This window comes from Billgrantia pellis (genome assembly GCF_008297955.1).
GTDB lineage: Bacteria > Pseudomonadota > Gammaproteobacteria > Pseudomonadales > Halomonadaceae > Halomonas > Halomonas pellis.
Map to the genome: position 1 here is coordinate 277,677 of NZ_VTPY01000004.1, position 227,828 is coordinate 505,504.

Here is a 227,828-nt window from a genome sequence, read left to right on the forward strand (position 1 = left end):
ACCGATCGAGGAGACAACGTCTTCGGCTCCGCCGTGGCGGAGATAATCGTAGGTCGTGTTCATAAGCTTTTGGGGAGAGAATCTCTCTTCGATTTCGTGAAGGGTCTCATCCAGACGCGCCCGCGTCTGATGAATTTCATGCTCGATCTCGTCCGATGTGCGCCGGCCATCCTGCTGGCTCATTTGAGCTCCTCCTTGACCGCCTCTTCATGCTCCTGGGTCAAAGCTTTGTCACGACGCAGGCTGGCCATGGTGCGCGTCGGCATCAGGCTCTCCTTCTTTAGCTTCTTGCGTCCCGCCTGCAGCATGATCAGACCGATCACGACAACTACGCCGCCCACGATCAGGGCGGAGAGCCATGGGGTCATTTCCGGCGGAAGCACGGTATTAAGGCCAAAAACCGCCGCGGCGAGGAGTACGAGAAAACCGCTCAATAGCACCGCCCCAGCCATCGCGATCGAGGCTATGGCTCCCATTATCTGGGAAGTCTTTTCGCTCATTTCGACCTTGGCCAGCTCGGATTCCTTGCGTACCAATGCCGTCACTTCACGCGCTAAATCGGTGAACAGCGAGCCGAGCGAAGCGCTCTCCGTCCTGACTCTGTTTTCCGCTTCCATGAGTACTTGCCTCCCTTAGCGTTACTCGACAATGGCAAACGTCAACGGCGTGCATGTCGAGGCGCTCAAGAGCGCGACGCATCGCCTTGGCTAGAGCTGCGCAGGAAACGGGACAGCATGAAGCCGGCGGCGACCGCCCCTCCCATGAACAAGGCCGGATGCTGGCGACTGTAATAGCGAGTCTGCTCCATTAGCGTAGAGAGGTCGCGCTCGCGCAGGGTCTGTGAGAAAGCGTCGGAGCGCTTGGCCAGCTCATTGACGCAACCGGAGAAGTAAGGCTGCTGTTGCTTGTCGAACTCGTCGGCCATTTTGTGCAGCACCGTCGAAACCTTTTCCGCCTGGTCGGCTGCCGCTGCCCTCTGCCGGTCGAGCAGGCTCTCGGCCTGCTGACGTGCGGCATCGCGCAGCTCGTCCTTGGTTTCGCTTGCTTCCCGCTTGAGCTCCTCGCGGTTCAGTCCGTGATCGCGACCACTGTTGGTACCGGGATTCGCACCGCTCGCGGCTCCAGCATTGTCGCGGCTATGAGTATCGCTCATTACGCCACCTCCTTGTCTCGCCATCTGACAAAGCCCGCCAATACCGGCGTGACTCTTCCATTCACGAATTATTGGCTAACACTCGAAAAATAGTCCCCATGCCACCGCTGTCAATGGAGCGCGACCGCTGCGTCAAAAAAGAGTGAGATCATGGCAAGCAAGGAAACGTTGGGTAACGTTTCGCCGCATAGAGATCAACAGAAAGATACGCAAACGGCGTATACCTTTGTCGTCCCGTTATACGGCGGAACGGCCCCGGGGACGGCTGGCGAGAAAAGCCTAGGAGCGACCGGCAAAGGCTCGGTAGTTCTCCCAAATATCGGCCACCCCGGCCTCGAACAGCCGCTGACCATGTTCAACGCTGGCAAGTGATGGATCCGATCCCATGCGGCCATCGGGAAAACGGCGGCGGAACTCGTCGGCGTCGCACTGGGCGCTGCCGACGGGTGCGATCCGCGGCGACATCACCACTTCCTTCATCGCCTCGGGTCGTGCGAACCAGGAGAGAGAGATCTCGGAGGCAGTGGCGTGGGAGCCTTCGGCATCGCCGTAAAACGACGCCGACAGCTCCCGTACTCGCGGCCCGGCAAACCAGTTGCCCGAGGCGAGGTGCAGCTCACCGGCAGGCTGGGGGCCGAATCGCATGCTACGGTCGGCGTAAACTTCGGCGAAGGCGGCACTCATGGTACCGACATTGCCACCGTGCCCATTGAGGAAATAGACATGGGTGAAACCGTGTCGCGCGAGCGAAGTGATGGTATCGCGCAGTACGGCGATCAGCGTGCTCGGCCTCAGGCTGATGGTGCCGGGAAATGCCAGGTGGTGCTGGGCCATGCCCAGATTCTGGGTCGGTGCCACCAGCACCCCGTGTCGCTTGCCGATCTCCCAGGCGATCGTCTCGGGGCAGATGGCATCGGTCCCGACCAGGCCGTTGGGGCCGTGCTGTTCGGTGGAGCCGATCGGCACGATGATCCCGGTATCACGTTGCAGGTAGGCCTCGATTTCCGGCCAGGTGGCATGTTGTAGCCTCATGCGGTTCTCCCCGTTGGCACTCTTGGTAGCGTCCGTGCGTTGTCGTGAATCAGTTCCGGCCTGCCTGGGGTCGGTCGCATCCCATGACGCCGCCCTTGGCCCAGTTCTCGCCGTCCACTTCATTAAAGAAGACCTGAACGCTATCGTCCGGCATGCCATAGACGTCGGCAAATGCTTCGGTGATGCGACGCGCCAGCTCGCGCTTGTGCTCGAGACTGCGAGGGAACTGCTGAACGGTCACGATGGGCATGGGCGACTCCTGCTTCAGAAAAAGCTTCATGTTCGACCGAACGCCGTCGCCGCGCAACAGTTCGCCCCCCTGCGCCACCAACCCCTGCCTGCCCCCTTCCCTCAGGGAGGCGGCCCGGAGCACGCCACGTCGTGAACGCTACTCCCGTTGCCGTGGTGGCGGGTCGCTATACTCCATGCGCGACCACAGGCGCCCCTGCAGCAGATCGCAGCCCTGCTCGCGCAGGTAGTCGTACTGACTGCGTGAACGGACCCCGCTGGCGGCGACGCGGATACCCAACTCATGAGCCATTCCAATGACCGAACGTATAATCGCCTGGTGGCGAGCGTTGTCCAGACAGCCGTCGATGAACAGCGGCCCGAGCTTAAGAGTATCGACAGGTAAGCGGCTGATATGGCCGAGAACCGAATAGCCGCTACCGAAGCCATCGATAGCCAGGCGCACCCCCATGGTCTTGAGCCGCTCGAGCATGTCGATGGCATGCTCAGGGTCTTGCGTCAGGCTGCTCTCGGTCAGTTCGATCTCGAGCAATTCCGCCGGCAGGCCGCTATCGAGCAGGGCGTCACGTACCCGCTGAGGCAGTACGTTCCCTTTCAGACCCTCATCCGCGACGTTCACGACCACCCTCACGCCCGATCCCGCCTCGTGCCAGGAGTGAGCGTGGCGACAGGCATGGGTCAATACCCAGTGGCAGATCGCATCCACTTGGCCGATGTCCCGTGCGGCACGCATCCACTGACCCGGCTCCAGCACGCCGAAGCGGGGCGAGTGCCAGCGGGGCTGGGCCGACACCGCCACCACTTGCCCACTCTGGGCACAGAGGATGGGGCGGTAGCGCAACTCCAGCTCCCGGCGCGCCAGCGCCTCGCGAAGATCGCAGCGTAGAGCGATGCAGTCGGGGCCGTCGTCGAGCAATTCCGGTGAGAAGAAGCAGAACTGACCGCTGCCGTTGGCCTGCGCCCGGCGCCGCGCCAGGTTGGCATGACGCATGAGCGCGATGACCGTATGGCCGTCGTCGGGATAGAGACTGGCACCGACGCAGCAACTGCCGAGCACCTCCCGTCCGTCCAGTTCAACCGGCTCGCGAGCGCATGCCAGCCATTCTTCGATCAGCGGCACCAGTTCGTCCACGCCTGACACGTCCGGCAGCACTGCCATGAACTCGTCGCTGCCAAGCCGGCTGACGCTGCCAAGCCGGCTGACGCTGCCAGGCTCACCGACGAACTCGACGAGGCGCTGTGCCATGCGTTGCAGATAGGCGTCGCCCATGGCATAGCCCAGCGAGTGGTTGATCTCCTTGAGCCTGTCGATATCGATATGCAGGATGCCGACGCGAGTTCCCCCTGCCGTCGCCTGCGCCAACAGCGTTGCCAATTGCCGCTCGGCCTGGCGCCGTGTCGTCAGACCGGTCACCTCGTCGCAGTGAACCTCATCGTCACCGAACGATTGACGGGAAAGCATGTGCCGATGGTGGCGTGAATGATCGTGTCGAATCTGGCCGGACGCCGTGTTACGTAGCCGGCGCCGGAGGGCGAACTGGCGCATGAGACTCCCTTCCCCGTGTAAATGGACAGCACAAGAATGCGTAATTGTTAATTAAGAAGCCGCATATCCAACGGCTCGTACTTGGCCAGGGGCGAAACGTCAGTATGAAATCGTCAAATACCATGGGGCAACATACTCAGTCAAAAGGCTCTCGTTATTCTTTTAAACTTCTTTGGAACATGTTCTTAACCCATTGAAAAATGCATCGTTTCAGCACATCCAAACAAGACGTTACGGATCTCGCGCGTTCACGATTACCTCCCCGCGAACGTTGTAACGCGCCGAAACACGCGAGTTCGTTCCGTTGACTAGACTGTCTGTGAGTAAAGGACCCAACAGACCGGGAGAAGGGCTTCCCGAGAAAGCAAAAGATCGTTGAAGACCACAGGAGGTCACCATGCCAGCCAAGTCCCAGGCCCAGCAGATGGCTGCCGGCGCCGCCCTCTCCGCCAAGCGTGGCGAGAAGAAGGTCAGCGAACTCGAAGGCGCCGCCAAACAGATGTATGAATCGATGGACGAACAGGAGTTGGAAAAAATGGCTTCAACCCGCCAGAAAGGCAAACCCGAGCACAACAGGAAATCATGACCATAAGGCTCCTCGCCCATGCCGTTCGGTTTCGCTCTGACGCTTCCTGACGTGGACGGGCTACGCTGTAACGTACCCCAAGAACCTTGAACAGGAGGCTAGCGATGCAGGAGTGCGACGTCGACGTCGCCATCATCGGTGCCGGTACGGCGGGCTTGAGCGCCTGGCAGACCGCTCGCCACTACAGTGATCGAGTTGCATTGATCGAAGGCGGAGAGCCCGGTACCACGTGCGCCCGGGTGGGCTGCATGCCTTCCAAGCTGCTGATAGCCGCCGCCGAAACCGCTCATCAGGTCCGCGAAGCCGCCGGTTTCGGCATACACGCCGAAAACGTGCGGGTCGACGGTAGGGCGGTCCTCGCTCGGGTACGCCAGCAGCGCGACCGCTTCGTGGAGAGCGTCTTCGATTCGATGCAGCGCATCGAACCGGCCAATCGCCTATCCGGCCACGCTCGGTTCGAGGATCCTCAGACGTTGCTCGTCGGCGATCAATTGCGCCTGCATGCCCGCAGCGTCGTGATCGCCACCGGCTCTCGTCCTCACTGGCCTGATATGCTGGAGGCCGCAGGCGGTCGCCTGGTGACCAGCGACGACATTTTCGAGTGGCAGGACCTGCCCGAGTCGGTAGCTGTCTTCGGTCCGGGCATCATCGGCCTGGAACTGAGCCAGGCGTTACATCGACTCGGCGTGCGTCTGCGCGTATTCGGCAAGAGCGGTTCCATCGGCCCATTCCAGGACGAAGCCCTGCGCGACTATGCCGATCGTACCTTCAACGAAAGCTTCCATCTCGATCCGGCGGCCAAGGTCGAAGCCATCGAGCGCGATGGCGACCGGGTCGCCATCTCCTTCCTCGAGCGCGGCAGCGGCAAGCGCCTGACCGAACGCTTCGATTATCTGCTGGCTGCGACCGGCCGACGCCCCAACCTGGATCGTCTCGATCTCGAGAAGGCCGGCCTGAGGCTGGACGACAAGGGCGTACCGCACTACAACCCCTTCACCTTGCAGTGCCAGACCACCGCTGGACAGGGCAGCGCCATCTTCATCGCCGGCGATGCCAACCAGGAGCGTCCTTTGCTCCACGAGGCCAACCAGCAAGGACGCATCGCCGGCGACAACGCCGGACGCTATCCCGACAGACGCGCGGGCCGGCGCGTGACCCCCTTCTCCATTGTCTTTACCGACCCGCAGATGGCCACTATCGGGCATAGCCGGCGCGAACTCGAAAGGCAATTGGGTGGATGCAGCGGCGTCGCCGTGGGCGAAGCGTCGTTCGAGGACCAGGGCCGTGCCGTGGTGATGCGACGAAATCGCGGGCTGATGCGCCTGTACGCCGAACACGGTACGGGGCAATTCCTCGGCGCCGAACTGTTCGGTCCGCACGTGGAACATCTTGCTCATCTGCTGGCCTGGGCGATGGAACAGCGCAGCGAGGTCAACCGTATGCTGGAGATGCCGTTCTATCATCCGGTGCTCGAAGAGGGTCTGCGCAGCGCCCTGCGCGACCTGAGCGCCAATCTGCAGCAAGGGCCCGCTATTGCCGAACGGTGCATGGAGTTTGGCCCCGGTGGTTAGCGCACCGCCTCGGTATCCGGCATGCCCTGCCGAATTCAGTCGTTGGCGTATAACCAGCGTGCCCGGCCCGACGTTTTGGCTCGATAGAGGGCCGCATCGGCCTGGTGATAGACATGGTTGGGAGTCATGCTGCGACCGTGCCCCACCAGATAGAGCCCCGCGGAGATCGATACGGTGGCGTGAGGCCCCACAGGGGCAGGCTCGCCCATTGCCTCGACGGCGGCCAGCAGTTGGTCGGCCATGGCGGCGGCCTGCTCGGGGGTTTCGGTATGAAACACCACGCCGAACTCCTCACCGCCGAGTCGAAACACGGTATCCTCGCCGCGCGAGAATACCTGCCCAACGGCGATCGCCAGCCGCCTGAGCAGCTCATCACCTTGGGGATGGCCGTAGTGATCGTTGTAGGCCTTGAAGCGATCGATGTCGAACAGCAGGAAGGCCAATTGTCGGTCGTCCCGGTCATGGCGCGACAGCTCGCGCTCAAGCACATCGACGAACGTTCGGCGGTTGTAGAGGCCGGTCAACGGATCGTGGCTGGCCAGCTCGGAGAGCTGATCGCTGACCTCACGCAGCCGCGTCATCGCCTGCTTGCGATGATGCACGTAGAGCGCCAGGACCGCGGCCTGAAAACACATCGCCAAGGTAAAGGTCAGGGCACCGTCGAGCAGTGTGCCGCTATCGCGCAGACCGGGTCCGAAGCCCGAGGAAAGCGCAATGTTGATGGCCGCCGTCATCAACAGGGTGCCGGCCAGTCCCCGTCGGATGTCGTCGAGCAGCAGGAAGGCCAAGGCGGGATAAATCAACGGCAAGGTCATGGTCAGGGGATTGTTGGCTCCAACGATGGCCAGCCCCAGCAGGAAGACGAACAGGCATACGTGGGTAATGCGCGACACCAAGGACACCGAAACGCCGCGGCGCAGGGCGACGATTGCCCCCACGGCGACCGCCAGCCCCGCCACATCGATGGTCAATCGGCCAAGCGATCCCTCCCGCATGACCACCAGGTTGAGGACGAGGAACGTCCCCCAGACGATGATGGCGGCACTCTGGATCAGATTGAGCAGAGTGATGCGCAGGTAATCGGGGCTGCGCTCCGAAGTGCGTCCTCCGGAGGTCAACAGGTTGCGCCAGACACGTGACATGACGCTCTGGGACGCGTTCGGTGGATCATCTCGAGTCGAGCAAGCGTGCTGCTCCACCATGACGCGCTCTGGCTTCCTCATTGCCTGTCCTTTCGAATCTACCCGGCCGATGCGCAGCAGCACGTCAGGTCGAGCTTGGCTAAAGTCGAATTAATAAGGTAACAGAATGCAACCTATCAGAAGCCAACGCTTCGATACCGTGATACGTGTGCTCTCACGTCTCCGGGCGAACCCAGCCCTTGCTACGAGCCGACATCCCTGGCACGAGACCGTCAAACCGTTAGCTGCATTCTGCGGATGAAAGGGTCCATGGCCGGCGCTCCTCCTGGGGCGGTCGACCAAGCACAGGAGAATCGTGATGCTGCGACTGCGACCGGCTTCAAGGCGCTTGAGCTGCGGCTGTGAGTCATGGCACGAGGCGGAGTGACCCGGCGTTCACGCCTCTCCCTCCTATTCTTCCTCTTCTTCCTCGAACTGGGAGAGTGCCCGCTCACAGCCCATGCCAACCTCCTCGCCACCGCCCGGATCGACCCACGGCAGGATCGCCAGCGGTGGCGCCACCAAGGCCCCCAAGGCGGAAAGCGCGCCGCGCGCCAGCAATTCGCGAGTCACCACGTCGACTTCCGGTTCGCGCAGAGACCCCTTGAGCGTTACCGGCGAATTGCCGGTGAACAGGGTCGGGTCCTTGTTGTGGCCTTCGAAGGCCAGGTCCAAGCGCTCCGTTTCCAGGTTGATGGCGCCGGCTCCCATGAAGTGCGCAATGTCGGTGGCCATGAAGAACTGCGCCAGATCGACCAGGCCGTCGTCGGCCACCAGGTGCGCATAGCTGCATTCGAGTCGTACCTGCTCCTCGTCGGCCAGTGCCGCAATCAGTGCATTGGCGACATTCAGCGGCAGCAACTCGGCCGCGATGATATCCATCCAGCCCTGCGACATGGCCAGCTCGAGCTCGCCATCGAGACCCGCCATCACGTCATGCATGGAGCGACCGCGGTAACTCAGGTTGCCGCGCCCCCCCAACGTGCCGAGGGTGTCTTCGGCCACATCGGGCAGGTCGGCCTCGACCAGCAGCGCCTTGAGATCGACCTGGTCGAGCGCCAGTTGCAGGCTCCCCTCGAGAGCGGCCTGCCGCGCATCCATATGCCAGGAGGCACGGACCTCGCCACCGCCTAACCCCACCTGCAGGGGATCGACCGTCATCACGCCCCGCTCCAGTTCAAGAGCCAGAGCCATATCGGTGAATGGTATATGCTTCGCCTGGATGTCGGCCGCCTCGTATTCCAGCACGATGTCGGTGCCGCGCAGCGCTTCCAGATTCCACTCGCGGTCTGGGAATACGGCGCCTCCTTGCCGCTCTTCCGCTTCCCAGCGCTGCTGCTCGGACGAAGCCGTCTCACCCGGCTCCGTATTCGGCGACATACCCAACATCGGCAGAAGATCGTCCGCCTCCAGTTGCTTGGAGGTCAGCGTCGCCCAAAGCTTGGGTGGATCGCCGAAGCGTAGGCGCATATCGCCGGCCACATCGCTGTCGCCGAAGGTGCCCTCCATGTCGCTCAGGTTGAGCAGATCGTCGCGGTAGCGCAGATAACCGCTGATCCGGTAGGGAGGCAGTTCGGGCAGGTTGATGCCGGTCAGCTCCGTGAGCTCAGCCGGCGAGGGGCCTTCCAGGGTGAGGCTGCCCTCCACCGCTTCGAGTGCGAACGGCTGCACGGCGCTGCCGTCCAGCGCCAGGCGGGTCTCCCCCGCCCTCAGCTCACCGGAGACGGGATAAGGCGTCTCGTTGTCGGTCAGATCGAGCAACGGCCCCACCAGCAGGTCGAAAGCGAAGGACTCCCCTTCGTAGGTGCCGTCCCCCACCAGATGCATCCGATGTTCGCCCTCGCCTTCGGCGTTGCGGGAATCGGCACGCAGCGCCAGCGTCAGGCCCCAGTGCGGCGCGCGATAGTCGAGCTCGGTGTTTTCGAACACCAGGCCGCCATCGACCACCCGGGTCTCGAGCCTGCCTTCCAGCGTCCCCAGCCGGCCCAGGCCGAAAGGGGCCAGCGCCGCAGTCAGGTCGAGGCGCTCGAAGCTCGCCTCCAGATCGGCAACCAGGCGCTGCTTCTCGACTTCGAGCCAGCCGCTCAGGTTCAGCTCGCGCGGCTCGTCCTCGCCGGCCTGTTGCCAGGTGCGCAACTGCTCGATGGTAAGCCGCCCCTCCTCGAGGGTACCCACGGCCGTCAGGTCATGCAGGGTTTGGTCTCCATAGCGCAGGCGGCCAAGCGCCAGGTCCAGATCGGCCTCGAAGCTCTCCAGGCCCTCGAGCGCCTCGCCCCAGCGACGATCCCAGCCGGGCCGATCCGCGCGCTTCTCGTCGGCGCCGGTCTCAGCCTGGTCGCGCTGTTCGGCACCGCCCGGTTCGTCGATCAATCCCCAACGATTCAGGTCCAGAGCATCGGCCTCCAGCTCCGCCGCCAGCCGCGGGATCTCGCGCCCCAGGTCGAGGGACATCGTCCCTTCAAGACGACTCTCGCCGATGCGGCCTTCGAAATTCGCGATATCACCGCGCCGCTCCTCCATCTCGACGTGCGCCAGCCCTTGGAAGGCCACGGGGTCATCCTGCAGGCTCCCCTCGCCTTCCAGCGCCAGGCTGAGCTCGTCGACGCTCTCGCCTGGGGTCTCGAAAGCCACCTCGATGTCGATCGCCCGCGTGTCGTCGCGATAGATCAGTCGCCCCTGCTCGATGACGAACGCTTCGGGCCATAGCGGGCCCCCTTGCTGCTGCGTCGGCTCGTCGTCACCGAGCAGGTCGTCCCAGTTGGTGCTGCCGTCTTCGCGGCGCAGCAGGCGAATCGCGGGGCGGTTCACCTCGACCCGCTCCAGCTCGAGCCGGCCCTGCAGCAGCTCGGGCACATTCAAGGTCACGGCGACTCCTTCGACGCTCGCCATGGTGTCGTCATCGGCCCAGTCGACATCGGCGACGCGCACCGCATCGAGTCGCAGGGTCAGCGGCAACCCCCAAGCGATACTGTGATCGCCGATTTCGACGACGCGTCCCAGCTGGGTGCTGGCCCGATTTTCCAGCCAATCGCGCATCCAGGCGGATTCCAGAAAGAGGGCCGCCGACACGAGCAACAGCAACACGATGCCCAGGACGATCCCCAGGATCATACCGAATCGCCGCACTGACTTCGTCATCGTTCCATCCCTGGGATTAGCGTAAGCCGTTGCCCTAACCATGGACACGGATGCGCCAGCGGTCCAATCCTCCTTCCCTACGCTGCCATAACCGTTTCGACACAAGCCCTAACCTGCCTCGCGCCGGCAAAGCTTCTATGATGAAAAAGGAAGTCTGAAACCGCAGAACGCATGCACGAGGGATAGCAGCGAGATGTTCCCAATCGGAACGGGAGGTTCTCATGAGGGTGTACAGACCGGAATGGCACTGCACGTTTACCGTCAACGAGGGCGCAGGTCGCGAGGCGAGTTGGCGCGATCGCTTCGCCTGGCGCCTGCGGCGCTTCGCCGATCGACTCGATGGCAAAGGCCGCACGGTCTCGATCGAATGTCACGTCGAGCCCGAGGTCAGCCGCCAGGACATCGACACTTGTCTGGTGAAGGGCTTCGAGGTCACGCATACCCTGCTCAACCAGCTCGCCCAACAGGCGGCCTGCGAAGACGTGATGCGCGATGCCAAGTCCGAACTCTTCGAGCAGGATCCGTATCGCTGACGCCCGCCTGACGCCGCGGCGAGGCATGCCAAGGAGCGCGCCATGCAGGCAAACTTCTTCACCATTCACGATTATCCCCAGGGAACGCCTCCGAGAGAGCTGTTCGAGTTGCGCCACGCCACGCTGCCCGAACTGAACGAGGACGAGGTGCGCATACGCAACACCTGGCTGTCGGTGGACCCCTACATGCGCGGCCGCATGAGCGGAGTGCAGACCTACGTCGCCCCGTTCGAGCTCGGCGCCCCCCTGGAGGGGGCCGCGGTCGGCGAAGTGATCGAATCGCGCCATGCTCGCTTCAAGGTCGGCGATCGGGTTCGTCACATGGCGGGCTGGCGCGACGTCGCCCAGCTCAAGGGTGAGGTGGTCGAGCCGCTGCCGGATCTCGAGGTTTCCGAACAGGCCTTTCTTGGCGTGCTCGGCATGCCGGGCATGACCGCCTGGACCGGACTCAACCGCATCGCCAATCTTCGCGAGGGCGACAACGTGCTCGTCAGCGCTGCCGGCGGTGCCGTGGGTTCGCTCGCGGTACAGCTGGCCAAATCGAGGGGCGGCACGGTGGTGGGCATCGCCGGGGCCCCCGACAAGCTGGAATGGCTGGATCAGTTGGGCATCCGCGCGGTGAACTACCGAGGCAAGGACGCGCTACGACTCAGTGCCGACCTCAAGGCGGCCTGCCCCGACGGTTTCGACGTTTACTTCGAAAATGTCGGCGGCGCCTGCCTGGAGGCGGCATTGAACAACCTGAAGGTCGGCGCGCGCATCGCCGTGTGCGGCCTGATTTCGCGCTACAACGACGAAACGCCCGACCCCGGCCCCAGCAATCTGGCGATGCTGCTTATCCAGCGCGCGCGCATGCAGGGCTTCATCATCTTCGATCACTGGACCGAGTACCCGCATTTTCTCGAGGAGGTCGGGCCCCGCGTCGCCAGGGGCGAAATCGAATACGAAGAGACCGTCGAGGAGGGCCTCGAGCGGGCTCCCGAGGCCTTTCTCAAGCTCTTCGAAGGCGTCAACCGAGGCAAGATGCTGGTGCGGCTGTGAGCTTGCGGCGGCCCGGGCGATCCCCCCTCTCGCCAAGCGCCGAAACGCCCGGTTGCCTCCCAGGCAGCCGGGCGTTTCGCTGCGCTCTTGAAATATCCCACCCAACCCTTATCTAGAAGGCTGCTGGCCGGCGCTTCCGGCCTGCCAGCCCATTCCCAGGCCTTGATTGGCAGGCTCCGCTCCGCCGGCTCCTGCCCCTGCGGGGCAAGGACGGCGGCTGCCTGCGTCTTACCAGGAGGTAGCCATGCAAGAAAGACTCGTCTCGGTGGTTATCGCCACGCATAACCGGGCTCGTCTGCTGGAGCAGGCACTCTCGTCTCTCGCCGGCCAGGACCATCGCCCACTGGAGGTCGTGGTGGTCGATGATGGTTCCACCGACAACACTTCCCAGCGCGTCGCGACGCTCGAAGCGACTTGGAGGGGTTATCCCGGCCTCGCACTAAGCTATCAACACCAGCGCAATGCCGGTCCCGCCAAGGCGCGCAACCGCGGCATGCGCAGTGCACGAGGCGACTATATCCTGTTCATGGACGACGACGACCTGATGGCCCCGGATGCCATCTCACAATTGGTTCGGGCCCTTGGGGGGCGACGCGACGCCGCCCTCGCCTACGGCGGCCATGCCGATGTCGATGCCGAAGGGCGAACCGCTCCCCAACTGCACCTGCCAGCCCCGATCCGCTCGCAACGGGCATTGCTCGAGGAGATGATCGGCGGCAGTTGGTTCGTGCCCATCCACGGCAACCTGTTTACCCGGCAGGCACTGGAGCGCATCGGCCCGTGGAATGCGAAGCTCACGTCCCAGGAAGACGACGAATTCATTCTTCGCGCCATTCTGCAGGACGTCAGCTTTTTTCCCGCTCCCGGAGCTCGGGTCTTCTATCGCCAACACGTAGGGGTACGGCGTAGCCAGCCGGGCGCGGGGAACGCGCAGGGCCAGGCCCGACGTCTGTACGACGACCTGGCGATACGGCAACTGGCCTTCGATACGCTGGCGGCCCGACAGGAGCTGCCGCGCTATCACAGCGCTTTCGTCGACTGGTATCGCCGCTTGCAGGAGCGCTATCGGCCGCTGCTGGAGAAGACGGATCTCGACCGATACGCCGTGCTGACGTGGGCGCGCGAAGCACACGGCAGCGAGGCAACGGATCGGCGCGGTCGCGCGACACCGCACCAGGATTCGCGCACCCCCTGGACCGGGCCGGAAGCACTGACGGCTTAGAAAGCGCTGGTGGGCTAGGATTCCTCCGGCCTGCGATAGTTGACTCCGAGTCGATCCAGGTGCGGCAGATACGCGATCAGGCGGGCACGATAATCCTCGAAATCGGGCTGTCCGCCGGCGTACCAGGCCACCTCGGCGAAAGCGGTCAGCCGCGGGAAGAGCATGTAATCCATGCGCTCGCGGCTGGCGATCAGCTCGGTCCACAGCGCCGCCTGCAATCCCAGGAAGCGCTCCCTCGCCGGCGCATCGGGAGCCAGCCCGATCCAAGGGTCATAATGGTGAACCCTTTCCAGCGGCACCTCGCCGGCCCAGTTGAGTCCGGGGTCCTGAAAATCACCGCTCTGCGCCAGATCGAAGTAGGAGAATTCGCTCGGCTGAAGCACCAGTTGCACGTCGCGCCGCAACATGTCCGACACCACCCGTTGGCTGGTCCAGGCGAAGGCCACCAGCCCCGGGTCCAGATCGGGGCCGTGCAGCACCTCTTCCCAGCCCATCATGCGCTTGCCCCGGGTCGCCAGGAAGCGCTGCACATGGCGTAGGAAATGGGAGGCCAGTTCCTCGGGCCGGGTGTAGCCTTCCCGTTCCATCAATGCGCGGCAGCGCGGGCTGCCCAGCCACACCCCCCGGGGCACCTCGTCACCGCCCACATGTACCCAGGGCCCGGGAAACAGTTCGCAGACCTCCTCGAGCACGCGTTCGGCGAAGACGTAGGTCCCCTCCAAGGCGGGTGAGAGCACGTTGTCGGAGTAGCGCTGGTCAGAGAGGTAGACCGAGCAATCCTCGGAGTCGCGCAGCAACTCCGGCAGGGCAAGGATGGCCGCGCGGCTGTGGGCGGGCATGTCGATCTCGGGCACTACCGCGATGCCGAGGCGCTCGGCATGCGCCACCACACGCCTGACCTCGTCCTGGGTATAGTAGCCGCCGCTGCGCTCAGGGCCGGTGCAGTACTGCGGCTCGAGCCGTTCGCTGTGACCGCGCCACGCTCCGACCTCGGTCAACTGCGGAAAGGCACGTATTTCCAGTCGCCAGCCTTCGTCATCGGTCAGGTGCCAGTGAAAAACGTTGAGCTTGAGCCTTGCCATCAAATCGAGCAGGCGCAGGATACGACCGATCGGGTGAAAGTGGCGCGCGCAGTCGAGCATCAGGCCGCGATATCCGAAGCGTGGCGCATCGCTGATGCGTACGCCCGGCAAACGCCAGGCATCGTCGCGATCGTTCAGTGGTCGTGCGGGCAGGAGCTGCAATAGCGTGGCGGCGGCATGCAGAAAACCGGCCGCATCGGCTGCTTCCAGCAGCGCCCCTTTGGGGGTCACGCTCAGCTCGTACGCTTCGGCCTCGAGCGAATCGCGCAAGCGAAAGCGCAGCTGGGCCGGCTCCCCGAGCGTGACGTCACTGCGACAATGCTCGGCCAGGCCACGGCGCAGCCAGTCTGCGGCCGGCCGGGCCCGATCGGGGCCGGGGTCGAGGCGGACTTCATCACTCAGCGCCAGGTGGCCCGGCAGCCATTCCACGTAGCGCGGCCAGGGGATCAATCCCGGTACGCCGCCGGAACGCCCCGCGGATCGGCCGACCTCCGCACCGGGCCAGCGTACCATGACCGGCAGGGTTTCGGGATGACCGGGCGCAATGGCGTAGGCCGCCAGGGGCAGCTTGGTCACGCGCGCCACCGCCACCTCCAGCTCCAGCACGCAGTGCAGGGCGTCGCCTTCGGCCAGCGGTTGGCTCATCGCCAGCAGACAATGGCTGCCGGTCTGTTGCAGATGGCGGATCGGCCCGTCGATGACCCGGCGCACGCCGCGTACCAGGTTGAGGTGAAGCCGCCAATCTCCCTTCAGCAGGCCGGCATGATGATTCTCCAGCCGCAACCGCAGCTGGCCTTCTTTCGTTTCCGGAGTACAGTGAAGTGTCAGCATCGTCCTTTGCCTCAGGGCTTGTCATGCAAGTCCAAGACCCTATATAGCATCCAAGACGCTTGGCGTTGCGACAACCGCTTCGCCGCGCGCCTGCCGGATGGTCACCCGCACCGCCGTTGAGGAGGGTCGCCGGGGGTCGCATGGGAGGATGTCATGGACCTGATCATTGTGCGAAACACCGAACGGATGGCCCGTATCGGGGCCGACCTGATCCAGCGCCAGCTTGCAACGAAACCCGACAGTGTCCTCGGGCTTGCCACAGGCGCCACCCCGCTGAACCTTTATCGAGAAATGGTGGCGCGTCATCGCCGGGGCCGGCTCACGCTGGAGCGTGCCATCACCTTCAATCTCGACGAGTACCTGGGCCTGGGGCCGGAGCATCCCGCCAGCTATGCCAGCTACATGCGCCGTCATCTTTTCGGCCCGATGGGTCTCGACCCGGCACGCGCTCATCTTCCCAACGGGACGGCCGCCGCCCCCGAGGCCGAAGCGAAGTGCTACGAGGCTCGGCTGCAAGCGGTCGGCGGCATCGACCTGCAGTTGCTCGGGATCGGTCTCAATGGCCATATCGGGTTCAACGAACCCGGCTCAGCGTTGGATTCACGGGCCCGCGTGGTGTGTCTGAGCGCCACCACCCGGGCCGCCAACCAGCGTTATTTCCCCCTCGACGAGTCAACGCCGACGCACGCCATTACCCTGGGCATCGGGACCATCATGGAAGCCCGGCGCCTGCTGCTGCTGGCTTCCGGCTCGGCCAAGGCCGCGGCAGTCAGCGATGCCTTGGAGGGCCCCATCACTCCCGAGGTGCCGGCCTCGGTGGTGCAGCGCCATCCCCGGGTAACCGTCCTCATTGACGCCGAGGCGGCCACGGCGCTCTCCCCCATCATGCGCCGCCAGGCCCGCGAACCCGATGCCATCGCTGTATCATGAGCACGTCGCCAACCTCCTCCGCGGTCCCGCCTCCCAGGGACATCTGGTATCTCGGCGTGGATGGCGGCGGTACCCACTGTCGCGCTCGCCTGTACGACGCCGATGGGCGTGTCCTGGGGCAAGGCCATGCCGGCAGCGCCAGCCTGCGCTTCGGCGTGTCGCATGTCTGGCAGCAGGTCCTGGCGGCTACACACGAAGCCGTGACCGCGGCCGGCCTGCCCCTAGCCAGCCTGTCGCGTGTCCATGCCGGCCTGGGCCTGGCCGGTGCCATCGACGCAACCACTTGGCGCGAAATGGCCGCCTACCCGACCCCCTTCGCGTCGGTATGCGTGCGCAGCGACGCGCATACCGCCGTCCTGGGCGCCTACGAAGGCGGCGAAGGCGGCATTCTGATCGTCGGTACCGGCTCTTGCGGCATGGCACACGTCGACGGCCGCTTCTCCAGCGTCGGGGGTTGGGGGTTCCCGCTTTCCGATCATGCAAGCGGCGCCTGGCTCGGCCTCCAGGCGCTGCGAGAGGCCCTGCTGTGCCATGAGGGGCTGCGTGCGCCTTCGCTGTTGGCCGAGCGATTGCTGGACGAGTTCGGACACGAGCCGGCTCGGCTGGCCAAATGGCAGACGGACGCCAGACCCCGCGATTTCGCCCGCTTCGCGCCGGCCGTGTTCGAGGCCGCCGATGAGGGCGATATACTGGCGACGGCACTCCGTCGGCGCGCCATCGACGACGCCACCCTGCTGGCCCGGGGCGTACTCGATCTGGGCGTGACGCGGCTGTGCCTGGTGGGCGGAGTGGGGCGCGCCCTGATACCTCACCTGCCGACCTGGCTGCGCCAACGTCTGACGGAACCTCTGGGCGATGCCACGCAGGGAGCCTTTCTGCTGGCCCGTCGACTCACTGTCCGGGAGCGCACTTCATGAAACTGCTGACGAACGGTCGGGTTTTCGATGGCGAGCAAGTTCGCGAAGATGTCGACGTCGTGCTCGAGGGCGAGACCATTCGCGAGCTGCGACCCGCAGGCCAGGCCCTGCCGACGGGAGCCGAGCGCCACGACCTCGGCGGTATGCTGCTCGCCCCGGGCTTCATCGACCTGCAGGTCAACGGCGGCGGCGGTCTTCTTTTCAATGACGCTCCCAGCGTGGAGCGCATTCGCGTCATCGCCGAGAGCCACCGCCGTCACGGCACGACCGGCCTGCTGATCACGCTGATCTCGGCTCGCCGAGAAGCGATGCAAGCCGCCACATCGGCGACCCGGCAGGCGCTGGAGCAAAAGCTCCCCGGCCTGCTCGGACTGCATCTGGAAGGGCCGTACCTCAATCCTATGCGCAAGGGCATCCACCCCGCCGAGACCCTTCGCGACCCCGAGCCGGATGCGCTGGAGCTGCTAACCGGGCTCGGGGGGGCCGGCATCACGCTGGTCACCCTGGCACCGGAGCGGGTGCCCGCGGGCTTCATTCGCGCGCTGGCGGAGCGCGGCGTGCATGTGGCCGCCGGCCACACCGCCGCGGACCATGCCACACTCCAACGCGCCATTGCCGAGGGACTCCACGGCTTCACTCACCTCTACAATGCCATGTCACCGCTGGGCAGCCGCGAGCCGGGTGCCGTCGGCACGGCTCTGGCCGACCCCACCACCTGGTGCAGCGTGATCGTCGACGGTCATCACGTGCATCCCGCCAGCCTGCGCATCGCCGTGGCGGCCAAGCCTCGCGGTCGTGTGCTGCTGGTGACCGACGCCATGCCCAGCGTCGGCAGCGCTCAGGACCGCTTCCCTCTGCTCGGCGAATCGATCGAGCGGCGCAATGGCCGACTCGTCAATCCCGACGGTACGCTGGCCGGGGCCGATCTGACCATGGATCGCGCCGTGGCCAATGCCCACCGGCTGCTCGGGTTGCCACTGGAAGAAGCGCTGCGCATGGGCTCGCGTTACCCGGCGGAGTGCCTGGGCCTGGATCGGCGGCACGGCTGGATACGCCCCGGCTACCGCGCCGATCTGGTCCTGCTCGACGCCACGCTGCGCGCACGGCGAACCTGGATCGGCGGCCAGTCGCAGCCGGCCTGACCCTCAGGTTTTTCTCGCTCTCGCCGATATATCCCTTGCGGACGTTCACGATACGTCCGCATCAGGCTCGCTCCGCCAGGCCGGACATCCAACCGTCGGGACGGAAGCGAAGCGGCACAGTTCGTGAAACCTCGGTATAACTTTGATACGCTCAAGAAGTGTTTTGGTCTAACAAGCGGAGCGAGCAACCACGATCGATCATTCATTACCAAGCCAGTGCAGGAGGTACTCATGCGAGTCTACAAACCTGAATGGCGGTGCACGTTCAGCGTAAACGAAGGCGTAGAGGAAACGGCAAGCTGGCGGGAGCGACTTGCCTGGTGCATACGCCGCCTTGCCGACAAGCTGGACGGTAACGGCAGAACGATCAAGATCGATTGCAGCGTGACCCCCGAGGTCAGCCGCGACGAGGTGGACACCTGCCTGGGCAAGGGCTTCGCCGTCACCCAGAGCCTGCTGACCCAGTTGGCCCACCAAGCTGCCTGCGAAGACGTGATGCGAGATGCCAAGGCAGAGCTGTACGAGGACCATCGCTAGAGGTATACCCGTGTTACCGCTGACCCTGTAGACGCCCCATTCGGCAGCCGCCGACTGGGGCGTCTTGTTTTAAGGCGTCTTGACCAAAACGTCTCGTCTTTCGCTGCAATGCATCGCTTTTATCCTCAAACACAAGTTAAAGTTACAAAAATTTAATGCTGCGCTGCACAAAGACGGTCTACGCTGGAAGGGCAACCCCAACGGAGGGCAAGCTTATGACCGTTTCGCAGCCGTCCCGTACGCCATTCGACGAAGACGTTCTCCGCCACTGGGCCGACCGGGCCCGTCGCGAACAGGCAGCCCAAGACATCATCAGGGCTTACCTCTCTCGCTTGCCGGCCACGCGTGACTGACCCGAGCCTGACCAGCGTATTAAACTATCCACAACCCACAGCCGAAGCCACTAGCGGCAACGAGCTCGCCAAGCCGAGTTCAGGCAGCACCCACCGGGGCCGACATCGACCCCCAACGACCATGTCGACGAGTCCGCGGGCGGAACCGATACCGATACCGATACCGCAGGAGGCATGATGGCAGCCGATCTTCATCGCGCGGTTCCCTACAGCACCGGCATTCCCGGTCTGGTCGCGATGAGCCTGACCTCGAACCGCGTCTTTCCCCGCCACTCCCATGATCAGTTCGGCATCGGCGTGATGGGCGCCGGCGGCCATCGCTCCTGGAGCAGTGCCGGTCGGGTGGATGCCCTGGCAGGCGACATCATCACGGTGAACCCCGGCGAGATACACGACGGCGCTCCGTTCGACGCCACCGGGCGCACCTGGCACATGCTCTACTTCGACCCTGGTCTGCTCCGTCGAATCGTGGACGCGCCGGCCGGCTCGGTCGAACTGACACGCCCTTCCCTTCACGATCCCCCGTTGGCCGAGCAGCTGATGCGGGTGTTCCGCCAAGTCGTCTCCGCGCCGAGCGATACCTTGGCGATGGAGGAGCACTGCTGTCGGTTGCTGAGCCAAGCAGTCGACCGCCATGCCTCGTGCCGACTCGACATGTCGGAAGCTTCCGGCAACATCGCCCGGGTACGTCAGCGCCTCGACGATGCCCCGCAGCAGGCCGCCACGCTGACCGAATTGGCCATTCTCGCCGGGGTGAGCCGTTACCAGCTGTTACGCGGTTTCGCCCGGACGCTGGGTATCACCCCCCACGCTTACTTGCTCCAGCGTCGAGTGCTCGAGGCCCGACGTTTGATCGCGGCCGGCCATTCGCTGAGCCAGGCGGCGCTCGAAGCCGGTTTCGCCGATCAGAGCCACATGACCCGGGCCTTCGTGCGCCAACTCGGCCTCACGCCCGGCCGCTATCGCCGGGCACTCCGCCACACCTGACGACTGCAATTTCGTTCAAGATTTCCCCGACCGCAGCGACGACGATGCCGGTATCGCCTTGCCGGAGTCTCGCCATGTCGATCGACTATTGGCTGACCGCGCTGCTGGTGGTCGCCTCTCCCGGCACGGGAGTGCTCTTCACCCTGGCCACGGGATTGTCGCGTGGCGTTCGCGCCAGCTGGCTGGCAGCGCTCGGCTGTACGCTGGGTATCGTGCCGCATACCGTCGCAGCCATCACCGGGCTCGCCTCGCTGCTGAGCGCCAGTGCGCTAGCGTTCCAGGTGCTCAAGGGGCTGGGCGTCGCCTACTTGCTCTACATCGCCTGGCGTACCCTGACCTCGGGCGACGCGCTGACGCCCGGTGTCGAAAGCGCTGCCCGCCCGGCTCGGCAACTGATCGCCGCCGGCATTCTGCTCAACCTGCTCAACCCGAAGCTCACACTTTTCTTCCTGGCCTTCCTGCCACAGTTCGTCGACCCGCGTGCCAGCGCTCCGCTCTGGCGGATGGTCGAACTCAGCCTCATTTTCATGCTGCTGACACTCATCGTCTTTATCGCCTATGGCGCTACGGCCGCCGTTTTGCGTCAGCAGATGTTGGCCCGCCCCCAGGCGCTCACCTGGCTGCGTCGCGGTTTCGCGGCCGGCTTTCTTGCGCTGGCGGCACGCCTGGCGCTGACGGAACCCTAGCCTGGCCGCTACCGCAGCGTCTGGCTACGCTCATAGACGGCTGCGGCTTGCCTGCGGCATACGACAACAAGGAAGGAAGCGAGACACGCCATGCATAGATCACTCTACCCCCCCGTCTGCCTGGGGCTGCTGCTTACCGGGGCGGCGATGGCACAAAGCGAACCCGAAAATCTCCCCGAATGGAACGATGCCATGATCGAAGCGGCGAAGAATGTCACGCTCGGCCCGCGTCCGCTCTTCCTGGTCAACGACATGAGCGAGGAGACCGAACGCGAGCGCGAGCTGAAGAACGAGCTGCTGGAGTGCGCCGCACGCCATACCGACTGGCAGCCCTCGACACTCTCCATCGCCCATCGCGGCGCCCCGCTGCAGTTCCCGGAGCATACCCTGGAAGGTTACCTGGCTGGGGCGCAAGGGGGGGCCGGCATCCTCGAATGCGACGTGACCTTCACCAGCGACAACGAACTGGTGTGTCGCCACTCCCAGTGCGACCTGCATACCACCACCAACATCGTCGAAACCGAACTGGCCGAGAAATGCAGCGTTCCGCCCCAGGTCGACCCGGACAGCGGCGAATTGACCAACGCTGCCGAGATACGCTGCTGTGCCAGCGATATCACCCTGGCCGAATTCCGCACTCTTCGCGGCACCATGGAGGGCGCCAATCCCGAAGCCCGCAGCATCGAGGCATACATGGCCGGCAATCCCGCCTGGCGCAGCGACCTGTATGCCTCGCGCGGCACCCTGATGAGCCATGCCGACAGCATCGCCCTGTTCCGGAAGCTGGGCGTCAAGATGACACCCGAACTCAAGGAGCCCGAGGTCGAGATGCCCTTCAACGGCATGAGCCAGGAAGACTACGCCCAGAAGCTCGTCGACGAGTACAAGGCCGCCGACGTTTCTCCAGGCGACGTCTACGCTCAGTCCTTCCGCCTGGGTGACGTGCGCTACTGGATCGAGCACGAGCCCGAATTCGGTGAGCAAGCGGTGTATCTCGACGACCGCTACGACGACGAAGGATTCGACCATACCGACCCCGACACCTGGTCGCCGAGCATGGAGGAGCTGGCCGAACAAGGCGTGAAGATCCTGGCTCCGCCGCTGTGGATGCTGCTGGAAGCCAACCCCGACTTCGGCGAGGGCGACAGCCGGATCGTGCCATCGGTCTATGCCGAACGCGCGCGCGAAGCGGGGTTGGAGTTGATTACCTGGACCTTGGAGCGCTCCGGCCCCTTGAGCGAGGGCGGGCAGTGGTATCACCAGACAACGGAAGAGACGATTCGTCGTGATGGCGACAAGCTGATCACACTCGATACGCTGGTCCGGGACGTCGGCGTCCTCGGTGTCTTCTCCGACTGGCCCGCTACCGTATCGTTCTATGCCAACTGCTTGGAGCGACAAGACTGATCGAAGGCGCCCTGACCGGCTCTGGTGCGGTCAGGGCGTCTTGCTTGCGCTCGAGCCTGGGCCTGTTCCGCCGCGCGCTACCAGGCAGCGCTGCGGGTATAGTGAAGCGAGAGTACCCGCCAGTGGCCATCAATCTTTCGCCACAGCTCGCTGTAAAAGAGGGGAGCACGTTGCTTGACGTCGCCGACGACCTGTCCCATGCCGTGGATCGATACCACATCGCCGAGCGGCACGAGCTTGAGGGTAATATCCTCGGCCCGGCTGCCACGTGCATACCAGCGATTCGCCCCGACGGCATCCGCCACGTAGCCGAGCTGGTCCATCTTTTCCTGCAATCCATGATCGTTGACGACGATGAAATCATCGCATTCGATCTGATCCATCAGGCCAACGTTGCCATCCAGGTAGGCGGCGTACCACTGCTGGCGCGTTTCAAGCAATCTCGTATGCACGTTTTGCCTTCTCCTGGCTCACCTTCCGCTCGTCACGGTCCGCCACGACCGCAGCAGGCTAACGAAAAATCCATACTAGATCAGCGACACCCGAGTGGTATCAGCGTTTGCCGCCCCGCCATGTAAGCCAGGACATACACGGTGAAGAGGCGCGTACGGCATCGTGAACAGGCACAGGAAGGCGCCTGTCCCCCATCGAGAAGGCGTGCCATCGGGCCGATCCGCCCGCCGGGCGCCGTTCAGACTAACGCTTCGCGAATGCGCGCGGCAGCCTGCGCCAAGGCATCCGGCTCGGCCTGGGGCAGCCCTTCGAGCCGAATGTCCTGCATCGCCTCGATCGGCACCAGGTGCAGATGTACGTGAGGAACTTCCAGGCCGACGATCATGATGCCCACTCGCTCACAGGGAAAGGCCCGCTTCAACGCCTTGGCCAGTTTCTGTGAAACCGACATCAGGTGAGCGCTCAGGGCGGCGGGCAGGTCGTCCCAGTGATCGATCTCCTCGCGCGGGATCACCAGCAGGTGTCCCGGCTTCATCGGATTGAGGGTCATGATCGCCACGCACCGGTCATCCTCCCATACGAAGTGTCCCGGCAGTTCGCCCTGCATGATACGCGTGAAGATGCTGGCCATATCGCTTTCTCCGTGTCGTCGTTCAATGTCGTAGGCTCAAGATGCCACAGGCAACGCTGGCCGCCTATCACCCGTGCAATGCCGCCCGATGCCGACACTGCCGCCGCCAGGCGTCGCCAAAAGGCTACGTACAACTTGCTGAATAAAAAGAATTAATCCAAACCGCTCAATATGTGTCTCCAAATGGCAACGTTTCGGCATGCTGATTCACACCTCGTGGCGACTCTCTTTGCCTCAATCCTCCCATAACCAAAAACATCTTATTGTTACGACAGGGAAAACAAGTTTCTGGCATCCTTATCGCTTAGAGAATGGCAGTAGCGAGGTAAGACATTCTCCGTCACGGCCTGGCCGCAGTGTCGATTTGCGTGCGATCTGCAGCAAGATCCTTTTAGTTCCCTGCGTACTTAGGCCGCTTTGCGGCCTCTTTTTTTGGCTGGCGCGCTCATGGAATCGTAGCGCGGCGATACATCAGCCAGATGAGGAACGGATTCAGCAACGAGGCAACGACATGCGTATGAAATCCAAGTCCATGCGGTACACCAACCCCGGCCTTGCCGGCCTTGCCCTTGCTGTCGCACTGGCCTTGGACGCTGCCCTTTCGCTCGGCGGCATGGTTCCCGCCAAGGCGGCCCTGTTCCCCACGGCTTCGGCCCTTTTCTCGTCGTTTTTACCCAAACTGTTGCATACCGGTGCGATAGTCGCCTTCATCAGCGGCATCATATTGGCCGTGGTGCTGATCCTGCTTCCCATGCGGCAAGCCTACCGTGCCCGCGAAGCGCGTCTGCTGCGTGAACGCAAACGCCTGGAAGAACGCAGCAAGGCGCTGCAGCAACAGGCGGCCAGCGACGGCCTGCTCGGCATCGCCAATCGTCGCGAGTTCGAGCGCGTGCTGGATCTGGAGTGGCGTCGGGCCGCCCGGGAGCGTCAGCCGCTGAGTCTGGTGCTGATCGACATCGACTGTTTCAAAGTCTTCAACGATACCTACGGCCATCTGGAAGGCGACACCTGTCTGTGCCAGGTGGCCAACGTGCTGCGGGAAGCGGCCGCCCGCCCGGGTGACCTGGTCGCCCGCTACGGTGGCGAGGAGATGGTCATCCTGATGCCTCGTACCGACTTGGACGGCGCTACACGCATGGCCCAGCGCGTGCATGAGATGCTGGCCGAGCGAGCTCTTCCCTTCACCGCCTCGCCCATCACGGAACGCGTCACCGTCAGCATCGGGGTCTCCTCGCTTCTTCCCAAGCGTCACATCGATGCGCATACCCTGGTGCATCAGGCCGATGAAGGGCTCTATGCCGCCAAGGAGAACGGTCGCAATCAAACCGTCGCCGTTCCGCGTCTGCGACTGATCGCCTCGGGGCCGGCAAGCTCACTACCGCAACAGGCAAGCGGCGCCTGAGCGGGCAATGTCTTCGTTCGACGCAGAGAAACATAGCCAATCCGCGCCCATCTCAGGCGAACGAGCGTCAATTTGCGTCGACTTGCGGGTTGTCGCCATGTCCTTGTGCGGTTACTATCCGGGCAGCTCACCCAGCACCTCATCGATGGAAGCGATAACCGCCACACGATAGCCCTGAGGTAATCGATATGGGAGCACGACCCAGCCCGATCCGGGCCCTTTGCCTGGCAGGGATACTGGCGTTCGCGACAGCCGGCCACATCCAGGCCCATGAAACGTCCCCTGAGGTTCAGGAAGGCTTGGCGTCCTACTATAGTGACAGCCTGCAAGGTTCTCCCACCGCCAGTGGCGAACCCTTCGATCAGCAGGCCCTGACCGCCGCGCACCCCAGCCTTCCCCTCGGCACCAAGGTGCTCGTCACGCGTCCCGACACGGGACAGGAAGTGGAAGTGCTGATCAACGATCGCGGTCCTTTCGTGCAGGGGCGCATCATCGATCTTTCCAAGCGCGCAGCACGAGAGCTCGGCATGCTCAGCCGCGGCATCGCCCCGGTCCAGATTACTGCCATACAATAACGCGGCACCGCCGAAGCATGAACGGTTCAGCGGGCCGCAACGGCTAAGTCACGGCAGGAAAACCTACCGGAGCGATCGGCGTGGCCCGTCGGGTGACGGTACGCCTCGAATCACACCTTCTTGACGAATTCGGACTTGAGCTTCATTGGCCCGAAGCCATCGATCTTGCAGTCGATATCGTGATCGCCTCCCACCAAGCGAATGTTCTTCACCTTGGTCCCCACCTTGACCACGGAGGAGGATCCCTTGACTTTGAGATCCTTGATCACGGTAACGCTATCGCCATCCCGCAACGCGTTGCCGTTGGCATCGTGAACCGGCTTCTCGCCCCCTTCATCGTCGGTACTCGCCGCCTCCCCCTGTCCCCATTCATGCCCGCATTCGGGGCAGACGTACATGGCGGCATCTTCATAGGTATACACGGAGCCGCATTCGGGACAATTCGGCAATTCGCTCATCGTCATTCGCCCTGGACGGAAAGCGGGCATCATGCCAGATGGGTAGGGCGATAGCCATCGACCTACCCAGCTCACGATTCTCCAGGCTTCAGTTCGACCGCCGTGGGCCGATATAGGGTAGTGAGAGCCGCATGGGTTGGCGAAGGCTCCTTCCGATAGGCAGCGTGGAGAGCGCAGGATGAATCTTCTGGACACGCCGGGCGTTACGCCGAACTCACTGGCAACCTCGCCCGGCACGACGACTGACGAAGCGCCTTATCGTCGGTTGGCACGCGCCAAGCTCAGGCTCGATCGCCTGGAGCGCGACGCCACGACGAAGGACCTGAGCGCGCTGACAGCGGCTCGGGTGGAATTCGCCCTCGCGGCACGTGATCTGGCCGATACGCTCGTCGCCCTGGGTCTGGGCTCGGAGAATGCCGACGGCAGCATGAGCGATGCAGCCAAGGGCCTGGCCACCCTGCCTCCGGCGCCGTGGGAAACGAGGCGCTGAACGAACCGGGACGCCCCACCCGGCGTTAACTGATATCGATAATGCGCCGGATCAAGCCCTCCTGAAAGGTAAATTCCGAGCGTCCTTCGAACTCGACCGTCTCGCCCTGGCGCGGCCCATCGGGCATGTCGAACTCCAACACACCGCAAAAACGGACATCCACCGACGCGGGGGTTTGGTCCAGGTCGTAGCGAAGCACGCGTAATTGCCGCGACGAGAAAAGACGCTTGGCATGCTCGGCCAGATGGCGGAACTGCGTCTGGCCCCTGACATGGGCATTGCGCTCTCCGCGCCTGACGCTACTGAACTCGACATCGTCGTGAAGGGGAGCGAGCATGCCTTCGATATCGAAGGCGTTATAGGCGTTCACGTATTGATCGATGAGGGCACGCTGGTCCCGGACCATGGCATCGCTCTCCCTGTCGTATCGTTCTCTCTGCTCCTCGCTCAAGCCGACGCACCGTTCCGCTGAAGCGGCAAAACGCACGCTCGGCGCAAGAATAGGATAGCGTAGTCCAAAGCCAGCCGACCCATGGGGATAACGTGAGCGCCAGGATGCATACCGGCGGGAGCAGCTCGAAGCGATGAAGCGCTGAGAAATGAAAATGCCATCACCGAAGTTTCTTTCGACGGACTATGCTTTCAGAGACCGCCACCTCCGGATCTCACCCACGCCGTGGAACATCCTCACGGCTGACGCCGTGAGCCGGGAGGTGAGCCCGGGGAGCGGGCGGGGGCGACCGTGGCGTTCGACCATCGATGCCACGGCCATCCAAGGAGCGGAGCGGCCACCACGGGTATGAGCCGCCCGCATTCAGGACATGAAGTCCAAGGAGTATTGCCATGTTGTCGCGCGACGCACTCAAGCGAATCGGCGTGCTGGGAGTCACGATGGGTCTGGTTGCCAGTCCCCTCGCCTGGTCGGCCGGTAACGACAAGGAAGCGGATGCCACCGGTGAGCAAGGCGGCACTTCCACCATGACGGAGGGCGCTTCCGGGTCTGCAGGCTCTTCCGGTTCGGCTGGAGCCGGGTCGGCTGGAACGAATACCGACCAGGGGACCGAGTGGGAAGAGGAAAATGGAGACGGGATGGAGTCGGAAAACACCGGTGGCGGCTCCGGCGAGGTGAGCAACGACCCCACTGAAGCGGGCGCCCCAGGCGTTGAGGGAGGACAAGGGACTCAGGGAGGCGAGGAACCCGAACCGAGCGGTAACGACAATCCTCAGGGTACCGGAGAGGGTGAGACCTGATAGGAAAGTGAAACTGAGCAGTTTCGACGGGCCCGGCGATGCCGGGCCTTGTCGTGTTCGGCATCCATGCATGCCGACGAAGCGCCGAAAATTGCGCAGTAACGCACACTGCACCTGCCGGTCGGCGCGTGCTTGTCATTCGTCGGGGATGTCCGCCTCGACCAGCCGCTTCAGCAGCTCGAGCGATTCCTGCCAGCCGAGATAGCAGGCCTCGGGCGGAATGAGATCGGGCACCCCTTCCTGCACGATCCGCAGCTCGGTCCCCACGCTGACGTTCTCGAAGGTAATGGTTACTTCCATTTCACCGGTCAGTTCCGGTGCATCGAAGCGATCGACATAGCGAAGCCGTTCGGCCTCCACCACCTCGAGGTACTCCCCGCCGAAGGCATGACGCTGGCCCGTGGAGAAGTTGGTGAACGACATGCGATAGCCGCCACCCTCGCGCGGCTCCATCTTCTCGATCTGGGCGGTGAAACCATTGGGCGGCATCCACTTGACCAGGGCATCCGGGTCGATGAATGCACGATAGACCCGCTCGCATGGGGCGCGCATGACACGATGCAGACGAATGGTGCTGGGCATGTTCGGTCTCCTTGAAGCGACTGATACCGGAATTGGCGTTATGTCATCGAATGGCCGGACGCCAATTCGACAGCTCATGGCGAACCCGCCCTCCATGGCATACCGCCGCGTTCGTGGACTGTCCTTCAGCGACACCGATTCACTCCCCGCCTTTTCGGAGACGAGCACGCCTGAGCGCCCCGGCCGCTACCGCCCGTTGGCCACGTAGCGGTGCAGATCCAGTGCGTTGCGAGACGCATCGGCCTCCTGATCGCAGTCGCTCCATCGCTGAAGCGGCGCCTTCGTGTGGCAGCGTCCTGCGCTGACAGAGCAAACCGCAACAACGTTGGCTTGACACAGCGTGAGACACGTCCGCTCGAAGCCTGGACGCCTTGAGGGCATACTGGCGAAACGTTCCAGCGAGCTGAGTTCCCATGCCGCAAGCCAAGACACCTCCATTGCGGGTCGGCTTCATCCTGCTGCCCCTGTTCACCCTGAATGCTTTTGCCGGCTTCATCGACTCGCTACGCCTGGCCGCCGACAAGGGTGGTCGGAGCCGGCAGATTCACTGCAGTTGGCAGATCATGGGACCCGGGACGGTGACGTCCAGCTGTGGCCTGGAGGTCACTCCGCAGACCCCTTATCGCGATCCGAGCCACTTCACCCATATTGCCGTATGCGGTGGCAACAACTATCTCGATCCGCATGAGGACAAAGGGCTCAGCGACTATCTGAAGGAGGCCTGCAGGCAGGGCGTCAAGCTGGTCGGGGTCTGTACCGGTACCTTCGCTATCGCACGCGCCGGACTGCTCAAGGGCCAGCGGGTGTGCGTTCACTGGAACGTCATCAACGACTTCCGCCGCCAATTTCCCCGAATCGACGCCACGCCCGACCGACTGTTTCTCGAATCCGTGCACGTCATTACCTGTGCCGGCTCATCGGGGTCCACCGACATGGCGCTACATCTGATACGTCGCGAATGCGGGCCGGACAAGGCCCAGCAGGCCATCCGCCATATGATTCTCAATGGGATGCGAACTTCCAACTCACCGCAGACCCACTTCTTCGAGGCCATTCAGGACATACGCGACGAGCGGGTCAGAGTCGCCGTGTTGACCATGGAGCAATCGCTCAACACACGCTTGGACAGCCAGGCCCTGGCCGAGCGTATCAACCTCAGCCCACGCCAGCTCGACAGGCTATTTCAACTGGAAATGGGCACCACGCCCATGCGCTACTTCAAGACCATGCGCCTGCGCTACGCCGAATGGCTGCTGCAACATACCGACAGCTCAATCGCCGAGATCGCCGCCGAGTGCGGTTTCTCAGATGCCTCCCACCTCGCGCGCGATTTTCAGGCCCACTACACCTGCAGCCCCAGTCAGTCGCGTCGCAAGGGGCTACGAAGCCAGACGCGTGCCCAGGCCTCCTGAGCACATCGGCCCGCGCCGCGCATGTCCAATACATCCCCTTTCTTGTCTGTTTTTTTCTATAAGCCGCTATCGCACCGCCCTACCCTAGAGGCACGTGTTCGTTCACCCAGTGACACGACTCCCCTCTGAACAACAAGCTTTGGAGCGTCACCATGAAGTGCAAACTCCCGCGCCTCCTGACCGCCGTGGCAGTGAGCCTCGGCATTGTCGGTTCCGCAACGGCCGCCGAGCTGGAACTGCGCGCCGCCACGATCGGCAGCCAGCAGGGTATACAAATGGCCGGCCTCAATGCGCTTGCCAGCCACATGGCCGAGGCCACCGAAGAAAGCGTCGAAGTCAGGCTGTTCCACTCCGGTGCCCTGGGCGACCAAGTCAGCAACATCGAATCCCTGGATACCCGCACACTCGACATCGTGACCATCGAAACGCCAATCACCACGATCGACGAGGACATGGGCATCCTTTCGCTGCCCTACCTATTTCGAAATCGCGACCATGTCGCCAGCGTGCTCGGCGGCGAAATCGGCGATGTTCTGAAACAGCGCCTCCAAGAGGAGGGCTATCGGGTTATCGGCTTCTACGAGGGCGGCTTTCGCCACATCACCAACAACCGCCGCGCGATCGAAACGCCGGACGACCTGAGCGGCCTGCGTATCCGCACTCCGGGTAGCCGACAGCGAGTGGAGATGTTCAACGCTTACGGCGCCAACGCCTCGCCGCTTCCCTACCCGGAACTCTACTCAGCGTTGCAGACCGGTGTCTTCGACGGCCAGGAAAACCCGCTGGTCGAGGTCGAGGCCAGTCGCTTCTACGAAGTGCAGGACTATCTCTCGCTTTCGGGCCACGTCTATACCGTGGGCTTCCTGTTGATGAACGAAGCGCGCTTTCAGGACCTTCCCGACGAAGTTCAGCAAGCGCTGCTGGAAGGGGGGCGGAAGGCCTTCGACGCCACCGCCGACTTCGGCGAGCGTGCCGACCAAAACGTTATCGACCTAGTCCAGCAGAACGGCATGCAAGTCAACGAGGTCGACCTCGACGCCTTCATCGAAGCGTCCCAGCCGCTGTGGGAACGCTTTACCCAGGACATGTCGGACGAAGCGCGCGAGCTGGTGCAGCGCATCGCCGAGCATCCCTGAGCTTCATCGCATCAGCACGGCGGGCCGCCCGGCCCGCCACTTCCTGCAGGAGCCTCCCATGCTTGATCGTTTTTTCGAAGCGGTCGCGGCACTGCTGTTGTCTGCCATCACCCTGCTCGCCCTGACTGCCGTCATTGCGCGCTACCTACTCAATGCCTCGCTATCCTGGAGCGCCGAAGTGCTGGTGGGCCTGCTGGTCTACGTGACCTTCTTTTGCGGTTACCTGGCGCTGCGCAAGGGGGCGCATCTGCGTATCGACGTGGTAGCCGCCTGCCTGCCCGCCCGCGGCCAATGGGTATTGTTCTTCCTCAACCAGGCGCTCATCGGCGTGGTCTGCGTGGTCATGGTGGTGTGGGGCCTGGAACAAACTCTGACCTTTTCCCACCGCACCACCCTGATGCTGGGGGCTCCCCAGTGGCTGTTCTACGCCGCCGTGCCCATCTCCGGCGTGGGCATGCTGCTGGAGCTGATTCGCCAGTGCATCACCGTCGGCAAGGCCAAGGTGCCGCCTTACGAAGCCACCCGACAAGCCGCGCTGGAGGAGGGTACCTCATGATTCTGCTGGCCATCCTTCTCGCCCTGCTGGCCCTGATCGGCCTGGCCATGCCTATCGCCTTCGCGCTGACCCTGGTCTCGATTGCCGTCCTGGCCTTCTCCGGTGTCGACATGCTGGTTCTGGTGCAGCGCCTCTACCGTGGCACCGAGTCATTTCCGCTGCTGGCGGTACCGCTATTCATCCTGGCCGGACAGATCATGAATCACAGCGGCATCTCAGCGCGCCTGATCGATCTGGCACGCGCCCTGGTCGGTGCCATTCGCGGCGGCCTGGCCGCGGTGAACATTCTGACTTCGATGTTCTTCGCCGGCATGAGCGGCACGTCGATGTCCGATACCGCGGCCGTGGGCGGCGTGATGATTCCACAAATGATCAAACGCGGTTACTCGGCCCCCTTCACTGCCGCAGTAACGGCGTCGTCCTCTACCATCGGCATCATCATTCCGCCCAGTGTGCCCATGGTCCTGCTCAGCGCCTATATGGGCCTTTCGACCGGCGCGCTGTTCGCCGCCGGCCTGATCGCAGGCGCGCTCACCGCCCTCGGCCTGATTCTGATGGCTTGGTGGATCTCGGTGAAACGACAGTATCCCATCGAGTCCGCCTTCTCCCTGAGCGAGCTGGGTCGCACCTTCATCGGCGCCCTGCCGGCCCTGATGATGCCGATCATCATATTGGGCGGCATCCTGGGGGGCGTCTTCACGCCCACCGAAGCCTCCGCGGTAGCGGTCGCCTATGGCGTACTGGCCGGCATGCTGCTTTACCGCTCGCTTTCGCTTCGCGCCCTCTATCGCGCGCTGGTGGAGAGCGCCGTGCTCACCGGAGCGGTGATGTTCGTGACCGCCGCGGCGCACACCCTGGGCTATACCTTCACCTACCAGAGCCTGGGCCAGTTGATTCTTGGCCCCATCGCAGCCCTCGACATGGGTCCGCTCGGCTTCTTGCTCATCCTGAGCTTGGTACTGATCATTGCCGGCACGTTCCTCGATGGCATCGCCATGATGTTCATCGTGGTGCCGCTTTTCCTGCCCAGCGTGCAGCTGCTCGGCATCGACCCGCTGCAGTTCGCCATGGTGGTGATCCTGTGCTGGGGCATCGGCCAGCAGACACCGCCCGTCGGCGCCGCGCTGTTCATTACCAGCGTGATCTCCAAGGTCGATGTGATTCGTATCACCTACGCCAACTTGCCCTTCATCGCCGTGATGCTGTTCGTGCTGCTCGCCGTGATCGTCTGGCCGGAAGGCATTGTCATGAGCGTACCCCGCTGGCTCGGTCTCTAGCCGCGCGCCGCGTACCCAACCCCTCAACGCCATAGCCACAGGAAGTCCAATGAACAACCAGCAATTTCTCGATGTGATCTACACCCATACCGAAGGCGAGCCGACCTGCATCGTGCATGGCGGCATTCCTTACCCCTTCGGCGGCGACATCCTCGACAAGCGCCGTTACCTTCAGCAGCACCACGACCATATACGCACCAGCCTGATGCGCGAGCCGCGCGGCCACCAGCATATGTTCGGCGTGTTCCTCACCCCGCCCTCCGACGCCGACCACGACGCCGGTATGCTGTGGATCGATGGGGAGCAGTTCGTCGACATGTGCGGCCACGGCACCATTGCGCTCTCCATGGCCATGGTGGCCCACCGCCTGGCGCCGCCGGCCCAGGAAGACGGTCTCTCCCGCATCCGCTTCGAAACCACCGCCGGCACCGTGGTCTCCGAGGTGAAAGCCGACGCCGACAAGGTGCACTGGACACGCTTTGAGAACGTGCCTGCCTTCGTCATGGAGCAGGACATTCCCGTGAACGTCCCCGGTCTAGGCATCCTCAGCGCCGACCTGGTGTTTGGGGGCAACTTCTTCGCCATCATCCGGGTGCCCGCCGACAAGCAGCCGATCTGCCCCGACAATGGCAGCTTCTTCTCTCATGCCGGCCAGGCCGTGAAGGCCGAGCTCAACGCCCGGATGGAGATTCGACATCCAACCCACCCGCACATCAACGGCCTGAACTTCGTCACCTTCTGGCACGAAGGCTCCCAGCCGGATTCGCTCTATCGCAACGTTCACGTATTCTCCGATGGGAAGCTCGACCGTTCCCCCGGCGGCACCGGCACCAGCGCCATGATGGCCATGTTCCATGCTCGCAACGAGCTGGAAGTGGGCCGCCCCATCCATTCCGAGGGCCTGCTCGGCAGCGGCCGCTTTACCGGAGAGATCCTTGGCGAAACGGAGATTGGCGGCTACCGGGCCATCCGTCCCAGCGTTCAGGGCACCGCCGAGCTGATCGGCTACGCCAAGTGGCTGATCGATGAACGTGATCCGGTAGGCCGCGGTTTCGTCATTCGTTAATCTCGCTTTTACCCTTCGATTGACTTTCCCGAATCGACGCCACGTGGTCAGTGGCGTCGACATATCGGCGCGCAGCCTGCCGACGATATCTCTTCTTTGCGAGTCATCGGAGTCTCATGCTACCAGCGAGACCCAACCTGCCAATCCGAAACGTCCCGTGCCGCCCCCAGAACTGCGCGTCATTTCGGGGTCACGCAGCGCCGACCATGGCGTCTCCAGCGTGGTATCGGTATGAATCACAAAGTCGCAACTCGGTTTCCTTTCATCGAGTACCTGGATCCGCTGGCGCGCGCAATTGCCCACGCCGCCAAGTTGCCGGCGGCGCGCCGAAGACACGCTTGAACGCCTTGGTAAACGACGCCTCCGATTCGTATCCGGCGTCCTGGGCAATCAGCGCGATCGACGCCGTCGTTTCCCGCAGGCGACGTGCCGCCGTTCGCATGCGCAACCCGGCCAGGTAGCGCATCGGCGGCTGGCCCACCAGCTCGGTAAAATGCTCGGCCAATGCGGAACGGGAGAGCCCCACCTCCCGAGCCAGCGCTTCCGTCGTCCAGTGATACGCGGGCCGATCATGCATCAAGCCCAGGGCGCGACTCACGAATGGATTGCGCAAACCGCCAACCCAGGCACGCTCCTCCGGCGGCAGACTGGCAAGATAGCGCTGTACCGCTTCGATGAAGAGCAATTCGGCCAGTCGAGAGAGTTGTGCGGGAGAGCGCATCTTACCCGCGGCGAGCTCGCTGGCGGCCAGGCGAAAGGAGCTTTCGATCCACGGCCCGGCCACCCCCTGCGCTACATCCAGTGTCATCACGCTTGGCAGCATGCCGACCAGAGGATCGGTTGTCGTCTCGCTGAGCAGAAAGCCGCACCAAACCCGCGCCGCTTCTCCGCCGCCACCATGGACGATTCGGGCAATCCCGCTCTCGACGCTCGTTTGCATTAGCCGGTCGGCATTGACGGGCGGACACTCCGTGTCACTGCCAAGCACGTGCGGGTCGTTACGCGGCAATACCACGAGGTGTCCCGCCAAGACCTCCATCGGGCTTGCCTCGCCCACTCGCAGCAACAGCCGGCCGGCACTGACGTAATGATAGGCAATGATTCCCTTGGTCAGCGGCGTGAAGGGTTGGCAGTCCTCCGGTGCGACCTGAGCGGACACGCACCAGGGCGCAGTGAATTTCGCATCGAGGAAGATGCCGCCGGTCAGACGCAGCGTGCGCAGCACATCGAGAGATGCCTCCATCGACCAACGCTCCGTGATGGCGGCGGCTCGGACAAGAACCCCGGCGTCTCGCCCATTATCCCCCACCGCACCTCCGAGTAGTTTAGCAGCGTGGCGCGGAGCGAGGCCTTTACCCTCCCTGCGCCCGACGAACCATCACAATCGATCCGGAGCCATCCCCATGCTGACCGACCGCCAAGGAAACATTCTGACCGGCGCCACCGCCGAAACGGCGGAGCTTTATACCCGCTCTGCCGAAGCTTTCGGCCTCTACCGTGGCAACCCCCTAGCGCTGCTGGACCAGGCGCTCACGATCGCGCCTGAATTCTCCATGGCCCGCATCTTCCGGGCCTATCTATTCGTTCTTTCCACCGAGCCCGAAGCCACGGCCGCGGCCAGAGCCGATGTGGCCGACCTGAAAGCGACTCGACTGAACGATCGAGAAGCGTCGCATGTCGCCGTGCTCGACCAACTCTCGAGGGGGGAGTGGACCGCCGCCGCATGCGCCCTGGACCGCCACAACCTACGCTATCCGCACGACTTCCTGGCGCTGCAGGCCGGCCACCTGACGGACTTCTACCGCGCCAACGCCCGCGACCTGCGTGACCGCATCGCCCGCGTTCTGCCTCAGTGGAGCTCCGATATGCCGGGTCATTCCGTCCTGCTCGGAATGTACGCTTTCGGACTCGAGGAGACCGGTGCCTACGCCCGCGCCGAGGAGGCCGGCCGCCAGGCGCTGGACGGGGAGCCGCTCGATTGCTGGGCGCACCATGCCGTGGCCCACGTCATGGAGATGCAGGGCCGCGCCGAGGATGGCATCGGCTGGATGATGGCCCGCGAACCCTACTGGGCCGGCGACGACAACCTGTTCAAGGTTCACAACTGGTGGCATCGCGCGCTCTGCCATCTCGACCTGGAACAGCCCGGCGAAGCGCTGGCCCTCTACGACGGTCCCATTCGACAGGAGCGCAGCGTGATGGCACTGGACATGGTCGACGCCTCGGCCCTGCTCTGGCGCCTGCACCTGACCGGCCACGACCCGGGCAACCGCTGGCAGGAGTTGGCCGACACCTGGGAGACGCACGCCGACGGCAAGCTCTACCCCTTCAACGACTGGCACGCGGTGATGGCTTATCTCGGCGCCGGGCGGGACGAACAGGTGAACAGGTTGCTGGCCGCGCTACGCAATGCGGGAGGCGATGGGGAAACCGCCAGTTGGACACGGCGCATTGGCCTACCGCTGATCGAAGGCTTCATCGCCTTCTGGCACGGCGATTACGCTACCGCGGTGGAACGCCTGCATCCGGCACGATACATCGCCAACGCCTTCGGCGGCAGCCACGCCCAGCGTGACATCATCGACTGGACCCTGACCGAAGCCGCCCTACGCGGTGGTTACCGCGACGTGGCCGAGGGACTTTCGCACGAGCGCCTGGCCGCGAAACCCCACAGCCCGCTGAACCGCGCATTCCTGCGTCGTGCCCGCACCCCTGCGGTCGACGCGAAGCAGGTCGCCTGATGCAAGAACGCCGGACGCCCCGCTGACATGCGGCGGCATCCGGCGCCTCGCCCTCCTCAACCGCCTTGGCATGCGTGACCGTCAATCCGAGGTCAGGCCGAGATAGCGGGGTTCGGCGATCCCCAGCAGTTCGTCGTTGGGAATGTGCAGTTCCGGCTGGCCGAAGGCATAGGGCGCAATTTCGTAGACCTCGTACCGCACCGTCCATCCCATTTCGAGCGGCGCGACATTGCGGCTCTCGCTCAACGGCCAGTTGGCTCGGAAATCCTCGTTGGCGTCGACCTGCTCCAGCCAGCGCTGGTGGGCACGCGCCAGCGCCGCGCGAAACGCCTCCTCCCGGCCTTCGATGAGCATCTCCTCGAGCGTCACGACGCGCCCCAGGCGCTCGTCGATGACCATGAACTCGGTCGACGGCATACCGTGGGCTTGCCCGGCGTGGTAGATATAGCTATCGAGTTCGACGATCAACAGGTCGTCGTGCTGGGCGTAGACCTTCGCCTCGAGCGACGCCTGGCCGGCGGAGTGCGGGGGCCCGAACTGACGAGCGTCCTTGGCCTGGGCAAAGAACGCCTGCGCAAACGCCTCCCAGGAATCGGCCAACGGCTCATCGCTCCCATCGGTGATGCCCGTGCTCATGGCCAGCAGCGTTTGCCGCAGCTGTTCGCTCAGGGCCGGTGCGTGGGGAAAGCGCAACGCGTTCACCACCACCTCGGCGCAGCGATCGGGGGGACAGCCGGACTCCACGAACTTCGCCTCGACCACTTCGGGGACGAGCCTCGTGGCAGTGTTTGACGTTTCCTCGGTTTGACAACCCGCCAGCGCGAGCAGGCTCACGACGAGAATGAGGGTGTGCCGATACGACATGTTGCCTCCTCGACGCACTCGGTGCGCCTCCAGCCGACGCACGATGAACTAGCGACCCGAAGCGATCAAGCTGCCGCCGGCCCCCATGAAGTGCCCACCGGTCGTTCGGTGGAACACGCGCATCCTCCCCCCGCTCGGTAGTCGCCTATTGGCTCGCCTCGAGCTTGTCCTGCGTTCGCATCTCGAAGTCGCTGGCATCGTGGCGCTCGTGCAACTGCTCCTCGGGCTCGCCAAAGGTGCGATTGACCATGCGCCCGCGCTTCACTGCCGGACGGGCATCGATCTCCTTGGCCCAGCGTTGCACGTGCTCGTACTCCTGTACCTGCAAGAACTCGGCCGCCTCGTAGACGCGATCCAACACCAGCTGCCCATACCAGGGCCAAATGGCGATGTCGGCGATGGTGTAATCGTCTCCCGCCACGTAGCGCGTCTGAGCCAGTCGCCGGTTCAGCACGTCGAGCTGGCGCTTGGCCTCCATGGTGAAGCGGTCGATGGCGTACTCGATCTTGGTCGGCGCATAGGCATAGAAATGACCGAAACCGCCACCGAGATAGGGCGCACTGCCCATCTGCCAGAACAACCAGTTCAGCGTCTCGGTGCGCCCGGCCGGATCGCGTGGCAGGAACGCGCCGAACGTCTCGGCGAGATAAAGCAGTATCGAGCCGGACTCGAACACTCGGGTGGGCGGCGTGGTGTTGTGGTCCATCAGCGCCGGGATCTTGGAGTTGGGGTTGATCTCGACGAAGCCGCTACCGAACTGTTCGCCATCGCCGATCCTGATCGGCCAGGCATCGTACTCCGCGTCCTTGTGCCCCAGCGCCAGCAGCTCCTCGAACATCACCGTGGCCTTCACCCCATTGGGCGTAGCCAACGAGTAAAGCTGAAACGGATGCTTGCCGACCGGCAGGGCCTTGTCGTGGGTTGGCCCGGCGATGGGCCGATTGATACTGGCAAACTGGCCGCCGCTCTCCTTCTCCCATTTCCAAACCTTCGGCGGAACGTATTCGCTCTCTTGGCTCATGGAACCTCCTTGGCGACAAATGACACGTCTCGCTCCTTCACCTGGGTTGGCGTCACGAGCGTCAGACCGACAAAGATAGCCGGTTAATGAAACCGCCGCGAGCCAGTCGTGTGGCGTCCCTGGCGCCACGAAGATTAACCCGCCTTCTGCTACGTTTACGGTATTCGACATGCGCCAGTCCTTTACGGCGCCTTTGTCTGCAATCCGGTGACGCATCAAGGAGGTCTTATGGCCAACGATTGGCACGCCGATCCGCTCGTCTGGGGTCACGGCCCGCGACTGCTCGAGGTCTTTCTGGAGCCGACCTGCCCTTTTTCGGTGAAAACCTTCCACAAGCTGGACGATTTCCTGGCGCAGGCCGGGGAATCGAAGGTTAGCGTACGGATCTGGTTCAACTCCCAGCCTTGGCACCTGCTTTCGCCGATCGTGACCCGCGCGATCGTGGCCGCCTCGACGCTGGACGGCGGCAAGGAAACCGCCAAGCGAATCATGGCCGCGGTGGCCAATCGCCGAGAAGAGTTCGTCTTCGAGAATCACAGCACCGGCCCGAATCGGGACGCCACGCCCAATGACGTGCTCAAGCGCCTGGAGGAAGCCAGTGGCGTGGCACTCACTCAGGCCTTCGAGATTCCCGACCTCGACAGCGAAATCAAACGCCACACCAAGTATGCACGCCAGAACGGCATTCATAGCACGCCGACTTTCATGATCGACGGCCTGGTGGAGCCCGGCATGGGCAGCGGCGACAAGGTGGCAGAATGGGTAAAGCGGTTCGAATGAAGCCCTAGGGGCGCTGCGTAAGTGGCGTCTAACGCAGCCTCTCGCAAAAGCCGTCTTCTCAACGGAGAACGGCTTTACCCAGTAATCTAAGCGTAAGAAAATAACAATATTGCGCCTTAAGAACTAGCCGCCTCTTTCGACAGATTCTTTGGCAAATCCAACCTGTGCACTCCCACGTTTAACCTCGCCTCCGCAAATTTTACTTCCAAAGGATCCGTATAATTAACTGAAATGACATCTACTATACGCTCTGCGTGCTGCTGGATCACTAGCCTATCTTCGCAACTTGCAAAATTGGACAATGTTTTAAAGGCCTTAAGAAGCGATAGACATATGCTCAAATCGTCTTTCCCGTAATGAAGAATTGGGTTAAACAATCTGAACATCAAGCTATCAAAACCTTCTTCATGCCAAGACACGAGGCATTCATTCTCTGAATCGACAATCATGTTGCATGGCGTTATCTGAAGGCGCTGCGCGAGCAACTCAGTTATTTGATGAATACACAGCCTTGCAGTGCCAGGATCGTTGATTCCTGGCGAAAGGGACTTAACAGCAATCTCCATTAGCTGCGTAAATCCATTGACATAATGTTCTTTCGTAGACTCACCTTCAGCATAATCAAGACAGGAAATGATTTTATCATTGACCTCACCTCCATTTTTTTTATCTACAACACCGATTATTGGAAAGTTAGAAACAACAAAATCGCCAAAACTAAAATTTAAATGTATCTCAAGCCCTTTTTTTAGAGACATCTTTGCCAGCGCCTCGAGATCCGCTCCCTGAATATAACCGCTATCCTGGGAATAAATTGAGTAGTCAATCTGATTGCGAGAATTGCAGCACCTATTTATGAAGCGCCCATCTTTTCTCTTTTCTTCATCTTTCTCAGGGAAGCTTGCGTCGATCGAAGCAATTCTTGTGTGATAGCGTTGATTTGCACAGACTGCGAAGCGGAATGAATAAAAAAAACAAACAGCATAAGGCTATTTATTACCATCGCCGCGCTTAAGTAGACCGCCAAGGAACGCCAGGTATCAGGCGAATCTCCTTCCATAGGGACCAATAGAAGAAATAAAATATACAGAATAGTCCCTAGATAATGCCCAAGAACATGCTGATGCCTTTTCTCTTTCATCAAGCTAAAAACCAGCTTGTTAGAGAAATTGCTCCCCGCCTGAGTAAGAACGGACATAACCATTGAAAAACTAAACACGACTAGCGAAATCATTCCTGCCATAAGGGTTGCGAGCAAAGTCCGCGCCGCTTCAGCATCCTTTAGGTTTATTGCATTTAAAAACCCTGGCAGATGCTGCACATCAAGTGAAACCACCAATATACCAAGAACGACATAGAGAAAAATTATCTTACTTGTAAGGTAAGCAATACTGTCGCGAATGTTTTTTACATAACGAAACTTTTGTGAAATATTCAATTTATCGCCCGCCCCTGAACTCTATTATCCCTAACTCTCGTTGCATAAGGCACTATGCCTAGGATAGCAGGGATCTGATGGCCGCTAGCGATAAAGCTGCCGAGCGAGATATTAACCCAACAATGCTACCGAGACGCCGCAGAGAAAATTCCCACCGTGCTCAGCAGAACCAGACCAAAGAGCAGGCAGACCACACTCGCTGGCAGCGCCAGCAGGAGCGTCTCTATCCCAATCAGAATGCGGTGGCATAGCTCCTTACTCATGCCTCCCGCATCCCCTATGTCTCTTGAACAGGCCAACATCGCTCAAGTGCCGAAGTCAGTGTTGTCGTCAACGCTCCACCTCCCCCAGTTTTTCGAGTTCATCGTCATGCAGGGAAACCAGCAGCGGCTCGCCGCGTTCGTTGACACGGAACCGGCCGTAACGGGCGAGCTCATAGCGCTCGACATGCCCTTCCTGAAAGAAGAAAGCATCGGTGGCGAACCGCACCCGGCCGTTGCGCAGCCGGTAGCGAAGGCGCCTTTCATCCTCCGCCAAGACATCTTCCTTGGCACCCAGTCGCTGGAAGTGGGCCACGCGCCGCGCGTCCAGATGCACGACGACATGGCCGTCGGCGACATGACTCTCGTCGCTGTCGGAATGTCTGTCGTACAGCGCGTCCTGAATGCGATTGGCAACCTCGAAATTCAGCGCCATGAAGTCGCCCTGCATCAGCGAACGCGGATCCACCGGCGCCAGTGCCAGGTAGATCACCTCGCCCTCGGCCAGGTGTCGCTCCTTGGCCCAGATGGCCCAGTTGACCACCGCCAGGATCAGCAGCGTGGCGGCCACCACCACGATCTTGTTCCACTTGGCTGACGACGTCATGGCTGCGTGCCCTCCCCTTCGCCATGGCGCTCGCCGGCTCGGGTCATGCCCCGCCACCAGCGTCGCAGCGCCCAGCGCAGCGCCAGCAGCAGCGCCCCCATGGCGAACAGCGTCTGGGCCTTGGTCAGCAGGGTGGCGTCGAGCCAGTAGTAGTAGCTGCCGATGGCGAGCAGCAACAGCAACGCCGCGAGCCCCATCACCAAACGATTGCCGATGGCAAAGCCCAGCGCCACGATCACGGCACCCTGGCTCAGGCCATGGGCCTGCATGGATAGCAGCATCAGCACGACGGCACCGCCGTAGGCGATCGCCTGCGTGGTTCCCGGTGCCTGGCGCTCGCCGCGACGAAACACGTGCCCAAGCAGCAGCAACAGCGCCAGGGCGCCCAGGGCTTCCCCCAGCCATGGCCCCAACCAGGCCAGCAGGTCATTGGGGTAGTAGCGTCCCGGCAACAATGACTGACCGAAATGCTCCATGGCTTCGATGCCGAGTAACCCCAGCAGCATTCCGTACCCCCACGCCTGCATCGCCCGCCAGTGCCGCGGCCAGCGAAACTCGTTCAGCCAGATCGCGGTCAACACCAGCAGTACCAGGCCGCTGGCGATATCGGGGGCGGCGACGCTCTCGGTTAGGGCCAGATAGAGTGCCAGGCTTGCCGCCAAGGCGGAGAAGGTGCGGTGGGTCAGGCTGGACATGACCAGCGCCAGCACGACCTGCAACCCTAGCAGCGCCCACCATAGGCTGGCGCTCGCCTCCTCCAGGGTCTCGACCAGCGCCCAGGCCACCAGCCATTGGCCGGTCAGGCTCGCGGCCAGCGCCAGATGCTCCTTGAAGTCGCCGGGCGTCGTGTACAGCACGCCGCAGGCGGCACCGATCAGCAGCAGCCCGAGCCCGCCCGACATAGCACCGTCCTCGAGCACGGCAAGCGCCCCCAGGGCAACGAAGCCCAGCAGGAACATGGCGGCGAGCCAGCCTGAGAACGCCTGCAACGCGCGCACGAACCAGGGCGTCCCGAGTCCCGGCGCGGCATCGCTCTCGGCCACGGCGATCCCGGCCTGGCGCAGTCTCTCAGCGAGGGAACGCGTCATGTCGTTATCTCCCGTTGAAGCCGCTTGAGCCAGAACACGCCCGCCGCCCCCAACCCCAGCACCACCACGGCGAGCAGCAGAAAACCGCCCGCCTCGGTGTGCCAGAGCAGATGCCGGGCGAGAGACAGCGTGATAACGGCAATGAGCGACAGGCAGCCTTCGGCCAGCATGAACAGATCCGGCCGCCAGTGGCGATAGACGGCATAGAGCGCCGCCAGCCATGCCGCAAACGCCAGCAGGGCCGGCGTGAACGAGAGCCGCTCCTCGATGAGCGGCACCATCGCCAGCAGCGTGATCGGCACACCGCTACCCACCGCCAGCAACCGCGTGGCCCACCCGACCGATAGCCAGCGCCGGCGCCGCGCCCCCAGCTCCCACGCCGCCAGCGCCGCGGTATTGAGCAGGAAAACGCCCCACAGGGCGGCCTCACCGCCCAAAAACAGGACATCGAGCGCGCCGCCCCAGGTGCGGAAGTAGAGCGCAACGGCAAGGTTCAATAGCCCCAGCCACAGCACCCAGAGCACATCGAAACGTGCGACTAGCGCCCAGGGCAGCATCAACAGCGCCCAGGCGACAAACAGCTGCCAGGGGTCGGCACCGGTCTGGTAGACCTGGCCGAACAGTGCCAGTAGCACACCCAGCAGCAATGACGCCGCGGTCAACGCCACCCGGGCCACCACGCCACGGCCCTCGGCCCACCAGTAGACGCCGATGGCCGTCACCAATGCCGCCTGCACCAGGCCGAAGCGCTGCCAGCGTCCCATCTCGCTCCAGTTGTAGGCGATCAAAAACAACAATCCGAACACCAAGGCCAGGCTGCCCAACCACAGCAGCAACCGATCGAGAAAGACCTGCCAGGCCCGGCCCGAAGGATAAAGACCTGAAAGCGAGACCGCCCGCGCCACGTGTTCGTGCGGTATCGCGCGCCGTTCGATCAATGCCGCCAACTCACGGCGAATGGAAGCCATATCGTTTCCCTGCAGGTTGCCACCGGCGAAATGCCGCATGTTCGTAGCGATGGCGGCGATAACATATCTTTCCATTGGCCGATATTAAGGCACACGCTTCGCTAGACGCCATGCCGCAGCCCATGGGGATTACCGAGCGGCAATCGACGCCAGGCATCGAAGCCGTTGCGACGCCGCAACGAGCGAACGGTCATCGGACAGGCATAGGGGCTCTTTCGCCGGCCCAGGTGGTGAGACGCTCAAGCTGGGCTATCTTCACTGCAGGTAGCGATGACCTGTCTTCGAGAGCGACGCCGTCGGTCGCGCTCCAACCGCTTCGAGCGAGGACTCTGAAATGGCCTACCGCATTCTCGTGTTCTATGGCTCCTATCGTTCCGACCGCACCGGCATACGCCTGGCCGACTACACCGTACGAACGCTGCACGCGCGTCGCTTCGAGGCGGAGTTGATCGACGCCAAGCAAGTCGACCTGCCGATGCTGGATCGTATGTACAAGGAGTATCCCGCCGGCGAAGCACCGCAGGCGATGGAGATCCTAGCGGACAAGATTCGCGAGGCGGACGGGTTCGTATTCGTGACCGGCGAATACAACTGGGGCATGCAACCCGGCCTCAAGAACCTGACCGACCATTTTCTGGAGGAGTGGTCCTGGCGTCCGGCCGGGATCGTGAGCTATTCGGCGGGGCGCCTGGGCGGCGCGCGTTCCGCCTTGATCTGGCACGGTACCCTGGCCGAGATGGGTATGGTGGTCATCTCCAGCTCGGTGACCGTGGGCCCCATCGCCAAGACCCTGGACGTGAACGGCACGCCTATAGGCGATGCCGGCCAGTCGCTGGAACGCTCCTTCGCCCGCTTCGCCGACGACCTCGGCTGGTGGATGGAAGCGGCCAAGAGGCAGAAAGAGCGGCAGCCGCCGCCTTACTAGGCCAGAGCCCCACGGAGACACCGCACCCTCCCAACACAAGCGCAGTTACTCCGTATCGACATCGCCCCGGGATCGGTCTCCGAGCTCAGGCGGAAGCCTCATTGTCGGGGCCGTCCGGTTGCGTTGGCGGACGGTAGCGCGGCTTCTCGCCTTTGGCGATATCGTGGTGGCTGATGACCACCACCTCCCTCGGCCACCAGTCGGGATGGTGGTTTCGGATGAAGGCCATCAGCTTCTCGCGGATGTTCATTTCCGCTACCCAGCCGGCAAAAGGGTCGGACGCCATGAGATAGCAGGCGATGGTCTGGGCCGTATCGGTCTGCCCCGTTACGTAACAGCACAGCTTGTGATGCTCGACGACGTTATCCTCTTCCTTGGCAAACTCCAGAAATTTCTCCCGTATGACCTGGATGTCGGCGCTCAAATGAACCTTCATCTCCAGGGTCCGGTACATCTTGGCGCTTTTCACCGACAGGTTTTCAAAAGGCTTGGAGACGAAATACGTCACCGGCACGATCAGCCGCCGTTCGTCCCAGATGCGTAACCGAATAAACGTGTAGAAAATGCCTTCCACATAGCACCACTGCCCCTCGAACATCACCAGATCGCCGATGCGTATGGGCTTGGCCAGTGATACCTGGAACGAGGAAAGAATATTGCCCAGCACTGCCTGACCCGCAATACCCACCAGCACCGCGAGGACACTGGCCGACGCCAAGAGCGACATGCCCAGCGTCTCGAAGAGCTGGATCTGGCTCAGCACATACACTGAAACGGCGGTCACCGTGATCAGGATGATCACTCGACGTAATGCGTACAAGGTCGTGAGCAGCTTGCGATCGTCCTTGGGCTTGGTGTCGTCGATCTCCCCCACGATCCGCCGCGTCACCCTGAGCAGGATGGTATCCACCAGGCGAAGCGCGATCGTACCGACTCCCCAGGCCACGATGATGATCAGCAACACGCGAATGAAGGTGGTGGCCATGGCCGTGAAGGAAACCACATAGTCGAGCAGGGCCTGAGCCACGAACGCCATGACGAGCAGCGCCATGGGCCCCCCGATTCTGCCGGCGAAGATGCTCAGCGCGCCGGAGGGGAACCACTTCGCCAGCAACCCGACCAGGCCATAGACGCTCCAGCCCACCAGGCCGGTGGCCAGCAGGAACAGGGGAATGGCGATCCACTCCCAGATCGCAAGCCAGCCGAACGATGTCTTGAAACGCTCCGGAATGTACTGCTCCAGCAGCGAGGGGCCGAAGGTCTCGTAGAGCAGGGGAATGTACGACACGCTATCCGGCGTAATCAGCCACACCGGCTCCTCATCGTCCACGCGGTAGCGGCCCAGACGAATATCGTAGACTTCGCCGTTGACCGTGAGCGACGCCAGCTGGATATCCCGGCGCGGCTCTCCTGTTCGCGGATGCTGGCCCGACGGGTCCTCGATGGCGGCATCCTGTCGACCGGACAGGTTGGACACGTCGAGCCATTCGCCCCGTCTGAGGATCTCGTCCAGTTGCCTGGCCAGCGCCGGTCCTCTCTGCTGTTGCTCCGCCTCGTCCAGCTCGGAAAGATTGAGCACATGAGCCGCCGCGGCAAAGTCCTTTTCCCCGGCCAGCTTCTGAAAGCTCCGGATCGCTTCACGTGGGGTTTGTCGCTTGGCCCCTTCGGGTGCCTCTTCGAGCCCGGCGTTCAACGAATCGACGGAGAACCACTGCGCACTCTCCTCGCTCTCGTTCGTGTTCCCGCTCCCATCCTCCTGCGCCAGCGCCGCCCCCAGGCCGATAAAGAGCAGAGCCACTGCCAGCACGACCGACAGAAGCCATGAGCCGTTTGCTTTCATAGACGTCTTCCCGATGGATGCAACACGCTGTCGACTCCCTGCGACAGCTCCGTTCAGGCCCCGCGGCCCGGTGTTCGGCAGCAGGCGACACGGATCATAAGCTGTAGGTAGTACAGCCTAGCGGACGCCGCCTCGTCCAGCCCGGGGAACGCAGGGGCCCAGCATGAGAAAAATAAACGCGAAACGTTTTGACCCACGGCGCCCAGGCATGACACGGTGAGGTTAGCCGGTAAGCAAGCGGTAGGGTTTCAGCAGTGTCCGGACACTTCGGCAGCCTGGCATCGATCCTTGTTCTACCCGCTATTCACTGGGTAACACCAGAAACACGACAAGGCGCCATGGCGCGAAAGGATTGTGAAATGACGACGGGTACAGTCAAGTGGTTCAACGACTCCAAGGGGTTCGGCTTCATCACGCCCGCCGACGGCGGCGATGACGTCTTCGCCCACTTCTCCGAAATCCAGGCTGACGGCTTCAAATCCCTGCAAGAAGGTCAAACCGTCGAGTTCGACGTGACCCAGGGCAAGAAGGGCCTTCAGGCCTCCAACATCAAGCCGCTCGCCTGACCTTACCGGTCGTGAGTTTTCGAACCTTCCGGTTCGATAGCAGGGCCCGCCTAGGCGGGCCCTGTTGCGTCGTGTCCATCGCCTTCGCAGTGGCGAACCTATACCACCACCATCACCATCAATGCACAAACCAGAAGGACGAGATAGGCCTTGGCATGCAGACGATCCGGGATACGGCCGATGAGGGGAGACGCCAGCCTGATACCTAGCCATGCGCCGATAACCAGTACCAGAAAAGCCCGTAGATCGAGGTAGCCCGCGTGCCAGGGCCCCAGCATCTCGCTCCTGTCCCAGGCAAGCAACACATAGACCGTCGTGCCGGTCAATGCCATCGGCAGCGTAAGGGGGTTGGCCAGGCCGGTCGCCTGCACCATGGATGCTCCCCGACGTCGCAGCAGCGGCACCGTCATGACACTCCCCCCAACGCCAAGAAACGCCGCCACACTTCCTATCATCAAGCCCGCCCCCGCCGTCATGCTTCGCGACATGGTGCCGGCCCTACCATGGCCAGACAGGAACCCAGGCCGGAAGATGCCATCGAGAATGGTGATCGCCAAGTACAGAACGAAGGCCCAGCGCACCCAATCACCGCGCAGTGAGATGGCGGCAAAAGCACCGACAATGGCTCCCAAAGCAACGTAACCGACCAAGGGCCATAACGGCCGCCATTCCAGCGTTCGGGCTCGATGGTGGCGCAACGTAGCCAGCGAAGCGGCGACGACCATCACACCGGTGGAGGTTGCCACGGCGATCTGCATGGCCATCAGCCCAACGGGGCTATCCGCACCATGGGCGGCGGTCAGCAAGGCGTACAACAAGGGCACAACGACGAAACCACCGCCAAATCCGAACAGTAGGGTCGTCATCCCCGCCAGCCCGCCGAACAGAAACAGCAAGAGATACATGAAGCGCTCCCGGTAAAATGCACGAGAGCGCAGGATAAGCCGCGATGCGCTTGGCCAACTTTCGAAGATATGCCAATAATGCTTGCGCTTCAGCCATCATGGAGTTGCCATGCGCAACGTCGCCCTGAGCAGCCTCGATGCCACCCCCCGAGAGGTGCTTGCCATCGGCACCGATTATCCGCACGGCACTCTGCTGGAAACCCATAGCCATCGGCGTGCCCAGTTTCTTTACGGCATGACGGGGTTGATGGAAGTCAGCACCGACGACGGCGCCTGGGTCGTGCCGCCCTACAGCGGGGTGTGGATTCCTGCCGAAAAACCCCATCGTGTCCGCATGCTGGGTGTCAGCACACGCAGCCTCTACATCGAACCGCAGGCCGCACCGCGTCTCGTCCAACACTGCGAGGTCCTGGTCGTCGGCCCGCTGCTCCACCAGTTGCTGCTCGCTTCCGCCGAGGTGCCCGCCAGCTACGATGAAACCGGCCGTGACGGCGCCCTATTGCAGCTCATCCTGCATGAACTGCGTTGCGCGGCGACCCTGCCGCTGTTCGCCCCCCTGCCCCGCGATCCTAGGTTGGCACGGCTGTGTGCAGCCTTTCTGCACCAACCCAGTATCCAGACGCTCCCCAGCGACTGGGCGCAGCGCTTGAACAAAAGCCCACGCACCTTCGCTCGCTTCTTCAGGCAGCAAACGGGCCTGTCGTTCGGTGCCTGGCGCCAGCAAGCCTGCCTGCTTGCGGCACTGCCCAGGCTCAACGCGGGTGTCTCGATCACCGCCGTCGCCCTGGAACTGGGCTACGAGAGTCCCAGCGCCTTCTCCACCATGTTTCGCAAGGCACTAGGAGTCACACCCTCCACGTTCGTGGCCTCATCGCGCGTGCCGTGACCCAGCCAAGCCGCCCATGCGCCGCCGGCGTCATCGATCCGGTACGGCTGGCGGCCGACAAGCGCGGACGCCTCCCTTCGTCATTCACGGATCGGCATTCACGCAATAGGAACACTGCCCTGGCAAGGGGCAGAGTTGTCATGACAAGGCGAGTTCGAACTCAGGCAGGAAAGCGCCGCTGCAGCTCGGCCACCTGCTCTTCGGTGAGGGCGCGCGGATTCTCCCCGCGCAGCAGCAGGAACAGTTTGGCGGTCTCTTCCAGCTCTTCGGTAGCGTAGACCGCCGCCTCCAGGTTCTTACCCGCCACCACCGGCCCGTGGTTGGCCAGCAGCACGGCGCTGTGCTGGCCCGCCAGGCCGCGCACGGCATCGCCCAGTTTGGGATCTCCCGGCACGTGATAGGGCACCAGCGGCAGCTTTCCGACTCGCATTACGTAATAGGCGGTAAGCGGCGGAATGCAGTCGCATGGGTCGACACCGGGCAAACACGAAACCGCCACCGAGTGGGTGGAATGCAGGTGCACGATGGCGCCGGACTGGGGGCGCTCGGCGTACATCGCCATGTGCAGGAACTGCTCCTTAGTGGGCTTGTCGCCATCGAGCCATTGGCCCTGGCCATCGAGCCGGGAAATACGTGCCGGATCGAGACGTCCCAGGCAGGCATTGGTCGGTGTCATCAGCCAACCGCCATCGTCCAGGCGCACGCTGATGTTGCCGCTGGCGCCCATGGTCAGGCCACGATCGAACAGCGACTTGCCCAGGGAGGATATCTGTTCGCGCAGCGTGCTCTCGTCATGAACGCTCATGGCAGGACCTCGAAAGCTCGGGTAAAGAAGTCGATGTTACCGAAGTTACCTGACTTCAACGCCAGCGACAGGGGCACTTCCCGCTCCTCCAGTTGCGCCTGTGTCCAAGGCACACCGGGGTCGATTTGCTCGCCGATGCGCAAGGTCTCGATGCCCAGCGCCGACACCACGGCTCCTGACGTCTCGCCGCCTGCCACCACCAGCCGGCCCACGCCCTCACTTACCAGCGTCCTCGCCAGTTGCCCCAGCGCACGCTCGACGAGCTGGCCTGCACGCTCGACGCCGAGCCTGGCCTGGGCAGCCTTCACCCGTTCCGGATCGGCCGAGGCATAGACCAATACCGGCCCACCACGCTCCAGAGCGTTGCGTGCGAAGTCGAGCGCCGCTTCCCACTGCGCGTCGCTCTCGGCCAGAGCCAATGGGTCGAGAGCAAAGCCGGGATAGCGCTCCAGGAAATGCGCCACCTGCCCCAGCGTGGCCCGCGAACAGCTGCCCGAGAGTACCAGTTTGCCGCCACTGCTCGGCTGCAGCCGGCCCGGTTCGGCGATCTCGGCCAGCCAGCCCAGGCGGCGGTATTGGGCGGGCAGCGCCTGCCCCAATCCCGAGCCACCGGTCACCAGCGGCAGCGACACGCAGGCTTCCGCCAGCACGTCCAGGTCCCGCTCGTCGAGGGTGTCGCAGATCACGTGCCGCACCCCCTGCCCCGCCAGGTCCGCCAAGTGCTGTCGGGTCGCCTCGGCGCCCTGGGCGAGTACCGGGCGCGCCGCCAGGCCAACCGGGTGAGGGGTCTGTCTGGCGAGCACGCGCACCAGATCGGCATCCGTCATGGGCGTAAGCGGATGATGCTGCATGCCGCTGTCATTGAGCAGCCGGTCACCGACGAACAGATGGCCCTGGTAGACGGTGCGGCCGTTCACCGGGAATGCCGGCACCATCACCGTCTGCTCCGCTCCCAACCGTTCCAGCAATGCGTCGGCCACCGGGCCGATATTGCCACGCTCGGTGGAGTCGAAGGTGGAGCAGTACTTGAAGAAACATTGGCGGGCACCCTGGGCCTGCAGCCACGCAAGCGCGGCCAGTGAGTCGACCACGGCCTCGTCCGTCGGGCAGGAGCGAGACTTCAGCGCCACCACCACGGCATCGACATCGCTTACCTCGAGTTCCGGGCCAGGCACACCGATTACCTGCAGGCAGCGCATGCCGCTGCGCACCAGGTTATTGGCGAGGTCCGTGGCCCCGGTGAAATCATCGGCGATGGCACCCAACACAATGGTCATGGATTACTCCGCTGTTCGGATGACGAGGAAGAGGCGGGCCTGTTGCGCAAGCGCTTCACCAAGGGAGCGAGGATGGCAATGGCGAGCAGCAGGAAGGCAACGGACAGCAGCGTGGCGCTAATCGGACGCGTGAAGAGAATCGACAGGTCGCCCTGGGACATGGAGAGTGTCCGGCGCAGTTCGCTCTCGGCAATCGGGCCAAGCACCAGGCCAAGAATGATCGACACCAACGGAAACTTCAATTTCTCCAGCAGGTAGCCGAGCACGCCAAAGCCGAGCATCAACCACACGTCGAACATCGAGTTGCGTACCGAGTAGGTTCCCACGATGCAGCACATGACGATCAGCGGGCCCAGCGCCGAATAGGGCACGTTGAGCAGCTTGGTGAATAGCGCGATGAACGGCTTGGAAAATAGCAGAATCATGAAGTTGACGATGAACAGCCCGGCGAACACGGCATAGATCAAATCGCTGCTGGTGACCATGAACATCGGACCGGGTTGCAGCCCATGCATGATGAAGGCGCCGAGAATCACGGCAGTGGTGCCACTGCCCGGAATGCCAAGAGCGAACAACGGCACCAGCGCTCCCATGGCCGCGGCATTGTTGGCCGACTCCGGCGCGGCCACGCCCTCCGGCGCGCCCTTGCCGAATTTCTCCGGGTGCTTGGACCAGCGTACCGCTTCGCTGTAACTGACCATGGCGGCCGTGCTGGCGCCGATGCCGGGCAGGATGCCGGTGACAACACCGATCAGCGAGGAGCGCGTCAGCGTACCGCCGATTTGACGCAGGATCGGCAGGTCGAAGATCTTGATCCTGACCTTCTTCAGCGGCTGATGGCTGTCCTGATCGAGTGCGCGCTTCATGACCTCGGAGATGGCAAACAACCCCACGATCATCGGGATCAGGCCGACGCCCTCGGCGAGATTGAGGTTGTCGAAGGTATAGCGGCTGGTGCCGGTGAGCGGATCGATCCCCACCGTGGCGATCAGCAGGCCGAGCGTCGCCCCGATCAGGCCGTAGATCAGGCGACCGCCCAACGAAGCCACCACCGTCAAGCCGAGGATGGCCAAGGCAAAGTATTCCGGCGACGAGAACCGCAGTGCCATGGAGGCAAGAATCGGCGTGAACACGATCAGCGCAATGGTGCCGACAAGCCCACCGATGGCAGAGCTCAACACGCCGATGCCCAGCGCCTTGCCGGCCTGGCCCTGTTGGGTCATCGGATAGCCGTCGAAGGCGGTCATCACCGCCTCGGGCGTGCCCGGCGCGCGGTACAGGATCGCCGTGATCAGGCCCGAGAAGACCGTGGCCCCGTAGATGGCCGTGAGCAGCATGAAGGCCGTGGTGGGCTCCATGCCGTACGTGACCGGCAGCAGGATCACCACCAGGATCACACCACTGATGCCCGGCAGCGCGCCACCGATGAAACCGATGAAAACCGCAGAGGTCAGCAATAGCAGGTTGAGTGGCTGCAGCACCACGGCCAACCCGCCGAGAAAATGTTCCAGCATCGTCAACTCCCGGAGCAAGTCGATAGAGGTGTCATCGGGGCGGCCTCACGGAAGGGGGATGCCAAGCAGGATGACGAACACGCCCTGCATGAGGGCCACCGCTACCGTCACGGTAATGGCGATGGCCAGCCACGAACGCGCCCCCAGCAGCAGCGTGCATAGCAGCGTGAACATCACACTGGCGGCCAGGAAACCGACGGCTTGCATCAGCACGGTGTAGCCCACCGTTGCCGCCATCAGCCACCAGTGCCGCGTGCTGGCAAACGAGCGTTTCTGCGCGGAAGCCGTGCTCCCTCCTTCCTGCCCGGAATCGCTCTTGTCGTGAGCGCTGCGGCGACTGTCGCGCCAAGTCATCGCCAGCAGCGCGCAGCCAAGTAGAAAGAGCATGACGATCAGGCTCAGCGGCCACACCCGGGGCCCGATAAAGGTGGAAACCTGCGCGGAACTGGGAAACTGCAGCGTGGGTACCAGGCTGACCAGGGCGAGCAGGATGATCGCCAGCGCAAAGAGATAGATCCTGACTTGCATGTTGGCCCCCGAAGGGAACGTCGCATGACCGGCTGCGGGCCGGCCCATGCGGTGGGTGTAGGTGGGAGCGGCTCCGCCCCCACCGGGGCTTGCTCGGGACGTCAGTTGCCGTTTTGCAGCAGGCGTGAATAAAGCGTGTAGTTGTTCTCGAGCCGCTGGCGATACTCCTCGCTACCCATCCAGCCTTCGCGATAGGTCAGGTTCACGCGCTCGGCATAGCTCTGGTACTCCTCGGAGTCGTAGACCTCCTTGAAGGCGCTCTCGAGACGCTGGATGATCGGCGCAGGCGTATCCGCATGAACGAAGATCGCCCGGTCGTTGCCATCGGTCAGGTCCCAGCCTTGCTCCACGGTAGTGGGCACGTCGGGATAGTGGTCCAGACGCTCCTCGCTGAAGATCAGTATCGGCGCCATCTGGCCCGCTTCGATATAGCTCAGCAGCGGGCTGAGCGACGTCGTGGTGGCATCGATGTTGCCGCCCAATACGTTGGCCGTGGCATTGCCGGTGCTATCGTAGGGGATGAAGTTCATCTCCAGGCCGGAAGCGTCACGCAGCGAAAGGAAGGCGACGTGATCGGGGCTGGCCGTGTGAGTGCCGCCCACCGTGACCTTGCCCGGATTCTCCCTGGCGTATTCCAGGAACGACTCGAAGTCGGGATAGCGCTCCGGATTGACGAACAGTGCCATGACATCCGATTGCATGCGCGCGATCGGCGTCAACTGATCCAGGCCGATCGGATTCTGGCCGGCGGCCAGGGAAGTCACCAGTGTCGTGGAGGCAAAATCCAGGGTATGGCCGTCCGGCGCACCGTTCGCGGTACGCTGGTGCGCCAGCGCCCCAGAGGCCGAGGGCAGGTTGACCACGGTGATGCGCGCGCCGCCCACTGCCTCCTCGAACATCGGGCGAACCACGCGAGCGAAATTGTCCGTGCCGCCGCCGGCACCCGCCGCCACCAGGAACTGGATCGGCTTGCTGGGATAATCGGCAGCCTCGCCGGCGTTTGCGCCCATGGCTACGCCGACCAGGGCCATGCCCAGAGTCGCGGCTTTCAGCGTTTTCTTGGTGAGCATGTCGTTCTCCTATCCTAATTGTTATGCGTGCCGTTCTGGCTGGGTGAGTGAGTCAGCCGATCGCATTGTCGGCGCTCTCGTGAAGCGATGAAGGGGCGTCCTGCTCGTGAAACAGCCGGTCCTGCTCCTGACGCAGCTGATGGAGTCGCGAATCGGGCAGCACGACATCCGCCAGCGTGATCGGCTGGTGGGGGGCAATGTCGCGAATGACCTCCGCCCCAGGAAGCAGATAGAAAGGCACCATCGCCTCGGGGGATAAGGGAGCGGCCGGATGCATCTCGGGGCGCAGGCCTTCGATATGACGATGATGACCGCGCATCTCCAGCCGCTGCCCAGCGCGGATCGCCTGGGTGGCACGAGCGGTCAGGTCGAATTTCGGCGTCGTGGCCCGGCCCCCGCCGGAGGGCAGGCCATTGAGCACGGCATCGAGCAACGAGATCGGCGCTTCCAGGCCAAGCAGGTGGCGCGGCAGGTAGATCATCGCGCCGTTACCGCTGCGGCTGAGAATGTGGCCCTTGTCGCGCAACAATGACCACACGTGCGGATCCTCGCAGCGTACGACGATGAACACACCGCCGGCGAAGCTGATCTCATCCGGGCGGCGAAGGCAATTGAACACTTCCAGGCGCTCATTGCCCTGCAGCACGCCACCGTACGCCTCGAGATCCAACAAGGTCGGCACTTCACCGGTCCGCAGCACCATGGCATGGAACTCGGGCCGGTCGGGGCCGAGCCCGGTGGCATTGGCTACATTGACCATCTCGCACAGGTCGGGAACGGAAATCTGCGGTATGGCGGCCAGTGCCTTGCCGCGCGCCTCGACGGCTTCGCGCTCCACGCCTTCCGGCAATTCCCACAGCTCGGCCAGACCGGGTGCCGGGTAAGAGACACCGTTGCACAGCACGCTACCGGCCGCCTCGTCCCAGATGAAGTCATATTCGCTGCTCTTGCCGGCCGCGATGATTTCGAACCCCAGGGTCCTGGCCCAGGTGACGAGGCCGATCAGCAGGCTGGGCTGATCGCCATCCAGCGGCGTGAACAAGCGGCCCTGGCGATAGGCCAGCTGGGTCAGGTACGGCCCCACCACGGATTCGGTCTCTTTCGTGGCGATGCCCACATGCTTGCCCGCCAGCAGGGCGGCTTCGGCATAGCGAGCGCCCACCTCGGGGATGCCGGTCGATTCCACCAGAATGTCGAAAGACAGCCCCTGTACGTCTTCGAAGGCGCCCGCGGCAACGTAGGCTCCTGACTGCCAAGCTTTCTTCGCCTCACTGGGAGAATGGCATACCATTATATCGGCATCGGGTACGCCGGCAAACCGCAATGCCTCAGCGGCTCTTTCCGGTGTGACATCGATGGCAACCCGTGCCGACAACCCTGACATACCGCGGGCCTGGCGCAGAACACCCCGCCCAAAGTCACCGGCGCCCGCCACACAGGCCTCGACAACCCTTTCATTTTCAAAATGTTGCAAGTAATTCATGAGTGATTCGCTTTCCCGTGCCGGTCATCGTTAGAGGCTGCGCCTTCCCGGGGCTGGCCAGTTCGCTGCACCTGCCTGAGGCCTACCTTGCCCGGTCGCGGACGGTGGTCAGACGAAGCATGATCTGAGTGGAATGTAATGGTATGCCATTTTTGGGGTCAACAACCCACAAGTACGACTTTCGTCTTTATTCGGCCATATAGCCTTTAACCTATTGAAAAACAGGTTTAAAAAAACCGTAAAGGGAAAAGGGAACGGTTTGAAAGGTCAACAATGGTATGCCATCCTTGGCGCTCTCACTGGAGTGAAACAAGCCTATGGAAGAAGTCGCTCAGTCAAGCCATGCAGGGCTCGTGGAAAAAGTGGCCAACTACCTGCGTGAGCATATCGTGATGGATCACTTCCAGCCCGGTCAGCGCCTGCCCGAGCGCACCTTGGCCGTGGAACTGCAGGTTTCGCGTACCCCGCTACGCGAGGCGCTCAAGATCCTGGCCACCGAGGGCCTGATCGTCATCTCTCCTCACCGCGGGGCAGTGGTCGCCGAGGTCAGCCCGGCCGACATGAAGGAGAAGGCCTACGTGCTGAGCGTACTGGAACAGGCCGCTGCGGAGCTCACTTGCCTCAATGCCAGCGACGATGACATCGCGGAGCTGCAAGCGCTTCATTATGAAATGAAGGCTTGCTTCCTTCGCCGCGACCGCCAGAATTACTTCCGCCTGAACCAGGATATCCACAACCGCATCGTCGCCCTGTCGGGCAACGCTACCCTGATCGACATGCACGCCAATCTGAGCCGACAGCTCTATCGGGTGCGTTATCTGTCGAACCAGAAGAACGAGAAATGGGCGACCGCCATGGAAGAGCACGAAGCCATCATGGCAGCCCTGGAAGCAAGAGACCCTGAACGGGTGGGACGCGAACTCCGCAATCACCTGGGCAAGACGTGGATGAAATATGCCCATGGCGAGCCCGTCGAGTAAGCCTCACAGCCTGCCAACATCCTGACGTAGACAGATCGCGCACAAACCGCCACGCCTCGATATTTCCACTTCTTGTCGAGAACCACCCGAGCGCGGGACCTGATTCGCGTCGCTCCAGCCATTGCCAAATGTTATGGTATAACGTATCTTTTTAGACCTGAATTGGCTCATCTCATTTCTGAACAAAGGAGCGTTGGCAGTGAAAAGAGCATTGACACAAGGAGTCAGCCTACTAGCAGTCGGCTTACTGGCATTGGGAGGCGTGCAAAGTGCGGTGGCATCACACGGCGGACATAAGCACGAGCACGAGCACAGCCATGGTCATGACCATGACGAGGACACTTATGCCGGCTACTTCGAAGACAGCCAGGTAGAGGATCGCTCGCTTTCGGATTGGGAAGGAGACTGGCAATCCGTATTCCCCTACCTAGAAGACGGCACCCTTGACGAGGTCTTTGCCCACAAGGCAGAACAGAATGGCGGAAAGACAGCCGAAGCGTACAAGGCCTACTATGCGACGGGGTATCAGACAGACGTAGATCGTATCGTCATTGAGGGTGACACCGTTACCTTCTATGAGGAAGGCAACGAAGGACGCTCTGGCGAGTACGCCTATGATGGATACGAAATCTTGACCTACGAAGCGGGCAATCGAGGTGTCAGATACGTCTTCGAGCTCGCCGAAGAGGCTAACGGTCTGCCCCAGTTTATTCAGTTCAGCGATCACGCCATCTCTCCGACTGACGCCGATCACTTTCATCTGTATTGGGGAGATGATCGTGAGGTCCTACTGGAGGAAGTCACGAACTGGCCGACCTACTACCCATCCGCATTGGATGGGCATGACATCGCCCATGAAATGATGGCCCATTAAGTGGACCAGGGCCCGCCCATGCGGGCCCCGTTGCGTTCATGCCTGCCGAACCGAACGCTGGCGCACATGGGCGGGACGCACGAGCTTGTCGGCCAGGACAATGGCGGCGGCGTCGGGGCGTCGGGGCTCGAAGCCGATGGCAACGGCCGCTCTCCTGCGGCGGCGGAGGCAACGGCAAGGTGAGGGGCGTGCGCCGCCCCTGAAATAAAAAAGAAAGCCTTTGACCCACGGTGCCAAAGCATGACACTGTGGGCTCAGTTGGTAAGCAAGCGGCACAGTTCCAGTAGCGTTCGGATTCTTTCGGCAGCCCTGTAATTTTTTCCTTGTTTTACCCGCTACAACATCTGGGTAACACCAGGCACATTGCAAGGCGCGTTAGCGCGTAAGGATTTTTTATCATGGCAACTGGTACAGTTAAGTGGTTCAACGACTCCAAAGGTTTCGGCTTCATTACTCCTACCGATGGTGGCGATGACCTCTTTGCCCACTTCTCCGAGATTCAGTCGGAAGGCTTCAAGTCCCTGCAGGAAGGTCAAACCGTCTCTTTCGACGTGACCCAGGGTAAGAAAGGCCTCCAGGCTTCAAACATCAAACCCGCTTGACCTAACGGTCACGAGTTGTCGAACCTCCCCGGTTCGAAATCAGGGCCCGCCTAGGCGGGCCTTGTTGCGTTGAGAGCGCACTCATCACTGACTAGCTACTATCTCCTCTAACCGACCGCAAACAACCCATTAGGTGGTTTGTGGCCGATATTCGGTGTGCGCTTGTTTCGTGCGCATAGCCCCATCCTCTCAGGGCTTGGAGCTTGTTAATATCGGTTGAATTCAGGGTTACCAGGGGCAGAAGGCGTTCCCCAGTCGGCCCATAATTTGGCGATAGCAGCATAGTCCTCCCGACCATAGCCTGCCGCGGCACCTAACTCGTAGACGCTGTGACAGGCCTGTATGGCGAAAAGCGGTATCCGCTGAGACTGGGCCAGGGAAAGGGCAAGCTCGGAGTCCTTGCGCGCTGCGTCCAGCGGCATGCCGCCGCTGTAGTCGCCATTGACCACACGATTCGCATAGCGGTAGGTAAGCGGGCGATGCAGACCCATCTGCGTATCAGAGAGCAGACCAATGAGCTGTTCAACGTCGACCTCGCTGGCGGTGGCCATGGCGCCGGCCTCGGCCACCACGACCATCACCGCATGTGCCACTGCGTTGTTGATTACCTTGGCAGCTGCGCCAGCACCCAGCGTGCCGAACACAATCTGCTTCTCGGTGATTGCATCGAGCACCGGGCGTGCGGCGGAGATGGCTGAGGCATCTCCGCCCAACAGCAGGCTGGCGGTGCCGGCTGCCATCTGGCTCACCCCGGCCAGGATCGAGGCGTCAATCAGCGCGAGGCCGTGAGGCGCAAGCACATCGGCGCTGCGCTGCATGTCGGCGGGATTGACGGTGCTGGTCTCGATCACCACCGCGTCCTTGGGAAGATGAGGGGCGATCTCGGCCAATACGCTCAGCGAGGCCGCTGGGTAGGGCAGGCACAGCACCACGAAGCGGGTCGCGGCGAGCTGCTCGGGGTCGCTGATCGGCGTGGCACCGAACGCCGCGCCGGCCCGCGCAAGCTGCTCTGCGCTAAGGTCGAAGACCTGCAGCGAAAAGGCCTGCGAGATGCGCTCGGCCACCAGATAGCCCATGTTGCCCAAGCCGTAGACGGCCACCGTATTTGCGCTCATCGATTGGTTACCTCATGCGTGAAGGAAGGCGCCGGCGGCACGGCCGCCCGCGTGTATCGGGGCTGAGCGCCCGCCGGCATCAAATGCCGACAGGCGGGAATGCGGCCTATTTGGAAACCGGGAACGGTTGCTCCTGCAGGCCGAAGAAAAGGCTCTTCACCTCGCCGTAGAGGCGCAGCCCATCGAGCCCCTTCTCGCGACCGATGCCGCTGCTCTTGAAGCCGCCGAAGGGGGTGCTGGTCACCGACTGCTTGTAGGTGTTGATCCACACCGAGCCGGCTTCGATGGCGCGACCCACGCGCCAGGCGCGCTTGAAGCTCTCGGTCCAGATGCCGCAAGCCAGGCCGAAGGCGGTGTCGTTGGCCTGGGCGATCAGGTCGGCCTCGTCGTCGAAGGGCAGCGCCACCAGCACCGGGCCGAAGGCCTCCTCCTGGCAGGTCAGGGCGTGGGGGGCGAGGCCGTCGATCACCGTGGGTAGGTAATAGGCGCCCTCGGCGAATGCCGCACCCTCGGGGCGCGCCCCACCGCACAATATGCGCCCACCCTCTTCCCGGGCGCGCTCGACAAAGGCCTCGACCCGCTCGCGGTGGGCGAAGCTGGCCAGCGGCCCCATCTCGAGGTCCGGCGCGTCGGGAGCGGCGACCCGGATGGTTCGCGCCTGCTCGGTGATGCGCTCAAGCACGGCGTCATAGATACTGGCCTGGATGAAGACCCGCGATCCGGCCACGCAGGACTGGCCGGCTGAGCCGAAGATGCCGGAGATTACCGCCGCTACGGCGAGCTCTTGGTCGGCGTCGTCAAAGACGATGTGCGGCGACTTGCCGCCCAGCTCAAGGGCCACCGGAATCACCCGGTCGGCGGCGACCCGGCCGATCGCCTGGCCGGTGGCGGTGCCGCCGGTGAAAGACACCATGCGCACCCCGTTGTGGGCAACCAGCGCGGCGCCGACTTCAGCACCGCGCCCCTGCACCACCTGAAGCAGCCCCGCCGGCAGGCCGGCCTCGGCGGCGATCCTCACTAGCTCCGGCGCCAGCAGCGGTGCGTCTTCCGAGGGCTTGAGGATCACTGCATTGCCCGCCGCCAGCGCTGGTGCCACCTTGGTGGCGTCGTTCATGATCGGAGAGTTCCAGGGAGTGATCGCCGCCACCACGCCGAACGGCTCGAGCACCGTGAACGACACGTACTGGCCGCGCGGCGGAGTCACCGAAGTCTCCAGGGTTTCGCAGGCCGAGGCGTAGTAGCGGAAGGCGCCCACCGCGTAGTCGACCATGCCGCGACACTCCGACAATGGCTTGCCGTTGTCGCGCATCTGCAGCACGGCCAAAGTCTCCTTTTCGGCGGCCAGGCGATCGGCGATGGTACGCAACACGTCAGCGCGTTGATGGGGCAGCCGCTCCTTCCAGCCGGAGTGGCGGTAGGCATCCCAGGCCTGCACTACCACCGCGTCCAGCGCTTCGGGGGTGGTCACCGCCACGCGGCCCACCTCCTGCCCCGTAGCCGGATTGATACTGATCAGTTGGGTTGCACTCTGTGTGGACATGGCAACGAATTACCTTTCATTGAACGAGGGGCGGAATGCCCGGGCGAAGAATTACGCAGCGGCCATCTTGTGTCGCCAGCGACGCCACAGCGGAAACAGCAGCACCGCGATGATCAGCGCAATCAGCGTCAGCGAGATGGGCGAGGCGGCAAAGGCAAGGGGGTCGCCACGGGAGATTAGCAGCGCCTGACGGAAGCTCGATTCGGCCATGGGTCCGAGAATGGCGCCCAACACAATGGGAGCAATGGGATAGCCCGAGCGCGACAGAAAGAAGGCCGCGATCCCCACCACCAGCATGATCCAGACGTCGACCATACTGTTGGAGGCGGCATAGGTGCCGGTGGAGCACACTACCAGGATCATTGGCGCCAGCAGGCCAGTGGGCACACGTAGCATACGCGCGAACAGACCTGCGCCGGCGAAACCAACGCCTAGCATCATGAAGGCCGTCAGTAGCATCTGCCACATGAAGCCGTAAACCACCTCACCGCTCTGGGAGAACAAAGCCGGTCCAGGGTTGAGCCCCTGGATTAACATGGCGCCCATCATCAGCGCCGCCACTGAGTTACCGGGCACGCCCAGCGCCAGGGTAGGAATCAATGATGAGGCGTTATCGGAATTATTGCCGCACTCTGAGGCGGCAATGCCTCGTGGGTCGCCCTGGCCGAAACGGCTGGCGTCCTTAGCCGCGCGCTTCTCCTCGGCATAACTGAGAATGCCTGCCAGATTGCCGCCGGCACCTGGCATCACACCAACGACCACCCCTATCAACCCTGAGCGCAGCCAGGTCTTGACCAAGCCCAGCGCCTCGCGCAGGGTGATGCCAACACCGGTCACAGTGGCGTTGCCCAGCCTCCGGCTATTCGCCTCCAGCATTGCCAGGGCCGGCGGAATGGCAAACAAGCCGGTAAGCAGCACGGCAATATTGATACCCCCGGCAATATGCCGTATGCCAAACACTAGTCGCTCGGCACCACTGACCATGTCCATACCGACGATGCCCACCGTTACGCCCAGAAGCGCCGAGGCGATGCCCTTGGCTGGTGCGTTGGCCAGCAGCAACGACACGCTGGTCATGCCAAAGATAGCGATCCAGAAATACTCGACCGGGCCGAATTTGAGCGCGAACGCCACCAGCGGCGGTGCTAGTAGCATCAGCGCTACAGCGCTTATGACCGCCCCGGCTGCCGAAGAGCACAGTGCCACGTGCAATGCGAACTTGGCCCGACCGCTGTTGGCCAGAGGATGACCATCAAATACCGTAGCCACCGCAGACGGAGTGCCGGGGATCTTCATCAAGATGGCGGGAATCGCCCCACCGTACATTGATCCGTTGTAGATACCCGCCATCATTCCCAGCGATGTCAACGGCTCCATGGTATAGGTAAACGGCAGCAGCAGCGCCATTGCAAGGGTAGCGGTCAGCCCCGGAATCGCACCGACCAAGATGCCGGCCGCCGTGCCGGCCAACATCGCCAACAGGCTTTCGGGTGTGATGGCCGCCATTACGCCGCCAAGCAGCTCCATCATCTCACTTCTCCAAAAATGAATTCAGGCGGCATGCTTTGGGCAAACACAAGATGGAATAGCAGCCACGCCAGCAGGGTGAATAGCAGCGTGATCAGCACCACGCGCCATCCATGGCGCTCTCCGCCAAGCATCGCCATAGCGGGCAGAAACCATAGCGCCGAGGTCAAGAAGCCCATAGCGCTAGCGCTGGCCACGAATAGCCCCAACAGGGCTAGCCCCGCCAAGCCATGGATCAGCGAGGCCTCACTAGTGCGGGCAGAGTCACGCGTGCGCAATATCTGATTGATGGCGCTGATCGCCGAAAAGGCGATCAACGATACTCCTACAGCGACAGGAAAATAGGCACTGGCACCAGTCAGAGACGCGCTGTCCCACAAGATCAGCGCGCCGATACCGGCCACCATGATATTAGTGGCGAGTCGCTCTCTCGCCGTGACCTTTGCATCCATACGATTCTTGCCCGCTTACTGCCAAGGGGACTCGTCCCACAACGTCTGATAGTCAGCACTGAGCGACTCGATGTGAGCAGCGAAATCGTCAGCGGACATGTAGGATACTTCGGTGTAGAGTTCGTGGTTGCGGGTTATGAACGCCTCATCGTTGGCCACGTTAGCTACCGCCTCGGAGAGCCTAGCCACGATTGCCGGATCGACACCGGCCGGCAGCCCCAAGCCGCGCTGGGAGAGCATGGCCACGTCGAAGCCCAGCGACAGAGCGGTGGGCACTTCAGGGGCGAGCTCGGAGCTCTCTGTGCCGAATTGTGCCAAAATTCGCACCTTGCCCTCTTCCGCGGCTGGCATCGCCTCACCCAAGTTAAGCGCCGCTGCCGAGACGTGGCTGCCCAGAAGCGCGGTTCGCGCCGGACCGGCGCCAGCGAAGGGCACGTGGGTCAGCGTAATATCCGCCTCCTTGGCCAGATAGCGCACCGCAAGGTGGTCATCGGTGCCCACGCCAGTGGTACCCACAGTGACTGCGCCTGGGTTTTCCTTCGCGAAGGCTACCAGCTCATCCAAAGTTTGAAAGGGGCTGCTTGATGGTACCGAAATGGCAGAAGGATCCTGCACCAGCCCCGCCACCGGGATAATATCGTCGACGTTGAAAGACGCATCGCGAGTGATCGGAATGGTCAGCATCGGCGGCAGATTGACGATGCCGATGGTGTAGCCGTCGGGCTCGGCGCTGGCCAGTGCAGCGTGACCCACCTCGCCACCGGCACCAGGACGATTTACGACGACCACGCTTTGACCCAGTTCCTTTTCCAGCAGTGGTTGCAATACACGTGCTGTCACGTCGGTGCCGCCACCCGCGGAATAGGCAACGATGAGCTCCAATGGCTTTTCTGGCCAGTCGGCTGATGCAGTTGCTGCTACCGCTAACAATGACGTTGCCAAGATTGACTTTTTGAACATGCGTGTCTCCCGGTGAGTCTGTAAGCTCAGTTTTCGTTGCTGTGGTTGTGGTCGTAACTATTAACGAACCAGAAGAGGTGGAGCAAGATCTTTATTCATGATAGGATTATCAATAATTAAATTATTCTTATTTTCGAAGACATTCTCGAGATAGTGGCTGCGGGGAGGGCGTGAAAGTTGAAACATGGATTTGCTGTTAAGGCTGCGGTAAACGAAATTGTAGAGTCTCTGGAAAAAGAGATAATATTCGGTTTTCTGTTGCCTAGGCAGCGAATATATGAAGATGAGTTAATGCTTAGATTTGATGCCAAAAGACATGTTGTAAGATCCGCCGTTCAGGTTCTAGAGCAACGAGGCATCGTGCACAGATATCCTAATCGCGGTGCCCAGGTGAAGTTTTATACTCGCCGCGAAGTTGACAACCTTTACCAGCTGAGACGGATCTTGCACGATGCGGCAGCAAGATTAATTAAATTGCCTCCTTCACCGGCATGGCTGGATAATCTTAAGCGCGCCCAGGAGGCACACTCTCATGCAGTGCGCATGCATGATATAGAAGCCATATACCAACACAACAACAGCTTCCATCACATTCTGTTTTCAGGGGTGGGCAATGAAAGCATAGTCGAGGCTATAGAATTTTCTAACTCTAAAACACACGGCATTCGCTCTCATGGGCTAAGAGATTTTAATCTTCAGGCTATCGCTGAAGAAGAGCATCGTATGATGATAGATTATATTGAGAGAGGCAATTTGGTTGGGCTTGCAGAATGCTGCCTTAATCACATGGAACCGGCGAGGAAATTTTATATCGAAAAATACTGCCCACAAGGTGAAGGTGAAGAAGAGGAATAATGATAAGCTCTCCATGAGCTCCAATGGTATTTTCGAATAGCATATAATTGGTTATTTCCATCACCTTGTTATTGGTGATTTATGTCGTTCCGGTGGTCCCGCAGAGCGGCTTGACCGAGCAGACAATTTACCGCTGGACCGTTCAACCTGTTACTCAAGCGAGGCGTGGATTCGCCTTCAGAGGTGCTCTCGCTGACGCCTTGCAGCTAGAGCACCGCCGGCTTCAGCGCAGGCCGGGCATGGGCGCTCACGCCCGATGACCTAGCTGGCCGCATCAAGTGCTATGCCGCCATCAAGGGTCCCTGCATCAGGATGAAAAGGTTAATGACGGTTTAGGAGGCGTGCGGGTGTCGCACAAGCCTTTCCGCATGACGTGAAGAGAATAGCCCACTCCCACCGGGGCCGTATCCTTGCAGACAAACCGTCAGCACCTTCTTGATCGCCACGGCTGAACGCCTGATCACTACGTATCCCGCAGGAGCACTTCGGATGTCTTTCTCTTTACATGGCCACGGACGGGGCCTGGTGATGGCGGCCTCCGGTGTCACTGTCCTGAGCTTCGACAGCTTGCTGGTCCGCCTGGCGGCAACGGATGGGTGGAACATCATCTTCTGGCGGGGTGCCCTGATGGGACTATCGCTCGGTCTGCTGTGCCTCGACGGGCGCCGGTTGGCCACGCTGCGCGGCTATCTTGGGGTATCACTGTTCTCCGCGATACTGTTGGGCATCACCTCCAGTCTGTTTGTCCTGGCTGTCATGAACACCAAGGTAGCGAATGTGGTGGTCATCCTAAGTGCCGCCCCTCTGTTTGCTGCCCTCTTTACGCATTTCTTTCTGCATGACCCCGTGGCCGTGCGAACCTGGCTGGCAATCCTTTCGGCCATGGCCGGCATGCTGATCGTCTTCTCTGCCTCGCTGACCGGCGACGGCCTTGTCGGCGATGTCTACGCGGTGATCGCAGCGGCCGCCGTCGGTGGTAACCTCACGCTCCTGCGCCGTCACCCCAACTTGGACAGAATACCCCTCATCGCCATGGGAGGTGGGTTATCGGCGTTCCTTGCCTGGCCGATGGCTACGCCGCTGGCCCTCACGACACAAAGCTATGGCATATTGGCCCTGATGGGCCTACTGCAGATGCCATTGGCCACCGCGCTGATCAATAATGCGACCCGTCATCTGCCGTCGGCAGAAGTTGCCCTGTTCTATTTGGTTGAAGCCGTGTTTGGCACCCTGTGGGTTTGGTGGTGGTTGGGTGAGCAGCCGCCTCAGGCGACCCTGCTCGGCGGTTTTGTGATCCTGTTGACGCTCTTCCTCAATGCCTGGTCAGGCCTGCGTGAATCCAACCGCCGAATGGTTCGGCCACTTGGCGGGAACCTCCACCTATAGCGGTCAACTCGCCCCTCTAGAGGTCACTCAGGATTATTGTCAACCTCCCTCCCCTCCCCATTCGTCAGCCGAAACCGCAGACCCGGTTCGGCCTGCTCGGCCGTGAGGCGCCAGCCATGCGCCAGGGCGATCTCCTGGCAGATCGCCAGCCCTAGCCCCGCGCCGTGGTCACGCCGATGTGCGGCATGCCAGAAACTAGCCTCGCTCGAGACACGCCAAGCGTTTTGCGACCGTCTGAAGTACCCCTTCGCCCATGTGATGGCCATATCGATCATTGGTATCTTTAAATTCATCCAGTTCCAAAAACGCCAACGCAAACACCATAGTGACTACACGTTTATTCAACCATTTTCTGATCTAGGCATTGAGTCAGTGCGATGCGATCGGGCAATGCGCTGTCACTGTCTGTTGCCCAGAAAGCAACGAACCTGACGTTTTCCACTCTCCTTTCTGCCTCCCAAGTCCCTTAGGGTTACTCCTTCCCATAACGACACTTACAGAAATACCCTTACAGCAGGACAGGCAATGTTTACCGACAAGCAAATACACAACGCCACCGCTATGCGGCATACGCTTCACCAATACCCTGAGCTCAAGTACGAAGAAACGCAAACCGCCAGGCGGGTAGCAGATCGTTTGCGTAGCCTGGGTTATCGGGTAACCGAAGGCATCGCGACGACAGGCATTCTGGCAGAGCTGGATACCGGACGCGAAGGTCCGGTAATCGCGTTTCGCGCCGACATGGACGCCCTGCCCATTCGCGAAGCCAACACCTTCGGCCACCGCTCGAAACACGAAGGTCTGATGCATGCTTGCGGCCATGACGGCCATACCGCCACGCTCCTGCTTGCCGCCGAAGCCATCATGGAGAGACGTGACCAACTGTGCGGACACCTCAAGCTGATCTTTCAGCCGGCGGAGGAAGGCGGCAACGGCGCGGAGGCCATGGTAAAGGCGGGGGTGCTTGAAAATCCGGAGGTGGAAGCGGTGTTTGGCTACCACAACCGCCCCGGCTTTCCTGAAGGCCAGCTGTTCGTAAAACCCGGCCCGGCCATGGGTGGCAATGACACGTACAAGGTGACCATCGAGGGCGCCTCAGGCCATGCGGCCATGCCTCATCTGGCCGTTGACCCGATCTACGTGGGTGCCTCACTGGTGCAGCAGCTGCAAGGGTTAGTAGCTCGGCACAAATCGCCGCTGGAATCCGGCGTGATTACCGTGGCCTCCTTTCATGCCGGTGATGCCGCCAACGTGATTCCGGGCAGCGCCGAATTGCTGGTCAACATTCGCAGTGACCGTCCTTCCTCACGTGAGGCACTAACCGGCAAGCTCGAGCAAGTGACGAAAGGGGTGTGCGACGCTCATGGCGCTCGCTTCAGGCTCGAGCACATTCACCAAGTCCCGCCGCTGGCCAACGATCCCGAGTGGTCAGACAGAGTACTGGCATTAGCGTCCGAGTATGAGGTGAGCGACGATATCCAAAAGCTGGATTACATGCCCACCATGGGCGCCGAGGACTTCGCCTTCTACCTGCAAAAAGTACCCGGCTGCTTTTTCTTCGTGGGTAACGGTAATAGCGCCTACCTGCATAACGAACATTACGACTTCAACGACCGCATACTGCCGGTGGCTGGCGGCATGTTTGTGGCGCTCGCCTGCAGCCTGCTTGCTCACCGCTAATAGCCGTTCACTTTCAAAAGCTCTAAAAATAAAGGCGACAAAATGATGCAATCCGTACTCTCGTCTATCGAACGCGTGGGCAACAAACTCCCCCATCCGTTTATTCTGTTTACCATTCTGGCCGTGGTAGTGGTGGTGATTTCCGCCCTGCTCGCCGCGCTTGGCGTCTCGGCGGTCAACCCTCAAACCGGCGACACTGTCTACGTTCAAAGCTTGCTCTCAGGTGACGGCATAGAGTTCATGCTGACCAGTGTTGTCAGCAATTTCGTCAATTTTCCACCGCTTGGGCTCATCCTCGTCGTGATGTTCGGCATCGGCTTGGCCGACAAGGTCGGCCTGATGTCTACGCTGATGCAGGTGAGCGTGGCCAAGGCGCCGCCGTCGCTTTTGACCTTCTGCGTCTTCATGGCCGGCATCTGCGGCAGTATCGCGTCAGATGCCAACTACCTGATCCTGATTCCTCTGGCCGCGATGGTCTACTACTCGGTGGGCCGCCATCCGGTGGCCGGCGCGGCCGCCGCCTACGCTGCCGCCGGTGCCGGCTTCGATGCCAGCTTGTTCATTACCGTGGGGGACGCGCTGTTTGCCGGTATCACCACCGATGCGGCGCGCTTGGTGGACCCGGATGCCTACATCTCGCCCGTGGATAACTATTACTTCGTCGCCTGCTCGGTATTTGTGCTGGCCATCATGGGGACACTGATTGTGGATAAGGTGGTCGAGCCACGGCTTCAACGTACGCTACCCATGGGCAAGGACTTCAAGACCGATATCGTCAAACCCGAGCTGACGAAAGATGAAATACGCGGCCTCCAATGGGTGGGCATTGCCACACTGATTTACCTGGCGCTGGTGTTCATCGCCGTGTTGCCGGAGGCATCGCCCTTGCGCAACGAGGAAGGCGGCCTCATTCCATCTCCCTTCCTGCGCTCGCTGGTGCCACTGCTATTTGGCTATTTCGTTACCATTGGGCTGGTTTACGGCATTACCACCGGTAAGATCAAAAGCAGCCGGGACGTGCCGCAACGCATGGCGGAATCAGCAAGCGACCTGGCACCCACACTGGTACTGTTCTTTGCCATTGCCCAGTTCATCGCCTACTTCCGATGGTCGGAGCTTGGTCAGTACATCGCCATAGAAGGTTCGAGCATCCTTCAGAGCACAGGCTTTACCGGCCTGCCGCTGGTGGGCGCTTTCATTGCCATGAGTGCAGTGCTCAACGTGTTCATGACCAGCGGCTCGGCCCAGTGGGCGCTGATGGCACCGGTGTTCGTGCCGATGCTGATGATGATCGACTTCGACCCGGCGTTCGTACTGGCCATGTTCCGTATTGGCGATTCCAGCACCAACATCATTTCGCCCATGAGCCCATACTTCTCGGTCGCGTTGGTGTACATGCAGCGCTATAAGCCGAATATGGGACTAGGCACGCTGATCGCCACCATGCTGCCGCTGGCCGTCACCTTCTTACTGGCTTGGTCCGCCTTTTTGATGTTCTGGCTGGCCATGGGGTGGCCGATCGGCCCCGGCGTTTATATGACGACGAACTGATTACTGCATCGTCAGCATCAGCTTCCAGAGATAGTCGGCAGCGGGCGAAAGTCTTCTGCCGGCTCTTCTTACCAGGTTGCCTTGGCTACTGGCCGCCAGTGGGTGCGCCACAGGAATCGCCTTGAGCTGCCCTTCCTCCACTTCATGCCGCGCTGCGGCGGCTGTCATGAACGACACACCAATACCGGCACTCGCCATGCGCCGTGAAACAGAATGCAGGTTGCAGCGGTAGGCGGGCGTGGCGGGCTGCCCAGCCGCACTGAATAGCGCATTCACGAACTGCTGCGATCCCGATACATCGGGCAGGAAAATTAGCTTGTGCTGCAAAAGCTCCGCCACCGTCACGCGTTCCTGCCGGGCCAGGGGGTGAAAAGGCGCCACCAAGGCGCATAGCGGGCCGCGTTCAAAAGAGTGGACCACCAGCCGCGGATCTGAAATCGGCCCATAGGTAATGGCAATATCCACCTCGTCATTGGCGACCATCTCGTGGGGCTCGCGGGGATAGTAGATGCCCGTTTTGATCTCGATCATCACCTCCGGGTAGTGTTCGGAGACACGCTTCATCACGTGGTTGATAAAGCTATCCATGAATCCATCGCCCACCGAAACCACCACCTTACCCGCTTGCAGATTACGCAGCCGGGAAAGCGTGTCACCCAGCTCTGAATTGAGCCGCCGTTGGGCGAGAAAGCTCTCCACCACCAACTGGCCCGCCTCGGTCAGCATGACGTGGCGGCCCTGGCGCTCCAAAAGTGCCATGCCCAGGTCTCGCTCAAGGCTACGCACTTGGCGGCTAACCACTGAAGGGTTGATGTGCAGATGCTCCGCCGCCGCACGAATACCGCCGCAGCTGCTGACTTCCAGCAGGTAGTAAGCGCGTTTATCGAGTATGTTCATGGATGTCTCGTGATGGGCAGGGAAGTCACAAAGCTCCAGGAAGAGGTTTGAGGTCATCCCACATTCACCACTAGCTGACCATAATCTGCATTAGTGGAAAAAGGGAAACCCGCAACTCACCAGCGGATAGTCGGCGTCGACAACCGGAACCTTAGCCCCGGTTCGGCCTGCTCGGCCGTGAGGCGCCAGCCATGCGCCAGGGCGATCTCCTGGCAGATCGCCAGCCCTAGCCCCGCTCCGTGGTCGCGTCGATGTGCAGCACGCCAGAAGCGTTCAAACAGCCGGGGCAGTTGTTCCGCATCGACGCCGGGACCTCTGTCCCGCACGGTCACCGTATCGCCCTGGATCTCCACGCTGACGGAGGTCTGTGCGGGGGCATGCTGGATGGCATTCTCCAGTAGATTCTTCAACAAGGTAAAACAGGCCGAGCGGTCCGCTTTCCACTTCACGTCGCCGACAGCACGCACCGCCAAGTGCACGTCGGCGGATTCCGCCATGCGCTGCAAATAGGAGGCGGCATCGTGAGCCACCTCCTGCATCCCGACGGTGGTGAAGTGATAGTTGTGCGCTTCGCTGGCTTCCGCCAGAAGCAGAAGCTGCTGCACCTGTCGCGTCATGTACGCGACGTCGCCCAGTAGCGAGTCGCGATCGTTCTTGCCAGCGTCTAACAGCTCTATCTGGGCACGGATCAGCGTCAGCGGCGTCTTCAACTCATGTGCCGCATTGCCGAGGAACTCCTGTTGTACGCGATAGCCGCGTTCGAGACGCTCCAAGGCCCGATTGAAGCTATCCACGAGAGGGGCGATCTCCGCGGGCACCGCTTCCGTCTTCAGCCGGGCACTGATGAAGCGCGGCGAGATGGCCGCGGCGGACTCCGACACGTCGCGTAGCGGCTTGAGGGTGTAGCGCAAGGTGATGTAGGCACACAAGCCGAAGGCGACGAACAGGACGACGCCGAAGACCACGATGCCAGCCACCACGAGCGGAAAGGCAGCGCGATGAAGGAGATCCACGAACCTGGCGCTGGCCGCGAACTGCAGGTACCACGTTTGCCCCGCATGCTCGAGGGGCTCCGTGGCGCCGAAAAAGGCAGTTCCCTCGTGCTCGAAGGCGAAATTGCCACGCTCCAGCCAAAGAAGGTCGCCTCCGGCCGGCCAGAACGCCTCGCCAGCGCTCGAGAAAAAAGCTACGTTCCCGGCGTCATCCAGAATCCGATAGGCCGTTTCGCGCTGCGGGCCTTCGAACAACCAGGCGAGTTCGTTCAAGCGGCGCGAGTCGATTCCCACTGGCCTACCCCTGCTGTCGAATTCGATATCGTCCGACAGCCCCTCTGCGGCATCGACCAGGTCCATCCGGGCCAGTACGTTGGTCTGAACCACCACCACCGCAGCGATCACGAGCAGCGTGATGCTGAGTATCATCCCTGCCACATAGGCCAGCAGCACCTTCAGGCTAATGCTATTCAGCGGCATCAGCTTCACGAAGCGCATAGCCCAGCCCCCTGACGTTGACGATCCGCTGGCGCGAACCGATGGCGAGCAGCTTGCGGCGAAGGCGGTGCAGGGCCACGTCCAGGGCGTTCGGCGTCACCGCCTCGCTCAGCCCCCAGGCCGCCGCTTCCAGCGCGCTGCGGCGCACGACTTCCTTGGGCTTGTGCAAGAGCCGTTGCATGATGTGCAGCTCCGCCGGAGCGAGGGTGACGCTCTCGTCGCCGCGGCACAGCACGCCGGCATCGGGGCGCAGGGTGAGATCGCCATGGCTGGGGTCGAGCGGGTGGAACGCCACGGGACGGCGCAGCAGTGCCCGGACACGCGCCACCATCTCGTCCATGGCGAACGGCTTGGGCAGGTAGTCGTCGGCACCGGCGTCGAGCCCCTGTATCCGGTCATGCAGCGCATCGCGCGCCGTCAACACCAGGCAAGGCACGCCGAGGCCAGCGCTACGCACTTTTTGCAGCAGTATGAGGCCATCCCCGTCCGGCAATCCCCGGTCGAGAATCAATGCCTGGTAGGGTATCTGCTGAATGGCAGCCCATGCACTGTCGATGCGGCCAGCCACATCGGCGGCGATGCCGGCGGCTTCCAGCCCCTTGCCCATCAGCCGGGCCAGCCGGTCGTGGTCCTCGACCAGAAGTATGCGGCTCATCAGAAACGGTAGAGGTAGCCAAGGAACATACTGTTTCCGGTCGAGCGATCCACCAGCGGGCTGTCCTTGATCTCGTCCGCCAGGCGCGTCACTTCGACACCCATGAGCACGGAGTGGTGCTTATTGAACATGTAGACGCCACGCACTCCCGCCTCGAGGTTGGTAGCGGACTCTCCCACATAGGCGGGGCGGTCGATACGCGCCTCGCTGTCGCGAACGCCGAAGTAGTAATCGGTGGTCTTCTCGTCATGCCAGTTCGCCCCTACGTGTGGCGTGAGGAGAACATGATTGCCGAAACGCCACGTTCTCTCCAGGCTGACATTGATGACTTGGCCTTCGCTGTTGCCTGAGGCGTCGGCCAGCCATTCGGCGCTGACGTCAACCACATTGCTGCTCCACTCCACCTTGCCGCCCGCCCAGAAGCCGCCCTTGCGCTCGTCCATACCGTCGAGGATCGGGGCGTCGCCCTCCTCGTAGCCGCTACCGTCGTACTTGCCGACGATACCGAAGTTGAGCCGTTGAGAGTCGCTGATGTCGAGACTCGGCAGCTTGAATACGATTTGGGGGCCAAAGAGATGAAGGTACCGGTTCTCGACCTCAAGCAGCGGTATGGGCGTGTGGTCCCGGTCGATACCGGCGTAGGGCTCCTGCTCGCTCACGACGCCGAGGCCAAGCCCCCAGGTGGTGGAGGACGACTCGGCGCCAGTCGGCTCTTGGGCCATGGCCGTCGCCGAGGTGAAGAATCCAACGGTGAGCATTGAAGCAGCTGCCATGCGCGAAAAAGAAGTATGGGAGCTTGAGGTTAACGGGGGTACGAGTGACATGAGCGTTTCTCGCGTGTTGCTAAAGAGGCCCACTTTCGCATCCGCGCACTTACGGAAAACTTACCGAAAGCTTTCGATCGCTCCGTCCCACCGGTAAGGCTTCTGAAAGACGCGCGGGTCCTGCTGTTCCGAAGTTGCATGCAGCCGGTCACCACCCTCGTGGCGCTGGTGCTCTCCGTCCCCGGGGCCTTCCTGGCGCTGTTCGTCACCCAATCGGCGCTGTCGCTTCCCGCACTGATCGGGCTGGTCATGCTGATGGGCATTGCGACGAAGAACTCGATCCTTCTGGTGGACTACATCATCATCGCCCGCCAGGAACACGGCCTCGATCGCTGAGATGCGCATCGGCTGGCCTCGTCTCGTAATGATAGACGACTCATAGTTACATGGGCATTTCGCTGACAATACTCTTAGTAACTACACCCACTAGCGCCAAAAACCCAACAACCCCACGCTTGCCGCTTTACTCAATTAAATTGTACTTTCCTCTTTCTTTCGCCCCAACCCAACCGACAAACGCTCTGCCGAAGACGTCACAAGACGTATGATATGTTCGAGCTCTGAGTCGTGAGTTCGAAATGCAGGAGCAGCCACATTCAAGGCCGCAATGACAGTGCCATCCATTGTAAATACAGGGGCCGCAACCGACACCAATTGTTCGCTCACCTCTCCTCGGCTAATGCAGTACATTTGCTGACGTATCTTAGTCAGCTCAGATAAGATATTGCCACGCGACCTAGGAGTATTTTGCGTAAATCTCTCAGGTTTTGAAGGAACACATCTCTCAATCATTTCTTGGCTTTGGAAAGCAAGTAGTGCCTTCATGGACCCTGCATAAAGAGGACGACGACGCCCAACAATGGCGTGAACTCTCAGATCTCTAGATGGTTCGCATTTCGCAACACATAGGGCCTCGTTTCCATCGAGAATACGTAACTGCACCGTCTCATTAACACGCTGGCAAAGCTCCTCAAGAATAGGGTCAGCCAGTTTCACCAAGTCAATTTGAGAATTAGCAGTGATTCCCATCACCAACATTGCGGTTCCAAGCCGATAGCCATTGTTCTCGACCCGCGCAACTACACGACACTGTTCCATTGTGTGCAACAAACGGAAGACTCTCGACTTGGTCATCCCTGTACTTTTGGCTAAGTCAGTAATGCCAGAATCAGGCTTACGGGCCACCGCCATCAAGAGGTCGAAAGCCTTACCCACTGAATTTACTGAATAATTTTTATTTTCCAAAACCATCTCCTCATTCTGAAATGCTGCCTTTCTATCGTATCGCACAACGAAACACATTCAAAATAAGTTTGACACAATCACGAGCATCTTCACATCATAAGAGTTCGCAATAGCGACTTCTGGCGCTGTGCACATCAATAACAATCCCAGAAACCAAGGAGTTATCTCGTGTTTCATACAGTGATAAACAGGACTATCGTGGGCGCCGCGGTTGTACTACTCACCGCTTCGGCAATGCCATCCAACGCACAAGAAAGCCAAGCGCTATCGATCGGCATGGCTGCAGTGGTCACATCGCTGGACCCACATGAAGATTCAAATTCTCCTAACAATGCAACCAGCCGGCATATATTCGATAGCCTGATCGACCGGGGCGGTTCTGCGGAAAATAACCCGCAGCTAGCTACTAGTTGGGAAATCGTCGACGATACCCACTGGCGCTTTCACCTACGCGAGGGCGTGACTTTCCACGATGGCTCCAGCTTCGATTCGGAAGACGTGGTCGCCTCGCTGCTCCGCGCCCGGGACAAGGAAAGTCAGTCATTTGCTTCCTATACGCGCAATATCGCCGATGTAACCGCCGATGGGCCCTACACGGTCACGGTTGAGACCACAGTACCAGACCCAATGATTCTCAACTCGCTGAGCCGAATCCGCATCATTAGCTCCGAGTATGAAGGTGCGAGCGTAGCCGATTTCGAAAACGGCACTGCTGCAATTGGTACCGGGCCTTTCAGGTTTGTGTCATATACACCTGGGGACCGTCTTGAGCTGGACCGTAACGAGGAATACTTTGCCGGCCCCTCCGAATGGTCCCATGTGACCATTCGCATGGTTCCCGATAACGGCGGGCGACTTGCATCTCTACTTGCCGGTGATCTTGACCTGATCGAATCTCTGCCCGCAGAAGGCATCGACCGCGTGGAGCAGAGCGATACGATGAAGATTATCCGCGGACAATCCACGCGACTTGTCTATCTCGGCATGGACGTTATGCGAGATCAGACGCCTTTCATTAAAACGAAAGAGGGGCACTCACTCGATTCCAATCCTCTCAAAGATATGAGGGTTCGAAAAGCGCTACTTATGGCGATCAATCGTGAAGCCATCGTGGATCGTGTCATGCGCAAGAACGGCACCGTAGCCCACCAATTCGTCGCTGATGGCTTTCTTGGCCACTCCAAAAAAGTCGAGGAAATTAGCTACGATCCTGAAGGCGCCCGTCACCTATTGGCTGAAGCGGGTTACCCTGACGGCTTTGCGATGACCATTCATGGACCGTCAGGCCGCTATGTCAATGATAGTGAGGTATTGCAGGCTGTCGGCCAGATGTTCTCGAGAATAGGCATTGCTACAACGGTCGAGGTATTACCTTGGTCAGTGTACTCCGGCAAGTACGCTAACGGAGAATATTCGCTATATCTTGCTTCATGGGGTGTGAATACAGGTGAAGTTTCCAACCCTGCACTTGCCACCGTTGCCGGAAGGAATTCCGAAACGGGCACTGGCCGCTATAACGGTGGAGGTGTTGATGTACAGGAAATCAACGAATTCCTCTCTAAAGCAACCCAAACTCTCGATGAATCAGCAAGAGAACCCTTGCTTCAAAAGGTTTCGGATCTCGTTTTTAATAATAACTGGCTCATTCCCTTGCATTACGAAAATATGGTGATGGGTGCCCATGAGGACATAGAATACAAGCCACGCGGAGACAAATATACGCTTTCCTACGAAGTCCACAGAACATCTCATTAAATTACTAACCAGGAAAGGTGCTGCGCTTAACACCTTTCCAAATCCCATCCGGAGAGCACCATGCAAGAACTTGGAACGGGTGATGCTGTCGCGCGTGCCCGCATAGTTTATGATTATGAAGAAACGGCAGTTTTCGCCTCAAAACTCGACCCTCGTTTCCATATGATGCTTTATGTTCCGCCCGCTGCGTCCAAGGGAAGAAAAGTGGACCTATTGGTGGCAATCCATGGAACGGGCCGTACATCGGCTCTAGATTTTCGCGACGGATTTTCTGAATTTGGCCTTTATAACGACTGCGCCATTCTATGCCCGATATTCCCTGTGAATGTGCAGGGAGACGGCGCAAGATCCGGTTATAAATATATAATAGAAGGTGACATACGCTACGACGAAGTCGTACTCGCCATGGTGGCGGAAATGGCCGAAAAATACGATCAGGATTGGTCAAAATTCGCCATGTTCGGTTTTTCTGGTGGTGGTCATTTCACGCATCGATTCGCCATTCTGCATCCCGAGAAGTTGTGGGCCGCCAGTATTGGCGCTCCCGGCTCGGTGACGCTGCTCGATCACGATCGCGATTGGTGGGTCGGTATCCGCGATCTACCCGAGAAATTCGGTCGGCCTTTCGATGCTGATGCACTGGCACGGGTACCTGTGCAGATGGTCGTCGGCGGACTCGATCTAGAGACATGGGAGATTACTCATGCACCCGGTTCGAAATATTGGATGGAAGGTGCTAACGAAGCAGGCAAGACACGGCCAGAGCGACTTCAAACGCTACAAAAATCCTTCGAGTCCGTTGGCGTCAAGGTGACCTTCGACGAAGTTTCCGGCGTCTCTCACGACCGCATGAAAGTGCTTGCCCACGTCAAGGCATTCCTCACCGCTCGCCTCAAGGAGATGCGTGCATGATTCGTAACGCTACGATCGTCGCTCCCCAACCCGAAGCCGTGGAGGCTGGCGCGCAAGTATTGGAGCGTGGTGGAAACGCCATCGACGCCGCCCTGGCTTGCGCCTTCGTACAAGGCGTTGTGGACCCGCAAATGTCGGGGATTGGCGGTTTCGGCTCTATGCAGGTCTACATGCCCAAACGCGGCATCCATGAAATATTGGAGTTCTATGCTCATGCCTCCGTCGCGGCGACATCCGACATGTGGCTCGACAAACTAGTCGGACAAAGCCGGGACGGCTTTGGCTTCATCCTGGAGGACAATCTGTCCGAGATCGGTTATCAGGCGTGCTGCACTCCCGGCTCCCTTAAAGGCTACGAGACAGCCTTGCGGGACTATGGCACCTGGGACTGGGCCGATCTGATCGAACCCGCGATTCGTTATGCCGAGCAAGGATTCATGGTACGGCCGCACATGCATTGGTACTGGACCAAGGACCAAAGCGGCGATGGGCAAACCAACACGCTCGAAAAGCTGCGCTTTTCCGCTACTGGCCGACGCGTCTATTTCCACGAAGACGGCAGCCTGCTGCGCGTCGGCGAGATCCTTCGCAATCCCGATCTTGGCAAAACTCTGCGCCGAATTGCCGAAAGTGGTGACGCCAGTATCTTTTATCATGGCGAGATCGCCGAGGCGATCGCGGACGATTTCGCCGTCCACGGTGGGTTGATTGGACGGGAAGATCTGGCCCAGTACGCAATCTCCAAGGCAGAGCCGGTTTGGGGCAGTTATCGCGGGCGCCGAATCGCGTCCAGCCCGCCGCCAGGATCGGGTTTTCCGATGATCGAGCTGCTACAAATTCTCGAAAACTTCGATCTCGCTGCGATGCGGCCCGGCTCGGTCGACTATGTACGCACGCTGTTCGAAGCCATGAAGCGCATGACCATCGACAAGGAGACCTACATGGGCGACCCCACCTATGTGGATGTCCCCATCGAGCGCTTGTTGTCGAAAGCACACGCATCGGCCCACGCCGAGTCTATTCGACGCGGAGAGCGTGCTTATGTGGAGAGGCTGGATGACAGCCAGCGCGATACGACCCATATTTCGGTCGTCGATGCCGAGGGTAATGCCGTCGCCTTGACACATTCACTGGGCAGCCCATCCGGCGTGATCACCGATGGCCTGGGTTTCATGTACAACGGGCTGATGGCGCGTTTTGATCCACGCCCCGGGCGCGCCGCCTCCATTGCGCCGCGCAAGCGCCGGGCAAGCTCGGCGGCGCCGACCATCGTCTTCTCGGGCAACGAGCCCGAAATCGTGATTGGCGCGCCAGGCGGCAGCTATATCGCGCCAACCGTGGCACAAGGCATCATCAGCATGATCGACCACAACATGGATATCCATGCCGCCATTGCCGCGCCTCGCATTGTTGGCGTCTCGAATACTATCGACATCTGCAATCGAATTCGTCGTTCTGTGTCCGGTACGCTCCGGGCCGAAGGCTATGAAGTGATCCGCTCTCCACAAACCTATGCCTTCGCCGCCTTGCACGGCATCCATATTCGCAATGGTCGTTCGGCTGGCGCCGCCGATCCACAGCGTGACGGAATGGCGATCAGCGTCGATCCGCTGATGAGGAACTAGGCATGTTGACCGCGCTCATTCGCCGTGCCATTCAGGCGATCTTCGTCATTCTTGCGATGACGGTGATAGTTTTCATTGGCATCAATGTCATCGGCAATCCAGTCGACATACTCATCAACCCCGATCTCAACCAGGCTGAACGGGCCAGGGTGGTGGAACATCTCGGTCTCGATCTTCCGCTTTGGCAGCAATACTTGCACTTTCTCCAAGGACTCTTGCATGGTGATTTTGGTGACAGCTTCGTATACAACCGCCCCGCACTGGGCGTAATCATGGAGCGCTTTCCAGCCACTCTGGAGCTGGCCCTGAGCGCCATGTTCATTGCCATTGTCGTCGGCCTGCCGCTGGGGCTTTATGCTGGGTTGTATCCTGAACGACTCTCATCACGCTTGATCATGAGCGGGTCCATCCTTGGCTTTTCGCTACCGACATTCTGGGTCGGCTTAATGTTCATCCTGCTGTTTGCCGTCCAGTTGGGCTGGCTGCCCTCGAACGGGCGCGGCGAAACGGTCGGTTTCCTGGGCGCCGGATGGTCGTTCCTTACCCGAGATGGGCTAGCTCATCTGTTCTTGCCGGCGCTAAACCTGGCGTTGTTCAAGACGTCTTTAGTACTGCGTCTGACACGCGCCGGTGTACAGGAAGTGCTGCCACAGGATTTCATCAAGTTCGCTCGAGCTAAAGGTTTACAGGAGCATCGAGTCGTATTGGTTCACTTGATGAAAAACCTAATGATTCCGGTGGTCACCATACTCGGCCTGGAATTCGGCTCGTTGATTGCATTTTCGGTCGTCACCGAAAGCATCTTCGGCTGGCCGGGCATGGGCAAGCTGATCATCGATAGCATCAACTTGCTCGATCGTCCGGTGATTGTCGCCTATTTAATGATGATGGTGGTGCTATTCGTCATGCTCAATTTCATCATCGATATCGCCTACACCCTGCTGGACCCTCGTGTCCGGCTGGACGGAGGAAACTAGGCCATGGATTCCAAACTTGCCGACAACACTGCGCTCGCCGGGCTCAGCGCCGACGTCGAAGCGCCACTGCAACCGCGGCTTGGTCCTGCGCTGAAGCGCTACTTTTCCTCGCCAGCGGCATTGTTCGGTGCCATTGGATTGGTGGTCATCGTTTGCATCGCCATCTTTGCGCCCTGGATCTCACCACAGGACCCGTATGATCTGAATCAACTCGATATCCTCGACAGCCGCTTGCCTCCCGGTTCGGAAAGCATGACCGGCGTGCCGTATTACTTAGGTACCGACGGGCAAGGGCGGGACATTCTGTCGGGCATCATGTATGGGCTGCGCACATCGCTGCTCGTCGGAATCGCCTCCGCACTGACCGCCGCTTTCCTGGGCACTTCGGTCGGCCTGCTCGCCGCCTATGTTGGTGGACGCCTGGAGTCGCTGATTATGCGACTGGTCGATCTGCAATTGTCGTTTCCCACCATCTTGATGGCACTGATGATCCTGGCCATCCTTGGCAATGGCGTGATGAACGTGATCATCGCGATAATCATCGCCGAATGGGCGACTTATGCCCGAACTGCGCGCGGTACCGCCTTGGTCGAACGCGAGAAGGAATTCATCGAGGCGGCCCGCTGCCTGCGCCTTCCCGCCCGACGGATTCTGTTGCGGCATCTATTGCCGAACTGTCTGGCGCCGATCATCGTTATCGCTACCATGCAGGTGGCCCGGGCCATCGGGCTAGAAGCCACGCTGTCCTTTCTCGGCCTTGGCGCCTCGGTTACCGAGCCGTCATTGGGCATGCTGATTTCCAATGGCTACCAGTATCTGCTTTCCGGCCTGTACTGGATCAGCTTCTTTCCGGGCATTGCCCTGCTTATAACCATCATCTCGATCAACCTTGTCGGCGATCGTCTGCGAGACGTGCTCAACCCGAGGAATGCCCGATGAAACCACTTCTCGATGTTCGAGGTCTCGTGACCGAATTCCCCGGCCCCTCCGGCAAAGGGCTCCGGGCCGTGGACGATATCTCCTTCCAGTTGAGCCGAGGTGAAGTCTTGGGCCTAGTCGGCGAAAGCGGTTCAGGCAAGAGCGTGACCGGCTTTTCTCTCATGGGGTTGATCGACAAGCCTGGGAAAGTCACCGCGGGTCAGATCCTGTTCGATGGCGAAGACTTGGTCGCTGCGTCTCCGGAACGGCGGCGTGGTCTGCGCGGGCGTCGCATCGCCATGGTCTTCCAAGACCCGATGATGACACTCAACCCGGTCCTGCGAATCGGCACTCAGATAACCGAATCGCTGCATGCCCATGAAAGGATTAGTCGCCGTGCGGCCCGTGCTCGGGCTCGCGAAGCACTGGCCATGGTCGGCATTCCCAGTCCCGATGAACGCCTTGACGCCTATCCTCACGAATTCTCGGGCGGTATGCGCCAGCGGGTCGCGATTGCGATCGCCATGCTGCACCAGCCAGACCTGATCATTGCTGACGAACCCACTACCGCGCTAGATGTCACGATACAGGCGCAGATCATCTCAGAGTTCCAGAAGCTGACCGAGGAACAAGGCACAGCGGTCATTTGGATAACCCATGATCTCGCCATCGTCTCCAGCCTCGCCGATCGAATTGCCGTCATGTACGGCGGTCGAATCATCGAAACCGGCGGTATCGCATCAGTATTGGAGACGCCCCGCCACCCCTATACCCATGGTCTGATCCGTTCGGTGCCCTCGGAAAATAGCCGGGGCAGCCGCCTGGCCCAGATCCCGGGCGTGACGCCCAGCCTGGCCCGGATGCCAGATGGCTGCGCTTTTCGCACGCGCTGCAAGCGCGCCACCGAAGAATGCCATGCTCGCCCCGAACAGTTCGGCACCGAACTCTCGTATCACCGCTGCTTTCATCCTTACGAGGAGGTCTACGCATGACGCTGCCCGCAGAGAAAGCTACACCACGACAAGCCGCCCATGCAGCCACCATTCCACTGGTCGAGATGCGTGCCATCTCCCGCCGATTTGGTTCGAAGCCGGACCCTGCGGCACGCATTTCCATTGCTCTGGGTGCGGCCAAACCGCCTGCTGTCGTCCATGCGCTGGATGAAGTCGATCTAACCATTCGCGCAGGGGAAGTTCTGGGCCTGGTTGGTGAAAGCGGCTGTGGTAAATCTACCCTTGGCCGGATTGCAGCGGGCATCTTGCCACCTACGTCGGGACAATTCTTATGGAAGGGGCAAGATCGTGCCGCATTGCGCGGCCAAGCCCTGCGCGATGCCGACTTGGCAGCTCAGATGATATTTCAGAATCCCATGGCTTCGCTGAATCCAAGAATGAATATCGAAACGCTCGTGGCCGAAGCGCCAGCGATTCATGGCCTGATCAGCGGCAAGCGAACGGACTACGTCGATGACTATCTACGCATGGTCGGGTTTGACCCGACAATGAAACGTCGATTGCCCCACCAGTTTTCCGGCGGCCAGCGTGCCCGGGTCAATATCGCCCGGGCGCTGGCGGTTCAACCGGAATTCCTGGTCTGCGACGAGAGCGTCGCCGCGCTCGACGTCTCGATTCAAGCGCAAATTCTAAATGTCTTCATGGATCTGCGCGAACGGCTGGACCTCACTTATCTATTCGTCAGCCATGACTTGGGTGTGGTCGAGCATATCTCGGACCGGGTCGCGATCATGTATCTGGGTCGGGTAGTGGAAGAAGCACCGGTGGAAGAGATCTTCTCCCGCCCGAACCACCCTTATACCCAGGCCCTACTGGCCGAGGTACCACGGATCAAACCCGGCAAACGCAAATTCCAGGCGGTGAAGGGAGAGCTGCCCAGTCCACTCGCTCCACCTCAAGGCTGCCACTTCCACCCCCGTTGTCCATTCGCTAGTGAACGCTGTCGTGTCGAGGCTCCGAAACGCAAGACGATTGCTCCCGGGCACAGTTCAGCCTGCCATCTAAATGATCAACCAACCATATGAACCTTGCCTCTCTTTACCGAAGACATTGTTCTTTCGCGCTTGCCATTACCATAGGCACAATGGGAGGGGCGCTTTTCACGTGGCTCGGCTTACCACTCTCGTGGATGCTGGGCGCAATGACAGCCTGTGGCATCGCAACGGTATTGCGATTACCGATAGCCGGCTCCCAACAGGCACGCCCACCGATGTCTGCCATTATAGGAACGATGCTCGGAACTCAGTTCGGGCCGGATACACTGACAGGCATTACCCAATGGTGGCCCGCATGGGCCGGGCTGGTCCTCTATCTGATGACTGCAGCGACACTATGCCACCTCTATCTGGTAAAAATCGTCAGGCTCGATCCGGTCACTGGATATTTTTCGGCAATGCCCGGTGGACTAATCGACATGGTATTGCTCGGCGCGGAGCGCGGCGGTAATGAAAGTATCATTGCGCTGATGCACTCCGCCCGCATTTTCCTCGTCGTCCTCTGTCTTCCGCCCTTGCTGACGCTTTCCACCAATATGGATTCCGGAGGACAAACGCCAGGGGCGATCTATCGCCCCTTCAGCGATCTAAATCTAATGGACATTGTCTGGTTCCTCGGCACCATGGCCGGTGGCGGCGTCTTCGGCCGCATCGCTCGTCTGCCGGCCCCTTTTCTCATTGGCCCCATGCTGCTAAGTGCAGCCATGCACTGGCTGGGTATCACTACCTTCATCGTCCCAACAGCCATAATAGCCATGGCCCAAGTCGTTCTAGGCACAACAGTTGGCTGTCGTTTCTCTGGAGTTGCTCCACGAAAAATACTCTGGATATTCATGGCATCCAGTGGATCGACGGCGATACTTCTTGGCGTATCCCTAATTTTTTCCTTTTTACTGCAATATACGATTGACATTCCCATGGCTGGTATTTTTCTGGCCTTTTCACCAGGTGGCCTCGCGGAAATGAGTCTCGCGGCACTGGCATTGAGTATAGATGTTTCATTCGTCGTTACATGCCATATCAGTAGAATCATGTTAGTAATTTTGGGAGCAACGTTTATCAAGCAAATGAAACAAAGTAACACCTAATTAACGCAATCAACCTTCATCAGGTCCTCCCGTGTATCGACATCAAGCGCCCAATCCGCGGGGATGGCCACGGTGGCCGTATGCGCCAGTGACTGAAATAGCTGGCCGGCACCGGCATCGCCCGCCAGGCCGGTCAAGCTGTCGAAGACCGCTCGATCGAAGAGCGCCGGTGGCGAATGGACCGCTCCCGCCAGCGACATGACCGCACTGCGCTCCGGCGTCAGGGCATCGCGCAGGTCGACGAGATGGGCGTCGGGCACGTTCGGCATATCGGCGAGCATGACCAGGGCCGCCTCGACGCCCCGGCATTGGCCGGCTTCACGGATGCCGGCGGCCAGGGAGGCCGATAAGCCCTTCTCCGATTGTGCATTGACCACGACGGTCCAACCCGCGGCGCGCAGCTCCACCGCTCGCGCGGCCTGATCGGGGCCGACGACCGCGATACGAGCGGCAAGGTCATGCCCCTGGAGTGCTGCTGCGGCACGCTGGATGATGCGCTGCCCGTGCAAGCGCGCCAGGAGCTTGTCGCCCTCTTCAAAGCGACGGGACTGCCCTGCGGCCAACAGTACGAGTGCCGTCGAGGCAAAGGGGCATCGCACCTTGCGCTGATAGGCTTCGACGACCTCCGCAAGAACGGATACGGCAAGCGTCGACGCCTCGCGCATGGAGGGGACCAGGCCGACGGGGCCGCGGATGCGTTCGATCTGCCGCTCGACGGCGCCGGCCGCGCCCAGCCGCGCACAGCGCCGGGCATGGGTCGTCCTGCTGCCAACCGCACCGATGTAGAAGGCGGGGCCGCCAAGGGCCTGGGTGAGGAGAGCATCCTCCCAATCGGCATCGTGGAAGGCGAGGAGAAAGGCGGTCCAGGGGTCGTCGTCCCGTGCCGGAAGCGCCGAGGGCAGCGTCAACTGCGTGACGTTATCGATGCCCAAACGCCGAGCCTCCTGGGCTTCGGTACCCTCGCGGAGTTGCAGCTCGGTGGGGATACCACTGGCCATGGCAAGGCGGGCAAGCGCCAGACTGTCGGCCCCGCGCCCGGCAATGCGCAGGTGGAGCTTGGGCGTGTAGCGAAAAGACAACGCGTTCGCCATTGTCGAGTGCCCCAGCCGGAGGTCGCCGGATGGCGAAAGGGTGAGCGTCACCGGCTGGCGCGAGACGAGCCGATCGCGGCACGCCCGCAGGACGTCGGCCTCGGCATTGGGCAGTACGCCAACCTCGATGGCGCCGCCGCAGGGGAGCGGCATATCGATGAAAGGCGAGCCATTGCCGTATCTCAGGCGTTCGACCCGGCCCGTGCGAAGCGCCTCCATTGCATGCATTGCCACATCCGCATCGATGCATCCTCCCGAGATATAGCCGCATCGTTGGCCAGTGGCGGACACGGCCATCAGGGCACCCGGCATGCGCACCGCGCCGCCTTGCGTCGCCGTCACGACGACGAGTGCGACCTCACCCGCCCTGCGCCAGGCGAGCCATTGTCCAAGAACGTCCTGTGCATGTTCCCGATACATGATGGGCCTCGATAGTGTGTCTTCGCCTACGCTAGACTTGGATGTGTTCGGACAATGGCAGGTGGCGGATCCGCTGCTGCGTGGCAGCGAATAGTGCATTGGCCAGCGCCGGCGCGAGCGGGGGAATGCCCGGCTCACCGACGCCGCCCAGCGGAGAACCGATCTCGACGATACTCACCGCCACCGACGGCGCTTCCCCGATGCGCAGCAGCGAATAGTCGTGGAAGTTCGACTGTTCGGCACGGCCCTCGCGGATCGTCACCCGCTGTCGCAATGCCGCACCGAGCGCATCGATGACAGAGCCCTGCATTTGCGCCTCCACCTGGTCCGGATTGATCGCATGTCCGCAGTCAATAGCCACATGGACTCGCTCCACATTGATGTCATCGTCGTCGACGCGAGCCTCGACCACCTGAGCGACGTAGGAGCCATAGCTCTCGACCACCGCCAGGCCGCGAGCGATTCCTTCGGCAGCCGGCTCGCTCCATCGCGACATCTCGGCGACCCGGTCGAGAACGGCGAGCATCCTTTCCTGCCCTTCGCTGTGGCTTCTGCGGAATTCCAGCGGATCGCGGCCCGCTGCCGCCGCGCATTCGTCCATGAAGCTTTCGAAGAAGAAGCCGTTGAAGGAGTGGGCGATCGAACGCCAGGGGCAAAGCGGGATCGGCAGATCGACCACGGCGTGCTCCACGACGAAGTTCGGGATGACGTAGCGCATGTCCGACAGCCCGGCGAGCGAGAAGGGATCGAAATTGGCGAGGTTGCCGGTCGCCTGCGCCATCTGCTCGGGATCCATGCCATATTCGCGGCCCATCTGCGGCCCGGCGAGTCGGATGCGCATGCCGGTGATGTTGCCGGCATCGTCCAGGGCCGCCCGGAAGCGGCACCGCATCGTCTGGCGGTACTGGCCCTGCCGAACGTCGTCCTCGCGCGCCCAGAGCACTTTGATCGGCCGGCCATTGACGGCGCGGCTGGCGAGCACGGCCTGAAGGGCGATCTCGCCATGGGTCTTGCGGCCGAAGCCGCCCCCCAGATACGTGGTGTTGAGGAAGAGCCGTTCGGCCGGTAGCTGCAACGCGTTCTCGAGCGTCATGCGAACGACGTCCTGGCCCTGGGTACCGATCCACAGCTCCGTCCGCTCCTCGGTGGATTCGGCGGTGCAGTTGATCGGCTCCATGCTCATGTGGGTGAGAAGCGGCACCGAGTACTCGGCTTCGACGACCTGACCGTCGGACGAGAGCGTCGCCTGCGCATCGCCGCGCAGGGTGGAGACGGGAACGTCGGGCCGGTCCAGCGCGTCGCGCAGCATCGTGTCGATCGCCTCGGTGGAGAGCGCGTCGGCATCCGTGGCGGTGAAGGTAATGCCGAGCGCATCGGCGGCCCGCTTGGCCTGCCACCAGGAATCGGCGATGACCACCGCGCCGCGCGGCACGCGCACCACCGCGACCACGCCCGGCATGCCGGCGACGCTGCTCTCGTCGAACGCCTCGATGTCGGCGGAAAAGACAGGGGCGAGCCGGACGGCGCCATACAGCATGCCTTCGCGCTCGACGTCCACCGCGTACACCGCCTTTCCCGTTACCTTCTGCGGCGTATCGAGGCGCGGCACCCCGCGTCCGCTCAGCGTTCGCTGGTCGTCCGGGCGCAGGGTCGGTTCCTCCGGCACCGGCAGCGACGAGGCGTCTCCCACCAGCTCGCCGAAGGGAATCCGCCGGCCGCTGTCGGCATGGACGATGAAGCCGTTCCCGGCATGCAAGGCCGCGGGCGCCACCCCGAGCCGCTCGGCTGCCGCCTGTGTCAGCATCTCCCGTGCCTGGGCGGCCGCGAGGCGCAACGGGTCGTGCCAGAAACGGATGCCGAACGAGCCTACGGAGCGCATCTGGCCGATGAAGGGAATCCGGTAGTCGGGCGTCGGCTGGTTCGGCATACCCACCACGATACTCGACCAGTCGGCACCCAGCTCATCGGCCAGGATCTGAGCCTGCCCCGTGTGGGTTCCCTGGCCCATCTCGCTGGTAGGCAACCGGAAGGTCACCTGGCCGCTCGTGTCGATGCGGATGAAGGCCTGCGAGAGGCCTGCCGCCTCGCCCTGCCCTGCCCATGTCGGCAGCCGAAGGGGAACGACGAGGGCGACGCCGGCGGCGACGGCACCGGCCAGGAAGGATCGGCGGGTAAGGGAGACATCTTGGAGTTTCATCGTTCTACCTGCGCCTCGGGTGAGAGAGATGGAAAGCAATCGATGGGATGCGGCGCTCGTCAGGCCTCGGAGGCCCGGTGAATGGCCGCCCGGATACGCACGTAGGTGCCGCAGCGGCACAGATTGCCGGCCATCGCCGCATCGATCTCCGCATCGGAGGGGCTCGGATTGCGTGCCAACAGAGCGGCCGCGCTCATGATCTGTCCCGACTGGCAGTAGCCGCACTGCGGTACGTCCAGCGCCACCCAGGCCTGCTGGACGGGATGCGACCCCTCCTCGGACAGCCCCTCGATGGTCGTGACGGACCGGCCCTCGGCGGCAGATAGCGGAAAGACACAGGCACGCACCGGCTCGCCATCGACATGCAGCGTGCACGCACCGCACTGTGCGATGCCGCAACCGTACTTGGTGCCGGTAAGCTTCAGTTGCTCCCGGATCACCCAGAGCAGCGGCGTATCCGGCTCGGCGGTGACGTCCACCTCGCGCCCGTTGAGCGTGAATGCTGTCATAAGTGCTTCTCCTCGGCCTGGCTTCGGGTTCGTGGCGGGATGCGCTTCGCCATCTACTTTTCACCAACCGGCCGGGCAAGCGCTTGCCATACCCTGCGTAAAACTTGCCTGATCCTGTCGGCGCTAGTGGCTGACAGGCCCCCATTCCCGATGGCGGATGTACTCGAGGAAGGCTCGCATGGCCGCGCTGGTATGCCGCCGGCTCGGGTAGTACAGATACCAACTCGGCAGTGGCTTCTTCCAGTCGCGGAGCAATTCAACCAGCCTGCCCTGTTCGAGGTCGTCGCGGACATAATCCTCGAACAGATGTGCGATTCCCGAGCCCGCCATCGCGGCCTGGCGTTCGTGATGCGCGGAACTCAGCGTCAACCGACCTTTCGGGGTGATCTCCACTTCCTCGCCGTCCTTCTCGAATGTCCACGTTTCCATGGTGCCGCCGGGGAAACGGCGGCGAATGCAGTCATGCTGCAAGAGATCGCGCGGCGAGTCGGGTCGACCGCGCTTGCGAAGATACTCGGGCGAGGCGACGATGGCATATCGCAAGGCGGGGCCCAGGGGCATGGCGATCATGTCCTGGGCGAGTTGATTCCCGAAGCGCACGCCAGCGTCGAACCCCTGCTCCACGATATCGATGATCGCCGCATCACTGACGATCTCGACGTTGACGTCGGGATAGAGCTTCATGAATTCGAAGGTCAGCGGGCACAGCACGTGGTCGGCGGCCGGCCCCGGTGCATTGATCCGCACGGTGCCGGAGGGGCGCTCTCGAAGCTGATTGAGTTCGTCGATCGCCGTTCTGATGTCGTGAAGGGCGGGCCCGAGTCGCTCGAGAAGCCGCTCGCCTGCTTCCGTCGGCGCGACGCTGCGTGTCGTTCGGTTCAACAACCGAATGCCAAGCGCTTCCTCAAGCCCGTTGATCGATTGGCTGATGGCTGACGATGACACGCCCCTACCAAGCGCGGCGGCTCTGAAGCCACCGCAGCGCACCACATTCTCGAAGATTTCCAAGCTGTCCAGGCGTAGCGGTTTCATTGCAAAGCCCTGCTTAATAAGTTGATCCGTTTTCATTAGCTTATTCGCGCGCCGAATCTGCGTCATTCTTGGTCAACACGTCGCAAGGCTTCGGCTCAAGACAACCGCGGCCTGGCCGGCGCTGACGACACACGGCTCCAGCAGCCGGCGACTCGGACGGGGGCAGACATGAGCGGAATCACATTGAATCGCAGGAAGATCATGCTGACGGCGGCGTCGGCTGCGGCGGGACTGATCCTGCCGACCGGCGGCATGGCCGTTGCGCAGGCGGCTTCCACTGCGTCGTCCACGGCTCAGGCCCAGAGTGGCAATGCGGAGGGAAATGTCGGCTATTACCGCCTAAGTGTCGGCGACATCTCAGCCACCGTGTTGAGCGACGGGCTGATAGGCGGGCCGCCGCGGATTTACGCCAGCAACGCGCCGGAGGCAGAGCTGGAGGAGGTTCTAAGGCAAGCCTTCCTGCCGACCGACCGCCTGACACTGAATCTCAACACGCTTCTTATCGAAACGAATGGCAGGCGAATCCTCCTCGAAGCCGGCGCCGGGCAGACCATGGGGCCGCAGGGCGGTCGCCTCTTCGAAAACCTGGCCGCCATCGGTCTACGGCCCGAGGACATCGACGTCGTCGTTGTCTCGCACACGCACCCGGATCATGTCGGCAACCTTCGAACGACCGACGGCGGCAAGGCATTTCCGCGCGCGACCGTCTTTGCGCCTCGTGCCGATTGGGACTTTTTCATCCGTAACGATCCGGACCTTTCCTACATGCCGGTGCCCGAGGATTTTCGCCGCCATTTCGCCGCCGCCATCCGGCGGAGCGTCGAGCCGGTCACCCACGGGATCGAATTGTACGAAGCCGGTGCAGAGATCGTGCCCGGATTGACCACGCTTCCGGCCTTGGGCCATACCCCCGGCATGGCGAACTTTCTGGTCCATTCCGGAAACGATCAGCTGCTGCTGACGGCCGATCTTGCCTATCACCCCCTCGTCAATATCGATCACGCATGGCTGCCCGGGCCGGATCGTGACAAGGACACGGCGCTTGCCTCTCGCCGCCGCATCTTCGATATGGCGGCGGCAGACCGGCTCCCCGTTCTCGGCTTCCATTTTCCCTTCCCGGGCATTGGCCGAATGCTCAAGACGGACACCGGCTATGCCTGGGTACCGGCCAATTGGCAGTTTTGATCCGGCGCAACATACAGATCCCGCAATGACGACACGAGGCGTGAACTATAATCGGTTTTCTGGGCTGTGCCGCCCGTGCGCTGGCTGGAGCCCCCTCATGCTACGAGCAGGAGGAATGCCTATGAACTTGCTCAAACAGGCCGTCCTTACTTATACCCGCCGCCATGCCAATAGCCGCGGCATGGCCCTGACGCCGGTGCCGGGGTTACGCATGATGTGCCTCGAGGCGCCGTCCGGTGAACTGCATTCGGTTTACAAGCCGCTGGTATGCCTGGTGCTGCAGGGGGCCAAACGCTTGATCGTGGGAAAGGAGGAGCGGGTCTTCTCTGCCGGCCAGTCCGTCCTGGTGAGTGCCGACATGCCCGTTATCGGGCGGGTCGTGCAAGCAAGCCGGAGCGAGCCCTATCTGGCGATCGCCGTGGAACTGGAAATGGCAATACTGCGTGAACTCACCGCTCACCTCGGCAGCCCGCACCCACCGCCCCCCTCCGAGATGCCTACGTTATTCGCCGTGGATACCGAAGCCGCGCTCCTCGAATGTGCCTCGCGGCTGATGCACCTGCTGGACCGCCCTGAAGCGGCGCCGCTGTTGAGCCCGGGCATCATGCGGGAATTGCACTTCTGGCTGCTGTCGGGGCCTCACGGTACCGCTCTGCGCACGCTGGCGGATCCGAATAGCCACGCGGGTCGCCTCGCCAAGGCCATTGCGACTCTCCGGGCCGAGTACCGAATGCGCGTGCCCGTGGAGCGGCTGGCCGCGGAAGCCGGCATGAGCCCCAGCGCGTTTCACAAGCACTTCAAGCACATGACCTCGCTGACGCCGGGGCAATACCAGAAGCGGCTGCGCTTGGTCGAAGCACGCCGACTGATGCTCGACGAAGGCTTCTCGGCGAGTCACGCCGCCTTCGAGGTGGGCTACGAAAGCGTCTCGCAGTTCACGCGCGAGTACGGCCGCCTGTTCCAGGCGCCGCCGAAGCGTGATGCTCAGCGGGTTCGAGAACAATCGAGTGTCCACAGCCCATGTTCGCACTCCCAGCCATCCCCAGTAGCGCCAGCGAAAGCCGTATCGCCGAATTAATGACTGCGATTCCATGTCTTGGCAATCAACCACTAGGCCTTTTCCAAAGCGGCTACAGGCGGCGTGATTGGGTTAGGAGGCGATGAACGCAGCAGGGTAGCCAAAACCAGTGCAAGAACACTGACCCAGAACACCAAATGGAACCCGCTTATATGCGCAAGCACCAGCGCTTCACGCGTCAGCACATGGGCGATCCCCGTAAACCCCATATTCGAGAGATTCTCAACAACGGCAGGATCGCCCGCCTGCAAATACAGTCTCAGTGATGTACGGCTCGTATCCCCTGCCATCCGTAACCAGGTCGACATCACGGTGCCTGCCACTACCGGGGTCAATACACGAGCGATCGGGATATAAGCCCCCAGCGCTACCGTATGCTGCGGATTGATATTTGTCACAAAAGCGGCAATCAAACCAATCAGCATAAGACTTTCACCCAGGGCTTGAAACATGAGCATGGAGACAAACTGATCCGTTCTCCAACCGTGGTTGATGAAGCCACCCATCCACGCGACGATGGCAATCACCGTAAGTCCCAGAATGAGCAGCAGTCTTGCCTCTATCCGTCGAGCCAGGAAGATGGCCAACGGTATCGAGGCCAGATAAGCGCCGAATGCAATGAAAGTCGCAGTACTGATCTGCAGTGGCTTGAGGCTCCCTATTTCCTGAAGGAATGTCGGTATAAGCAGTGACGTAGGTGTCATCAGAACACCAAACAAGCAAGCAATCACCATGCAGATTCTGACATTCCAGTTTTGCAGCCCGACAAGATCGCCAAACTTGGTTCCCTTGGTTATGACGGCACGCACAACGGCAGAGGAAAAAAGCACACCCCCACCTGCCAAAGCGGAAACGACGAGTCCGGAGTCCCACCATCCCAAGCGCTCGGCGGATTCAAGACCAATAAAAATCAGCACCAATCCACTGCTGAATAGCACCATGCCTCCCCAATCCACCTGATGCCATTTGTCACGTTCGACGGGCGTCAGCGGTATCGCTTTCCACGTCAGCAGCGCAATCACCGGTGCGACAATGCTCGCTGTCCAGTAGACCCAGTGCCAACTGATCTCTTCCACGAAAAACCCCGAGACGCCGACCCCCGCATCCATTCCCGTTGAGACACGCAGGCTATAGGCGGCCATGACCATGAGCCAGAATTGTGGCTGTAGATTGCGTAGCGCCAAAGAAATCGTCAGAGGAAGGTAAATACCCAAGCACAACCCTACGATAGAATGCAGGACCAGCAGCATCGGATAGTTCTGCGCGAACGCGGGGATTAGCAAGGTGGCCAAGCCTAGAAGCATGCTGGGGGCCACCAATACGCGAGTCGGCCCCATCACCATGGCAAGCCAAGGCACCACCGGCATCGTCACCAGCTGGGCACCATTGAGTGCCGTACCCAACCAGGCCGCCTCCAGCACATCCAATCCAAACTGGCCACGCAGGTCGGGCAATGCCATGGAAAACAACCGCCCCTGCAAGGTGGTCAGCACCGCTCCCAGAAAAATTGCCGTTACCGTCAGAACGGGTCGCGGCCGGGTGGTGTTGGAAAGCATGCCTAAGAGCCTCATCGTTATTCTGCTCCCTTACGCGATGCAAGACCTGCCACCTCTGACAAGATGGCCGGATAGGGCGCTACCGGCTCTCCTTCGGTATGGATATGAGTTTTAACCGACATTCCCGGAAGCAGTTGAGAAAGCGCTTCCTGCCCTGGCTCCAGTTCAATGCGAACCGGTATTCGTTGCACAACCTTGGTAAAATTTCCCGACGCATTTTCCGCCGGCAGCAATGAGGTTTCAGCACCACTCATGGGAGAAATTTCCGCAACACGGCCATGAAACTGCATCCCGGGCAATGCATCGACAGCCAGTTCAACCGGTTGCCCCGCCATCACACGGGCGAGCTGCGTTTCCTTGTAATTGGCGATGACGTGAGGCCGCGCTGATGGAACAAGAGAAACCAGCTGTGTGCCATTGGTGACCAGACTGCCAAGCTGTATCTGCTTTTTGCCAATGATGCCATCGAAAGGCGCTACGATCCGCGTATAGCCGAGGTCATGACGAGCAGTTTCGAGATCGGCGGTGGCCGCCTCCCATTCGGCTCGACGAACCGCCCTCTGCCCCTCTAGAACCTCCAGCGAAGCGTTTGCCAATGCTAATTCTGCCATCGCCTCATCGTGTTGACTTTCGGCATGGTCCAAGTCCGCCTGTGCTCTTTCGAACACTTGGCGGGAAAGCGCCCCCTCCTGAACGAGTGCAGATTGGCGTTCCGGGCTAGTGCGATACTGATGCACCCTTACCTCGGCCGCACGCACTTTGGCCCGAGCCTGTTCAATGCGTGCATGCTGCTGGGCAATCTCTCTATCCAGGTTATCCAAATCAGCCTGAGCCTTGGCCTGGGCCGCTTCCCTGACAGAAATCCTGAGTCGGATATCGGTATCATCGATCTGCGCAATGAGGTCACCTTCCTGGACGGCTTGATAGTCGCCTACTGGCAATGCCTTGACATACCCTGAGACCTTGGCACTCAATATCACGAAATCCGACTTTACAAAGGCATTCTGCGTCGTTTGAACGGTTCGATTGCTTGTCCAGTAACGCCAGTGCGTCGTGGCCATTAGCACTAATCCCATAATGGCAACGCAACCTACCCATGGCGCCAAGCGAAGAACCAGGAACTGCCGTTTACCCACTTCAGACGTACTCATGAGGGCTCACCCGTGAAATGCATGGTTGCGTTCGAGGTATCGAAACCGCCGCCCAGAGCGCGGTGGAGTTCGGCGTCCAGCACCAAGGCTCGCGACTTTATATCCGCTTGCTGCTTACGTGCCTGTAGCCAGGCATCCTGGGCATTCAGCACGGTCAGATAGTTCGTCAAGCCTGACGCGTACTGCCGCTCGGCGAGATCGTATGCGGCGCGCCTGGCAGTCAGGGTTCGCTCCTGAGCCCGGGCCTGGGGTTCCAGCGCGCCCAACGAGACCAACTGATTCGCCACATCGCGGACGGCCGTCAGCAACGCTTGGTTGTAGGTTTCAACGGCGGCATCAAGCTCCGACGTTTGCGCTTTTAGCTGAGCACGCAACCGGCCAGCGTCGAAAACAGGCAGGCTGATGGCGGGCTCAATGCTGTAAGTGCGGCTACCTGCATCCAACCAATCGGACAGACCCACGGATAAACCCTGTCGAGCCACACCAGCGAAAGCGCGCAAGTTGATGTTGGGATAAAAACTGGCTCTGGCCGCTTCAACGCCCTGGGTGGCCGCCTCCACTCGCCAACGCGCCGCCACCACATCGGCGCGCTGCCCGATCAGTTCGGCAGGTATGGACGCTGGCAGGGAGTGCCGTGTTGGCTCCACGTTTGGCACCGCATCGGCCAACGCATTCATCGGCAACCCCGCCAAGGTTGCCAACGTATTTCGCTGCAAGCCGATACGCTCATCCAGTTCGGCAATATCGCGTTCCGTAGCGAGCAGCTCGCCCTCGGCTTGCCAGCGCGCAACCTCCGTGTCGAGCCCTTCCCGAACCCGAGACTCGACAAGACGAAGCGCCCGAGCGCGCAACTCGAGAGCGTCCTCGGCTAACGTCCTCAACTCCAGCAGTCTGGATAGTTCAAACCAACTTTTGACCATCTGGCTGGTGAGCAAAACCTTGGCGTCTTGCGCCTCGGCCTGCCGTGCTGCCGTTTCGCCCAGCGCTACGTTCAAGGCCGCGCGCTGGCGTCCCCAGAAATCGAAGGTATAGCGGGCTTCAGCTCCAAGGACGTAAGTCGATCCATAGTGCCCCGCCAAAGGTGCGTCGACATCGTATTGCTCCGCATAGCGTTTCCGCGTTGCACGGACGCTCCCGTCCACCGTGGGCCCGCGTTCCGCACCGGCTTGATCTGCGACCGCAGCCGCTTGTGACACGCGTGTTTGCGCCAACCGTATGTCAGGGCTCTGGGAAAGCGCCTTCTCTATCAACGCAGTCAGCCCGGGATCATGATAACGCTCCCACCAGTGCGGTGATGGCCGATGCCAACCCGTGTCCATGGCCCCAAGCGATTCGGGGGTATGCAAAGTGGCTCGAGGATGACCCACATCCCCCATGCTGGCGCAGCCCGAAAGCGCCACCACGAATACCAGGCTCCATAGGTGTCTCATTGATCAGCCCCAATCTAACATTGTTAGACAACAAGGCCGCATGCTAGACTAACAGTGTTAGATGTCAACCCTCGAAGAGGAAGAACATGGCGACAAAGGCACCTAGAATCGAACGCGCCAAGGTCATTGGGACCGCACTGGCGCTACTCGACCGGTATGGGATTGAAGGATTGACGATGCGAAAGCTGGCACAAGCGCTCCAGATACAAGCCCCTTCGTTGTATTGGCACTTCGAGAGTAAACAGTCGCTTATCGATGGAATGGCCGATGCCCTGGTTGACGCTGTGGCACGGGATCTACCTGAAGCACAGCCATGGGAAGAGCGCGTTCGACAAGTCGCCGTAGAACTTCGACTCGCGCTGTTGCAGCATCGCGATGGCGCACGAGTGTTCGCCGGCACCTATGTCGTTACCGACAACGTGTTGCGCACTGGCGAAGCCATGATCTCCGCTTTCATGCAAGCGGGGGCGGATGCGGAGCTCGCCGCCACCTCCAGTTTCACCGTGACCTACTATGTGCTGGGCCTGGTGATGGAGGAGCAAGCACTGGGTCCCGAAAGCACTCTGGACCTGGCCGCACGCAAACAGACGTTTCTCGACTCGGCGCGAGAGAAATACCCGCATAGCTGGGCCGCACGCGAAGCGATCTTTTCCGAAGATTTCAATGCTCGCTTTGAGACTGGCCTGGATTTGCTCATTGCAGGTATCAAGCAACGAATCGTCGCAGATCATCCTTGATCCTTGGCTGTCACTCTTCAGAGGAAGGGTATATGCATATCGACACCAGCCACTTTCCAAGGGTTTGGATATCTTCTACTGGGCCATCCAATTGGGAATCGGAACTGGAGAGCCTGCTGCACCAGGGCGACCGTTTCGTCCTACTGACGCGCGAGGTACCGGGCAAGGGGCAGGAAGCCGCGCCAGAAGAGAGAAAGCGCGCCGCTCTGTGGCTCAAACGCAACCGGGAACCCCTCAAGCAAGTGTGCGCAGGTAGCATCGTCGTCGTCACGAACCCAACCGTTGCGCTATCCCTCCGTGTCGCCTTGGCCCCTCTGGGCAAGGCTTTCGGTTATCCCATCCGGGTCGTAGAAGAGAGTTCTATCGAAACTGAAATCAATCGCTTACTCGAGAACTCGTGACTCGAACTCTTCTGATAGCGTGGTTCGCGCCTGACCATTAGCGAGCCGTTGCCCACGCGCCGGAGCGAAATGCGTGGCATCATGGCGGTGAACAGGGTGGGCCCACCTTTGCATCCCGTGGGCGGGGGCATCTCGACAGTACCGTGGCCCCGTGATATGCCTACCGTGTGTTTGCTACCGCAGCGGAATGTCCGCCATGGCCTTTCATAACCCCGACCCGAAAATGCGTGACATCGAGCAACGCAATGCCCGGTTGCGCGCCGGATTCTTTGCCAAGCTGTTTGGCGGTGCCTGGCGTGGATTTCGCAACGCCTTGTCACGCCCGCGATTCCAGCGCCGTCGACGTCAACCTTGAGGCCGTTCCTCTGCGCTTTCCAATCAACAGCGCCTCGTCACGGTGAGTCATTCGACACGTCGCGTCACGGGGCAAACGTTACTGGTGCGGTTGCCAAGCGACTGCAGTTAAATTGCTGCAAGCTGCCGGAGCGGTGGGCAGCGACACCGAGATGATCGAGCGCCAGTTCTGTAAGCGATAGCTGGCACCGGCGTAAGCGATCTCTCAAAGCCTCGTAATCGAGCGGCTTGGCTCGTGCCTCGTCCTTTTTTCACAGGAATTCACATGGCACAGAACCTATACGATGATCCGACGTTCTTCGCTGGATACAGCCAGCTCCCAAGGCAGGTCCACGGGCTGGAGGGTGCTCCGGAATGGAACGTCATCAAGGCTATGCTGCCGCCCTTGGAAGGTAAGCGTGTCGCTGATCTGGGCTGCGGTTTTGGCTGGGCCACCAGATGGATGCGACAGCAAGGGGCCGCGTCCGTAACGGGATACGATCTATCCGAAAAGATGATCGGTCGCGCCCGCGCCGAAACAAACGACGAGGCGATCGACTATCGGATTGCCGATCTCGATACGCTTGAACTTCCAGTAGACAGCTTCGACCTTATCTACAGTGCCCTGACGTTTCATTATGTCGCAGATTTCGCCCGTCTCGTCAGTATGATGCATCGGGCTCTGGCACCCGGCGGCGCGCTGGTATTCACCATTGAGCATCCGATTTTCATGGCCGCATCGCAGCCAGGTTGGATCGAGGATGCACAGGGGCGCAAGACATGGCCAGTCAATAGCTATGCGATCGAAGGCGAACGCCGCACCAATTGGTTTGTCGACGGCGTTCTGAAATATCACCGGACTGTCGGCACGACGCTGAACACTCTCATTCGACAGGGGTTCCAGATAGATCGGGTTGAGGAATTCGCCCCTACCGCGACTCAGATCAGTGAGCAGCCAAGTCTCGCCGAAGAATTGGAGCGTCCCATGATGCTCCTGATCGCCGCTCACACCAGCTAACTGGATGGTGGGCTGCCTTCGCCTTCTGGCAGCCCACCGTCCTCTCGATTTCGATTGCGAAGAAGCGTGCCAGCGGGAGCACGGCGGCGACTGGCAGCGCAGGCTGCGCACCATGTCAACGAGGCATTGAATGACGAAGGAGATCGAAAGCCCGTGCGTCTCGGTATGCCAACTGAAAGGGGATCTCTGCATCGGCTGCGGCCGCACGATGGAAGAGATACGCCACTGGAAAGCCATGAAGCGGCCGGAAAAGAGAAAAACGGTGAAGCGCGCCGAGGAGCGCTTGAAGAAGTTACTGCGAGATTGATGCCCTTTAACGAATCCGAGGCGCAGGGAACGCTGGCATCATGATGGTGGAAGATGAGAGTGAAGGTGGAGCGGAGGGAACTGCTGGAATGGACGACATGATCGAACGCGCGGCACTGTTCAGCCGGGCCGCCCATCAAGCCGTTGGGCAGCGACGCAAGTACACCGGCGAGTCCTACTGGCACCACCCGGTGGCCGTCGCGGAGAGGGTGTCGGCCGTGGAGACAGCGACAGTGGAAATGATCGCCGCCGCCCACCTGCACGATGTGCTCGAGGATACCGCGGTGACGGCGCTGGATATCGAGGCGTGCTTCGGCGAGCGAGTGGCCGTTCTGGTCCTGGAGCTGACGGATCAATTCGTCGATCCCGAAATCGGCAATCGCGCTCACCGCAAGGCGCTGGAGCGCGACAGGCTGGCGCAGGTCTCCCCCGAGGCGCAGACCATCAAGTACGCCGACTTGATCGACAACACTTACAGCATCGTCGCGCGGGCCCGTGGCTTCGCTCGAGTCTATCTGGCCGAGAAGCGCCGACTTCTGGAAGTGATGACAGCGGGTGATCCGGCACTGAGGCGCCAGGCATGGCGCGTATTGGTTGAAGGCGAGGCGAAGATTCGCGGCGTTGCGAGATAAACGGCGACAGCCGCCCGAGCCCCATCGCTACACGCAAGTGTGACCGTGCAAAAGTTGCCGCTACGAGACGCCCGGATCAGTACCCGCCACACCGTTCTGAATCAGTTCATGGCCAGACCATGGCGGCCCTCAGTGCAGCACCTACACTATCCGGTAATGGCGCGAGCAGGCCCGGGAGCCAACTGCGGACAGATATTCCATTCACCCCTGCTACGTCGGGCAAATATTCTGTCTTCCGATCAAAATATAGCGTCTTTATCTTAATTTTCAGCAGGTAGCCGATTTTCTGGGAAGTGCTGATAAACTCCGACCATGACAGGCTCTGCCCCGCGGCGGAGCTTTCCATTTTCCATCGGCAGGGAGACCTTCATGGCCCGCAATATCATCGTTCTTGGTGCCGGCATGGTCGGCGTTTCCGTGGCCTGGCATCTGGTGCGTCGTGGTCATGACGTCACGCTGGTGGACCGCCGTGAGCCGGGGCTCGAGACCTCCTTCGGCAATGCCGGCATCATCCAGCGCGAGGCGGTGCGCCCCTACGCCTTCCCCCGCGATATCGCCACCCTGCTGCGGGTGGTGCCCAACCGCCAGGTGGACATCCGCTACCGCCCCACCGGCATGCTGAGCGCGGCGGGCCCGCTGCTGGACTACTGGTTGAACTCGAGCGGAAAGCGCTACGAGCGCATCGTTACCGAGTGGGCGTCGCTGATCATGCGCTGCCAGGATGCCCACGCCCCGATGATCGAGGCCGCCGGCGCCGAGGCGCTGGTGCGCAAGGGCGGCTGGCTGGAGCTTTACCGCACCCAAAAGGAGTTGGAGGAGCGCCAGAAAGAAGCCCAGGAGAACCACGAGCGCTTCGGAGTGGAGTATGAAGTGCTGGACGCCGAGGCGCTCTACGACAAGGAGCCGCATCTGGGCAAGGGGCTGGTCGGGGCGATCCACTGGACGCAACCCTGGATGGTCTCGGACCCGGGCGGCCTGGTGCAGGCGTACGCCCGCAGCTTTGCCGAACAGGGCGGCCAGGTGATGAAGGCCAGCGTCGAGGACGTGCTCCAAGTAGAAGGCGGCTGGCGGGTCAATACCAGTGAAGGCCCCATGGAGGCGGATGAGGTGGTGGTGGCCCTGGGGCCCTGGGCCGGAGAACTGCTGGGCAGGCTGGGCATGAAAGTGCCACTGTTCGTGAAGCGCGGCTACCACATGCACTACTCCGCCGAAGGAGAAGCCAAGCTCAACCACTGGGTGATGGACGCCGAGAAGGGCTTCCTGCTCGAACCGATGCGCGCCGGCATTCGCCTGACCACCGGCGCTGAGTTGGCCGACCTGGAATCGCCGCCCCAGTACAAGCAGCTGGCCGCCGCCGAGAAGGTGGCACGCAAGCTGTTCCCGCTGGGCAAGCGCCGCGACAGTCAGCCCTGGAAAGGCGCCCGCCCCTGCCTGCCCGACATGAAGCCGGTGATCGGTCCCGCCCCCAACAAGGATGGGCTGTGGCTCGCCTTCGGCCATGGCCACCAGGGCTTCACCCTCGGCCCAGCCACCGGTGAACTGCTCGCCCAGATGATGGATGGCGAAGAACCCGCGGTGGATATGGCACCGTTCCGGGTTGATCGTTTCTGAAAGCAAGGCCATAACGAAAACGGGCGCCCTTGAGGCGCCCGCTTTTTTCTACTTCACGCTCTGTCGGCCTGGCCAGCCTCACCGGCATAGGTAATCGCCTCAATCAGCCAAAGGCCGAAAATTCCGGCGCATCCTTATTTAATCTCAGGATATTCGTTCATGCTATGTTCAAGCGAATGAACAATTAAACTCTTACATGCCTAATCCTTCCGCAAGCTCCCGCATACTTTCTAACAATCAGTTTGAACGACGTCCGCACGAAAAATGGAAACTTAAATCTGCATCCATGACTCACCCCAACAAATATTTAACATAACGCCAACTATCTGACTGAGATATAACGGATGTAACCCCTAAGTGGTCAGCTCAGACATTGCACGAGCCAGTGACTAACTTTAGTCTAAGAGGCTCAATAGATGTTGAATCTTCATATAGGATGAAATATAATAAGATTTAGATCTTAATTAAATAGAATTAATTATATCACAGCATCAAATAAGGGAAAATATGACTGACAAAATACTAAAACTTCGAGAAGTAATCACAGAAAACTTGCGGATCCAAAGGCACAGTGATTCCGTAACCTATGTAGACACCGACTCACTAATTTTTGATTTGCGAGCCAAGCAAAACCATGCAGTGTTTGCTCGTAGGGGTTGCGGTAAAACTCTTTTAATGTTCAAATCTGCCGAACAAGCTTCTGATGAGACACGCACAATCTATTTAAATTGCGAAGATTTCAAAAGGCATAGCTTTCCGGATGTACTGCTAGAAATTTTAGAATCTGTTTTTTTCGAATTACAGCAAAACTGCACAGGCTGGTTTGGAAAGAAAAAAAGGCTCCGACAAATAGTTCAAGAAGTCATTTCAGATATTAGCAGCATCAAGGAAAGGCCTGACGAGACCAGCAAGCAAATCACAATCGAAGAGAACAGAAAAAATAGCCACACCACATCTGCTTCAGCAAGCGCCAAGCACTCCGGACTAAATTTAGGTATTAAAGCAGACAAATCTTCAGCCGCCTCTATTCGTGTGGAGCAAGCATTTCAAGAGCATCAATCAAAGCTTAAAGAACTCGACAAGAATCTACCTGGATACAAGAGAAAAATAAGGGAGTTTTTTGAAATTTCAAGCAAGGTAAAATTTGTTTTTATTCAGATTGACGATCTTTACCACCTAGATCGTGTTCATCAAGCCTTTGTTATAGATTACGTGCACCGATTATGCAAAGATTTACCACTTTTTTTTAAAATTGCAACCTTAAGACACGCAAGCACATTGTACGTAGATCGAGATGGACAGCCGTTTGGGGCTCAGGAGCGCCATGATTTCCAGCCTGTTAGCATCGATTACGATTTTGGAGACTTTGAAAAAACACGTCGACGAAATCTTGCTATTCTTGAGGGTTTTGGAAAAATAGCAAAAATGTCAACGAAAGAAATTTCTGAACTATTTAAAGGCCAAGGATTTTCTAGGCTTGTGATGGCAGGCGGAGGGGTGCCTCGAGATGTTATGTCACTCTTCTTAGAAATTCTTCCCTCTGTTAGTCAAGGGGATGGAAAAATCGGTAAAGATGACGTGAGAATAAGCAGTCGGTCAAATTTTGAAAGGCGGATTGAAGAATTAAAGCAGGATTCCCAAGATCAAGAACAAGAAGGCCTCCTAAAAGGAATCTATTTAATTAGAGAATTTTGCCTTGAGCGAAAAACTAACATTTTTAATATTAGTGAAGAACTTCTTAAGAGAAATGACCAAGTTCGCGGGCTAATATATAGACTACTGGACTACAGAATTATTCATAACTGTGGATCAGCTTTAACGCACAAGTCTCAAGAGGGTACTTTTCAAGCCTTTTCTATTGACATAGGCTGCTACGCGCATCTAAGAAAACTTGAGGGCCGTTTCAATGAAATTGATGTTTCCACCCCCCAAGCAAAGGAGCGCATGCGCTCTGCACCTATACTTACTTTAGAATGGTTAACTAAAAAACAAGAGGCAGTACCTGAGGAAGACCTAGAGGATCATCTTTTGTCCGATTAGTTTTCCATCCAATACTTCGACTCGATTCGATTTAGAATCATACTTTCACAATATCTCTTGACTTGGAAACATTGCTAGTCGAACCGCCACTGATTGTAACAACAGAAAGCCCCGCTACGACGGGGCTCCCTCTCAATCGTCGCGGGCGGCTAGCTGCTGATGTCATACGTCAGGCGTGAGATGCCGCGGATCTCGTTGATGATGCGGTTGGAGACTATCTCCAGCAGCTCATACAGCAGATGGGGCCCCTCCAGCGGTCATGAAGTCGATGGTTTCCACGGCGCGCAGGGCGATAACCCTTTCGTAGCGGCGGCCGTCGCCAACCATGCCGACGGATTTCACCAGCAGGGACACGGCGAGGATATTCGATAACTGCACCATAGAATTGGGAAATAGGAAGAAAACTACATCCCTGCGAAGACCTCCTCGCTGAAGTAATTTGCAGGACTTCACCCTTAGACAGCGAAAGCTAACTTCACCTGAGTTCGCGCTGTGGCCCGACGCCATAGCCAGCCATCAAACTCCCGGCGTGGAAGCGAGAGTAGGTCAGCAGCACAACAAAATGATGCACGCAAGAAATGATAGTCGTCTCTCTCGACATCAATTGCTTTTGCGAAAGCACGAACATGGCGGTCAACTGCGATAGAGTCAATTCCAACGAGGCACGCCATATAATCGACGGTCTTCGGACCGATACCGCTGATGGTTTGGATTGCATTGCAGAGTTCGTCGGATGCCAGACGAGTACGCAAATCCTGAACATCCTCGATGCCCCACCGCTGTAGGAAAATTACCAGTGCCTCGAAACGGCTCACTTTCTCATGATGACGCCAATTCAAGAATGCACCTGTCTCCCCATCCTGAATAATCGAGATCAATGAGGAAATCGTATGGCAGCTCGGATGCGTCCGGAGAATGTCTAGTACCCGTGGACGTACAACAGTCGTGTAATTGAGCCCGGCTTGGAGCACCGAGTCCGCAAGAACAGCTCCTAGGTGGTCGCAGGTAACACGCGGCTGTTTCTCACCCAAGAGCACGCCTTCATCTTTCGCGTGGTTGGCGATGCGACGCGCTACGAGCAGCACCTCGATGGCGGGACTGGTCATACCAACTTAGCCTCTTTCAATGCATTCAGGCGCTCGACGCAGTTCGGACAGGCACCGCACGGAAACTGTGCAAACGCTTGGCACGAGTATGTTCGTCCGATAGGTACACCAAGCTCAGCAGCTGCCCTAGCTACATCGGCCTTGGACGAATAGCGGAACGGTGAGTGAAAGCGAACGGGGCCAATGCTCGATGTGAGTCCGTCGAGGCTATCCATAAACGCGGCAGTACAGTCAATTTCTTTGGCGTGGTTACTGTTGATGAAGCCAGTATAGACATCCAGGATACCAACGGTCTGCGCGCGTGCCGCGGCAGCGGCGAAGAATAGCATTGTTCTGTATGGTATGTACAAATCGTCATCCTTGACCTCTTCAGTCCAGAGGTCAGCTTCGCTAATCAGCCGCGACGGCGAACCTCGGAAGATACTCGATATGTCGAAGCGCTCAGGCCGCTGCATATCAGAGGGCAGAACTTCATTCACACGACTCCACTCAACGCCTACACAATGTTGCCCGTAGTCGAAAAAGATTGGTACGACCTCCACACCTGCTGACGTGAGCTGGTATGCAACAGTTGTTGAGTCCAAGCCACCCGAAGCCAGTAGGAGTACTTGTCTCATCGCGATTCAGCCCTCAATTCAGCAATGACGTTGAAAGTTCCGTTGAGGCACGCATCAAGGTCCGCGGAGTACATCGAACTTCCGGCGACCACCATTGTGTTCTCATTTTCACGCCGAGGGTCGTAGGTGATGACCGGCTTTCCCATTTCAATTGCCATGCCGATTTCAACGAGCGTACCAGGATCACGGTCGAGAGGAACCGAGAAGACTACATCACATTCCTTCAACAGCTGGCAGTCCATCTGATACGTTCGGCGCAGATCAGCCTCACTCGCAGGTCGCTTTAACTCGCCATTCTCCAGGATGGGACGTCGCACCTTGAAGTTGTGGTACGTGAGGCTATCCACAGCACGATCAAGCTCTTGTTTTTCGACGTACGAGAAGTCCGGACCGGCAAGGTAGATTGAGTAGCTTTGGCGGTCGTGCCATGGGAGCACCGTTCCGCCGAGCGCTTGCAGCACCCCCACCGAGAGTCGGAACCCGCGCTGCACATCGCGCTTGATGTCGTCGGGAAACGTCGACTGGGAGTACGCCGTGGCAGCCTGGCTTCCGCGCCACGCTGCTTCGGTCCATCCGATGTGAGAGAGGCCCACCATAACGCTGGAATAGACATCCCCAACGCCGACTGAATTGACGGTGTGGCTCAACGTTGCCGGGATCTCGTCGACGCCGCCATTCCGTATGTCAAAGAGTCGGCTGCCGCCACGATTCTCTTTAAGCAGGAACACGTCCGGCGAAAGCCCCTTTATTGCATCTAGCAGTTCGTCGATATCTCTCTTTCCAAGCCTCATGAACAGCGAGGACGACGTCGAGATAATGACAGCTTCCACGCGACCTCTGAACGTCTCGAGCGATGAGAGATCCTCAACATCGTACGCGATATCGAATGAGAACCGCGCCTCCTCAGCGAACGCGCTGGCGAGTTTGCTGATATCGAACCTGCCGGGGAAGACAACGACCTTCTGGTAAGCATCGAGTTGCGGTAGCGGGTCGTGAAATTTCACTACCTTGGTATCACGCATCAAGTCTTCGTAGCCTTGCTGCGAAACCTCCGCTACATCACCAATAAGGATAACGTTCGGTGCGCCGACTACGTCACCAAGCCAGATGAACTCTTTGCAACCGAACTCAGCGAGGTAGCGCTTTGCTTCGTCAACGAGGTATTGCGGACAGAAAGCTGCCACTGAATAGTCAAGTTCTGCAGCCCATAACCCCCTCGCCGCGTGACCGACGCCACCCAAACGAAGCTTGCACATTGCACCATGCTGGGCGAGCGTGTAGTCCACAACCAGCTCCCCAACAACTAGGACAGCATCAGAGTCGGCCATAATTATTGCGGCGCGAAGTCAGCAGCTACGGTGGGGACGGGTGATACTGCAGATGAGCTCACCAACCCGACATAAGTCACACCGTCTTCCAGGCATTCTACGAGATAATTGAATGATGTGGGGAGCGCTCCAACTTTCACACCATTCACATCGACTGCGAATACACGCTTCTTGTCGAAGAGAATGCCCAGCTGGTCGCCAACAGCCGGGACATTATTGAATTGTGAATAGAAGTCGCTGTTTCCAACATCATCGAGTAGCACGTGAAATGCCTGCTTGCATTTGTCGACGCCGCTCGCACCGCCTGCCACGCCTGTTCCGTCTCCAGCTACCTCTTTGGCCTTCGTACCAGGATAGTCTGAAAAACGACCCGAGCCTGAGCTTCCCATCTTCCACCCCCTTCCCGGTTGATCCAGTTTTGCACTGGTGTTGTTCGACCCGCTCTACGAGCAAGCGCCACAAGGCCACCGCTCCACGGGCTAAAGAAATATGCGGCCGCCGACGGATAACCTAAATCACGCTACCGCCCGGGGATAACATCATTTCCCTGCGACAGCCCTGTCTGCGTTGTACTACCTGTCTCTTCTATCGGCGGTCATCTCGGCGACCTTAACCCGAGTTAACTAAACCTTGTAACGGAATGCAAAGAAAAGGGCCTACCCTTTGGTAGACCCTTGATGTCGGTCAGCTTAGCCGTATCAGGCGTTCAGCCTAGATGCGCCTCACTCCCACTCGATCGTCGCAGGCGGCTTGCTGCTGACGTCGTACGTCACGCGGGAGACGCCGCGGATTTCGTTGATGATGCGATTGGAGACCTTCTCCAGCAGCTCGTACGGCAGGTGGGCCCAGCGTGCGGTCATGAAGTCGATGGTTTCCACGGCACGCAGGGCGATGACCCACTCGTAGCGGCGGCCGTCGCCAACCACGCCAACGGATTTAACCGGCAGGAACACGGCGAAGGCCTGGCTGGTCTTGTGGTACCAGTCGGCGTTATGCAGTTCCTCGATGAAGATGGCGTCGGCTTCGCGCAGGATGTCGGCGTACTCCTTCTTCACCTCGCCGAGGATGCGCACGCCCAGGCCCGGCCCCGGGAAGGGGTGGCGGTACACCATGTCGTAGGGCAGGCCAAGTTCCAGGCCGAGCTTGCGCACTTCGTCCTTGAACAGTTCGCGCAGCGGTTCGACGAGCTGCAGCTTCATGGTTTCGGGCAGGCCGCCGACGTTGTGGTGCGACTTGATCACGTGGGCCTTGCCGGTCTTGCTGGCGGCAGATTCGATCACGTCGGGGTAGATGGTGCCCTGGGCCAGGAAGTCGACGCCTTCGATCTTGCTGGCCTCTTCATCGAACACGTCGATGAAGGTATTGCCGATGATCTTGCGCTTGGCTTCCGGGTCGTTCTCGCCTTCCAGCTTGCCCAGGAACAGCTCTTCGGCGTCCACGCGGATCACCTTCACGCCCATGTGCTGGGCGAAGGTTTCCATCACCTGGTCGCCTTCGTTCTTGCGCAGCAGGCCGTTGTCGACGAACACGCAGGTGAGCTGGTCGCCGATGGCGCGGTGCAAGAGCGCGGCCACCACCGAGGAGTCCACCCCGCCGGAGAGGCCGAGCAGCACGTGGCGGTCGCCGACCTGGTCGCGCACGCGGGCGACCTGGTCCTCGATGATGCGCGCCGGGGTCCACAGCTTCTCGGCGCCACAGATGCCCACCACGAAGTGCTCGAGGATGCGCATGCCCTGCAGGGTGTGCGTCACCTCGGGGTGGAACTGCACGCCGTAGAAGCGCTTCTCCGGCCAGGTCATGGCGGCGATGGGGCAGCTCGGGGTCGAGGCGGTCACGGTGAAGGGCTCGGGGGCGCGGGCGACCTTGTCGCCGTGGCTCATCCATACGTCGAGCAGCGCCTTGCCGTCGTGGTCCACGTGGTCCTTGATGTCGCGGAACAGGTCGTCGCCGCTCTCGATCTTGACCTGGGCGTAGCCGAACTCGTGCTTGTTGGAGCCCTCCACGGCGCCGCCGAGCTGTTCGGCCATGGTCTGCATGCCGTAGCAGATGCCCAGCACCGGCAGGCCCAGCTCGAACACGCACTTCGGCGCGCGGGGCGAGCCTTCGGCCACGGTGGATTCCGGGCCGCCGGAGAGAATGATGCCGTTGGGCCGATACTCACGGATCTCCTCCTCGGTGATGTCGAAGGCGCGCACTTCGGAGTACACGCCGATCTCGCGCACGCGGCGGGCGATGAGCTGGGTGTACTGGGAGCCGAAGTCGAGGATGAGGATCTTGTGGGCGTGAATGTCGGTCATCGGGTCGTCTCTACTGGCAACGTATGGCGGCGGGGCAACATAGGTAAGAATGAGCGGCGTCGCTGGCTGAACGTCAGGTTAGGCGAAAACGGCCGAAGCAGCGGAGTTGACGTGGTCGTCAATGAGCATGCGGCGGCCGTTTTCACAACGCATGGCGCCAGTTCAGCGGCACCGCTAGCCCACTCGGTAGTTGGGCGCTTCTTTCGTTATCTGCACGTCGTGCACGTGGGATTCGGCGAAGCCGGCCCCGGTAATCTGCACGAATTCGGGTTTGGTGCGCATCTCGTGGATGTCGCGGCAGCCGGTGTAGCCCATGGAGGCGCGCAGGCCGCCCATCAGTTGATGAACGATGGCGCTCATCATGCCCTTGTAGGGCACGCGGCCTTCTATGCCTTCCGGCACCAGCTTCTCGGCGCCGCTGTCCTTGTCCTGGAAGTAGCGGTCGGCGCTGCCCTGGCTCTGGGACATGGCGCCCATGGAGCCCATGCCGCGGTAGGCCTTGTAGGTACGGCCCTGGAACAGCTCGACCTCGCCCGGGGCTTCCTCGGTGCCGGCCAGCAGGCCGCCGACCATCACCGCGCTGGCGCCGGCGGCGATGGCCTTGGCCAGGTCGCCGGAGAAGCGCACGCCGCCGTCGGCGATCAGCGGGATGTCGTACGCCTTGAGTGCCTCGGCCACATTGGAAACGGCGGTGATCTGCGGCACGCCGACGCCGGCCACCACGCGGGTGGTGCAGATGGAGCCGGGGCCGATGCCCACCTTGACGCCGTCGGCGCCGGCTTCGGCCAGCGCACGGGCGGCGGCGGCGGTGGCGATGTTACCGCCGATCACCTGGATCTGCGGGAAGTGTTCCTTGACCCACGCCACGCGGTCGATCACGCCACGGGAGTGGCCATGGGCGGTGTCGACGATGATCACGTCGACGCCGGCTTCGGCCAGCGCGGCCACGCGGTCCGGGGTCTCGGCGCCGGTACCCACGGCGGCGCCGACCAGCAGGCGGCCGTCGGTGTCCTTGGCGGCGCTGGGGAAGGTGCGTGCCTTCTCGATGTCCTTGAAGGTAACCAGGCCGCGCAGGTGGAAGGCGTCGTTGACCACCAGCATCTTCTCGACACGGTGCTCCTGCATCTTGGCCTTGATCACGTCGAGCTCGGTGCCTTCGGGCACGGTGACCAGGCGCTCGCGCGGGGTCATGATGTCGGAAACTCGGTCACCGTGGTTGGGCTGGAAGCGCATGTCGCGTTCGGTGACGATCCCCACCAGCGTTTCGCCCTCCACCACCGGGAAGCCGGAGAAGCCGTACTCCTGGGCCATCGTCAGCAGGTCCTCGAGCTTGGCCTTGGGCCCAACGGTCACCGGGTCCTTGACGATGACGCTCTCGTGCTTCTTGACCTTGCGCACTTCGGCGGCCTGGGCGGTGATGCTCATGTTCTTGTGGATGATGCCGATGCCGCCTTCCTGGGCCATGGCGATGGCCAGGCGGGCTTCGGTCACGGTATCCATGGCGGCGGAGACGAGGGGGATGTTGAGGTAGAGGTCGCGGGACAGGCGGGTCCGCAGGCTGACGTCCTTGGGCAGGACCTCCGAGTAGCCGGGTACGAGTAATACGTCGTCGAACGTAAGAGCTTCTTGGGCCATACGTAACATAGTCGGCAACACCCAGTGCTGGTGGGGGAGGGAAAAGTTAATCAACCATTATAACGTCCGGCCCGAGGGGCGGGCAATGCGGGGACGGGGTTGGCGAACCAGCCGCAATACACTTCGATACAGTCTGAAACCGGCTTTGACTTACAGCGGCAGAAACGTGATCTAGCTTGAAGACGTACACGACGGTCCATTCACGCAAGGAAGGGGCAATATGAATTGGGACCAGATCGAAGGCAAATGGAAAGAGCTGATGGGCAAGGCCCGCTCCAGTTGGGGAGAATTCAGCGACGAGGAGCTCGATCAAATTGCCGGAAAGCGTGAGCAATTGATCGGCAAGCTCCAGCAGCGTTATGGCCTGGAGCGCGAGGAAGCCGAGCGCCAGGCCGACGATTGGGCGCGTCAGCAGTAACGGCGCGCCCGCCGAAGCAAGCAAGATCCTGTATCCAAGGAAAGGTAAGGAGAGCGATCATGCAAAAGCGCCTATTGACCATCGCCGTCGCCGCCGTCACCGGCAGCCTGGCCTTTGGCACCCAGGCCGTGGCACAAGAGGAAGATCCCAAAGCGGCACAGGGGCTCTACTCGGCCGATGACATCATCGGTGCCGATGTCTATCTGGAAGGCGATCCCGAGGAGGATGTCGGCGACGTTAGCAATCTTCTGCTCGATGACGAACAGAAGGTCAGCAAGGTGGTGATCACCACCGGTGAGATACTGGGCATGGGTGGCCGCGAGATCGTGGCGGATATCGAGGACATAAGCCTCGAGACCGAGCGTGACGGCGAGGAAACCACCCACCGCATCCTCATCAACGCCGAGTCCGAGGACCTGGAAGGCTACCCGGAATACAGCGAGGAGTGGTTCGACACCGAGCGCGAGAAGGTCCGTACCGAAGGTGAGAGCGCTTGGCAGACGGGCACTGTCGGCGCCGGCTCCGACATGGGCGGCCAGAATGCCGAAGGTAACCAGCAAGGCAACGGCGAAGACAGCGCCGAATATACCGACGAGGACGTCGAAGACGAATTCGAGTGACGCCCGCTCGAACCCTGCCCTCCCCATGACGTGAAACTTGCGCCGGTTCGCCCGGCGCTTTTTTCGTCCTGCCCCGAGCTCCCCGGTCGAGCGTCCATGTCGGCTCGCCCCGGTCATGCTAGAGTGGCGGCATCGTTTCATCGTCCGAGACCGCGCATGTCCCCACCCGACGCCACCGCCCTCTCCGTCAGCGAAGTGAATCGCCGCGCCCGGCAGCTGCTCGAATCGGGCATTGGCGAGGTGTGGGTGGAAGGGGAGCTTTCCGGCGTGTCGCGCCCGGCCTCGGGCCACGTCTATTTCACCCTGAAGGACGCCTCGGCGCAGCTGCGCGGCGCGCTGTTCCGCAATCGCGCCCGCTTCGTCGGCGCGCCGATGCGTGACGGCGACCGGGTCAGGGTGCGCGGTCGGGTGTCGGTGTTCGAACCGCGTGGCGATTACCAACTGATCGCCGAGGCGGTGCAGGCGGCCGGCGAAGGCGAGCTACTGGTTGCGCTGGAGCGCCTCAAGCAGCGGCTTGCCGCCGAAGGGGTGTTCGCCAATGCCCGCCCCCTGCCCTGCCCGCCGCGCCATCTGTTGGTACTCACCTCGCCTACCGGCGCGGCGATCCGCGACGTACTGGCGGTGCTCCAGGCGCGCTGGCCGCTGGCCCGGGTCACGCTGATCGGCGTGCCCGTGCAGGGGCGCGAAGCGACGCCGGCGTTGATCGCCGCCCTCGGGCTGCTCAACCGCCAGCAGGCGCTCGACCCGGCGCAGGACGTGATATTGATGACCCGGGGCGGCGGCAGCCTGGAAGACCTGTGGGCATTCAACGATGAATACCTGGCACGGGCCATCTTTCATTCGCGGCTGCCGGTGATGTCGGCGGTGGGCCACGAGGTGGACGTCACCCTGTCGGACCTGGCCGCCGATGTCCGCGCCCCCACCCCCTCCGCCGCGGCCGAGATGCTGGTACCGGATCGCCGCGATCTCGAGCGCCGCCTGGCCGACCTGGAGCGCCGGCTCTCGCGCTGCGCCCAGGCGCGCCTCGAACGCGAGGGCCAGCGGCTGGATCATCTGCGCGCCCGGCTGCGCCACCCCGGCGAGGGGTTGGCTCGCCAGCGCCAGGCACTCGTTGCGCTGGAAGCCCGGCTGCATCGCGCGCTGCAGGGCCGGCTCAGCGCCGAGCGCCGTCACCTTACGCATCTGCAGCGGCGCTTCACCGCCTGCCACCCGGGGCGCAGTATCGAACAGAGCGCCGCCCGGCTGGAGCGTGCGCGCTCCCGACTGGAGCAGGCGGTCCAGCGCCGCCTGGCGAAACAGCACGAGCGATTGGGTAGCCTGGCACGGCAACTGCAGGCGGTCAGTCCTCTGGCGGTGCTGGGGCGCGGCTATGCCATTCTGCAGAATGATGAGGGCCAGGTGGTACGGCGCGCGACCGACACTCAGCCTGGCCAAACGCTGACCGCCAGGCTGGGCGAGGGCAGGTTGAAGGTCGAAGTGAAGCGACGTTTCACGTAAGCCGCCCCGACCCCCGCACTATTCGGGCTTGAAGGTGCTCGGCTCCAGCTCATGACGTGCCAGCAGCTTGTAGAAGTCGGTGCGATTGCGCCCGGCAATGCGCGCCGCCTGGGTCACGTTGCCTTCGGTGATCTTGAGGACCTTGACCAGGTAGCTGCGCTCGAAGTTGGAGCGGGCATCGTTGAAGGTCGGCAGCGCGCTGTCCTCCGCCGCCAGGGCCTGGGCCACCAGCGCTTCGGGAATCATCGGCGAACGCGTCAATGCCACGCACTGCTCCACCACGTTGACCAGTTGGCGCACATTGCCGGGCCAGGCGCTGGTGGCCAGCAGGTTGAGCGCCTCCGGCGAGAACCCCTTGACGAACGGCTTGTGTCGGGCCGCTGCCTGGGCCACCAGGTGGCGCGCCAACAGCGGCACGTCCTCGGCGCGATCCTTGAGCGCCGGCAGCTTCAGGTTGACCACGTTGAGGCGGTAGAAGAAGTCCTCGCGGAACTCGCCCTGATGCATCGCCTGGCTGAGGTCGCGGTGGGTGGCGGAGAGAATGCGCACGTTGACCGGAATCGACTGGGTCGAGCCCAACGGGCGGATCTGGCGCTCCTGTAACGCCCGCAGCAGCTTGACCTGCAACGGCAGCGGCATGTCGCCGATCTCGTCGAGGAACAGGGTGCCGCCGTCGGCGGCCTGGAACAGGCCCTTGTGGTCGCTGATGGCCCCGGTGAAGGCGCCCTTGGCATGACCGAACAGTTCGCTTTCCAGCAGTTGCTCCGGCAACGCGCCGCAGTTGATCGCCACGAACGGCTTGCTGGCGCGCGGGCTGGCGTCGTGGATGGCCCGTGCCAGCAGCTCCTTGCCCGAACCGGAGGGCCCGGTGATCAGCACGCTGACGTCCGACGACGCCACCATGCGCGCCTGCTCGAGCACCCGCTCCATGGTGGGGCTGCGGGTGATGATGTCGGCCCGCCAGGCATCGTCGCTTCCCCCCGCGCCGACCGGCGTGTTCGTCAGCGCCTCGTCGATCGCGCTGAACAGCTCGTCACGGTCCACCGGCTTGGTGAGGAAGCTGAACACGCCCTGCTGCGTGGCATTCACGGCGTCGGGAATGGAACCATGAGCGGTCAGAATGATGACCGGAAGCCCGGGAACTTCGCGCTGGATGGCCTGGAACAGGGCCAGGCCGTCCATTTCGTCCATGCGCAGGTCCGAAAGCACGAGATCGGGACGCTCGGCTTCCAGGCAGCGCAATGCCTCGGGACCACTCTCGGCCGTGGTCACGCGGTAACCGCGGCTTTCCAGTCGCATGCCCATGAGACGCAATAGGCTGACGTCGTCGTCGACCAGCAGGATATGGGCTTCGGACGCTTTCGCGCCGGAAGCTCGTGCCGGGGACCTGCGAGTCTCTGCCTTCCGGGCATCAGTCAGTCGAGCCGCTTCCATTACTCGTATCTCCCGTGTCGCACAGGGCGACTACTATCGCAAGTTCATGTTCCGCTCGATCGTGGTCAACGCCTCGAGCTTCTCGGCAAGCTCCGTGTTCTCACGCTGCAAGACGGACAGCTGATCGCGTGACCGCGAGTTCTGCCTGGCCAGGGAGCGTCGCCCCTCCAGTTCATTGCGCCAATAGAGCAGCAGCGGCTGCAGTCCGGCCGGTGCCGCATGCGTATACGTTCGGTAGAGCTCGGCCGCCTCCGCCCATTCGCGTTCGCTGCCCCAGGAATGGACCACGGCGCGTATGAGCTGTCGCTCGGCCTCGCTCTTGTTCGGGGCGGTATCCAGACCTTCCAACGTTTGGCGGCGCCATTCGTCGTCGCCGCGCTGCGAGGAGAGACCGAACCCCACCCAACTGGGCACCAGGCAGGCATCCTCTTCGAAGGAGGGAATCAGCGCCTGGCAGGAGTCGGCCGACACCGTCTCATTCTCCGTACCGGTAACGATCTGCTCGGGCAAATATTGGCACCCCCCCAGCCAGACCACGGCCACGCCGACACAGAGTGTTCTCAACATCATGATGCTTCGCTCCTTGCGCTGTCGCCCACTTCGACGGGCACGGTATTCTCTCCGCTTTGGGTCAGGGGCACTCCCCGGCGCGGCAGTGTGAGTCGAAAGCACACCTCGAATTCACGATCCTCCACCAGCACCAGGCTGCCGTTCTGAATCCGGGCGCAGTCGGCCGCTACCGAGAGACCGATGCCCGAGCCCTTAAGCGGCCCCCTGCGGCGGGACCGCCCCTGATAGAAGGGCTCGAAGAGTCGCGCACGATCGTTATCGGCGATCGGTTCGCCGCTATTGGCGACATCAAGGAACAGGTGATCGCGCCCCGCATGAGCGCGAATCAGCAGGTCACCGCCGTCTTCGCCATAGGCGATGGCGTTGGAAACCAGATTGTCGAGAATCCGTCCCACGGCGGTGCGATCCACCACCCAATCCAGGGGGCCGTCGAAGGCCGTCACCCGCATGCCCTTGTGCTCCAGTGCCAGTCGATGCTTGGCGAGCGTGGTCTTGACCAGGGTCGCCACATCGACGCGTTCGAGAGTGATCCGTTGGTTGTGCTGCAGCAGATTATAGTCAAGTAATTGCTCAATTAGGCGCTGCAATTCCCTGCCGCTGGCATCGATCAACGACAGGATCTCGCGCTGGCGGGGGCTCAGCTCGCCGGCCACGCCGTCGGCCAGCAGTGCCGACCCTTCGCGCACGCTGGCCAGCGGCGTCTTGAGCTCGTGGGACATATGGCGCAGGAACTGCTGCTTCTGGGCCTCGAGATCGCTCAGACGAGTCGATAGCCAGTCGAGACGATCGCCGAGCTGGACCAGCTCCGCCGGTCCCTGGATGGTGTCGCGATCGTTGGTCTCCACTCCGCTGCCAATGCTGAGGATGCGATGCTCGAGCTGACGCACCGGGCGAATGATCAGCCAACTGAACAGCAGCATGAGCAGCAGGCTGGAGGAAACCAGCGCGGTGGTCTGCAGCCAGAGCCGCGATTGCACCGCCTCGGCTCGGGAGCGGATCATCTCGATTCGCGCATCGATCTGCTGGTTGGTGGCCTGTCGCATGGACTCGACGTGTTCGGCGAACGGGCCGAACAGGGCCAGCCATACCTCCAGCGCCTCGGCGTCCAGTTCCGGGAGCTGCGAAAGCAGCAACAACTGCTCCTCCAGCGCCAGGACATCGGGATCGCGCGGCAGGAAGCGACGCTGCTCGGCCAACAGCTCGGTGAATTCGTTGTGACGTTCGGCGTAGATATCGAGCAGGCTCTCCTGCTCGAGCACGGCGTACTGGCGCGCGCTACGCTCCATGTCCAGGGCCAGGTTGCTCAGCATTCTCGCCCGGCGGCTCTCTTCCACGGCCTGGCGCGCACTGACATCCGCCAGGCGTGAGAGTTCGGAGAGGGCCTGTCCGGCCTGATACATGAGGATTCCCAGCGGCAACATCACGACGAGGAAGGCCAGCAGCACCAGCTGCAACAGGGAACGTGGGCGCCAGCGGCGCGAGACCCGTTTGGTCATGACCAGTGTTCTACTGAATAAAGGGAAAAAAAACACCATGGTGCATGCCTGAAGGATAACAGAGTTCCACGCTCAGCTTCTCGTGTCCTGACGTTCCCGCTGATTTTTTCGGAAAAAAAGAGGCCGGCGAGAGCCGGCCCAAGTACGCAGGGAACTGAAGGGGTTGGAAAATATGGGCATCGATCGCCTGGTCGAGCCATATCCACACTTTCCGTGGGCCCGAGAGCCCTCGAAACCCTGCATCGTCTGTCGGCCTACCAGGAGCCAGCCGATACAGGCGAACGGCGAACCGTTCTGCTTCGTTACCTGGCGTCACCGCCGCGAGTCACTCGCCGGCGATGCCGCGATATTCGATCCCCCAAGGGGGATGAGGCATCCTTGCCGGGGCATCCTTGCCCTTCTGGTACCTTTCCTTGCCTGTTGGCGGTACCCGTCTCATCGCAACCTAAGTTACACATCGCGGAGCGAACGCTGATCCCCGCTTGGCCCGAGTTGCACAGGGCATGGGGGGTGGTGGTTCCCGAACCTCCCGGGGATCGAAGTGATTCGAGCCGTTTGAATCACTTCTTTCGTTGCTCGCCCTGCATAGTGCCATTTGCGTGCCAATTACTGCACTTGCCAAGCCAAAACAATAAGTTGCATTAAGCTAAAAGTGAGTACGCTTGGTCATCGCCGAAAAAAGACGTCACCTAGGGGTTCGGGGAGGCCTATTTTGTCACCGTTAGGCGACACCCTTTCAATGACTTGCCAGTAGGTCGTTACGAAACAAGGGGTTATCATGTTGCTTTTTTGAGACAAGCCCAGTATCGGCGTTGCCCTGAAGCGACAGCCGCCGCTATCGAAGCGGGTTCGACAGCGGCAGAACCCTGGCGGGGCTAGACGAGAGGTTTGATGAGAATCTTCGACTTGCGTGCATGATTATAGGTATCGCGCCGTAGGGGCGGCAGCTCTTCGATACCGCCAGCGCGAAAGCCGTGCTCGACGAACCAGTGCGCCGTATGTGTCGTCAAGACGAACAGCGCTTCCAGCCCCAGCCGGCGGGCACGCCGCTCGACACCGGAGAGCAACAGCGTCCCCCGCGCCCCGCCGCGATAGTCGACATGAATCGCCACGCAGGCCAGCTCGCCCATGGCGGCTTCGTCGAAACGATGCAGCGCGGCGCAGCCGATGATCATGCCGTCGCGTTCGATCACGAGGTAATCGTCGATCTCATGCTCGAGGCGTTCACGCGAGCGCGGTACCAGCATGCCGCGACGCTCCAGCGGCTCCAGCAGCTCCAGCAGCCCGCCGATGTCGCTCAACTGCGCCGGGCGTAGCTGCTCGTAGCGATGACGGGTGATCATGGTGCCCACCCCGTCGCGGGTGAACAGCTCGCCGAGCAGGGCGTCGTGGTCGTGCCAGGAGAGCAGGTGGGTGCGCGCCACGCCATTGCGGGCGGCGGCGCAGGCGGCGGACAGGTGTCGCGCCGGTTCGCTGCCCGGCGCGGCGTGCGCCAGCAGCGGTTCGGCTTCGGCCGGGGTGAGCTGGCGCTGCAAGGCGCCATTCTCATCGTAAAGTCCGGCGGCCTCGCCCAGCAGAATGAGCTTGTCGGCGGCCAGCGCCATGGCGGCGTGCTGGGCTACCTCGGCGGCGTCCAGGTCGAACACCTCGCCGGTGCTCGAGAACCCCAGCGGCGGCAGCAGCACCAGCGAGCCACGATCGAGCAGGCCCTGCATGGCGGAGACCCGCACCCGGCGCACCTCGCCGCTATGGTCGTAGTCGATCCCCTCGCGTACACCCAACGGCTTGGCCATCACCAGATTGCCGGATACCGCGGTCAGCTCGACCCCGTGCAGCGGCGTATTGGGCAGGCCCAGCGAGAGCCTCGCCTCCAGCCACAGGCGCTGCTCGGCGGCCACCCGCTCGACACAGGCCATGATCGCCTCGTCGGCCACCCAGCGGCCATCGTGCCGGTGCGGCACGATGCCGGCCTCGCTCAACGCTTGCTCCACCTGGGGGCGGATGCCGAAGGCCACCACCAGGCGTACGCCCAGCGTATGCAGTAGTGCCAGGTCCTGGATCAGCTGCTCGCCTCGCCCGCGCGCCATGGCCTCGCCTTCGATGAGGATCACAAAGGTTCGGCCCCTGTGCGCATTGATATACGGGGAGGAATTGCGGAACCAGTCGACGAAGGGAAAACGAGTGTCCAAGGCCGCTCTCCGGCAGCAGGTGAGAGAAAGGTGTACCGGTTTCGACTATATCAGAGCGACGAAAACGGCGGCACCATCAAGGCGCCGCCGCTGTACGGGAACCATGGGGCATCGAAATATCGATTACCCGAATATGCCCTTGAACATGAAAAAGAACATGATGGCCAGGCCCGCACCGGCCGGCAGGGTGATCAGCCAGGACATGGCGATGGTGCCGATCACGCGCAGGTTGAGCGCCGCCATCCCGCGGGCAAGGCCCACGCCGAGCACGGCCCCCACCAGGGTGTGCGTGGTGGAGATCGGCAGACCGGTCCCCGAAGCGAGCACCACGGTCAGCGCCGCGGCCAGGGTGGCGGCGAAGCCGCGGCTCGGGGTCAGCTCGGTGATGCCGGTGCCTACCGTGGCGATGACCTTGTGGCCGTAGGTGATCAGGCCCACCACGATGCCGCCACCGCCCAGTACCAGCACCCACCAGGGCACTAGCGCCGAGGCCCCTATGGTGCCGCCGTGCTCGACCACGCTGATCACCGCCGCCAGCGGGCCGACCGCATTGGCCACGTCGTTTGAACCGTGGGCGAAGGCCATGGCGCAGGCAGTGAAGATCATCAGCACGCCGAAGACCCGTTCCACGCCGGTGAAACCGAAATGATCCGTCTGGCGGCTACCGGCCTGCACGCGCCGCTCCATCCAGCCACCGAGTGCCATCACGGCAAGACCGAACAGGGCCGACAGCAGCAAGTTGGTGCCGAAGCCCAGGTTCAGCCCCATGTGCTTGAGCCCCTTGGTCAGGGTCACCATGCAGATGGCAAAGCCGACCAGCAGCACATAGAACGGCACATAGCGCTTGGCCGCGGCGAAGGGATCGTCGGCTTCGAAGATCAGGTGCTGGACCGACTTGAACAGCGTGAAGGCAATGGTGCCGGCGAGCAGCGGCGACACCACCCAGCTGGCGGCGATCTGCCCCACCTTGGGCCAGCCCACGGCATCGATCCCGAGGCCCGCCAGGGCGAAGCCGACGATGGCGCCGACGATCGAATGGGTGGTCGACACCGGCCAGCCCCGCATCGAAGCCACCAGCAGCCAGGTACCGGCGGCCAGCAGCGATGCCAGCATGCCGTAGACCAGGAGCTGAGGGTCGTTCTGCAACGCAGCGGGATCGATGATGCCCTTGCGTATGGTCTCGGTGACTTCGCCACCGGCAAGCCAGGCGCCAAGGAACTCGAAGATGACGGCGATGATGATCGCTTGCTTGATGGTGATCGCCTTGGAGCCGACCGAGGTCCCCATGGCGTTGGCGACGTCGTTGGCACCGACGCCCCAGGCCATGAAGAAACCGAAGACACAGGCCAGGATGATGAAGGTGTTCGCGTGCTCTGCAATGATCGACATAGGGAGGTGGGATCCTATGTGGCTGTCAGGTTGAGAGAACATCGCCCGGGCGTGCCGGGCGTCGATGTCCTACCGGGCAGTGAGAATCTGGAGCCGGCTTCCGACGCGCTCGGCGCGATCGGAAAGTTCGCCGACCCAGTCGATGATCTTGTAGAGGAAGATCACATCCACCGGCTTGAGCCGGTCTTCCAGGTCGAAGAGCTGGCGCCGAATGGCGATCTGCTGCTGGTCGGCCTGCTGTTCGAGAATGTGCAGCTCGCGGATCAGGTTTTGCATCACGTCGGAGACATGGCGACCGAAGCCCGATTCCAGCAGATCCTGGAGTTCTTCCAGCGCCTGGCGCGCCTGGACGACACAGGCCACGGAGGTCTGCATGTAGTCGCGCATGGGTTGGGCCAGCTCCACGGGGACCTGCATGCGGCGCCCCAGCATGATGCCGGTGATGTCGCGCACCTTGTTGGCGATCTTGTCCTGCACGCTGATCAGATCGAGCAGATCGCTGCGCGAGACGGGCAGGAACAGGGTATTGGGCAGATTGAGGCGAAGCTCGGTCTTGAGACTGTCGGCTTCATGCTCGAGTTGCGTGATGGTTTCGCGGATCCTGGCAGCCTCGTCCCAGTCGCCGGTGAGCGTAGCCTCGAAGAAAGGCAGCAACTGGCCGGCGCATTCGTTGGTCTTGCCGATGTGAGCCAGCAGCGGCTGGAACGGCGAACGACCGAACATTGCGGAAAACGGGTTGGATTTGACCATGGCGTATCATGCGCTTGGAAAATGGCGGGGCCGAGTATATCGACCGGCTCTTGTCACGTCATTGAAAAGTTTAGCAGTCTAGTCCGATGCTGCACTGTCCTGAAACGGGACTGAGGAAAAGGAATGAGTCACGAGATCGAACTGAAGCTGGCCTTGGCTGAAACGGGCCCCGAACGGCTGCTCTGCCATCCGCTGCTGCGTGCCGGTGTGGAGGCTGCCCGGCGCCTGACCAACACCTACTACGACACGCCGGAGGGCGAGCTGGAAGCGGCACGCGTGGCGCTGCGGCTGCGCCGCTACGGCGAGCACCGGGTGCAGACACTGAAGAGCGGCGGCGAAGGCACGGGAGGCTACAGCCGACGTCGGGAATGGGAGTGGCCGGTGGAAGGCGACGATCTCGACCGGGAGGGGCTCGCCGGTCTGACGTCGCAGGCCGGGCTGGAGATGGGCTGGATCGACCGGCTCGAACCCCGTTTCACCACCGACTTCGAACGCCGAATCTGGCAGCTCGATCTGGCCCAGGCCCGCATCGAGGTGGCCCTCGACCAAGGCGAGATCCGCGCGGCCGACCGGCGCGTGCCGATCCGCGAACTGGAGCTCGAACTCAAGGATGGGGACCCACAGGCGCTGTGGTCGCTGGCGCTGTCACTGGCGGAAAGCGTGCCGCTGCGCCCGGCCGACGCCAGCAAGGCCGCCCGCGGTGGTGCCCTGCTCACCGGGCACTGGACATTACCGCAAGGAGAGAGCCCGAGCACTTGGCTGCACCGCGCGCTGCTGGCATTGGACGCCTTCGGCGATACCGGCGAGGATGACTGGCGAGCCGCCGCCAGGGAGGCCTTCGGTCGGCTGGCCGATGGCGGCGAGGACGACGCCCGGCGACTGGCCGCCCTGCTCGGTGAACCCGATTGGCTTGGCGTCGACTTCGGCCGCATGGCATTGCGACTGGCGCAGCGCCTGGCGCCATAGCCGCGCATGAACAGAACCGCTTCAGGGAGAGTACGATGAGCGAGCCGTTTCGGCCGGGTGGCGAGGGGGTACGAACCCGCCTGTTCCATATCATCTTCGAATCCGACACGCCGTTGGCCAAGGGCTTCGATATCGTCCTGATCATCGCGATTCTGGCAAGTGTGCTAGTGGTGATGCTGGACACGGTGGAAGCCTGGGAAGCGGCGTACGGCGACTGGTTCTATTGGCTGGAATGGGGCTTCACGGGCCTTTTCACCCTCGAGCTGCTGCTGCGCCTCTACTGCCTGGAAAAGCCTTGGCGCTATCTGCGCAGTTTCTATGGCGTGATCGACGTCATCGCTATCCTGCCCACTTGGCTGATGCTGTTTCTGCCCGGTGCGCAGACGCTGGTGATCGTGCGCTTGTTGAGGGTGTTGCGCATCTTCCGCGTGCTGCGCCTGATGCAGTTCGTCGGCGAGAGCCGTCTACTCCTCGAGGCGCTGAGGCGCAGCACTCGCCAGATTTTCCTGTTCTTCTTCGGCATTTTTCTGGTGGTGATCATCTTCGCCGCGGCAATGTACCTGATCGAGTCGCACGAGGCAGGCTTCACCAGCATCCCGATATCGATTTATTGGGCCATCGTCAGCCTGACCACGGTGGGTTATGGCGATATCGTGCCGGTGACCTCGCTGGGCAAAGCGATCACGGTGATCCTGATGCTGATCGGCTATTCCATCATTGCCGTGCCCACCGGGGTCTTCTCGGCCGAAGTGATTCGCGCGGTACGCGCTGACCGCTACTCCGAGGAGGCCTGCCCCGGCTGCGGGCACGATCGCCACGAGCGCCGCGCCCGCTATTGCCTGCTGTGCGGCACCTGGCTCGACGAGACCTCGCCGGACCCGCGCCAGGCCGAGCTTGGTCGGCACGGGTCGTCGGAGTGACAACCGCCGCCGAGGCAGGTGTCGGTCCGGCTACACCTGGAACGGGGCCAGGTCGCCACGTCCCTCGCGCACGATGGTCGGCGGCAGTTCGCGCAGGTCGATGACGCTGGTGGGCTCCAGGTGGCAGGCACCGCCGTCGATGATCAGGTCGAGATGGACGCCGAAGCGGTCGCGAATCGCCTCCGGGTCGGTCATTGGCAGCGCCTCGTCCTCCGGAATTAGCGTCACGCTCATCAGCGGCTCGCCCAGGGCCTCGAGCAACGCGTGGGTGATGCGATGGTCCGGCACGCGGACGCCGATCGCACGCCGCTTGGGGTGCAGCAGCAGGCGCGGCACCTCGGACGTGGCGTTGAGGATGAAGGTGTAGGCGCCCGGCGTGTTGGCCTTGAGCAGGCGGAACACACTGTTGTCGACCTTGGCGTAGGTGCCGATATCGGACAGGTCGGAACAGACCAGGGTGAAATTATGCTTGTCGTCGAGCGAGCGCAGCCACTTGATCTTCTCGATCGCCTTCTTGTCGCCCAGGTGGCAGCCCAGGGCATAGCCGGAATCGGTGGGGTAGGCGATGACCCCACCCTGGCGAATGATCTGCACCGCCTGGTCGACCAGACGCTTCTGCGGATTCTCGGGGTGGATCTGGAAGAATTGACTCATGAATGGGCTCCCGGGCGTAGTCGATTCGTGCTGCCCACTATAGCGTGCCGGCGGCAGTCGCGTCGCAGCCTGCCGCGACGAAACCGGCCATACGGGGATGCGTCCAGACCGGCGGCACGGCGGTACGCGGCACGGGGCTCATGCTGCCCGGGGCGAGATACCCGCCAGGGAAGTGAAAGTCGCTGCCGAGCGAAGCATACAAGCCCCGTTCGTCGAACTGACGCGCCAAGTCGCGCGTTACGTCCGCATTCTGGAAGCCGCTGACCAGTTCGGCGGCCTCCCCCCCGGCGGCGGCGAAGGCATCCAGCAGCAGCCCCCGCTTGCGCCGCGTCAACCCGTAGCGCAACGGATGGGCGAGCACCGCCACGCCCCCTGCCTCGACGATCCACCCCACCACCTCGGCCAGTGGCGGCCAGTGCGCCTTGACGTCGCCGGTCTTGCCGCTGCCGAGATGCTTGCGAAAAGCCGTGGCCACGTCGGGCACCAGCCCCGCCGCCACCAGTGCCCGGGCGAAGTCCGGGCGTCCCAGTGGACGATACGGCCCGGCCTGCTCGCGCGCCCGCGCCAGGGCGTCATCGAGCCCCAGCGTCTCCATGCGCGCGGCGATTTCCACGGCGCGCGCCTCGCGGGCCCTCGCCTGAGCCTCCAATCCCTCTTCCAACGCGCCGCGGATGCCCGAGGGCAGCAGCGCCACCACGTGGATACCGACGCCCTGCCAGCGAGTCGAGAGTTCGGCGGCCGGCACAAGCAGGATGCCCAGGCGCCGTGCGGCGGCGTCGGCCTCGGCGACCCCGGCCACGGTGTCGTGATCGGTCAGCGCCATCAGCGTGATGCCGCGCTTGGCGCACAGTGCCACGACCTCGGATGGCGCCATGGCGCCGTCCGAGGCGGTGGAGTGCATATGCAGGTCGACCCCGAGGGGGTCGGGATCGCCGGCGAAGCGCTCGGGTGGGAGGGGTATCGGCATGACGCAGGCAGGCAACTTTGTCAAAATAGTGACCCCATGGTGCGCGCCCGGCGAGGGCCGGTCAACGCACCGCTGTATTCGTGCCGCTACCGCACCTGCCCGAGGAAACGCCCGATGCTCTACGCCATCATCAGTGAAGACGTGAAGAACAGCCTGGAACGTCGCCTGGCCGCGCGTCCCGACCACCTGGCCCGCCTGGAGAAGCTACGCGACGAAGGTCGCCTGGTGCTGGCCGGTCCCCATCCCGCGGTGGATGCCGACAATCCCGGCGACGCCGGCTTCAGCGGCAGCCTGGTGGTGGCCGAGTTCGATAGCCTCGAGCACGCTCAAGCCTGGGCCGACGCCGACCCCTACGTGATCGCCGGTGTCTACGCCAACGTGGCGGTGAAGCCGTTCAGGAAGGTGCTTCCCTAGTTATCCACCGCCGCGTTTTACACAGACGCTGTGGATAACACTGTTGAAACGCGGCGGATGGCTGTCGCAACCGCCCACGCCGGGCCGCCGAGCGCCGATCGATCATTTCTTGAGCACCCAGCGAAGCCCCGAGTCCACCACGAGACGCCTCATGCCGCCATCCCACGCCTCCTTGCCGCCGCTGACCGGCCTGGAGACCGCAAGCCTCGACTGGTCGACCGACGAGGCCGGTGACGCCGCTCCCCTGTCGGCACGCTTCGGCGACGTCTACTTCTCGCGCCACGACGGCCGCGCCGAAACCGAACATGTCTTCCTCGCCGGCAACGACTTGGCGCGGCGCTTCGCCAACTGGGCGCATGCTCGTCCCTTCATCGTCGGTGAGACCGGCTTCGGCACCGGGCTCAACATGCTATGCGCCTGGGCCTGCTTCGATACGCATGCCCCCGCGTCGGCCCGGCTCCATCTGGTATCCACCGAGCGTTATCCGCTCGCCCGCGACGACTTGGCTCGCGCACTTGGCGCCTGGCCGGATCTTGCATCGCGCGCCGGGGCGCTGCTGCGTCAATGGCCAGAACCGGTGGCGGGCGTGCATCGCCTGGAACTCGACGCACGGGTGACGCTCGACCTGCACTTCGGTGACGCCGCCGAGCGTCTGGCGCTGCTCGAAGGGCGGGTCGACGCCTGGTTCCTGGATGGCTTCGCGCCGTCGAAGAACCCCGACATGTGGCGTCCCGAGCTGTTCGCTGCCCTGGCTGCACGCTCGCACCCGGGCGCGAGCTTCGCCACCTTCACCTGTGCCGGCGTGGTCAAGCGCGGGCTTGCCGCGGCCGGCTTCGCCTGGCGCAAGGTGCCGGGCTACGGGCGTAAGCGCGAGATGCTGGTCGGCGAGATCGCCAAACCGGCCAGTGACGCGGACGCCATGCGCCGCCGCGCCACCCCCTGGTTCGTTCCGCCGGCGCCACGCCCGGTGCGACACGTGGCGGTGATCGGCGCCGGCATTGCCGGCGCCAGCATGGCACGCGCCCTGGCGCGCCGCGGCATCGACGTGAGCCTGCTCGATCGCGAGGCGCCCGGTGCCGGCGGTTCGGGCAACCGCCAGGGGGCGCTCTACGTCAAGCTGGCGGCCGAGCCCAACGACCAGAGCCGTGCCTACCTGGCCGGGCTGCAATACAGCCTGCGCTGGCTCGAGCGACTCGACCCCGACCATCGGCTGTGGTCACCGAGCGGGCTGCTGCAGTTGGCCATGAACGAGCGCGAACAGGCGCGCCAGACACGCTTCCTCGCCACTCAGCGGTTGCCCCGAACGCTGCTGACCGACGTGGACGCCACTGAGGCGAGTGGCCTGGCGGGCGTTCCGGTCGCCTACGCGGGGCTGAGTTATCCCAGCGCCGGCTGGGTGCGCCCTGCGGCGCTGTGCGAGTTTCTGTCCACGGCGCCGGGCATCGTCTTTCGCCGCGCCGAGGTGACGGCGCTGACGACAACCGCTGCGGGGTGGCGCCTGGCGCTGTCGAACGGAGGGAGTCTTGAAGCGGACCAGGTGGTCATCGCCAACGCCGTGGCGGCCAATCGCTTCGCTCAGACGGCGCGCCTGCCGCTGCAGGCGGTGCGCGGCCAGGTCAGCGAATTGCGTTTGCCGAAAGAGGCGCCCACGCTGACGCGGGTCGTGTGCGGCGGCGGTTATGTCTCACCGCCGCTGGACGGCGTGCTCACTTTCGGCGCCACCTTTCAGCCCAACGAGGCGGAAACGGATCTGCGCATGGCCGATCACGCCGCCAATCTCGCCGAGCTGGAGCGCGGCCTGCCCGCTCTGGCGCAGTTACTGCGCGACGTCGGCGTGGCGTTCGAACCGACCGCGTGCACCGGCCGCGCCGGCGTGCGCGCGGCAAGTCCCGACAAGTCGCCCTATGCCGGGCCGGTGCCCGATGCCGACGCCTGGCGTCGCGATTATGCCGCGCTGGGCAAGGATGCCACCCGCATCCCCAACATACCGGGGCGACACCATCCGGGGCTGTGGATCAGCGCTGCCCACGGTTCGCGCGGCCTGGCCAGCGCACCGCTGTGCGCCGAACTGATCGCCTCGAGAATGTGCGACGAGCCGCTGCCGCTGGAATGGCCGCTAGCCGATCATCTGCATCCGGGGCGACGCGTCGTGCGCGATATCGTTCGCGGCGGCTAACGTCTCCGGGGATCGGACCTGGACCCGACGCCATGGGCACCGCCGTGGCGAGGTCGCCGACTTGGCGGCTCCGGGCCAGCGCTAGCCCTCCTCCTCGTCATCGGCCAGGTCGCGGCCGAATGCCCGCCACTGGGTGAGCGTCATCACTTCGGTGCTCTCGGTCTGCAGGTCGTGGGCGATGATCAGCTCGCCGCGTTCGAGCTGACGCCTGAGCTCGACGACCCAGCCGCGCATGCCTTCGCCGGTGTCAGTGGTGTCGTACCCTTGGCGGGTGACGAAAGTCTCCAGTAACGCCTCCAGCGTCTCCGGCGGCAGCATTCGATGCGGCACCTCGACGAAACGTCCACTCATGCCCGGTCCTCCTCGTCCTGCTTGCCCTCGCCGCGCTCCCCGGCCATCAGCCGCTCGAGGAAAGCGGCTTCATCGAGCACCTCGACCCCGAGCGCCTGGGCTTTGGCCAGCTTGCTGCCGGCGGCTTCGCCCGCGACCACCGCGGCGGTCTTCTTCGACACGCTGCCGGCCACCTTGGCCCCCAGGGCCTGCAGGCGCGCCTTGCCCTCGTCGCGGGTCATGCTCGCAAGCGTGCCGGTGAGCACCCAGGTCTGCCCGGCCAGTGGCTGCGGGCGCTCGCCGATGCTCTCCTCCGCCCAGATGACACCCAGCGCACGCAGTTCCTCGATGGTCTCGCGGTTGTGCTCCTGGCGGAAAAAAATATGGACATGGGTCGCCACCACCGGACCGACATCCTCCACCGCTTCGAGATCGGCCTGCTCGGCGGCCATCAGCGCATCCAGGGTACCGAAGTGACGCGCCAGATTGGCGGCCGTGGCTTCACCCACCTCGCGAATGCCCAGCGCGTAGATGAAACGCGGCAAGGTAGTGGACTTGGCCTTTTCCAGTGCCGCCACCAGTTTTTCGGAGGATTTCTTGGCCATGCGCGGTAGCGCCGCCAGGCGCTCGGCCTCAAGACGGAACAGGTCGGCCGGCGACTTGACCCAGTCGAGCTCGACCAGTTGATCGATGAGCTTCTCGCCCAGACCGTCGATATCCATCGCCCGCCGCGAGGCGAAGTGCTTGAGCGCCTCCTTGCGCTGGGCGGCGCAGTAGAGCCCGCCGGAGCAGCGCGCCACCGCCTCGCCCTCGAGCCGCTCGATCTCGGACTCGCACACCGGACAGTGGCGGGGAAAGACGATCTCGCGGGCGTCATCGGGGCGCAGCTCCTTGAGCACGCGCACCACCTGGGGAATGACGTCGCCGGCACGGCGGATCGCCACGGTGTCGCCGATCTTGACGCCGAGCCGCGCGATCTCGTCGGCATTGTGCAGGCTGGCATTGGACACGGTGACGCCTGCCACCGAGACCGGCTCGAGCCGCGCCACCGGCGTGATCGCCCCGGTACGGCCGACCTGGAACTCCACGTCGTTGAGCCGGGTGGTTTCCTCCTGGGCCGGAAACTTGAAAGCGATGGCCCAACGCGGGGCACGCGCGACGAAGCCCAGTTCGCGCTGTAGTCTCAGGTCGTCGACCTTGATCACCACGCCGTCGATGTCGTAGCCCAGCGCATCGCGCTGTTCGCCCAGGCGCCGGCAATAGTCGATGATGCCTCGGCTGCCCGTGACTACCGCGAGCTGCTGGCTGACGCGAAAACCGAAGCCCTTGAGATGCGCCATGAGCTCGCTGTGACTGGCATCGCCCGGGTCGGGCGCGACGCGCGCCACCTGGTAGGCGCTGAATTCCAGCGGCCGGGTGGCGGTAATGCCCGGGTCTAGCTGGCGCAGGCTGCCGGCGGCCGCGTTGCGAGGATTGGCGAACACCTTGCCGCCCTCTTCGCGCGCCCGATCGTTAAGCCGCTCGAAGCCCGCATGGCTCATGATCACCTCGCCGCGCACCTCGAGCAGTTCGGGAGCATCGCCGCGTAGCCTGAGCGGGATCGAGCGCAACGTGCGCAGGTTGGAGGTGATGCCTTCTCCGGTGCGCCCGTCGCCACGGGTCGCACCGCTGATCAGCACGCCCTGTTCGTAGACCAGCGATACGGCGGCTCCGTCGAGCTTGGGCTCGCAGCAGAATCGGATGGTCTCACCCTCGGTTTCCAGGCGGTCTGCCACTCGCTTGACGAAAGATTCGACCTCTTCCTCGCTGAGCGCGTTGTCCAGCGATAGCATGGGCACGGCGTGCCGCACCTCGGGAAAGCCCGCGTCGGGCGGTGCCCCGACCCGCTGGGTGGGCGAATCGGGCGTCACCACCTCGGGGTGTTCGGCTTCCAGTTCCTGCAGTCGGCGCAGCTTACGATCGTACTCGGCGTCGGTGAGGCACGGCTCGTCGAGCACATAATAGCGATAGTTGGCATCGTCGAGTTCGGCGCGCAGCCGCGCAACGTCGGTGAAAAAGTCCTGGTCGGGCTGGTTCATGGAGTCCTGGTTCCGGTTTATAGCGAAGGCCGCGAAGCTCGAAGCCAGCATGGTCCCTAGCTTACCAAAGCGACAACCCCCGGTGGGATGCCACCGGGGGTTGTCTTCCAGCTTCAGGCTTACGGCTTGGCGTTAATTCACCTGATAGCGGTTCAGGCGATTGCGCCGCTCGAACTCCTGAACGCGCTGACGGGCGAATTCCACGGTCTGGGCGGTCATGACGCTGTGATTCTCGTCCTTCAGTTCGCCGCCCAGATTGCGCACGATGACCATAGCGGTTTCGACCATCGCTTCGAAGGCCGCGGCGGTATCCAGCGCACCGGGCAACGGCATCAGCAATGTGACGCCCGGCGTGCGGAACTCGTCCATCGCCTCGATGGGGAAAGTGCCCGGCTTGAGCACGTTGACCATGGAGAACTGCAGTTCGCTCTCGGGGTCCTCGGTCTCGAAGCGGTGGAAGATGCCCATGCTGCTGCTGTAGCGCAGGCCACAGGCCAGCATCAGGTCAAGCAGCGCCTCGCCCGAGAAGCCCTCCTCGTCGCGCGACAGCACGCTGATGACGATGACCTCGTCGGCCTGACTGAGGGTCTCGCGGGCACGCTCGGCGTTGACGTCGTGGCGCAGGGCTCTGGCCAGCGTCGGGTGCGCACGCACCACATCGTCTTCGGAACCGGGCGCCTGGGCGGCTACAGGCTCGACATCGCTCGGCTCGGCGGAGCGCGAACGCGGCGGGGCGAACAGCGGGTCGTCATCGTCGGCCCGTTCGATGGCCTCGGCTTCCTGGCGGCGGCGCTCTGCCTCGAGGGCCGCCTGGGCCTCGGCCTCCTGACGCCGACGCTCTGCCTCACGAGCGGCTTTCTCGGCACGCGCCTGTTCGCGGCGTGCCTTCTCCTCTCGCTTCTGTTCGCGACGCTTGGCCAGGCGCTGCTGCATGGAAAGCCCGAAGCGCTGCACCGATTCCCCCATACGGCGGGAACCGTTCTTGAAGGAATCGCCCATGCCCTCCAGATCGACCAGGCGGTAGCGCTCGTCTTCGTCGAGATCGGCGTCGTGGTCCTCGGGGTCGGCGGCTAGCGGTTCTCCCTTGGCGTCGACCGGCACCTCATCGTCGAGTGCCCGCAGGGTCGGCTCACGACGCGTCTCGGTCGGCTCCGGCGTCTCCGCCGCCGGCTCGGCCATGGCGGGTCCGGCATGCGTGTCCTCCACGGGGGCTGCGACTTCCGCCGCTTCACGTGGCGTCGCACCGGCCTCGGCGGCTTCGCTCGCCTGCGCGGCTCGAGACGCTTCGGCGCGCTCGGCGGAATGACGTTCCGGTTCGGCCCGTGCAGGTTCGACCCTGCTGCGCTCGGAAGCGGGCTCCGGCGAAGAAATGGCCGACGCCGCTCCGGAGGGAGGCGCGGAGGCGCGAGGTGGCGCCTCCGCTCCCGCGTCGCGGCCACCCTTGAAGCCGGCCAGTACGCGAGAAGGCCCGGGATGGGCCTGACGCTCCAGCTTGGGCTTCTCTCTTACCTCGGAGTAGCGGGCAGGACTGACGACGCGAGCGCCGCCATTCGGCAACTCCCAGTTGGTATCGTCATCGGCCTCTGCATGGCCATTGCCTTGGTTGTTGTTATCCCCTGCCTGGTCCAGGCGGGGCACTCGGCGCTGACGTTTCAGGCGACGCACCCCATCGACAACGATGAGGGTCACCAGGGCCAGCCCCAGAATGATCAGCCATTCTCTAAGTTCCATGGGTCGTCTTGCCTATCACTAGGGCGCCATGCCGGATGGATGTCCGACAACAGCATAGCGCGATTGCCAAAAAAAGGGCTACTTTTTTAATTGTCAAGCCCCGGCATTCTCATCCGAGAGTTCAATCGACCCTGCGCCTTTACCTGTCTTTTCGCTTTTCGAATGGGCCCGTAATCCGCGTCGGACCTTCTGATAACGCGTTTGCCCCTCTCTTTCAAGCCCCTTACGCCTCGGCCAAAGCGGCGGCTTCCTCCACCCCGACAGCCACCAGGCGGGACACGCCCGGCTCTTGCATGGTAACCCCCATGAGCCTTTCGGCGGCTTCCATGGCGATCTTGTTATGGGTGATGTAGATGAACTGAACGGACTCCGACATGTCCTTCACCAGTCTGGCATAGCGACCCACGTTGGCATCATCGAGCGGTGCATCGACCTCGTCGAGCATGCAGAAAGGGGCCGGATTGAGCTGGAAGATAGCGAATACCAACGACAATGCCGTCAATGCCTTTTCTCCACCCGAGAGAAGATGAATGGTGCTGTTCTTCTTGCCGGGCGGGCGTGCCATGATGGCCACGCCGGTGTCGAGCAAATCCTCCCCGGTCAGCGTCAACCACGCGGTTCCACCACCGAAGACTCGCGGAAAAAGAGACTGCAGTCCTTCGTTGACCCGCTCGAAGGTGTCGCGAAAGCGGGTCCGCGTTTCCTGGTCGATCCGTCGAATCGCCCGCTCCAGGGTCTCCAGCGCCTCACTGAGTTCTGACTGCTGGGCCTCGAGATAGTTGCGTCGCTCGGCCTGTTGGTCGTATTCCTCGATGGCCGCGAGGTTGATCGCCCCCAGCCGGCGGATGCGCTCGCCAGTCTCCTCCAGCCGCGTCTGCCATGCCGATTCGGTGGCGTTGGGATCGAGCTCGGCCGCCAGCGCCGCGGCCTCGTGGCCAAGTTCGGCAAGCTGCTCGTCCTGGGTTTCGGCCTTGAGCGCCAGCGCCTGCACCTGCATGCGCGCTTCCTGCAGGCGCTCGCGGATCCCTTCCAGATTGCGCTCGTGGTGCTGCCGCGCCAGTTCGTCCTCGCGTAGCCGTTCCACCAGCTCGGCGGCGCGCGTTCGCACCTCGTTCAGCGCGCGCTCATCGCTCTCGCGCCGATGGAGGAGATCGTCGAGCTTCTCGCGCTGCTCCTCGTCGGGCTCACGCAACGCCTCGAGCGCCTCCGTCAGCTCCTCGCAGCGCGTCAGGAGGCGTTCACGGGCGTTGCCGCTACGCCCCTGCTGCTCCGCCAGGCCGGCGCGCTCGGTGGAGAGCCGCTGATACTCCAGCGCCAGCTGCTGGGCGCGCTCGTTCAACGGCCGCTGGCGGGAGCGCAGCGACGCCAGCCTTTCACGTGCCTCGCTGCGCTCCCGCTCTAGCCGCTCGCGCCGCTCGGCGCCTTCTTCCAGGCGCGCCATGGCCTGCTGCCACTGCTCGCGCGCCTCCTCGATCGCCAGGCGCGCCTCCTCGGCCGACTCGCGCAGGCCTTCGAGCTCCTCGGCGAGTTCCCCCGCACGGCCCTGAAGATGCTCCAGCCGGCTGGCCAGGCCGCTGTCCTGCACCGCCAGCTGCTGCTGCTCGCCCGCCAGACGGCGCTCTTCCTGGCGAATCGCTTCCAGCTCGCGTTCGGCCTGCTCGGCGCGTTCACGCTCGGCGGCGATCGTCGCATCTCGCTCCGTCAGGGCGGCTTCAACCCGGTCGAGTTCGGCCGCCACCTCCTCGAAGCGGCGACGGCTGACCAGTAGCGCATCGGGGCCGGCCCCCTGGCCGCGGTGGCGCACCCAATCACGCCCCAGCCACAGGCCCTGTGGGGTGATCAGGCTCTCGCCGGCGGACAGGCCATCCCGCGCGCTCCATGCCTGGTCGTCATTGTCGACGCAGCGGATCGGCACCAACCAGGCCGCGGCGGCACCGGCGCCGCGCACACGGGCCGCCAGGCTGTGCGGCGGCGCCTCGACTCCGCCGTGAGGGGACAACGCTCCCAGCTCGGCGGGCGGCGTAGCGCTGGCCCCGCGAACATTTTCGGGCTTGGCAAGGCGCGCCTTGAGCCAAGGCGCCAGGACCCAGGAGACGCTCGTTTCCCAGCCGGGATCGACGTCGAGCGACTCACCAAGGCGCGGCAGCTCGCTCAGTCCATGGGCCGCCAAGTGCTCGGTCAGGGCTTCGTCGGGATCGTTGAGCGCCGCCTGGATCAGCGCCTCGAGCGAGGCGAGTTCGCCCTGCAGCGTGCTGCGCCGGGCGCGTTCGGATTCGCGTTCGCGTTCCAGCGCGACGGCCGCCTCTCGGGCCTCCTCGCGAACGGCCTGAAGCCGCTCACGGCGCGCCTCGACCTCTTCCTGGACCAGGCCGAACTCCGCCAGCCGCTCCTTCAGCTCGTCGCGCCGCGCGGTGAGCTCGGCCAGGTCGGGAAGCTCCTGTTGTTGCTGGCGGCGTCGCTGGGCATCCGCCTCGAGCCGGGCCAGGCGATCCTCGAGCTCACGCAGCCGGTCCTGGCTGCGCTCCGCCTCGCGGCTGGCCTCGCGCCAGCCTTCGTTGAACGTCTCGAAAGCCTGCTCGGCCTCTTCGGCGCCAGGCTCGGCCTCCTCCAGCATCGCTTCGAGTTCGGCGAGCTGCTCGGCGACCTCTTCCTGTTCCGGCAACAGGGTTTCGAGGCGCTCATCGAGCCTGAGCAATCGCTCACGATCGTTCTCGCCCAGACGCTCGAGCTCGACCAGCTCGTGACGAGCGCTCTCCAGATCTCGGGACAGCTGGCCCTCGCGGCTGCGGGCGTGCTCCAGACTCTGTTCGAGCCGGGCAATGGCCCCGGTGGTCTCGAAGAAGCGCGCCTGGCGCGCCTCGAGAGTTTCGGCCAAGGCGTCATGGTCGGCACGCGCCTCCTCGAGGCGGGTTTCGCACTGGCGCAGGCCGAGAGTCTCGCGCTCGACGGCGGTTTCCAGCTCGCGTACGCGACTCTCCTCCTCGTTTTGCCGAGCACGCAGGGCACGACCGCGCAGCAGCGCCAGCTCGCCCTTGAGCCGGTGTTCCTCCTGCTTGAGAGTCTGGTAGCGGCGCGCGGCCTCGGCCTGGCGCTTGAGCCGCTCCAACTGCTTGTCGAGTTCCTCGCGGATGTCCTCGAGACGCTCGAGGTTCTCGCGGGTGCGACGCATGCGGTTCTCGGTCTCGCGACGACGTTCCTTGTACTTGGAGATGCCGGCGGCCTCCTCGAGGGTCGCGCGCAGCTCTTCGGGGCGCGCCTCGATCAGCCGAGAGATCATGCCCTGGCCGATGATGGCGTAGGAGCGCGGCCCGAGGCCGGTTCCCAGGAAGAGATCGGCAATATCGCGGCGGCGACACTTCTGACCGTTGAAGAAGTAGCTGGACTGGCCGTCGCGGCTGACTTGGCGCTTGACCGCGATCTCGGCGTACTGGGCGTAGGGGCCACCCATGGTGCCGTCGCTGTTGTCGAAGCGCAGCTCGATGGCGGCCTGCCCCACCGGCTTGCGCGCGGTGGAGCCGTTGAAGATGACATCGGTCATCGATTCGCCGCGCAGGGTCTTGGCCGAGGATTCGCCCATGACCCAGCGCACGGCGTCGATGATATTCGACTTGCCGCAGCCGTTGGGGCCGACAATCGCGGTCATGTTGCCGTCGAAGGGCACCGTGACCGGGTCGACGAAGGATTTGAAGCCGCTCAGGCGGATCGAGGTGAGTCGCATCCCGGCTATTCTATGATACGGTCGATCACGACCTCCACGGGCTCGCCTTCAACGTCGCCCACCGGCACGCCTTCCACGTCACCGTACATGTCGCCCGCCTCGGGCGTGGCCCCGCCGCTCTTGGTCACACGGACCAGCAGGCGCACCTCGCTGGCCTGGGACAGTCTTGCCGCGTCAGACATGGCGTGGCGGTTGTCGAGTACCAGCGTGGTCGGCAGCTCGCCCAGGGTCAGTTGGGCCACCGCCAGCGGGGGCAGTTCGCCTTCCATGTCGCGGGCCACGACGAACACACGGGTGTCGTCGTCGAGCAAGCCCTGAAGCTCCTCGGCGAGGCTGACGTTCACGCGCACGCCCGGCCCTTGGGAAACAGCGGCTTCCTGCTCCTCGGGGGCGACGCCGAGCCGCTGCTGGGCGATGCGAATGCCCTCGCGCAGCGCCTGCGACGAACGCGAGTCGGACATGCCGGCGATGGCGCGGCGCCAGTAGGAGATGGCTTGCTCGTAGTCGCCCCCGTCAAAGGCATGGACACCGAGCAGGCCGAGAATGGTGGGCTCCCGCGAATCGCGCTCGAGCACCTCGTCGACCAGCGCCTGTACGTCGTCGGTCAGGCGACGGTCGGCCATGAAGAACATCAGCTGCGCTTTCTGCGCCAGCAGCGAAGGCGCGCGGCCCTCGAGTTCGATCAAGCGGTCCAGCGCGCCGATGGCGGCTTCGCCCTGGCCCGAGTCGCGGTAGAGCGGAAACAGGGTAGCCCAGACATCGGCGTTGCCCGGCTGGCGCCGAGCCTCCTGCTCCAGCCGCTCTAGCAGCGCCGGCAGCGAATCGCTCTGCTGAAAGGCGTCGTACAAGCGCAGATCGCCTTCGGCACCCTCGTGCTGGTACCAGAGCATGGCCGAAATCACCAGCGTCAGCGCCACGACGGGTACCGCGAAGCGTCCCGCGGCAGGAGACTGCAGCGGCTTGCGGGTCAGGTTCTCGGTGTCCTCGAGCAGGCTGCGATCAAGCTCCAGCCGGTCCTCGTCGAACTGCGCCCTGTCAATGTCGCCGCGCTCCAGCGCCGCCTCCAGCGACGCCAGGCGACGCCGGTAGATCGCCACGTTCTGCTCGGCGGCGCGGTCGTTGGCCTCGAAGTTGGCCTGGGCGTCGTGCACCCGATGCGCACGCCGCATCGGTGCCACCAGGAGCCATAGCGCCGGCAGCAGAAGCAGGCCGAAGGATAGCCACAGTACGGTCATTGGCCGTCCCCCCGGTTGATCAGTATTTCCAGGCGCTGGCGCTCATGCTCGCTGAGGGCGCGTGACGAGGCGTTGCGCCGCGCGCGCACCATCAGCATCACCAGAATGCCGCCGAGCACGACCAGCACCGCAGGAAGCCCCCACAGCAAGTAGGTGCGGCCTTCCAGACGAGGGTTGTAGAGAATGTAGTCGCCGAATCGCTGTACCATGTGATCGCGAATCTCCATGTCCGAGCGACCGTCGTGCAGCAGCTGGTAGACGCGGTCACGCATATCGCCGGAGACGGGCGCATCGGAATCGTTGATCGCCTGGTTCTGACAGGTGGGGCAGCGCATGGAGGCCGTCAGGCTGTGGTAGCGCTTCTCCAGCACCGGGTCGTCGAATTCGCGCACCTCGATGGCGGCGCCCTGTGCCAGACCGGCCAACAGCAGCCATAGCGTGACGGCCAGCATCCAACGGATCACTGCCATTTTTGCACCTCCGGCAGGATGTGTTCGCGAAGATCCGACGGCGAGATGTAACCGGTATGGTGGTAACGAATGATGCCGTTGCCGTCGACCAGAAAGGATTCCGGTGCCCCGTAGACGCCCAGCTCGAAGGCGAGCTCGCCTTCGGGATCGAAGATATTGACCTCGAACGGATCGCCGAACTCTTCCAGGAAACCCAGTGCCTTGTCTCGGGTGTCCTTCCAATTGACGCCGACCAGGCGCACGCCGCGATCGGCCAGGTCGAGCAGCTGCGGCATCTCGCGCTTGCACTCGGGACACCACTCGCCCCAGACGTTGACCAGGGTGACGTCGCCCTGGATCAGCGTTTCGTCGACACGGCGCTCGGGATCTTCCAGCGTGGTCAGGTCGAAGGCCGGGAACGCCCGCGCCTCCTCGACCAGCCTCGATTCGCGATGGAACGGGTTGAGACCCAGCCCCAAGTAGAGAAACAGCATCAGCATCAGGAAGCCGAGCAGCGGAAGTGACAGTAACAGACGACGCGTCATGCCGTGGCCTCCCGCACTGCGCTTTCGCGCGTCTTGCCCTCGGGATCGCGCGCCGTGGCCAGGCGCCGATAGCGCCGGTCGATCACCGCCAACACACCGCCAATGGCCATCAGCAGTGCGCCGAGCCACAACCAGCGCACGAACGGCTTGTACTGCACGCGCATGGCCCAGCTGTTGTCGCCCAGGTCCTCGCCCATGGCCACGTAGAGGTCGCGGAACAGGCCGGGACGCAGCGCCACCTGGCTCATGGGCATGCCGCGGGCGATGTACACGCGCTTCTCCGGCGTCATGGTGAAGCTGCGCCGACTGTCGCCGCGACGCACCTCGATCTCGGCGCCATCGGCGATGTAGTTGGGCCCGCGTCGGCTGGTCAGCTCGTTCATGGTGAAGGTGTAGCCGGCGACCTCGACGCTGTCGCCGGGCGACATGCGCACGTTGCGCTCGATCTCGAAGTTGGACACCACGGCCACGCCGATGATGGTGACCGCCATGCCCAGGTGACCGAGCTGCATGCCCCAGTAGGCCAGCGACAGCTTCCTGAGCCCCGCGCCGAACGACTCGGCATGACGTGTCTTGTCGTAGAGATCGCGCAGCGTCGGCAGCACGATCCACATCGCCGCCACCAGACCGAGCGCGACCCAGGCGTTCCACTCGCCACCGATGACGAACGGCATGATCGCCGCGATGACCAGCGCCGCAACGCCGGCGAGCCACAGCCGCTTGGCCAGCATGCGCGGGTCGGTCTGCTTCCAGCGCGCCGTCGGCCCCAGGCCCATGAACACGCACATGATGACGGTGAGCGGCACGAACAGGGCGTTGAAGTACGGCGGCCCCACGCTGATCTTGCCCAGGTCGAGAGCGTCGAGCAGCAGCGGATAGACGGTGCCCATCAGCACGGTGACGGTCATGATCACCAGCAGGATGTTGTTGATCAGCAGCAGGGCGTCGCGCGACAACCAGTTGAAGCCGGTGCGCTGGCTGACCCGCGGGGCACGCAGGGCGAAAATCAGCAGTGACAGCCCCACGGTGATACCCAGCAGTATCAGGATGAAGAAGCCACGCGAGGGATCGTTGGCGAAGGCGTGCACCGAGGTCAACACGCCGGAGCGCACCAGGAAGGTGCCCAGCAGCGACAGCGAGAAGGTGAAGATCGCCAGCAGCACGGTCCAGCTCTTGAACGAGCCGCGCTTCTCGGTGACCGCCAGTGAGTGCATCAGCGCGGTACCGGTCAGCCAGGGCAGCAGCGAGGCGTTCTCGACCGGATCCCAGAACCACCAGCCGCCCCAGCCCAGCTCGTAATAGGCCCACCAGCTGCCCAGCGCGATGCCCACGGTGAGAAAGGCCCAGGCCAGGTTGGTCCAAGGCCTCGCCCAGCGCGTCCAGGCCGCATCGAGGCGACCGCCGAGCAGGGCGGCGATGGCGAAGGCGAAGACCACCGAGAAGCCCACGTACCCCATGTAGAGCATCGGCGGATGCAGGATCAAGCCAATGTCCTGCAGCAGCGGATTGAGATCGGCGCCATCGCTGGGCATGTTCGGCAGCAGGCGCTCGAAGGGGTTGGAGGTGACCAGCACGAAGGCCAGGAAGCCGACGGCGACCAGCCCCAGCACGCCGACCACGCGTGCCACCATGTCGCGCGGCAGCTCACGCGAGAAGCGCGCCGCCATGTAGCTCCAGCCGGCCAGCATCAGACTCCATAGCAGCACCGAGCCCTCGTGATTGCCCCACACGGCGCTGAACTTGTAGTACCAGGGCAGCATCGAGTTGGAGTTGTTGGCCACGTTGGCCACGCTGAAGTCATCGAGCAGGTAACTCGCCGTGAGGCACAGGTAGGCGATGGCCACGAACAGGAATTGACCGGCGACCATGGGACGGGCATATGCCATCCACAGCGGCCGGCGCAGCGCGGCGCCGGCGAGCGGCATCACGCCCTGCACCGCGGCCATCAGCATGGCGATGACCAGGGCAAAGTGGCCGATTTCAGGGATCATACGAATGAACATGACGTCTCCGGATCAATTCTGGCTCGCGCCCTCTCGCTCTTCGACACGCTTGGCCACCTCGGCGGCTTTGGCCTGATAGTCGGCGGGTGAATAGCCGGCCGCTTCGAGTGCCTCGGAGACTTCGGGGGGCATGTAGTTCTCGTCGTGGCGCGCCAGGACCTGGTCGGCCTTGATAAAACCGTCACGCTGAAGCTGGCCGACCACCACCACGCCCTGCCCCTCGCGGAACAGGTCGGGCAGGATGCCGCTGTAATGCACGCGCACCTCCTCGACGTAGTCGGTCACGGTGAACTCGACGTCGAGGCTGTCCGGATTGCGCGCCACGCTGCCCTCCTTGACCATGCCGCCGGCGCGGATCTGGCGTTCGTAGGGCGCATCGCCGGCGGCGATCTGGATCGGGCTGAAGAACAGATTGATATTGGCCCGCAGCGCGTAGAGCGTCAGCCCCACGGCGATTGCCGCGAGCGACACCAGACCCAGGGCCATGAAGAGCTTCTGTTTGCGTTTAGGCCTCATTGGTGCTTCCACCCCTGCTAGTTTGAATCGGTTGACGTCCGGCCTGATGGGCGTCGCGGCGCGCGCGACGCTGCAACTGGCGCAGGACCTGACGGCGCTCGAAGCGGGCGTGGAACACGGCGCCCAGCAACAGCACGGCGGTCAGCCCCCAGGCCGACCAGACGTAAGGAGCGTGCCCACCCATGGCGAGGAAATCCTGAAAGGTGTCGAATGCCATCACTTCGCCTCCGCGGCCAGCTCACGCACCCAGCGCTTGCTGGCCTCGCGGCGCAGGATCTCGCTGCGCGTGCGCATCAGGGTCAGGGCGATGAAGAAGCTGTAGAAGCCCAGCACCATGATCAACAGCGGCAACCACATCTCCATCGGCATGGCGGCACGCCCGGTGACGGTAAAGGTGGCGGGCTGGTGCAAGGTGTACCACCAGTCCACCGAGTACTTGATGATCGGGATATTGATGACGCCCACCATGGCCAACACCGAGGCCGCGCGCGAGGCGCTGTCGCGGCTGGTGAACGCGCCGCGCAGGGCGATCACGCCGAGATAGAGGAACAGCAGGATCAGCATCGAGGTGAGACGCGCGTCCCACATCCACCAGGTGCCCCAGGTAGGCACGCCCCAGACCGCGCCGGAGAACAGTGCGATGAACGTCATGGCGGCGCCCAGCGGCGCCATCACGGTGGCTGCCATGTCGGCGATCTTGATCTTCCACACCATGAAGACCAGGCCCGTCACTGCCAGGGAGACGAAGATCGACTGGGCCAGGAAGGCAGCCGGCACATGCACGTAGATGATGCGAAAACTGTTGCCCTGCTGGTAATCGGCCGGCGCGAAGAGCAGCCCCCAAATGGCACCGGTGACGATCAAGATCAGCGCCGCCGCCCAGAACCAGGGCAGGAGGCGCGCGCTGATGGCGTAGAACCATTTAGGGGAACGCAACTTGTTTATGAAGGCCCACATGCCTCGTCAACCTCTCAACCGTTGATACTGATGCGCAGCGACGCCGCGATCGCCAGTGGCGCGAAGATCAGGGCCAGCGCCAGCAGAGCGCCGAGAATCGCCAGATGCGCCAGCACGCCATCGCCGAAAATGGTTGCCTGAACGGCACCGGCACCGAAGATCAGCACCGGTATATACAGGGGCAATACCAGCAGCGACAGCAGTACGCCACCGCGAGAAAGCCCCACCGTCAGCGCCGCTCCGATGGCACCAATCAGACTGAGACTGGCACTGCCCAGTGCCAGTGAGGCGGCCAACACCAGATAGCTGCCTGCCGGCAGCGCCAGCATGAGTCCCAGCACCGGTGCCATCAACGCCAGGGGCAGACCGGTCAACAGCCAGTGCACCGCCACCTTGGCCAGGGCCAGCAGCGCAAGCGGCTGCGGTGTCAGCAACAGCTGCTCCAGCGAGCCGTCGTCGTAGTCGGCCCGAAACAGGCTGTCCAGCGACAGCAGGGCCGCCAGCAATGCTGCCACCCACAGCAGACCGGGAGCGATGGCCGCCAACAAGGCCGGATCGGGCGAGATGCCGATCGGAAACAGGGTGATCACGATGGCGAAGAAAACTAGCGGATTGAGCACCTCGCTACGCCGACGCAGCAGCAGCATCAAATCACGCTTGAGCGTTGCCCACACTGCGACAGCCAAACCGCCGCGAGGTTCCTCGCACGCCACCCGGACCTCCTTCGTCAGCGCCCCGTCAGTTGCCGGCATCGAGCCCTCCCCCACCCAGGCGGATGCGTCGCAGCTCGGCGCAGGGCGTGAGTTCGTGATGGGTCGTGACCAGTACGCAGCCGCCCGCCCGGGCATGCTCGATCAGTCGCCGTTCCAGCGCCGCGACACCGTCGCGATCGATCGCGGTGAAGGGTTCGTCGAGCACCCATAGCGGGCGCGGCGCAAGCACGAGACGCGCCAATGCCACACGGCGCTGCTGGCCGGCGGAGAGCTGGCCGGCCGGCACATCCTCGAAGCCGGCCAGACCCACCTCTTCCAGTGCGGAGAAGCAAGCCGCCTCGCCTCCACGCTGACCGGCCAGCGCCTGGTACCAAGCCAGGTTCTCCAATGGCGTGAGCGCCGCCTTGACGCCCGGCGCATGTCCCAGGTAAAGCAGGTTCGACAGAAAGACCTCGCGGGCCTCGCGCATCGGTCGGCCATCCCAGAACAGCTCACCCTCGTAATCCGCCAGCTGACCGGAGAGAATCTTGAGCAGCGTTGTCTTGCCGCTGCCGTTGGGACCTTCCACGCGGACGATCTCGCCCGCCTGAATGTCCAGGTTCAACCCCTGGAACAGCCAGCGGTCGTCACGTTCGCAAGCCAGGTTTTGCCCTTGCAGACGCAGGCTCAACGGCACTCTCCGGGAAGGCTGAATTCGCCGCCGATGCTACACTGAAAGGCTTTTTGCCGCTAGCGATCCAGGTGCGTCACGGCGCCACCCTTGCCTCAGGTCAAGTCAGTCGAATGCGCTTGGAACTTGCCACTTACGAGACGGCTGATATGATGCTCTTACCTGTAAATTTCCACAGGGTCGATCAGAGGAGGGAAATGCCGTGTCCACGCCTTCCACGAAGTACCTGTACCGACGCCCGAATCACGCCATCGCCGAATCATGGGCCACCATCGAGCCCACCGATCTCATCGAGGTGCCTCTGCTCGGGGACGTCTCGGCGGGCCTGCCCATCGAGGCTTGCCCGACCGGCGGCGTCATCCGCGCCCCTTCCTGCATGGTGCGGCGCAACACCTATGCCCTGCGCGTCCGCGGCGATTCGATGATCGACTGCAACATCTTCGACGGCGACGTCATCATCATCGAGCGCCAGGAGAGTGCCGAGAACGGCGAAACCGCGGTCGTCCTCATCAACCAGCAGGAAGTCACGCTGAAGAAGCTTTATATCGAGAAGAACGGCGTCCGTTTGCAGCCGGCGAACGAAAGCATGCCGCCTATCTACCTCAAGAATAGCGATATCCAGGTCATCGGCATGGTAATGGGCGTGGTGCGCCAGCAGGGCCTTGAGCGCGAGCTGACCCACTGATGCGCTATCCTGTCCCCGACTTGCCCATCGGCACTTGGCGGGAGAGCCTCACCGAGGTGGAAAAGAGCCGCTTCATCGCCTGGCTCTGCCACGCCCCGGATGCGGCGGCCTTCGAGGCGGTACTGGCCGAGGCCCGACGCGCTCACCCCAATGCCAGTCATCATTGCAGTGCCTACATTGCCGGACCACCGGGCGAGCAGAACGCCATTGGTTTCTCCGACGACGGCGAGCCCGGCAGTACCGCCGGTCGCCCCATGTACCAAGTGTTGGAAGGGGCCGGACTGGGTCAGGTGGGTTGCGTGGTGACCCGCTATTTCGGCGGCACCAAGCTGGGTACCGGCGGCCTCGCCCGCGCCTATGCCCAAGCCGTGGCCCAAGGTCTGGAAACGCTGCCCCGACGCGAGGTGGTGGAACGCACTGCATTGCGGCTCGGGGTCGATTTCGCCGGCGAGGCCGAGGCCCGCGCCTGGCTCGAGAGCCGCGACATCCCCGTCGAGGCGGCCGACTATGCCAGTAATGGCGTCATCCTCACCGTCGGCTGGCCGCGCGACGCCGACGTCGACCTGTCATCGCTCGAGGCCAGACTGCGCGGGCGCCTCACGCGATGCCTTGATTAGGCTTTGATGCCACACAAGGCCACCTCATAGGAGCGATGTATGTGGTCGTCCATCAACTGCCGGGCTGCCCCGCCGTCACGCTCCAACGCCAGCCTGACCAGTTCGTCGTGCTGGGCATCCAGCACCCGCCGTACCTCGGGAGCCTCCGGGGCGAGGCGACGATAGCGGTCGAATTGATCGTGCAACTGCTCAATGAAACGCAGCAGCCAAATCGAGCCGCACGGGGCCACCAGGGTACGATGAAAACGTACATGCAGCCGCTCCCACTCCTCGCCCCGCCCGGCCATGTCGGCACGCTTCAATCGGTGGGCCGCGGCCAGGAGCTCGGATTCCCACTCCGCATCGCCCAGTAGAATGGCTCGCTCCAACGCCATGCCTTCGAGCTCCCGGCGCAGGCTTGCCACGTCTTCCAACTCACGCCGTTCCAGACGCGGCACACGAAAGCCCCGCTGATTCTCCTGAATCAACAGACCGTAGGCCGCCAGTCGATTGAGCGCTTCGCGCAGCGGACTCAGGCCGACATCGTAACGTTCACGGAGCGCACTGATCGCCACTTTTTCCCCTGCTTCGAAGCGACCATTGACCAGATCCTGGCGCAGGATGTCGTAGATACGGCTGGATGTCGTCATGCGCCCTTGGCGCTCCGGTAGCTCCATGCCCCCTCCTCGTCACGAATCGGCGAGCCACCACCAGGCAGCCAGCCGCAGTTGACGCCTTTTCCGGCGTAACTCTATTCTAGCCCCAATAATCGATTATTCGATAGTCTTTAGACAATGAGACGAACAAGCAGGTCTATTCAACCCATGCAGGATGCCCCCATGTCCCACCCCGCCCAAGCGCCTTACGCCGACCTGTTCTGGGCCTTCCTCCGCACCGGCCTGTTCGGCTTCGGCGGCGGCCCGGCGATGATTCCACTGGTACAACAGGAGGTGGTCAAGCGCCATGCCTGGCTCAGCGACGAGGAGTTCGTCGACATCCTGGCCATCGCCAATATGCTGCCCGGCCCCATTGCCACGAAGATGCCGGGCTACATCGGTTTTCGCATCGCCGGGGTGGCTGGCTGTCTCATCGCCGTGATCGCCGTGGTCCTGCCCATGATCGTGACGATGAACGCCCTACTGGCGATATTCAGCCACTATCGCGACGTGGCCTGGATCCATGGCATGGGGCAGGCCGTGGTGCCGGTGGTCATGGTCATGATGGGACAGCTGACGATGGACTTCTGGAACAAGTCGAGAATGGCTCTGGGTTGGGGAGTTAGCCTGGCCATGGCGATCGTGGCCGGCGCTCTGATTTATCTCGTGGGGATCCATCCCGGCGCGATTATCGGTGTATTGCTGTTCACTGCCCTGCTGCTGCGGCCGACGCACCGCCACGAACAGGCAACCCCATGATCTACTTTGAGCTGTTCCTGGCCTTCTTCATTCCCAACATTATCGGCTATGGCGGCGGCCCGGCCATCATTCCCCTCATCGAGGCGGAAGTCGTGGGCCGCTATGGCTGGATGAGCGCCCAGGAATTCGCCGAGACTCTCGCATTGGGCAACGCCTTGCCCAGCCCTATCGCCACCAAGATGGCCGGCTATGTCGGCTATGACGTGGCCGGCATCGCCGGCGCCCTGATCGCGGTGCTCGCCACCGTGTTGCCGTCGCTACTGCTGATGCTGGGCGCACTCGGGCTGCTCTATCGTCATCGCCACTCGCCGCGGGTCAAGCGCATGAGCCAGTGGGTGCGCCCCGTTATCGCCGTGATGATGGCCTGGCTGACATGGAGCTTCTTCAGCGAGGGGCTGGTCGGTGCCGGCCTGCTGCATACACTGTTGATAGGTGCGGCCTCAGCGATCGCCCTGCTGCGCTTCCGTCTGCATCCCGCTTTCGTGATACTGGCCGCGCTGGTCTATGGGGGGCTCTTCCTCGGTTGACTTGTGCACTCGGCATGCCCCCGGGCGATTCGTTACCACGCCTCACCCCATTCAAGGAATTCGAGATGCAGCACGATGCCCGTTATTATCCCAGCCCCTCCCGGAGAATGGCCACGTTCGGAGGTCGCGGCATGGTGGCCACTTCGCAGCCTCTCGGCGCACAGGTCGGCATACACATCCTACAGCAGGGCGGTAACGCCGTGGATGCGGCGATTGCCACGGCCGCGGCCCTGACGGTGGTAGAGCCGACTTCAAATGGCATTGGCAGTGATGCCTTTGCCATTGTCTGGATCGAGGAACAATTGCATGGGCTGAACGCCAGCGGCCCGTCCCCCCAGGCCGCCACCATAGAGGCCGTCAAGGCGCTGGGTCATGAGCGGATGCCCGACCATGGGGTGCTGCCGGTCACCGTGCCGGGCGCACCGGCGGCCTGGGCGACGCTGTCTCAGCGCTTTGGCAAGCTGCCCTTCGCTGACCTGCTGGCCCCCGCCATCGCCCTGGCGGAAGAAGGATTTCCGATATCCCCGGTCGTCAGCCAGATGTGGGAAGAGGCCTTCGATACTTATCGCCGCAGCCATGATCCAGCGCTGAAGCCCTGGTTCGATACCTTCGCCCCGAGTGGCCACGCCCCTCGCCCCGGCGAGCGCTGGGCCGCTCCCGATCATGCTCGTTCGCTTCGCACCATCGCCGATACTTGCGGCAGGGCATTCTATGAGGGCGAGCTGGCCGAACGCATCGACGCTTTCTTCCGCGAGCAAGGCGGCCTGCTTCGCCGTGAGGATCTGACGAAATTCGAGCCCGAGTGGGTCACGCCGATCAGCACGCGCTACCGCGGCCATGACATCTGGGAGATCCCGCCCAACGGCAGTGGGATGATCGCGCTGCAGGCGCTCGGCATGCTCGAACGCCTGGGGGCGGAGGGACGCGACCCGGTGGAAACCCTACATCGACGTATCGAGGCCACCAAGCTCGCCTATGTCGATGGGCTGCGCTACATCACCGAGCACAAGGCCATGGGCATCAGCGTGGAGCAACTGCTGGATGATGCCTATCTGCATACCCGCGCCGGCTTGGTCGGAGAGCGCGCGTTGAACCCGCAGCACGGCGATCCGGTCATGGGCGGCACCGTCTATCTCGCCACCGCCGATAGCGATGGCAACATGGTGTCATTCATACAAAGCAACTATATGGGCTTCGGCTCGGGCATCGTGGTGCCGGGTACCGGCATCAGCATGCAGAACCGCGGCCGGTCGTTCTCGCTTGACCCCGAGCATGCCAATGCCTTGACGCCCTGCAAGCGCACCTACCATACCATCATTCCCGGCTTTATCACTTTGCGGGATCGTGCGGTCGGTCCTTTCGGCGTCATGGGCGGGTTCATGCAGCCACAAGGGCACGTCCAGGTCATCACCGCACTGCTCGACGACCATCTCAATCCGCAGGCGGCGCTGGATATGCCACGCTGGAAGTGGACCGGAGGCAAAAGAATCGAGGTCGAGCCGCACTTCCCGGATCATCTCGCCCAGGCGCTAGCCCGGCGCGGTCACGACATCGCCAAGGCCAGCGACTCGATCAGCTTCGGCCGCGGCCAAGTGATCCTGCGCAATGGCGATACGGGGGTCATGTGCGGCGGCACCGAATCGCGCACCGACGGCGCCGTACTGCCCTGGTAGTCGCAGTTGACGAACGTGCCGAGCATCATGAGGCCACGACACGAGCCGGCTGCGAAAGACGTAAAACACTCACCAGCAACGCGGCCAGTGCCACTGCGGCAGCCAACCACAAGGCCAGCGACACGCTGCCAAAGGGCAACGCCATGATCAGCGCCACCATGGCGGAACCTTGACATTGGCCAAAGGTACGTAGCGATGCCAACACGCCGGAAGCACTGGCACTCAGCGCCAGCGGAGCGTAGCCGATGATTTCACGATTGTTAGGCGCCTGGAAGAATCCGTAGCCAAGGCCACACAGCAAGGAAGGAAGAAGCAGGTAGGCAGCCGATCCGGCGGAGCTTAGCCAAGCCAAGCCCGCCATGCCGATAACGAAGAGCACAAGGCCACCTGCCGACAACAGAGCGGGGTCGTACTTGTCGGCCAAGCGCCCCGCCAACGGTCCCGAAATCAACAAGGCCATTGGCCACGGCGTGAAGAGCAGCGCCGCCTGCAACGGCGACGCATTCATCAAGGTCTGGTAAAGGAACGGCAGGGCGACGAAGGCCGCTCCCTGCGCAATGAACGCCAGCACGGTGACCACCGAGGCCGAAGTAAAGCGAGGCTCGGCAAAGAGAGAAAGGGGAACCAGAGGAGCGGGTGCCCGCCCCTGCCGCCACACGAACGCAGCGAAAGCAAGCAGGCTCAGGACGGCCAACCCGATGATCAGGGTATGGCTTTGACCATGCCCAAGGCGCTCCATGGCCAACAGGAAGCCTGACATCATCAGCATGGAAAGCAGCGCCCCTGGCCAATCGAACCCCGTACGCCGCCAAGACTCATAGGGTAGCGATCGCCAAGCCAGCCAGATCGCCACCAGTCCCACAGGCACGTTGAGCGCGAAGATCCAGTGCCAGCTGGCCATGGACAGAACCACACCCCCCAAGGACGGGCCGGAAGCCAGGCCGAAGGCAACGACCAGAGCGTTCAGACCGATGGCGTGGCCCAACAGTCGATGCGGGAAAATCTTCCTATAAAGCGAGGGGCCAAGACTCAGGATCGCCGCTCCTCCCAGCCCCTGCACAACCCGCCAGAACAGTAGCCAACCAAGCCCCATCGCGAGCGAAGCTCCTAGCGCACCCAGCGTGTACAGCACCAGTCCGCACGAAAAGACCCGCCACTGACCCATGAGATGACTGAGCGCCGCGAAAGAGAGCAGCGATGCCGCGCAGACCAACTGATAACTTGTCGCGACCCACACCGCCCGAGATTCAGAAACTTCCAGCGCTGTCGCCAAGGTCGGCAGGGCAATATTCACGAGCCCCAGGTCGAGAACTACCATCAAAGTGGCCAGCATAACCACCAGCGTCGCCGACCGGCGCTGCAGCCCGACCATCCCCAGCGCCCCGTCCCCGGGACGCTCCTCGAAAAGTTGTTTCAGCACGGAGAGGCATCTCCGATGAAGCGGAGCAACGCCCGAACCGTCCCGGCCATTACAGACATGGCAGCTTCCTCAACAAGCAATCTTCCGTAACGCATCGGATCGCTGACGCACCAGCTCCAGCCCTGACGTGTCTGCACATGCGAAGCGCTATGGTATACCAAAGACAATCGCATGCCTACACGGACTGCAGGCTTGGCGCTTCCTCGGGCATCCTTAAAAATCGAGCCGCCTCGTGAGAGGGCAGGCTGCCGCCGAAATCTTGGTTCGCCAATACCTCAAGAGCCTCTGTATCGCCCTGGAGGCGCATTCCCCTGGATCAATGAAGTCTTGACAGCCCAGGAGAGCGCACACTAGTCTGACTCACATGGTTCTTGGTATACCATGAGCCATAACGGAGACAGGGCAAATACAAAAAGACAAAAGTCGCCTGCCTGCTCCCGATTCCTTTGGCTGACAACCGTAAAACCATGCCGCGCCTCGAAGCGTGCCGGCAACCAAGGAGATCTCCCCATGGCACAGTTGATGAACCGCGATGAATTCCGTACCGCCCTGGAAGACGCCATCAAGGGCAAGAGCGCCAACAAGGCCCCGTTCAGCGTGGCTTGGGCCAGCGGCAAGCTGTCTCGCGATCACCTCGCCCGCTGGGCCGAGAACCACTACCACTACGTCGGCCCGTTCGCCGACTACCTGGCGTACATCTACGCCAACACACCGGACACCTACACCGAGGCCAAGGATTTCCTGCTGCAGAACATGTACGAGGAAGAGCTTGGCGGCGATCGCCATACCGATCTGCTGATCCGCTTCGCCGAGGCCTGCGGCACCACGCGTGAGCGCGTAGAAAACCCCGACAACATGTCACCGACCACTCGTGGCCTGCAAAGCTGGTGCTATGCCGTGGCCATGCGCGAGCACCCGGTGGTCGCCGTGGCGGCGCTGGTGGTCGGCCTGGAGTCCCAGGTGCCCTCGATCTACCGCAAGCAGACCCCGACCCTGCGCGAGAAGTACGGCTTCACCGATGAAGAGGTCGAATTCTTCGACCTGCACATCGTCTCCGACGAGATCCACGGCGAGCGCGGCTATCAGATCGTGCTGGAGCACGCCGACACCGTCGAGCTGCAGCAGCGCTGCCTGAAGATCTGCGAGATCGGCGCCCAGATGCGGCTGCTCTACACCACCGCGCTGTACTACGACTACGTCGCCGGCGACCTGCCCCTCACCGAGCTCGACATGGCGGCCTGAGCGAGGCCCTGCCTCACCCGCCCCGCGCTTTCGCGTCTGCCGGCCCGGCGCCGGCAGATGCCCATCGCGCGACACGGGCCATGACGAAGCCAGCGACGACAGCCAGTGACGACAAGAGGTAAGCGTCTTGGATAACGCAACCCAGTTTCTCAACTACATCGACGGCCAGTGGGTCGCCAGCGGCTCGGGGAACACCTTCGAGAACCGCAACCCCGCCGACCAGGACGACCTGCTCGGCCTGTTCCAGGCCAGCACCGTAGAGGACGCGCGCCGGGCCATCGCGGCGGCCGACCGCGCCTTCGCCGAGTGGCGGGCCACGCCGATCTCGCAGCGCGCCAGGCTCCTCAATCGCGCCGCCGACTATCTGATGGAGAATGTCGAGCAGTTCGCCCGGGAGCTGACCCGCGAGGAAGGAAAGCTGCTGGCCAACAGCCGCGACGAGATAGCCCGCTCCGCCCAGACCCTGCGCTTCTACGCGGTGGAAGGCCAGACCATCACCGGCGAGACCTTCCCCCAGGACGATGCCAGGATGACGGTCTATACCCAGCGCGAACCGCTCGGCGTGGCGACCATCATCACGCCGTGGAACTTCCCGATCTCGATCCCGGCACGCAAGATCGCCCCAGCGCTGATCACCGGCAACACCGTGGTCTTCAAGCCCTCTTCCGATGCCCCGCTGATCGGTTACCGCCTGGCCGAAGCCCTGCATCATGCCGGCGTACCGACCGGAGTCTTCAACTTCATCACCGGCGCCGCTTCGGCGATCGGCGAGGAGATCACCGCCAACCCGGTGGTCAAGGCGATCTCCTTCACCGGCTCCACCGCCGCCGGCGAGCGCATCCACCGCGCCGCGGCCATGGCCACCCGCACCCAGATGGAGCTCGGCGGAAAGAACCCGCTGATCGTGCTGGAAGATGCCGACATCGACACCGCGGTCGACCTGACCGTGAAGGGCGGTTTCTCGCTCACCGGGCAAGCCTGCACCGGCACCAGCCGGGTGCTGATCGCGCGCTCGTGCAAGGAGGCGTATCTCGCCCGCCTGGTGGAAAAGGTCAAGACGCTGAAGATCGGCAACGGCATGACCGAGGGCACCCAGATCGGTCCGCTGGCGACCCGTCAGCAGCTTGACACCGTGCTCGGCTACATCGAGACGGGCAGAAAGGAAGCCACCCACGTCCACGGCGGCGAGCACCTCGCCGAAGGCGACTACGCCAAGGGCTTCTACGTCACACCGGCGATCTTCAGCGACGTGACCCAGGAGATGCGCATCGCCCGCGAGGAGATCTTCGGCCCGGTCGTGGCGGTGATCGAGATCGACGATTACGAGGACGCCATCGCCAAGGCCAACGATACGCCCTATGGGCTCTCCGCCGCCTTGGTGACGAAGAACTTCGATTATATCCAGCGCTTCCCGCTCGATATCCAGGCCGGCACGGTGAAGATCAACCGCACCACCACCGGCAACCTGGTCAACGCCCCCTTCGGCGGACTGAAGCAATCGAGCACCTCGACTTTCCGTGAATCGGGGCGCGCCGGTCTGGACTTCTTCACCCAGAGCAAGACCGTCTACCTCGGCTGCTGACCCCTACAACGACAACCTGACGACAAGGTGATCCGATGAAACAGGTATTTCGACTGGAACTGGAAGAAGCCAAGCTGATGGTGGAAGCCGCCAAGCAGCGCTCCGAGGAGATCGGCGTGCTGGAAACCATCTGCGTGGTGGACGACGGCGGCTACCCGCTGGCCATGGAGCGCATGAACGGCGCTCGCGTCACCGGCCCGCAGATCGCCTGGAACAAGGCCTTCACCGCCGCCGGCCACAAGCGCTCGACCCACCTGTTCAACAGCGCTCCCAACGGCCCCGCCCTGCCGGGCAACGAAGCCTTCGGCATCCAGTGGAGCTTCGAGGGCAAGTTCGCCGTGTTCGTCGGCGGCTTCCCCATCGTGGTCGATGGCGAGGTGATCGGCGGCGTGGGCCTGAGCGGCGGCAACGGCGAGCAGGACACCCAGGCTGGCCTCGCCGCGCTAAAGGCCCTTCAGGACCATCTGCGCGAGTCGGGCCATGAGGTGATGGTCGAGGCCGACATCAAGAAGTGAGCCCTACGGCTCCGACGATAGCGTCGGCAAGCGGCCATGCCTCTTGCCGACCCCTGACGAACGGCCAAGCGCCGACACCCGGCAGACAACGATAAGACTGCCTGACACGGGTGCGCTCGAGGAGGCTGCCATGAGCTACCGTATTACTCTCTCCGAATCCTCCGACTCCTTCGAAACCCAGCCGGGAGAGCCGCTGCTCGAGGCCGCCGAGCGCGCGGGCTTTCCGCTCGTGCACGACTGCCGCTTCGGTGGTTGCGGCGCCTGCCGCGTCAAGCTGCTGGAGGGCCGCGTCGAATACGAGGAGTTTCCCTTCGGACTGACCGAGGAGGAAGCCGGGGAAGGCTACGCCCTGGCCTGTCAGGCCCGGGCCTGCAGCGACCTGACCATCAGCGCCAGCCTGCTGCCGGAAGGGCACGTGCCCGCCGATTTCCATGTCGCCACCATCGAGCGGTTGGACAAGCTTAGCCACGACGTGACCCACCTGGTGCTGCGGATTCCCACGGCGAGCGAGGTGCTGTTCCATCCGGGCCAGTACCTCAACGTGATGCTCGACGACGGCAGTCCGCGCAGCTTCTCGATGGCCTCGCCACCCAACGGCGAGCTGTTCGACCTGCATATACGCCGCGTTCCGGGCGGCTATTTCACCGGCCGCCTCGAAACCCACTACCAGCCCGGCGACACCCTGGACGTGGAGCTGCCGCTGGGCGCCTTCCGCCACGACGCCACGAGCCCCCGCGAGTTGCTGATGGTGGCCGGCGGCACGGGCCTGGCGCCGATCAAGAGCATCATCGAATCGCTCAAGGACGATCCGCTACGCCCCGGCATCGCCCTCTACTGGGGCGTGCGTCGCGCCGAGGATCTCTACCTGGACGAGCAGCTGCGCCACTGGGCACGCACGCTGCCCGACTTCCGCTACGTGCCGGTGCTCTCTGAGCCCGACCCGCAGTGGGGCGGACGCCGTGGCTTCGTTCACCAAGCCGTATGCGAGGATCATGATGACCTTTCGGCCTTCGACGCCTACCTGTGCGGCCCGCCGCCGATGATCGCCGCCGCCAAGACGAGCTTTTCCCAGCGCGGCCTCGACGTCGAACGGATCTTTGCCGACAGCTTCAACTTCACTCATGAGCTCGACGGCAGCGTGGCCTGAGGCATCACCCTATCTAGCGAGGTAATCGACATGCCGGATATCACTTTCCTTACCAACGACGGCAAGGTCGTCAGCGCTCCCGAGGACGCCAACCTGTTGCGCGTATCGCTGCGCGAAAAGGGCGGCATTCCGTTCAAGTGCGGTGGCGGCCTGTGCGGTACCTGCAAGTGCCTCATCGAGGAGGGCCGTGAGAACACCGACGCGGTGAAGAAAAAAGAAGAGAAACTGCTCTCCGCCGAGGAACTCGAACAGGGCTACCGACTGGCCTGCCAGACCTTCCTCAAGGGCGACGTCAAGGTCTCCTGGGAGGAGGCTCTCAAGGGCGCCACTACCGGTGCGCGCCAGGTTAGCCCCAAGGCAGAGGCATGAGGCAAGCGATGACGAATAAGCCTAGGACTCGAGTGGGACTCATCGGCTACGGCACGGCGGGCAAGGACGTCGTCGAGGCCATCCTCGCCAACCAGGCGGGCGATACCCGCCTGGTGTCCGTGCTGGTGCGCGACGCCGGCAAGTACACCGGCATTTCCCTGGAAGGCTGCCAGATCACCGACAGCGAAGAAGCCTTCTTCACCAGCCGCCCCGACGTGGTGGTCGAGACTGCGGGGCATGACGCCGTGATCCACTACGCCGAGAAGTCGCTCGTCAACGGCAGCGATTTCATGGTGGTTTCCGTCGGCGCCTTCTGCGACCAGGCGCTGCATGACCGGGTGCTGGAGAGCGCCAGCCGGCATGGTAGGCGAGTACTGGTGCCCTCGGCAGCGATCGCCGGACTCGACCGCATCGCTGCCGCCGCCCAGGGCCCGCTGGAGCGGGTCACGCTGACCACTCGCAAGCCGGTGAAAGCCTGGCGCGGCACCTTTGCCGAAGAGGTGGTCGATCTCGACACGGTGACGCAACCGACGGTGATCTTCGAGGGCAACGCCCGCGAGTCGTCGCGTGTATTTCCCGAGAGCGTCAACGTCTCGGCAGCGCTGAGCCTGGCCGGTGTGGGATTCGAGGCCACCGAGGTGCGCGTACTGGTCGACCCCACCATCGACAAGAACGTGCACGAAGTTTCCGCCAAGGGCCTGTTCGGTGAGGTTCGCATCGAGGTGCAGAACACACCGTCGCCGAACAATCCCAAGACCGGCTACATCGTCGCCATGAGTGTTGCCCGGGCGCTGAGGAACCTCACCGCCCCGCTCGTCATCGGCTAGCCTCACGGGGCGGAGCCAGGCCCCGACCCGGAGGCCAAGCAGAGAAAATCGATCACACTCTCATGCTCAAGGAGCTCGACAAGATGGGAAAAGCCTATTGGGTCTCTTGCTATCGTGAAATAAAAGATACCGAGAAGTATGCCAGCTACATAAAGCTTGCAGTCCCCGCCATCACCGCTGGCGGCGGCATCTTCCTGGCGCGTGATGTGGCCGCTTTTGCCTATGAGTACGGCCGAAAGGATCGCACCATCATCATCGAGTTTCCGGATATCGATAGCGCACGCGCGACACACGATGGGAAGGCTTACGGGGCCGCGCTGGAGGCTCTCGGCGATGGCGCGGTCAGGGATATCCGTCTCGTCGAAGGAGCTTAAACGAGGAGAACCGAGCCGACGCCTTGCCATCCATCAAACGGAAAACGCGAACCGGGCGCCTCCCAGCGCCCGGTTCGCGTGTAGGGAATGCTCGGCTAGACTTGGGAGCGATTGATATAGGCCTTGCGCGACTTCTCCAGATGGATACGCGTGAAGCTCTCTGCCAGATCCTCTTCGCCGCCACGGATGGCGCCGAGGATATCCTGGTGCTCACGCAGCGCCTCCTTGGTGCGCCCTGGCAAGGCGGTGCTGAGATTGGAGAAGGCACGCACGTAATCCTTGAGGTCGACCAGCATTTCGTGGAGCTTGGGATTGCCGGCGGCGCGACCGATCAGGTCGTTGTACTTGATATTGAGTTCTACTGCATCGTCGCCGCCGTCCTGCAGGGCCTCGTCCATCTCGGCAATGAGCTGATCGATCTCGGCGGCGATCTCGTCATTGACCTTCTGCGCCGCCAAGCGCGCGGCTAGCGACTCCAACGAGGCCAGGATCATGAACACTTCGAGAATCTCGGCCTGAGTGATCTCATTGACCACGACTCCCTTGCGCGGCACCGTGCGCACGAAGCGCTGGGTCTCGAGGCGAAACAACGCCTCGCGGATCGGTGTGCGGCTGATATTGAGCTTTTCGGCCAGCACCCGCTCGACCAGACGGTCGCCCGCCTTGTACTCCCCGCGCAGAATGGCGTCCTTGAGATAGGCGTATACCTTGTCGCGGATCGGGGAGAGGTCTTCCTGGGTCCAGATCTCGGCCATTCGGGCTACCTTCGGCTGTCGCGAGGCTGTAGAAATCAAGCCGACATCTTACCATAAGAGGCCTCCAACGGCATCTGGTACACGGTGAGCCAGACGGTCAAACGCATCCCTTGTCGATGAACACGGGGCCAGGCCCCCGCAGGAAAGGCTCAGTGCAACTGAGCCCTCTCCAGGCGCGCATCGATGGAGCCGAACGCGACCAGTTGTTCCAGCTCGGCCCGCGCCGCCTCCACCGTGTCGAAACGCTCGAAGAACTTCAGCGGCACACTGTTGGTCTTGCCGCCTTCACCGGCCTCGACGATGCTGACCCGTCCCTCGTCGCCGGAAACCACGGCAATGGTGAAGTTGGCCTTTTTCTTGCCGTAAAAGAAGTATTCGTAGGATTCCACGGGGGCGATGCCTTGACCCGGCCTGGCGTCGTACTCGCCTAGCTTGCTTGTCAGTATGATGTACATCTCGCTGCCCTCTTGTTAGTTCATGCTTGTCGTACCGGATGCTCGCATGCTTGTGTTATCGAGACGCCAGTTGCGTGACATCTCGTTCCGGCGGGCCTAAACGGCGAATTCGCCTTCGCCGTGCGTGACGCGGTCCTGTACGGACTCGGCCAATACTGTGCGCACCGCCTGTGACAATTCGTCCAGCGCCTCTTCGACGATCGCCATGCCGATGGCATGGCTCGCCCGGGTGGCATCGCCGATGCAGCCGTTCCGCGTCATCTCCTCGTAACGGTAGAAGCCCTGCAGCGGCTTGCCCGGACGCATTCCCTCCCAGCGACCGCCCTCGACGATATCGCCCTTCTCCAGCCGCTCGGGACGCACCAGATGAGGGGCGAGATAATAGGCCTCGGACACTTCACGCTCGCAGCTGTGACCGTACAGGGAAGAGGAGATGTGCTCCTTCATGGCCTGCTTGGCCGAGGCGGTGGTCTTGGCGTAGTAGCAATCCACGCCCAACTCCTGGGAAAAGGTGGCGCAGGCCAAACCGAGCGTGGCCTGGTTGCCGCCGTGGCTATTAAGGAACAGGATTTTGTCGATTCCATGGCGCTGCAGTGAGACCACCATATCTCTCAATATGGCCAGCAGGGTTTCAGGGCGTAGGCTGATGGTGCCGGGAAAATTTAGATGATGCGGCGACACGCCCATGTTCACTGTGGGTGTCACCAGGACCTGCGGATGCAGCCTGGCCGCCAGCCGCTTGGCCATCTCCGTGGCCAGTACCGCATCGCAGCTCTCGTTCATATGCGGCCCGTGCTGCTCGTGGGCGCCGACCGGAACGATGGCCATCTTGACGGTACTGAGCGCATCCTTTACCTCGGGCCAGGTCATCTCCGTCAGGATATAGCTTTGCATTTCGCCTCCTCGCGACGCTGCGAACGTTCGCTCGCAGGCAAGTCGTGTCATGCCCTCTTGGTATACCGTAAACCTAGCTGACTTTCGAATCGCTTGTAAAGTCCAACCTGAGCCAAGCGACTTCCCTCCGGCAATTTATGCGACACAAAGGGCTAGTGGAGCTCCGCAGCGCTCCCTGACATGAACATGAATACGATCACAAGACTCGTCGGGACGGTCTGCCGCACGCCTTGGTGCAAAAGCTTCCCCGTTTTTGTTGGAATTTGGTATACCGATCTTGACGCCCTCGAAGGAACCAACCTACTCTAAGAAAATAATCGATTTTCTATGAAAGAAAATACGAAATAGGTCAATAAGGCTTATCTAATTTCTACAAGGAATGCAAACCATGGCTTCATCCCGGCAGGGCAAGCTTTTTTTCTCTTTCCTGCGTATCGGCCTGCTCGGGTTCGGTGGCGGCCCCTCGATGATCCCTCTGGTGCATCAAGAGGTGGTAAAACGTCATGGATGGCTCGAAGACGAAGAATTCGCCGATATCCTAGCTATTGCCAACACGTTGCCCGGCCCCATTGCCACGAAGATGCCCGGTTACATCGGCTACCGTGTCGGGGGCCCGCTCGGCTGCGCGAATGCCCTTCTTGCAGGGATCCTGCCGATGATCGTGGCGATGATCCTGTTGCTAGGGCTTTTCAGTCGCTATCGCGACGTGAGCTGGATTCACGGCATGGGGCAGGGCGTGGTCCCGGTCGTCATGGTGATGATGGCCCAGCTCACCTGGGATTTCGTGAACAAGTCGCGCCACGCACTGGGCTGGGTGGTCAGCCTGCTCATGGCCGGTGTGGCGGGCGGACTGATCTATGGGCTTGGTCTTCATCCCGGCCTGGTGATCGGCGCCTTGCTGGTAGCTGCTTTGCTGCCTCCGCTGACAAAAGGCAAGGCGGCCGAGGGGACGGCTCAATGATTTACACACAGCTCTTCCTCGCCTTCTTCATACCCAACATCGTCGGCTACGGTGGCGGGCCGGCGATCATCCCCTTGATCGAAGCAGAGGTAGTGAGCCACTACGGTTGGATGAATGCTCAGCAATTCGCTGAAGTACTCGGTCTAGGCAATGCCCTGCCAAGCCCAATCGCCACCAAGATGGCCGGCTATGTCGGTTACGAAGTGGCGGGAGCCGGCGGTGCTGCAGTAGCCGTCTTCGCCACCGTCATGCCCTCCCTGCTGCTGATGCTGGGCGCCCTGGGGTTGCTCTATCGCCATCGCGACTCGCCCCGGGTAAAACGCATGAGCCAGTGGGTACGCCCCGTCATCGCCATGCTGATGGCCGGACTGGTAGTGAATTTCCTCTCCGAGGGGCTGGCCGGGGCCGGGCTCCTGCATACTCTGCTGATCGCGGCAGCAGCAGCGATCGCCCTGTTCCACTTCAGAGCGCACCCCGCCCTCGTGGTTGCCGGCGCGCTGACCTATGGCGGCTTGCTGCTGGGCTAGCGGCCGCTCACGACTCCTACTGGAAAGCCGACTGCAACAGGAGATCCGCATGCGACGACCTCCAACGTGACGCCCCCATGCACGAAAGACGCCAGCACCGCTTTCGTGACATGCAAGGCAGAACATAACCGTGGCAATGCAGCAACCGACAACTACAAGCACTCGATGGTTCGCCCGACAGGCATCGGCGCTGCCATCCCCAAGCCTGACGACACGACAAGGTGCAAAATGGAACAATTCGAACAGGTACAACTTACCGCTTCGCACTGGGTCTTCCTACTTGTGATCCTGGCGATCTTTCTTTCCATCGGCTTCCGCAAGGGGGTTATCATCCCTTCCGTCGCCGGTATTTTTATGCTGGGTCTGCTGGCCGAAGCACCGCATGACGGCGCATTAAACCAGTTAATCTTTGCCGTTCAGGTCGTCTTTCGCGCACTGCTCAATGCCGGAACCGAATTGTTCGACATCATGCTGGTCATTGCCCTGATGGTGGCCATGTTGAAGTCGCTACAGAGCCAGGGCGCGGATCGCCTCATGGTAGCACCGATGAAGAAATTGATGATCGGCCCCTGGACCGCCTTCTTCGCGCTTGGTATTACCATGTACATTGCTGCGGCCTTCTTTTGGCCTACTCCGGCGGTTGCTCTGGTCGGCACCGTACTCATTCCGGTCGCCATGCAGGTAGGACTACCGGCAATGGGCGCCGCCATGGCGGTCAATCTCTTTGGCCATGGCATGGCACTTTCCGCCGACCCGGTGATTCAGGGCGCCAGTCGCCTGACGGCTGGCGCCGCCGGGATCGAGACCACGACGCTCATTCCCTATACGCTACTGTTCTCCTGCACGGTCGGGATCGTGGCCATTGCCATCGCCTGCTACCGCATACGTCGCGATATGCGTTCTGGCGTCCTGACAGCACCGCAGTCCGACGAGGTATTCGCCAAGGAACCCTCCAAATCGGTCGGAGCGGCTGTCGTTCAACCAATGACACGATGTGAAGAAGCCGATACCAGTCGCTATGCGCGTCTTTTCGCCGTGGCCGTTCCGGTTATCCTAATAGGCATCGCCGCCCTGATGATCTACCGTGCTCTGTTCCTGCCCGAACAAGCCATTCGCGGTGGTGGCGCCACAGCATTGCTGGGAGGCACGGCCACCGTGTTGCTGGTGCTTTCCTCGTTCGCCTCACATGGGCATCACGCTCTGGATGGGATCAGCAGCTATACGCGCGAAGGGTTTTTCTTCGCCATCAAGATTTTTGCTCCCATCATTCCCATCGCCGGCTTCTTTTTCCTGGGCCATCCCGAGCACGCAGAGGTGGTCATCGGTGCGGGAGCGGCCGGTTATCTATTCGATATTGGTCACAACATTGGACATTATATCGATGGCAACGTTTTCCTGCTGACGTTCGGCATGGCCTTTATCGGTCTGCTGTCGGGCATGGATGGCTCGGGGTTTTCCGGTTTACCCCTAGTGGGTTCTCTCTCAGGCGCGCTGGGCACCGGTGCGGGTGTCAATGTCCACGTACTGGCTGCCCTGGGCCAGGTAGCGGCAATCTTTGCCGGTGGCGGTACGCTGGCTGCCTGGGCTTTCGGCGTTGCAGCCGATGCCGGCATATCCGGCGTCAGCCCCTCTGCGCTGGTACGACGCAACTTCGTGCCGGTCATCTCCGGTATCGTCGTGGCATGCCTGATCGCGATTGTGCTGCTCTAGCCTTCTCGGCTTCGCGCCCCCTGGCCGATGGCCAGGGGGGCGTTTTCCGCAGCTGAAGAGAAAATCGAGGGTTGACGATATCGATTATATGGCACATGGTATACCATATGCCATCGAATCTCATCTCGCGCGCCTAGGCCTGAAGCGCGCTACGACGACAACGAGCCAGGTGAATGCCATGCCTCTGATCAAGATTCACAAGAACGGCGAAGTCTTCGAAGGTGAAGTCCAGCCCAACACCAACCTGGTCGTGCGCGCCGGAATCCGCCAGTTTCCCTACCCCCACCTCAGCTACGGCTGCGGCATGGGCAAGTGCGCCAAGTGCATGTGCAAGGTGATCAAGGGTGGCGAAGCGCTGCCAGAGCCCAACTGGAAGGAGAAGAAGATGCTTGGCACGCGTCTCGAGCAGGGCTATCGCCTGGCCTGCCAGCTATGGGTGGAAGAGGATCTCGAGCTGGCCCAGGAAAGCCCGGCCGCCACTACCAGCCAGAGCCGTGCCGGTAGCGTCACGACATCATGAGCGCACGCCTGCCGTCGCGGTGAGGCCGCCAGATTGTGCACGAGCACGACGACGCAAAGGAGCCCGCCAGCTCGCGCTGGCGGGCTCCTTCCGTTCCGTGTCGCTCAACCCAGGTACTTGATCATCACCCCGGCCGCCACTGCCGAGCCGATCACGCCGGCCACATTGGGCCCCATGGCATGCATCAGCAGGAAATTGTGCGGGTTGGCCTCGAGCCCCACCTTGTTGGAGACTCGGGCCGCCATCGGCACCGCCGAGACGCCGGCCGAGCCGATCAGCGGGTTGATCGGCATGTGGCTGACGAGGTTCATCAGCTTGGCCATCAGCACGCCGGCCGCGGTACCGATGCCGAAGGCCACGATCCCCAACCCCAGAATGCCCAGCGTCTCCACCGCCAGGAAGCTCTCGGCCATCAGCTTGGAGCCCACCGAGAGGCCGAGGAAGATGGTGACGATGTTGATCAGCGCATTCTGCGCGGTATCGGAGAGGCGCTCGACCACCCCGCACTCGCGCATCAGGTTACCGAAGCAGAACATGCCCAGCAGCGGCGCGGCGTCGGGCAGAAACAGCGCCACCAACAGCAGCAGCGACACCGGGAAGACGATCTTCTCGAGCTTCGATACCGGGCGCAGCTGGGTCATGGCGATCTCGCGCTCGCGCTGGGTGGTGAGCAGCCGCATGATCGGCGGCTGGATCAGTGGCACCAACGCCATGTAGGCGTAGGCCGCCACGGCGATGGCCCCCAGCAGTTCCGGGGCCAGCACGCTCGACACGTAGATCGAGGTGGGACCGTCGGCGCCGCCGATGATGCCGATGGCGGCGGCCTGTTGCAGCGAGAAGTCCATGATGCCCAGGGACGAGAGACCCACCGCGCCGAGCAGGGTGGCGAAGATGCCGAACTGCGCCGCCGCGCCCAGGAACAGGGTTCGCGGGTTGGCCAGCAGCGGACCGAAATCGGTCATCGCCCCCACGCCCATGAAGATCACCAGCGGTGCGATGCCGGAGGCGATCGCCACACGGTAAAACTGATACAGCATGCCATGGCTGAAGCCGGCATCCATCGCCAGGTCGTTGGCCGCCCGATAGGCCTGGGGCGTGATGTCGGCATGCAGTGCCGCGCCGACGGCATGACGCCAAGCGTCGACGGAAGCGTCGGCGACCAGAGTCACGTCGAGCACCGCGGCGAGCTGCTCCAGCACACCGGGACGCGCCAGGTGCGCGGCCTGTTCGGCGGCCGATAGCGCCAGCCCGGCTTCGGGAATGTTGGCCAGGATGCCGCCGAAGCCGATCGGCACCAGCAGCAGCGGCTCGAAGCGCTTCTGGATGGCCAAATAAAGCAGCACCAGCCCCACGACGATCATGACCGCCTGGCCCAGCGTCAGGTTGTAAAGGCCGGAGCCCTCCCACAGAGTCAATAGTTTTTCCATGGAATACGGCCCTTACAGCACGATCAACGTATCGCCGACAGCGACGCTGTCGCCCTCGCCGACCTTGACCTCAGCGACGGTGCCGGCACTCGCCGCGCGCACCTCGGTCTCCATCTTCATGGCCTCGAGAATGATGACCACATCGCCTGCCTGCACCGTATCGCCCGGGCGCACGTTGACCTTGAAGATGTTGCCGGCCAGCGGCGCGGTGATCGCCTCGCCCGTCGAGGGCGCCGAGCCTTCGTCATGCGACACCCGGCTGGCCCCGGGCGACGGTGCGCCGCCGCTCTGAACCTGGGCGATCTCGCCGCCTTCGGCGACTTCCACCACGTACCGCTGGCCGTTGACCGTGACGGTGTAGGTCTCGGGGCCGGCGGGCGCGCCGGCCTGAGGCGCCGGTGGCTTGTCTTCGCCCTTCTTCGCCGGCAAGCCGGCGGCGGCCGCCGCCTCCCGACCCGGCGCCTGGGGCGCCGGCTCGAAGGCCTCGGGATTGCCGCGGTTCTTGAGGAACTTGAGCCCGATCTGCGGGAACAGCGCGTAGGTCAATACATCGTCGACTTCGCGCTCGCCTTCCGCCAGGCGAAGGCCGTCGGCCTTGGCCTTCTCCTTGAGCTCGGCGGCCAGGCGCTCCATCTCGGGTTCGAGCAGGTCGGCGGGCCGGCCGGTGATCGGCTCGCCGCCCTCGAGCACGCGGCTTTGCAACGTCTTGTCGAAGGGCGCCGGCGCGGCGCCGTACTCGCCCTTGAGCAGCGCCTGGACCTCTTTGGAGATCGACTTGTAGCGCTCCCCCATCATCACGTTCATCACCGCCTGGGTACCGACGATCTGCGACGTCGGCGTGACCAGCGGAATGAAGCCCAGGTCCTCGCGCACGCGAGGTATCTCGGCCAACACGTCGTCGAGCCTATCGCCGGCGCCCTGCTCCTTGAGCTGACCTTCCATGTTGGTGAGCATGCCGCCCGGCACTTGGGCGATCAGGATGCGCGAGTCGATGCCCTTTAGCGAGCCCTCGAAGGCCGCGTACTTCTTGCGTACCTCGCGGAAGTAGCCGGCGATGTCCTCGAGCAGTTCGAGGTCGAGATGGGTGTCGCGCTCGGTGCCCTGGAGAATGGCCACCACCGATTCGGTGGGGCTGTGGCCGTAAGTCATCGACATCGAGGAGATCGCGGTATCGACGTTGTCGATACCGGCCTCGACCGCCTTGACGATGGTCGCGGTGGACAGGCCGGTCGTGGCATGGCAGTGCAAGTGCAGCGGGATCGTCAACCGCTGCTTTAAGCGCGAAACCAACTCGAAGGCATCGTAGGGGGCCAGCAGGCCGGCCATGTCCTTGATCGCCAGCGAATCCGCGCCCATGTCGGCGATGGCCTCGGCGAGCTCCACCCAGCTGTCGAGGGTGTGCACCGGACTCACGGTGTAGGAGATCGTGCCCTGGGCGTGCCCGCCCACCTTGCGCACGGCCTGGATCGCCCGCTCCAGATTGCGCGGATCGTTCATGGCGTCGAAGACGCGGAACACGTCCACGCCGTTGGTCCTGGCGCGCTCGACGAAACGGTCGACCACGTCATCGGCGTAATGGCGGTAGCCCAGCAGGTTCTGGCCGCGCAACAGCATTTGTTGCGGCGTGTTGGGCATGACCTCTTTCAACGCCCGTATCCGCTCCCACGGATCCTCGCCGAGGTAGCGGATACAAGCGTCGAAGGTGGCGCCGCCCCAGGATTCCAGCGACCAAAAGCCGACCCGGTCGAGCTTCTCGGCAATCGGCAGCATGTCGTCGAGGCGCATGCGGGTAGCGAATAGCGACTGATGGGCGTCGCGCAGCACGACGTCGGTGATGCCCAGCGGGCGCTTGGTCTCACTCATGATGATGACCCCATGGATGGCGTGTTGTGTCGTAATATGGTCTGATCGCGCTTTCAGCGACGATGGCGGCGGCGGTAGCGATGTACGGCGGCGCTGAGGACGGCCATGACCTGGGCGTCATCAGCCTTGTCGGAGGAAGCTGGAGCCGGTATGGGAGCCGGTTGCGCGGGGGCCGGCGCCAGGCGGCGGATCACCTGCGACATCAGGGCGGTGACCCCGACAAGGATCGTAAGAAAAGCAAAAACGAACCCCATACCGACACCCATCAGGGCCAGGCCGTCCAGCAAAAGCTGCATATCCTGCATGCGGTTTCTCCAAGAACCTTACACGACTTGCCTGCTAACGGTCGCAAACTGGCCGCGAAGCGTTGAAAATTCGGTCATACAAACTGCCACACTCTGATTTAATTGCAAGCGCCCGATGGTGGAAGACATCGTTGTTAATTTACTACAAGGTAGAATCGGCCTCGCTCCCATGGAGGGCGTGATCGATGCCCATACCCGTGATCTGCTGTCCCGCCAGCCCGGCTTCGACTGGGCGGTGACCGAGTTCGTCCGCGTCGTCGACGCGCGCCTGCCGCCGCGGGTTTTTCACCGCCATTGCCCCGAATTGACGCAGCCGGCGGTGACCACGCCTGCCGGTGTGCCCGTGGCCTTGCAACTGCTGGGCAGCGATCCGGCGGCTCTGGCGGCCAACGCCGAACAGGCCCTTCGGCTCGGCGCCCGCGAAATCGATCTCAATTTCGGCTGCCCCGCCAAGCTAGTCAACCGTCACGATGGTGGCGCTTCCCTATTGCGCGATCCGCGTCGGGTCCATGCCGCCGTAGCGGCGGTACATCAGGCCGTGGGAGGCGAGATTCCCGTCACGGCCAAGATCCGCCTGGGCTTCTCCCACCGCCGCCTGGCCATTGACTGCGCCAAGGCCGCCGAAGCGGGCGGCGCCACACGCCTGGTGGTGCATGCCCGCACCCGTGACGAAGGCTATCGGCCTCCGGCCCATTGGGAATGGATCGGCCGAATACGCCGCCATCTCGCCATACCGGTCGTTGCCAATGGCGACATCTGGAGCCTGGAGGACTACTGGAAGGCGCGAACGCTGTCCGGCTGTCGTGACGTCATGCTGGGCCGCGGCGCACTGGCCGACCCCTGGCTGGCTCCGCGTATTCGTCATTGGCTCAATACCGGGGAGCGTCTGCCGGCAACGACCTGGCAAGCACGCGCCGATGTCCTCATCGAATTTGCTGCATTGCAGCGTAGCATACTGCCCGACCGTCTTGTCACGTCGTTGATCAAGCAATGGCTGAACCACATGCGTCAGCGCGACCTTGAGTCGACTCACCGCTTCCAGGCGGTGAAACGTCTGAACGATCTCGACACCTTGCTCGCCGCTCTCGTTCAACCACGGTCGCATGGGGTTGGCACCCCCTCTCCCCAGCCTGAGCGCAATGTCAGCGGTACGCCTGCGGCACCGCACCGAACGAACAGACAGGCGCACACGGACCAGAGCGACGAGAAGGCAGCCGGATAGGCAAAAAAAGGGCGCCCGTCGAATGATGAGGGCGCCCAAACGATCGCACGATCGGCGTTGCCGAGGCACGCCGATGCCGCCAGTAGAAGGGAGGAGGCCCGCAACTTCTTTCGGACCTCTGCAAAACGCAAAACCCGCCCTCTAGGCGAGGACGGGCAGAAATCTGGCGCGCCCGGGAGGATTCGAACCTCCGACCACCTGATTCGTAGTCAGGTACTCTATCCAGCTGAGCTACGGGCGCTGACGGTAAATCGCATACTGATGCCACCATCGTGTCGAAACGTACTGTTCCTGCTTTGCAGGACCTACGCAAGAACTGGCACGGAACGTACAGGCCGCAACCTGAATGTACTGTCCTGCTTGCCTATGGCGCGCCCGGGAGGATTCGAACCTCCGACCACCTGATTCGTAGTCAGGTACTCTATCCAGCTGAGCTACGGGCGCATCTCACGTTTCTGACAATGGCATGTCGCATGGCGGAGAGGGAGGGATTCGAACCCTCGATGGGGCTATAAACCCCATACTCCCTTAGCAGGGGAGCGCCTTCAGCCACTCGGCCACCTCTCCCTCAACGACACGGCGCATATCCTATCGTTTTCCGCCCCCCTTTGTCCAGCGTATTCAGCTATTTGTTTCTCGATACTGAACGGAAGGGCGTTTCGATACCTTAGGAAGACGTGCCACTCCCTCCTTCACCGTCAGTTTTCTCGCGCTGAATGCGCTGGTAGATTTCCTCGCGATGCACGGCGACATCTTTGGGCGCGTTGACGCCAATGCGGACCTGATTGCCCTTGACGCCAAGGACTGTGACGGTGATGTCATCACCGATCATCAGCGTTTCTCCGACACGACGGGTCAGGATGAGCATGACTGATCTCCTTCTCAGACGATTAGCAACGGGATGCACGTCGATCCGTTCGACGCCAGGCTGCTACGACTATTTTGTGACACGCAAGCTTACTGTGCATTACCACCGATTACATCATGCCATCGGGGCTACGTAGAAGTGAAACTTCATGTCAGCCAGTGAGGCGCAACCTTTCCCTAGCGTAGAAGAAGCTTCCCGCTGCGGTCGCCTCTACCTTGTTGGATTTCTGGTAACTTTTCTATTCGCTCTCGATATCGCTCTTATCCAGCCCGAAAGCGGTGTGCAGAGCACGCACGGCGAGTTCCATCTGCTTCTCGTCGATCACTACCGAGATCTTGATCTCCGAAGTGGAAACCATGCGTATATTGATGTTCTCGTCGGCCAGCACGCGGAACATCTTGGAGGCGACGCCGGCGTGCGAGCGCATGCCGACACCGACCAGGGACACCTTGGCGATATTGTCGTCGCCATTGATCTCACCGCCGCCCAGATCGGGAATGACCTGTTCCTGCAGTATCTTCAGGGTCTTCTTGTAGTCGCCCTTGGCCACGGTGAAAGTGAAATCGGTGTAATCGCCGGCCGGCGCCACGTTCTGCACGATCATGTCGACTTCGATATTGGCATCGGCAATCGGCCCCAGGATACGAGATGCCACACCCGGCACATCGGGCGTATTGAGCAGGGTCAGCTTGGCCTCGTTGGAGGTGAAAGCGATACCGGAAATCAGCGGTTCTTCCATGGAGTCCTCATCTTGGTCGGATTCTGCAACGATCAGGGTGCCGGGGCCATCCTGGAAACTGGACAGCACACGCAGCGGGACATTGTACTTGCCGGCGAACTCGACGGAGCGGATCTGCAACACCTTGGAGCCGAGACTGGCCAGCTCGAGCATCTCTTCCACGGTGATGGAGTCGAGACGCTGGGCCTTGGAGCACACCCGCGGATCGGTGGTGTAGACGCCATCCACGTCGGTATAGATTTGGCACTCATCGGCGCCCAGCGCGGCGGCGAGTGCCACCCCGGTGGTGTCGGAGCCGCCACGACCGAGGGTAGTGATGTTGCCCTCCTCGTCGACGCCCTGAAAGCCGGCCACCACGACCACCTTTCCATCATCGAGGTCTTCGCGCATCTCGTCGGTCTCGATGCGTTGAATCCGTGCCTTGGTATGGGCGCTGTCGGTGAGGATTCCCACCTGCGAGCCGGTGTAGGAGGTCGCGGGTACGCCCAGCTTGTGCAGGGCCAGGGCCAGCAGCGAGATGGTGACCTGCTCGCCGGTGGAAACCAGCATGTCCATTTCACGCGGCGTGGGCTCGTCGTTGATCTCATTGGCCATGCCGATCAAGCGGTTGGTCTCGCCACTCATGGCGGAAACCACGACGACGACCTGGTGCCCCTCGTCACGAAAGCCCTTGACCTTCTCGGCCACGGCCTTGATGCGCTCTACGGAGCCCACTGAGGTGCCGCCGAATTTCTGTACGTACAATGCCATCTGCGGTTTTCCCTCGCTTGTCGAGCGGGTCACGCTCGGATGAGTGAAACGTCATTCAATACGAAGGCCGGGGCATTGCTGCCACCGGCCTGGTGATTAGTTGAGCTTAGCCTCCAGCCAGCCAGGCACGCTATCGATCGCGGCCGGCAGGGCGGCGACATCGCTACCGCCGGCCTGGGCCATGTCGGGGCGCCCGCCTCCCTTGCCGCCGACCTGAGAAGCCACGTGATTGACCAGCTCACCGGCCTTGATCCGTCCCGTCAGATCATCGGTGACGCCAGCTATCAGGCTCACCTTGCCGGCGGCCTCGTCGGCTACGCCCAGCACCACGATGCCCGAGCCAAGCTTGTTCTTGAGCTGGTCGAGGACACTGCGCAGCTCCTTACCGGAGACACCTTCGAGCTGCGTGGCCAACACCTTGACGCCATGTATCTCGCGCGCCCGGCTCAGCATGTCGCTGCCGGCGGCACTGGCCAGCTTGGCCTTGAGGCGCTCGAGTTCCTTCTCCAGGCTGCGATTGCGCTCGACCAGCGACTCGACGCGATCCTCGACCTGCTCCGGTTTGGCCTTGAGGCGTTCGCCAAGGCGCACGAGGCGCGCCTCCTGCTCACGGAAGTGGGCCAGCGCCCCCTCCCCGGTGATCGCCTCGATGCGGCGTACGCCGGAAGCGATGCCCTGCTCGGCAACGATATGGAAACAACCGATGTCGCCGCTGCGCGCCACGTGGGTGCCACCGCACAGCTCGATGGAGAAATCGTCGGCACCGATGGTCAGCACTCGTACGCTGTCGGCGTACTTGGCTTCGAACAGTGCCGCCGCCCCCCTGGCCTTGGCCTGGTCCAGGGTCATCTGCTCGATGCGAGTCGGCGCATTGGCGAGTATCTGTTCGTTGACCAGGCGCTCGACTTCGTCCAGTTGCTCGGCGGTCATCGCCTCGAAGTGGCTGAAATCGAAGCGCAACCGCTCGGGCGTCACCAACGATCCCTTCTGCTGAACATGTTCGCCCAGCACCAGGCGTAGCGCCTTGTGCATCAGGTGGGTGGCGGAATGATTGCGCACGGTGGCCGCACGCAGCCCGGCGTCGACCTGGGGGTGCACCTCGCTCCCCACTGCAAGACTGCCTTCGAGCAACACACCATGATGCAGGTGATGGCCGCCCTGCTTCTGGGTATCGGTCACCAGGAAGCGGCCGCCTTCGGCGCGGAGGTAGCCGGTGTCGCCCACCTGCCCGCCGGACTCGCCGTAGAACGGCGTGCGGTCCAGCACCACGATGCCGCGCTGCTCGGGTTCGAGTGCGGCCAGCGCGTTGCCCTCGCGATCGACGATGGCCGTCACCGTGGCACGGTCCTCGAGCTTGTCGTAGCCGGTGAAGGCGGTTTCGCCCTCGAGTTCCAGCGCAGCGCCGTAGTCGGCACCGAACTGGCTGGCGGCCCGAGCGCGCTCACGCTGCGCCTCCAACTCGCGTTCGAAGCCCTCGGCGTCGAGCGTCACGCCGCGCTCGCGGCACACGTCGGCGGTCAGATCGAAGGGGAAGCCGTAGGTATCATAGAGCTTGAATACCGTCGCGCCCGGCAGCACGTCGCCGTCGAGGTCCTCCAGCGCTTCTTCGAGCAGGCTCATGCCATGCTCGAGGGTACGCGCGAACTGCTCCTCCTCCTTGAGCAGGATGCGCTCGATCTGGCTGCGCGCCTCACGCAGCTCCGGGTAGGCATCGCCCATTTCGTCATCGAGCGCGCCGACCAGTCGGTGAAAGAACGGCTCGCTGGCGCCCAACTTGTGGCCGTGACGAACGGCACGGCGGATGATCCGGCGCAGCACGTAGCCGCGCCCCTCGTTGGAGGGCAGCACGCCGTCGGCGATGAGGAAAGCACAGGAGCGGATATGATCGGCGATCACGCGCAGCGAGGGTGCCGTGGTGTCCTCGTGGCCAGTGGCCCGGGCTGCCGCCTCGAGCAGGTTCTGGAACAAGTCGATCTCGTAGTTCGAGTGCACGCCCTGCATTACCGCGGAGACCCGTTCCAGGCCCATGCCGGTATCGATCGAGGGCTTGGGCAGCGGATTGAGGTTGCCGGCCGCATCGCGGTCGAACTGCATGAAGACCAGATTCCAGATCTCGATGTAGCGATCGCCGTCCTCTTCGGGGCTACCGGGAGGCCCACCCCACACCTCGGGGCCGTGGTCGTAAAAGATTTCGGAGCTCGGCCCGCAGGGGCCGGTGTCGCCCATCTGCCAGAAGTTGTCCTCGTCGAGCTTGGAGAAGCGCGCCGGATCGACGCCGACCTCCTCCTTCCATATCCTCTCTGCCTCGTCATCGCTGACATGCACCGTGACCCACAGCTTCTCGGCGGGCAATCCCAAGCGCTGGGTGAGAAACTCCCAGGCAAAACGGATGGCGTCGCGCTTGAAGTAATCGCCGAAACTGAAGTTGCCCAGCATCTCGAAGAAGGTGTGGTGACGCGCGGTATAGCCGACATTGTCCAGGTCGTTGTGCTTGCCGCCGGCGCGTACGCAGCGCTGGGATGAAGTGGCACGCACGTAGGGACGCGGATCGCGGCCCAGGAAGACGTCCTTGAACGGCACCATGCCGGCATTGGTGAACAGCAGCGTCGGGTCATTGCCCGGCACCAGGGAGCTCGATGGCACGACGGTATGACCGTGCTCCTCGAAGTAACTCAGAAAGGCCTGTCTGATGTCTGCGCTTTTCATGGGGTATCCGTGGCGATGAGCGTGGTGACCCGACGGGCAGGCACGCTTCGGGCCGTCATTTCCGGCCGGGAAACGTAAACCGCAGCGTGTCAGGAGCGCCACCCAGGGCGTTCGCAAAGGGGAGCATTATAACGCAGTTGTCAAGCGACTAAAGGGGAGTCGCTCATACCAGTGGCTTAGTCGGCGTGATCGAGCCGCTCCAGGGCATAGCGGATCTGCTCGTAATCGAAGCCGCGGCCGGCCAGGAAACGCTCGCGCCGGGCGCGCTCGCGGGGGGAGTCGCCGGGATGGATGAAGCGCCGGGACAACGCTTCGGCAGCCAGCTCGAACCAGTCGACTTCGCCGGCCTGCTCGGCTGCGGCCAGCGTCGCCGCGGCCTGAGCACGATCGATGCCGCGCCGCTCGAGTTCGACGCGGACCTTCAGCGGCCCCTGGCCACGCGCCACCCGCGAACGCAGGAAACTCTCGGCAAAGCGCGCGTCGGACTGCAGGCCCTGCTCGTTCAGCTCGTCGAGGCATGCCTCTATCGCTGCGGCAGAATGGGAGCGAGCCGACAGGCGCAGCACCAGCTCGGCGCGAGAGTACTCGCGCCGAGCCAGCAGGCGAATGGCATCATCCCTTGGGGACGCGGCGCCGGGCTCGATCGACATGGTTCAGGACAGCTCGTCTGGGCCCGCTCGCCTTAGAGCAGATCGTCCTCGCGCCCGGCGTCGGCGGCCAGCGGCTCTTCGGCCTCCTCCTCGCGGGGCGCGGCGGTGGCCAGCAGTTGGGCGCGGATCTGGCTCTCGATTTCTTCCATCACTGCCGGATTGTCCTCGAGGAACTGCGCCGCGTTGGCCTTGCCCTGGCCGATCTTGTTGCCCTGATAGCTGTACCAGGCACCGGCCTTGTCGACCAGATTGCACTGCACGCCAAGGTCGATGACCTCGCCGGCATGGTAGATACCCTTGCCGTAGAGAATCTGGAACTCGGCCTGACGGAACGGTGGCGCCACCTTGTTCTTGACCACCTTGACGCGGGTCTCGTTGCCGGTCACCTCGTCACCCTGCTTCACCGAGCCGGTGCGGCGAATATCCAGACGCACGCTGGCGTAGAACTTGAGCGCGTTGCCGCCGGTGGTGGTCTCGGGACTGCCGAACATGACGCCGATCTTCATGCGGATCTGGTTGATGAACACCACCAAGCAGTTGGCGTTCTTGATGTGACCGGTGATCTTGCGCAGCGCCTGGGACATCAGGCGTGCCTGCAGGCCGACATGCGAGTCACCCATCTCGCCCTCGATCTCGGCGCGCGGGGTCAGCGCAGCGACCGAGTCGATGATGATCACGTCGACGCCGCCGGAGCGCACCAGCATGTCGCAGATTTCCAGGGCCTGTTCGCCGGTGTCCGGCTGTGAAACCAGCAGGTCGTCGAGATTGACACCGAGCTTTTCGGCATAGCTGGGGTCGAGGGCATGCTCGGCATCGATAAAGGCGCAGATCTTGCCCTGGCGCTGGGCCTGGGCGATGACTGACAGGGTCAGGGTGGTCTTGCCCGACGACTCGGGCCCGAATATCTCCACCACCCGGCCGAAGGGCAGGCCGCCGATGCCGAGCGCGATATCGAGCCCCAGCGACCCGGTGGACACCGACGGCATCACTACCCGTGGCGCATCGCCCAGGCGCATCACGGTGCCCTTGCCGAACTGGCGCTCGATCTGGGAAAGGGCGGCATTCAATGCCTTGGAGCGGTTTTCATCCTGTGCCATGAGGCTCTCCTCGCAGAACTCGCAAACGATCGCAGGCGCAATCGCGATAAGGAATGGCGGGCTGCCAACGGGGAGCACGCCTGGTACTGTATGGTTGGACAGTAGTATGGCGAAAAAATTGCCGCGCGGCTAGCCACTCGCGCGATGCGATGACTCTTCGGCTTCCATATAGCGAATCAGCCCCACGATGGCCTCGCGTACCGCGCGCTCGCGCACCGCACGGCGGTCGCCGGGAAATTGATGGCGCTCAGCCTGCTGGCGCGCCTCATCGCCCCAAGCCAGCCACACGGTACCCACCGGCTTCTCCGGCGTGCCGCCGTCGGGGCCGGCCACGCCGCTGATCGCCACCCCCAGCCTCGCCCCGCTGTCGCGGCAGGCGCCGGCCACCATGGCTTCGACCACTTCGCGGCTCACCGCCCCGTGCTGGGCGATCGACGCCTCCGGCACCCCGAGCAATCGCTTCTTGGCCGCGTTGGAGTAGGTCACGTAGCCGGTTTCGAAATAGTCGGAGCTGCCGGCGACCGAGGTGATCGCACTGGCCACTCCGCCGCCGGTACAGGATTCGGCGGTCGTGATGCTGACGCCACGCTCGCGGCAACGCCGCCCGAGCCGCTCGGCCAGGGTCGCAAGATCGAGATTGGCCAGACTGGACGCGCTATGGGGCATCGTATCGCTCCTCGATAAATGGCGAGCCGGCAGGAAGCCGGCCGCAAGGTCCCGGATCTATTGACCACGATAGCGCATGCACGCCGCTCCTAGCAGCCTCTATCGACGTCTTCCCTCAGCCAGCCGCTCCTCAACTCTGCCGCTCGTTGGCGCGGTGAGCGGAGGCAGTCTCCCGCGCTGCCCGCGGGACCTCGTCGAGAAATTCGATAGAGCGTACCGGCATGGCGAAGCGGATGTCGCGCGCCTCGAACGCTTCCAGCAGGCCGAAGTTGATCGCCTGCTGAATATCCATATAGAGGTTAAAATCCGGACTTAGCACGTAATAGACGACCTCGTACTTCAATGCGTAGTCGTCGAAGAAGCGCAGGTGGGCCCGATCGAAGCGGGTATCATCGATCGACTCGATGACGCCTCGAATCAACTCCGGCACGTCGCGCACCTTGTCCAGCGGCGTACGGAAGGAGAGCGCCACGTTGAATGCCACGCGCCGCTCGTTCATGCGATTGTAGTTGTGAATGGTCTGCTGCAGCAGTCGCGTATTGGAAATAACGACCTGTTCGCCGCTCAGGCTGCGCACACGTGTTGTCTTGAGACCGATGTACTCGATGGTGCCGGCAATGTCGCCAAAGACGATGAAGTGGCCGACCTTGAACGGCTTGTCGATGCCGATGGACGCCGAGGCGAACAGGTCGCCGAGCAGGGTCTGCACCGCCAGTGCGATGGCGATGCCACCAATCCCCAGACTGGCGATGAAAGCCGTGATGTTCACCCCCAGATTGGCCAGTCCCGAGAGGAGTACCACTGCCCAGAGCCCCGTTCGGAACATCAGCACGACCATGGTCACGGTCAGTTGGTTGTCGCGGCCGGCTTCCGACCGAAGGGTATCCTCTTTCCACAGGTCCAGAGCGGCATCGATCCACAAGCCGAACTGGATGGCCAGCACCAGGAACCAGAGGTGGCTGACTCGCTGTTCCCACACGGGGCCCAGCTCCACCACGAACAGGGCCACCTGCAGTGCGAACGCGGCCAATAGCAGCCGGCTGGTATGCTCGGCGATATGCGCGGCGTAGCGCCGCCAGCGCCGCCTGCCGTGGGAGGACCAATCGACGATGCGTGTCACGAGCAGGCGCAGCGCCAAGCGCAGCGCGATATAGCTGGCGACGGTAATGCCCAGTATCGCCAGCAACGTCATCAGGGCCGGCTGGTTCAGCCAGGCCAGCCAGTCGTTCCAAAGTTCCCTTTGCATAATGCCTCCCGGATGACTCGACAGCGCCAGTCAGTATGGCCAATTCGATGAAAACTGCATGAAGGTTCCGCAGCGCATGAAGGTCGGGGGCGGACCGTGATAATCTTGCCCCCTGATACCCACGCAACCGACCGACGAGCCAGCCACGAACGCATGAACGACGCGGTCAAGACAGCCATGCCGGCCCATACGCCGATGATGGCCCAGTATTTGAAGATCAAGCGCGAGCACCCCGGCGTGCTGCTGTTTTATCGGATGGGCGATTTCTACGAGCTGTTCTTCGACGATGCCAAGCGCGCCGCCACACTGCTCGACATTACCCTGACCCAGCGCGGCCAGTCCGCCGGCAAACCGATCCCCATGGCCGGGGTGCCCTACCACAGTGCCGAAGGCTACCTGGCACGCCTGGTGAAGGCCGGCGAGTCGGTGGCGATCTGCGAGCAGATCGGCGACCCGGCAACGAGCAAAGGCCCGGTGGAGCGCAAGGTCGTACGCATCGTCACTCCGGGCACGCTCTATGACGAGGCGCTGCTTGACGCTCGCCGCGACAATCTGCTGGTAGCCGTGCATCCTGCCGGCGAGTGCTGGGGCATCGCCTGGCTGGAGCTGTCCAGCGGTCGCTTCAGCGTGCTAGAGGTGGAAGGCGAGAGTGACATGCTGGCCGAACTCCAGCGCCTGGACCCCGCCGAGCTGCTGGTGCCCGACAGTCTCACGCTGCCGCCCGGCCTGGAAGGACGCCAGGGGTTGCGTCGCCAGAGCGATTGGCTATTCGATCTCGACAGCGCCACGCGCCTGCTGTGCGACCAGTTCCAGGTACAGGACCTGCGCGGTTTCGGCTGTGCTCATCTCGAGGCCGCCCTCACCGCCGCCGGTGTGCTGGTGGAGTACGCGCGCGACACCCAGCGTTCGCGCCTGCCCCACGTCACCGCGCTGGGCGTGGAGAGCCGCGACGATGCCGTGGTCATCGACGCCGCCAGTCGTCGCAACCTGGAGATCGATATCAATCTTGGCGGCGGTGGCGACAACACCCTGGCCAGCGTGCTCGACACCACCGCCACCGCCATGGGGTCGCGTCTGCTCAAGCGCTGGCTCAACCGCCCGCTGCGCGACCGCACCCAGGTGCAGGGGCGCCAGGCGGCGGTCGCCCTGCTACTCGAGCGGGAGGGCTTCGTGACGCTGCGCGAGTTGCTCAAGGCGATCGGCGACGTCGAACGCATCCTGGCCCGAGTCGCGCTCTACAGCGCTCGCCCGCGCGATCTTGCGCGCCTGCGTGACGCCCTGCTGGCGCTGCCAGAACTGCAACGTGAGCTCGCCGACTACGCTGAAGGGACCGCGCTGGACGAACTGGCCCACCATATCCGCCCATACCCGGCGCTGGCCGATATGCTGGCACGGGGGCTGGTCGACAATCCCCCCGTGGTGATCCGCGACGGCGGCGTGATCCGCGAAGGCTTCGACGCCGAACTTGACGACTACCGGGGACTCGCCGAGCATGCCGGCGACTACTTGGTGCAGTTGGAAACGCGTGAGCGCGAGCGCACCGGATTGACCGGGCTAAAAGTGGGCTTCAACCGCGTTCATGGTTACTACATCGAAATTCCCCGCGCCCAGGCCCGCGAAGCGCCGGCCGACTATATCCGCCGCCAGACCCTGAAGAACGCCGAGCGCTTCATCATTCCCGAACTCAAGGAGTTCGAGGACAAGGCGCTGTCGGCCAAGTCGCGCGCCCTGGCCCGTGAGAAGCTGCTCTACGATGGCCTGCTCGATTCACTCAATGCCGAGCTCGGCCCGTTGCAAGGCACCGGCCGCGCCCTGGCGGCGCTGGATGTGCTGGCGACCTTCGCCGAGCGCGCCCAGGCGCTCGGTTTCACTCGACCGCAGCTGCTCCAGGTGCCGGGGATCGAGATTCGCGGCGGACGCCACCCGGTGGTCGAACACGTCAGCGACGGCCCCTTCGTGCCCAACGACCTGATGCTGGATGATAAGCGCCGCATGCTGGTCATCACCGGCCCGAACATGGGCGGCAAATCCACCTACATGCGCCAGGCGGCGCTGATCACCCTGCTCGCCCATACCGGCAGTTTCGTACCCGCCGACGCGGCCTGCATCGGCCCGGTGGATCGTATCTTCACGCGTATCGGCTCGTCGGACGACCTGGCCGGCGGACGTTCCACCTTTATGGTGGAGATGACCGAGACCGCCAATATTCTGCACAACGCCACCGACCACAGCCTGGTGCTAATGGACGAAATCGGCCGTGGCACCAGCACCTTCGACGGCCTGTCGCTGGCCTGGGCCAGTGCCGAGCACCTGACCCGCACACGAGCGTTCACGCTGTTTGCCACCCATTACTTCGAGATGACCGCTCTCGCCGAACAGGCCGAGGGAGTGGCCAACGTGCACCTCACGGCCGCCGAGCACCGTGACGGCATCGTCTTCATGCATCGTGTGGAGGAGGGCCCCGCCAGCCAGAGCTATGGTCTGCAGGTGGCGCAGTTGGCCGGCGTGCCGCAGTCGGTCATCGCCCGAGCGCGCGACAAGTTGTCCCAGCTGGAGCAGCAGGAGGTCGATCAGAGCAGTCGCGGCGGCCCTCGGCACGACAGCGGGCCGGCCCCCTTGCAGAACGATTTGTTCGCCACCGCACCCCATCCGCTACTCGACGCCTTGGGCGGGTTGAATCCGGACGAGCTAACGCCGCGCCAAGCACTGGAATTGATCTATGCCTGGCGCGAGCAGCTCTAAGCGCCACGCGGCTTGCTCACACCGGGTGGCATGACTAGAATGAAGCGTCCAGCGGATTCAAGCTTATAAAAAGTTTATTTTTTATAACTATCAGACTTAAGACTGATACCGATCATCATCAGCCGGGAAGGGCACGCCCCGGCTGCGAGGAGGGAGACAGGCATGACCTTTGTCGTCACCGAAAACTGCATCAAGTGCAAGTACACCGACTGCGTCGAGGTCTGCCCGGTGGATTGCTTCTACGAAGGCCCCAACTTCCTGGTAATACATCCGGACGAGTGCATCGACTGCGCTCTGTGCGAGCCGGAGTGCCCTGCCGAGGCGATCTTCTCGGAGGATGAGTTACCTGAAGGGCAGGAGGAATTCATCGCCATCAACGCCGAACTCTCCGAGGTGTGGCCCAACATCACCGAGAAACAGGATCCACCGGCGGATGCGGAGGAGTGGGATGGCAAGCCGGGCAAGCTTCAATACTTGGAGCGCTGAGCCTCTCCTATTCGGTTAGCGCCCTTACCGATCGCGGGCGCTGAACGCGATACCGTACCGGCTTCAGGAAAGCAGCCACGTCACGCAGCGCGTTGGCGCGCCATGAAGCGAAAAGGCCGTTAGCGACAGGAACGCGAGCCATACACGAAGAAAGGCGGCCTCATAGGCCGCCCGGCTCCCAGCATTTCCTTGGACGGGTCCCTCCGTCCTGACTCCAGTGGCAAACGTCCCTGCCCGGAGGCAACCTCCTGTCGCACCGGGCGCGCCACATCATCAGCATCCCGTTGCATCCTGCTGGAGAGCTCTCCCGCTCTGCCTTGTCCCATGGGTATTTTGGCAGTTAAGCCTCTAGTCGCAAAATCCTCCAAACTTCCTTCTTTGCCATGATCGGCTTTCACTGTTAGTTGAAATTCTACCTGTCGATCAATCGCTTAAAGAAAAACCGATGCCTTGGGCATCGGTTTCTTGGGGTCTTACTTCGCTTAGTTCGTCGCCATTATGTAGGGAATATCTTACAAGATAGTCAGCGATATCCTCGGCCAATGGTCTTGGTCGCGGCATGCCGGCACCAGCGTCACCCGACGCTACTGACCCTTGATTGCACTGCGCCCCGGATACGCGACACGCTCGCCAAGCTGCTGCTCGATCACCAGCAGGCGGTTGTACTTGGCGACACGATCGGAGCGGCACAGCGAACCGGTCTTGATCTGGCCAGCCGAGGTGCCGACGGCCAGGTCGGCGATGGTGGTGTCCTCGGTCTCGCCGCTGCGGTGGGAGATGACCGCGGTGAAGCCGGCATCCTGGGCCATCTTGATGGCATCCAGGGTTTCGGAGAGCGAGCCGATCTGATTGAACTTGATCAGGATGGAGTTGCCGATCTTCTCGTCGATGCCACGCTTGAGAATGCGTGTGTTGGTCACGAACAGGTCGTCGCCGACCAGTTGTACCTTGTCGCCGAGCTTGTCGGTCAGCGCCTTCCAGCCGTCCCAATCGGACTCGTCCATGCCGTCCTCGATGGAGACGATCGGGTACTCGTCGCACAGCCCGGCCAGGTAATCGACGAAACCCGCCGCATCGAAAATGCTGTCCTCGCCGGAAAGATTGTACTTGCCATCCTGGTAGAACTCGGAGGAGGCGCAATCGAGCGCCAGGGTCACGTCGCGGCCAAGCTCGTAGCCGGCATCGCTCACGGCCTGCTTGATCACCGCCAACGCCTCGGCGTTGGACTCCAGGTTCGGCGCAAAGCCGCCCTCATCGCCCACCGCAGTGGCCAGGCCGCGCGCGGAGAGCACCTTCTTGAGGGCATGAAAAATTTCGGCCCCGACCCGCAGGGCCTCTCGGAAGTTCGGCGCGCCCACCGGCTGAATCATGAACTCTTGGATATCGACGTTGTTGTCGGCATGCTCGCCACCGTTGAGGATATTCATCATCGGCACCGGCATGCTGTACTGACCCGGCTGACCGTAGAGCTCGGCAATGTGAGCGTAGAGTGGCATGCCCTTGGCGTTGGCCGCGGCCTTGGCGGCAGCCAGCGATACGGCGAGAATGGCGTTGGCACCGAGATTGGCCTTGTTGTCGCTGCCGTCGAGTTCGATCATGGCAGTGTCGAGACCGCGCTGATCGCGGGCATCCATCCCGACGAGCCTCTCGCGGATGGCGCCGTTGACGGCCTCCACCGCTTTCAGCACGCCCTTGCCCAGATAACGTGACTTGTCGCCGTCACGCAATTCCAGGGCCTCGCGCGAGCCGGTGGAGGCACCGCTGGGAGCGCAGGCCACGCCCACGGCGCCGCTTTCCAGGCGCACCTCGGCCTGTACGGTGGGATTGCCACGGGAATCGAGCACCTCGAGGGCGTGGATGTCGACAATCTTGGTCATCTCTGTCGTCCTTTCATTCAGTCAGCGTTGATTGAGTCGATGCGGTAGCGCTTCTGCCATCGGCTTATTCGATCGGCCTACTCGATGGACAGGGCCGGAAAACCCTTGACCAGCTCGTCAAGGGCCTTCACCTGAGCCAGGAAGGGCTCGAGTTGGTCCAGCGGCAGCGCGCAGGGGCCGTCGCACAGGGCGCTGTCAGGGTCCGGGTGGGCCTCGAGAAAGAGCCCCGCCAGCCCCACGGCGACACCGGCACGCGCCAGCTCGGCGACCTGCTGGCGGCGTCCGCCGGCGCTGTCGGCGCGCCCGCCCGGGCGCTGTAGGGAATGGGTGACGTCGAAGAATACGGGCAGTCCCGTCTGCTTCATGTCACCGAAGCCGAGCATGTCGACCACCAGATTATTATATCCGAAGCTCGATCCGCGTTCGCAGAGCAGCACCCGATCGTTGCCCGCCTCCTCGCACTTGCGAACGATGTGCCGCATCTCGTGGGGCGCCAGGAACTGCGGCTTCTTGATGTTGATCACGGCCCCGGTCCGGGCCATGGCCACCACCAGGTCGGTCTGGCGCGCCAGAAAGGCCGGCAACTGAATGATGTCGGCCACCTCGGCGACGGGCTCGGCCTGCCAGGGCTCGTGCACGTCGGTGATGACCGGCACGCCGAAGCGGGACTTCACTTCGGCCAGTATCTCGAGTCCCCGCTCCAGGCCGGGACCGCGAAAGGAGTGAATGGAGCTGCGATTGGCCTTGTCGAAGCTCGCCTTGAACACGTAGGGCATGTCGAGTCGATGCGTGACGTCGACATAGGTTTCGGCGACCTCGTGGGCCAAGTCGCGGGATTCCAGCACGTTCATGCCGCCTAGCAGCATCAGCGGCAAAGAATTGCCGGCGGTAAGGCCGGCAATGGAAATATGGCGTTCGGGGGTGGACGGGGTCGTGGAAGACATGGGCCTCACTCCTGGTGCGAGGACTGCGCGCGGGTGCGCGCCGCCTTGTGCTCCAGCGCCGCGTTGACAAAGCCGGTGAACAATGGGTGGCCGTCGCGCGGCGTGGAGGTGAATTCGGGATGGAACTGGCAGGCCACGAACCACGGATGGTCGGGCAGCTCGATCATCTCCACCAGGGAATTGTCGACGCTCTTGCCCGAAACCACCAGGCCGGCCTGCTCGAGCGCCTCGACGAACTGGTTGTTGACCTCGAAACGATGACGGTGGCGCTCGACGATCTCATCGCTGCCGTAGGCCTCGCGTGCCTTGGTGCCCGGCGCCAGATGACAGACCTGACCGCCAAGGCGCATCGTACCACCCAGATCGGACGCCTCATCGCGCAGCTCGATCTTGCCCTCGGCGGTGATCCATTCGGTGATCAGGCCGACCACGGGGTGCTGTGTGTTGTGGGTGAACTCGGTGGAGTTGGCGTCCTCCCAGCCGGCCACGTGGCGTGCGTACTCTATCACTGCCACCTGCATGCCGAGACAGATACCGAGATAAGGAATGCCGTTTTCGCGCGCATAGCGGGCGGTTTCGATCTTGCCTTCCACGCCGCGCTCGCCGAAGCCACCCGGCACCAGGATCGCATCCTTGCCGGCCAGCCGTTCGGTGCCCTGGCGCTCGATGATCTCGGAGTCGATGTAGTCGACATTGACCTTCACCCGGGTCTGGATGCCGGCGTGGACCAGCGCCTCGTTGAGCGACTTGTATGCGTCGAGCAGCTCCATGTACTTGCCGACCATCGCGATGTTGATCGACTTCAGCGGATTGAGCTTGGCGTCGAGCACATGGATCCACTCGGTCAGATCGGCCGGCTCGGCCTCGAGACGCAGCTTGTCGCAGACGATCTCGTCGAGACCGTGCTCATGCAACATCAGCGGGATGCGATAGATGGTATCGGCGTCCTGCAGCGGGATGACCGCGCGCTCCTCGACGTTGGTGAACAGCGCGATCTTGCGCCGCTCGCTCTCCTCGAGCTCCACCTCGCTGCGGCAGATCAGAATGTCGGGTTGAATCCCGATGGAGCGAAGCTCCTTGACGCTGTGTTGGGTCGGCTTGGTTTTGGTCTCGCCGGCGGTCTTGATATAGGGCACCAGGGTCAGGTGCATGAAGATCGCCCGGCTCGCGCCCAGTTCGCTTCTGATCTGGCGGATCGACTCGAGGAAAGGCAGCGATTCGATGTCGCCCACGGTGCCGCCGATCTCCACCAGCGCCACGTCGAAGCCCTCGCCGCCGGCATAGACGCGACGCTTGATCTCGTCGGTGATATGCGGGATGACTTGCACGGTGCCGCCCAGGTAGTCGCCGCGGCGCTCACGACGCAGCACGTGCTCGTAGACACGACCGGTGGTGAAGTTGTTGCCCTGGGTCATCTTGGTGCGAATGAAGCGCTCGTAGTGGCCCAGGTCGAGATCGGTCTCGGCGCCATCTTCGGTGACGAACACCTCGCCGTGCTGGAAAGGGCTCATGGTGCCCGGATCCACGTTGATGTAGGGATCGAGCTTGAGCATGGTGACCTTGAGGCCACGCGCCTCGAGAATCGCCGCCAGCGAGGCCGACGCGATGCCCTTGCCGAGTGAGGACACAACGCCGCCGGTCACGAAGATATATCGTGTCATGGAGAACCTGTCGAAACGTGATCGTGAGGAGCGGCAGGAAAGCCGCGCCAGGATGGGTCGACAGCGTAGCAGATTACGACCAATGGCTCAATTTCGCTGCCTGACGCCGTTGCTCATGCCCACCAGCGCGCCAGATCCCCGCCCAGCGGGTCGCGCAGCGGCCGAGACACCTTGGCGATTCGCGCCACGGCGGCATCGTGTGCATCCGGGTCGGCGCGGATCAGGTCGAGTTCGCGCTGATCCTCGGGATAGGCGGCCAGCAGCAAGAAATCGTCGCTGGCCCAGAGGTGACAATGGCCGGTGCCCGCCGGCAGCACCAGGACATCGCCGACGTTGAGCTCGACATCCTGCCCCTTCTCACCACCCAGCCGCAGCCGGCCGCGCCCGGCGAGCACGCCGAAGGCTTCATGGGCAATGGAATGGTAATGGTGATATTCGTAGACGCCGCCACGCCAGCTCGGCGGCCAGCCGCTGGCTGTAAAGAGTCGTTCGAAGCGAGCCGCTATGGCGTCGCGATCGAGCGCGGGATCGACGCCCCGCGAGTGGAACGCCAGCGACGCCAACGGCGTGTTGGGGATACGACCGTCGTCGGCGAAGACCATTCGCTCCGGCTCGACGGCATCGCCACCGGAAACGGCCAGCCCCAACCTCTCGAGCGAATCGTCCATGATCGTCTCCTGTCGCGTTCGGTTCTGTCACTTGATTCTAGGAAAGGAACGCCCAGAACGACAACGCCCCGGCGCTTGGCCGGGGCGAATCGTATCGGGAACGGGGGCATTTACACGCCGAGATAGTCGAGGATGCCTTCCCCGGCCTGGCGCCCCTCGAAGACGGCGGTGACCACCAGGTCGGAGCCGCGCACCATGTCGCCACCGGCGAAGATTTTCTCGTTGGTGGTCTGAAAGGCATAGGCACCATGCTCCGGCGCCAGCACGCGGCCGCGCTCGTCGAGTTCGATGCCGAAGCGATCGAACCATGGCGCAGGACTCGGCTGGAAGCCGAAGGCGATGACCACGGCATCCGCCGGCAGAACCTCCTCGGAACCCGGCACCACCTCGGGGCGGCGGCGGCCATTCTCGTCGGGCTCGCCCATTCGCGTGCGCACCACCTTCACTCCCTCGACCTTACCCTCGCCGACCACTGCCACCGGCTGGCGGTTGAACAGGAACTCGACGCCTTCCTCGCGAGCGTTGGCCACCTCACGCTTGGAGCCGGGCATATTCTCCTCGTCGCGACGGTAGGCGCAGGTCACCGTGGCGGCACCTTGGCGAATCGCCGTACGGTTGCAGTCCATGGCGGTATCACCGCCGCCCAGCACCACCACTTTCTGTCCTTCGAGCGAAACGTAGTCGTCCGGCTCGTTCTCGAAGCCCAGGCAGTGGTTGACGTTGGCGATGAGGTAGTCGAGCGCCTTGTGGACACCGGGCAGGCCCTCGCCGGGGAAGCCACCGGTCATGGACTTGTAGGTACCCATGCCGAGGAACACCGCGTCGTACTCTGCGAGCAGGGTGTCGAAATCGATGTCCTTGCCCACCTCGACGCCGAGCCGGAACTCGATGCCCATCTCTTCGAACACTGCGCGACGACGCTCCATCACCGTCTTATCGAGCTTGAACTCGGGAATGCCGAAGGTCAGCAGGCCGCCGATCTCGGGATAGCGGTCGAACACTACCGGGCGCACGCCGTTGCGCACGAGGATGTCGGCGCAGCCGAGCCCAGCCGGGCCGGCACCGATGACGGCGACCTTCTTGTCGGTCCAGGTGACTTGAGACATGTCCGGGCGCCATCCCATGGCGAAGGCGGTATCGGTGATGTACTTCTCCACCGAACCGATGGTCACCGCGCCGAAGCCGTCGTTCAGTGTGCAGGCGCCCTCGCACAGGCGGTCCTGCGGACACACGCGCCCGCACACCTCGGGCAGCGAGTTGGTCTTGTGCGACAGCTCGGCGGCCTCGAGGATGTTGCCCTCGGTGACCAACTGCAGCCAATTGGGAATGTAGTTGTGCACCGGGCACTTCCACTCGCAGTACGGGTTGCCGCAGTGCAGGCAGCGGTGCGACTGGTTGGCCGCCTCCTGGGGCTTGAAGGGCTCGTAGATCTCGGCGAACTCGCGCGAACGCGTACGGGCCTCTTTCTTCTGCGGGTCCTGTCGTCCCACATCGATAAACTGGAAGTCGTTTCTGGTCAATCGGTTGGCCATATTCGTGTCTCCTGGAATCCGGCTCACTCAGGACGCCTGCGGGATTCGTCGAGCAGGCTGTTCAGGCTCGCCGCCTTGGGCTTGACCAGCCAGAAATGCCGCACGAAATCGCTGAAGTCGTCGAGGATCTCGCGTCCACGCGCCGAGTCGGTCTCGGTCACGAACTCTTCGATGATCTCTCGCAGGTGACGCCGGTAGGCCTCCATGGCCTCGGTGTTGACCCGGTGAATCTCCACCAGTTCATGGTTGTAGCGATCGACGAAGGAACGGTCCTCGTCGAGAACGTAGGCGAAGCCGCCGGTCATGCCGGCGCCGAAGTTGACGCCGGTCTTGCCGAGCACGCAAACCAGGCCGCCGGTCATGTACTCGCAGCAATGGTCGCCGGCCCCTTCGATCACCGCATGGGCACCCGAGTTACGCACGGCGAAGCGTTCGCCGGCGGTGCCGGCGGCGAACAGCCTGCCACCAGTGGCGCCGTACAGGCAGGTATTGCCGACAATGGCCGTCTTGTGGCTCTCGAAACGGCTACCGCGCGGCGGCACGATGACCACCTTACCGCCGTTCATGCCCTTGCCGACGTAGTCGTTGGCATCGCCCTCGAGGTAAAGGTTGAGGCCCCGGGCGTTCCACACGCCGAAGCTCTGCCCGGCCACTCCCTCGAAGCGCAGCGTGATGGGGGCATCCTCGAGCCCGGCCTCGCCATAATGCTTGGCCACGGCGCCGGAAGAGAGTGCCGGCACCGAGCGGTCGCAGTTGGTGATGGTAAAGGCGAATTCACCGCCGCTCTTGTTGGCGATGGCCTGTTCGATGGTGGCCAGCACTTCCTGATTCTTGGCCCCGGGGTCATGAGGCACGTTGCGGCTCACCTGGCAGAACTGCGGCGCGTCGGCCGGTACGAAATCGTTGGCCAGCAGCGGGGTGAGGTCGAGCTTGCGCTGGGAGGCGGTGTCGCCCTCCAGTACCTCGAGCAGGTCGGTGCGACCGATCAGGTCGGTCAGCTTGCGCACGCCCAGCATGGCCAACAGTTCGCGTACCTCCTCGGCGATGAAGCGGAAGTAGTTCTTGACCATGTCCACGGTGCCGCGGAAGTGCTCATCGCGCAGGTACTGGTGCTGGGTGGCCACGCCGGTAGCGCAGTTGTTCAGATGACAGATGCGCAGGTACTTGCAGCCCAACGCCACCATCGGCGCAGTGCCGAAGCCGAAGCTCTCGGCGCCGAGAATGGCCGCCTTGACCACATCGAGGCCGGTCTTCAGGCCGCCGTCGGTCTGCAGGCGGATCTTGTCGCGCAGGCCATTGATGCGCAGCGCCTGGTGCACTTCGGGCAGACCCAGCTCCCAGGGCGAACCGGCATGTTTGATCGAGGTCAGCGGGCTCGCCGCGGTGCCGCCATCGTAACCCGACACGGTAATCAGGTCGGCATAGGCCTTGGCCACGCCGGTCGCGATGGTACCGATGCCGGGCTCGGAAACCAGCTTCACCGATACCTGCGCCTCGGGGTTGACCTGCTTGAGGTCGAAGATCAACTGCGCCAGATCCTCGATGGAGTAGATGTCGTGGTGCGGTGGCGGCGAGATCAGCGTCACGCCGGGCACCGAGTAGCGCAGCCGCGCGATCAGCTCGTTGACCTTGCCGCCGGGCAGTTGGCCGCCCTCGCCGGGCTTGGCACCCTGGGCCACCTTGATCTGAAGCACTTCGGCGTTGACCAGGTAGGCCGGTGTCACGCCGAAGCGCCCGGAGGCGATCTGCTTGATCTTGGAGCTGCGGATGGTGCCGTAGCGTACCGGGTCCTCGCCACCCTCGCCGGAGTTGGAGCGACCGCCGGCCTCGTTCATGGCCTGGGCCAGCGCCTCATGAGCCTCCGGGGATAGCGCGCCCAGCGACATGCCGGCGCTGTCGAAGCGCGGCAGCATTTCCTCGATGGGCTCCACCTCCTCCAGGGGCAACGGCGTCTCGGCAACCTTCAGCCCCAACAAGTCGCGCAGGGTGGCGGCCGGGCGCTCATTGACCAGTTGAGCGAAGCGCTTCCACTTGGCGTAGTCGCCTTCCTGTACGGCCTCTTGCAACGCCTTGATCACATCGGGGTTGTAGGCATGGTATTCATGGTCGTGCACGTACTTGAGCAGGCCACCCTGATTGATGCCCTTGCGCGGCGTCCACGCTTCTCGCGCCAACAGCTCCTGCTGCATCTGCAGCTCGGCAAAACCGGTACCCTCGATGCGCGAGGCCATGCCGGTGAAGCACAGCTCGACCACCTCGGAAGAGAGCCCCACCGCCTCGAACAGCTGAGAGCCGCGGTAGGAGGCAAGCGTCGAGATCCCCATCTTGGAGAGAATCTTGTAGAGCCCCTTCTGCATGCCCTTGCGGTAGTTCTCGCGGGCGTCCGCCGGGTTGCCGGTGAGTTCGCCGGTGCGATGCATGTCGGCCATGACCTGATACGCCAGCCACGGGAATACCGCGGTGGCGCCGACGCCGAACAGCACCGCCATCTGGTGCGCATCGCGGGCGTAGCCGGTCTCGACCACGATGTTGGCGCGCGGACGCAGCGCCAGCTTGCCCAGGTGGTGATGCACCGCGCCCACGGCCAGAGCGGCGTGGATCGGCAGTTGCCCCTTGGCGAGGTTGGCGTCCGACAATGCCAGGATCACCTTGCCGTCGCGCACGGCGGCCTCGGCCTGGCGGCACAGCTCGAGAATGGCCGCCTTGAGGCCCATCTGGTCCGGAGCGTAGCCCAGGCTCAACCGCTGATGGGAAAAGGCGGGATCGTCCTGCTCGAGCAGCGCAGTAAACTTGCGCGGCGACAGCACCGGCGTGGTCAGGATGATGCGATGGGCATGCTCGGGTGTGGCTTTGAACACGTTGAGCTCGGCGCCGATGCAGGTCTCCAGCGACATCACGATCGATTCGCGCAGCGGGTCGATGGGCGGGTTGGTGACCTGGGCGAACTTCTGACGGAAGTAGTCGGAAAGCAGGCGTTGCTTGCGCGACAGCACTGCCATGGGGGTATCGTCGCCCATGGAGCCCACCGCCTCCTGGCCGCTCTCGGCCAGCGGCCGCAGCACCTGGTCGCGCTCCTCGAAGCTGACCTGGAACATCTTCTGCCAGGTCTTGACCTGCTCGGCATCCATGTTCTGGAAACTGGCAAGTTCCGTCAGGGCCGACTCGAGGTAGTGCGCCTCCTCCTTCAGCCAGCGCTTGTAGGGGTAGGCCGACTGCAGACGCTTGTCGATGTCCTCGGTGTGCAACACCTCCCCGGTGTGCGTGTCCACCGCGAGGATCTGGCCCGGGCCGACACGCCCCTTGGCCACCACGTCGTCGGGCTTGTAGTCGTAGGTACCAATCTCCGAGGCCAGGGTGATGTAGCCGTTCTTGGTGATCACCCAGCGCGCCGGGCGCAGGCCGTTGCGATCGAGCATGCAGATCGCCTGGCGACCATCGGTCATGACCACGCCGGCAGGACCGTCCCATGGCTCCATGTGCATGGAGTTGTATTCGTAGAAGGCGCGCAGTTCGCCGCTCATCGTCTCGACGTTTTGCCATGCCGGCGGCACCATCATGCGCACGGCGCGGTGCAGCTCCATGCCGCCCATCAGCAGCACTTCGAGCATGTTGTCCATGCTCGACGAATCGGAGCCCACGGTATTGACGATCTCGTCGAGCTCGGCGATATCGGGCAGGCGCTCGTTGACGAAGTTTTCCTTGCGCGAGTTGGCCCAGCCGCGGTTGGCCTCGATGGTATTGATCTCACCGTTGTGCGCCAACAGGCGGAACGGCTGGGCCAGCGGCCAGCGCGGCTCGGTGTTGGTGGAGAAGCGCTGGTGGAAGACGCAGATGGCGGTCTCGAGGCGCTCGTCGCCAAGGTCCCGATAGAAAGTCGGCAGGTCCACCGGCATCATCAGGCCCTTGTACGAGACGACCTTGGACGACAGCGAGCAGACGTAGAAGTCCTCTTCGTCGCGCAGCATCTGCTCGGCGCGGCGGCGCGCCATGAACAGGTCGACATCGAAGCGCTCGGGCTCGCTGAGCTTGCCCGGCTCGACGAACAGGTGCCGAATGCGGGGCAGGCAGGCGCGGGCGATCTCGCCGCAGTAGGAGGGATCCACCGGCACGTCTCGCCAGCCTCGGATGACCAAGCCGCAGGCGCGCAGCTCGCCCTCGAGAATGCCGCGGGCACGCGCTTCCCCGGCGTCGTCGTCGGGCAGGAATACCGCACCGACCGCAAATCGCTCGCCGAGTTCGAGATCGAGTGATTCGGCGGCGGCCTCACGCATGAATGCCTCGGGCATCTTCAGCAACAGACCGCAGCCGTCGCCGGTCTTGCCGTCGGCGGCGATGCCGCCACGGTGCGTCATGCAGGTGAGCGACTCGATGGCAGTACGGAGCAGGTCGTGACTGGCCTGTCCTTCCATATGGGCGATCAGGCCGAATCCACAGTTGTCACGGAACTCGCCTGGATGATGAAGGCCTCGGTTCATGGCGTGCCTCGAAGAGTAACTATTGACCTAACAACAACAGCTATGTATCTTTGTATGTTTTTCTTTATTTCTTGCTGTCAGTAACAGCCTGCTGCTGTCGCGAGAAAAGGACGCCCAGCATAGACACTTACTGCCCCGCCGCGCAATCTCCCCCTTACCCTACCCTCAGCAAAACCCCCATCAAATCCGCAACTTGCTGAATGAACCAGAGCAAAAACAACTATCAGTTCAAGGACTTGCGGTACGCATAAACGGTATTCAAACGATCGAAATCTTGTATGCGACTTTGGTCTAATTAGCCTGTTTTTTTCCATACCGATCCGGCATGAGGCATGCGGATTTGAATCCGAGGCAACAACAAGACGCGCTGGCAAGAGCACCAAACGGCACAGAGCAGAAGGCCGCACGAATCGCTTCGTGCGGCCCAAGAGGCGTTGCCAGCGGCTTGGCAGGAGAAAGGGGGGGGGCGCTACGATTAACGCCGTGGGAAGGAGGCCAGCAGTTCCTCGAGCTGCGCTCGGGGCGTCTTGTCGTGGATCACTGCGCGGCCCAGCGTTTCGAGCAGTATCAGGCGCAAACGATCGTCGACGTTCTTCTTGTCCAATCGCATCAGGGCCAGGAAATCGTCGACTCCCATGTCGGCAGGCGCTGCGAGCGGCAAACCGGCCGCCGCAAGGATCGTGGCAGTGCGCTCGACCTCAGCCGCGGAGAGCCAACCGAGTCGACGGGACAACTCAGCAGCCATCGCCATGCCGGCGCCTATCGCCTCGCCGTGCAACCAGTTGCCATAGCCCTGGTGCGCCTCGATGGCATGACCGAAGGTATGGCCCAGGTTGAGCAGGGCCCGAACGCCCTGCTCAGTCTCGTCCGCAGCGACGATCTCGGCCTTGAGCTCGCAGCTGCGCTCGATGGCTCGCGTCAGCGCCGCCGGCTCGAGCCGACGCAGCGCCGGCAGCTCCGCCTCCAGCCAATCCAGAAAAGCCGCGTCGCGGATCAGACCGTACTTGATGACCTCGGCCAGGCCCGCCGAAAGCTCTCGTTCCGGCAGGGTCCTGAGCGTATCGGTGTCGATCAGTACCGCCCGCGGCTGCCAGAAAGCCCCGATCATGTTCTTGCCCAGCGGATGGTTGACGCCCGTCTTGCCGCCCACCGAGGAGTCGACCTGGGCGAGCAGCGTGGTCGGCACCTGAACGAAGGCAACGCCGCGCTGGTAGCAGGCGGCGGCGAACCCGGTCATGTCGCCGATCACGCCGCCCCCCAGGGCGACAAGCGTGCAGCGGCGATTGAACCCGGCCTCGAGCAGGGCATCCCAGATACGGGTCACGCTGGCGAGCGTCTTGGTCGCCTCACCGTCGGGCAGAATCAGCTCGTGCACCGTCAATTCCCCGGGAAGCCCCTCGCGCAGCCGCGCCAGGTAGTGCGGCGCCACCGTCTCGTTGGTAACGATCATGACCTGACGACCGGCCAGATGAGGCGTCAGCCAGGCGGGATCACCGATCAGCCCCGGTCCGATATGAATGGGGTAGCTACGCTCGCCGAGCGCCACCTCGAGACTGCGTCGGGTCGCTGGGGAATCGCTCATGGGATACTCACGCCTTGACCTGTAGGGGATCGACGAGCCGCTGGACGCGACGCACGATATCGTTGACCACGGCACGCGGGCTGCGCCGATCGGTACGCACCACGATGTCGGCCGTGGCGCGATAGAGGGGGTCGCGCAGGTCGAACATCTCGCGCAGCACCTGCTCGCGATCGGGGCGCTGGAGCAACGGACGATTGCGATCCTTGGCCACTCGCCGGAGTTGCTGCTCGACGGTAGTGAAAAGATAGATCACGGTCCCCCGCTCACGTAGCCGGCGCCGATTCTCCTCGCGCAGCACGGCGCCGCCTCCGGTGGCGATCACCACCTTCTCCAGCGCGGTCAGTTCCTCGATCATCTGCGCCTCGCGCTGGCGAAAACCCGACTCGCCCTCGACGTCGAAGATCCATGGGATATCGGCGCCACAGCGTGCCTGTATCTCATGATCGCTGTCATGGAAGCCGCGTGACAGCTCGGCCGCCAGAAGGCGGCCGATGGTGCTCTTGCCGGCCCCCATGGGACCGACCAGGATCAGATTGGGCAAGTCCTGCATCAACGAATCGCCAGACCGTCTTCGAGTATTCGTGGAGTGATGAACACCAGCAGCTCCACCTTTTGATTGCTGCTTTCATTGTACCGGAAAAGCCGCCCCAGCACAGGCAGGTCGCCGAAGAAGGGCGTCTTGGCCAGTCGGCTGAGCTGCTCGGTGGTCAGGATCCCGCCCAGCACCACGGTCTCACCGTTGTCGACCAGCACCTGGGTCTCGATGCTGTTGGTATCGATCGGCGGCTCGCCAGTGGCGACATCTCGGAAGCTGTCGTTGGTGATCACCAAATCCATGATGATGCGATTGTCCGGCGTGATCTGAGGGGTCACCTCCAGCGACAGCACCGCCTCCTTGAATTCGGTCTGGGGCACGTTGCCCTCGCCGATGGACTGGTAGGCACGCTCCTCGCCCTGGCGAATGATGGCGGTGCGCTGGTTGGCGGTGATGACCCGCGGCTGGGAGATCGTCTGGCTCTTGTTCTCGCTCTCCAGTGCGCGCAGCTCGAGATCGAGCAGGATGTCGCCCGAAAGGTAACCGAAACCGAAGCTGGTCATGGGGTTGGCCCCGCCCAGGTCGACTGCCAGACCGCCACGCTGGAAGCGGCTGCCGGTGGGATCGTCGAACTCCCCGGTGAACTGGCCTCGCGAATCGCGCTGACCGGTGAAGCCATCGCCATAGGCGGAGATCGGCGTGCCGGTCGAGGCGCCCCCCAGGTTAAAGCGGCTACCGCCACCGGACGCCCCCCAGTTCACTCCCAACTCCTGGGTCACGCCGTCGCGTGCGATGACGATACGCGCCTCGATCTGTACCTGGCGCACCGCCACGTCGAGCTGCTCCAGCGTGCTCAGAATGTCCTGAATCTGATCGGCGGTGTCCTGGATCAACAACATGTTGGTGCGCTGATCGACCGCCACCCGGCCGCGCTCGGTGAGCAACCCGAAGCCCTCGCCGCCACGCAGCAACTGGGCGAGATCCTCGGCCCGGGCGTACTTGATCTGCACGTACTCCGACACCAGCGGCGCCAGGGTCTCGGCCTGCTCACGCGCCTCGAGCGCCTGGCGCTCGAGGTTGGCCAGCTCGCTGGCCGGAGCGACGACGATCACGTTGCCTTCCTGGCGACTGGCCAGGCCATGGCTCTTGAGCACCAGATCCAGCGCCTGGTCCCAGGGCACATCGCGAAGATTGAGCGTGACCTGGCCGGTCACGCTGTCGCTGGCGACCAGGTTGAGCCCGGTGAAGTCGGCGATGATCGCCAGCACCGAACGCACCTCGATGTCCTGAAAGTTGAGCGTGATGCGCTCGCCAGTGTAGGGAAACTGGCGCCGCATGCGCGCCTCGCGCTCCTGTTGATCGAGCGGCTGCGCCTCGATGGTCAACCGGCGTCCGCTCTGGGTCGAGAGCATGGCGAAGTCGCCGCTGCCCTCGATGTCGAGCGTCACGCCGTCGCGGCCGACGCGCGGCGTGATGCGCCGCAATGGAGTGCCAAAATCGCTGACGTCGAGCACCTGGTTGTGGGACTCGGGCAGATCGACCCCGGCGAGTTCGGCGACGATGCGATGGCGCCCCGCCTCGCTCACCCGGGCATCGACGCCCGCCCTGTCGAAGGTAACGACCAGACGCCCGGCGCCGCCTTCACCGCGGCGAAAATCGATTTCGGCGATCGACGGCGTGCCGCGCGGCGACGGGGACGGCGTCGCACCGGGCGCCGCCATTCGGTCGCTTTCAGCGTCAACCGGAGCGGCCGGCAGGTCGCCGCCGATGGCAAGCCGCAGCCGATCGCCCTGCTGCTGCGTGTCATAGGGCAGTGCCCCCTCCAGATTGAACACCAGTCGCGTTCGCGATCCCGCCTCGAGGGCGGTGACCTGCTCGACCCCCCCGATACCCAGATCGATACGGCGCCGTTCCAGCGCGTTGGCGGTATCCACCAGGTCAATGGTCAGCCTCGCCGGATCGTCGAGCCGATAGCCGCGCACTTCCGGTACGCCGTCGCTGAACGTCAGGTCGATCAGCAGCTCGCCGCGTTCGCCCTGGCGAAAGTCGAGATCGGTCAACGTCGTGGCCGCCAGGACAGGCATGGTGACCAGCGTCAGGCAGAGCGCTGCCAATGTGCGAATCGCTTGTCTCATCGTTCCCTTCCCCTTGCCTGGTTCCTGCCCGTCTTGCCCGCCGGCGCCCCGGTTAGTCGTCTTCCAATGTCATTTGCGCGGTGCGCTCCACCCACCCACCGCCACCCGTCGAGACCAGTTCCACCAGTTGGATCGACGCGTCGGCGATGCTGACGATGCGGCCGTGATTGCGCCCCAGATAGTTGCCCGTCCGCAGGCGATACACTTCGCCGCCCGGCGCCTTGACCAGCGCATGGGACTCGCCGCTCATGGTCAGTACGCCCACCAGATCCAGCGACGCCAGCTCGAAGGCTTCGAGCGGCTCCCGCGGCCGCTCGGGGTCCGGCGCCAGGTTGCTGCTGCCCGTGGGCCCCTCTTCCGGCTCGGGCAGCTCGGGGCGGAACGGGCTGCGGCGATCGCTCTCGCGGTAGGGCATCGCCTCATGCTGCGGCACTTCGGGCATCTCCAGCGGCGCTGGGGTACCCGGATCGTTGCGGATATCGCTGAGCCGCCGATCGAGCTCCCCCAGCTCAGGGTCCACGCAGCCGCTCAGCAATAGACACCCCATGCCCAAGGTCAGCCATCTCATGGCCTCCCCTCCTCGGCCTGCGGGCGGTAACTGTATGTGCGAGCCAGCATCGACAGACGCAGGCGATCGCCGCCCTCCACCGGCGCCAGCACGAAATCGTGCAGCGTCACGATACGCGGTAATGCCGCGACGCTGGCCAGAAAACCGGCGATGTGGTGGTACTCGCCCTCCACCTGCAGGTCGAAGGGACGTTCGATATAGAAATCGCGCTCGATCGTGCTGCGCAAACGGATGAAATCGATCGACAGTTGGTGATCGATCGCACTCTCGCTGATGCTGTCGATGAGCGACGGAATCTCCGCCCCCGACGGCAGCATGGCCATCAGCTCGCTCATGCGCGCCTCGAGCTTCGTCATCTGCTCCAGCATGTCCGGCAGGCGCGCGGCCTGGGCAGCCCGGTTGCGATAATCGAGCAGTAGCCGGCTTTCCTCCGCCTCGGCCTGCTGCAGCGCTTCCGCCCGGGGACCCGCCAGATAGAAGTGGGTCCCGGCGAAGGTCAGGCCCAGCACCAACAGGCAGCAAACCCATTGCAGCAGCACCGGCCAGGTCCCCGACTCCTTGACGTCCAGTTCGCGCCAGTCGAGCTCTCGAAGACGGCGCCATTCGGCCTGCAGGTTCATGGCTCCGCCTCCCCTTCGCGATTGGCCTGATTCGCCATCGAACCGTTCTCGCCCAGCTGCGCCACGCCTAGGCTGAAGCGGCGCCGCGCCCCGCCATCCGTCTCCACTTCGGAGAGCACCGGCTCGGAGAAGGCGGAAGCGGCGTCGAGGGCGCGCATCTGCTCGGAAACCCGATGGTTGTTCTCGGCGCGCCCGGTCAGCCGCAGTTGGTCGCCCTGGCGGCTGAGCTGGGTGTAATGGACGCCGTCGACCAGGCTGCGGGTAAGGTCGCGGAACACGAGAACGGTCTGGGTGCGGCCCTGCTGCAGGGCGCTGAAGACCTCGACCTGGCCGATCGTGCGCTCGCGGATCGCTTCGTATTCGCCGATCGAGCGGATGTCGCCGTCGAGCTGGCGCATGCGCTGCTGGATATGCGCGTTGCGCTGTTGCTGGGCGTCGACGGCGGCCTCGTAGTAGCGCGCCACCCCCAACCCACCCGACACCCCGAGCAGCGCCATCGCCGCCAAGGCCAGATAGAAACGCCGACTGCGCCGCGCCCGCTGACGCTCACGCCATGGCAATAGGTTGATCTCGATGCTCATGTCGGCGACCTCATGGCCAGGCCGCAGGCGGTGAGCATCGCCGGCGCGTCGCTGGCCAGAGTCTGCACGTCGATGCGAGGGTTGATCCTCATGCGCAGGAAGGGGTTGGCGATGACCACCTGCATGGCGCTCTCTTGGGCGAGCCGTTCGGCCAGGCCGGGGATCACGCTCGAACCGCCGGCCAGCACCATGCGCCGCACCTCGTGCTTGCGGCCTGCCGTATAGTAGAGCTGCAACGAGCGTCCCACCTGCTGTACCAGGGTGTCGATGAAGGGGGCGAGCACGCTGGTTCGGTAATCCTCGGGCAGGCCGCCACGCTTCTTCGCCAGGCCGGCCTCTTCCAGGGTCAAGCCGTAGCGCACCCGTATCTCTTCGGTAAGCTGACGTCCGCCAAACACGGTGTCGCGACTGTAGATGATCCGCCCACCGCGCAGCACGTGGAAGGCATTCATGGTCGCGCCGATGTCGACCAGCGCCACGCAGTCATCGTCACCGCCCGCTGGCGGCAATTGATGGCGCAGCTCACGGAAGGCGCGCTCCATGGTGAAGGTCTCGACATCGACCGCTGCTGGGGTCAGGCCGGCCTGCCGCAGGGCGTCGGTGAGCTGGTTGACGTCCTGCTGGCGGCAGGCGACCAACAGCACGTCCTGTTGATCCCCATAGCGGGCATTGAGTCCCAGGCGCTGAAAATCGAGGGCCACTTCACTGAACGGAAACGGGATGTGCTTGTCGGATTCGAGTTGTATGCGCGCCTCGATCTCGTCGTCGTTGAGCGAGGCGGGCAACGTCAGGGTCTTGGTAATGGCGGCGCTTGCCGGAACCGCGGCCACGGCCAGCCGCGAGGCGGGCCTGGCGCTCTCCACGGCGCGGCGCAGCGCGTCGGCCACGTCGCCCATGTCGCGGATGCGTCGCTCGACCACGGCGCCTTCGCGCAGCGGCCGGACGGCATAGCTCTCGATCTGGTACTGGGCGCCCACCTGCTTGAGTTCGATCAGTTTGACCGTTGCCGAGGTGATATCGACACCGATCAACCCCTTCTTGGCGGGTCTGAGTCGCATCAATTCATGGCCCTTGCGTCATACCTACGGTGCGGCTTGTTTATCGTTGCGCCTTAGGCCATCGAGGCGCCAAGACTGAGAAAGATCATACTCGCTCTCCAGGAATGAGGTTACACGAGAATGCTTCAGCCCACACAATGTGGCAGGGACCGCGCCTCAACGCTGGTGACGAGCGGCTTGGGTTCCTATAATGGCCACGCCAGTGAAGGCGCTATTTTCATCGCCGTTCCCTTCCTGTTCTCACACGGATAACGCCTTTTCATGAATTGGATTAAGACCCTGCTTTTTACGGCCTTCTGGCTGTTGGTATCACTTTCCGCCGCCGCCCTGCTCAGCGTGGCGGGCGCTGCCCTTTACTTCTCGCCGGGGCTGCCCGACGTGCGCCAGTTGCAGGACTTCGAGCTGCATACTCCCCTGCGCATCTTCACCCGTGATGGAAAGTTGATCGGTGAGTACGGCGAGGAGCGGCGCATGCCGGTCACCTTCGACGAGATTCCCGAAGACTTCCTCCAGGCCCTGCTGGCCGCCGAAGACGCTGCCTTCTTCGACCACCGCGGCGTCGACCCCAAGGGCCTGGCGCGCGCCGCCCTGGAACTGGCATCCAGCGGCGATATCCAGTCCGGTGGCTCCACCATTACCATGCAGGTGGCGCGCAACTACCTGCTGACTCTCGACCGGACCTTCACCCGCAAGATTCGCGAGATCCTGCTCGCGCTGCAGATGGAGCGCATCCTGAGCAAAGAGGAGATACTCGAGCTCTACGTCAACAAGATCTTCCTCGGCAATCGGGCCTACGGCATCGCCGCGGCTGCGGAGATCTACTACAACAAGCCTCTCGACGAGCTGACCCTGGCACAGAAGGCGATGATCGCCGGGCTGCCCAAGGCGCCATCGTCCTTCAACCCGCTGGCCAATCCCGAGCGCTCACTGATCCGTCGCAACTGGATCCTCTACCGCATGCGCGAGCTCGGCTACATCGACCAAGCCACCTATGAAGCCACTGTCAAGGAGCCTACCACCGCGCGGCGCTACGTGGCGCAGGTCGAGGTGGATGCCGATTACGTAGCGGAGATGGCACGCCAGTACGCCATCGAGCGATTCGGCGAGGACGCCTACACCGGCGGGTACCGCATTCACACCACGCTGGATAGCGAACTGCAACCCTACGCCCGCCAGGCCCTGGCCAACGGCCTGATCGATTACGATACCCGTCACGGCTGGCGCGGACCGGAAGAGCGGAACATTCCCGCCAGTCTCGCCGAGGCCCAAGCCCGCACCGAGCGACGCGGCCTGGAAGAGGAGCTGGACGAATCGCCCGAAATCATGGAGACCGCCCGCCAGGCCGCCGAGCGCAGCCAGACCCGGGTCGAGGGAATCGAGGGTGACGTCAGCAATTGGCTGCGCGTGCTGGAGCGCACACCGGGCTTCGGCCCGCTGCAGCCGGCGATCGTGGTCGAGAGCGAGGGCCGTGAGATGCGCGTGCTGACTCACGACGGCGAACTCGTCACCCTCGACTGGGACGGCCTGAGCTGGGCGCGCGAATATCGCAGCCCGCGGGCGCGTGGCGCAGAACCCTCCTCCGCCGCCGAAATCGCCGCCACCGGCGACCTGGTGCGCATTCTGCAGCGGGACGACGGCAGCTGGCGGCTCTCTCAGCGTCCCGACGCCGAGGGCTCGATCGTCGTGATGGCCCCCCGGACCGGCGCCATTCTCGCCCTGCAGGGCGGCTTCAGCTTCAATGCCAGCAAATTCAACCGTGCCGTGCAGGCGCAACGACAGTCGGGCTCGATCTTCAAGCCCTTCGTCTTCCTCGCCGCTCTCGATACCGGACTGATGACCGCCTCCACGGTCGTTAATGACGCCCCGGTAGTCATGCACGACGGCAGCAGCCTGTGGCGACCGGTGAACTCCAGCGGCGACTTCCTCGGGCCCACCCGGCTTCGCGTGGCGCTGGCCCGCTCGCGCAACCTGGTGACGATCCGCATCCTCCAGACGCTGGGGCTCGACAATACCATCGAGTACCTGGAGGGCTTCGGCTTCTCCTCAAGCCGACTGCCGCGCGGTCTTTCGCTCGCCCTCGGCAGCGCCGATCTGACGCCGCTGGAGATGACCAATGCCTACGCAGTGCTGGCCAACGGCGGCTTTCGCGTCTCGCCCTGGTTCATCGAACGGGTCACCCGGGGCAACGACGAGGAGCTCATCGACGAGGCGCACCCGATGGTTGCCTGCCGCGAGTGTCGAGAGGAGCAGACCGAGGTCGTGATCGACGGCAAGCGCTACGAGATCGCGCCGCGAGTCGCCGATCCCACCGCTGTCTACATCCTGCGCGACATGCTGCGCGACGTGATCGAGAACGGCACCGGCCGTGCCGCCCTGTCGCTCGAGCGCAACGACGTGGTCGGCAAGACCGGCACCACCAACGATCAGCGCGACGGCTGGTTCGCCGGCTACAACGACGACCTGGTGGCCACCGTCTGGGTCGGCAAGGATAACAACGAGTCGATCGCCGAGTATGGCGGCAACGCCGCTCTACCGATCTGGATCGACTTCATGCGCAACGCCCTCGAAGGCAGTCCCGAAGCCATGCCGGAGCCGCCCGAAGCGCTGGTGACGGCACGCGTCGACGAACAGACCGGACGCCGCCTGAGCGATGGCCAGTCGGGCGGGATTTCCGAGATCTTCCACCCCGACCATCTGCCGGACATGGAGCCGCATCGCATCGAGCAGGAGGTCGAGCAACGCAGCGGCTCGCAGGGAACAGGAAGCTATGAGGCGATTTTCTAGAGCGCCGTACCGGGCGGCAGGGAGGCCGCCCTTCGTCTTGCCAACCGTGCATGCCCCCATCGGCGGCTTCGTCACTTCGGCAATACAGGTTCGTTCGTCATGCCACGTCTATCATCCTGGAACGCCCTGGGATTATCGCTATTCCCAGGCATCGCTTCGGCAGCCAGCCTTTTCTATGCGCCTCCGCCGCCCGAGGAAAACACGCCCACCTTCAGCGGCGAAGCCGAACTCGGCTATACCCAACTCACCGGTAACACCGATAGCCAAACCCTGCTTGGCAAGAGTCGACTGACCTGGCTGACCAGCCGTTACTGGACGCACACGCTGCGCAGCGAGGTGCGCCACGTCACTCGCGACGGCGATACCAGTGCCGAGCAGTACCTGATCTCCGGTCGTGAGCGCTATGATTTCGATGGCCCCCACTACTTGTTCGGCTTCGCCCGCTGGGAGAAGGACCGCTTTAGCGGTTACGACCAGCAGTTCACCGCCATCGGCGGCTATGGCCGCCACGTGATAGATCGCGAGTCCCATCGGCTGTCGCTCGAGGCCGGGCCGGGGTATCGGCATGACCGGATCGAGGATGAGGAGAACAACAATCTGGGCGTCGTCTACAGCGCACTCGATTACCAGTGGACACTCTCCGACTCCTCCTACGTGCGACAGGAGATGTCGGTGGAAGCCACCGACGCGAACACCACCTCACGCTCGGTGTCGTCGCTCACCGCCCGTCTCAATTCGCGTCTTTCTCTGCGCCTTTCCCATGAGATCAAGCACAACTCCAACCCGCCCGAGACGGCGGACGCGAACACCGACCAAACCACCAACGCGACCCTGCTCTACACGTGGTAATTCGGCAACCCTTGGCAATCCAGAACGCGATGCGCCGGCCTTTGGCCGGCGCATCGCACTGTGCTTGATCGCCTGGTACCGATATCAACCGCCGTAGACGTCTTCCACCGTCTTCAGCGGATAATGGGCCGGGTAGGGGCGACGCGCCACGCCGGAATCCACCGCAGCCTGGGCCACCGCGGCCGGGATCCGCTCCAGCAGACGCACGTCGACGGGCGTGGGAATGATGTATTCGGGACCGAATGCCATCTGCTCACGCTCGTAAGCCTCAAGCACCGCCTGGGGCACGGGCTCACGCGCCAGGTCCTTGAGCGCATGCACCGCAGCCACCTTCATTTCCTCATTGATGCGCGTCGCCCGGACGTCCAGCGCCCCCCGAAAGATGAAGGGAAAGCCCAGCACATTATTGACCTGGTTGGGATAATCGGAGCGCCCGGTGGCCATGATCACGTCCGGGCGCGCTTCTCGCGCCACGTCGGGATGAATCTCGGGGTCGGGGTTGGTGCAGGCGAAGACGATCGGATTCTTCGCCATCTTGCGCATATGCTTTGCCGTCATCAGGTTCGGCCCCGAGAGGCCGATGAACACGTCGGCGTCGTCGATGGCATCGTCGAGGGTACGCTTGTCGGTGTCCACGGCGAACATCGCCTTGTAGGGGTTAAGCCCCTCGCGGCCGGCATGAATGACGCCGCGGCGATCCAGCATCACCAGATTCTCCGAGCGTGCGCCGCAGGCCACCAGCAATTTCATGCAGGCAATGGCGGCCGCCCCGGCGCCCAGGCAGACGATCCGAGCCTCCTCCAGGCGCTTGCCGGCGATTTCCAGCGCGTTGAGCATCCCCGCAGCGGTTACGATGGCGGTACCGTGCTGATCGTCGTGGAATACCGGGACGTTGCACTGCTCGACCAGCGCCTGTTCGATCTCGAAGCATTCGGGCGCCTTGATATCCTCGAGATTGATGCCACCCCAGGTATCGGCGATACGCGCCACGGTGTCGATGAACGCCTGCGGACTTTCGGCATTGACCTCAACGTCCACCGAATTGATGCCGGCGAAACACTTGAACAGCACTCCCTTGCCTTCCATGACCGGCTTGCTCGCCAGCGGCCCCAAGTTGCCCAGACCCAGGATGGCGCTGCCGTCGGAGATCACTGCCACCAGGTTGCCCTTGCCGGTATAGCGGTAGGCGTTCTCCGGGTCGCGCGCAATTTCGCGCACCGGCTCGGCGACGCCGGGGCTATAGGCCAGGGCGAGGTCGCGAGCGGTCGCGGTGGGCTTGGTCAACTCCACCGAGAGCTTTCCGGGGATGGGCTTGGCGTGATAGTCCAGCGCAGCCTGTTTCTTGGCGTCTGTCATGCTGTGATCCGGTTTCCAACTGAGGATAAGAGCCACAAGATTATAGAAAAAGATTCCACATCTCAATGAAAGCGCTTTTTTCGGATTTGAACACGTGTTCGCGAACAATCGCATCCATTTGTTGCAACTTATGCCCACCCTCGTTGTTATAACTCTAACCTTATCGCTGACGGCGCCTCACTGGTCGCCGCTCTCGATGCGGCACGAGCAAAAAAGAAAAAACCCGCCATGAAGGCGGGTTTTCTCGTGCCGGTTCGCCGGCGCGGCAAGGTTCAACCGCGCTTGATGGCAGCTCCGAAGCGCTTGTTGAAGCGCTCGACGCGACCACCGGTGGTCGCCTGCTTCTGCTTGCCGGTATAGAAGGGATGGCACTGGGAGCAAACGTCCAGTGACAGATCATGGCCGGCAGTGGAGCCGACCTCGAAGGTCGCGCCGCAGGAACAGGTCGCGGTGACCGTCTTGTAATCCGGGTGAATACCTTGTTTCATCTTGAGCCTCATGAGCGGTATGCCGCCACCTGATCCGTTGCCAGGCACCGCATACGGGTTGTCTGTCGTCAGTACTCGTCGTTAACCAACCGGTAGCCGCCGCCCCGATACCAGAGGCACCAGGCGCCACGACGGCCGGATATTCTAGCAGAGTCGACGCCGGAGGCAAATTGCCCGATTCCATCCCTCACCATTCGCCACGCATCCTGCGTGTGGCGCTGCCCACGCCGCTGAGGCGGCTGTTCGATTATCGCCCGTTGCGCGAGCCGCCGGCCTGCGGCTGGCAGCCTGGCCTGCGTGTGCGCGTACCGTTCGGCCGGCGCCAAATGGTCGGCGTGGTGGTGGAGTGCATCGACTCGAGCGACTTGCCCCCGGATCGGCTCAAGCCCGTGGAAGCCTGCCTGGACGCGACCCCACTGCCTGAAGATTGGCTATGGCTGTGCCGCTTCACCGCACGTTACTACCAGCATTCGTTAGGCGATACCTTGCACCAGGCGCTGCCCGTGCTGTTGCGTCAGGGGCGTCCTTTGGCCGGCCGCATGCGCGAGCGCTGGCAGGCCCTGCCCCCGTCTGCGGAGGCCGAGGCGCGTCTGGCTCGCGCACCGCGGCAGGCCGAGCTGCTGGCCATGCTGCGCCAGCATCACCACGGCCTGCCGACCCAGGCCGTATTGGCTCAGAGCTTTTCTCGCGAACAACTCCTGGCCCTGGTCGACAAGGGATTGGTCGAGCGTCTCCTAGACCCGCTGACTGCCGCCGAGACCGGCGCCGGCCGCCTGCTGGCCGAACCGGCGCTGCCGCTGAACCGGGAGCAGGCCCAGGCGCTCGCAACCGTCCATGAACGTCTCGAGGCCTTCCATCCCTGTCTTCTGCACGGGGTCACCGGTAGTGGCAAGACCGAAGTTTACCTGCAGCTGATCGAGGCGGTGGTTGCCCGTGATCGCCAGGCGCTGCTGCTGGTGCCGGAGATCGGCCTGACGCCGCAGACCCTGGCGCGCTTCCGGCAACGTTTCCGCGTCCCGGTAGTGGCCCTTCACTCGGGGCTCACCGACCATGAGCGCCTGGACGCTTGGGAGGCGGCAGCCAGCGGACGCGCCCCGATCATCATCGGCACCCGATCGGCGATCTTCACGCCACTGGCCCGCCCCGGCGTCATCATCGTCGACGAAGAGCACGACGGCTCGTTCAAGCAGCAGGAGGGGCTGCGCTACCATGCCCGCGACCTGGCCGTAACCCGCGCCAAGCACCATGCCATTCCCCTGCTGCTGGGTAGCGCCACGCCATCGCTGGAAAGCCTCTATCACGCCGAACGCGGCAACTACCGGCACTTGCGCCTGACCCGCCGCGCCAGCCGCCATGCGCCGGCCCGGCTCGAGCTGATCGATCTGCGCGGGCGACCGCGCCAGGGCGGTCTGATCCCACCGGCCATCGAGGCGATCCGCGAAACCCTGGCGGCCGGACACCAGGTGCTCATCTTCATCAATCGACGCGGCTTCGCTCCGACCCTGGCCTGCCATGCCTGCGGCTGGCTGGCCGACTGCGACCACTGTGATGCGCGCATGACGCTGCACCGACAGCCCCCCATGCTGGCCTGCCACCATTGCGACAAGCGACGTCCGGTGCCGGACGCCTGCCCCAGTTGCGGCAGCGCCGATCTGCGTCCGCTGGGCAGCGGCACCGAGCGCACCGAGGAGACCCTGGCGGCACTGTTCCCCAAGGTGCCTGTCCATCGCATCGACCGCGACAGCACCCGCCGACGCGACGCCTTCGAGCACATGCTCGGCCAGGTGCGCCGCGGCGAGCCCTGCCTGCTGGTGGGCACCCAGATGCTGGCCAAGGGCCACCATCTGCCCCATGTCACCTTGGTGGTCGTGGTCAATGCCGACGGCGGTCTCTACGCCAGCGATTTTCGCGCCCTGGAGCACAGCGCCCAGTTGCTTATTCAGGTTGCCGGACGTGCAGGCCGTGCCAGCCATCCCGGCCGCGTGCTGGTGCAGACCCTGCATACCGACGACCCTCATCTGCGCATGCTGGCTCAGCAAGGCTACGATACGCTGGCCGAGCAGCTGTTGGCCGAGCGCCGCGCCGCCGCCCTGCCGCCCTATCGCTTTCTCGCCCTGTTGCGGCTGGAAAGCCCCAAGGAGGAAGCCGCCAGTGCCCTGGGCGGCGAGGCGGCGGCAATGCTGCGCCATTGGGTCGCCGCGCACGCTCCCGACGTCAGTTGCCTGGGCCCCGTGCCGGCACCCATGGAGCGACGCCAGAACCGCTATCACTTGCAGCTGATGTTGAGCAGCGCGCGACGCAGCCAGCTGCATGCCGCCTGCGCGCAGCTCACCGCCTGGCTGGAAGCCTCGCCGGAGGCGCGCCGGGTGCGCTGGTCGCTGGACGTCGACCCGCAGACGCTGGCTTAGCGACGCGCCACGAGTTGCCAACTGGCCTCCTGAGCCCGAAGCCTGAAGCGATGCCGGCAGGGTTTAAAGCCGCGGCACAATTGCCGATAATGGCCGACCAGACCCATTCGGGATCACGGCATCATTGCTGCGCTTCGGGCACCTTTTCCTTCGTGGCCGCGCCATGCGCGAACGCCTCGCCACCGTCATTCGCTCGCGCCCAGCGCCACAGGACAGACGAGTTTCATGAAAGAGACGATCATCACCCTGCTCGAGGGCGCCCTCGAGACCCTCAAGCAGCAGGGCACGCTGCCCGCTGACATCGCCCCCGTCATCAAGGTCGATCCGACCAAGGACAAGGCCCACGGCGACTACGCCACCAATCTGGCGCTGGTGCTCGCCAAGCCCGCCGGCCGCAAGCCTCGCGAGCTGGCTGAAGCGCTGATCGCCGCGTTACCGCCCAGCGACGCCGTGGAGAAGGTCGAGATCGCCGGCCCCGGCTTCGTTAACTTCTTCGCCGCCACCGACGCCGCCGCGCAGATCGTGCGCCAGGTACTCGACGCCGGTGACGCCTTCGGCCGCAGCCTGGCCGGAGGCGGCCAGAAAGTGCAGGTGGAGTTCGTCTCCGCCAACCCCACCGGGCCGCTGCACGTAGGTCATGGCCGCGGTGCCGCCATCGGCGATTGCATCGCCCGGCTGCTCGAGGCAACCGGCTTCGATGTCACCCGCGAGTTCTACTACAACGACGCCGGCGCTCAGATCGCCAACCTGGCCTTGTCGGTGCAGGCTCGTGCCAAGGGCGTGACGCCCGATGGCGACGCCTGGCCCGCCGACGGCTATCGCGGCGACTATATCCTCGAAGTGGCCAATGGCTATCTGGCTGGCGAAACGGTGCACGCCGACGACCGTCACGTCACCGGCAAGGGCGACCCTGACGACCTCGACGCCATTCGTGAGTTCGCCGTGGCCTGGCTGCGCCGCGAGCAGGATCTCGACCTCAAGGCCTTCGGCGTCGAGTTCGACGTCTATTTCCTCGAATCCTCGCTATACGAGAAGGGCAAGGTCGAGGATGTGGTCGAGCGGCTGATCGCCGGCGGCCATACCTATGAAAAGGACGGCGCCCTATGGCTGCGCACTACCGATTTCGGCGACGACAAGGATCGGGTGATGCGCAAATCCGACGGCAGCTACACCTACTTTCTGCCCGATGTGGCCTACCACCTGAACAAGTGGCAGCGCGGTTTCACCACCGTGATCAACGAGCAGGGCGCCGACCACCACTCCACCGTGACGCGCGTACGCGCCGGGCTGCAGGCACTCGAGATCGGCATCCCCAAGGGTTGGCCCGACTACGTGCTGCACCAGATGGTGATGGTGACCCGCTCGGGGGTCGAGGTGAAGCTCTCCAAACGGGCCGGCAGCTACGTGACCGTGCGCGACCTGATCGACGAGGTGGGCCGCGACGCCACCCGCTTCTTCCTCGCCGCGCGGCGCGCCGACTCGCAGCTGACCTTCGACATCGACCTGGCCCGCTCGCAGTCCAACGACAACCCGGTCTACTACGTGCAATACGCTCACGCCCGGGTGTGCAGCATGCTGCGCAAAGCCCAGGCCGACGGCCAGCCCTTCGACCATGACCTGGCGATGGCCAACCTGGCCCGGCTCGATGCCGACCAGGAAAAAACAGTGATGAACCGTCTGGCCCGCTTCCCTGAGGTCGTCGACCACGCCGCCGCCAGCCGCGAGCCGCAGCAAGTGGCCCAGTACCTGCTGGATCTGGCCGCCGAATTCCACTCCTGCTACAACGCGGTGAAGGTGATGGTCGAGGACGATGCGCTGCGCAATGCACGCCTGGCCTTGGGCCTCGCCGCGCGCCAGGTGCTGCGCAATGGCCTCGACTTGATGGGCGTGAGCGCCCCCGAGGAGATGTAGCGCATGGCCACCCGTCGCCCACCGCCCAAGAAGCGCGGCGCCACGACCAGCCGCCGTCGGGCTCCCGCACGCCGCCAGGGATTCCGCCTGCCCGGCTGGGTATGGGGAATCGGCGGCGTGATCGCCGGTTTCCTGATGGCCCAGCACCAGCACGGCACCGCGCCATGGCAGCCGGGCCAGGAGTGGCCGCTGGCCAACCTGCTGCCTCGCACGCCGTCGACAGAGACCGAGCCACCCCCGAGCGTCGAACCCAGCGAACCGCGCATGCCGACCTTCGAGTTCTATACGCTGCTGCCCGAGGAGGTCGTCGCCCCGCGTGACGTGGCCTCAACGGCCTCGCCTCCCGAGCCCACGGTCGAGGTCCCGCCACCGCTCGACGCCGACTCCGCCACGTCCGTTGCCGCCACGTCCAATGCGACAGGCGACGAGCCGGCCGCAGACGATCCCATCGCGCAGGTAATCGCCGCCAACCTGCGCGAAGAAGTCAGCGCCACGCCGGCCAGTGAAGCTACGGCACCGGACGGTACCCGTTACATGCTGCAGGCGGCGTCCTTCCGCCAGCCGCAGGATGCCGAGCAGTTGCGCCAGCGGCTGCGCAACCTGAGCCTGATGGCCCAGGTCAGCCAGGTGCAGGCGGCCGACGGCGAGACCTGGCATCGGGTCATGGTCGGCCCCTACGATGACACGCGCGAGCTCAACCGCGCCGAGGACTTGATGCTGACCCAGGGGATCAAGCCGCTACGACATCGTGCCACCAACTAAGCCCGGCGCTTGAATTCGCCTGTTGCTGCCCGCACCTACCCTGAACGCTCTTGTCCGGCCCCCGGCCCCGCCGGGGCGCCGAAAGTCACCGGGAGCCCAACGCTCCCCGTTACGGAGTCTTCTTCATGACCACGATCGTTTCCGTACGCCGCGGCGAGCAGGTCGCTCTGGCCGGCGACGGCCAGGTATCGCTGGGCAATACCGTGATGAAGGGCAATGCCAGCAAGGTGCGTCGTCTCTATCGCGGCCAGGTGCTGGCGGGGTTCGCCGGCGGCACCGCCGACGCCTTCACCCTGTTCGAGCGCTTCGAAGCACAGCTGGAAAAATACCAGGGCAACCTGGTCAAGGCCGCCGTCGAGCTGGCCAAGGATTGGCGCACCGATCGTGCCCTGCGCCGCCTCGAGGCGCTGCTCGCGGTGGCCGATAGAAACGCCTCGCTGATCATCACCGGCAACGGCGACGTGGTGGAACCCGAGCGCGGCATCATCGCCATCGGCTCGGGTGGCAACTTCGCCCTGGCCGCGGCCCGAGCCATGCTCGAGAACACCGAGCTCACGGCCAAGGAGATCACCGAGAAGTCTCTGGACATCGCCGCCGACATCTGCGTGTTCACCAACCATCACGTTACTCTCGAAACGCTCTAAAGGCCGCCACCATGTCCCAGATGACCCCCCGTGAGATCGTCCACGCCCTGGATCAGTACATCGTCGGCCAGCAGGACGCCAAGCGCGCCGTTGCCATTGCCCTGCGCAACCGCTGGCGGCGCATGCAGCTCGATGACGATCTGCGCCCCGAGGTTACCCCCAAGAATATACTGATGATCGGCCCCACCGGGGTGGGCAAGACCGAGATCGCCAGACGTCTGGCCAAGCTCGCCCGCGCGCCCTTCATCAAGGTGGAGGCGACCAAGTTCACCGAGGTGGGCTACGTGGGCCGCGATGTGGAGTCGATCATCCGCGACCTCACCGAAGCCGCCATCAAGCTGGTCCGCGAGCAGGCCAAGGACGAGGTCCGCCACCGCGCCGAGGATGCCGCCGAGGATCGCATCCTCGACGCCCTGTTGCCTCCCCCCCGTGGGCAGGAGGAAACGCCACGCGCGGACAGCTCCACCCGTCAGATCTTCCGCAAGAAGCTGCGCGAGGGCGACCTCGACGATAAGGAGATCGATGTCGAGGTCACGCCGCAGGGGCCGGGCATCGACATCATGACCCCGCCGGGCATGGAAGAGATGACCAGCCAGCTGCAGAGCCTGTTCTCCAATATGGGGCGCCAGAAGACCGAGACCCGCCGGGTCAAGGTCAAGGATGCCTTTGCCCTGCTGCGCGACGAGGAGGCCGCCAAGCTGGTCAACGAGGAGGAGATCAAGCACCGCGCCATCGATGCCGTGGAGCAGAACGGCATTGTCTTCCTCGACGAGATCGACAAGGTGGCCAAGGGCGGCGGACAGTCCAGCGGCGGTGAAGTCTCGCGCGAGGGCGTGCAGCGCGACCTGCTGCCGCTGATCGAGGGCTCCACCGTCTCGACCAAGTACGGCATGGTCAAGACCGACCACATCCTGTTCATCGCTTCCGGCGCTTTCCATCTGTCGCGCCCCTCGGACCTGATCCCCGAGCTGCAGGGCCGCCTGCCGATCCGGGTCGAGCTCGAGGCGCTGACCCCCGAAGACTTCAAGCGCATCCTCACCGAGCCCTCCGCATCGCTGACCAAGCAGTACAAGGCGCTGCTGGCGACCGAGGGGCTCGAAGTCGACTTCACCGAGGACGGTATCGGGCGCATCGCCGAGATCGCCTGGCGAGTCAACGAGGGCACCGAGAACATCGGCGCGCGCCGGCTGCATACGGTGATGGAACGGCTCTTGGAAGATGCCTCGTTCAAGGGCGCCGATTTCGGTAGCCCCCTCATCATCGATGCCGCCTACGTCGACTCCCAACTCGGCGAGCTGGCCATGGACGAGGATCTGTCACGGTATATTCTGTAAGTCATGTGCGACGGGCTTCGGGCCACGAGCCGCTCGACGCTCGACGCTCGACGCTCGACGCTCGAAGCTCGAAGCTCGAAGCTCGAAGCTCGAAGCTCGAAGCTCGAAGTCAGGAGTCTGTCATGACCGCCCCCATCCCCAGCAAGATTCATTACCACAAGAAGGCCCGCGAGCTGGAGCTGACCTATGCCGATGGCGAGAGCCATCGGTTGCCGGTCGAGTACCTGCGCGTCTACTCCCCTTCCGCCGAGGTGCGCGGCCATCACCCCAGCCAGGCCGTGCTGCAGGTGGGCAAGAAGGATGTGGGATTGAAAAACATCGAGCCGGTGGGCCGTTACGCCGTCAAGCTGGCCTTCGACGACGGCCACGACAGCGGTCTGTTCAGTTGGGAATACCTCCATGAGCTGATCCAACACCGCGAGGCCTATTGGGCCGACTACCTCGAGCGCCTGGAAAAAGCCGGTGCCAGCCGGGAACCCTTGGGTATCGAGATCAAGCAACTCTAGCCGCCTGTCAAAGACAAGGAAGCCGAGGGAAGGCTACAATGGGGCGCAAATTGAGGTCCGTTCCTCACCTTTCCGCAGCGATTCGGGAGCCCTTTCCGCATGAGCCTTCACTCCACCCCCGGGGATCAGCGCATCACTCACTTCGGCTATCAGGAAGTGCCGGTCGAGGAAAAGGCCTCGCGCGTGGCCGACGTCTTTCACTCCGTGGCGGCACGCTACGACGTCATGAACGACCTGATGTCGCTGGGCATTCATCGCCTGTGGAAGCGCCTCACCATCGAGCGCAGCGGGGTGCGTCCCGGCCATAGCGTGCTCGACATCGCCGGCGGCACGGGCGACCTCACGCTCAAGTTCTCGCGCATGGTCGGCACCCGCGGCCGGGTGGTACTGGCCGACATCAACGAATCGATGCTGCGCGTCGGGCGCGACAAGCTGATCGACAACGGCGTCGGCGGCAATGTCGAGTATGTCCAGGCCAATGCCGAGTGCCTGCCGTTCCCCGACAACAGCTTCGACTGCATCACCATCGCCTTCGGCCTGCGCAACGTTACCGACAAGGACGCCGCGCTGCGCTCGATGGCCCGCGTGCTCAAGCCCGGCGGCCGCCTGCTGGTGCTGGAGTTCTCCAAGCCCAACAACCCCGTGCTGACCCGCGCCTACGACGAGTATTCGTTTCGTCTGCTGCCCTTCATGGGCCAGATGGTGGCGGGCGACTCCGACAGCTATCGTTATCTCGCCGAGTCGATCCGCATGCACCCCGACCAGGAAACGCTCAAGGCGATGATGGAAGCCGCCGGCCTGGAGCGCGTCGAGTTCACCAATCTCACCGGTGGTATCGTCGCCCTGCACCGCGGCATCAAGCTCTGAGGCCGTGATGACGCTGACCCCGACCCTGCTGCTGGCCGCCATCGAACGCTCCCTCAACGTCCTGCTCGCCCGCGACCTCGCCGCACCGAGCCGCTTGTCGCGGCTTGCTGGCCAGCGGGTGCTGCTGCGCCTCGAACGCCCCGCCCTCGCGCTGATGCTGAGTTTCCATCCTCATGGCGTCGACCTGTTGCGTCAGGATGCAGCCGACGAGGCGGAAGCCGATGCGGTGATCGAGCTCGATGCCGAGGCGCTCGGCGACCTGCTCGGCGGGGAGTCGATGGAGCGCCTGATGTTCCAGAGCCGACTGGCGGTACGCGGGCGGGTGCATTTGCTCGAAGAAGCTCGCGACCTGTTTCTCGACCTCGATATCGACTGGGAGGGCGAACTCGCCCAGTGGTTGGGTGACGTGCCTGCCCACAGCCTGGCCGAAGGCGTTCGTCGCATGACCCGCTGGGGACTGCGCGCGCAGCAGGAGATGCGCGCCGATATCGCCGAGTACGTCTTCGAGGAGGCCCGCCTGCTACCGAGCCGGCAACAGCTCGAGAACCTGCGCGATCATCTGACCGAGCTGGAAATCGCCACCGATCGACTCGACGCTCGGCTGGCGCGGCTGCGACGACGACTGGAACGCGAGGCCACGGCATGATGGGGCTCCGCCTGTTGCGCATCATGTGGGTGATCACCCGTTATCGCCTCGACACCCTGCTGCCGCTGGCCCGCCTGCCTTGGTGGCTGCGGTTGGCCTTCCTGCTCTCGCCGCTGCGCCTGGTTCCCGTAGGGAGACGCTCCGGCGGTGAACGCCTGCGCCTGGCGCTGGAGTCGCTCGGCCCGATCTTCGTCAAGTTCGGACAGCTCCTTTCCACCCGCCGCGACCTGCTGCCCGAGGAGATCGCCGACGAGTTGCGTCGCCTGCAGGATCAGGTGCCGCCCTTTCCCGGTCGCGAGGCGCGCGCCCTGGTGGAGAGCGAGCTGCACCTGCCGATCGATGCGGCCTTCGCTCACTTCGAGCCCGAGCCACTGGCCTCGGCCTCGATCGCCCAGGTGCATGCCGCCCGCCTGCACAGCGGCGAGGACGTCGTCGTCAAGATCATTCGTCCCGGCATTGATAGCGTGATGCGTCAGGACATGGCGCTGATGTATCGTGTCGCCGGGCTATTGACGCTGATCCCCGAGGCGCGCCGCCTGCGCCCGGTGGAAGTGGTGCGCGACTACGAGGCGACGCTGTTCGACGAGCTCGACCTGCACAAGGAGGCGGCCAACACCTCGCAGCTCAAGCGCAACTTCAAGGATTCGCCTCTGCTCTACGTGCCGACGATCCACTGGTCGCATACCCGCCGCCGAGTAATGGTGCAGGAGCGCATCCACGGGGTGCCGGTGGCCGATATTGCCGCGCTACGCGCCCAAGGCACCGATCTCAAGCGCCTCGCCGAGCGCGGCGTGGAGATCTTCTTCACCCAGGTGTTTCGCGACAATTTCTTTCACGCCGACATGCACCCGGGCAATATCTTCGTCGCGCGCGAGACCCCGCACGACCCGCAGTACATCGCCATCGACTGCGGTATCGTCGGCAGCCTGACTCGAGAGGATCAGGACTACCTGGCGCGCAACCTGCTGGCCTTCTTCCACCAGGACTATTACGAAGTCGCCGCCCTGCACATCGAATCGGGCTGGGTCGGCGAAGAGACGCGCGCCAATGAATTCGCCGCCGCCATTCGCACCGTATGCGAGCCGATCCTCGAAAAACCGCTCAAGGACATCTCCTTCGGCCAGGTGCTGCTGGGGCTGTTCCAGACCGCGCGCCGCTTCAACATGGAAGTGCAACCGCAGTTGGTACTGCTGCAGAAGACCTTGCTCAACATCGAGGGCCTGGGTCGCCAGCTCTATCCCGACCTCGACCTGTGGACCACTGCCAAACCCTACCTGGAGCGTTGGATGAAAGAGCGCGCCGGGGCGACGGGGTTCTGGGAGTCGCTCAAGCGCCAGGCGCCGGAGCTCTCCCGTCAGCTACCGGAACTGCCCTCCGTGGCCCACCAGGCGCTCAGCCGGATCGAGCACGAACATCGCCAGCGCCGGCGACAGGCCCAGGCCATGAACGGTATCCAGCAGCAACTGCGCGAGCACCGGCGCAGCGGTCGCCGCCTGCGTCTGGGGCTGCTGCTCGGCGGACTGGCGCTGGCCTGGCAACCGTTGTCCGCATGGGCTGCGGGCCAACCCTGGCCGGTGCTCGCTGCCGCCGCCCTCGGCGTGCTGCTGCTGGCCTGGCAATGAACTTGACCCATCGCAACCCGAGGCCCGCGCATGCGTGATATTCTCGATGAACTCTTTGACGTACTGGCAAGCCGCCGCAGCGCCGATCCCAACGAATCCTACGTGGCCGCCTTGCATCAAAAGGGGCTTAACAAGATACTCGAAAAGATCGGCGAAGAAGCCACCGAGACCCTGCTGGCGGCCAAGGACGCCGAGACCGGTGGCGACGCCGAACGCCACGCGCTGGTCGCCGAGACCGCCGACCTGTGGTTTCATAGCCTGGTGATGCTGTCGCATCTCGGACTCGACCACCAGGATGTGCTCGACGAGTTGGCTCGTCGCTTCGGCATTTCGGGGCACGAAGAGAAGGCCGCAAGGTCAAAGTGAACTCATCTTCCGGATCCGCCGGAAACCCGACTCAGAGGTAACCTTCATGTTAGGTGGCATCAGTATCTGGCAGCTGCTGATCGTACTCGGCATCATCATCCTGATCTTCGGCACAAAGAAGCTACGCAATGTCGGCTCCGATCTGGGCGGTGCGGTCAAGGGTTTCAAGCAGGCCGTCAACGAGGAAGACAAGAACGAGAAGGACAAGCCGCAGGCCAAGGTGGCCCACGAGGAGCCGCCCAACACCTATGACGTTCGCGCCGAGGAGAAGAAGACGGTGGACGAGGTCGAGGAACGGGAAGAGCGCAAGTAAGCCTTCATGTTCGATATCGGCTTCCTGGAACTGTTGATCATCGGGATCGTGGGTCTGCTCGTGCTCGGCCCGGAGCGCCTGCCCAAGGCGGCGCGTACCGTGGGCCTCTGGGTCGGCAAGATCAAGCGCACCGTGGCGGGCATGCAGCGCGAGATCAATGCCCAGCTGGAGGCGGAAGAGCTGCGCCAGAAGCTCAAGGAGCAGCAGACCAAGCTCGACGAGAGCCTCAACAAGGCCAAACGCGACGTTGAGAGCATCGCCGAGCCGAGCCCGTCATCGCGACAGGGCGAAGGCGATGACGCCAAGGGGGACGAGGCCAACGCATCATCGTCTTCTCCCCGGGCTTCCGCGCGCCTCGACGACGCCCTGATCAACGCCCGGGAGAGCAGCCATAGGACTGCCGCCCCCCCAACCTCTCCTGACGACGACAGGGACGCCGCTTCCCGATGAGCGACTCCGACGACAAGCAGGAACTTGGCCAGGCTCCCCTGATCGAGCACCTGATCGAGCTGCGTTCGCGACTGCTGAGAGCCGTGGTGGCGATCTTCGTGATCTTCCTTGGGCTCTATCCCTTCGCCAACGAAATCTACACCTTCGTGGCCCAGCCGCTGATGGGAATGCTGCCGGAAGGCTCGCAGATGATCGCCACCGAGGTCGCTTCGCCGTTCCTGGCCCCTTTCAAGCTGACGCTGGTGGTGGCGGTATTTCTTGCCATTCCCTATGTGTTGCACCAGGCTTGGGCCTTCGTGGCACCGGGGCTGTACGAGAACGAGAAAGCGTTGGCCCTGCCGCTGCTGGCTTCGAGCATCGGGCTGTTCTATGCCGGCACTGCCTTCGCCTATTACGTCGTCTTTCCGCTGCTGTTCGAGTTCTTCACCCAGACCGGGCCGGAGAACGTGGCGGTAATGACCGATATCAACCAGTACCTCAACTTCGTTCTCAAGCTGTTCTTCGCCTTCGGCGTGGCCTTCGAGATCCCCATCGCCACCTTTCTGTTGATTGCCTCCGGGGCCACCACGGTGGAGAGCCTGTCGAAAAAGCGGCCCTACATCATCCTCGGCTGCTTCGTGATCGGCATGCTGCTAACCCCGCCCGACGTGATCTCGCAGAGCCTGCTGGCGATCCCCATGTACCTGCTCTACGAAGTGGGCATCCTCTTCGGTCGCCTGGTGCGGCGACGGCGACGCAAGGCTTCCCTGCCGGAGCGGACGGGCGAACGGGACGACGCCTGACGATTCACGCCCCTCGCTGCCAGGCAAGCGCCCCGCTCGTTGCCGAACGGGGCGCGCTGACGATGGCGAGTCGGTTTACAGGTCCATCAGCTCGTCGATACGGTCGACCAGCTTGAAGATACCGGCGGCGGCTTCGCTGATGCGGGTGGCCAGCATATAAGCTGGCGTGGTGACCACGCGATTCTCGAAATCGACCACGATCTCCTCGACGCCACAGCTGCGATGAAGACCGCCCATCGAGCTGATCGCCCCCGACACGCTCGGGTCATGTCCCACGGTCACGGCGATACCCGGCCCCAATAGCTTGGGCACCAGGGCCGGTGCAATGCACATCAGGCCGACCGGCTTGCGCGCCTCGTGAAACGGCGCCAGCGCCTCCACCAACGACTCGAGCGGCTCCATGTCGCTGCCGGCTTCGGCAAGGTTCGACAGGTTCTTGGCCGCTCCGAATCCGCCCGGCAGGATCACGGCGTCGAACGCCTCGGCGTCGAGCTCGTCGAGCGCCGTGATGTCGCCCCGCGCCAGCCGCGCGGATTCCGTCAGCACGTTACGTGCCTCCCCTTCCACTACCTCGCCGCTGCGGTGATCGATGACATGATGCTGCGCGATGTCCGGCGCAAAGCAGCGATAGCTGATGCCCAACTGATCCAGCCGCAGCAGGGTCAGGGTGGTCTCGTAGATCTCCGAACCATCCTGAACGCCGCAGCCCGACAGAATGACCGCCACCTGTTTGCTCATGCTTTTCTCCTTGTCGTCAGGCGCCTCGAACGAAGGGTCTGCCTCGAATCCTGAAGTCCACACTTTAGAGAGTCGCGCCGGGTGCGACAAGGCGCAGCTTTTCGCCCCGAACCGCGCTGATATACTCGATGGCACAGACGGAAGTTTCTGTCATCGAACCGTCATCCATACCGGGCACACTGTCGCGAGCGGCGAACGTGGCCCCATCGTCGGAGTAGAGAGCCTTGAGTTTCATGACCACGCGCCAGTTTCCTGCCACGCGCATGCGTCGCATGCGACGCGACGACTTTTCTCGGCGTCTGATGCGGGAATCCAACCTGACGACCGCCGACCTGATCTGGCCGGTCTTCGTGCTCGAAGGCGAAAAGCGCCGCGAACCGGTGCCCTCGATGCCTGGCGTGGAACGGCTGTCGCTGGACTTGCTTATCGAGGAGGCACGCGAGGCGGCGGCGCTGGGAATCCCCGCGCTGGCGCTATTCCCGGTGGTGGACCAGGCGTTGAAGAGCGAGCTGGCCGAAGAGGCCTACAACGCCAGCGGCTTGGTCCAGCGCAGCGTGCGTGCGCTGAAGGACGCGGTACCGGAGCTCGGCATCATTACCGATGTAGCGCTCGACCCTTATACCCTCCATGGACAGGACGGCATCATCGATGCCAGCGGCTATGTGCTCAACGACCGCACCGTGGAGACCTTGCTCAAGCAGGCGCTGTCTCACGCCGAAGCCGGCGCCGACGTGGTCGCGCCGTCGGACATGATGGATGGGCGCATCGGCGAGATCCGCCAGGTGCTCGAACAGGAGCATCTGCCCAACGTGCGCATCATGGCCTACAGCGCCAAGTACGCTTCGCGCTACTACGGCCCTTTTCGCGATGCGGTGGGCTCTGCCACCAATCTGGGCAAGGCCGACAAGCGGACCTATCAGATGGACCCGGCCAACAGCGACGAGGCGCTGCACGAAGTGGCGCTGGATCTGGCCGAGGGAGCCGACATGGTGATGGTCAAGCCCGGCATGCCTTATCTGGATGTCGTCAGGCGTATCAAGGACGAGCTCAAGGTGCCCACCTACGCTTATCAGGTCAGCGGCGAGTACGCCATGCACATGGCCGCCTTCGACCAGGGCTGGCTGGACCCCGACGAGATCATTCTCGAATCGCTGACGTGCTTCAAGCGGGCCGGGGCCGACGGGATCCTTACTTACTTCGCCAAACGAGCGGCGATACTGCTCGCATCATGACGGCAGCGGTCCGGACGCGTGTCGGCGGGAGCTGTCGTTTAAGCCAAGAGAGACACCATGGCAGACGTGCCCACGCCCACAGACCCGTTTCAATCCGGGGCCGCCACGCCACCCGGCGAGGCCGTTGAACCCAACTCGCCGCGCCTCAATCAGACCCGTGCCGGCGTCAAGCCCAAGGCCCTTCCCGACCTTGACGCCGACCTGAGCGATCCTCGTCTCTATTTCAACCGCGAGCTGTCGCATTTGCAGTTCAATGTCCGCGTGCTCGAACAGGCCCTCGACGAGGCGCACCCGTTGCTCAATCGGTTGATGTTCCTGCTGATCTTCTCGTCCAACATGGACGAATTCTTCGAGATTCGCGTCGCCGGCCTGAAACATCAGATCGCGCTGGGCGACCTTTCCACCGGACCCGATGGCCGCTCGCCACGGGCGCTGCTCGCCGAGATTTCCCAGGTTGCCCACGAGCAGGTGGCACGCCAGTACCAAATTCTCAATGACGCCCTGATTCCTGCGCTGCATACCCAGGGGCTGCGGTTTCGCCGTCGCGACGACTGGACCGCTGCCCAGCGGGCCTGGATACAAGCGTTCTTCTCGTCGGAAATCATGCCGGTGATCAGTCCCATCGGACTGGACCCCTCCCACCCTTTTCCGCGTCTGGTCAACAAGAGCCTCAACTTCATCGTCGAACTGGAGGGCAAGGATGCCTTCGGTCGCCAGGGAGGACTCGCGATCCTGCCGGCGCCGCGTTCGCTGCCACGCGTCATCGCCCTGCCCTCCGAGCTGTGCGAGACGGGCTTCAGCGAGTACGTCTTCCTTTCGTCAATGATCCACGCGCATGCCGGTGAGGTATTCCCCGGCATGACGGTGCGCGGCTGTTACCAGTTCCGCCTCACCCGCAATGCCGACCTCGCGGTGGATCCCGACGAGGTCTCCGATCTCGCCTCGGCGCTTCGCGGCGAACTGCTGGCCCGGCGCTATGGCAGCGGCGTGCGCCTGGAGGTCGCCGATAACTGCCCCGACCGCCTGGCGGCCTTCCTGCTCAAGCAGTTCGAACTCGACGAGGCCGATCTCTACCGAGTAGACGGACCGGTCAACCTGACACGCATGATCTCGGCACTTGGCGAGCTGGATCGTCCCGATCTGCAGTACCGTCCCTTCAGTCCGGGGTTGCCCAAGCTTCTGCGCAAGAAGGAGAGCTTGTTCGATGCCATCGCCGCGGGCGACATCCTTCTGCATCACCCCTTCCAGGCCTTTTCCCCGGTGGAAGACCTGCTGCACGAGGCGGCCCGTGACTCCAGCGTACTGGCGATCAAGCAGACCCTCTATCGCACCGGCGCCGACTCAGGCATCGTCAACGCGCTGGTCGAGGCGGCTTCTCACGGCAAGGAGGTCACGGTGGTGATCGAACTGCGTGCCCGCTTCGACGAAGCCGACAACCTGGCACTGGCTTCGCGCCTGCAGGAGGCCGGCGCCATCGTCATCTACGGCGTGATGGCCTACAAGACCCATGCCAAGATGATGCACATCGTGCGCCGCGAACGCGGTCGGCTGCGCCATTACGCCCATCTGGGCACCGGCAACTATCATGCCCGTACCGCCAGGCTATACACCGACTACAGCCTGCTCACCGCCAATGCCTCACTGTGCGCCGATGTGCACAAAGTCTTCCAGCAACTCTCGGGCATGGGCCGAGCTCAGCATATCGACAGGCTTCTGCATGCCCCCTTCACACTGCACGAGCGCCTGGTAGCGATGATCGAACGCGAGGCCGAACATGCCCGTCGCGGCCGCCGCGCCCAGCTGATCATCAAGTGCAACTCGCTGACCGAACCGAAACTGATCCAGGCCCTGTATCGGGCCTCCCAGGCCGGCGTCGAATGCGAACTCATCATTCGCGGCATGTGCTGCCTGCGCCCCGGCATGCCGGGAGTCTCGGAGAACATTCGCGTGCGTTCGATCATCGGCCGCTTCCTCGAGCACACCCGCGTATTCCATTTCCATAACGACGGCAAATCGGAGACTTGGTGCTCCAGCGCCGATTTCATGGCTCGCAACATGTTTCACCGGGTCGAGACCGCTTTCCCGCTACTCGACCGCAAGCTCGCCGAGCGGGTGCGCAAGGACCTCGAGACCTACCTGGTGGACAACTGCCAGAGCTGGTTGCTGCAACCGGACGGCAGCTACCTCAAGCAGCAGCCCTGCGACAGCGCCGCGATCAGCGCACAGGAGACTCTGCTCTACGCCTACGCCGCCAAGGCCTGAGTCCGCTTGCGTAACCTTCTTCCTGGCTCAACGCTTGCGAAAGGCGTCAAGATCGTGGGGATCGAAGCCGTCGACCCGTTCGGGCAGTCCTTTCTCCTCGCGCTGTTGACGCAGCCGCAGCCGCTCGGCGAGCAGTTCGCCGTCATCGTCGAGGGTACGCCCGTTGAGTTCTGCAAGCTGGACCATGCCCTGGTGATAGAAGGTGAGCAGGTGAAGCGCCACGTCATTACCCTGCTCCGCCTCTCGGCGCAGCGTGGCGAGATAGCCGCTCAATCGCGAGAGGTGGTGCTTGAGCTGCCAGACGTAGCGCATCTCGCGCATCCAGGGGCGTTCGCGCAGCACGGCGAAGATCATGCTGGTAGCGAACAACCCCAGTAGCACACCCAGCGCGTTGAGCCATAGGCTGGAGCCGAAGGTCGCGGTCAGCAACTGGGCGAACAGCACGCCGAAGACGATCAGCTGTGCGGCCATGACCACACTGATGATCCTGGCCTTGCGCCGGTAGGTCTCGGGATCGTGGTGCTCGAAGGCAAACGGCATGGCAGGGCTCCTGTTACGGCGAGAATGCAGGGGGGATTATCCCGGCATCGTCCGCTCAGGTACAGTCGCCCTGCCGTGGCTCAACGCAACCGCTCCGCCGCTTCCTGCAGCAGCGCTGCGGTGCTGTCCCACCCCAGGCAAGGATCGGTCACCGACACGCCATGGCGCAGCGCACCGGGTACCAGCGGCTGGCTACCCTCCTCCAGATGACTCTCTAGCATCAGCCCCATCAGCGACGACTCGCCCGCCGCGCGCTGCGCCACCACGTTACGCAGCACCTCGGCCTGGCGACGATGATCCTTGCAAGCGTTGGCGTGACTGCAGTCGACCATCAACCTCGCCGGTCGTCCAGCGGCTTTCAGGGCGGCGCTGGCCGCGCGTACCGAGGCACTGTCGTAATTGGGGCCATGGTGGCCGCCACGAAGCACCACATGGGCATTGGGGTTGCCCGAGGTTTCACGCATCACCGGCCGTCCCTTCTCGTCGAGGCCGAAGTGCTGGTGCGGGTGGGCCGCGGCCTGGATGGCGTCCACCGCGATGCGCACGTTGCCACTGGTGGCATTCTTGAAACCCACCGCGGCGTCGAGCCCACTGGCCAACTCGCGGTGCAGTTGCGATTCGGTGGTACGCGCGCCGATGGCGACCCAGGCCAGCAGGTCATCGAGGTAGGAAGCCAGCATCGGCTGCAGAAGCTCAGTGGCCACCGGCAAACCCAACGCCGCGATCTCGCGCATCAGCTGGCGGGAAAGGTGCAGGCCACGGCTCATGTCGCCGCGACCGTTCAGGTCGGGATCGTAGGCGAGTCCCTTCCACCCCACCGTGGTGCGCGGCTTCTCCACATAGACCCGCATGACCGGCAGCAGGCGATCCTCCACCTGAGGGGTGAGTTCGGCCAGGCGCCGGGCATAATCCAACGCCGCCCCGGGATCGTGTACGGAGCACGGCCCGACCACTACCAGCAGGCGGTCGTCTCGGCCGGCGACGATGTCGTGTACGGCTCGGCGCTGGACCCGCAGACGCTCGGTCAGCGGCGCCGTCAACGGCAGGCGTTGGCGCAGCTCATCGGGAGTCGGCAGGGCCATGTCGGTATGTCGGCGATCGGCCAAGCGTTCGGCAAGGGAAGCAGGGGCGTTCATGCAGTATCAACTCCGTGAGATCGGTAAACATCGCGTCGTCTTGCCACCAGACATCTCACGGTCGGAGGTGGCGCACTGGACCGACCGTGCGGCGCTAAATCGCCACCCATAGCCCCAGCCATAATAGTCGTGACGGGCATAGGGGGCGAAAACGGCGCGACGTGCGATCATGGTGCGTCTCCTCTCGTTACGGTTCGGGGTCGCGTCGGTCGGCACCAACGCAAAACCCCCGGTCGGGTTGCCGACCGGGGGTTTGGGGGAGGCAACCCGGTTAGGGTGTGCCTTCGCGGCGCTTGTCCTCGCTCAGGACTCGGCCGCCGGCACACCGGAGCTAAACCAATACCAGTACTGACCGACGAGGCCGACGCCACGCGCCGCCATCGCGCTTGGGACGCGGTGGCGGCGATTCTCGTGACGACTGTTGGTCGGTGTCATGGCGATCTCCCGAGGTTCTGGCTTCATCGTGCCGGATCGCGACAGGCTTGGCAAGCGCCATGCCCGCCCCTCTTCCTAGGGTCAGCCGGTGAAGACCTGGACCCAGCCGATAGTCGCCGGCAGAGCGGCCATGCCCACCAGCACCACCAAACCCAGTACGACCGACAGCATGCCACTGTCGTCCTTGAAGTCATGGTCGTGTGCCATGTCGATCACCTCGTTCACGTCAGGGGGGGAAGGCCATTCTAGCGAAGGTGACGACCTCCATCGACCGGCAATGTGATCCCGGTCACGTAGCGGTTGTCGAGCAGGTACCGCAGGCTTTGGTAGATCACGCCCGGTCCCGGCACCATTCCCATCGCCGATTTAGCCTTGGCCCTCTCGGCGTAGTGCGCGTCATCGCCCTGATTGAGCATGATCAGCGCGGGAGCAATCGCATTGACCTGGATCTCGGGAGCGAACATCGCCGCGAAGGAGAGCGTCAGGTTCTCGAGCCCGGCCTTGCTCGCAGCATAGGCGGCATGTCTTTTCGACCCCTTCCGCGCCACGTAATCGGTCATGTGCACGATGTCGCGCTGGGGCTCGCCGCAGGCTTCGAGCAGTTCACGACACTGCAGGTTGATCAGGTAGGGCGCCAGCATGTGCACGCGGAACAATCGCTCGAAATCGGCACCGGCGTCATCACCGAAGCTGTCGGGTGCCCAATCGCTGGCGTTGTGGACGATGGCCCGCAGTGACTTCGTTTCGCCCTTGAGGCGGGCAATGAAGTCGAGGATTCCCGCCTCGCTGGAGAAATCCGCCGGCAGGGTCACGATGCCCCGGCTGCGCATGGCCTCGAGCTCGGGTCGCTCGCGGCGGTAGCTGACGATGACCGGATGACCGTCGTCGACCAGCCGCTCGGCGCAGTGGCGCCCCAGGCGCCGGCCCCCCCCGGTGATCAGGATCGGTGCGGCGCTCATCCCGCGCTTCCCCGTCGCAGCACGCCGGTGATGGGCACCAGAGGCTGGCGCGGCGCATAGGCAAAGACATCGGAAAAGACCCGCGATGATTCGAGACCCAGCGAAGCCAGGACGTCGACACAGGCGTAAACCATGCCCGGCGAGCCGGAAAGGTAGACGTCATGGCCGCTGACGTCGTCCAACGCCGCAGCCAGCGCCTGGTCGATGCGTCCCAGATGCCCCTGGATGCGCTCACCGCTAACGGGGGTTTCCGGGGTCAATTCGGTCACCAGATGGAAGCGTACGCCGTCATGGCTCCCGGCCCACTCTCGCGGCAGGCTCTCGAGATAGAGGTCGCGGCGCTCGCGAGCCGCCCACCAGAGGTCGATTTCACGCTCCGGCGCCTCGCGCAGCGACGCCTCGACGATCGCCTTCATCTGGGCGAAGCCGGTGCCGGCCGCGATCAGCAGCAGCGGTCGCCGGCTGGTTTCGTCCAGCACGCAGTCGCCGCCCGGCAGGCGCAAGGTGAGACGCTCGGCGATCTGCATCAGCTCGCGCAATCGCGCGGAGTTCTCCCGCTCGGGCCAGTGCTGGATGTGCAGTTCCAAAGTGCCGTCGTCGGTATGAGCATTGGCGATGGAGAACGGCACCCAGATGTCGTCGTCCAGCTTGAGTTCCAGGTACTGGCCCGGCGCGTGCGCCATGGCCTCGGGGCGACCCTCCAGGTATACCCGAAAGACATCGGGGGTCAGATCCTCCACCGCCGTGATCTGGCAGGTCAGGGTCCTTGGCGTCATGCGTGCCTCTTGTCGTCAGGGTGTGGGGGCAGGTCGATGCCCAGTTCGTTCCAGCGTTCGCTGACGCGAGCCTTGACGGCCTCGTCCATGACGATGGGCGTGCCCCATTCTCGATCGGTCTCGCCGGGCCATTTGCTGGTGGCGTCCAGCCCCATCTTCGACCCCAGCCCCGCCACCGGCGAGGCGAAGTCGAGGTAGTCGATCGGGGTGTTCTCGACCATCACGGTATCCCGGGCCGGGTCCATGCGGGTGGTGATGGCCCAGATCACGTCCTTCCAATCGCGGGCATCGACGTCGTCGTCGAGTACTACCACGAACTTGGTGTACATGAACTGGCGCAGGAAGCTCCAGACCCCCATCATCACGCGCTTGGCATGGCCCGGGTACTGTTTTTTCATGGTCACCACCGCCATGCGATAGGAGCAACCCTCCGGCGGCAGGTAGAAGTCGACGATTTCGGGAAACTGCTTGCACAGGATCGGTACGAATACCTCGTTGAGCGCGACGCCCAGAATCGCCGGCTCGTCGGGTGGCCGCCCGGTGTAGGTCGAATGGTAGATGGCGTCGCGGCGCATGGTCAGGCGCGTCACCGTGAACACCGGAAACTCGTCAACCTCGTTGTAGTAGCCGGTATGGTCACCGTAGGGCCCCTCCGGCGCCATGTCGTCGGGGTAGATGTATCCCTCAAGGATGATTTCGGCGGAGGCCGGCACCTCGAGATCGGCGTGGCCGCACTTGACCAGCTCGGTGCGCGAACCGCGCAGGAGCCCGGCGAAGGCGTACTCGGAGAGGGTATCGGGAACCGGGGTCACCGCGCCGAGGATGGTGGCCGGATCGGCACCCAGCGCCACCGCCACCGGAAAGGGCTCGCCGGGGTTCGTATGCTGGAACTCCTGGAAGTCCAGCGCGCCGCCTCGATGGGAGAGCCAGCGCATGATCAGCCGGTTGCGGGAAAGCTTCTGCTGGCGGTAGATGCCCAGGTTCTGGCGCTTCTTGTGCGGCCCGCGAGTGACCACCAGCGGCCAGGTGACGAGCGGCGCGGCGTCGCCGGGCCAGCAATGCTGGATCGGCAGCCGGTCGAGATCGACGTCGTCGCCCTCTAGCACCACGTCTTGCACCGGGGCGCTGCGTACCGTCTTCGGCCCCATGCTCATCACTTGCTTGAAGATGGGCAGCTTGTCCCAGGCGTCGCGAAAGCCCTTGGGCGGATCGGGTTCCTTGAGAAAGGCGAGCAGCTTGCCCACCTCGCGCAGGGCCTCGACACTGTCCTGCCCCATGCCCATGGCGACCCGCTTCGGCGTGCCGAACAGGTTACCCAGCAGCGGCATGTCGTGACCCTTGACGTTTTCGAACAGCAACGCCGGGCCGCTGGCACGCAGGGTGCGATCGCAGATCTCGGTGATCTCGAGATAGGGGTCCACCTCGGCGCTGACACGTACCAGTTCGCCCTGTGCCTCCAGGGTCGCGATGAAGTCGCGTAGGTCTCGGTACTTCATTCGGCTCTTCCGGTTCCAGAATGACGAAAGGGGCAGCTTAGCATGCCGCCCCTTTCCGCACCGCCGTTCAGCTTAGCGGCGTTTCATGGCTTCAAAGAACTCGAGGTTAGTCTTGGTGTCCTTGAGCCGGTCGATAAGGAATTCCGTCGCCGCGGTGTCGTCCATCGGGTTGAGCAGCTTGCGCAGAATCCACATGCGCTGCATCTCGTCCTCGGAGGCGATCAGATCCTCGCGGCGGGTACCCGAGCGGCGAATGTTGAGGGCCGGATAGACACGGCGCTCGGCGAGCTTGCGGTCGAGGTGGGCTTCCATGTTGCCGGTGCCCTTGAACTCCTCGAAGATCACCTCGTCCATCTTGGAGCCGGTATCGACCAGCGCGGTGGCGATGATAGTCAGGCTACCGCCTTCCTCGATGTTGCGCGCGGCACCAAAAAAGCGCTTGGGCTTCTCCAGGGCGTGGGCGTCGACACCGCCGGTGAGTACCTTGCCGGAGCTCGGCACCACGGTATTGTAGGCGCGTGCCAGGCGGGTGATGGAGTCGAGCAGGATCACCACGTCCTTCTTGTGCTCGACCAGACGCTTGGCCTTCTCGATGACCATCTCGGCGACCTGCACGTGGCGTGCCGGCGGCTCGTCGAAGGTCGAGGCGACCACCTCGCCGCGCACGGTGCGCGACATCTCGGTTACCTCTTCCGGGCGCTCGTCGATCAGCAATACGATCAGGTGGCACTCGGGATTGTTGCGCGTGATCGAGGTGGCGATGTTCTGCAGCATCAGCGTTTTGCCCGCCTTGGGCGGCGAGACGATCAGGCCGCGCTGGCCCTTGCCGATGGGTGCGGTGAGATCGATGATGCGTGCGGTGAGATCCTCGGTGGAACCGTTGCCGATCTCCATGCGTAGCCGTTCCTGGGGGAACAGCGGCGTGAGGTTCTCGAACAGGATCTTGTGCTTGGCGTTTTCCGGCTTGTCGAAGTTGATCTGGCTGACCTTGAGCAGCGCGAAATAGCGCTCGCCTTCCTTCGGCGGACGAATCTTGCCGGAGATCGAATCGCCCTTGCGCAGATTGAAGCGGCGGATCTGCGATGGCGAGACGTAGATGTCGTCGGGGCCGGCCAGGTAGGAGCTGTCGGCGCTGCGCAGGAAACCGAAGCCATCCTGAAGGATTTCCAGTACGCCATCGCCGTAGATATCCTCGCCGCTCTTGGCGTGCTTCTTGAGGATGGCGAAGATGATGTCCTGCTTGCGCGAGCGCGCCAGGTTGTCGATGCCCATCTCGCGGGCGATCTCCAGGAGCTCTGGCACGGGTTTTTGCTTGAGTTCGGTAAGATTCATCGGTGTGTTCGGAAGTTGCTCATGTCAGCGTGGCGGCACGGCGCCGTGGGAATGGTGCAGAAAGAACGAAACGCCGCTTGGGTGCGTTCAGAGCCGGGAGGCCTCCGCTCGCAGGCGATGACCGGCGCGGTACGGCCTCAAAGCGAAAGGGCCGTCGGCACGGGATCGTGTTCGAGGGAGCAGCGCTTCTTGTCGCCTGGACTCATCGCCTGGTGCGTTTCAAGTGCCACCATGGCTTCCGGCACATGACAACGAGCGACAATAAAGGGGCTGTCTGACGACTTGATGTTGACCGCGACGCGGTCGGAAAGCATTCGGAACAGGCGAACGACCCGATGTTAGTCAAGGGCGGCGACGAACGCAAGCCCATACGAACATACGCACTGCAATTGACACGCTTCAGGTCTCACCGCACCCTTGGGCCATTCACGATCAGGATGCCGCGATGACATCACCCATGGAACGGCCCTCTCTCGCCCCCGACTCGACCCAGCCCTCCGCCGTGCAGCGACTGGCCGCGATCGACCTAGGCTCCAACAGTTTCCATTTGCTGGTCGCCCACTACCAGGACGATCGCCTGCAGGTGGTCGCCCGACGCGGCGAGAAAGTACAGCTGGCCGCCGGGCTCGATGACGAAGGCAAGCTCGAAGAGGCCGCCATGCAGCGGGCACTGGATTGCCTGGCCCGCTTCGCCCCTTTCATCACCGATATACCGCCGGGGCAGCTGCGGGTGGTGGGCACCAACGCCTTGCGCGATGCCAGCAACAGCCAGGCCTTCATCGACCGTGCCGAGGCTTTGCTGGGGCAGCGTATCGAGATCATCGGCGGCCGAGAGGAAGCCAGGCTGATCTACCTGGGCGCGGCCCATTCACTGGCCGAGAACGGTCGTCGGTTGATCATCGATATCGGCGGTGGCTCCACCGAGTTCATCATTGGTGAGCAGTTCGAACCTCTGGCCCTGGAGAGCCTGCAGCTAGGCTGCGTGACCTATACCCGTCGCTTCTTCGCCGACGGCGAGATCAGCGAGAAGCGCATGCGCCGCGCCGAACTGGCGGCGCTATCGGAGCTGGCCAACATCCGCCGCCCCTATCGTGAGCTGGGCTGGGACGACCCGGTGGGATCCAGCGGCACGATCAAGGCCGCGGCCTCCGTCATCGCTGCGGCAGACGAGGATGCCGCCGATGGCGTGGTCACCCACGCGGGGCTCAAACGGATGCGTGCCGCCCTGATCGACTGCGCGCATCTCGATGGCGTGGCCCTGGAGGGACTAAAGGCGGATCGCGCCCGCGTTTTCCCTGCCGGGGTGGCGATTCTCGGCGCCATTTTCGAGGCTTTCAATCTGGAGCATCTTCGCTACGCCGACGGCGCCCTGCGCGAAGGGGTGCTCTACGACATGGTGGGTCGCAACGGTCCCGAGGATTCGCGTCTAAAGACGCTGATCTCGCTGCAGCAACGTCACGGCGTCGACCCACGCCAGGGCGCCAACGTTGCCGTCTCGGCCGCTGAGCTACTGGCTCAGGTGCGCGACACGTGGGAGCTCAGTGACGATCAGGCACGCTTTCTCGATTGGGCCGCCCGCCTGCACGAGATCGGCCTGGCAATCTCGCATAGCCAGTTCCATCGCCATGGCGCCTATCTGCTGGCGCACTCCGACCTGGCCGGCTTCTCGCGGCCCGAGCAGCAGCTTCTGGCGTTCCTGGTACGCGCCCACCGGCGCAAGTTCCCACACCGAGAATGGCGCGCCTTACCCGGCTCGCAGCAACTTCCCTGCGCACGTCTGGCCCGGCTGCTGCGCCTGGCCGTGCTGCTCAATCACTCCCGCGCCGAGCAGCCCCCCGCCACGCCGCGCCTGGAGGTACACGGCGACGCTATGCGTCTCACTTTGAGCGGCAATGAGAGCGACCACACCTTGCTGCAGACTGACCTCGAGCAGGAAGTGGTCTATCAGAAGGCGGCAGGCTTCAACCTGGTGCTGGGCTGACCGGACAGGTCGGGTCGTGTTCGCCAGGTTGCGCCCGCCAGCCAACCGCCACCGCGACCCATCGCCGCTCCGGCAGCAGCGCCGCTACCGGCGTCCCCTCGTGCCAGGCCACCAGCAGACGCTCGCGCATCCATGGCGGTACGTCCGTCTCCTGCAGCAAACGTTTCAGATCGCGTCTCCCCCGCCGCGGCAAGCGCAGGCTCTCGCCCCCTTGGCGCGGCGTGAGGCGCAGCCGAGCCTGTTCACCATCCTGGCGGACGAGCGTGACGTCGACGGCTCCCCAAGGGGTGGCCAGCGGCGAGGCGCCATTCCACTCGACCTGCCACGTCGGCGCCAGCGGCTGCCGGCTCGGCAGCAGATAAAGGTGGTCGCGCCACACCCGCGCCTCGGCACCGTCCCAGGCGACCCGCGCCCGGGCGTCACGACGCGCACCGAGTTGGGTGAGTAGTGCCTCAAGGCGCGCCTCGGGCGGCGTCGACAGCCCGAGACGATGGCAGGCATGTCGCAGCAGCGCGCGTCGACGCGCTGGCGACAGGCGCACCAGTCCAGCCGACGCCAGGCACGCGGGATCTCCTCCCTGGGCGGCCAGATCCTCCGCGGCCTGCTCGGCAATCAGCGCCTCGGCCTCGGCGGCGTGACGCGCACTGTTCGCCAGCGACTTGGCGGCATGCGACCAACGTTGCGTCAACAGTGGCATCACCATGCGGCGTAAAAAGTTGCGGTCAAGCGCTTCGTCGGCGTTGGAGGGGTCCTCGATCCAGCGCAGGCCAAGCCGCTCGGCTTCCGCCTCGAGTTCGGCTCGCGAACAGGCGAGCAGAGGGCGCTCAAGGCGCCTGCCCTGCCACTCACGGCCCGGCGGCATGCCCGCCAGGCCGCGCACGCCGCTTCCACGTAGCGCGGCAAGCAGAAAGGTCTCGGCCTGGTCGTCGCGGTGCTGGCCCAGCCATAGCGTCTCGCCCGGCGCCACGCGACGGGCGAAGGCGGCATAGCGCGATTGGCGCGCCGCTCCCTCCAACCCCAGCCCGGCGTCGCGGTCGACCGTCACCCGCTCGACGAACAGCGGTACGCCGAGCCGCGAGGCGAGCCGGCGGCAGTGCATCTCGAAGTGATCGGCAGCGGCCTGCAAGCCATGATTGACGTGCAGCGCATGCAGCGGCCGTGGGTGGCGCCGGCACGCCGCCACCGCGAGGGAGAGCAGCAGGCTCGAATCCAGCCCGCCGGAGAGCGCCACCCAGACGACACGCCCCGGCGGGGTCTCCGCCAGGGCGTCGTCGATGGTCGCTTGCAGGGACATTGAAAAACCTCCGGCCTAGCGGGGCCGCTTCGAGCGAAGGCCAGACCAGGCAAAAATCGGCGCAAAAGCGGACCGGGCTCGCGCACGAGTTTACTTTAGTAAATGAGATTTTAAGCCGATTTTTAACGAAGTATGGCCGAGCGCAGAAAGGCCCGTTAAGTCGGGGCGCCATAGCTCATCAGGCGCTCATAGCGGCGTTCCAGGAGCGCTTCGGTATCCATCGCTTCGAGGCGTTCGAGGCTCGCCAGCAAAGCTTCCTTGACTCGCTCGGCGGTCGTCTGTGGATGGCGGTGGGCACCCCCCAGCGGCTCTTCGATCAAGGTGTCGACGAACCCCAGTTCCCGCAGCCGTCCGGCGGTGATACCCATGGCCTGGGCGGCGTCGGCGGCCTTCTCGGCGCTTTTCCACAGAATCGAGGCGCAGCCCTCCGGCGAGATGACCGAGTAGGTGGAGTACTGCAGCATGGCGAGCTCGTCGCACACGCCGATGGCCAGCGCCCCGCCGGAGCCCCCCTCGCCCACCACGGTGGAGAGAATCGGCGTCTTGAGGCGCGACATCACCGCCAAGTTATAGGCAATGGCCTCGCTCTGGCCGCGCTCTTCGGCATCGATGCCGGGGTAGGCCCCCGGGGTATCGATGAAGGTCAGAATCGGCATCTTGAAGCGCTCGGCCATTTCCATCAGCCGGCATGCCTTGCGGTAACCCTCGGGACGTGGCATGCCGAAGTTGCGCCGCACCTTTTCCTTCACGTCGCGGCCCTTCTGGTGGCCAATGACCATCACCGGGCGGTCGTCGAGGCGAGCGATGCCGCCGACGATGGCCGGGTCGTCGGCGAATCGGCGGTCGCCGTGAAGTTCGTCGAAGTCAGTGAAGACATGCTCGAGATAGTCGAGCGTATAGGGTCGCTGGGGATGGCGCGAGAGCTGCGACACCTGCCACGGAGTCAGGTCTCTGAATATCGATTCGGTGAGCTTGCGGCTCTTCTCCTCCAGACGGCTGATCTCGTCGCTGAGGTTGAGCTGGCTGTCGTTGCCGACCAGGCGCAGCTCTTCGATCTTGGCCTGGAGTTCGGCGATGGGCTGTTCGAAATCGAGGTAATTGGGATTCATAGTGGCTGGGCCGCCTTGTCATTGCTGTCGCCGGGGCATGATGAACGCTGTTCGTCCCGGAAGCCATAAAATCGAGTGTCGGGCATTATCGCACCCTCAACGCACGGCGCAAGGCGCGGAACAGCGGCTTTTCCGGCGACAGGTCTCTGCGGAGGCGCTGTGAACCCATCCCTGGGCGCTACTTTTGCCATCCATGGCAAAAGACCTCCGCTGCGACCTGTCCCCGGCGCCGCTCGCAGCCGTATGACCGAGCGCAGACACTTTTCGCAGGCCTTGGGAAGCGCTGAACAAATTGACGAGCGAGATGAAGCACAAGGCGCACGGAGCACAGTACCGAGCGAAGCGACAAACAGCCGTAGGCTGGGCCCCGAAGGGGCGAGAAGCCGAAGGCTGCGAGTCAACCGGAGCCTATGAGGTATATGTGAGGATTCCGACCGGGCTGGCGCACCAGCACCGCGCAACGCAGTGATTCGCTCGCGCAGGCATTTGTGCAGTGTTTCCCTAGCGGTATTTGAGGCGCACGCCATCCTGCCCCTCCACCTCGCGCAGCGCGATCAGCAGCTCGTCGCTGGGCGCCACGCGCCACTGCGCATCGAGCTCCATCCAGCCGGCGGCCACGTCGTTGCGGTAGCGCAGCCGTACCGGCAGGCCACCGTCGTCGCGGTGCGGCGTGAGGCTCGCGCGCAGCGAGTCGATCAACCGACCGTTGACCCGGGTGCCGTCCAGCGACAACTCCACCGCCTCGCCGTAGCGGGCACGGGCGGCCACCATCGGCGTGACCTCCTTGCCGCGTAGGCGCAGGCCACCGGAGAAGTCGTCGCTGGAGACCTCGCCCTCGACGATCAGCACCTGATCGGCCTCGATCTGGCCGCGCAGACTATCGAACAGCTCGCCGAACAGCGACGCCTCGATGCGCCCGGTGCGGTCGTCCAGGGTGATGAAGGCCATGGTGTCGCCACGCTTGGACTTCATGGTACGCATGGCCACCACCAGGCCCGCCACCCGCTGCGGCTCGCGCGAGGGCTTGAGGTCGCTGATACGGGTGGAAACGAAGCGCGCCAGCTCCTTCTCGTACTCGTCGATGGGATGCCCGGTGAGGTAGAGCCCCAAGGTCTCCTTCTCGCCGGCCAGACGCTCCTTGTCGGTCCATTCGCGGGCACGACGATAGGCCTCGTAGGGGTCGCTCTCGGCCTCGGTGTCGACGAAAGCCTCACCGAACATATCCATCATGCCCAGGTTCTGG

Annotated in this window: 213 protein-coding genes, 3 tRNA genes and 1 pseudogene (2 of these 217 cut by a window edge); 95 read left to right on the forward strand and 122 right to left on the reverse strand. The window is 63.0% G+C overall.

The features are described 5' to 3' along the window. The 6 genes from F0A17_RS11550 to F0A17_RS11575 all read right to left on the reverse strand — a co-directional run. Positions 1–183, reverse strand: the start of a protein-coding gene (locus F0A17_RS11550; RefSeq protein WP_149328489.1) for a DUF3618 domain-containing protein. It extends 1,101 nt beyond the left edge of the window; only the first 183 of its 1,284 coding nucleotides appear in the window; its start codon is at positions 181–183; the stop codon falls past the left edge of the window. Beyond that, positions 180–617 (reverse strand): phage holin family protein, encoded by a 438-nt coding sequence (locus F0A17_RS11555; RefSeq protein WP_149328490.1) that lies wholly within the window; start codon positions 615–617, stop codon positions 180–182. Before F0A17_RS11555 ends, F0A17_RS11550 begins: the two co-directional genes overlap by 4 nt. Positions 618–682: 65 nt before the next feature. Next, positions 683–1,153, reverse strand: a complete 471-nt coding sequence (locus F0A17_RS11560) for a hypothetical protein (RefSeq protein WP_149328491.1) — start codon at positions 1,151–1,153, stop codon at positions 683–685. A 279-nt stretch (positions 1,154–1,432) separates the two neighbouring features. Further along, positions 1,433–2,185: a creatininase family protein gene (locus F0A17_RS11565; protein WP_149328492.1), complete on the reverse strand. Its 753-nt coding sequence runs from the start codon at positions 2,183–2,185 to the stop codon at positions 1,433–1,435. A gap of 49 nt (positions 2,186–2,234) precedes the next feature. Beyond that, complete coding sequence (locus F0A17_RS11570) at positions 2,235–2,435, reverse strand: tautomerase family protein (RefSeq protein ID WP_149328493.1); 201 nt, start codon at positions 2,433–2,435, stop codon at positions 2,235–2,237. 138 nt (positions 2,436–2,573) lie between these two features. Continuing rightward, positions 2,574–3,980, reverse strand: coding sequence for a putative bifunctional diguanylate cyclase/phosphodiesterase (locus F0A17_RS11575; protein ID WP_149328494.1), 1,407 nt, complete (start codon positions 3,978–3,980; stop codon positions 2,574–2,576). 397 nt (positions 3,981–4,377) lie between these two features. Between F0A17_RS11575 and F0A17_RS11580 the strand changes: the two genes are divergently transcribed. Together F0A17_RS11580 and F0A17_RS11585 are read left to right on the forward strand one after the other, a co-directional pair. Then, on the forward strand, positions 4,378–4,566 hold the full coding sequence (locus F0A17_RS11580; protein ID WP_149328495.1) for a DUF3008 family protein: 189 nt from the start codon (positions 4,378–4,380) through the stop codon (positions 4,564–4,566). 104 nt (positions 4,567–4,670) lie between these two features. Further along, positions 4,671–6,137, forward strand: a complete 1,467-nt coding sequence (locus F0A17_RS11585) for a dihydrolipoyl dehydrogenase (protein WP_149328496.1) — start codon at positions 4,671–4,673, stop codon at positions 6,135–6,137. Between the two features lie 35 nt (positions 6,138–6,172). Here the strand turns inward: F0A17_RS11585 and F0A17_RS11590 are convergent, their stop codons facing one another. Together F0A17_RS11590 and F0A17_RS11595 are read right to left on the reverse strand one after the other, a co-directional pair. Then, complete coding sequence (locus tag F0A17_RS11590) at positions 6,173–7,279, reverse strand: GGDEF domain-containing protein (RefSeq protein ID WP_187774686.1); 1,107 nt, start codon at positions 7,277–7,279, stop codon at positions 6,173–6,175. A 450-nt stretch (positions 7,280–7,729) separates the two neighbouring features. After that, positions 7,730–10,456 carry an AsmA family protein gene (locus tag F0A17_RS11595; RefSeq protein WP_187774687.1) on the reverse strand — a complete coding sequence of 909 codons (2,727 nt, stop codon included), beginning with the start codon at positions 10,454–10,456 and terminating at the stop codon, positions 7,730–7,732. 221 nt (positions 10,457–10,677) lie between these two features. Here F0A17_RS11595 and F0A17_RS11600 point away from each other — a divergent pair, with 221 nt between their 5' ends. The 3 genes from F0A17_RS11600 (at position 10,678) to F0A17_RS11610 (ending at position 13,252) form a co-directional block, all read left to right on the forward strand. Then, positions 10,678–10,989 carry a hypothetical protein gene (locus F0A17_RS11600; RefSeq protein ID WP_149328499.1) on the forward strand — a complete coding sequence of 104 codons (312 nt, stop codon included), beginning with the start codon at positions 10,678–10,680 and terminating at the stop codon, positions 10,987–10,989. 42 nt (positions 10,990–11,031) lie between these two features. Further along, positions 11,032–12,030, forward strand: a complete 999-nt coding sequence (locus tag F0A17_RS11605; RefSeq protein ID WP_149328500.1) for an NADP-dependent oxidoreductase — start codon at positions 11,032–11,034, stop codon at positions 12,028–12,030. A 244-nt stretch (positions 12,031–12,274) separates the two neighbouring features. Beyond that, the gene (locus F0A17_RS11610) at positions 12,275–13,252 is read left to right on the forward strand and encodes a glycosyltransferase family 2 protein (RefSeq protein WP_149328501.1); all 978 of its coding nucleotides are present in this window, start codon (positions 12,275–12,277) and stop codon (positions 13,250–13,252) included. A gap of 14 nt (positions 13,253–13,266) precedes the next feature. Here F0A17_RS11610 and F0A17_RS11615 read toward each other — a convergent pair whose 3' ends face one another. Next, on the reverse strand, positions 13,267–15,165 hold the full coding sequence (locus F0A17_RS11615; protein ID WP_149328502.1) for a beta-N-acetylhexosaminidase: 1,899 nt from the start codon (positions 15,163–15,165) through the stop codon (positions 13,267–13,269). A 153-nt stretch (positions 15,166–15,318) separates the two neighbouring features. Here F0A17_RS11615 and nagB point away from each other — a divergent pair, with 153 nt between their 5' ends. The 7 genes from nagB (at position 15,319) to F0A17_RS11650 (ending at position 22,124) form a co-directional block, all read left to right on the forward strand. Next, positions 15,319–16,095 (forward strand): glucosamine-6-phosphate deaminase, encoded by a 777-nt coding sequence (gene nagB / locus F0A17_RS11620; protein WP_149328503.1) that lies wholly within the window; start codon positions 15,319–15,321, stop codon positions 16,093–16,095. Continuing rightward, positions 16,092–17,012, forward strand: a complete 921-nt coding sequence (locus F0A17_RS11625) for a glucosamine kinase nucleotide-binding domain-containing protein (protein WP_149328504.1) — start codon at positions 16,092–16,094, stop codon at positions 17,010–17,012. The genes nagB and F0A17_RS11625 overlap by 4 nt, the downstream gene beginning before the upstream one ends. Next, positions 17,009–18,154: an N-acetylglucosamine-6-phosphate deacetylase gene (nagA, locus tag F0A17_RS11630; protein ID WP_149328505.1), complete on the forward strand. Its 1,146-nt coding sequence runs from the start codon at positions 17,009–17,011 to the stop codon at positions 18,152–18,154. Before F0A17_RS11625 ends, nagA begins: the two co-directional genes overlap by 4 nt. Before the next feature lie 231 nt (positions 18,155–18,385). Next, positions 18,386–18,691 (forward strand): hypothetical protein, encoded by a 306-nt coding sequence (locus F0A17_RS11635; RefSeq protein WP_149328506.1) that lies wholly within the window; start codon positions 18,386–18,388, stop codon positions 18,689–18,691. A 530-nt stretch (positions 18,692–19,221) separates the two neighbouring features. Continuing rightward, the gene (locus F0A17_RS11640) at positions 19,222–20,031 is read left to right on the forward strand and encodes an AraC family transcriptional regulator (protein ID WP_228716893.1); all 810 of its coding nucleotides are present in this window, start codon (positions 19,222–19,224) and stop codon (positions 20,029–20,031) included. Between the two features lie 74 nt (positions 20,032–20,105). Then, the gene (locus F0A17_RS11645; RefSeq protein ID WP_149328507.1) at positions 20,106–20,717 is read left to right on the forward strand and encodes a LysE family translocator; all 612 of its coding nucleotides are present in this window, start codon (positions 20,106–20,108) and stop codon (positions 20,715–20,717) included. 90 nt (positions 20,718–20,807) lie between these two features. Continuing rightward, positions 20,808–22,124, forward strand: a complete 1,317-nt coding sequence (locus tag F0A17_RS11650; protein WP_149328508.1) for a glycerophosphodiester phosphodiesterase family protein — start codon at positions 20,808–20,810, stop codon at positions 22,122–22,124. Between the two features lie 77 nt (positions 22,125–22,201). Here the strand turns inward: F0A17_RS11650 and F0A17_RS11655 are convergent, their stop codons facing one another. Next, a complete protein-coding gene (locus F0A17_RS11655; RefSeq protein WP_149328509.1) occupies positions 22,202–22,576 on the reverse strand; it encodes a nuclear transport factor 2 family protein in 375 nt (124 codons plus the stop codon). Positions 22,577–22,815: 239 nt separating this feature from the next. After that, a complete protein-coding gene (locus tag F0A17_RS11660; protein ID WP_149328510.1) occupies positions 22,816–23,208 on the reverse strand; it encodes an HIT family protein in 393 nt (130 codons plus the stop codon). A gap of 517 nt (positions 23,209–23,725) precedes the next feature. Between F0A17_RS11660 and F0A17_RS11665 the strand changes: the two genes are divergently transcribed. Further along, positions 23,726–24,610, forward strand: a complete 885-nt coding sequence (locus F0A17_RS11665) for a diguanylate cyclase (protein ID WP_187774688.1) — start codon at positions 23,726–23,728, stop codon at positions 24,608–24,610. 188 nt (positions 24,611–24,798) lie between these two features. Then, positions 24,799–25,185, forward strand: coding sequence for a septal ring lytic transglycosylase RlpA family protein (locus tag F0A17_RS11670; protein ID WP_149328512.1), 387 nt, complete (start codon positions 24,799–24,801; stop codon positions 25,183–25,185). Between the two features lie 110 nt (positions 25,186–25,295). On the opposite strand, the gene F0A17_RS11675 is transcribed toward F0A17_RS11670, so the two are convergent. Next, positions 25,296–25,643, reverse strand: a complete 348-nt coding sequence (locus F0A17_RS11675; protein WP_149328513.1) for a zinc ribbon domain-containing protein YjdM — start codon at positions 25,641–25,643, stop codon at positions 25,296–25,298. Positions 25,644–25,821: 178 nt separating this feature from the next. Between F0A17_RS11675 and F0A17_RS11680 the strand changes: the two genes are divergently transcribed. Continuing rightward, entirely contained in the window at positions 25,822–26,133 is a 312-nt protein-coding gene (locus tag F0A17_RS11680) for a hypothetical protein (RefSeq protein WP_149328514.1), read from the forward strand. 25 nt (positions 26,134–26,158) lie between these two features. On the opposite strand, the gene F0A17_RS11685 is transcribed toward F0A17_RS11680, so the two are convergent. After that, entirely contained in the window at positions 26,159–26,539 is a 381-nt protein-coding gene (locus tag F0A17_RS11685) for a nuclear transport factor 2 family protein (protein ID WP_149328515.1), read from the reverse strand. A 437-nt stretch (positions 26,540–26,976) separates the two neighbouring features. Between F0A17_RS11685 and F0A17_RS11690 the strand changes: the two genes are divergently transcribed. Then, positions 26,977–27,384, forward strand: a complete 408-nt coding sequence (locus tag F0A17_RS11690; protein ID WP_149328516.1) for a hypothetical protein — start codon at positions 26,977–26,979, stop codon at positions 27,382–27,384. A 135-nt stretch (positions 27,385–27,519) separates the two neighbouring features. Here the strand turns inward: F0A17_RS11690 and F0A17_RS11695 are convergent, their stop codons facing one another. After that, positions 27,520–27,966 (reverse strand): SRPBCC family protein, encoded by a 447-nt coding sequence (locus F0A17_RS11695; RefSeq protein ID WP_149328517.1) that lies wholly within the window; start codon positions 27,964–27,966, stop codon positions 27,520–27,522. 413 nt (positions 27,967–28,379) lie between these two features. Between F0A17_RS11695 and F0A17_RS11700 the strand changes: the two genes are divergently transcribed. The 5 genes from F0A17_RS11700 to F0A17_RS11720 all read left to right on the forward strand — a co-directional run bounded on the left by F0A17_RS11700 (position 28,380) and on the right by F0A17_RS11720 (position 33,413). Continuing rightward, positions 28,380–29,378 carry a GlxA family transcriptional regulator gene (locus F0A17_RS11700; protein WP_228716894.1) on the forward strand — a complete coding sequence of 333 codons (999 nt, stop codon included), beginning with the start codon at positions 28,380–28,382 and terminating at the stop codon, positions 29,376–29,378. Between the two features lie 152 nt (positions 29,379–29,530). Further along, entirely contained in the window at positions 29,531–30,514 is a 984-nt protein-coding gene (locus F0A17_RS11705; protein ID WP_149328518.1) for a TRAP transporter substrate-binding protein, read from the forward strand. Between the two features lie 58 nt (positions 30,515–30,572). Further along, positions 30,573–31,070 carry a TRAP transporter small permease gene (locus F0A17_RS11710; protein ID WP_149328519.1) on the forward strand — a complete coding sequence of 166 codons (498 nt, stop codon included), beginning with the start codon at positions 30,573–30,575 and terminating at the stop codon, positions 31,068–31,070. Beyond that, the gene (locus F0A17_RS11715) at positions 31,067–32,347 is read left to right on the forward strand and encodes a TRAP transporter large permease (RefSeq protein WP_149328520.1); all 1,281 of its coding nucleotides are present in this window, start codon (positions 31,067–31,069) and stop codon (positions 32,345–32,347) included. Before F0A17_RS11710 ends, F0A17_RS11715 begins: the two co-directional genes overlap by 4 nt. 49 nt (positions 32,348–32,396) lie before the next feature. Beyond that, entirely contained in the window at positions 32,397–33,413 is a 1,017-nt protein-coding gene (locus F0A17_RS11720; protein ID WP_149328521.1) for a proline racemase family protein, read from the forward strand. A 262-nt stretch (positions 33,414–33,675) separates the two neighbouring features. Here F0A17_RS11720 and F0A17_RS11725 read toward each other — a convergent pair whose 3' ends face one another. Next, entirely contained in the window at positions 33,676–34,656 is a 981-nt protein-coding gene (locus F0A17_RS11725) for an AraC family transcriptional regulator (RefSeq protein WP_149328522.1), read from the reverse strand. A gap of 160 nt (positions 34,657–34,816) precedes the next feature. Here F0A17_RS11725 and F0A17_RS11730 point away from each other — a divergent pair, with 160 nt between their 5' ends. After that, a complete protein-coding gene (locus F0A17_RS11730; RefSeq protein ID WP_149328523.1) occupies positions 34,817–36,154 on the forward strand; it encodes a tetratricopeptide repeat protein in 1,338 nt (445 codons plus the stop codon). A gap of 81 nt (positions 36,155–36,235) precedes the next feature. Here the strand turns inward: F0A17_RS11730 and F0A17_RS11735 are convergent, their stop codons facing one another. Then, positions 36,236–37,018: an RsiV family protein gene (locus tag F0A17_RS11735; protein WP_149328524.1), complete on the reverse strand. Its 783-nt coding sequence runs from the start codon at positions 37,016–37,018 to the stop codon at positions 36,236–36,238. 145 nt (positions 37,019–37,163) lie between these two features. Continuing rightward, on the reverse strand, positions 37,164–38,039 hold the full coding sequence (yghU, locus tag F0A17_RS11740) for a glutathione-dependent disulfide-bond oxidoreductase (RefSeq protein ID WP_149328525.1): 876 nt from the start codon (positions 38,037–38,039) through the stop codon (positions 37,164–37,166). A gap of 228 nt (positions 38,040–38,267) precedes the next feature. Between yghU and F0A17_RS11745 the strand changes: the two genes are divergently transcribed. Beyond that, positions 38,268–38,819: a DsbA family protein gene (locus tag F0A17_RS11745; RefSeq protein ID WP_149328526.1), complete on the forward strand. Its 552-nt coding sequence runs from the start codon at positions 38,268–38,270 to the stop codon at positions 38,817–38,819. A gap of 116 nt (positions 38,820–38,935) precedes the next feature. Here the strand turns inward: F0A17_RS11745 and F0A17_RS20915 are convergent, their stop codons facing one another. The 5 genes from F0A17_RS20915 to F0A17_RS11770 form a co-directional block, all read right to left on the reverse strand. Further along, on the reverse strand, positions 38,936–39,739 hold the full coding sequence (locus F0A17_RS20915) for a DUF2254 family protein (protein ID WP_149328527.1): 804 nt from the start codon (positions 39,737–39,739) through the stop codon (positions 38,936–38,938). Continuing rightward, entirely contained in the window at positions 39,673–40,257 is a 585-nt protein-coding gene (locus F0A17_RS20920) for a DUF2254 family protein (RefSeq protein WP_149328528.1), read from the reverse strand. The genes F0A17_RS20915 and F0A17_RS20920 overlap by 67 nt, the downstream gene beginning before the upstream one ends. 330 nt (positions 40,258–40,587) lie before the next feature. Beyond that, positions 40,588–41,124: a GDYXXLXY domain-containing protein gene (locus F0A17_RS11760; RefSeq protein WP_149328529.1), complete on the reverse strand. Its 537-nt coding sequence runs from the start codon at positions 41,122–41,124 to the stop codon at positions 40,588–40,590. Continuing rightward, positions 41,121–42,212 carry a DUF4401 domain-containing protein gene (locus F0A17_RS11765; protein WP_149328530.1) on the reverse strand — a complete coding sequence of 364 codons (1,092 nt, stop codon included), beginning with the start codon at positions 42,210–42,212 and terminating at the stop codon, positions 41,121–41,123. Before F0A17_RS11765 ends, F0A17_RS11760 begins: the two co-directional genes overlap by 4 nt. Continuing rightward, a complete protein-coding gene (locus tag F0A17_RS11770) occupies positions 42,209–43,180 on the reverse strand; it encodes a DUF2157 domain-containing protein (RefSeq protein ID WP_149328531.1) in 972 nt (323 codons plus the stop codon). Before F0A17_RS11770 ends, F0A17_RS11765 begins: the two co-directional genes overlap by 4 nt. Before the next feature lie 334 nt (positions 43,181–43,514). Between F0A17_RS11770 and F0A17_RS11775 the strand changes: the two genes are divergently transcribed. Continuing rightward, a complete protein-coding gene (locus F0A17_RS11775; RefSeq protein ID WP_149328532.1) occupies positions 43,515–44,105 on the forward strand; it encodes an NADPH-dependent FMN reductase in 591 nt (196 codons plus the stop codon). Positions 44,106–44,190: 85 nt separating this feature from the next. On the opposite strand, the gene F0A17_RS11780 is transcribed toward F0A17_RS11775, so the two are convergent. Continuing rightward, positions 44,191–45,945, reverse strand: coding sequence for a mechanosensitive ion channel family protein (locus F0A17_RS11780; protein ID WP_149328533.1), 1,755 nt, complete (start codon positions 45,943–45,945; stop codon positions 44,191–44,193). A 359-nt stretch (positions 45,946–46,304) separates the two neighbouring features. On the opposite strand from F0A17_RS11780, the gene F0A17_RS11785 reads away from it, so the two are divergent. Continuing rightward, entirely contained in the window at positions 46,305–46,511 is a 207-nt protein-coding gene (locus F0A17_RS11785) for a cold-shock protein (RefSeq protein WP_149328534.1), read from the forward strand. A 98-nt stretch (positions 46,512–46,609) separates the two neighbouring features. Here the strand turns inward: F0A17_RS11785 and F0A17_RS11790 are convergent, their stop codons facing one another. Beyond that, a complete protein-coding gene (locus F0A17_RS11790) occupies positions 46,610–47,416 on the reverse strand; it encodes a sulfite exporter TauE/SafE family protein (protein WP_149328535.1) in 807 nt (268 codons plus the stop codon). Between the two features lie 109 nt (positions 47,417–47,525). Here F0A17_RS11790 and F0A17_RS11795 point away from each other — a divergent pair, with 109 nt between their 5' ends. Then, positions 47,526–48,302, forward strand: coding sequence for an AraC family transcriptional regulator (locus F0A17_RS11795; RefSeq protein WP_149328536.1), 777 nt, complete (start codon positions 47,526–47,528; stop codon positions 48,300–48,302). 160 nt (positions 48,303–48,462) lie between these two features. On the opposite strand, the gene otnC is transcribed toward F0A17_RS11795, so the two are convergent. The 6 genes from otnC to F0A17_RS11825 form a co-directional block, all read right to left on the reverse strand. Further along, positions 48,463–49,107 carry a 3-oxo-tetronate 4-phosphate decarboxylase gene (otnC, locus tag F0A17_RS11800; RefSeq protein ID WP_149328537.1) on the reverse strand — a complete coding sequence of 215 codons (645 nt, stop codon included), beginning with the start codon at positions 49,105–49,107 and terminating at the stop codon, positions 48,463–48,465. Next, positions 49,104–50,384, reverse strand: a complete 1,281-nt coding sequence (gene otnK, locus F0A17_RS11805; RefSeq protein ID WP_149328538.1) for a 3-oxo-tetronate kinase — start codon at positions 50,382–50,384, stop codon at positions 49,104–49,106. The genes otnC and otnK overlap by 4 nt, the downstream gene beginning before the upstream one ends. Next, entirely contained in the window at positions 50,381–51,898 is a 1,518-nt protein-coding gene (locus F0A17_RS11810; RefSeq protein WP_149328539.1) for a tripartite tricarboxylate transporter permease, read from the reverse strand. The genes otnK and F0A17_RS11810 overlap by 4 nt, the downstream gene beginning before the upstream one ends. 45 nt (positions 51,899–51,943) lie before the next feature. Further along, positions 51,944–52,426: a tripartite tricarboxylate transporter TctB family protein gene (locus F0A17_RS11815; protein ID WP_149328540.1), complete on the reverse strand. Its 483-nt coding sequence runs from the start codon at positions 52,424–52,426 to the stop codon at positions 51,944–51,946. Positions 52,427–52,527: 101 nt separating this feature from the next. Further along, entirely contained in the window at positions 52,528–53,496 is a 969-nt protein-coding gene (locus F0A17_RS11820) for a Bug family tripartite tricarboxylate transporter substrate binding protein (protein ID WP_149328541.1), read from the reverse strand. Positions 53,497–53,548: 52 nt separating this feature from the next. Next, positions 53,549–54,979, reverse strand: a complete 1,431-nt coding sequence (locus tag F0A17_RS11825) for a flagellar biosynthesis protein FlgA (protein ID WP_149328542.1) — start codon at positions 54,977–54,979, stop codon at positions 53,549–53,551. Positions 54,980–55,296: 317 nt separating this feature from the next. Between F0A17_RS11825 and F0A17_RS11830 the strand changes: the two genes are divergently transcribed. The 3 genes from F0A17_RS11830 (at position 55,297) to F0A17_RS11840 (ending at position 57,435) form a co-directional block, all read left to right on the forward strand. After that, positions 55,297–55,959 carry a GntR family transcriptional regulator gene (locus F0A17_RS11830; protein ID WP_149328543.1) on the forward strand — a complete coding sequence of 221 codons (663 nt, stop codon included), beginning with the start codon at positions 55,297–55,299 and terminating at the stop codon, positions 55,957–55,959. Between the two features lie 199 nt (positions 55,960–56,158). Next, entirely contained in the window at positions 56,159–56,833 is a 675-nt protein-coding gene (locus F0A17_RS11835; RefSeq protein WP_149328544.1) for a metal-binding protein ZinT, read from the forward strand. Between the two features lie 398 nt (positions 56,834–57,231). Next, the gene (locus tag F0A17_RS11840) at positions 57,232–57,435 is read left to right on the forward strand and encodes a cold-shock protein (protein WP_149328545.1); all 204 of its coding nucleotides are present in this window, start codon (positions 57,232–57,234) and stop codon (positions 57,433–57,435) included. A 206-nt stretch (positions 57,436–57,641) separates the two neighbouring features. On the opposite strand, the gene F0A17_RS11845 is transcribed toward F0A17_RS11840, so the two are convergent. The 5 genes from F0A17_RS11845 to F0A17_RS11865 form a co-directional block, all read right to left on the reverse strand. Beyond that, positions 57,642–58,550 (reverse strand): NAD(P)-dependent oxidoreductase, encoded by a 909-nt coding sequence (locus F0A17_RS11845; RefSeq protein ID WP_149328546.1) that lies wholly within the window; start codon positions 58,548–58,550, stop codon positions 57,642–57,644. A gap of 106 nt (positions 58,551–58,656) precedes the next feature. Further along, entirely contained in the window at positions 58,657–60,090 is a 1,434-nt protein-coding gene (locus tag F0A17_RS11850; RefSeq protein WP_149328547.1) for an aldehyde dehydrogenase, read from the reverse strand. A gap of 51 nt (positions 60,091–60,141) precedes the next feature. Continuing rightward, entirely contained in the window at positions 60,142–61,620 is a 1,479-nt protein-coding gene (locus F0A17_RS11855; protein ID WP_149328548.1) for a tripartite tricarboxylate transporter permease, read from the reverse strand. Continuing rightward, positions 61,617–62,069 (reverse strand): tripartite tricarboxylate transporter TctB family protein, encoded by a 453-nt coding sequence (locus F0A17_RS11860; RefSeq protein ID WP_149328549.1) that lies wholly within the window; start codon positions 62,067–62,069, stop codon positions 61,617–61,619. The genes F0A17_RS11855 and F0A17_RS11860 overlap by 4 nt, the downstream gene beginning before the upstream one ends. A gap of 15 nt (positions 62,070–62,084) precedes the next feature. Further along, the gene (locus F0A17_RS11865; RefSeq protein ID WP_149328550.1) at positions 62,085–63,029 is read right to left on the reverse strand and encodes a tripartite tricarboxylate transporter substrate binding protein; all 945 of its coding nucleotides are present in this window, start codon (positions 63,027–63,029) and stop codon (positions 62,085–62,087) included. A gap of 177 nt (positions 63,030–63,206) precedes the next feature. On the opposite strand from F0A17_RS11865, the gene F0A17_RS11870 reads away from it, so the two are divergent. Both F0A17_RS11870 and F0A17_RS11880 read left to right on the forward strand, forming a co-directional pair. Further along, complete coding sequence (locus F0A17_RS11870) at positions 63,207–63,884, forward strand: GntR family transcriptional regulator (protein WP_149328551.1); 678 nt, start codon at positions 63,207–63,209, stop codon at positions 63,882–63,884. A gap of 528 nt (positions 63,885–64,412) precedes the next feature. Then, a complete protein-coding gene (locus tag F0A17_RS11880; protein ID WP_228716895.1) occupies positions 64,413–65,270 on the forward strand; it encodes a DMT family transporter in 858 nt (285 codons plus the stop codon). Between the two features lie 195 nt (positions 65,271–65,465). Here the strand turns inward: F0A17_RS11880 and F0A17_RS11890 are convergent, their stop codons facing one another. After that, positions 65,466–65,594 (reverse strand): diguanylate cyclase domain-containing protein, encoded by a 129-nt coding sequence (locus F0A17_RS11890; RefSeq protein WP_149328805.1) that lies wholly within the window; start codon positions 65,592–65,594, stop codon positions 65,466–65,468. 201 nt (positions 65,595–65,795) lie between these two features. Between F0A17_RS11890 and F0A17_RS11895 the strand changes: the two genes are divergently transcribed. Both F0A17_RS11895 and F0A17_RS11900 read left to right on the forward strand, forming a co-directional pair. Beyond that, positions 65,796–66,950 carry a M20 metallopeptidase family protein gene (locus tag F0A17_RS11895; protein ID WP_149328553.1) on the forward strand — a complete coding sequence of 385 codons (1,155 nt, stop codon included), beginning with the start codon at positions 65,796–65,798 and terminating at the stop codon, positions 66,948–66,950. A gap of 42 nt (positions 66,951–66,992) precedes the next feature. Then, entirely contained in the window at positions 66,993–68,501 is a 1,509-nt protein-coding gene (locus tag F0A17_RS11900; RefSeq protein WP_228716896.1) for an AbgT family transporter, read from the forward strand. Here the strand turns inward: F0A17_RS11900 and F0A17_RS11905 are convergent, their stop codons facing one another. From F0A17_RS11905 to F0A17_RS11920, 4 genes are all read right to left on the reverse strand, one after another. Beyond that, positions 68,502–69,398 carry a LysR family transcriptional regulator gene (locus F0A17_RS11905; RefSeq protein ID WP_149328554.1) on the reverse strand — a complete coding sequence of 299 codons (897 nt, stop codon included), beginning with the start codon at positions 69,396–69,398 and terminating at the stop codon, positions 68,502–68,504. 116 nt (positions 69,399–69,514) lie between these two features. Continuing rightward, entirely contained in the window at positions 69,515–70,888 is a 1,374-nt protein-coding gene (locus F0A17_RS11910) for a sensor histidine kinase (RefSeq protein WP_149328555.1), read from the reverse strand. Then, positions 70,857–71,543 (reverse strand): response regulator transcription factor, encoded by a 687-nt coding sequence (locus F0A17_RS11915; RefSeq protein WP_149328556.1) that lies wholly within the window; start codon positions 71,541–71,543, stop codon positions 70,857–70,859. Before F0A17_RS11915 ends, F0A17_RS11910 begins: the two co-directional genes overlap by 32 nt. Then, positions 71,543–72,265 (reverse strand): MipA/OmpV family protein, encoded by a 723-nt coding sequence (locus tag F0A17_RS11920; RefSeq protein WP_228716897.1) that lies wholly within the window; start codon positions 72,263–72,265, stop codon positions 71,543–71,545. Before F0A17_RS11920 ends, F0A17_RS11915 begins: the two co-directional genes overlap by 1 nt. 225 nt (positions 72,266–72,490) lie before the next feature. Here F0A17_RS11920 and F0A17_RS11925 point away from each other — a divergent pair, with 225 nt between their 5' ends. Continuing rightward, entirely contained in the window at positions 72,491–72,703 is a 213-nt protein-coding gene (locus F0A17_RS11925) for an efflux RND transporter permease subunit (RefSeq protein ID WP_228716907.1), read from the forward strand. Between the two features lie 135 nt (positions 72,704–72,838). On the opposite strand, the gene F0A17_RS11930 is transcribed toward F0A17_RS11925, so the two are convergent. Beyond that, a complete protein-coding gene (locus F0A17_RS11930) occupies positions 72,839–73,612 on the reverse strand; it encodes an IclR family transcriptional regulator (protein ID WP_223111532.1) in 774 nt (257 codons plus the stop codon). Between the two features lie 168 nt (positions 73,613–73,780). On the opposite strand from F0A17_RS11930, the gene F0A17_RS11935 reads away from it, so the two are divergent. The 8 genes from F0A17_RS11935 to F0A17_RS11970 are packed head-to-tail and all read left to right on the forward strand — an operon-like array spanning position 73,781 to position 82,895. Beyond that, positions 73,781–75,367, forward strand: a complete 1,587-nt coding sequence (locus tag F0A17_RS11935) for an ABC transporter substrate-binding protein (protein WP_223111533.1) — start codon at positions 73,781–73,783, stop codon at positions 75,365–75,367. Positions 75,368–75,427: 60 nt separating this feature from the next. After that, positions 75,428–76,279, forward strand: a complete 852-nt coding sequence (locus F0A17_RS11940) for an alpha/beta hydrolase (protein ID WP_149328559.1) — start codon at positions 75,428–75,430, stop codon at positions 76,277–76,279. Continuing rightward, entirely contained in the window at positions 76,276–77,904 is a 1,629-nt protein-coding gene (gene ggt, locus F0A17_RS11945) for a gamma-glutamyltransferase (protein ID WP_223111534.1), read from the forward strand. The genes F0A17_RS11940 and ggt overlap by 4 nt, the downstream gene beginning before the upstream one ends. Before the next feature lie 2 nt (positions 77,905–77,906). Further along, the gene (locus tag F0A17_RS11950; RefSeq protein WP_149328560.1) at positions 77,907–78,881 is read left to right on the forward strand and encodes an ABC transporter permease; all 975 of its coding nucleotides are present in this window, start codon (positions 77,907–77,909) and stop codon (positions 78,879–78,881) included. 3 nt (positions 78,882–78,884) lie between these two features. Continuing rightward, a complete protein-coding gene (locus F0A17_RS11955) occupies positions 78,885–79,820 on the forward strand; it encodes an ABC transporter permease (RefSeq protein ID WP_149328561.1) in 936 nt (311 codons plus the stop codon). A 26-nt stretch (positions 79,821–79,846) separates the two neighbouring features. Continuing rightward, positions 79,847–80,791 carry an ABC transporter ATP-binding protein gene (locus F0A17_RS11960; RefSeq protein ID WP_228716898.1) on the forward strand — a complete coding sequence of 315 codons (945 nt, stop codon included), beginning with the start codon at positions 79,847–79,849 and terminating at the stop codon, positions 80,789–80,791. After that, on the forward strand, positions 80,788–81,837 hold the full coding sequence (locus tag F0A17_RS11965; protein ID WP_149328563.1) for an ABC transporter ATP-binding protein: 1,050 nt from the start codon (positions 80,788–80,790) through the stop codon (positions 81,835–81,837). The genes F0A17_RS11960 and F0A17_RS11965 overlap by 4 nt, the downstream gene beginning before the upstream one ends. Further along, complete coding sequence (locus tag F0A17_RS11970) at positions 81,834–82,895, forward strand: AbrB family transcriptional regulator (RefSeq protein WP_149328564.1); 1,062 nt, start codon at positions 81,834–81,836, stop codon at positions 82,893–82,895. Before F0A17_RS11965 ends, F0A17_RS11970 begins: the two co-directional genes overlap by 4 nt. Here the strand turns inward: F0A17_RS11970 and F0A17_RS11975 are convergent. The 4 genes from F0A17_RS11975 to F0A17_RS11990 form a co-directional block, all read right to left on the reverse strand. Next, positions 82,892–84,406 carry an NTP transferase domain-containing protein gene (locus F0A17_RS11975; RefSeq protein WP_228716899.1) on the reverse strand — a complete coding sequence of 505 codons (1,515 nt, stop codon included), beginning with the start codon at positions 84,404–84,406 and terminating at the stop codon, positions 82,892–82,894. The two genes, F0A17_RS11970 and F0A17_RS11975, sit on opposite strands and share 4 nt — an antisense overlap. Positions 84,407–84,437: 31 nt before the next feature. Further along, positions 84,438–86,603, reverse strand: a complete 2,166-nt coding sequence (locus tag F0A17_RS11980; RefSeq protein WP_149328565.1) for a xanthine dehydrogenase family protein molybdopterin-binding subunit — start codon at positions 86,601–86,603, stop codon at positions 84,438–84,440. Positions 86,604–86,662: 59 nt separating this feature from the next. Then, entirely contained in the window at positions 86,663–87,112 is a 450-nt protein-coding gene (locus F0A17_RS11985) for a (2Fe-2S)-binding protein (protein ID WP_149328566.1), read from the reverse strand. 123 nt (positions 87,113–87,235) lie between these two features. Further along, the gene (locus tag F0A17_RS11990; protein ID WP_187774689.1) at positions 87,236–88,210 is read right to left on the reverse strand and encodes a LysR family transcriptional regulator; all 975 of its coding nucleotides are present in this window, start codon (positions 88,208–88,210) and stop codon (positions 87,236–87,238) included. A 102-nt stretch (positions 88,211–88,312) separates the two neighbouring features. On the opposite strand from F0A17_RS11990, the gene F0A17_RS11995 reads away from it, so the two are divergent. After that, complete coding sequence (locus tag F0A17_RS11995; protein ID WP_223111535.1) at positions 88,313–89,329, forward strand: MBL fold metallo-hydrolase; 1,017 nt, start codon at positions 88,313–88,315, stop codon at positions 89,327–89,329. 121 nt (positions 89,330–89,450) lie between these two features. Then, on the forward strand, positions 89,451–90,407 hold the full coding sequence (locus tag F0A17_RS12000) for an AraC family transcriptional regulator (RefSeq protein WP_149328567.1): 957 nt from the start codon (positions 89,451–89,453) through the stop codon (positions 90,405–90,407). A gap of 32 nt (positions 90,408–90,439) precedes the next feature. Here the strand turns inward: F0A17_RS12000 and F0A17_RS12005 are convergent, their stop codons facing one another. The 3 genes from F0A17_RS12005 to F0A17_RS12015 form a co-directional block, all read right to left on the reverse strand. Continuing rightward, positions 90,440–91,963, reverse strand: coding sequence for an MFS transporter (locus F0A17_RS12005; protein WP_223111536.1), 1,524 nt, complete (start codon positions 91,961–91,963; stop codon positions 90,440–90,442). A gap of 17 nt (positions 91,964–91,980) precedes the next feature. Further along, entirely contained in the window at positions 91,981–93,024 is a 1,044-nt protein-coding gene (locus tag F0A17_RS12010; RefSeq protein ID WP_223111537.1) for an HlyD family secretion protein, read from the reverse strand. An 86-nt stretch (positions 93,025–93,110) separates the two neighbouring features. Further along, positions 93,111–94,544 (reverse strand): efflux transporter outer membrane subunit, encoded by a 1,434-nt coding sequence (locus F0A17_RS12015; RefSeq protein ID WP_149328570.1) that lies wholly within the window; start codon positions 94,542–94,544, stop codon positions 93,111–93,113. Positions 94,545–94,630: 86 nt separating this feature from the next. Between F0A17_RS12015 and F0A17_RS12020 the strand changes: the two genes are divergently transcribed. The 7 genes from F0A17_RS12020 (at position 94,631) to F0A17_RS12050 (ending at position 101,622) form a co-directional block, all read left to right on the forward strand. Beyond that, the gene (locus F0A17_RS12020; protein WP_149328571.1) at positions 94,631–95,281 is read left to right on the forward strand and encodes a TetR/AcrR family transcriptional regulator C-terminal domain-containing protein; all 651 of its coding nucleotides are present in this window, start codon (positions 94,631–94,633) and stop codon (positions 95,279–95,281) included. A 32-nt stretch (positions 95,282–95,313) separates the two neighbouring features. Then, positions 95,314–95,682, forward strand: coding sequence for a hypothetical protein (locus tag F0A17_RS12025; RefSeq protein WP_149328572.1), 369 nt, complete (start codon positions 95,314–95,316; stop codon positions 95,680–95,682). A 619-nt stretch (positions 95,683–96,301) separates the two neighbouring features. Next, positions 96,302–97,033: a class I SAM-dependent methyltransferase gene (locus F0A17_RS12030; protein ID WP_149328573.1), complete on the forward strand. Its 732-nt coding sequence runs from the start codon at positions 96,302–96,304 to the stop codon at positions 97,031–97,033. 130 nt (positions 97,034–97,163) lie between these two features. Next, entirely contained in the window at positions 97,164–97,340 is a 177-nt protein-coding gene (locus tag F0A17_RS12035; RefSeq protein ID WP_149328574.1) for a DUF1289 domain-containing protein, read from the forward strand. Positions 97,341–97,428: 88 nt separating this feature from the next. Continuing rightward, entirely contained in the window at positions 97,429–97,971 is a 543-nt protein-coding gene (locus tag F0A17_RS12040) for an HD domain-containing protein (RefSeq protein WP_149328575.1), read from the forward strand. A 369-nt stretch (positions 97,972–98,340) separates the two neighbouring features. Next, complete coding sequence (locus F0A17_RS12045; protein ID WP_149328576.1) at positions 98,341–99,582, forward strand: NAD(P)/FAD-dependent oxidoreductase; 1,242 nt, start codon at positions 98,341–98,343, stop codon at positions 99,580–99,582. A gap of 507 nt (positions 99,583–100,089) precedes the next feature. Beyond that, a complete protein-coding gene (locus F0A17_RS12050; protein WP_149328577.1) occupies positions 100,090–101,622 on the forward strand; it encodes a P-loop NTPase family protein in 1,533 nt (510 codons plus the stop codon). 149 nt (positions 101,623–101,771) lie between these two features. Here the strand turns inward: F0A17_RS12050 and F0A17_RS12055 are convergent. From F0A17_RS12055 to guaB, 7 genes and pseudogenes are all read right to left on the reverse strand, one after another. Next, a pseudogene (locus F0A17_RS12055) lies at positions 101,772–101,991 on the reverse strand (GMP synthase (glutamine-hydrolyzing)); the annotation flags it as partial. Between the two features lie 86 nt (positions 101,992–102,077). Next, the gene (locus tag F0A17_RS12060; protein WP_149328578.1) at positions 102,078–102,728 is read right to left on the reverse strand and encodes an HhH-GDP family DNA glycosylase; all 651 of its coding nucleotides are present in this window, start codon (positions 102,726–102,728) and stop codon (positions 102,078–102,080) included. Next, positions 102,725–103,345, reverse strand: coding sequence for a 7-cyano-7-deazaguanine synthase (locus tag F0A17_RS12065; protein ID WP_149328579.1), 621 nt, complete (start codon positions 103,343–103,345; stop codon positions 102,725–102,727). The genes F0A17_RS12060 and F0A17_RS12065 overlap by 4 nt, the downstream gene beginning before the upstream one ends. Further along, the gene (locus tag F0A17_RS12070; RefSeq protein WP_223111538.1) at positions 103,342–104,673 is read right to left on the reverse strand and encodes a nucleoside 2-deoxyribosyltransferase; all 1,332 of its coding nucleotides are present in this window, start codon (positions 104,671–104,673) and stop codon (positions 103,342–103,344) included. Before F0A17_RS12070 ends, F0A17_RS12065 begins: the two co-directional genes overlap by 4 nt. A 2-nt stretch (positions 104,674–104,675) precedes the next feature. Continuing rightward, a complete protein-coding gene (locus F0A17_RS12075; RefSeq protein ID WP_223111539.1) occupies positions 104,676–105,062 on the reverse strand; it encodes a hypothetical protein in 387 nt (128 codons plus the stop codon). A gap of 333 nt (positions 105,063–105,395) precedes the next feature. Further along, entirely contained in the window at positions 105,396–106,970 is a 1,575-nt protein-coding gene (guaA, locus tag F0A17_RS12080; protein WP_149328580.1) for a glutamine-hydrolyzing GMP synthase, read from the reverse strand. A gap of 174 nt (positions 106,971–107,144) precedes the next feature. Further along, complete coding sequence (guaB, locus tag F0A17_RS12085) at positions 107,145–108,614, reverse strand: IMP dehydrogenase (RefSeq protein WP_149328581.1); 1,470 nt, start codon at positions 108,612–108,614, stop codon at positions 107,145–107,147. Between the two features lie 211 nt (positions 108,615–108,825). Here guaB and F0A17_RS12090 point away from each other — a divergent pair, with 211 nt between their 5' ends. The 3 genes from F0A17_RS12090 (at position 108,826) to xseA (ending at position 111,140) form a co-directional block, all read left to right on the forward strand. Then, a complete protein-coding gene (locus tag F0A17_RS12090) occupies positions 108,826–109,023 on the forward strand; it encodes a CsbD family protein (protein ID WP_149328582.1) in 198 nt (65 codons plus the stop codon). A gap of 59 nt (positions 109,024–109,082) precedes the next feature. Beyond that, the gene (locus F0A17_RS12095) at positions 109,083–109,643 is read left to right on the forward strand and encodes a PRC-barrel domain-containing protein (protein WP_149328583.1); all 561 of its coding nucleotides are present in this window, start codon (positions 109,083–109,085) and stop codon (positions 109,641–109,643) included. A 156-nt stretch (positions 109,644–109,799) separates the two neighbouring features. Then, on the forward strand, positions 109,800–111,140 hold the full coding sequence (xseA, locus tag F0A17_RS12100) for an exodeoxyribonuclease VII large subunit (RefSeq protein WP_149328584.1): 1,341 nt from the start codon (positions 109,800–109,802) through the stop codon (positions 111,138–111,140). Between the two features lie 18 nt (positions 111,141–111,158). Here the strand turns inward: xseA and glrR are convergent, their stop codons facing one another. From glrR to F0A17_RS12130, 6 genes are all read right to left on the reverse strand, one after another. Beyond that, the gene (gene glrR, locus F0A17_RS12105) at positions 111,159–112,445 is read right to left on the reverse strand and encodes a two-component system response regulator GlrR (RefSeq protein WP_422670884.1); all 1,287 of its coding nucleotides are present in this window, start codon (positions 112,443–112,445) and stop codon (positions 111,159–111,161) included. Positions 112,446–112,607: 162 nt separating this feature from the next. Further along, the gene (locus F0A17_RS12110; protein WP_149328585.1) at positions 112,608–113,144 is read right to left on the reverse strand and encodes a hypothetical protein; all 537 of its coding nucleotides are present in this window, start codon (positions 113,142–113,144) and stop codon (positions 112,608–112,610) included. Next, complete coding sequence (locus tag F0A17_RS12115; protein ID WP_149328586.1) at positions 113,141–114,640, reverse strand: sensor histidine kinase; 1,500 nt, start codon at positions 114,638–114,640, stop codon at positions 113,141–113,143. Before F0A17_RS12115 ends, F0A17_RS12110 begins: the two co-directional genes overlap by 4 nt. 875 nt (positions 114,641–115,515) lie before the next feature. Then, entirely contained in the window at positions 115,516–116,829 is a 1,314-nt protein-coding gene (argA, locus tag F0A17_RS12120) for an amino-acid N-acetyltransferase (RefSeq protein WP_149328587.1), read from the reverse strand. Positions 116,830–116,952: 123 nt separating this feature from the next. Then, positions 116,953–118,218 carry an inorganic phosphate transporter gene (locus F0A17_RS12125; RefSeq protein WP_149328588.1) on the reverse strand — a complete coding sequence of 422 codons (1,266 nt, stop codon included), beginning with the start codon at positions 118,216–118,218 and terminating at the stop codon, positions 116,953–116,955. 69 nt (positions 118,219–118,287) lie between these two features. Then, a complete protein-coding gene (locus F0A17_RS12130) occupies positions 118,288–118,968 on the reverse strand; it encodes a TIGR00153 family protein (protein ID WP_149328589.1) in 681 nt (226 codons plus the stop codon). A 123-nt stretch (positions 118,969–119,091) separates the two neighbouring features. Between F0A17_RS12130 and F0A17_RS12135 the strand changes: the two genes are divergently transcribed. Both F0A17_RS12135 and F0A17_RS12140 read left to right on the forward strand, forming a co-directional pair. Continuing rightward, the gene (locus F0A17_RS12135; protein ID WP_149328590.1) at positions 119,092–119,934 is read left to right on the forward strand and encodes a CYTH domain-containing protein; all 843 of its coding nucleotides are present in this window, start codon (positions 119,092–119,094) and stop codon (positions 119,932–119,934) included. 35 nt (positions 119,935–119,969) lie between these two features. Further along, positions 119,970–120,854 (forward strand): ion transporter, encoded by an 885-nt coding sequence (locus F0A17_RS12140; protein ID WP_149328591.1) that lies wholly within the window; start codon positions 119,970–119,972, stop codon positions 120,852–120,854. 30 nt (positions 120,855–120,884) lie between these two features. Here the strand turns inward: F0A17_RS12140 and F0A17_RS12145 are convergent, their stop codons facing one another. Both F0A17_RS12145 and F0A17_RS12150 read right to left on the reverse strand, forming a co-directional pair. Next, the gene (locus F0A17_RS12145) at positions 120,885–121,508 is read right to left on the reverse strand and encodes an L-threonylcarbamoyladenylate synthase (protein WP_149328592.1); all 624 of its coding nucleotides are present in this window, start codon (positions 121,506–121,508) and stop codon (positions 120,885–120,887) included. Positions 121,509–121,545: 37 nt separating this feature from the next. After that, positions 121,546–122,475, reverse strand: coding sequence for a PHP domain-containing protein (locus F0A17_RS12150; protein ID WP_149328593.1), 930 nt, complete (start codon positions 122,473–122,475; stop codon positions 121,546–121,548). A 114-nt stretch (positions 122,476–122,589) separates the two neighbouring features. Between F0A17_RS12150 and F0A17_RS12155 the strand changes: the two genes are divergently transcribed. Together F0A17_RS12155 and mnmC are read left to right on the forward strand one after the other, a co-directional pair. Then, positions 122,590–122,889 carry a YciI family protein gene (locus F0A17_RS12155; RefSeq protein WP_149328594.1) on the forward strand — a complete coding sequence of 100 codons (300 nt, stop codon included), beginning with the start codon at positions 122,590–122,592 and terminating at the stop codon, positions 122,887–122,889. A 151-nt stretch (positions 122,890–123,040) separates the two neighbouring features. Continuing rightward, a complete protein-coding gene (mnmC, locus tag F0A17_RS12160) occupies positions 123,041–125,065 on the forward strand; it encodes a bifunctional tRNA (5-methylaminomethyl-2-thiouridine)(34)-methyltransferase MnmD/FAD-dependent 5-carboxymethylaminomethyl-2-thiouridine(34) oxidoreductase MnmC (protein ID WP_149328595.1) in 2,025 nt (674 codons plus the stop codon). Between the two features lie 81 nt (positions 125,066–125,146). Here the strand turns inward: mnmC and F0A17_RS12165 are convergent, their stop codons facing one another. The 13 genes from F0A17_RS12165 to ccmA all read right to left on the reverse strand — a co-directional run bounded on the left by F0A17_RS12165 (position 125,147) and on the right by ccmA (position 140,010). After that, positions 125,147–125,416: a YheU family protein gene (locus F0A17_RS12165; protein WP_149328596.1), complete on the reverse strand. Its 270-nt coding sequence runs from the start codon at positions 125,414–125,416 to the stop codon at positions 125,147–125,149. Continuing rightward, positions 125,413–127,473 (reverse strand): NAD-dependent DNA ligase LigA, encoded by a 2,061-nt coding sequence (gene ligA / locus F0A17_RS12170; RefSeq protein ID WP_149328597.1) that lies wholly within the window; start codon positions 127,471–127,473, stop codon positions 125,413–125,415. Before ligA ends, F0A17_RS12165 begins: the two co-directional genes overlap by 4 nt. Positions 127,474–127,605: 132 nt before the next feature. Continuing rightward, on the reverse strand, positions 127,606–129,204 hold the full coding sequence (gene zipA / locus F0A17_RS12175; protein ID WP_149328598.1) for a cell division protein ZipA: 1,599 nt from the start codon (positions 129,202–129,204) through the stop codon (positions 127,606–127,608). A gap of 223 nt (positions 129,205–129,427) precedes the next feature. Next, positions 129,428–132,922 carry a chromosome segregation protein SMC gene (gene smc / locus F0A17_RS12180; RefSeq protein ID WP_149328599.1) on the reverse strand — a complete coding sequence of 1,165 codons (3,495 nt, stop codon included), beginning with the start codon at positions 132,920–132,922 and terminating at the stop codon, positions 129,428–129,430. A gap of 5 nt (positions 132,923–132,927) precedes the next feature. Beyond that, positions 132,928–134,157, reverse strand: a complete 1,230-nt coding sequence (ccmI, locus tag F0A17_RS12185) for a c-type cytochrome biogenesis protein CcmI (protein ID WP_149328600.1) — start codon at positions 134,155–134,157, stop codon at positions 132,928–132,930. Beyond that, the gene (locus tag F0A17_RS12190) at positions 134,154–134,627 is read right to left on the reverse strand and encodes a cytochrome c-type biogenesis protein (RefSeq protein ID WP_149328601.1); all 474 of its coding nucleotides are present in this window, start codon (positions 134,625–134,627) and stop codon (positions 134,154–134,156) included. The genes ccmI and F0A17_RS12190 overlap by 4 nt, the downstream gene beginning before the upstream one ends. Beyond that, positions 134,618–135,151 carry a DsbE family thiol:disulfide interchange protein gene (locus F0A17_RS12195; RefSeq protein WP_149328602.1) on the reverse strand — a complete coding sequence of 178 codons (534 nt, stop codon included), beginning with the start codon at positions 135,149–135,151 and terminating at the stop codon, positions 134,618–134,620. The genes F0A17_RS12190 and F0A17_RS12195 overlap by 10 nt, the downstream gene beginning before the upstream one ends. Beyond that, complete coding sequence (locus F0A17_RS12200; RefSeq protein ID WP_149328603.1) at positions 135,148–137,154, reverse strand: heme lyase CcmF/NrfE family subunit; 2,007 nt, start codon at positions 137,152–137,154, stop codon at positions 135,148–135,150. Before F0A17_RS12200 ends, F0A17_RS12195 begins: the two co-directional genes overlap by 4 nt. Positions 137,155–137,166: 12 nt before the next feature. Next, positions 137,167–137,670 (reverse strand): cytochrome c maturation protein CcmE, encoded by a 504-nt coding sequence (gene ccmE, locus F0A17_RS12205; protein ID WP_149328604.1) that lies wholly within the window; start codon positions 137,668–137,670, stop codon positions 137,167–137,169. After that, positions 137,660–137,887: a heme exporter protein CcmD gene (gene ccmD / locus F0A17_RS12210; RefSeq protein WP_149328605.1), complete on the reverse strand. Its 228-nt coding sequence runs from the start codon at positions 137,885–137,887 to the stop codon at positions 137,660–137,662. Before ccmD ends, ccmE begins: the two co-directional genes overlap by 11 nt. Further along, a complete protein-coding gene (locus tag F0A17_RS12215) occupies positions 137,887–138,627 on the reverse strand; it encodes a heme ABC transporter permease (protein ID WP_149328606.1) in 741 nt (246 codons plus the stop codon). Before F0A17_RS12215 ends, ccmD begins: the two co-directional genes overlap by 1 nt. Positions 138,628–138,641: 14 nt before the next feature. Continuing rightward, entirely contained in the window at positions 138,642–139,379 is a 738-nt protein-coding gene (ccmB, locus tag F0A17_RS12220; protein WP_149328607.1) for a heme exporter protein CcmB, read from the reverse strand. Then, positions 139,366–140,010 carry a cytochrome c biogenesis heme-transporting ATPase CcmA gene (gene ccmA, locus F0A17_RS12225; RefSeq protein ID WP_149328608.1) on the reverse strand — a complete coding sequence of 215 codons (645 nt, stop codon included), beginning with the start codon at positions 140,008–140,010 and terminating at the stop codon, positions 139,366–139,368. Before ccmA ends, ccmB begins: the two co-directional genes overlap by 14 nt. 202 nt (positions 140,011–140,212) lie before the next feature. Between ccmA and F0A17_RS12230 the strand changes: the two genes are divergently transcribed. Together F0A17_RS12230 and F0A17_RS12235 are read left to right on the forward strand one after the other, a co-directional pair. Further along, positions 140,213–140,695: a LexA family protein gene (locus F0A17_RS12230; RefSeq protein ID WP_149328609.1), complete on the forward strand. Its 483-nt coding sequence runs from the start codon at positions 140,213–140,215 to the stop codon at positions 140,693–140,695. Continuing rightward, positions 140,695–141,312 carry an IMPACT family protein gene (locus tag F0A17_RS12235; protein WP_149328610.1) on the forward strand — a complete coding sequence of 206 codons (618 nt, stop codon included), beginning with the start codon at positions 140,695–140,697 and terminating at the stop codon, positions 141,310–141,312. Before F0A17_RS12230 ends, F0A17_RS12235 begins: the two co-directional genes overlap by 1 nt. Here the strand turns inward: F0A17_RS12235 and F0A17_RS12240 are convergent. Continuing rightward, positions 141,309–141,968, reverse strand: coding sequence for a GntR family transcriptional regulator (locus F0A17_RS12240; protein ID WP_149328611.1), 660 nt, complete (start codon positions 141,966–141,968; stop codon positions 141,309–141,311). The genes F0A17_RS12235 and F0A17_RS12240 overlap by 4 nt on opposite strands. 162 nt (positions 141,969–142,130) lie before the next feature. Between F0A17_RS12240 and F0A17_RS12245 the strand changes: the two genes are divergently transcribed. From F0A17_RS12245 to F0A17_RS12255, 3 genes are all read left to right on the forward strand, one after another. After that, positions 142,131–142,706: a chromate transporter gene (locus F0A17_RS12245; RefSeq protein ID WP_149328612.1), complete on the forward strand. Its 576-nt coding sequence runs from the start codon at positions 142,131–142,133 to the stop codon at positions 142,704–142,706. Beyond that, positions 142,703–143,233, forward strand: coding sequence for a chromate transporter (locus F0A17_RS12250; protein WP_149328613.1), 531 nt, complete (start codon positions 142,703–142,705; stop codon positions 143,231–143,233). The genes F0A17_RS12245 and F0A17_RS12250 overlap by 4 nt, the downstream gene beginning before the upstream one ends. Before the next feature lie 65 nt (positions 143,234–143,298). Continuing rightward, positions 143,299–144,906 carry a gamma-glutamyltransferase family protein gene (locus tag F0A17_RS12255; RefSeq protein ID WP_149328614.1) on the forward strand — a complete coding sequence of 536 codons (1,608 nt, stop codon included), beginning with the start codon at positions 143,299–143,301 and terminating at the stop codon, positions 144,904–144,906. 25 nt (positions 144,907–144,931) lie between these two features. Here F0A17_RS12255 and F0A17_RS12260 read toward each other — a convergent pair whose 3' ends face one another. Next, entirely contained in the window at positions 144,932–146,326 is a 1,395-nt protein-coding gene (locus tag F0A17_RS12260; protein ID WP_228716901.1) for an MFS transporter, read from the reverse strand. A 510-nt stretch (positions 146,327–146,836) separates the two neighbouring features. Here F0A17_RS12260 and F0A17_RS12265 point away from each other — a divergent pair. From F0A17_RS12265 to F0A17_RS12295, 7 genes are all read left to right on the forward strand, one after another. Then, positions 146,837–147,568, forward strand: coding sequence for a TenA family transcriptional regulator (locus F0A17_RS12265; protein WP_149328615.1), 732 nt, complete (start codon positions 146,837–146,839; stop codon positions 147,566–147,568). 127 nt (positions 147,569–147,695) lie between these two features. Then, positions 147,696–149,150, forward strand: coding sequence for an aldehyde dehydrogenase family protein (locus F0A17_RS12270; RefSeq protein WP_149328616.1), 1,455 nt, complete (start codon positions 147,696–147,698; stop codon positions 149,148–149,150). Positions 149,151–149,185: 35 nt separating this feature from the next. Beyond that, the gene (locus F0A17_RS12275) at positions 149,186–149,665 is read left to right on the forward strand and encodes a GlcG/HbpS family heme-binding protein (RefSeq protein ID WP_149328617.1); all 480 of its coding nucleotides are present in this window, start codon (positions 149,186–149,188) and stop codon (positions 149,663–149,665) included. A gap of 130 nt (positions 149,666–149,795) precedes the next feature. Further along, positions 149,796–150,812 carry a 2Fe-2S iron-sulfur cluster-binding protein gene (locus F0A17_RS12280; protein ID WP_149328618.1) on the forward strand — a complete coding sequence of 339 codons (1,017 nt, stop codon included), beginning with the start codon at positions 149,796–149,798 and terminating at the stop codon, positions 150,810–150,812. 30 nt (positions 150,813–150,842) lie between these two features. Then, positions 150,843–151,181, forward strand: coding sequence for a 2Fe-2S iron-sulfur cluster-binding protein (locus tag F0A17_RS12285; RefSeq protein ID WP_149328619.1), 339 nt, complete (start codon positions 150,843–150,845; stop codon positions 151,179–151,181). An 8-nt stretch (positions 151,182–151,189) separates the two neighbouring features. Further along, a complete protein-coding gene (gene nadX, locus F0A17_RS12290; RefSeq protein WP_149328620.1) occupies positions 151,190–152,008 on the forward strand; it encodes an aspartate dehydrogenase in 819 nt (272 codons plus the stop codon). Between the two features lie 62 nt (positions 152,009–152,070). Continuing rightward, entirely contained in the window at positions 152,071–152,382 is a 312-nt protein-coding gene (locus tag F0A17_RS12295; protein ID WP_228716902.1) for a DUF1330 domain-containing protein, read from the forward strand. A gap of 95 nt (positions 152,383–152,477) precedes the next feature. On the opposite strand, the gene F0A17_RS12300 is transcribed toward F0A17_RS12295, so the two are convergent. The 3 genes from F0A17_RS12300 to F0A17_RS12310 all read right to left on the reverse strand — a co-directional run bounded on the left by F0A17_RS12300 (position 152,478) and on the right by F0A17_RS12310 (position 154,486). Then, a complete protein-coding gene (locus F0A17_RS12300) occupies positions 152,478–153,137 on the reverse strand; it encodes a GntR family transcriptional regulator (protein WP_149328621.1) in 660 nt (219 codons plus the stop codon). Positions 153,138–153,286: 149 nt separating this feature from the next. Next, positions 153,287–153,592, reverse strand: coding sequence for a ferredoxin (locus tag F0A17_RS12305; protein ID WP_149328622.1), 306 nt, complete (start codon positions 153,590–153,592; stop codon positions 153,287–153,289). 96 nt (positions 153,593–153,688) lie between these two features. Beyond that, entirely contained in the window at positions 153,689–154,486 is a 798-nt protein-coding gene (locus F0A17_RS12310; RefSeq protein ID WP_149328623.1) for a creatininase family protein, read from the reverse strand. Between the two features lie 388 nt (positions 154,487–154,874). On the opposite strand from F0A17_RS12310, the gene F0A17_RS12315 reads away from it, so the two are divergent. The 4 genes from F0A17_RS12315 to F0A17_RS12330 all read left to right on the forward strand — a co-directional run bounded on the left by F0A17_RS12315 (position 154,875) and on the right by F0A17_RS12330 (position 158,204). Further along, a complete protein-coding gene (locus F0A17_RS12315; RefSeq protein WP_422670819.1) occupies positions 154,875–155,447 on the forward strand; it encodes a chromate transporter in 573 nt (190 codons plus the stop codon). Beyond that, complete coding sequence (locus tag F0A17_RS12320; RefSeq protein WP_149328625.1) at positions 155,444–155,974, forward strand: chromate transporter; 531 nt, start codon at positions 155,444–155,446, stop codon at positions 155,972–155,974. Before F0A17_RS12315 ends, F0A17_RS12320 begins: the two co-directional genes overlap by 4 nt. 228 nt (positions 155,975–156,202) lie before the next feature. Continuing rightward, on the forward strand, positions 156,203–157,684 hold the full coding sequence (locus tag F0A17_RS12325; RefSeq protein WP_149328626.1) for a hypothetical protein: 1,482 nt from the start codon (positions 156,203–156,205) through the stop codon (positions 157,682–157,684). A 178-nt stretch (positions 157,685–157,862) separates the two neighbouring features. Continuing rightward, positions 157,863–158,204 (forward strand): 2Fe-2S iron-sulfur cluster-binding protein, encoded by a 342-nt coding sequence (locus tag F0A17_RS12330; RefSeq protein WP_149328627.1) that lies wholly within the window; start codon positions 157,863–157,865, stop codon positions 158,202–158,204. Between the two features lie 104 nt (positions 158,205–158,308). On the opposite strand, the gene F0A17_RS12335 is transcribed toward F0A17_RS12330, so the two are convergent. The 3 genes from F0A17_RS12335 to F0A17_RS12345 are packed head-to-tail and all read right to left on the reverse strand — an operon-like array spanning position 158,309 to position 161,799. Continuing rightward, positions 158,309–159,631 (reverse strand): sodium ion-translocating decarboxylase subunit beta, encoded by a 1,323-nt coding sequence (locus tag F0A17_RS12335; protein ID WP_149328628.1) that lies wholly within the window; start codon positions 159,629–159,631, stop codon positions 158,309–158,311. A 12-nt stretch (positions 159,632–159,643) separates the two neighbouring features. Beyond that, positions 159,644–161,494, reverse strand: a complete 1,851-nt coding sequence (gene oadA, locus F0A17_RS12340; RefSeq protein WP_149328629.1) for a sodium-extruding oxaloacetate decarboxylase subunit alpha — start codon at positions 161,492–161,494, stop codon at positions 159,644–159,646. A 53-nt stretch (positions 161,495–161,547) separates the two neighbouring features. Continuing rightward, positions 161,548–161,799, reverse strand: a complete 252-nt coding sequence (locus F0A17_RS12345; protein WP_149328630.1) for an OadG family protein — start codon at positions 161,797–161,799, stop codon at positions 161,548–161,550. Between the two features lie 169 nt (positions 161,800–161,968). On the opposite strand from F0A17_RS12345, the gene F0A17_RS12350 reads away from it, so the two are divergent. Beyond that, entirely contained in the window at positions 161,969–163,021 is a 1,053-nt protein-coding gene (locus F0A17_RS12350) for a tRNA dihydrouridine synthase (RefSeq protein WP_149328631.1), read from the forward strand. A 164-nt stretch (positions 163,022–163,185) separates the two neighbouring features. Here F0A17_RS12350 and F0A17_RS12355 read toward each other — a convergent pair. The 10 genes from F0A17_RS12355 to F0A17_RS12400 form a co-directional block, all read right to left on the reverse strand. Beyond that, positions 163,186–163,262 (reverse strand) — tRNA-Arg (locus F0A17_RS12355). Between the two features lie 126 nt (positions 163,263–163,388). Continuing rightward, positions 163,389–163,465: transfer RNA gene (locus tag F0A17_RS12360), tRNA-Arg, on the reverse strand. Positions 163,466–163,495: 30 nt separating this feature from the next. Beyond that, a tRNA-Ser gene (locus tag F0A17_RS12365) sits at positions 163,496–163,588 on the reverse strand. Between the two features lie 100 nt (positions 163,589–163,688). Further along, positions 163,689–163,889 carry a carbon storage regulator CsrA gene (gene csrA, locus F0A17_RS12370; RefSeq protein ID WP_149328632.1) on the reverse strand — a complete coding sequence of 67 codons (201 nt, stop codon included), beginning with the start codon at positions 163,887–163,889 and terminating at the stop codon, positions 163,689–163,691. 238 nt (positions 163,890–164,127) lie between these two features. Beyond that, complete coding sequence (locus F0A17_RS12375) at positions 164,128–165,378, reverse strand: aspartate kinase (protein WP_149328633.1); 1,251 nt, start codon at positions 165,376–165,378, stop codon at positions 164,128–164,130. 96 nt (positions 165,379–165,474) lie between these two features. Then, positions 165,475–168,084 carry an alanine--tRNA ligase gene (alaS, locus tag F0A17_RS12380; protein WP_149328634.1) on the reverse strand — a complete coding sequence of 870 codons (2,610 nt, stop codon included), beginning with the start codon at positions 168,082–168,084 and terminating at the stop codon, positions 165,475–165,477. Between the two features lie 176 nt (positions 168,085–168,260). Then, positions 168,261–168,734, reverse strand: a complete 474-nt coding sequence (locus F0A17_RS12385; protein WP_149328635.1) for a regulatory protein RecX — start codon at positions 168,732–168,734, stop codon at positions 168,261–168,263. Between the two features lie 32 nt (positions 168,735–168,766). Beyond that, the gene (recA, locus tag F0A17_RS12390) at positions 168,767–169,831 is read right to left on the reverse strand and encodes a recombinase RecA (RefSeq protein WP_149328636.1); all 1,065 of its coding nucleotides are present in this window, start codon (positions 169,829–169,831) and stop codon (positions 168,767–168,769) included. A 129-nt stretch (positions 169,832–169,960) separates the two neighbouring features. Beyond that, positions 169,961–170,497 (reverse strand): CinA family protein, encoded by a 537-nt coding sequence (locus F0A17_RS12395; RefSeq protein ID WP_149328637.1) that lies wholly within the window; start codon positions 170,495–170,497, stop codon positions 169,961–169,963. A 130-nt stretch (positions 170,498–170,627) separates the two neighbouring features. Beyond that, positions 170,628–171,743, reverse strand: a complete 1,116-nt coding sequence (locus F0A17_RS12400) for a mechanosensitive ion channel family protein (RefSeq protein ID WP_149328638.1) — start codon at positions 171,741–171,743, stop codon at positions 170,628–170,630. Positions 171,744–171,896: 153 nt separating this feature from the next. On the opposite strand from F0A17_RS12400, the gene mutS reads away from it, so the two are divergent. Then, complete coding sequence (mutS, locus tag F0A17_RS12405; protein WP_149328639.1) at positions 171,897–174,485, forward strand: DNA mismatch repair protein MutS; 2,589 nt, start codon at positions 171,897–171,899, stop codon at positions 174,483–174,485. Positions 174,486–174,647: 162 nt separating this feature from the next. Then, positions 174,648–174,971 (forward strand): ferredoxin FdxA, encoded by a 324-nt coding sequence (gene fdxA / locus F0A17_RS12410; RefSeq protein ID WP_149328640.1) that lies wholly within the window; start codon positions 174,648–174,650, stop codon positions 174,969–174,971. Positions 174,972–175,555: 584 nt separating this feature from the next. On the opposite strand, the gene eno is transcribed toward fdxA, so the two are convergent. The 13 genes from eno to pilM form a co-directional block, all read right to left on the reverse strand. After that, entirely contained in the window at positions 175,556–176,848 is a 1,293-nt protein-coding gene (gene eno / locus F0A17_RS12415; RefSeq protein ID WP_149328641.1) for a phosphopyruvate hydratase, read from the reverse strand. A gap of 77 nt (positions 176,849–176,925) precedes the next feature. Then, on the reverse strand, positions 176,926–177,792 hold the full coding sequence (gene kdsA, locus F0A17_RS12420) for a 3-deoxy-8-phosphooctulonate synthase (protein ID WP_149328642.1): 867 nt from the start codon (positions 177,790–177,792) through the stop codon (positions 176,926–176,928). 5 nt (positions 177,793–177,797) lie between these two features. Then, positions 177,798–179,453 (reverse strand): CTP synthase, encoded by a 1,656-nt coding sequence (locus F0A17_RS12425; RefSeq protein WP_149328643.1) that lies wholly within the window; start codon positions 179,451–179,453, stop codon positions 177,798–177,800. A 113-nt stretch (positions 179,454–179,566) separates the two neighbouring features. Then, a complete protein-coding gene (locus F0A17_RS12430) occupies positions 179,567–180,121 on the reverse strand; it encodes a cupin domain-containing protein (RefSeq protein ID WP_149328644.1) in 555 nt (184 codons plus the stop codon). Positions 180,122–180,231: 110 nt separating this feature from the next. Further along, a complete protein-coding gene (locus F0A17_RS12435; protein ID WP_149328645.1) occupies positions 180,232–181,653 on the reverse strand; it encodes an FAD-dependent oxidoreductase in 1,422 nt (473 codons plus the stop codon). Positions 181,654–181,676: 23 nt separating this feature from the next. Next, positions 181,677–186,128, reverse strand: a complete 4,452-nt coding sequence (gltB, locus tag F0A17_RS12440; RefSeq protein ID WP_149328646.1) for a glutamate synthase large subunit — start codon at positions 186,126–186,128, stop codon at positions 181,677–181,679. Between the two features lie 475 nt (positions 186,129–186,603). Then, positions 186,604–187,710 (reverse strand): 3-dehydroquinate synthase, encoded by a 1,107-nt coding sequence (aroB, locus tag F0A17_RS12445; protein WP_149328647.1) that lies wholly within the window; start codon positions 187,708–187,710, stop codon positions 186,604–186,606. 7 nt (positions 187,711–187,717) lie between these two features. Continuing rightward, entirely contained in the window at positions 187,718–188,260 is a 543-nt protein-coding gene (aroK, locus tag F0A17_RS12450) for a shikimate kinase AroK (RefSeq protein WP_149328648.1), read from the reverse strand. Then, positions 188,260–190,380 (reverse strand): type IV pilus secretin PilQ, encoded by a 2,121-nt coding sequence (gene pilQ / locus F0A17_RS12455; RefSeq protein ID WP_149328649.1) that lies wholly within the window; start codon positions 190,378–190,380, stop codon positions 188,260–188,262. The genes aroK and pilQ overlap by 1 nt, the downstream gene beginning before the upstream one ends. Positions 190,381–190,432: 52 nt before the next feature. Beyond that, positions 190,433–190,948 (reverse strand): pilus assembly protein PilP, encoded by a 516-nt coding sequence (locus F0A17_RS12460; protein WP_149328650.1) that lies wholly within the window; start codon positions 190,946–190,948, stop codon positions 190,433–190,435. After that, complete coding sequence (locus F0A17_RS12465) at positions 190,945–191,568, reverse strand: type IV pilus inner membrane component PilO (RefSeq protein WP_149328651.1); 624 nt, start codon at positions 191,566–191,568, stop codon at positions 190,945–190,947. Before F0A17_RS12465 ends, F0A17_RS12460 begins: the two co-directional genes overlap by 4 nt. Beyond that, the gene (locus tag F0A17_RS12470) at positions 191,565–192,149 is read right to left on the reverse strand and encodes a PilN domain-containing protein (protein WP_149328652.1); all 585 of its coding nucleotides are present in this window, start codon (positions 192,147–192,149) and stop codon (positions 191,565–191,567) included. The genes F0A17_RS12465 and F0A17_RS12470 overlap by 4 nt, the downstream gene beginning before the upstream one ends. Continuing rightward, positions 192,146–193,207 carry a type IV pilus assembly protein PilM gene (pilM, locus tag F0A17_RS12475; protein ID WP_149328653.1) on the reverse strand — a complete coding sequence of 354 codons (1,062 nt, stop codon included), beginning with the start codon at positions 193,205–193,207 and terminating at the stop codon, positions 192,146–192,148. Before pilM ends, F0A17_RS12470 begins: the two co-directional genes overlap by 4 nt. Before the next feature lie 261 nt (positions 193,208–193,468). On the opposite strand from pilM, the gene F0A17_RS12480 reads away from it, so the two are divergent. Further along, positions 193,469–195,991, forward strand: a complete 2,523-nt coding sequence (locus tag F0A17_RS12480; protein WP_149328654.1) for a penicillin-binding protein 1A — start codon at positions 193,469–193,471, stop codon at positions 195,989–195,991. A gap of 99 nt (positions 195,992–196,090) precedes the next feature. Then, positions 196,091–196,840 carry a DUF481 domain-containing protein gene (locus F0A17_RS12485; RefSeq protein WP_149328655.1) on the forward strand — a complete coding sequence of 250 codons (750 nt, stop codon included), beginning with the start codon at positions 196,091–196,093 and terminating at the stop codon, positions 196,838–196,840. A gap of 84 nt (positions 196,841–196,924) precedes the next feature. On the opposite strand, the gene F0A17_RS12490 is transcribed toward F0A17_RS12485, so the two are convergent. After that, positions 196,925–198,196 carry a malic enzyme-like NAD(P)-binding protein gene (locus tag F0A17_RS12490; RefSeq protein ID WP_149328656.1) on the reverse strand — a complete coding sequence of 424 codons (1,272 nt, stop codon included), beginning with the start codon at positions 198,194–198,196 and terminating at the stop codon, positions 196,925–196,927. Between the two features lie 272 nt (positions 198,197–198,468). Continuing rightward, positions 198,469–198,684 (reverse strand): 50S ribosomal protein L31, encoded by a 216-nt coding sequence (gene rpmE, locus F0A17_RS12495; RefSeq protein ID WP_149328657.1) that lies wholly within the window; start codon positions 198,682–198,684, stop codon positions 198,469–198,471. Positions 198,685–198,854: 170 nt separating this feature from the next. On the opposite strand from rpmE, the gene F0A17_RS12500 reads away from it, so the two are divergent. The 13 genes from F0A17_RS12500 to tatC all read left to right on the forward strand — a co-directional run bounded on the left by F0A17_RS12500 (position 198,855) and on the right by tatC (position 211,295). Further along, positions 198,855–201,092 (forward strand): primosomal protein N', encoded by a 2,238-nt coding sequence (locus F0A17_RS12500; RefSeq protein ID WP_187774690.1) that lies wholly within the window; start codon positions 198,855–198,857, stop codon positions 201,090–201,092. Positions 201,093–201,317: 225 nt separating this feature from the next. Further along, the gene (gene argS / locus F0A17_RS12505; RefSeq protein ID WP_149328659.1) at positions 201,318–203,003 is read left to right on the forward strand and encodes an arginine--tRNA ligase; all 1,686 of its coding nucleotides are present in this window, start codon (positions 201,318–201,320) and stop codon (positions 203,001–203,003) included. 3 nt (positions 203,004–203,006) lie between these two features. Continuing rightward, positions 203,007–203,765: an SPOR domain-containing protein gene (locus F0A17_RS12510; protein WP_149328660.1), complete on the forward strand. Its 759-nt coding sequence runs from the start codon at positions 203,007–203,009 to the stop codon at positions 203,763–203,765. Positions 203,766–203,890: 125 nt separating this feature from the next. After that, the gene (hslV, locus tag F0A17_RS12515; RefSeq protein WP_149328661.1) at positions 203,891–204,409 is read left to right on the forward strand and encodes an ATP-dependent protease subunit HslV; all 519 of its coding nucleotides are present in this window, start codon (positions 203,891–203,893) and stop codon (positions 204,407–204,409) included. A gap of 11 nt (positions 204,410–204,420) precedes the next feature. Continuing rightward, positions 204,421–205,743, forward strand: a complete 1,323-nt coding sequence (gene hslU / locus F0A17_RS12520; protein ID WP_149328662.1) for an ATP-dependent protease ATPase subunit HslU — start codon at positions 204,421–204,423, stop codon at positions 205,741–205,743. 122 nt (positions 205,744–205,865) lie between these two features. Next, positions 205,866–206,249, forward strand: a complete 384-nt coding sequence (locus F0A17_RS12525) for a gamma-butyrobetaine hydroxylase family protein (protein WP_149328663.1) — start codon at positions 205,866–205,868, stop codon at positions 206,247–206,249. A 99-nt stretch (positions 206,250–206,348) separates the two neighbouring features. Then, positions 206,349–207,116 (forward strand): bifunctional demethylmenaquinone methyltransferase/2-methoxy-6-polyprenyl-1,4-benzoquinol methylase UbiE, encoded by a 768-nt coding sequence (gene ubiE / locus F0A17_RS12530; protein ID WP_149328664.1) that lies wholly within the window; start codon positions 206,349–206,351, stop codon positions 207,114–207,116. A gap of 7 nt (positions 207,117–207,123) precedes the next feature. Further along, a complete protein-coding gene (locus F0A17_RS12535; protein WP_149328665.1) occupies positions 207,124–207,762 on the forward strand; it encodes a ubiquinone biosynthesis accessory factor UbiJ in 639 nt (212 codons plus the stop codon). Continuing rightward, positions 207,762–209,384, forward strand: coding sequence for a ubiquinone biosynthesis regulatory protein kinase UbiB (ubiB, locus tag F0A17_RS12540; RefSeq protein WP_149328817.1), 1,623 nt, complete (start codon positions 207,762–207,764; stop codon positions 209,382–209,384). The genes F0A17_RS12535 and ubiB overlap by 1 nt, the downstream gene beginning before the upstream one ends. Positions 209,385–209,414: 30 nt before the next feature. Beyond that, the gene (locus tag F0A17_RS12545) at positions 209,415–209,750 is read left to right on the forward strand and encodes a phosphoribosyl-ATP diphosphatase (protein ID WP_149328666.1); all 336 of its coding nucleotides are present in this window, start codon (positions 209,415–209,417) and stop codon (positions 209,748–209,750) included. A 46-nt stretch (positions 209,751–209,796) separates the two neighbouring features. After that, positions 209,797–210,063, forward strand: coding sequence for a Sec-independent protein translocase subunit TatA (tatA, locus tag F0A17_RS12550; protein ID WP_149328667.1), 267 nt, complete (start codon positions 209,797–209,799; stop codon positions 210,061–210,063). A 6-nt stretch (positions 210,064–210,069) separates the two neighbouring features. Beyond that, the gene (gene tatB, locus F0A17_RS12555; protein ID WP_149328668.1) at positions 210,070–210,513 is read left to right on the forward strand and encodes a Sec-independent protein translocase protein TatB; all 444 of its coding nucleotides are present in this window, start codon (positions 210,070–210,072) and stop codon (positions 210,511–210,513) included. Continuing rightward, entirely contained in the window at positions 210,510–211,295 is a 786-nt protein-coding gene (gene tatC / locus F0A17_RS12560) for a twin-arginine translocase subunit TatC (RefSeq protein WP_149328669.1), read from the forward strand. Before tatB ends, tatC begins: the two co-directional genes overlap by 4 nt. Positions 211,296–211,370: 75 nt before the next feature. Here tatC and elbB read toward each other — a convergent pair whose 3' ends face one another. Both elbB and F0A17_RS20590 read right to left on the reverse strand, forming a co-directional pair. Further along, complete coding sequence (gene elbB / locus F0A17_RS12565; RefSeq protein WP_149328670.1) at positions 211,371–212,033, reverse strand: isoprenoid biosynthesis glyoxalase ElbB; 663 nt, start codon at positions 212,031–212,033, stop codon at positions 211,371–211,373. A gap of 64 nt (positions 212,034–212,097) precedes the next feature. Next, the gene (locus tag F0A17_RS20590) at positions 212,098–212,268 is read right to left on the reverse strand and encodes a hypothetical protein (protein WP_187774691.1); all 171 of its coding nucleotides are present in this window, start codon (positions 212,266–212,268) and stop codon (positions 212,098–212,100) included. Between F0A17_RS20590 and hemB the strand changes: the two genes are divergently transcribed. Both hemB and ppk1 read left to right on the forward strand, forming a co-directional pair. Beyond that, on the forward strand, positions 212,267–213,265 hold the full coding sequence (gene hemB, locus F0A17_RS12570) for a porphobilinogen synthase (protein WP_422670838.1): 999 nt from the start codon (positions 212,267–212,269) through the stop codon (positions 213,263–213,265). The two genes, F0A17_RS20590 and hemB, sit on opposite strands and share 2 nt — an antisense overlap. A 57-nt stretch (positions 213,266–213,322) precedes the next feature. Continuing rightward, positions 213,323–215,527, forward strand: a complete 2,205-nt coding sequence (gene ppk1, locus F0A17_RS12575; protein WP_149328672.1) for a polyphosphate kinase 1 — start codon at positions 213,323–213,325, stop codon at positions 215,525–215,527. Positions 215,528–215,554: 27 nt separating this feature from the next. Here the strand turns inward: ppk1 and F0A17_RS12580 are convergent, their stop codons facing one another. The 8 genes from F0A17_RS12580 to rho form a co-directional block, all read right to left on the reverse strand. Beyond that, the gene (locus tag F0A17_RS12580) at positions 215,555–216,067 is read right to left on the reverse strand and encodes a DUF3087 family protein (RefSeq protein ID WP_149328673.1); all 513 of its coding nucleotides are present in this window, start codon (positions 216,065–216,067) and stop codon (positions 215,555–215,557) included. Positions 216,068–216,147: 80 nt separating this feature from the next. After that, positions 216,148–217,203: a 3-deoxy-7-phosphoheptulonate synthase gene (locus tag F0A17_RS12585; RefSeq protein ID WP_149328674.1), complete on the reverse strand. Its 1,056-nt coding sequence runs from the start codon at positions 217,201–217,203 to the stop codon at positions 216,148–216,150. A 303-nt stretch (positions 217,204–217,506) separates the two neighbouring features. Beyond that, entirely contained in the window at positions 217,507–217,638 is a 132-nt protein-coding gene (locus F0A17_RS20925; RefSeq protein ID WP_267285437.1) for a hypothetical protein, read from the reverse strand. Between the two features lie 81 nt (positions 217,639–217,719). Then, entirely contained in the window at positions 217,720–217,845 is a 126-nt protein-coding gene (locus F0A17_RS20930) for a hypothetical protein (protein ID WP_267285438.1), read from the reverse strand. A 38-nt stretch (positions 217,846–217,883) separates the two neighbouring features. Next, a complete protein-coding gene (gene folM / locus F0A17_RS12590; protein ID WP_149328675.1) occupies positions 217,884–218,597 on the reverse strand; it encodes a dihydromonapterin reductase in 714 nt (237 codons plus the stop codon). Continuing rightward, entirely contained in the window at positions 218,594–219,373 is a 780-nt protein-coding gene (locus tag F0A17_RS12595; protein WP_149328676.1) for an NAD(P)H-flavin reductase, read from the reverse strand. The genes folM and F0A17_RS12595 overlap by 4 nt, the downstream gene beginning before the upstream one ends. After that, the gene (ubiD, locus tag F0A17_RS12600) at positions 219,370–220,869 is read right to left on the reverse strand and encodes a 4-hydroxy-3-polyprenylbenzoate decarboxylase (RefSeq protein ID WP_149328677.1); all 1,500 of its coding nucleotides are present in this window, start codon (positions 220,867–220,869) and stop codon (positions 219,370–219,372) included. Before ubiD ends, F0A17_RS12595 begins: the two co-directional genes overlap by 4 nt. A gap of 72 nt (positions 220,870–220,941) precedes the next feature. Continuing rightward, positions 220,942–222,201: a transcription termination factor Rho gene (gene rho / locus F0A17_RS12605; protein WP_149328678.1), complete on the reverse strand. Its 1,260-nt coding sequence runs from the start codon at positions 222,199–222,201 to the stop codon at positions 220,942–220,944. A 445-nt stretch (positions 222,202–222,646) separates the two neighbouring features. Between rho and ppx the strand changes: the two genes are divergently transcribed. After that, positions 222,647–224,182 carry an exopolyphosphatase gene (gene ppx, locus F0A17_RS12610; RefSeq protein ID WP_149328679.1) on the forward strand — a complete coding sequence of 512 codons (1,536 nt, stop codon included), beginning with the start codon at positions 222,647–222,649 and terminating at the stop codon, positions 224,180–224,182. On the opposite strand, the gene tilS is transcribed toward ppx, so the two are convergent. The 3 genes from tilS to dnaE form a co-directional block, all read right to left on the reverse strand. Continuing rightward, entirely contained in the window at positions 224,163–225,476 is a 1,314-nt protein-coding gene (gene tilS, locus F0A17_RS12615; RefSeq protein ID WP_149328680.1) for a tRNA lysidine(34) synthetase TilS, read from the reverse strand. The two genes, ppx and tilS, sit on opposite strands and share 20 nt — an antisense overlap. A gap of 155 nt (positions 225,477–225,631) precedes the next feature. After that, the gene (accA, locus tag F0A17_RS12620; protein WP_149328681.1) at positions 225,632–226,585 is read right to left on the reverse strand and encodes an acetyl-CoA carboxylase carboxyl transferase subunit alpha; all 954 of its coding nucleotides are present in this window, start codon (positions 226,583–226,585) and stop codon (positions 225,632–225,634) included. A gap of 501 nt (positions 226,586–227,086) precedes the next feature. Continuing rightward, a protein-coding gene (gene dnaE / locus F0A17_RS12625) for a DNA polymerase III subunit alpha (protein ID WP_149328682.1) crosses the window boundary here: on the reverse strand, positions 227,087–227,828 show its 3' portion. 2,762 nt of this gene lie beyond the right edge of the window; the window shows 742 of its 3,504 coding nt (coding positions 2,763–3,504); its start codon lies off the right edge, out of view — the gene reads right to left on this strand; its stop codon occupies positions 227,087–227,089.

Excerpts from the sequence above, each read along its gene's own strand:
- F0A17_RS11555 (WP_149328490.1), bottom strand. The coding sequence starts at position 617 with ATGGAAGCGGAAAACAGAGTCAGGACGGAGAGCGCTTCGCTCGGCTCG.
- F0A17_RS11560 (WP_149328491.1), bottom strand. The coding sequence starts at position 1,153 with ATGAGCGATACTCATAGCCGCGACAATGCTGGAGCCGCGAGCGGTGCG.
- F0A17_RS11565 (WP_149328492.1), bottom strand. The coding sequence starts at position 2,185 with ATGAGGCTACAACATGCCACCTGGCCGGAAATCGAGGCCTACCTGCAA.
- F0A17_RS11570 (WP_149328493.1), bottom strand. The coding sequence starts at position 2,435 with ATGCCCATCGTGACCGTTCAGCAGTTCCCTCGCAGTCTCGAGCACAAG.
- F0A17_RS11575 (WP_149328494.1), bottom strand. The coding sequence starts at position 3,980 with ATGCGCCAGTTCGCCCTCCGGCGCCGGCTACGTAACACGGCGTCCGGC.
- F0A17_RS11580 (WP_149328495.1), top strand. The coding sequence starts at position 4,378 with ATGCCAGCCAAGTCCCAGGCCCAGCAGATGGCTGCCGGCGCCGCCCTC.
- F0A17_RS11585 (WP_149328496.1), top strand. The coding sequence starts at position 4,671 with ATGCAGGAGTGCGACGTCGACGTCGCCATCATCGGTGCCGGTACGGCG.
- F0A17_RS11590 (WP_187774686.1), bottom strand. The coding sequence starts at position 7,279 with ATGTCACGTGTCTGGCGCAACCTGTTGACCTCCGGAGGACGCACTTCG.
- F0A17_RS11595 (WP_187774687.1), bottom strand. The coding sequence starts at position 10,456 with ATGACGAAGTCAGTGCGGCGATTCGGTATGATCCTGGGGATCGTCCTG.
- F0A17_RS11600 (WP_149328499.1), top strand. The coding sequence starts at position 10,678 with ATGAGGGTGTACAGACCGGAATGGCACTGCACGTTTACCGTCAACGAG.
- F0A17_RS11605 (WP_149328500.1), top strand. The coding sequence starts at position 11,032 with ATGCAGGCAAACTTCTTCACCATTCACGATTATCCCCAGGGAACGCCT.
- F0A17_RS11610 (WP_149328501.1), top strand. The coding sequence starts at position 12,275 with ATGCAAGAAAGACTCGTCTCGGTGGTTATCGCCACGCATAACCGGGCT.
- F0A17_RS11615 (WP_149328502.1), bottom strand. The coding sequence starts at position 15,165 with ATGCTGACACTTCACTGTACTCCGGAAACGAAAGAAGGCCAGCTGCGG.
- nagB (WP_149328503.1), top strand. The coding sequence starts at position 15,319 with ATGGACCTGATCATTGTGCGAAACACCGAACGGATGGCCCGTATCGGG.
- F0A17_RS11625 (WP_149328504.1), top strand. The coding sequence starts at position 16,092 with ATGAGCACGTCGCCAACCTCCTCCGCGGTCCCGCCTCCCAGGGACATC.
- nagA (WP_149328505.1), top strand. The coding sequence starts at position 17,009 with ATGAAACTGCTGACGAACGGTCGGGTTTTCGATGGCGAGCAAGTTCGC.
- F0A17_RS11635 (WP_149328506.1), top strand. The coding sequence starts at position 18,386 with ATGCGAGTCTACAAACCTGAATGGCGGTGCACGTTCAGCGTAAACGAA.
- F0A17_RS11640 (WP_228716893.1), top strand. The coding sequence starts at position 19,222 with ATGGCAGCCGATCTTCATCGCGCGGTTCCCTACAGCACCGGCATTCCC.
- F0A17_RS11645 (WP_149328507.1), top strand. The coding sequence starts at position 20,106 with ATGTCGATCGACTATTGGCTGACCGCGCTGCTGGTGGTCGCCTCTCCC.
- F0A17_RS11650 (WP_149328508.1), top strand. The coding sequence starts at position 20,808 with ATGCATAGATCACTCTACCCCCCCGTCTGCCTGGGGCTGCTGCTTACC.
- F0A17_RS11660 (WP_149328510.1), bottom strand. The coding sequence starts at position 23,208 with ATGGCCAGCATCTTCACGCGTATCATGCAGGGCGAACTGCCGGGACAC.
- F0A17_RS11665 (WP_187774688.1), top strand. The coding sequence starts at position 23,726 with ATGAAATCCAAGTCCATGCGGTACACCAACCCCGGCCTTGCCGGCCTT.
- F0A17_RS11670 (WP_149328512.1), top strand. The coding sequence starts at position 24,799 with ATGGGAGCACGACCCAGCCCGATCCGGGCCCTTTGCCTGGCAGGGATA.
- F0A17_RS11675 (WP_149328513.1), bottom strand. The coding sequence starts at position 25,643 with ATGAGCGAATTGCCGAATTGTCCCGAATGCGGCTCCGTGTATACCTAT.
- F0A17_RS11680 (WP_149328514.1), top strand. The coding sequence starts at position 25,822 with ATGAATCTTCTGGACACGCCGGGCGTTACGCCGAACTCACTGGCAACC.
- F0A17_RS11685 (WP_149328515.1), bottom strand. The coding sequence starts at position 26,539 with ATGGTCCGGGACCAGCGTGCCCTCATCGATCAATACGTGAACGCCTAT.
- F0A17_RS11690 (WP_149328516.1), top strand. The coding sequence starts at position 26,977 with ATGTTGTCGCGCGACGCACTCAAGCGAATCGGCGTGCTGGGAGTCACG.
- F0A17_RS11695 (WP_149328517.1), bottom strand. The coding sequence starts at position 27,966 with ATGCCCAGCACCATTCGTCTGCATCGTGTCATGCGCGCCCCATGCGAG.
- F0A17_RS11700 (WP_228716894.1), top strand. The coding sequence starts at position 28,380 with ATGCCGCAAGCCAAGACACCTCCATTGCGGGTCGGCTTCATCCTGCTG.
- F0A17_RS11705 (WP_149328518.1), top strand. The coding sequence starts at position 29,531 with ATGAAGTGCAAACTCCCGCGCCTCCTGACCGCCGTGGCAGTGAGCCTC.
- F0A17_RS11710 (WP_149328519.1), top strand. The coding sequence starts at position 30,573 with ATGCTTGATCGTTTTTTCGAAGCGGTCGCGGCACTGCTGTTGTCTGCC.
- F0A17_RS11715 (WP_149328520.1), top strand. The coding sequence starts at position 31,067 with ATGATTCTGCTGGCCATCCTTCTCGCCCTGCTGGCCCTGATCGGCCTG.
- F0A17_RS11720 (WP_149328521.1), top strand. The coding sequence starts at position 32,397 with ATGAACAACCAGCAATTTCTCGATGTGATCTACACCCATACCGAAGGC.
- F0A17_RS11725 (WP_149328522.1), bottom strand. The coding sequence starts at position 34,656 with ATGGAGGCATCTCTCGATGTGCTGCGCACGCTGCGTCTGACCGGCGGC.
- F0A17_RS11730 (WP_149328523.1), top strand. The coding sequence starts at position 34,817 with ATGCTGACCGACCGCCAAGGAAACATTCTGACCGGCGCCACCGCCGAA.
- F0A17_RS11735 (WP_149328524.1), bottom strand. The coding sequence starts at position 37,018 with ATGTCGTATCGGCACACCCTCATTCTCGTCGTGAGCCTGCTCGCGCTG.
- yghU (WP_149328525.1), bottom strand. The coding sequence starts at position 38,039 with ATGAGCCAAGAGAGCGAATACGTTCCGCCGAAGGTTTGGAAATGGGAG.
- F0A17_RS11745 (WP_149328526.1), top strand. The coding sequence starts at position 38,268 with ATGGCCAACGATTGGCACGCCGATCCGCTCGTCTGGGGTCACGGCCCG.
- F0A17_RS11760 (WP_149328529.1), bottom strand. The coding sequence starts at position 41,124 with ATGACGTCGTCAGCCAAGTGGAACAAGATCGTGGTGGTGGCCGCCACG.
- F0A17_RS11765 (WP_149328530.1), bottom strand. The coding sequence starts at position 42,212 with ATGACGCGTTCCCTCGCTGAGAGACTGCGCCAGGCCGGGATCGCCGTG.
- F0A17_RS11770 (WP_149328531.1), bottom strand. The coding sequence starts at position 43,180 with ATGGCTTCCATTCGCCGTGAGTTGGCGGCATTGATCGAACGGCGCGCG.
- F0A17_RS11775 (WP_149328532.1), top strand. The coding sequence starts at position 43,515 with ATGGCCTACCGCATTCTCGTGTTCTATGGCTCCTATCGTTCCGACCGC.
- F0A17_RS11780 (WP_149328533.1), bottom strand. The coding sequence starts at position 45,945 with ATGAAAGCAAACGGCTCATGGCTTCTGTCGGTCGTGCTGGCAGTGGCT.
- F0A17_RS11785 (WP_149328534.1), top strand. The coding sequence starts at position 46,305 with ATGACGACGGGTACAGTCAAGTGGTTCAACGACTCCAAGGGGTTCGGC.
- F0A17_RS11790 (WP_149328535.1), bottom strand. The coding sequence starts at position 47,416 with ATGTATCTCTTGCTGTTTCTGTTCGGCGGGCTGGCGGGGATGACGACC.
- F0A17_RS11795 (WP_149328536.1), top strand. The coding sequence starts at position 47,526 with ATGCGCAACGTCGCCCTGAGCAGCCTCGATGCCACCCCCCGAGAGGTG.
- otnC (WP_149328537.1), bottom strand. The coding sequence starts at position 49,107 with ATGAGCGTTCATGACGAGAGCACGCTGCGCGAACAGATATCCTCCCTG.
- otnK (WP_149328538.1), bottom strand. The coding sequence starts at position 50,384 with ATGACCATTGTGTTGGGTGCCATCGCCGATGATTTCACCGGGGCCACG.
- F0A17_RS11810 (WP_149328539.1), bottom strand. The coding sequence starts at position 51,898 with ATGCTGGAACATTTTCTCGGCGGGTTGGCCGTGGTGCTGCAGCCACTC.
- F0A17_RS11815 (WP_149328540.1), bottom strand. The coding sequence starts at position 52,426 with ATGCAAGTCAGGATCTATCTCTTTGCGCTGGCGATCATCCTGCTCGCC.
- F0A17_RS11820 (WP_149328541.1), bottom strand. The coding sequence starts at position 53,496 with ATGCTCACCAAGAAAACGCTGAAAGCCGCGACTCTGGGCATGGCCCTG.
- F0A17_RS11825 (WP_149328542.1), bottom strand. The coding sequence starts at position 54,979 with ATGAATTACTTGCAACATTTTGAAAATGAAAGGGTTGTCGAGGCCTGT.
- F0A17_RS11830 (WP_149328543.1), top strand. The coding sequence starts at position 55,297 with ATGGAAGAAGTCGCTCAGTCAAGCCATGCAGGGCTCGTGGAAAAAGTG.
- F0A17_RS11840 (WP_149328545.1), top strand. The coding sequence starts at position 57,232 with ATGGCAACTGGTACAGTTAAGTGGTTCAACGACTCCAAAGGTTTCGGC.
- F0A17_RS11845 (WP_149328546.1), bottom strand. The coding sequence starts at position 58,550 with ATGAGCGCAAATACGGTGGCCGTCTACGGCTTGGGCAACATGGGCTAT.
- F0A17_RS11850 (WP_149328547.1), bottom strand. The coding sequence starts at position 60,090 with ATGTCCACACAGAGTGCAACCCAACTGATCAGTATCAATCCGGCTACG.
- F0A17_RS11855 (WP_149328548.1), bottom strand. The coding sequence starts at position 61,620 with ATGATGGAGCTGCTTGGCGGCGTAATGGCGGCCATCACACCCGAAAGC.
- F0A17_RS11860 (WP_149328549.1), bottom strand. The coding sequence starts at position 62,069 with ATGGATGCAAAGGTCACGGCGAGAGAGCGACTCGCCACTAATATCATG.
- F0A17_RS11865 (WP_149328550.1), bottom strand. The coding sequence starts at position 63,029 with ATGTTCAAAAAGTCAATCTTGGCAACGTCATTGTTAGCGGTAGCAGCA.
- F0A17_RS11880 (WP_228716895.1), top strand. The coding sequence starts at position 64,413 with ATGGCGGCCTCCGGTGTCACTGTCCTGAGCTTCGACAGCTTGCTGGTC.
- F0A17_RS11890 (WP_149328805.1), bottom strand. The coding sequence starts at position 65,594 with ATGGTGTTTGCGTTGGCGTTTTTGGAACTGGATGAATTTAAAGATACC.
- F0A17_RS11895 (WP_149328553.1), top strand. The coding sequence starts at position 65,796 with ATGTTTACCGACAAGCAAATACACAACGCCACCGCTATGCGGCATACG.
- F0A17_RS11900 (WP_228716896.1), top strand. The coding sequence starts at position 66,993 with ATGATGCAATCCGTACTCTCGTCTATCGAACGCGTGGGCAACAAACTC.
- F0A17_RS11905 (WP_149328554.1), bottom strand. The coding sequence starts at position 69,398 with ATGAACATACTCGATAAACGCGCTTACTACCTGCTGGAAGTCAGCAGC.
- F0A17_RS11910 (WP_149328555.1), bottom strand. The coding sequence starts at position 70,888 with ATGCGCTTCGTGAAGCTGATGCCGCTGAATAGCATTAGCCTGAAGGTG.
- F0A17_RS11915 (WP_149328556.1), bottom strand. The coding sequence starts at position 71,543 with ATGAGCCGCATACTTCTGGTCGAGGACCACGACCGGCTGGCCCGGCTG.
- F0A17_RS11920 (WP_228716897.1), bottom strand. The coding sequence starts at position 72,265 with ATGGCCCAAGAGCCGACTGGCGCCGAGTCGTCCTCCACCACCTGGGGG.
- F0A17_RS11940 (WP_149328559.1), top strand. The coding sequence starts at position 75,428 with ATGCAAGAACTTGGAACGGGTGATGCTGTCGCGCGTGCCCGCATAGTT.
- ggt (WP_223111534.1), top strand. The coding sequence starts at position 76,276 with ATGATTCGTAACGCTACGATCGTCGCTCCCCAACCCGAAGCCGTGGAG.
- F0A17_RS11950 (WP_149328560.1), top strand. The coding sequence starts at position 77,907 with ATGTTGACCGCGCTCATTCGCCGTGCCATTCAGGCGATCTTCGTCATT.
- F0A17_RS11955 (WP_149328561.1), top strand. The coding sequence starts at position 78,885 with ATGGATTCCAAACTTGCCGACAACACTGCGCTCGCCGGGCTCAGCGCC.
- F0A17_RS11965 (WP_149328563.1), top strand. The coding sequence starts at position 80,788 with ATGACGCTGCCCGCAGAGAAAGCTACACCACGACAAGCCGCCCATGCA.
- F0A17_RS11970 (WP_149328564.1), top strand. The coding sequence starts at position 81,834 with ATGAACCTTGCCTCTCTTTACCGAAGACATTGTTCTTTCGCGCTTGCC.
- F0A17_RS11975 (WP_228716899.1), bottom strand. The coding sequence starts at position 84,406 with ATGTATCGGGAACATGCACAGGACGTTCTTGGACAATGGCTCGCCTGG.
- F0A17_RS11980 (WP_149328565.1), bottom strand. The coding sequence starts at position 86,603 with ATGAAACTCCAAGATGTCTCCCTTACCCGCCGATCCTTCCTGGCCGGT.
- F0A17_RS11985 (WP_149328566.1), bottom strand. The coding sequence starts at position 87,112 with ATGACAGCATTCACGCTCAACGGGCGCGAGGTGGACGTCACCGCCGAG.
- F0A17_RS11990 (WP_187774689.1), bottom strand. The coding sequence starts at position 88,210 with ATGACGCAGATTCGGCGCGCGAATAAGCTAATGAAAACGGATCAACTT.
- F0A17_RS11995 (WP_223111535.1), top strand. The coding sequence starts at position 88,313 with ATGAGCGGAATCACATTGAATCGCAGGAAGATCATGCTGACGGCGGCG.
- F0A17_RS12000 (WP_149328567.1), top strand. The coding sequence starts at position 89,451 with ATGAACTTGCTCAAACAGGCCGTCCTTACTTATACCCGCCGCCATGCC.
- F0A17_RS12005 (WP_223111536.1), bottom strand. The coding sequence starts at position 91,963 with ATGCTTTCCAACACCACCCGGCCGCGACCCGTTCTGACGGTAACGGCA.
- F0A17_RS12010 (WP_223111537.1), bottom strand. The coding sequence starts at position 93,024 with ATGGCCACGACGCACTGGCGTTACTGGACAAGCAATCGAACCGTTCAA.
- F0A17_RS12015 (WP_149328570.1), bottom strand. The coding sequence starts at position 94,544 with ATGAGACACCTATGGAGCCTGGTATTCGTGGTGGCGCTTTCGGGCTGC.
- F0A17_RS12020 (WP_149328571.1), top strand. The coding sequence starts at position 94,631 with ATGGCGACAAAGGCACCTAGAATCGAACGCGCCAAGGTCATTGGGACC.
- F0A17_RS12025 (WP_149328572.1), top strand. The coding sequence starts at position 95,314 with ATGCATATCGACACCAGCCACTTTCCAAGGGTTTGGATATCTTCTACT.
- F0A17_RS12030 (WP_149328573.1), top strand. The coding sequence starts at position 96,302 with ATGGCACAGAACCTATACGATGATCCGACGTTCTTCGCTGGATACAGC.
- F0A17_RS12035 (WP_149328574.1), top strand. The coding sequence starts at position 97,164 with ATGACGAAGGAGATCGAAAGCCCGTGCGTCTCGGTATGCCAACTGAAA.
- F0A17_RS12040 (WP_149328575.1), top strand. The coding sequence starts at position 97,429 with ATGGACGACATGATCGAACGCGCGGCACTGTTCAGCCGGGCCGCCCAT.
- F0A17_RS12045 (WP_149328576.1), top strand. The coding sequence starts at position 98,341 with ATGGCCCGCAATATCATCGTTCTTGGTGCCGGCATGGTCGGCGTTTCC.
- F0A17_RS12050 (WP_149328577.1), top strand. The coding sequence starts at position 100,090 with ATGACTGACAAAATACTAAAACTTCGAGAAGTAATCACAGAAAACTTG.
- F0A17_RS12060 (WP_149328578.1), bottom strand. The coding sequence starts at position 102,728 with ATGACCAGTCCCGCCATCGAGGTGCTGCTCGTAGCGCGTCGCATCGCC.
- F0A17_RS12065 (WP_149328579.1), bottom strand. The coding sequence starts at position 103,345 with ATGAGACAAGTACTCCTACTGGCTTCGGGTGGCTTGGACTCAACAACT.
- F0A17_RS12070 (WP_223111538.1), bottom strand. The coding sequence starts at position 104,673 with ATGGCCGACTCTGATGCTGTCCTAGTTGTTGGGGAGCTGGTTGTGGAC.
- F0A17_RS12075 (WP_223111539.1), bottom strand. The coding sequence starts at position 105,062 with ATGGGAAGCTCAGGCTCGGGTCGTTTTTCAGACTATCCTGGTACGAAG.
- guaA (WP_149328580.1), bottom strand. The coding sequence starts at position 106,970 with ATGACCGACATTCACGCCCACAAGATCCTCATCCTCGACTTCGGCTCC.
- guaB (WP_149328581.1), bottom strand. The coding sequence starts at position 108,614 with ATGTTACGTATGGCCCAAGAAGCTCTTACGTTCGACGACGTATTACTC.
- F0A17_RS12090 (WP_149328582.1), top strand. The coding sequence starts at position 108,826 with ATGAATTGGGACCAGATCGAAGGCAAATGGAAAGAGCTGATGGGCAAG.
- F0A17_RS12095 (WP_149328583.1), top strand. The coding sequence starts at position 109,083 with ATGCAAAAGCGCCTATTGACCATCGCCGTCGCCGCCGTCACCGGCAGC.
- xseA (WP_149328584.1), top strand. The coding sequence starts at position 109,800 with ATGTCCCCACCCGACGCCACCGCCCTCTCCGTCAGCGAAGTGAATCGC.
- glrR (WP_422670884.1), bottom strand. The coding sequence starts at position 112,445 with ATGGGCATGCGACTGGAAAGCCGCGGTTACCGCGTGACCACGGCCGAG.
- F0A17_RS12110 (WP_149328585.1), bottom strand. The coding sequence starts at position 113,144 with ATGATGTTGAGAACACTCTGTGTCGGCGTGGCCGTGGTCTGGCTGGGG.
- F0A17_RS12115 (WP_149328586.1), bottom strand. The coding sequence starts at position 114,640 with ATGACCAAACGGGTCTCGCGCCGCTGGCGCCCACGTTCCCTGTTGCAG.
- F0A17_RS12125 (WP_149328588.1), bottom strand. The coding sequence starts at position 118,218 with ATGTCGATCATTGCAGAGCACGCGAACACCTTCATCATCCTGGCCTGT.
- F0A17_RS12130 (WP_149328589.1), bottom strand. The coding sequence starts at position 118,968 with ATGGTCAAATCCAACCCGTTTTCCGCAATGTTCGGTCGTTCGCCGTTC.
- F0A17_RS12135 (WP_149328590.1), top strand. The coding sequence starts at position 119,092 with ATGAGTCACGAGATCGAACTGAAGCTGGCCTTGGCTGAAACGGGCCCC.
- F0A17_RS12140 (WP_149328591.1), top strand. The coding sequence starts at position 119,970 with ATGAGCGAGCCGTTTCGGCCGGGTGGCGAGGGGGTACGAACCCGCCTG.
- F0A17_RS12145 (WP_149328592.1), bottom strand. The coding sequence starts at position 121,508 with ATGAGTCAATTCTTCCAGATCCACCCCGAGAATCCGCAGAAGCGTCTG.
- F0A17_RS12150 (WP_149328593.1), bottom strand. The coding sequence starts at position 122,475 with ATGCCGATACCCCTCCCACCCGAGCGCTTCGCCGGCGATCCCGACCCC.
- F0A17_RS12155 (WP_149328594.1), top strand. The coding sequence starts at position 122,590 with ATGCTCTACGCCATCATCAGTGAAGACGTGAAGAACAGCCTGGAACGT.
- mnmC (WP_149328595.1), top strand. The coding sequence starts at position 123,041 with ATGCCGCCATCCCACGCCTCCTTGCCGCCGCTGACCGGCCTGGAGACC.
- F0A17_RS12165 (WP_149328596.1), bottom strand. The coding sequence starts at position 125,416 with ATGAGTGGACGTTTCGTCGAGGTGCCGCATCGAATGCTGCCGCCGGAG.
- ligA (WP_149328597.1), bottom strand. The coding sequence starts at position 127,473 with ATGAACCAGCCCGACCAGGACTTTTTCACCGACGTTGCGCGGCTGCGC.
- zipA (WP_149328598.1), bottom strand. The coding sequence starts at position 129,204 with ATGGAACTTAGAGAATGGCTGATCATTCTGGGGCTGGCCCTGGTGACC.
- smc (WP_149328599.1), bottom strand. The coding sequence starts at position 132,922 with ATGCGACTCACCTCGATCCGCCTGAGCGGCTTCAAATCCTTCGTCGAC.
- ccmI (WP_149328600.1), bottom strand. The coding sequence starts at position 134,157 with ATGACCGTACTGTGGCTATCCTTCGGCCTGCTTCTGCTGCCGGCGCTA.
- F0A17_RS12190 (WP_149328601.1), bottom strand. The coding sequence starts at position 134,627 with ATGGCAGTGATCCGTTGGATGCTGGCCGTCACGCTATGGCTGCTGTTG.
- F0A17_RS12195 (WP_149328602.1), bottom strand. The coding sequence starts at position 135,151 with ATGACGCGTCGTCTGTTACTGTCACTTCCGCTGCTCGGCTTCCTGATG.
- F0A17_RS12200 (WP_149328603.1), bottom strand. The coding sequence starts at position 137,154 with ATGTTCATTCGTATGATCCCTGAAATCGGCCACTTTGCCCTGGTCATC.
- ccmE (WP_149328604.1), bottom strand. The coding sequence starts at position 137,670 with ATGAGGCCTAAACGCAAACAGAAGCTCTTCATGGCCCTGGGTCTGGTG.
- ccmD (WP_149328605.1), bottom strand. The coding sequence starts at position 137,887 with ATGGCATTCGACACCTTTCAGGATTTCCTCGCCATGGGTGGGCACGCT.
- F0A17_RS12215 (WP_149328606.1), bottom strand. The coding sequence starts at position 138,627 with ATGTGGGCCTTCATAAACAAGTTGCGTTCCCCTAAATGGTTCTACGCC.
- ccmB (WP_149328607.1), bottom strand. The coding sequence starts at position 139,379 with ATGCCGGCAACTGACGGGGCGCTGACGAAGGAGGTCCGGGTGGCGTGC.
- F0A17_RS12235 (WP_149328610.1), top strand. The coding sequence starts at position 140,695 with ATGCGCTATCCTGTCCCCGACTTGCCCATCGGCACTTGGCGGGAGAGC.
- F0A17_RS12240 (WP_149328611.1), bottom strand. The coding sequence starts at position 141,968 with ATGGAGCTACCGGAGCGCCAAGGGCGCATGACGACATCCAGCCGTATC.
- F0A17_RS12245 (WP_149328612.1), top strand. The coding sequence starts at position 142,131 with ATGTCCCACCCCGCCCAAGCGCCTTACGCCGACCTGTTCTGGGCCTTC.
- F0A17_RS12250 (WP_149328613.1), top strand. The coding sequence starts at position 142,703 with ATGATCTACTTTGAGCTGTTCCTGGCCTTCTTCATTCCCAACATTATC.
- F0A17_RS12255 (WP_149328614.1), top strand. The coding sequence starts at position 143,299 with ATGCAGCACGATGCCCGTTATTATCCCAGCCCCTCCCGGAGAATGGCC.
- F0A17_RS12265 (WP_149328615.1), top strand. The coding sequence starts at position 146,837 with ATGGCACAGTTGATGAACCGCGATGAATTCCGTACCGCCCTGGAAGAC.
- F0A17_RS12275 (WP_149328617.1), top strand. The coding sequence starts at position 149,186 with ATGAAACAGGTATTTCGACTGGAACTGGAAGAAGCCAAGCTGATGGTG.
- F0A17_RS12280 (WP_149328618.1), top strand. The coding sequence starts at position 149,796 with ATGAGCTACCGTATTACTCTCTCCGAATCCTCCGACTCCTTCGAAACC.
- F0A17_RS12285 (WP_149328619.1), top strand. The coding sequence starts at position 150,843 with ATGCCGGATATCACTTTCCTTACCAACGACGGCAAGGTCGTCAGCGCT.
- nadX (WP_149328620.1), top strand. The coding sequence starts at position 151,190 with ATGACGAATAAGCCTAGGACTCGAGTGGGACTCATCGGCTACGGCACG.
- F0A17_RS12295 (WP_228716902.1), top strand. The coding sequence starts at position 152,071 with ATGCTCAAGGAGCTCGACAAGATGGGAAAAGCCTATTGGGTCTCTTGC.
- F0A17_RS12300 (WP_149328621.1), bottom strand. The coding sequence starts at position 153,137 with ATGGCCGAGATCTGGACCCAGGAAGACCTCTCCCCGATCCGCGACAAG.
- F0A17_RS12305 (WP_149328622.1), bottom strand. The coding sequence starts at position 153,592 with ATGTACATCATACTGACAAGCAAGCTAGGCGAGTACGACGCCAGGCCG.
- F0A17_RS12310 (WP_149328623.1), bottom strand. The coding sequence starts at position 154,486 with ATGCAAAGCTATATCCTGACGGAGATGACCTGGCCCGAGGTAAAGGAT.
- F0A17_RS12315 (WP_422670819.1), top strand. The coding sequence starts at position 154,875 with ATGGCTTCATCCCGGCAGGGCAAGCTTTTTTTCTCTTTCCTGCGTATC.
- F0A17_RS12320 (WP_149328625.1), top strand. The coding sequence starts at position 155,444 with ATGATTTACACACAGCTCTTCCTCGCCTTCTTCATACCCAACATCGTC.
- F0A17_RS12325 (WP_149328626.1), top strand. The coding sequence starts at position 156,203 with ATGGAACAATTCGAACAGGTACAACTTACCGCTTCGCACTGGGTCTTC.
- F0A17_RS12330 (WP_149328627.1), top strand. The coding sequence starts at position 157,863 with ATGCCTCTGATCAAGATTCACAAGAACGGCGAAGTCTTCGAAGGTGAA.
- F0A17_RS12335 (WP_149328628.1), bottom strand. The coding sequence starts at position 159,631 with ATGGAAAAACTATTGACTCTGTGGGAGGGCTCCGGCCTTTACAACCTG.
- oadA (WP_149328629.1), bottom strand. The coding sequence starts at position 161,494 with ATGAGTGAGACCAAGCGCCCGCTGGGCATCACCGACGTCGTGCTGCGC.
- F0A17_RS12345 (WP_149328630.1), bottom strand. The coding sequence starts at position 161,799 with ATGCAGGATATGCAGCTTTTGCTGGACGGCCTGGCCCTGATGGGTGTC.
- F0A17_RS12350 (WP_149328631.1), top strand. The coding sequence starts at position 161,969 with ATGGAGGGCGTGATCGATGCCCATACCCGTGATCTGCTGTCCCGCCAG.
- csrA (WP_149328632.1), bottom strand. The coding sequence starts at position 163,889 with ATGCTCATCCTGACCCGTCGTGTCGGAGAAACGCTGATGATCGGTGAT.
- F0A17_RS12375 (WP_149328633.1), bottom strand. The coding sequence starts at position 165,378 with ATGGCATTGTACGTACAGAAATTCGGCGGCACCTCAGTGGGCTCCGTA.
- alaS (WP_149328634.1), bottom strand. The coding sequence starts at position 168,084 with ATGAAAAGCGCAGACATCAGACAGGCCTTTCTGAGTTACTTCGAGGAG.
- F0A17_RS12385 (WP_149328635.1), bottom strand. The coding sequence starts at position 168,734 with ATGTCGATCGAGCCCGGCGCCGCGTCCCCAAGGGATGATGCCATTCGC.
- recA (WP_149328636.1), bottom strand. The coding sequence starts at position 169,831 with ATGGCACAGGATGAAAACCGCTCCAAGGCATTGAATGCCGCCCTTTCC.
- F0A17_RS12395 (WP_149328637.1), bottom strand. The coding sequence starts at position 170,497 with ATGCCCCATAGCGCGTCCAGTCTGGCCAATCTCGATCTTGCGACCCTG.
- F0A17_RS12400 (WP_149328638.1), bottom strand. The coding sequence starts at position 171,743 with ATGCAAAGGGAACTTTGGAACGACTGGCTGGCCTGGCTGAACCAGCCG.
- mutS (WP_149328639.1), top strand. The coding sequence starts at position 171,897 with ATGAACGACGCGGTCAAGACAGCCATGCCGGCCCATACGCCGATGATG.
- fdxA (WP_149328640.1), top strand. The coding sequence starts at position 174,648 with ATGACCTTTGTCGTCACCGAAAACTGCATCAAGTGCAAGTACACCGAC.
- eno (WP_149328641.1), bottom strand. The coding sequence starts at position 176,848 with ATGACCAAGATTGTCGACATCCACGCCCTCGAGGTGCTCGATTCCCGT.
- kdsA (WP_149328642.1), bottom strand. The coding sequence starts at position 177,792 with ATGTCTTCCACGACCCCGTCCACCCCCGAACGCCATATTTCCATTGCC.
- F0A17_RS12425 (WP_149328643.1), bottom strand. The coding sequence starts at position 179,453 with ATGACACGATATATCTTCGTGACCGGCGGCGTTGTGTCCTCACTCGGC.
- F0A17_RS12430 (WP_149328644.1), bottom strand. The coding sequence starts at position 180,121 with ATGGACGATTCGCTCGAGAGGTTGGGGCTGGCCGTTTCCGGTGGCGAT.
- F0A17_RS12435 (WP_149328645.1), bottom strand. The coding sequence starts at position 181,653 with ATGGCCAACCGATTGACCAGAAACGACTTCCAGTTTATCGATGTGGGA.
- gltB (WP_149328646.1), bottom strand. The coding sequence starts at position 186,128 with ATGAACCGAGGCCTTCATCATCCAGGCGAGTTCCGTGACAACTGTGGA.
- aroB (WP_149328647.1), bottom strand. The coding sequence starts at position 187,710 with ATGAGCGATTCCCCAGCGACCCGACGCAGTCTCGAGGTGGCGCTCGGC.
- aroK (WP_149328648.1), bottom strand. The coding sequence starts at position 188,260 with ATGCAGGACTTGCCCAATCTGATCCTGGTCGGTCCCATGGGGGCCGGC.
- pilQ (WP_149328649.1), bottom strand. The coding sequence starts at position 190,380 with ATGAGACAAGCGATTCGCACATTGGCAGCGCTCTGCCTGACGCTGGTC.
- F0A17_RS12460 (WP_149328650.1), bottom strand. The coding sequence starts at position 190,948 with ATGAGATGGCTGACCTTGGGCATGGGGTGTCTATTGCTGAGCGGCTGC.
- F0A17_RS12465 (WP_149328651.1), bottom strand. The coding sequence starts at position 191,568 with ATGAACCTGCAGGCCGAATGGCGCCGTCTTCGAGAGCTCGACTGGCGC.
- F0A17_RS12470 (WP_149328652.1), bottom strand. The coding sequence starts at position 192,149 with ATGAGCATCGAGATCAACCTATTGCCATGGCGTGAGCGTCAGCGGGCG.
- pilM (WP_149328653.1), bottom strand. The coding sequence starts at position 193,207 with ATGCGACTCAGACCCGCCAAGAAGGGGTTGATCGGTGTCGATATCACC.
- F0A17_RS12480 (WP_149328654.1), top strand. The coding sequence starts at position 193,469 with ATGAATTGGATTAAGACCCTGCTTTTTACGGCCTTCTGGCTGTTGGTA.
- F0A17_RS12485 (WP_149328655.1), top strand. The coding sequence starts at position 196,091 with ATGCCACGTCTATCATCCTGGAACGCCCTGGGATTATCGCTATTCCCA.
- F0A17_RS12490 (WP_149328656.1), bottom strand. The coding sequence starts at position 198,196 with ATGACAGACGCCAAGAAACAGGCTGCGCTGGACTATCACGCCAAGCCC.
- rpmE (WP_149328657.1), bottom strand. The coding sequence starts at position 198,684 with ATGAAACAAGGTATTCACCCGGATTACAAGACGGTCACCGCGACCTGT.
- argS (WP_149328659.1), top strand. The coding sequence starts at position 201,318 with ATGAAAGAGACGATCATCACCCTGCTCGAGGGCGCCCTCGAGACCCTC.
- F0A17_RS12510 (WP_149328660.1), top strand. The coding sequence starts at position 203,007 with ATGGCCACCCGTCGCCCACCGCCCAAGAAGCGCGGCGCCACGACCAGC.
- hslV (WP_149328661.1), top strand. The coding sequence starts at position 203,891 with ATGACCACGATCGTTTCCGTACGCCGCGGCGAGCAGGTCGCTCTGGCC.
- hslU (WP_149328662.1), top strand. The coding sequence starts at position 204,421 with ATGTCCCAGATGACCCCCCGTGAGATCGTCCACGCCCTGGATCAGTAC.
- F0A17_RS12525 (WP_149328663.1), top strand. The coding sequence starts at position 205,866 with ATGACCGCCCCCATCCCCAGCAAGATTCATTACCACAAGAAGGCCCGC.
- ubiE (WP_149328664.1), top strand. The coding sequence starts at position 206,349 with ATGAGCCTTCACTCCACCCCCGGGGATCAGCGCATCACTCACTTCGGC.
- F0A17_RS12535 (WP_149328665.1), top strand. The coding sequence starts at position 207,124 with ATGACGCTGACCCCGACCCTGCTGCTGGCCGCCATCGAACGCTCCCTC.
- ubiB (WP_149328817.1), top strand. The coding sequence starts at position 207,762 with ATGGGGCTCCGCCTGTTGCGCATCATGTGGGTGATCACCCGTTATCGC.
- F0A17_RS12545 (WP_149328666.1), top strand. The coding sequence starts at position 209,415 with ATGCGTGATATTCTCGATGAACTCTTTGACGTACTGGCAAGCCGCCGC.
- tatA (WP_149328667.1), top strand. The coding sequence starts at position 209,797 with ATGTTAGGTGGCATCAGTATCTGGCAGCTGCTGATCGTACTCGGCATC.
- tatB (WP_149328668.1), top strand. The coding sequence starts at position 210,070 with ATGTTCGATATCGGCTTCCTGGAACTGTTGATCATCGGGATCGTGGGT.
- tatC (WP_149328669.1), top strand. The coding sequence starts at position 210,510 with ATGAGCGACTCCGACGACAAGCAGGAACTTGGCCAGGCTCCCCTGATC.
- elbB (WP_149328670.1), bottom strand. The coding sequence starts at position 212,033 with ATGAGCAAACAGGTGGCGGTCATTCTGTCGGGCTGCGGCGTTCAGGAT.
- hemB (WP_422670838.1), top strand. The coding sequence starts at position 212,267 with ATGACCACGCGCCAGTTTCCTGCCACGCGCATGCGTCGCATGCGACGC.
- F0A17_RS20590 (WP_187774691.1), bottom strand. The coding sequence starts at position 212,268 with ATGAAACTCAAGGCTCTCTACTCCGACGATGGGGCCACGTTCGCCGCT.
- ppk1 (WP_149328672.1), top strand. The coding sequence starts at position 213,323 with ATGGCAGACGTGCCCACGCCCACAGACCCGTTTCAATCCGGGGCCGCC.
- F0A17_RS12580 (WP_149328673.1), bottom strand. The coding sequence starts at position 216,067 with ATGCCGTTTGCCTTCGAGCACCACGATCCCGAGACCTACCGGCGCAAG.
- F0A17_RS12585 (WP_149328674.1), bottom strand. The coding sequence starts at position 217,203 with ATGAACGCCCCTGCTTCCCTTGCCGAACGCTTGGCCGATCGCCGACAT.
- F0A17_RS20925 (WP_267285437.1), bottom strand. The coding sequence starts at position 217,638 with ATGACACCGACCAACAGTCGTCACGAGAATCGCCGCCACCGCGTCCCA.
- F0A17_RS20930 (WP_267285438.1), bottom strand. The coding sequence starts at position 217,845 with ATGGCACACGACCATGACTTCAAGGACGACAGTGGCATGCTGTCGGTC.
- folM (WP_149328675.1), bottom strand. The coding sequence starts at position 218,597 with ATGAGCGCCGCACCGATCCTGATCACCGGGGGGGGCCGGCGCCTGGGG.
- F0A17_RS12595 (WP_149328676.1), bottom strand. The coding sequence starts at position 219,373 with ATGACGCCAAGGACCCTGACCTGCCAGATCACGGCGGTGGAGGATCTG.
- ubiD (WP_149328677.1), bottom strand. The coding sequence starts at position 220,869 with ATGAAGTACCGAGACCTACGCGACTTCATCGCGACCCTGGAGGCACAG.
- rho (WP_149328678.1), bottom strand. The coding sequence starts at position 222,201 with ATGAATCTTACCGAACTCAAGCAAAAACCCGTGCCAGAGCTCCTGGAG.
- ppx (WP_149328679.1), top strand. The coding sequence starts at position 222,647 with ATGACATCACCCATGGAACGGCCCTCTCTCGCCCCCGACTCGACCCAG.
- tilS (WP_149328680.1), bottom strand. The coding sequence starts at position 225,476 with ATGTCCCTGCAAGCGACCATCGACGACGCCCTGGCGGAGACCCCGCCG.
- accA (WP_149328681.1), bottom strand. The coding sequence starts at position 226,585 with ATGAATCCCAATTACCTCGATTTCGAACAGCCCATCGCCGAACTCCAG.